Genomic DNA, 227,186 nt, shown 5'->3' with positions numbered 1-227,186 from the left:
CGTGTTCATCGACGGCGTCTATATCGGCGTCAACGCGGGCCTGGTCTTCGACGTGTTCGATCTTGGCTCGATCGAAGTGGCGCGCGGACCGCAGGGCATTCTCTATGGCCGCAACACCACCGGCGGCGCGGTGCTCGTCAATACCGGCGATCCGACCTCCGATTTCCGGGGCAATTTCCGCGTGTTCTATGAAGGCCCGGTCGATTCCGGTCGCGGTTCGGGCAACTTTGCGGCACAGGCTGTGGTTTCCGGCCCGCTCATCAAGGACAAGCTGAACTTCAAGATCGGCGGCTACGTCAACAACGACCGCGGCTATTTCAAGAACCTGTTCGACAACAGCGACTTCGGCAAGGCCGAGACCGAAATCGTGCGCGGCGCGCTTGAGTTCCTGCCCACCGAAACGGTGCGCATGGTCGCCAAGGTCGAATACTTCACCAGCAACGGCGATGGACCGGCCGGCCAGAACCGGGCGCGGTTCAAGCGCGACACCTTCGATTTCTCGGTCGACAACCGCGGCTTCTATCGCAACGAAGCATGGTTTGCGACGCACAAGACCGAAATCGACATTGGCGATGGCAAGCTGACCAACATCTTCGGCTTCCGTGATTTCCAGTCGGCCACCAGCGGCGACATCGACGCCCTGCCGGTGTTCCGCTTCCACTCGGAAACCGCCTTCAACCAGCGCCAGTATTCGAACGAACTACGCTACAACGTGCGGCTGGGCAATCTTGACCTGACCACTGGCGGCTTCTGGTTCCAGCAGGATCTGGGCTACGACGAAATCCGCCGCTTCCCCGCCTTCATCAGCCCGCTGACGCAGATCGGTGGCGGACGGCAGGATCACGAAGTGCTGGGCCTGTTTGTGGCGGGCGACTATGACGTGACCGAGAAGCTCACGCTGACGGCAGGTCTGCGCTGGTCGAAGGAAACCAAGGATGCGGCCGTCACCTACATCCGCCCGCGCCCGACATGCTCGGTCATTGCCGCCACTTGTCCGACGTCCGGCGTCAACCCGATCATCCCGAACGAGAACAACGGCTTCACCAACAAGCGCACATGGGAAAACTGGAGCCCGAAGGTCGGATTCCAGTATCGCTTCAACAACGATGCACAGGTCTATGGCAACTGGTCGCGCGGCTTCCGTTCGGGCGGCTACAACTTCCGCATCACCAATGCCCGCGCCTTCGAACTGCTGGCAGGCGTGGGCGGGCCGAACCCGCAGTTCGCGTTTGACGAAGAACAGGTCGACAGCTTCGAACTGGGGGTGAAGTATCGCACGCCTGACCGCAAGCTGACACTGAACCTTGCCGCCTTCCGCACGGATGTAGGCAACATGCAGCGCGAAGTGAACGAGGGTTCGGCAGCGGGCGTTGCGCAGTCGATCTTCAACACCGCCGATGCCCGCATCGATGGCGTGGAAGGCGAAGGCCGCTTTGCCGTGAACAAGAACCTGCTGCTCACCGCCAACTTCGGCTATATCAACGGCCGCTACCGCAAGGTGCTGTTCGATCTTTCGAGCGACGGCGTGGTGAACGATGCCGACAAGCGGCTGGCCCTGCCGCGCACGCCCAAGTGGACCTATGGTGCAGGTGCCGTGCTTGATTTTGCCACTGGCGAGAAGTCGAGCGTCATGGCCCGTGCGAACTGGCAGTTCCGCGATCGCTTTGCCTATACCGACAACAACTTCGGCTGGATCGCCTCTTCCAACAACCTCGATGCCTCGATCAGCTACAACACCGGCGGGCTGACCTTCACTGTCTATGGCCGCAACCTGCTCGACCAGGTGCAGCATGGTGGCGATACCCAGCTTGGCAGCGGAGCGGCGCAGATCCCCGTGTTCGGGGGGCCGCTTTCCACCGGGGTGAACGTGCCCTTCGCGGAAAATCCGGCCGTCGGCACGTTCTCGCCGCTTGTCCGCGGGCGCGTGCTGGGCGTGGAAGTCAGCGCGAACTTCTGACCACCCGGTCCGGCGAGGTCATTCAGCCGGAATCACACAGCGGGCGGGGGCGCAGTGCTTCCGCCCGCTTCTCTTGAGCGGATGGGCGGTTCAGCGCGCGCCGAAGAGCGCCGAGCCGACGCGGATGTGGGTCGCGCCAAGCTGCACCGCGACTTCGAAATCATCGCTCATGCCCATGGAAAGGGCGCGCAGGCCGTGCTCGTCGGCCAGCTTGTCGAGCAGGGCGAAGAACGGTGCGGCCTCGATTCCGGCTGGCGGCACACACATCAGGCCGATCACGTCGATGCCCGCCGCCTTCGCTTCGTCCAGAAGGCCCGGCAGATCGGCCACCGCACAGCCGCCCTTCTGCTCTTCGGCGCCGATATTCACCTGCACGAAGCAGGGCACCTTGCGTCCCAGCTTCGCCTGCGCCCTTGCCAGCGCTGTGACAAGGCTGGAACGGTCGAGCGAGTGGATGCAATCGAACAGTGCCACCGCATCTTCCGCCTTGTTCGACTGAAGCTGGCCGACCAGATGCAGCGAGACATCGGGATGGGCCGCGCGGATAGCAGGCCACTTGGCCTGCGCTTCCTGCACGCGGTTTTCGCCAAAGACACGCTGGCCTTCGGCGATCAGCGCCAGGATCGCTTCGGCTGGCTTGGTCTTGGATACCGCAACCAGCGTGACATCTTCAGCTTTGCGCCCGGCGATGCGGGCCGCTCTGGCGATACGATCGCGCACATCTGCGAGCGGAGAAGACGGGGCGAGCGGGAAGGAAGGGACTGCCTGTTCCATGACGCGGTGCTATAGCGCCATGATGGGAAAGCGCCAGAGCGCCGGAAAGACCGGCCTGCCCCGGCAGATCGTGTTGAGCGATGCGCGCAACGACGGCGCGCTTTCCCGTGCGCTTGCCCGCATGCCGCGCGGCGGCGCGCTCGTGTTTCGCCACTATCACCTTGCTGGCCCGGCCCGGCTGCGGCGCTTCAGGAAACTGCGCGCGCAGGCCGGAGCGCGGGGGCACAAGGTCATCGGGGCGCGTCTGCCGCAGCACTGGCGCTGCGACGGGGTCTATGGCACGGCCCGCGAAGTGGCGGGCAAGGCCGGACTGCGGCTGGCCACCGCGCATTCCCTGCGCGAAATTGGCATGGCGGTGCGCGCCCGCGCCGATGCCATCCTGCTTTCGCCCGTGTTCCCCACCCGATCACACCCCGGAGGCGGCGTGCTGGGACCGGTGCGCTTCCTTCTGCTGGCCCGCCAATCACCGCTGCCGGTGATTGCGCTGGGCGGGATGACGCGCGCGCGCGCAGCGCGGCTGCCGGTTCATGGCTGGGCAGCCATCGACGGCATGGCCGCCACCTGAAGGCCCATTACTTGACGGCCTGGTATCTGAAGGCGGGTATTTCTCGCCGGGATTCTTGACGCTGACTCCCCGTCGGGCGCATTATGCGGGGGCACTGGATCAGGGACAGATTGAAACAATGGCAAGCCGGGCAGCAACTTCCGTGCGCAGGAACGACGCCGACTGGCGGGCCGTGCTGCGCCGTTCGCTGCGCCGGAGCGCCGAACTGCTCGGCGGCACCCTGCTGCTGCTGGCCATGCTGTTCCTTGCCTTGTCGCTTGCCAGCTATACCCAGACCGATCCTTCGGGCAGCACGGCATCGGGCAGTCCGGTGGAAAACTGGATGGGGCTGGCCGGTGCCTGGGCATCCGAGCGGGTGTTCCTTGCCTTCGGCCTGCCCGGCGTGCTGCTGCTGCCGCTACTCTGGGTTTTTGCACGGCGGCTCTGGGAGTCCGAAAGCGATTTCTTGGACGCAGACACTGGCGACGAGGAAGCGGACGTGGCGCCCGCGCCGCAATGGTGGCGGCCAACGCTGCTGCTGTTCGTTGCCATGGCGCTTATCGGCACGGCACTCGCGCTGTGGGGGCCAAGCGCCACCAGCCGCCTGCCCGCCGGGCCGGGCGGGCTTTCCGGGCTGCTTGGGGCTGCGGCGATCCGCGGGCTGGCCGGGCTTGCCCGCAACCTCGCACCGGCAATGGCCGACCAATGGATCACGGTGCCGGCCGGACTGCTGACGCTGGCGGCCGGACTGGCCATCGCCAGCCGCATTTTTGCCTTCGACTGGGTGCGCATGCTCTCGCTCCCGCCGTTCCTGCGCCGCCTGCCGCGCGGCCGGGTGGCTGAAATCGACGATACCGACGCGACTGCCGAAAGCGACGCGCGCGCCGTTTTGGCGGCAAGACGTGACAAGCGCGAGAAGGATGCACGCGCGGCGGCTGCGGAAATTGACGCCGAAGTGGCCCTTGCCCAGCGCAAGCCGACCGAGATCAGCGACGCCACCCGCGCGCCGGTTCTGGCGGCGGCTCCAGCCAAGGCCCGGCAGGGCGACCTGTTCGACAAGTTTGAACTGCCCTCGATCGAACTGCTGGCAGAACCGCCCGCCGGGTCGGCCCAGAAAATCGACAAGCTGGCGCTTGAGCGCAATGCGCGCCTGCTGGAGAACGTGCTGGATGATTTCAACGTCAAGGGCGAAATCACCGCGGTGCGCACCGGCCCGGTCGTGACAATGTATGAACTGGAACCGGCGCCCGGAATCAAGGCCAGCCGCGTGATCGGGCTGGCAGACGACATCGCCCGCAATATGAGCGCGATTTCCGCGCGCGTCTCGGCCATTCCCGGCCGCACCGTCATGGGCATCGAACTGCCCAATGCCGTGCGCGACATGGTGAGCTTCCGCGAACTGGTTGCCTGCGAGAAGTTCGCCAATTCGCGGGCAATGCTGCCCATCATCCTTGGCAAGGACATTGCGGGGGAACCGGTGGTGGCAGACCTTGCCACGATGCCGCACCTGCTGGTGGCGGGCACGACCGGTTCGGGCAAATCGGTGGGGCTGAACTGCATCCTGCTTTCGCTGCTCTACCGCCTCACGCCCGCGCAGTGCCGCCTGATCCTCGTCGATCCCAAGGTGCTCGAACTCAAGTCTTATGACGACATTCCCCATCTGCTCTCGCCGGTCGTCACCGAACCGGCCAAGGCGGTGCGCGCCCTGAAATGGGCGGTCGAGGAGATGGAGCGCCGCTATCGGCAGATGTCCTCGATCGGGGTGCGCAACCTTTCGGGCTTCAACGAAAAGGTCCGCGCCGCCCAGGCCAAGGGCAAGCCGCTGGGCCGCCGCATCCAGGTGGGTTTCGATCCCGATACCGGCGAGGAACTGTTCGAGGAGCAGCAGCTCGATTACGAAGTGCTGCCCCAGATTGTCGTCATCGTCGACGAGCTGGCCGACCTCATGGTCACGGTCGGCAAGGAAATCGAAGTGCTGATCCAGCGGCTTTCGCAAAAGAGCCGTGCGGCGGGCATTCACCTCATCATGGCCACGCAGCGGCCTTCGGTGGATGTCATCACGGGTGTCATCAAGGCCAACCTGCCGACCCGCATTTCCTTTGCCGTGACCAGTCGCATCGACAGCCGCACCATCCTCGGCGAACAGGGGGCAGAACAGCTTCTGGGCAAAGGTGACATGCTCTACAAGCCCAACACCGATCCCATCAAGCGCGTGCATGGCCCGTTCGTTTCCGACGAGGAAGTGGAAAAGGTGGCCGATCACTGGCGCGGGCAAGGCAGCCCGGAATACGTCGATTCGGTTACGGAAGAGCCGGAGGACGGCGGGTTCTCGTTCGACGACATCGACAGCGCCTCGGACAACCCCGAAGACCGCAAGTATCGTCAGGTCTGCCAGCTTGTGTTCGAAAGCCAGAAGGCGAGCGCAAGCTGGATCCAGCGTCAGATGGGCGTGGGCTACAATACTGCATCCAAATGGATCGAACGGATGGAGGCCGATGGCCTGGTCGGGCCGGCCAACCATGTGGGACGGCGCGAGATCTACAGGGACCGCGACGGCAATCCGCTGTAACCGCAGAACTGGCCTGCCCGCCACCTGCCTGCCGGCAAGATCGCTTTCCATTTATTGCGCAAGGGCAAGAGACAAGGAACTTACCGCATTCTTTAAGCGCGCCATTGTGAACCAGTCGCAAAGCGGATTAACCCGGTTCTAAACTTGTTGTTCTAGCTGGCAGGCATGATTTTCGTGCTTGTCCGTTTCTTGCTTTGTGCAATGGCGGCGTTCGGCGTGCTTTCGCAGCCGGCGCAGGCACAGGCAATCGCGGTGGAGCGCGAGTGCCACGCCGAGGCCCGGCTTGACGAAAGCTGGGATCAGGTGGCCGCCGATCCGGCGCGCTGGAACTGCGGGCGCACCGACTGGACCCATACCGCGCAGACCGTGCTGATCCGCTTCATTCTGGGAGATGGGGAAAACCGGCTTCTCCCGCAAAGCATCACCACCCACACCGGACATTTCGATCGAATCGATGTCGGCCTCGTCTCGCGCGATGGTTCGATCGTGTGGGCATCGCACTGGCCGCAGGATCTGCGGCACCTCGGCACCGGCCCTTACATGGCCTTGCCACTGGCGGGCGTGACCGCCGAGACCGCCGAAATCGCGGTGCGCGTGGTGCGGCCGTGGAACAAGACCATGCTGAGCGAGATGAAGCTCGACCCGCATCCTGACGGCACGGGGTGGCCGCTGCCGATGATCGTGAGCATGGCCGCAATCTGCGGGATGCTGCTGGTGCCGCTTCTGGTCAATACCGCGTTCTATTCGGTCCTGCCGGAACGTTACGTGATCTGGCATCTCGTCATGGTGGCGGCCATGCTGGTTCAGGCAGGCGTTGCCACGGGTTTCATCCACCTGCTTGGTGCGCAGGACATCGCCTGGGAGTGGCAATTGTCGAACATGGCCTTTGCCACGATGGGGTCGGCCGCACTGATGTTTGCGGCAAACTTCATCGAGCCGGGCCTGCTGCCCCGCCGAATGACGCGTGCGGCAGGCTGGCTGGCGGGCGCCATCTGGACCACCGGCGTGCTCAGTTGCATCAGGCTGGAAATGGTCCGTCCCTGGTCTTCGGGGGCGATGTATCTGGCCATGGGCCTTGCCATCGCCATGCTGTGCATCATCATGATCTGGGCGCAGTTGCGCGGCAGCAAGGCGGTCTGGTTCCAGATCTATGGCTGGTCGCCGCTGCTGGTCATCGGGGCGTGGCGTGTGGCGGCCTATCTCGTGCCCTCGTTTCACCCGACCGAAGCCATCGTCGTTTATCAGCTATCGCTTGCCTTCGAAGTGCTGGTCACGGCGATCGGCATCATCAGCCGATTCGTCGATGTGCGACAGGAACGCGACGAGGCGACGGCCCGCGCGCTCGAACTGGAAGGCATGGCCGGGCGCGATCCGCTGACGGGCCTGCGCAACCGCCGCTCGATCGAACGGCGCTTCGAGGATCTGTTCCTTGCAGGCTTCCGCACGATGGCGGTTATTGACCTCGACAATTTCAAGGCGGTCAACGACACCCACGGCCATGCGACAGGCGATGTCGTGCTGCGCGCCGCAGCCAGCGCACTGGCCGAAGACCGCGATACCCGCGCGATCCGCATGGGCGGCGAGGAGTTCCTGCTTCTGCTGCGCGGCCCCGATGCGGCCGCACGCGCCGAACGCTGCCGCCGTGCCATTTCCAGCCGCATCGCATCCGAAGTGGAAGGGCTTGACCGTATCGTCACGGCCAGCATGGGTCTGGTCGAGCACGATACCAAGGGCAAGCTGCGGATCGACTTTGCCACGCTCTACGCCCGCTGCGACCAGTTGCTTTATGAAGCCAAGCGCCGCGGCCGCAACTGCACCATGCGCGAGAAGGTGACAGGCTTCCAGCCACCCCTTGCCCCCGCCGAGGTGGCCTGAACGCCCGGCGCCGAACGATCACGGCACTCAGGCCGCAAAACTCAGGCCACAGACTTTCAGGGCAGAAACGGCGCGGCCACCTCTTGCGGCACCCGCAGGATGCGGCCCGATGCGCGCTCGATGATCGCCCAGGTGGTCCTTGCGCTGACGATCGCCTTGCCCGCCGCATTGCGGAACACCACGCACCGGTCAAACCGCGCGCCGCTGGGCGGTTCGGGAATGAAGGTTTCGGCGGTGACGCTTTGCCCCTCGGCAATGTTGCCGCGATAGTCGATCTCGTGCCGTGTGACGACCCAGACATAGGCTTGCTGGTGTTCAGCGCTTGCCACCGCCGCCCAGTGCGCCGTGGCTATATCCTGAATCCAGTTCACCCAGACCGCATTGTTCACGTGGCCCAGCTCGTCGATGTGCTCTGGCCCGGCAGTAAAGGTCAGCGTGTGGCGATTGCTCAAGCCTGCACCCCCAGTTGCCACAGGATGAAGGCAAACTCCTCTGCTGTCTCCTTCAGGCTTTCGAACCGGCCCGATTTGCCCCCATGGCCTGCGCCCATGTTGGTCTTGAGGATCAGTTCGTTGCTGTCGGTCTTCATCTCGCGCAGCTTTGCCACCCACTTGGCCGGTTCCCAGTAGGTCACGCGCGGATCGTTCAGCCCGGCCGTCACCATCAGCGGCGGATAGGACTGGGGCCTGACCTGATCGTAGGGGGAATAGGACCGGATCAGTTCGAAGGCCGCCTTGTCCTCTATCGGGTTGCCCCATTCGGGCCACTCGCCGGGAGTCAGGGGCAGGTCCGGGTCGAGCATGGTGTTGAGCACATCCACAAAGGGCACGTGCGCCACGACCGCGCCCCACAGGTCCGGGTCGGAATTGATGACCGCGCCCATCAGTTCGCCACCGGCCGATCCACCGGAAATGCTGATCCGGCCCGGCGCGGTGAACCCGCGCGCGACCAGGCCCTTCGCCACATCGACGAAATCGTTGAAGGTATTGGTGCGTGATTCCAGCTTGCCTGCCTTGTACCAGGCGCGGCCAAGATCATCCCCGCCGCGGATATGGGCAATGGCATAGGCAAAGCCCCGGTCCACAAGGCTGAGCCGCGTGGTCGAAAAGCCCGGACCGATGGCAATGCCATAGGCGCCGTAACCGTAAAGGTGAAGCGGCCCGCCGGGACCGCCGTTGATCGCGTCCCGGTCGCGGCGCCAGACCACGCTGACAGGCACCATGGTCCCGTCGCGCGCGGCAATTTCCAGCCGCGCCGTTTCATAGAGCGAGGCGTCATAGCCGCTGGGGATTTCCTGCACCTTGAGCAGGGTGAGGCTGCGGCTGGCCACGTCATAATCATAAACCGATGCGGGGCTGACCATCGATTCATAACCCACCCGCAGCACGGTCATGTCCCATTCGGGATTCTCGCCCAGCGAGGCTTCGTAGCTTGCTTCGGGAAACACGACCGGCTCGATCCGCGCGGGGTCGTCGTAGTAGCGCACCTCGATCCGGTCCAGCCCGCGCACCCGTCCTTCGACAACGTAGAAATCGCGGAAGAGTTCGAACCCGGTCAGATAGAAATCGTCGGTGCCTTCGATCAGCGTCGTCCAGTTGGCGGGATCGGCAAGCGGTGCGGTGGCCAGCCGAAAGTTCTCGTGCGTATCGTTGGTGTGGATATACAGAACGCCGTCGCGCTCATCCACGTCATACTCCACCCCCTTGCGCCGGGGCCTGACCAGCAGCGGCGGGCAAAGCGGGTCATCCGCCGGAACCAGCCGCACTTCACCGGTTTCATGGTCGCCAGTGGCGATGATGATCCACTTTTCGTTGGCAGACAGCGAAGCGCCGACGCGGAAGCCTTCGTCATCTTCGTGATAGAGTTCGACATCGTTTTCCAGCGGCTGGCCGATCCAGTGGAGGCGCGCATTGTCGGTGCGCCAGTTCTCGTTGGCGAGCGAATAGACAAGGCCGGTATCGTTCTTCACCCAGATCAGCCCGGAAAGCGTGCCGGGGATCTCGTCGGACAGCACTTCGCCTGTGGCGATCACCTTGATCCGCGCGGTAAAGCGCTCCGATCCGTTGTCATCGACCGACCACGCCAGCTTCGTGCCGTCCTTCGACACGGCGATGGCACCCAGCCGGAAGTAGTCCTTCCCCTCTGCCAGCGCCACTTCATCAAGGATGAGTTCGTCCGCGCTGCCATCGTCGGGCGCACCCACGGGCCTGCGCCACCACTTCTTGTATTCCGCGCCTTCCTCGAACTCGATCCAGTAGAGGAAATCGCCGTCCTTCTGCGGGACCGACTTGTCGGCCTCCTTGATGCGGCCACGCATTTCCCGGAACAGCGCATCAATTACCGGCTGGCGTTCAGCCATGCGGCTTTCGAACCACGCGTTTTCGGCTTCCAGATGGGCAAGCACCTCCCTGTCGGTCACGTCGGGATAGCCGGGATCGCGCAGCCAGGCATAATCATCGGTAACGGTGATGCCGTGATGCGAGAAGACATGGGGCTTGCGGGCGGCAACGGGGGGCGCGCTCGGCTGGGGTGTGGCAATGCTCATTGCCTGCATCTATGTTGGGTCCATGATGCCCGCAAGCCGGGCCTGCCTTTTCAGGACAAGAACCCATGCTGATGCAAACCCATGAAGCCCGCCTCGATGCCCTGCGCAAGCAACTGGCGAAAGATGGCCTCGACGGCTTCGTGATCCCGATTTCCGACGAACACATGAGCGAATACGTGGGCGCCTATGCCCAAAGGCTGGAATGGCTGACAGGCTTTGGCGGTTCGGCGGGGACTGCCGTGGTCCTGGCCGAAAAGGCCGCGATCTTCGTGGACGGACGCTATACCCTGCAAGTGCGCGATCAGGTGGACGGGCGGCTCTGGAGCTACGAATCCGTGCCCCAGACCAGCGTGGCGGCATGGCTTGCACAACATGCGCCCGGCGGCGCGCGGATCGGCTATGACGCGTGGCTGCACACGCGCGGCTGGGCACAGGCCGTGGCAAGCGCGCTTGAGGCGCGGCAGGCCACGCTCGTGGCGGTCGCGGCCAATCCCGTCGATGCGGTATGGACCGACCGGCCAGCCCCCTCGCCCGCACCGGCAGTGCCCCATGCCAGCGAACATGCCGGCATGTCGGCAAACGAAAAGCGCGCCGCCGTGGCTGAATGGCTCATCGCGCGCGGCCTTGATGCCGCGGTCATCACCGCGCTCGATTCGGTGGCATGGCTGCTCAACATCCGCGGGACCGATGTGGAGCGAACGCCGGTGGCGCTGTCCTATGTCATTGCCAATGCCGATGGCACGGCCGACCTGTTCATCGCGCCGGAAAAGGTCACGCCGGAACTTCGGGCCCATCTTGGCAATGCCGTGCGCATCCACCCGCGCGACCGCTTCGTGGCCGGGCTGGAGACGCTGAAGGGGCAAAGGGTGGCGGTCGATCCCGAAAGGGCCGTGGCCGCAATCTTCCTTGCGCTTGAAAGCGCAGGCGCGCGGATCGTGACCGAAACCGATCCGGTTGTCCTGCCCAAGGCGATCAAGAATCCTGTGGAGCAGGCCGGACACCGCGCCGCACAGACGCGCGATGGCGCGGCGATTGCCCGCTTCCTGCACTGGGTGGAAACCGAGGCTCCCGGTGGCGGCGTGACCGAGCTTTCCGCGGCCGAGCGCCTTCATGCCTTTCGCGCCGAAACCGGGCTGCTCAAGGACTTGTCGTTCGATACGATTTCGGGCGCAGGGCCGAATGGCGCGGTGGTGCATTACCGGGTCAGCGAGGAAACGAACCGCACGCTTGAGCCGAACAGCGTCTATCTTGTCGATTCGGGCGGGCAGTATCTGGATGGCACCACCGACATCACCCGCACCGTGTGGATCGGCCCGGATGCGCCGCCCGCCGAGTTGAAGGACCGCTTCACCCGCGTGCTCAAGGGCCATATCGCGCTGGCCCGCGCGGTCTTTCCAAGGGGCACCACGGGCAGCCAGCTTGACAGTTTTGCGCGGCAGTTTCTCTGGGCGGCAGGACTGGATTATGCCCATGGCACCGGGCACGGGGTGGGCAGCTTCCTTGCCGTCCATGAAGGCCCGCAGCGTATCGCCAAGGCCAGTGGCGGGCAGGCCGGGACCGGACAGGAACTGCTTGCCGGCATGATCCTTTCCAACGAGCCGGGCTATTACCGGACCGGCGCCTACGGCATCCGGATCGAGAACCTCGTTCTCGTGGAACGGCGCGAGATTCCCGGCGCGGAAGGCGATTTTCTGGGCTTCGAGACGCTCACCTTCGCGCCCATCGCGCGCGATCTGGTGGATGTGGCGCTGCTTTCGGCCGAGGAGCGCGCATGGCTCAATGCCTATCACGCCCGCGTGCGCGAAGTGCTGGCCCCGCAGCTTTCCGGCGCGGATCTGGCCTGGCTTGAGGCGGCCTGCGCGCCTTTGTGAGGCAGCAGGCTTTCACGCGGCTGAACCGGCCCGGACGGATGCGACAAATTGCGACAATAAACCCTGCCTCGCGGCATAGTCGCGCGACAAGACGCGCCTAGAACGGTTTTCAAGGAAGCTGGGGCTGACCGCACGATCTCCCCCTCCCGACAGGCAAGGCACCCCCCTCCCTTGCCGGCGGACGGTCACAGCTTCCTCCCCCGTTCTCCCTCCCTGCCGGAGTGCCATTCGATGAAGACCTTTCACATTGCCTCTGCCGCTGCCGTTCTGGCGACGGCCTCCCTTGCCCTTTATGCCGCATCGCCTGCCATGGCCCAGAAGGCCGATGCCGAGCGCGACCGCACCGTGACATGGGAGCAGGCCAAGGCGCAGGCCGATGCACGCTGGGCCAGGCTTGATGTCAACAAGGACGGCAAGATCGACGAAGCTGACCGCAAGGCCGCCCGCGAGAACCGCATGGAAGAACGCTTTGCCGCGATGGATACCGACCGGAACGGCGCAATCAGCAAGGCCGAGTTCCTTGCCCATCACGAAGGCCGCGCGGAAGGCTGGAAGGGCCACGGCGAAGGCCGCATGATGGGTCATGGCCAGATGGGACCTGACATGATGGGGCCGGGCAAGATGGCGCGCGGGCGCATGGGTGGCCACAGGGGCGGAAATGCCATGCTGGCCATGGCCGATGCCAACAAGGATGGCGCAATCACGCGGGCCGAGTATGATGCCGGCGTGAAGAAGCACTTCGACATGGCCGACGCCAACAAGGACGGCAAGGTGACGCCCGAAGAACGCCGCGCTGCCATGCGCACGATGATGGAAAAGATGGGGGCGGCCCGGCCCGCCCCGGCGGCCAACTGACCCGCATGACCGAAGCACCGATCCGCATTCTGCTCGTCGATGACGAACCGGCGCTGCGCGAGCCTCTGGCGGACTATCTCGTCCGCCAGGGGTTTGTCGTGACTCAGGCCGGAACCGCCGCCGAAGCGCGCAGCCGCCTGCTTGAGGCCGGATGCGATCTGGTTCTCCTGGACATCATGATGCCGGGCGAGGACGGCCTTTCGCTGTGCCGCCATCTGGTGGAGGCAAAGCGGCTCCCCGTGATCTTCATCACCGCGAAGGGCGAGGCGACCGACCGCATCGTCGGCCTTGAGATCGGCGCGGATGACTATGTGGTCAAGCCCTTCGATCCGCGCGAGCTGGTGGCGCGCATCCGATCGGTCCTGAGGCGGGCAACCAAGCAGTCGAGCGAGATTTCCGATGCGGTGATCTACGAGTTCGAAGGCTGGCGGCTCGATCCGCTCAAGCGGCGGCTGACCGATCCCGAAGGCGCCGTGGTGGCGATTTCCTCGGCCGAGTTCCGCCTGCTCATGGCCTTCCTCGACCATCCCCGCATCGTGCTTGATCGCGACCGTCTGCTCGACATGGTGCAGGGCCGCGAAGCCCACCTGTTCGACCGCGCGGTGGACAACCAGATTTCGCGGCTGCGGCGCAAGATCGAAGTGGACAGCCGCAACCCGCAGATGATCCAGACCGTCTGGGGCGGGGGCTACATGCTCGCGGCCGAAGTCAGGAAGCGCCCCGCGCCAGTCGAACCGGTCCGGGAAAGCTGAAGGCCGTGGCCGCTTTCCGCCGCCGCTTCTGGCCGCACAGCCTCCAAGGGCAGATCCTGCTTGCGATTGCGCTGGCGCTGCTGGTGGCGCAGACGATTTCTGCCGTGCTGATCTGGCGCGAGCAGAACCACCGGCTCCAGTCGAAGATGGTCAGTTCGGCTGCCTTCCGTCTGCTTGGCCCCCTTCCCGAAAGTTCGCGCCGCAAGAGCGCAGAGCGGGATCGCGCGAAGGAAAGCCGGGAACGTCAGCCGTTCAGGCTTGATTACAGTAATGAACCGCCGATGCTGGCGGGAGAACCGCGGCTTGCAAGGGTTGAGCATGAGCTTGCCGAAGTGCTTTCCGCGCAAGGGTTCGATGCGCGCGAGGTGATCGTCTTCGCCCGCGATCCGGAAAGGGACGCGCCAAGCGTCGAGTTCATGCAGCGTCACCGGCGCGAACTGGCGGCTGCCTACCGCGAACCCAAGCCGCGCCTTGTCATCGCCTCGGTTCGCCTGCCCACGGGCGAATGGGCATCGACCCGCGTCTTCGTCGACGCGGGAGAAATGCGCATCATGGCCCCGATCATCGGGCAGACCATCGTGCTCTACCTTGTGCTTGTGGGGGCAACCGCGCTGATCCTGCGGCGCGTGGCCCGTCCTTTGCGCGCGCTTACGCAGCGGGTCGAGGATTTTGCCGGCGAGCGCGCGCTGACAGGCCGCAAGGCGCTGGAAGGACAGCTTGAACCCGATGGGCCTGATGACATCCAGCGCCTGATCCTTGCGCACAACGCCATGGAAACGCGCATCGTGACCATGCTTGATGAAAAGGACGTGATGCTGGGCGCGATCGGCCACGATCTCAAGACTCCGCTGGCCGCGCTGCGCGTGCGGATCGAGGCCGTGGAAGACGATGCCGAGCGCGCGCGCATGGCCGCCACGATCGAGGACATCAACCGCTCGCTCGACGACATTCTCTCGCTGGCCAGGGTAGGCCGTCCGACCGATCCGGTGGAGCAGACCGAGCTTTCCGCGCTGGTCGCCGACGTGATCGGCGAGTTCGAGGACATGGGCGATCCGGTGGAGCTGGGCGAAACCGTGCGCATGGTCCTGCCCGCACGCGCCACGTGGATGCGCCGGGCGCTGCGCAATCTGGTTTCCAATGCCCTGCGCTATGGCCAGCGGGCACGCGTTTCGCTGGTGCGTGAAGGCGCCTTTGCGGTGCTGCGGATCGAGGACGATGGCCCCGGCATTCCCGAAAGCGAGATCGCGCGGATGATGGAGCCGTTCACCCGGCTCGACGCCTCGCGCAACAGCGGCACGGGCGGCACCGGACTTGGCCTTACCCTTGCCCGCGCGATTGCGCAGCAGCATGGCGGCACGCTCACCCTTGCCAACCGGCTTGGCGCGGACGGCACGATCTGCGGCCTTGTCGCCACGATCCGCCTGCCACTTGCCTGACGGCCTGCACACCCGCCATGACACTCCCCTGAGTTTCCGTGTCAATCGCCCCTCGTCGAACCGGGTTTGCTGTTGGCAGAAAGGATTGGCGGGGTCTTGAACTGGTTGCTACGGCAACGATCAGCGAAATCTCATCGTTACGTTGTGGAGTCAGAATCGGGATGCGTTCCATTGCACTTGTTTCAGCGCTGGCACTGTCTGTTGCCGCGGTCTCGGCTGGCGCCCATGCGGATCAGGGAACCGTCCGCCCGGTTCCGGCGAACCCTTCTGCCGCCGCTGGCGTCCACACCGATCTGCCACGCGTTGCGCACCCGGTCCACTACAGCATCGAAATCACGCCCGATGCCGCAAACCTCAGCTTCACCGGCCAGTCCTCGGTCGAGATCGAGGTGACGCAGAACACCCCGTTCCTCACGCTTCATGCGGTCGACCTCAAGATCGCCTCGGCCACGCTTACACCCGCAGGTGGCATGGCTGTGCCGGTCACGGTAGAACTGGATGAAAAGAGCCAGACCGCCCGCTTCACTCCCGCCCAGCCGCTCGCGCCGGGTCGCTACCGGCTCGACACGACATATTCGGGCACCATCTACACGCAGGCCAATGGCCTCTTTGCGCTGGATTACCCCGACAAGCTGACCGGCAAGACCGTGCGCGGCCTGTTCACCCAGTTCGAAGCGCCCGATGCCCGCCGTTTCGCGCCGATGTTCGACGAGCCGATCTACAAGGCCACCTTCGATCTGGCGGCCGTGGTCCCGGCAGAAAAGATGGCCGTGAGCAACATGCCGGTGAAGTCAGAGCAGGATCTCGGCAAGGGCCTGAAGCGCGTGACCTTCGGCACCAGTCCGAAGATGTCCTCCTACCTCCTGTTCTTCGCGCTCGGCGATTTCGAGCGCATGGCCAAGGATGCCGCGCCCGGCGTTCAGGTCGGCATCGTCAGCCCGAAGGGAAGCGGCGAACAGGCGCGTTTCGCGCTTGATGAACTGGCCAAGCTGATCCCCTACTTCTCGGAATATTTCGGCCAGCCCTATCCCCTGCCCAAGCTCGACAACGTGGCCGCGCCCGGCCAGTCGCAGTTCTTTTCCGCCATGGAAAACTGGGGCGCAATCCTGACGTTCGAGCGCATCCTGCTCAACGATCCGGCCATAACCAGCGCCGCTGCGCGCCAGAACATCGCCACGGTTCAGGCACACGAAGTGGCGCACCAGTGGTTCGGCAATCTCGTCACGATGGCGTGGTGGGAAGACCTCTGGCTGAACGAAGGTTTCGCAAGCTGGATGGAAACCAAGGCTTCCGACCATTTTCACCCCGACTGGTTCCCCCTGCTGGGCCGGGTCAACGGGCGCGATTCGGCAATGAACCTCGATGGTTTCAAGACCACGCATCCCATCGTGCAGGAAATCCGCACTGTGGATGAAACCAATCAGGCCTTCGATGCGATCACCTACCAGAAGGGCGAAGCAGTGATCTCGATGCTCGAAGCCTTTGCGGGTGAGACCGTGTGGCGCGACGGCCTGCGCGCCTACATGCGCGACCACAAGTTCGGCAACACCGTATCGCGCGATCTGTGGCAGGCGGTGGAAAAGGCTGGCGCCCCCGGCCTTACCGCCATCGCCACCGATTTCACCACCAAGCCCGGCATCCCGCTGGTCAGGGTGGCGGACATGACCTGCAAGAAGGGCATGGCCACGCTCACTCTTGAACAGGGCGAGTTCAGCATCGACCGCAAGGACGAAGTGGCCGCAAAGCCCCAGCAATGGAAGGTGCCGCTGCTGGTTTCGGCCAATGGCGGCCAGCCCGTGCGCACCATCCTTGATGGCGGACAGAACGGCGCGCGCACGACCGTGAGCATCAAGGGCTGCGGCCCGCTCATCATCAATGCGGGCCAGCTTGGCTATTATCGTTCGCTCTACACGCCCAGGATGCTGGCCGCGCTGAAAGCGGCGATGCCCAACCTTGCACCGGTCGACCAGATGGGCCTCGTGTCTGATAATCTGGCGCTTTCCACCAGCGGATATCAGCCTTTTGCCCCGGCCTTCGACCTGATGGCCGCCATACCGGGCAACGCCAATCCCGTGGTGCTGGGCAGCGTGTTTGGCGATTTCCTCGGCGCGTGGCGTGCGCTGGAGAAGGATCCTGTCGCACAGCAGAAACTGGCGGCGCGGATTGCGGCGACTTACAAGCCCCGGCTTGAGGCGCTTGGCTTTGAACCGAAGGACGGCGAAAGCCTGCCCGACGCTGATCTGCGCGCCACGCTGATTGCCGGGTTCGGGACGATGGGCGATGCGCAGGTCGTGGCCGAAGCGCGCCGCCGCTTTGCGCAGCTTGCCACCAATCCCAAGGCCATGGACGGCCCGCTCAAGACCACGTGGCTGAACATTGTCGCACGCAATGCCACCCGCGCAGAGTGGGACGCGATCCGCAAGATGGCGGCAGCATCCAACAGCGCGGTGGAACGCCAGTTCCTCTACACCCTGCTGGGGCGCCCGGCCGATGCCTCGCTGGCGGCAGCCGCGCGCGAACTGGCTCTGGGCGATGAACCGGGCAAGACCACGAGCGCCGCGATCATCTCGGCTTCGGCGGCGCTCCACCCCGATGCCACCTTCGATTTTGCCTTGGCCAACCGGGCGCGGATCGAAGCGCTGGTCGACGCACAGAGCCGCGTGACCTTCATCGCCGGACTGGGCGGTCAATCAACCGATCCGGCCATGCTGGACAAGCTGGCCGCATTCAAGACGACGATCCCCGCCGATGCGGCACGCCCGGTGGACCGGGTGATCGGGAACCTCACCGAAAAGGCGCGCACCCGCCCGCTTTTCGTGAAGGGGCTTGCAGACTGGCTCGGCACGTCAGGTTCCGGCCGCAAGGCAAAGTGAGCACGGGTCCGTTCTTCCCCACCCCGGCAGGGAGGAACGGATCACCGCAGCAGGCCGCCCAGCACCCCGCGCGCAAAGCGGCCCAGCGCCTCGCCGCCGATCGATGTGGCGATCGTGCCGACCACGGCGGTAATGCCCGATGCCACGGGCGCGGCGCGGGTCTTCTTGCCGGTTATCTGGGCGGCAACCACGGCGCCGGCTGACGAAGCGACCGCCCCTGCCGCCGCCTTTCCGGCCTTTTCCCACATCGATGCGGTGCGGCGCGGGGCGGCGCGCTGCTTCTCTTCGCCTTCCTGCTCAAGCTGCTGTGCCGCCGCTGCCGCATCGGCCGCCTTCTGCGCCAGCACTTCGGCTGCGGATTCGCGGTTGATCGCGGTATCGTATTTCCCGTCGAACGGGCTGACCGACTGGATGATGGCGCGCTCCTTCGGGGTCAGCGGTCCCAGCCGCGAGCGCGGCGGAGCAATCAGCGTGCGCTGCACGATCGAAGGCGAACCATCATCGTTCAGGGTCGAGACAAGGGCCTCGCCCACTTTCAGTTCGGTGATGACCGTGGCGACGTTGAGATCAGGGTTGATGCGGAAGGTTTCCGCCGCAGCCTTGATCGCGCGCTGATCGCGCGGGGTGAAGGCGCGCAGCGCGTGCTGCACCCGGTTGCCAAGCTGGCCCGCGATCTTTTCGGGAATGTCGATCGGGTTCTGCGAGATGAAATAGACGCCCACGCCCTTTGAGCGGATCAGGCGGACCACTTGCTCCACCTTGTCCATCAGGGCGGGCGGGGCATCATCGAACAGGAGGTGCGCCTCATCGAAGAAGAACACGAGGCAGGGCTTTTCCGGATCGCCCACTTCGGGCAGCGCCTCGAACAGTTCCGAAAGCAGCCACAGCAGGAAGGTGGCGTAAAGCTTGGGGCTTTGCATCAGCTTTTCAGCAGCCAGCACGTTGACGATGCCGCGCCCCTGATCGTCCACTTTCAGGAAATCGTTGATCTCGAACGCAGGTTCGCCAAAGAACCGGTCTGCTCCCTGGCTTTCGAAGGCAAGGAGCTGGCGCTGGATCGTGCCGACGCTGGCCTTCGAGATATTGCCGTAGCGCGTGGCAAGCTGGCTGGCGTTCTCGGCACAGGCCACCAGCACGGATTGCAGATCGGGCAGGTCGATCAGCAGCAGGCCGTTATCATCGGCATAGCGGAAGGCAATGTTGAGCACGCCTTCCTGCGTGTCGTTCAACCCCATCAGCCGCGCCAGCAGCAGCGGCCCCATTTCCGAAATCGTGGTGCGGATGGGGTGGCCGTTCTCTCCGTAAAGGTCCCAGAACACCGCGGGATTGTCGGCATAGGCATAATCGGTGATGCCCAGTTCCTTGGCGCGCGATTCAAGGCTGGCGGCATGCTTGAAAGTGGGGCTGCCGGGCATGGCTATGCCCGCAAGATCGCCTTTCACATCGGCCATGAACACGGGCACACCGCGCGCCGAAAACTGTTCGGCAATGGTCTGGAGCGTCACGGTCTTGCCGGTGCCGGTGGCCCCCGCGATCAGGCCGTGGCGGTTCGCCCGGCGCAGGCGCAGCACCTGCCGCTCTCCATTCGATGCAAGGCCAAGGTAGATATCGTCCATGCGCAAGTCCCCGGTAACTTTGCTTATGGTTAGGCTGCACAGACCGTGGTTGCGAGGGGTTTTTGCATCCGGTCCGGCAAACGGCTAGAGGCGCTGCCACGACCATGCCACGCGCCCCGTTCATCCTTCTCGACGATGCCCGCACCCACGGGGCAAGCGATGCGCGCCTCTATGCCGATGCGCTTGAGATCGTCGTTGCCCGCCGCGCCGAAGAGGTAACCCCGGCGCTTGAACGCATTGCCGAAAATCCGGGGCACTGGGCAGGCTATCTTGCCTATGAAGCGGGGCTTGCGCTGGAGCCGCGCCTTGCCCCGCTGGCCGCCGGACGCACTGGCGCCGCCGGGCCGCTGGTGTGGTTTGCCCGCTTTGCAGAAGTTCGAAAGATGACCGGCGACGCGGTGGAGCGCTGGCTGGCCGACGAAGCTCAAGGCCCTGGCAGGCTTGGCCCGATGGGCGCGGCGATCTCGTGCGGGGGTTATGCCCGCGCCTTCGCGCTGGTGCAGGAAGCCATCCGCGCAGGCGACATCTATCAGGCCAATCTCACCTTCCCGCTGTCGGGAACATGGGACGGTGATCCGCTGGCGATCTACGCCGATGTCCGGCGCGATTCGCGTGCCGGGTATGGCGGGGTTATCTGGGACGGTTCGCACTGGCACCTCTCGTTCTCGCCCGAACTGTTCTTCAAGCTGGCAGACGGCGAGGCGCGGGTGCGGCCGATGAAGGGCACCGCTCCGCGCGGCAGCACGCCTGAAGAGGACGCGCGCTTCAAGGCCGGCCTTGCCGCCAGCACCAAGGACCGCGCGGAAAACCTGATGATCGTCGATCTGATGCGCAACGATCTGGCGCGCGTCTCAACGCCCGGTTCGGTCAAGGTCGAGGCGCCCTTTGCCATCGAGACATACCCCACCGTCCACCAGATGGTGACGACCGTGCGCGCCAGGCTGGCTCCCGGCGAGGATGTGCGAAGCCTTCTGCGGGCGATCTTTCCCTGCGGGTCGATCACCGGCGCACCCAAGATCCGCGCAATGGAAATCATCCATCAGGCCGAACGCGATGCGCGCGGCCTTTATTGCGGTTCGATCGGGCGGATTGACCCCTCTGGCGATGCCGCGTTCAATGTGGCAATCCGCACGGTGCGTCTTTCGTGCGATGTTCCGGGCGGAAACAGCGGCCGTGCGGTCATGGGAGTAGGATCGGCGGTAGTTGCCGATTCCGCCATGATCGGCGAATGGCGCGAATGCGTGGTGAAGGGGAACTTCTTGCGACTGTCTGCGGGGCATGCCGATCTGATCGAAACAATGGCCTTCGATCCGGCCAGGGGAATAGACCTGCTCGAACTTCATCTCGAACGCATGAAGGCGAGCGCGCAGGCCCTTGGCTTCAGCTTCGATCGCCATGCCCTGCGCAATGCCATCCATGCGCTGTGCTTCGATCTCGATGCTCCCGCGAAAGTGCGGCTGGTCGTCTCCAAAAGCGGTGCCCACGCGCTCGATGCCGGACCGATGCCGGCACCGGTTGAAAGCTTCACCTGCGCCATTCTGCCCCTGCCCGTTTCCGATGGTGACTGGCGGCTGCGCCACAAGACCAGCGACCGCGGCTTCTATGACGCAGGGCTTGCCGCAGCAAAGCGCGCCGGGGCCAACGAGGCGCTGTTCCTGCGCGATGACGGCCTTCTCACCGAAGGCACGTTCACCAACATCTTCGTCGAACGCGATGGTTTGCTGCTGACGCCGCGCGCCGATCTTGGCCTGCTGCCCGGCGTGCTGCGGCGCTCGCTCCTTGATGCCGGGCGCGCCGTTGAAGCAGACCTTGCGCCCGATGATCTGGCAGGCGGCTTTCTGGTGGGCAATGCACTGCGCGGCCTGATCCCGGCACGGCTGCTGGGCGCATGACCGTGGCCCGCCTGTCGCAGGCACTGGCGCGCATTGCGCCTTCGCGCACCACCGCCATTACCGACCGGGCAATGCAGCTTCGCGCCGAAGGGCGCGATGTGATCTCGCTTTCGGTCGGCGAACCTGATTTCGCCACCCCCGCCCATGTCGTTCAGGCCGCAAAGAACGCGCTGGATGCGGGCGACACGAAATATACGGCCGTTGCCGGAACCCAGGCCCTGCGCGAAGCGGCCGCCCTTCATTTCCGGCGCGATCTGGGCATCGCGGTGCCGCCGTCACAGGTCATCGTCAGTGCAGGCGGCAAGCAGGCCATTTTCCATGCGCTGCTGGCAACCCTCGATCCCGGCGATGACGTGCTGATCCCCAGCCCGTGGTGGGTCAGCTATCCGGAAATCGTGCGCTTTGCAGGCGCCAGCGTGGTGGACCTGCCCACCGATGCTGCCGGAGGTTTCCGCATCACCGCCGACCAGCTTGCCGCCGCCATCACCCCGCAGGCGCGCTGGCTGCTGCTCAACAGCCCCGGCAACCCCACCGGGGCGACCTATCCGGCACAGGAACTGCGCGCGCTGGGCGAGGTGCTGCGCCGCCATCCGCGCGTGCTGGTAATGAGCGATGATATCTATGCACCGCTGCGCTATGGTGCGGGCGATCACGCCACGCTGGCGGTGGAATGCCCGGACCTTGCGGACCGCATCCTCACCGTATCCGGCGTATCCAAGAGCCACGCGATGACCGGCTTTCGCATCGGGGTTTCCGCCGGGCCGGAATGGCTCATCGGCGCCATGGGGCGGCTGCAATCGCACTCTTCGGGCAATCCGGCATCGATCAGCCAGGCGGCCGCTGTTGCCGCCTTCACCGGGCCGCAGGATTTCCTGATCGAATGGCGCGAGCGTTTCCGAGCGCGGCGCGATATGGTCTGCAAGGCGATCAATGCCATTCCCGGCCTTTCCACGCCCGTTCCCGATGGCGCGTTCTACTGCATGGTCAATGCCGCACCGCTGATGGAGCGGTTCGGGGGTGACGAAGCATTGTGCCTGCACCTGCTGGAAAACGGGGTGGCGGTTGTCCCGGCCTCGGCCTTCGGCGGAAGGGACGGTTTTCGCATCAGCTTTGCTGCAGACGATGAAAAACTTGAAGAAGCACTGCGGCGCATCGCAAAGGCCGTGGCGTGACCGATTTTTCCATCCTGTTCGAAGACGGCGAAGCTCTGGTGATCGACAAGCCTGCGGGCCTGCCGCTCGACCGGCCGCGCGCAGGTGGCGACAGTCTGGAAAACCACCTCGATGGCCTGCGCTTCGGCTTCCAGCGCGAGCCCTTCCCCGTCCACCGGCTTGACCGCGACACTTCCGGCTGCCTGCTGCTGGCGCGCAATCCCAAGGCATTGAAGCGCTTTGCCGCCGCGTTCGAGGCGCGCGAGGTGAGGAAAGTCTATCTCGGCATCGTGGCCGGAGACGTTGCGGGCGAGGCTGGCACGATCGACCTTGCGCTGACCAAGATCAGCTCTGCCGAAAAGGGCTGGCGCATGATCCCGGCACGCAAGGGCAAACCCGCGATCACGCGCTGGAAGGTGCTGGCACGGAAGGATGGCCTGACGCTGGTGGAGTTCCGGCCCGAAACCGGGCGCACCCACCAGATCCGCGTCCATGCGCTGGCAGGGCTTGGCCACGCCCTTGTCGGCGATCCGGTCTATGGGGATGGCAAGGGAGCATGGCGCACGATGCTCCACGCCAGCGAACTCACCGTTCCACGCCCCGGCAAGGAACCGATTGACGCTTTTTCGCCCTTGCCGGTGGATTTTGCGGCTTTCGGATTCGATCTTCCCGGCGCCTGAAATGCCGGGACCTGAAATGAATGCCGACGCTCTCGTCACGCGGGCGCTGGCGCTGGTGGAGGAAAGCTTCATCGCATCGGCCGGGCCGGGCGGGCAGAATGTCAACAAGGTGGCGACCGCCGTCCAGTTGCGTCTTGATGTCTTTGCCCTGCGGCTCAGCCCGGAAGTGTTCCACCGGCTGAAGATCCTTGCCGGCAGCAGGATGACCGCCAGAGGTGAGATCGTGCTGACTGCGCGCAGCTTCCGCACACAGGAGCAGAACCGTGAAGATGCAAGGAAGCGCCTTGCCGAACTGCTGCGCGAAGCCTGCAACCTGCCGGTCAAGCGCGCGAAATCCCGGCTGAACCGCGTGGGCAAGACCGAACGCCTTGCGGGCAAGAAAATCCGCAGTGCGGTGAAGGCAGGGCGCGGCAAGGTGAGGCTGGATTAGGACAAGCCTCGGTCAGGCCGCGTCCGTTTGAGCTTGCAATTCGGAATGATCCGGTCCATTTGGTCTGAGCGGACCGGGCCCCTCTGGCGCGGCGCAGCTTCCTGCCAAGGAACGCGGCGCTTCGTGATGTCGGACCGCATCGGGTGATGCCGATGCCACGGGTCCGGGTCTTGTCCCCTCCCCCTCATCAAGGCCCTACGGTGCAGCATCCTGCACTTCCGGGCATCGGCATCCCCGATCGATCGCAACTGCCATCGAAGGGTTTGTTTCATGTCCGACCGCTATTTCCGCCTGCTCGAACGCCTCCAGAGGCTGGACGCAGCGCTGCGCCTTGCACGCCATCCGATTGACCGGCTGCGTCTGCACCGCCGCAAGAGCGCGGTGAAGCAGCGCCTTGCGGGGCTGTTCCTGCGCCGTCCCGAAGCACTTGGCCACTAAGGGAGCCGACAGATGGATTTCCTCGTTGCGGACTGGCTTCTGGCAGACTGGCTGGGCACGCCTGCCTGGTTCTGGCTGGCGTTCCTCGGCCTGGTCGCGGCGCTTACGGCGTTCGATCTGGGTGTTCTCCACAAGGAGGACAGGGCCATGGGCATAGGCGAATCGCTGAAGCTCACTGCGTTCTACATCACCATCGCGCTTCTTTTCGGGGCGTGGGTCTGGGCCGAAAAGGGCGCAGACATGGGCATGAAGTATTACACCGGCTTCTTCATCGAAAAGGCGCTGTCGATTGACAATGTCTTCGTCATCAGCCTGATCTTCACCTTTTTCGCCATTCCGCCCCGGTATCAGTATCGCGCGCTGCTCTGGGGCATTCTGGCGGTGATCGTGCTGCGCGGGCTGATGATTGCGGGCGGTGCGGCGCTGGTCGAACAGGCTTACTGGGTGCTCTACATCTTTGCCGCGTTCCTTGTGTTCACCGGCGTGAAGATGTTCTTTGCCAGCGATCACGATCCCGACATCGGCAACAACCCGGCGGTGCGCTGGATCAGGCGGCACATGCGCGTGACCGACCGGCTCCATGGCGAGCGCTTTTTCGTCGAAGCGGTCGATCACCGGACCGGCAAGGTGGTGGTGGCAGCCACACCGCTGTTTCTGGCGCTTGTGGTCATCAACCTTGCCGATCTGGTCTTTGCGGTGGATTCGGTGCCGGCGATCTTTGCCATCACCACCGATACTTTCGTGGTCTATACCTCGAACATCATGGCCATTCTGGGCCTGCGCGCGCTCTACTTCGCGCTGGCAGCAATGATCGACCGGTTCGCCTATCTGAAGTATGCGCTGGCCGCGGTGCTGGTGTTCATCGGATCGAAGATCTTCGTTTCCGATTTCCTGATGGGCGGGGCCAAGTTCCCCCCGCTGCTCAGTCTTGGCGTCACCTTCGCGCTGATCGCGGGCGGGGTGGCATGGTCGCTCTGGAAAACCCGCGGACTGCCGCTGCACGATCCGGCAGAACCGATCTCGCCGGGGACGGTAAACTGATCGGCATCTGCTTGCGCCATTCCCGCCGGGGCGGGGGTGGCGCAATCGGATTTATGACTGCCGCAGCACTTCAAGGAAGCGGTCACCATAGGCTTCGAGCTTGCGCGCGCCGACGCCGCCGATCCGGCCCAGTTCCCGCAAGGATGAGGGCCGTTCCGCCGCCATCGTGCGCAGCACCGAATCATGGAAGATCACGTAGGGCGGCACGCCGGCTTCGCGCGCCAGATCGCGGCGCAGGTTGCGCAGCGCATCGAACAAAGGATCGCCCACGGGATTGAGCACAGCTCCGCCGCGCTGCCGCTTGCCGGAGCGCGCTTCCTTCTTCGCTTCGAGCACCAGCGACACTGCGGCCTCGCCCTTCAGGATCGGCCGCGCATCGCTGCCCAGCGCCAGCCCCCCATGCTCGGTCGCCACGAGCGCGCCGCGCGCCTGCAACGCGCGCGCAAGCGGGCGCAGAAGCGGCGCTTCATCGGCCGCCACGATGCCGAACACCGAAAGCTGATCGTGCCCGCGCTGGATCACGCGTTCATCGGCAACGCCCGTCAGCACCTTTTCCACGTGCCCGAAGCCGAACGCCTGCCCGGTGCGATAGACCGCCGAAAGCAGCTTGCGCGCAATCTCGGTGGCATCGGTAACGCGCGGCGCATCAAGGCAGTTGTCGCAATTGCCGCACGATGCAGGCGGATTTTCGCCGAAGTGGCGCAGCAAAAGGGCGCGGCGACACTGCGGCGTTTCCACCAGCGCGGCGAGCGCATCGATCCGGGCGCGTTCTCCGGCACGGCGGCCTTCGTCCACTTCGGCAAGCCGCTGGCGCGCCCGCGCGAAATCTTCCGCGCCCCACAGCATGACCGCCACCGAAGGATCGCCATCGCGCCCCGCGCGGCCGGTTTCCTGATAGTAGCTCTCGATCGACTTGGGGCAGGCAGCATGGGCGACAAAGCGCACGTCGGGTTTGTCGATGCCCATGCCGAAAGCCACGGTCGCCACCATGACCATGTCCTCCGAAGCCACGAAGCGCGCCTGATTTTCTGCCCGAACCTGCGCATCAAGACCGGCATGATAGGGCAGGACCGGACGGCCGCTGGCCTGCAATTGCTGGCTCAGCTTGTCCACCTGCGCGCGGGTTGGCGCATAGACAATGCCGGGGCCGGGGTTCTCGGCGATTACCCCCAGCAACTGGCGCAGCGGATTGTCGCGCGGGCGGATGGCATAGCGGATGTTGGGCCGGTCAAATCCGGCAACGATCAGCCCTTCGGGCGCGATACCAAGCTGGGCGAGGATATCGGCGCGCGTGTGCCGGTCGGCCGTTGCCGTCAGCGCCAGCCGCGGAACGGCGGGAAAGGCATCCATGAGCGGGCGCAGCAGGCGGTAATCCGGGCGGAAATCGTGGCCCCATTCCGAAACGCAGTGCGCCTCGTCGATCGCGAACATCGCCACGCGCGCGCGCGCCAGCATTTCGGCGAAATGCGGCTGGCTGGCGCGTTCGGGGGCAACATAGAGCAGATCGAGATCGCCCGACAGGAACCGGTCAATCGTTTGCCCCCGGTCCATGTCGGCGCTGGTCAGCGTGGCAGCGCGAATGCCATTGGCGGTGGCGCTCCTGAGCTGGTCGTGCATCAGCGCGATCAGCGGCGATACGACAACGCAGGTGCCCTCCAGCATGACGGCGGGAAGCTGATAGGTCAGCGACTTGCCCGCGCCCGTGGGCATGACCGCAAGCGTCGATCGCCCCGCCAGCACGCGCTCCACCACGCTCTGCTGCACGCCGCGAAAGGCGCCGAAGCCGAAAACGGCGTGGAGACGCTCAAGGATTTCGGCTTCGGGGAAAGCGGTATCGGCAGGGTTCACTGCGCCGCTATGGCAGATCGGGCGCGGTCATTCCACGGCCGATGCACCAAGGATGACGCGAAGGCGGCTGATACGGCTGGTCACGATCTTCCAGCCATCGGCCTCCTTGCGGTAGGTTTCGTGATAGTGGCCCATGCCGTGCAGAAACAGGGCGCCATCGGCATCCCAGATCTGGTCCTCCATGGCAATCACGCCGCGCGCCTCGGTGGGCGACAGCACCTCGATCTCGTGGCAGTGGCCATGATGGACCGTGGTGAGCGCCGCCACCGCGCTTTCGACGAAGGCCGCAATGGTGTCACCACCTGAATGGACCCAGTTTTCGGCATCGGCGGCCGGTTCGATGGAAAGCGAACAGGCCGCGTCGAACACGGCATCATCGGCAAAGACCTTGCGCAGGCCCGCAAAGTCCTTGGTGTCCATGCAGCGGAAATAGCGCGCCTTGAGCTCCTTGATCTCCTCGATGGCGATCAGACGGGCGACGGGGTCGATCTGGGACATGCGGGCCTCTCCTGTGTTTTGCCGCAGGAGAGGCCACTTCGCACGCCCGCGCCACTCTTACTTGTGCGAGAGACCTTTCAGGCGCGGCGTGACCATGGGAACCGTAAGCATGGTGGAAAGCACAGCCATGAGCAGGAGGGCGGTGAAGGTCTCGTTCGTGACGATGCCCTTGTCGAGCAGGACATTGACGAAGATGATCATGATGAGCGCCTTGGTCTGGAGAAGCCAGCCGATCACCCCCGCCTCACCCCTCGCCCAGCCAAGCAGGCGGCCTGCCAGATGCACACCCGCAAGCTTTCCGGCAACAGATGCTGCCAGCAACAGCAGGGCTGCACCGAAGACCGCCACTCCGCCCACGTCCCACTGCGTGCGCAGACCGGTGGAAAGGAAGAACACCGGCATGACCGCCAGCAGCAGGAACTGGCGGAAGGAATCGAGCCTTTCGCGCGTGAACCACCCCGCATCGAGCACCGCACCCGCAAGGAAGGCACCCACCATATAGTGCAGGCCCGCCCAGTCGGCCGCAAAGCCGATGGCGGCAAGCCAGACCAGCGCGGCATACCAGCGATCGGCCTCTGCCAGACGCCGGAACAGCGCGCGCATGGCCCATGCGGCAAGGCTGAAGCCGACAAGGAAAAACAACTGCCGCCCCACCCGCTCCCAGTCGACGAGGATCAGCGCGAGGACGCCCCAGATGGCGATGTCGTCAAGGCTGGCATAGCGCAGGATGCGCTGGCCCAGCGGTTCGCGGAAAATTGCCAGCTTTTCCATCAGCAGCACCAGAATGGGCAGGGCCGTGACGGCGCAGGCCATGCCGATGCCCAGCATCGCCTGCATCCATGTGCCGTTCGGCCCGATCCAGCCCGGTGTCTGCAACAGAAGCATGGCGGCCGCCGCACCGAAGGCAAGCGGCGTGAACAGGGCGCAGGCCGCCGTGATGCTTGTCTCGCGCCGGTTGGCCCAGGCGTCGGAAAGATCGAGTTCCAGCCCCGCCACGAACACGAACATCATCACCGCCCACCAGGCAATGCCATTGAGCGCGCCAATCACCGGCGGACTGAACACGAAGGCATAGTATTGCGGAAAGGCCGCACCCAGCACGCCGGGACCAAGCAGGATGCCGCCCACGATCTGGACCACCACCAGCGGCGCCCAGTAATCGGTGCGAAAAATCCGCCAGACGAGCCATGGCACGGCCAGAATGATGGTGAGCGCTATCAGAAATACTTCGGTGGTGGCCATCATCGCTCCGCTGGGTAAGTCTGCGGGCGGCGTGATTGCCCGATTTTCGCACGGTCCGCCAGCGTCTCTTCGGCCAGAGTGAAGGCGCTAAGATGGCCGGGCGGTCCATCTGGCGCAAGCCCGGTGCTGAACCAGACTGCGCCCCTGCCGCTCGCCGGATCGAGCCACAAGCCCGACCGCAAGCCGTAAGCCGCACCGGGATGGCCGATGCGGGCCGTGCCATCCGCGAACAGATCATCGCGGCAGAAGGGGGCAGTGTGGCCGATCAGATGGATGCCAAGGCCATAGGCGCAGAACAGGCCGTCCGCCGCGCCACCTTCGTCCACGCCCCCGCTTTCCGGCCCTGTCCAGCGCCACTGCGCACGCGTCAGTTCGGCAAAGCTGGCGGGCGAGAGGAACCCGCGTCCGCCGCGCCCCAGCATCTGCCCCAGCCGCGCCAGATCGCGCATGGAAATGCGCAGGCCCCCTTGCGGCGAGAACAGCGCGCCATTGCTGCCGGGCACATAGCCGGAAAGATCGCACGCAGCGCCTTCCCGCGTGAGCACGAGGCAATCGGGCAGGCGGCCGCGAAGATCATCGCGCGCCACTTCACCGCTTGCGCGGTAGAGCACCACGGCGCGGCGCAGAGCGGCGGGCGAACAGCCCGACCAGTTGAAGCAGGCATCAAGGCGCAGCGGGCCAAGCACCTCCTTGCGCATCACTGCATCGAAGCGGTTGCCCGTGGCCGCCTCCATGACGCTGGCAACCACCGGGAAATTGATGTTGGCATAGTGGAACCAGCCGCCGCCGGGCGGATGGGCATGGTCCCACACGCGCGGATCGGCCAGCCGCTCGCGCAGCGTTTCGCCCAGCGGGATCAGATAAAGCTCCTCCCCGTCAACCATGCCCGACGTGTGGGAAAGCAGCATTCGCAAGGTTATGGCCTGATCGGGAAAGGCCGGATGGCGCAGCTGCCAGCCAAGATAGACCGAAACATCGCGGTCAAGATCAAGCACCCCGCGATCGACCAGCCGCAGGACGCCAAGCGCGGTAACAAGCTTGGAAACGGAGGCGACACGCACGGGGCTATCGGCCGTGACCGCGCGGCCGGTGCGCCGATCCGCCAGACCTTCGGCCACGATTGTCCGCACACGGGCGCGATCGAATGCCGCAATGACTGTGGCCGGGCGAACCATGGCCCGATCACCGGTTCCGGCACGGGCCGATGCCGGCACGAGCAAGGCCGACACGACCAGAAAAAGCGCGGGCAGAAAGCAGGTGGACAGAAAGCAGCGGGGCATAAGCTGCGTGGGCGTGCGGCCCGGCGCGGCAGGCACCTTCAGATCACCGGTTCAAGTGCAATGCGCATGGAACCCTTCTTGTTGTAGAAATCGGTCGGGATCGCGAAGATCATCGCCTGCGCCGGACGGCCCCATTCCGGCTCCGGCACCGCAATCTCGATGCCTTGCGGAAACCGGGCCATGGCCTCGGCAGCAGTGTCACGCCAAATATTAGACCCAACCGATTGCAGCGGAACCTTTGACGGCTGTTCGGGATCGAACGTGCCATAACGGAAGTAGCAATACCATGCCTCCTTCCCGGTTTTCGGATCGAACTTGGCATAGGCTGAGGGTCTGTCCTGCTTGCCTTCGCGCACCGGAAGCATGGTAACCTTCCACTTGCCGCCGGTGAGAGCAATGACATGGCAACTCTCGGTCAAAGCCGCCTGCGGGGGCTTCGCACCCGTGAGATTCGGCAAAGGCGAAAGCGTGAACTCAACCTGCATGGCATCCCTCCCCCCAGTCGTCGGGAAGCAGTGCCGCATGGCAGCGCAAGGTCAATCGCCAAAATGGTTCACAGTGGCGATGCCAAGGCATCGCCCCGTCAATCGAGGTTGGGTCGCAGCCAGCGCTCCATCGTGGGCACATCCATGCCGCGCCTTGCGGCATAGTCCTCAAGCTGATCGCGCCCGATCGTGGCCACGCCGAAATACTGGCTTTCCGGATGGGCGAAGTAGAAGCCCGAAACGGCAGAGGTGGGCAGCATGGCCTGCGATTCCGTCAGCGTGATGCCCGCCGTTTCCGGCGCTTCGAGCAGATCGAACAGGATCGGCTTCAGGGTGTGGTCCGGGCAGGCGGGATAGCCCGGCGCGGGGCGGATGCCGCGATACTGTTCGCGGATCAGCGCTTCGTTGGTAAGCTGCTCGCCCGGCGCATAGGCCCACAAAGTGGTGCGCACATGCTGGTGCAGGCGCTCGGCAAAGGCTTCGGCGAAGCGATCAGCCAGTGCTTTCAGAAGAATGTCGGAATAGTCGTCATTGTCGGCCTTGAACCGGGCCAGATGCGGCTCGATGCCGTGGATGCCCACGGCAAAGCCGCCGATCCAGTCACCCGCCGGATCGATGAAATCGGCAAGGCAGAAATTGGCACGGCCACGGCTCTTTATGAACTGCTGGCGCAGGAACGGCAGGCGCACCGAAAGCTCATCGTCATTCGGGTGGAGAATCACGTCATCGCCGTGCCGGGCGCAGGGCCAGAACTGGGCGACGCCGCGCGCCGTCAGCCACTTTTCGCCGATGATCCGGTCGAGCATCGCGCGCGCATCCTTGTAGAGATTGCGCGCGGATTCGCCCACGATCGGGTCATCGAGAATGGCAGGGTATGTGCCCGCCAGTTCCCACGAGCGGAAGAACGGCGTCCAGTCGAAGCATTCGACCAGATCATCGAGATCCCAGTCATCGAAGACATGGCGGCCGGGCTGTTCGGGCGGTGGGGCCTTTTCCGAAAAGTCCGGCGCATAGGCGTTGAGGCGCGCATCTTCGAGGCTGAGAAGCTTCGATGCGCCCTTTCCCGCACGGGCATCGCGCACGTGCTGGTATTCCGCCGCCGTCGCCTTGATGAAAGGGTCGGCCTGCGTGTCGGAGAGAAGCTGCGAGGCAACGCCCACCGCGCGGCTGGCGTCAAGCACGTGAACGACCGGACCGTCATAGGCGGGATCGATGCGCAGCGCGGTGTGGACCTTGCTGGTCGTCGCCCCGCCGATCAGAAGCGGGATGCTCATGCCTGCGCGCTGCATTTCCTCGGCCACCGTCACCATCTCGTCAAGCGACGGGGTGATGAGGCCCGACAGCCCGATCATGTCCGCGCCTTCCTTGCGGGCGGTATCGAGGATCGTGGCCCAGGGCACCATCACGCCAAGGTCGATCACCTCATAGCCGTTGCACTGGAGCACGACGCCCACGATGTTCTTGCCGATGTCGTGAACGTCGCCCTTGACGGTGGCCATGATGATCCGGCCCTTCGCCTTGGCGCCTTCTTCCTTCTCCGCCTCGATGTAGGGGATGAGGTGGGCGACGGCCTTCTTCATCACGCGGGCAGATTTCACCACCTGCGGCAGGAACATCTTGCCCGATCCGAACAGATCGCCGACCGTGTTCATCCCTTCCATCAGCGGGCCTTCGATCACCTCGATCGGGCGCCCGCCGCGCGCGGCAATGGCTGCGCGGGCTTCCTCGGTATCCTCGACGATGAAGGCATCGATGCCTTTGACCAGCGCATGTTCAAGGCGGCGCACAACGTCCCAGCCGCGCCATTCCTCGGCTTCCTTCTCGGCCGCCTTGTCCTTGCCCTTGTAGCTTTCGGCAAGTTCGATCAGCCGTTCGGTCGCGGTCCTGCCATCGCCTGCGGCAGGCGTGCGGTTGAGCACCACGTCCTCGCAGGCTTCGCGCAGAACGGGGTCGATCTGGTCATAGATGTCGAGCTGGCCCGCATTGACGATGGCCATGTCCATGCCCGCCGGGATGGCGTGGTAGAGGAACACCGAATGCATCGCGCGGCGCACCGTCTCGTTGCCGCGGAACGAGAACGAGAGGTTCGAAAGGCCGCCCGATATGTGGACGTGCGGGCAGCGTGCCTTGATCTCGCGCGTGGCCTCGATGAAGTCCAGCCCGTAGCGGTCATGCTCTTCGATGCCGGTGGCAACCGCGAAGATGTTGGGATCGAAGATGATGTCTTCGGGAGGGAAACCGATGCCGGTCAGCAGCCTGTAGGCACGCTCGCAGATCTCGACCTTGCGATCCTTTGTGTCAGCCTGCCCCTTCTCGTCAAAGGCCATGACGACCACGGCCGCGCCATAGTCCATGCACTTGCGCGCATGATCGAGGAACGCCTCCTCGCCTTCCTTCATCGAGATCGAATTGACGATGGGCTTGCCCGAAACGCATTTCAGGCCCGCCTCGATCACTTCCCACTTGGAGCTGTCGATCATCACCGGCACGCGCGCGATGTCGGGTTCGGCGGCAATCAGCTTGAGGAACGTGGTCATTGCCTCGACCGCGTCGAGCAGGCCTTCGTCCATGTTGACGTCGATAACCTGCGCGCCGTTCTCGACCTGCTGGCGCGCGACTTCGACCGCCTTGGCGTAGTCGCCCGCGAGGATCAGCTTCTTGAATGCGGCAGAGCCGGTGACATTGGTGCGCTCGCCCACATTGACGAAGCGCGAGCCGGTAAATGGTTCGGTCATGGAAATCAGGCAGCCATTACAAAAGGTTCAAGGCCGGCGAGGCGCGTGACGGTTTGCGGAACGGGCATCTTGCGCGGGGGCAGCGCCTTCACCGCCTCGGCCATCGCGGCAATGTGCGCAGGCGTGGAGCCGCAGCAGCCGCCCAGCACGTTGACCTGGCCGTGATCGGCCCATTCCCTGACGAGGGCCGCGGTGGTCTGCGGCAGTTCGTCATATTCGCCCAGTTCGTTGGGCAGGCCCGCATTGGGATAGACCATGATGAGCGTATCGGCGCTTTCGGAAAGCGTCTTCACGTGCGGGCGAAGCTGGGTGGCGCCGAACGAGCAGTTGAGGCCGACCGTGAGCGGCCTGGCATGGCGGATGGCATACCAGAACGCCTCGACCGTGTGGCCCGAAAGGTTCCGGCCCGAAAGGTCGGTCAGCGTCATCGACATCATGATCGGGATTTCCCGGCTGAGTTCCCTTTCGACCTGGCGAACCGACATGACACCTGCCTTGGCATTCAGCGTGTCGAACACCGTCTCGATCAGGATGAAGTCCGCGCCACCTTCAACAAGCGCGCGGACCTGCTCTGCATAGACATCGACGAGGTGGTCCCAGTCGATCTCGCGAAAGCCGGGGTCATTGACATCAGGGCTGAGCGAAAGCGTCTTGTTCGTCGGGCCGATGGCTCCGGCGACAAAGCGGGGGCGGCCATCCTTAGCCGTGAACTCATCTGCCACGCGGCGGGCGAGCCTGGCGCTTTCCACGTTGATCTCGCGCACGAGGTGTTCGGCGGCGTAATCGGCCTGGCTGATGCGGTTGGCGCTGAAGGTGTTGGTTTCGGCAATGTCGGCCCCGGCCTCGAAATAGGCGCGGTGAATCGATTCCGGCACTTCCGGCTTGGTCAGCGCAAGGATGTCGTTGTTGCCCTTCTGGTCCTTCGCAAGGCCGAGGCTTCCGGCATAGTCGGCTTCGGACAGCCTGAAGTTCTGGATCTCGGTCCCGAAGGCGCCATCGGTAATGAGGATGCGTTGCGCGGCCTGTTCAAGGAAGGCGGCGCGGGCAGTGGAAGGGACGAGAGTCACGCAGCTTTCTCCAGCGCGGGAGCCTTTGGGCGAAGGCCGAGGAGGTGGCAGATCGCATAGGACAGTTCGGCGCGGTTGAGGGTGTAGAAGTGGAAATCGCGCACGCCGCCGGCATAGAGACGGCGGCAGAACTCGGCAGCGATCGTTGCCGCCACGAGCTGGCGCGAGGCAGGGTGGGTGTCCAGTCCTTCGAACAGGCCATCCATCCATGCAGGGATTGCCGCCCCGCAGGCGGCCGCAAACTTGCGCGTCTGCGCCACGTTGGAAACGGGCAGGATGCCGGGCAGCACGGGCGCGTCGATGCCTGCGGCTGCCAGCTTGTCGCGGTAGCGGAAGAATGTTTCGGGTTCGAAGAAGAACTGGCTGATAGCGCGCGTGGCGCCTGCATCGAGCTTGCGTTTCAGATTGTCGATGTCGGCCTGCGCGCTGGGCGAATCCGGGTGCACTTCAGGATAGGCCGCGACAGAGATCTCGAAGGGCGCGATCTCCTTGAGGCCCGCAACCAGTTCGGCCGCGTTGGCATAGCCTTCAGGGTGCGGCGTGAAAGGAACGCCCGGCGCACCCATATCGCCGCGCAGGGCCACGATGTGCCGCACACCCGCTTCCCAGTAGCTTTCGGCCACTTCGCGGATTTCGGCCTTGCTTGCGTCCACGCAGGTAAGGTGCGCGGCTGCCGGAAGCTTTGCCTCGCGGATGATGCGCGCCACGGTGCCATGGGTGCGGTCGCGCGTGGAACCGCCCGCGCCATAGGTCACGGAAACGAAGCGCGGCTGCAAGGGAGCGAGGGTTTCGACCACATCCCACAATTGCGCCATGAGCGCATCGGTCTTGGGCGGGAAGAACTCGAACGACACGTTGATGTCGCCCGGCAGCCCGGCAAAAAGCGGCGTATCGAGCGCAGTGCGCGCCTCGCGCAGTTGGTCGTAGCTGGCATTCATCGTGTTCAGGCTTTCAGGCTTTGCCGTGGTTCCAGTTGGGTGATGCTGTCCTCGCGCCGCACCCCGGTCCACAGCTTGACGACGAGTTCGTGGCCGGCGAGCGCGCGGGTTTCGTGGGGCACGAAGCCGGCATCGCGCAGCATGACTTCGATCTGCGCATCGGAGAAACCGAGGCGGGCATGAGCATGGGTCTGGCGCAGATCCTCGCGGTCATGCGCGGCGAAATCGACGATGGCGATGCGCCCGCCGGGAGCGGCGACGCGCGCGGCGCCTGCCAGCACCGCTTCGGGTGCCTGCGCATAATGCAGCACCTGATGGAACAGGACCGTATCGAAACTGCGCGCCGGAAACGGCAGCTGCGCAAAGTCACCCTGCACCAGTTCGATGGAGTCGGCCGGCAGGTGCTGCAAGCGGGCACGGGCAATGCGCAACATGTCGGGGCTCTTGTCGAACGCAACCACATGCGCGGCGTATGGCGCCAGAAGTTCGGCAATGCGGCCCGTCCCGGTGCCCACATCAAGAATACGGCCAAGCCCCGCGCTACCCGCAAGGGCCAGCAGCATTTCGGTGAGCGCGGCTTCGACCGGGCCATCTGCAATATGCAGCGAGCGCAGTTCGTCCCACTCATCGGCATGACGGGAAAACCATTCCAGTGCATGGCTTTCGCGCGCGGCACGAATTGCATCAAGATGCTGGCGGTCTTCGGCGCAGCGCCTGCCGAAGGCGGCGTCTTCGCGTTCAGCAACGCTGAGCAGCCGGGCAATTGCGGCCGCCAGCGGATCGGCCGATGCTTCACCGATCGAACTGCGCAGGAACACCCAGGCGCCTTCCTTGCGCCGCTCCGCCAAACCCGAATCGCACAGGATCTTGATGTGGCGTGATACGCGCGGCTGGCTCTGGCCCAGCACTTGCGCCACTTCGCCCACCGCCAGTTCCATGCTGGCGAGGAGGCGCAGGATGCGCAGGCGCGTCGGATCGTCAAGCGCGCGGATGGCATCGTGGATGGCCATGCGGAGAGGCATATAAAGAAACCTTTATGTCTGTCAATTGATATAAAGAGATTGTTATATTGAAGATCAAACCTCCGACCCCGGCTTCCGATCCGGCTTGCGGCAGTCACGACAGGTTTGCCTTCGATCACGCGCGCCGGTAGGAACGCAGGTGTGTCAAGCGCGTTGCCCTTGCGGACAGCGCCGGTCAACTGCAGCCCACAGAGAGGGAACACGATGAAGAACTATGCCAGCCTTGCCTTCGCCGCCGCCGTGGCGCTTGGCCTGTCGGCCTGCGGCAAGTCGGACGATGCCTCGGAAGCGGCGGTCGAAGATACCGTGGAAATGCCTGCCGACGAACTGCCGGTGATGGAACCTTCGGCGGCAGCAGCACCGCTTCCTGCCCCTGATGCATCCGCCGCGGCGGATGCCGAAGCCAATGCTGCGCGCGATGCCGCAAACAATGCCGCTGCCGTTGCCGCAGCCGCGCAGGCCGCTGCGGGCGAAGGTGACGCACCGGCCGAATAATCCCCTTGCTTCACCGCCGACCGGAGGCGTTGCGATGGCAATGCCTCTGTCGGCACAGGGCCGGATGCTGCCTTCGCGGATGACGATGATGCCTGACATGACCTGCACGCCTGAAGCCAGACGCCGGATCCTGCTGCCTGCGCTTTGCGCAGGGCTGGTGGTCGCCGTTTCCGCCTGCGGTTCGGGCACGGAGGAAAAGCCCGGCGGCGTCACCAGGGACGAGGCCGCCGCGCTTGATGCTGCGGCCGAAATGCTGGACGAGCGCGAACTGCCCGCCAGGCCGCAGCCTTCCGATGCGGCCCCACCGGTGCCTCAGCCGTCCTGAATGGGCCGGTCCTGGGCGCCGGGATGGGCTTGCCCCGAACCATGATCGCGCAAGCCCGTCTCAAGCAAATCGGCGACCAGCCACAGGCGGATTGCACCCGCAAGGCCCGGCGGGGTGGGGCTGGCAATGCGTTCGGCATCGATCCTTGCCACCAGCGCGTTGACTGGCACGCCCAGCCCTTCGGCGGCACCGCGCAGCATGTCCCAGAACAGGGGTTCCAGACTGATTGAGGTCTTGTGCCCGGCGATCTCGACCGAACGCTTGACCGGCGGATGATAAGGAATCGTCATGCGCGCATGGCGGACACCGCATGGCGTCCGCCAGTTATCCCGATCAAGGCATGCACCCGGATCAATACATGTGCTGGCCGCCGTTGAGCGACATGGTCGATCCGGTGATAAAGCCGCCTTCATCTGCCGTGAGAAACGCCACGCCGCGTGCGATCTCATCGGCATGGCCAAGCCTGCCGACAGGAATCTTGGCGACGATCTTTTCCAGCACCGGCGCCGGAACGGCCGCGACCATGTCGGTATCGATATAGCCGGGCGCGATGGCGTTGACCGTCACGCCATACTTGGCGCCTTCCTGCGCCAGAGCCTTGGTGAAGCCGTGGATGCCCGATTTGGCAGCCGCATAGTTGACCTGACCATACTGGCCCGCCTGCCCGTTGATCGAACCGATATTGACGATGCGTCCCCAGCCGCGTTCGCGCATTCCGGGGAAGGTGGCCTTGGCCATGTTGAAGCAGCCGCCAAGGTTGATGCGCATCACTTCGTTCCAGTCGTCGAAGCTCATCTTGTGGAGCACGCCATCGCGGGTGATCCCGGCATTGTTGACGACAATGTCGATTGGCCCGACTTCGGCGGCAATGCGCGCGCAGCCTTCAAGCGTGGCCTCATGATCGCCCACGTCCCAGCGATAGGCCGGGATCCCGGTTTCTGCGGTAAAGGCTTGTGCCTTTTCGACGTTTCCGGCGTAGTTGGCAACAACCGTCCGTCCCTGCGCCTTCAGCGCAAGGCAGATTGCCTGGCCAATTCCGCGCGTTCCTCCAGTAACCACAGCAACACGAGACATTCGCAATCTCCCTAAGTCCCTCTCGGCCCTAGGCTAGGAGCATGACGAAGATGCGACAAGTTACCGGACACGTAAACGCAGCGCATGCAACATCGAATTGCTGCACGGCATCAAGATTAATTTAACCGGGGAAATAATCAGAAACGGAACTGCGTGCCCACATAGACCGCCTGATTGTCCTGACGGCCATCGGTAAGCGGCAGCAACCGGTCACGCTCAGGTGAATAGCGGACACCGGCGGTCACGTTGAGGTTGCGGGTCAGCCTGTAGCTGCCGCTCAGATCAACCTGATAGTCGCCCTGTCCTTCGAGCGTGCGCGGTGCACGGCCAGCCTGATCGCGCCCTTCCGCCTCGATCCGGGGAACGAAGCGGCTCGGACGCCCGGCCGGGGCGCCGGCCTTGAACTTGGACAGATCGGGCATATCGATCCGCTGAAGCTCACCCAGCGGGGCAGGCGCTTCGGGCGCAGCAAAGCTGGCATAGCCGCGCGCCATGCCGAGATTGAAGGCCACCGGCGCGATCCGCACGGGCGATGCGCCGGGCTCACTTGACGCCTCGCTGAGCGCGCTGCGCACCGAGAAGGCACGGGCGCTGAGCGAATCAAGCCGGACCGCCACGGTGATCGAGCGGTTGGGCCGAGTGTCGCTTCCTGCCGGGGTGAAACGGAACACTTTGCCGGTTTTCAGCGCGCGGACGGTGATCTGGGCGGCAAGCCGCTCATCAACCGATGCCGGAGTGAACGAGCCGATGCCGCCACGAGCCGCAAGGCTGACAGGCCCGTCATCGAAACCGCTGGAAAAGGCAGATGTGACCGTGGGTGCAAGAAACAGACCGGTGCCGACGGCAAGCGACAGTGCGAGCGACGAGCGCAGGCGGCGACGCAAGGTCCCTGCCGCCCAAGTCCTGATACCCGCCCCGATCATCTTCTTTCCGAACCCTCATTTTTCCGGCTGCGAATGTGCGAACCGTCAAAACGTCCCTTTTTCACCTAAACCGCTTCAGCCTAACCGGAGATGAACACTCTCCAGTCCGGAGACTCGGCAATATCTCATAGCAATTGCTACTCTGATTGCAGTTCCCTTGCCAGCCCAAAGACAAACCCTTTTTCGGCCACGCGATTCTTGTCAGGCAACTGTGGCGGATTCTCCACAACACGGCGCGGCTGGTCCGCGCCCCGCAGCCAGGTGAATCTTGGGCAAACGTGCATTCAGGCATGGTTCACTCCCGCAATTGCCATCGTGTGCCGGCGATCAATCCCCGCGTTCAAGCCGCTTGCCGCGAGGCGGGCGGGGGTGATAGAGGCGCAAGCAAGAACTGTGTCGGCAAGGGTGCGCAATCATTGCGCAATGTCGCCGCAACTCTTTTCCGGACCGCCCTCCCGGACCGCGTGGAACCGGACGGGGCGGCACCGGCTGAAGAACGCTGAAAAGCGAAGGACAAGGACCATTTCGCAGTGACTAAGATCGCCAACGTCCAGCGCCCCGACAGTCTGCGCCATTCCCGTCTGCCGGCCGCCGGGAGCATGGTCGTGCGCGGCATCATGATCGGCGCGCTTGCCGTTCTGGCAACCGGCTGCGGCAAGAAGGACCGGCCGAAGGCGGATCTCGCCGCAAGCCGCGTCACGACGATCGGCGTCAACGCCTATCTCTGGCGTGCCAGCCTCGATGCGCTCTCGTTCATGCCCCTTCTCCAGACCGACAGCAATGGCGGTGTGATCGTGACCGACTGGTATGCCAACCCGAAGAATCCCGGCGAACGGGTGAAGGTTACGGTCTCGATCCTCGATCAGGATCTGCGCGCGGATGCCTTGCGCGTGGCGGCGAGCCGCCAGGTCTCGCAGGGCGGGCAGTGGGTCGATGCGCCGGTGCAGGCGGCAACCGTGCAGAAACTGGAAGACATCATCCTGACGAAGGCGCGCGATCTGCGCCGCGCTGCGATCAGCGGCTGATCGCAGCCGAATCTTGCGTGAGCCATGCGCGCTGCCTAGAGGAGCGCGCATGACCGCTTCTTCATTGCCCGAACGCTTCGATCCCGCCACCGCCGACGCCCGCTGGCAGCAGGTGTGGGACGAACGCCAGTCGTTCCGCGCCGACGACACCAGCACCCGCCCGCGCAGCTACGTGCTGGAGATGTTTCCCTATCCATCGGGGCGCATCCACATCGGCCATGTGCGCAACTATACGATGGGCGATGTGCTGGCCCGCTACAAGCGGATGCGCGGCTTTGAAGTGCTGCACCCCATGGGCTGGGATGCCTTCGGGATGCCGGCCGAAAATGCCGCCATGGAGAAGGGCGTCCACCCCGGCGGATGGACGCGCGACAATATCGCCAACATGAAGGCGCAATTGAAGCGCCTCGGCTTCGCGCTCGACTGGAGCCGCGAGATCGCCACGTGCGAGCCGGACTATTACGGCCACGAACAGGCGCTGTTCCTCGATCTCTACGCGGCGGGCCTTGTCTATCGCAAGGAATCGACCGTCAACTGGGATCCGGTCGACATGACCGTTCTTGCCAACGAGCAGGTGATCGACGGGCGCGGATGGCGTTCGGGCGCCGTGGTCGAAAAGCGCAAGCTCAACCAGTGGTTCCTGAAGATCACCGATTTTGCCGACGAATTGCTTGAAGGCCTTTCCACGCTCGACAAGTGGCCCGAAAAGGTCCGCACGATGCAGGAGAACTGGATCGGCAAGAGCCAGGGACTGCAATTCTCGTTCGCGCTGTCCAATGGCGAGAGCCTTGCCGTCTATACCACGCGGCCCGACACGATTTTCGGCGCAAGCTTCGTGGCCGTCGCGGCCGATCATCCCGTGGCGCAGGCCGTGGCGTCCGGATCGGCCGAAGCGCAGGATTTCATCGCGCTGTGCCGGAAGGGCGGCACTACCGCTGCCGAACTGGAAACCGCCGAAAAGCTGGGCTTCGATACCGGGATCACCGCAAGGCATCCCTTCACCGGCGCGGACCTGCCGGTTTACATCGCCAACTTCGTGCTGATGGAATACGGCACCGGCGCGATCATGGCCGTGCCGGGCCACGACCAGCGCGACTTCGACTTCGCCACCAAATATGGCCTGCCGATCCTGCGCGTTGTCGCCGCAGATGCGGCACAGGCGGACAAGCCCTTTGCCGGCGAGGCCGAAGCAGGCGACGGCGTGCTCGTCAACTCAGGCTTCCTTGACGGCATGAGCGTGGCCGAGGCCAAGGCCGCCGTGATTGCCCGCGCCGAGAGCGAAGGCTGGGGCGAAGGCAAGACGGTGTGGCGACTGCGCGACTGGGGCGTTTCCCGCCAGCGCTACTGGGGCACGCCCATCCCCTTCATCCACTGCGAGGTCTGCGGCGTGGTGCCGGTGCCCAAGAAGCACCTGCCCGTGACCCTGCCCGAAGATGTGACATTCGACGTTCCCGGAAACCCGCTCGACCGGCATCCCACGTGGAAGCACGTGAATTGTCCGCAATGTGGCCATGCCGCCCGGCGCGAGACCGACACGCTCGACACGTTCGTCGACAGTTCCTGGTATTTCCTGCGCTTTGCCAGCCAGCCCGAAGACCGCCCGTTCGATCCCGAAGAGATCAGGCGCTGGCTTCCGGTGGAACAGTATATCGGCGGGATCGAACATGCGATTCTCCATCTGCTCTATGCCCGGTTCTGGACACGCGCACTGGCCCGGATCGGCAAGATCGAGGTTCAGGAGCCGTTCGGCAGCCTGTTTACGCAGGGCATGGTCACGCACGAGACCTATGAGCGGAAGAACCCGGAGAACGGCCAGCCAGTGTTCTTCGCGCCCTCCGAGGTCGAACGCACGAGCGAGGGAGCAACGCTGAAAGCCGATGGCCTGCCGGTCGAGGTTGGCCGGGTCATCAAGATGTCGAAGTCCAAGAAGAACGTGGTGGACCCCGACGAGATCGTGGCCCGATATGGCGCCGATGCGATCCGGTGGTTCATGCTTTCGGACTCGCCGCCCGAACGCGATCTGCCATGGTCGGAAGCCGGGATCGAAGGCTGCGCGCGCTTCGTGCAGCGCCTGTGGCGCCTGTTCGGGCAGTATGACGCCGCAGCGACGGGCGAGGAAAAGGCGCTTGACCGCAAGACCCATCAGACCGTTCATGCCGTGGCCTCGGACATCGAGGCGCTGGGCTTCAACAAGGCCGTTGCGCGTATTTACGAACTGACCGGCGCAATCGAAAAGGCAGCGCCTTCGGCAAGCCGTTCGGAAGCCATCCGCAAGCTCCTGCTGCTTGTCGCGCCGATGATGCCGCACCTTGCCGAAGAGGCGAAGGCGCGGTTCGGCGCGGGGCTTTCCGCCGAACTTGTTGCCGATGCGGTCTGGCCCGAAGTCGATCCGGCGCTGCTGGTCGATGATGAGGTGACCGTGGCGGTGCAGGTCAGGGGCAAGCTGCGCGATACCCTGACCGTGGCCAAGGGCACGCCAAGGGAAGAGCTTGAACGCCTTGCCCTCGCCTCGGAGAAAGTGCAGCGTGCGCTTGAAGGGGCAGAAGTGAAGAAGGTGATTGTCGTGCCCGACCGTCTGGTGAACCTTGTTGCCTGAACGCCTCGTCCTCTTGGTGGCGCCGCTGCTGCTGGCGGGTTGCGGCTTGCAGCCCATGTATGCGGGTGGCGGCAACGGCGCGGTGGCACGCGGCCTTTCGGATGTGGCGATATCGCCCATCGAAGGCCAATCGGGCTGGCTGATGCGCAATGCCCTGGCCGACCGGCTGGGCGCGGGCGCCAGCAATCCGGGCACGCGCTACAGGCTGGACATCAGGCTGGATGACAAGGTGGAGGGGCTTGGCCAGCTTGCCAACGACGCCATCACCCGCGAACGGCGCACGCTGCGCGCGCGCTATCAGCTGGTCGATCTGAAAAGCGATGAAGTGCTGCTTGATGCCACGGCAGGTTCGGATGCGGGCTTTGACGTGGTGAACAGCGAATATGCGGTGATCGCGGCCGAACAGACCGCGCTTGAAAACCTCACGCAGGAAGTGGCTGACCAGATCGTCACCCGCGTTTCGGTGCGGCTGCGCCAGATCAAGTGATCGGGCGATGAAGGTCACCCAGAAGACCTTTGCCGCCAACGCCGCGCGCGCCGCGCGCGAATGCCGCCTGTTCTATTTCTGCGGCCCCGACGAATCGGGCGCAAGCGATGCGGCGGCACGGATCAGCGCGCTCATCGCCGCTGCGCTGGGTGATGCTGAAAAGGTCGAGCTGTCGGGCGCGGAACTGAAGCGCGATCCCGTGCGCCTGGCCGACGAAGCCCGCTCCGTCTCGCTGTTCGGCGACAGGCGGATAATTCACGTGCGCGCCACCGGTGACGATTGCTTCGATGCGGTGGAAGCGCTGCTGGAAAGTCCGGTCGATGGCTGGCCGGTGCTGATCGTCGCCACGTCTGCCACCGACAAGTCGCGCACCGCCAAGTTGCTGGAAGGCCATGCACATGCGCTCGTCGGCATGTTTCATGCGCCCGAACTCGCCTCGGTGGCAGGCACCGTGCGCAGCATGGCGGATGCCCTTGGCGTGCGCCTTAACGATGATCAGGCACAGCGCATCGCCAGCGCGACCAAGCTGGATACGCGCACGGCGCGCAGCGAACTGGAAAAGCTTGCGCTCTATCTTGATGCCAGCCCGCATTCGCCGCGCAGCGCCGATGCCGCTGCGCTGGATGCGATCTGCGCGGTCAGCGAAGACGACGGGATGATGCCCCTGGTCAACGCCGTGCTGGGCGGGCAGGTCCGGTGCATTCCGGCAGAACTGTCCCGCATGCGCGAACAGGATATCAACCCGGTCGGCCTCGTCCTCGCGCTCGAACGCCGCGCCACCCAGCTTGTGCAGCTTGCGGCAAGGCTTGGCTCGCGCACCGACGTGGGTGCTTTCGTCCAGAGCGACAACAGCATCTTCTTCCGCGACAAGCCCGATCTGGAGCGCCAGCTCAAGCGCTGGCGCGGGGCAAAGCTGGCGCGTCTGTGCGAACGACTCGTCATGCTGCACCGCACCCTGATTTCCGACAGCCGGAACGGAGAACTGGCCCTTGCCCAGGGCCTTGCCGAGATCGCGCGCGCTGCCGCGCGATAAGCCGTGGCTGTTTTCGGGCCATCAGGTGTGCCCGATCTCACAATGGGACAGGAACGGGGTTGCTATTGGGATTGCACTAAGTATTTTTGCGCAGTGCAATAAATGGGTCGGCCAGCATCGAAAGCACGCACAAACCAGCAAGCCGGGCCTGACGTGGCCGGGATCGCTGGCGGCAGGGGGCAATACAAGGCGATGACCAAGCACATTCCGGCAAGTGATCTTCGCGCCACGCAGGAGCGCAAGCGGATCACCCTGCCGCTTGCGCCATCGCTCGAACAGCGGCGCCTTCAGCTTTACATTGCCATGCTGCTGCTTGACGGACTTGCCATCTTTGCCGGGTTCGGCGCGGCAAGCTGGCTTTACCTTGGCGAGTTCCTTGAAGAGAGCTCGCTTCTGCACAGCCAGGTGATGGTGCCGATCTACTGGACGATCGCGCTCAGCCTTCAGGTCTATACCCTGCGCTCGCTGCGCAAGCCGAACTTCGCGCGCGGGCGCGCCACGATGTCGCTGCTCAGCGCGGAAGCCGTGCTGCTTTTCGTAGGCTTTGCCACCAAGAGCAGCGACAGCTTTTCGCGCGTCTCGTCCATTCTCGGCCTTGCCTTCAGCCTTGCGCTGCTGCTGTGGCTGCGCGCGCTGACGCGCCCGCTCATCCGCAGGCGCTGCGGCGAAGCGGCCGTGAACACCTTGGTGATCGATGATGGCGGAATGGCGCTTCGCCTGCCTCATGCCTTCCACATCGATTCGCGCGAACATCACCTTGCGCCCGATCTTGGCGATCCGCACATGATGGACCGGCTGGGCCTCTACATGCTCAACATGGACCGGGTGCTGGTAAGCTGTCCGCCCGAACGACGCGGCGCCTGGGCGCTGGTCTTCAAGAGCGCCAATATCTCCGGCGAGATCGTCGATCCCGAAGTGCGCACGCTTGGCGTGATCGGGGCGCGGCGTGAACGCGATTATGGCGCGCTGGTTGTGGCCAGCGGCCCGCTGGGCCTGCGGGCACGCGCGGTCAAGCGGATGCTGGACCTCTCGCTGGCAGGCGCTGCGGTCATCGCGCTCGCGCCGCTGCTGGCGGCAGTGGCCCTGCTCATCAAGCTGGAAGACGGCGGCCCTGTCCTCTTCGTGCAGAAGCGCACGGGACGCGGCAACCGGTTCTTCCCGATCTTCAAGTTCCGGTCGATGCGCGTTGAAAAGCTTGATGCGGCGGGCAACCGCTCAGCCAGCAAGGACGATGACCGCATCACCCGCATCGGACGCTTCATCCGCCGCACCAGCATCGACGAGCTTCCCCAGCTTTTCAATGTCCTGCGCGGCGAAATGTCGATCGTCGGCCCGCGCCCCCATGCCATCGGATCGCTGGCGGGAGACAAGCTGTTCTGGGAAGTCGATCACCGCTACTGGCTGCGCCATTCGCTCAAGCCCGGCCTGACCGGTCTTGCCCAGGTCCGGGGTTTCCGCGGCGCAACCGATACCGAGAACGATCTGGCTCACCGTCTGCAGGCGGATCTCGAATATCTGGATGGCTGGACGATCTGGCGCGATCTCAAGATCATCTGCAACACCGCGCGCGTGCTGGTGCACGACCGCGCATTCTGACACGCATGTCTTCACGTTCCATGGGCAGGCGCAGGTTGCACCGGACAGGACAAGCGCGCTTGCGCGTCTTGCAGGCGCTCAACCCTTTTTGCGAACGAGCGATGCGTCGGTGCTCGCAGGAAGCCCAGCCAGTCACGCTTGCCCAGCCGCTGGAACAGGGCGATGCCTGTGCCTGCCTGATACCCGGCACAATGCAGCAGGCCAAGGCCGACAAGATCGGCAGCGTCCTCCATCCTGCGGCGCAGGGCAATGCCCCCGCCCTTGCGGTCGCGATGGATGATATGCGCCAGTTCGTGCCCGGCCGCGAGCGCGAGTTCATCATCGCTGCGCGCGAAGGCGACAAGGCCCGTGGTGATGGCCACGTTGTGCCTGTCGCTGTAGGCGTCGACCGCGGGGTTCGTGACCAGCACCAGCCGCGCGGAACAATGCAGCACGGGCCGGACAGGAATGACCTGGACCAACCCGTTGCGACGAACCCCCACCACGAGCGGCTGATCGGCGGCGTGTTCGGCAATTTCGGCAAGAAGGGCCTCGGCAACAAGCGCGCCTGCCTTGCGCCGCGTCGCAATGGCATCGACTGTCTGACCGTCGATGCTTTCGACCTCGTCGCCCGCCACGATGCCCGCAGTGTGGGCAGGACTGCCCGGCGCGACCGCCACCACGCGGGGGCGCTCTCCGAGATTGACCGTGCTCTGAAGCAGGGGCCAGTCGGGCTTGGCATAGGCGCGGCGGTCATCAAACAGAATGCCGATGTCGGCCGCGCTCGCGGGGCAAAGGCCGCTTGCCGCCTGACGCAGACGCCATTCGGCCGCCAGCACCCGCGCCATGTCCCGGTGCAGGCGCACAGGCCATGGCGCTTCCTGCGCCAGCGCACCGGAAGTGGCGGCCACAATCAGGATCGCCACTGCACACAAGGCCGCACGCGCGGCTTTCGGCGGTCGGTGGATCAAGCGGCGTTCTCCGGTTGCGGGATGCTTGGCCCGCATCCCTTGCGCCCGTTTACCGTGCGTGTTCATCCGGGGCAAAGACTGATGCGGCAGGTTGCGCACATCTGGAGTTGGCGATGACGAAAGTTCTGGCAGCAGCATCGGCAGGAGGCCACTGGGAGCAGATGATGCTGCTGCGTCCCACGCTTGAGCAGTTCGAGGTGCATTTCGCCACAACGCACCCCGATCTGCCGCGCAGGGCCGGTATCACTGAGGCAACGATCCTGCCCGACTGCAATCAGGACCAGCCACTCAATTCGCTTCGCTGCCTGCTTGCCGCGGCCAGGCTGGTCTTCCGGCTGCGCCCCGATGTAGTGATTTCGACAGGCGCGGCGCCGGGATTGTTTTGCGTTCTCATGGGCCGACTGACCGGTGCGCGCACGCTCTGGATCGACAGCATCGCCAATGCGGAGCAGCTTTCGCTTTGCGGCAAGCTCTCGCGGTGGATGTCCACACGCTGCCTGACCCAGTGGGAACACCTCGCCGACAATGACCGGCCCGGCTACGCGGGGAACCTGCTGTGATCCTTGTGACAGTCGGCATGCAGCTCGGCTTTGACAGGCTGATCCGGGCGGTTGATGAACTTGCCCCGGACCTCGTCATGCCGGTCGTCGCCCAGACGGGCAAAGGCACCTACAAGGCGCGTAACATAAGGACACTGGAGAGCATTTCGCCGTCCGAGTTCGACGGGATGATCAAGCAGACCAGCCTGATCGTGGCCCATGCCGGGATAGGAACCGTGCTGACCGCGCAGCGCTTCGGCAAGCCGCTGGTGCTGTTTCCCCGCCGCGCGTCATTTGGCGAGCATCGCAACGATCATCAGCTGGCCACGGTTGGCCAGCTCGATGGGCGGCCGGGCATCGTCGTGGCTTACGAGGAGAGCGATCTGCGCGACGCAATCCTGCGCGGCCTGGCAACCGAGATGAAGGGCGTTGCGGAGGAAACCGCCGCGCGGCGTGAACGGCTGACCTCGGCGGTGGATCGCTTCATCCGGACTGGCAACCTATGAGTACCGCGAGCGTGAACCGCGCCGCGACAAGGCCCTGAGCGAGACATGATAGTGCCTTGCCAGCACCGCCACGGCCAGTGTCGCCCCAAGATCGGCGAACCAGTTGAGCCGCGGCCCGCGATAAAGCACCGCGTCCAGCATGTGCAACGAAACCAGCCGCAAGAGTATGAGCAGGATCATGGCCCCGCAGGCCAGCCCGGCAAGCACCGTGGTGCGCGACAGCCCCTTTCGCCGCATCAGCCCGCTGCGGACCAGCGCTACACCGCCCGCCGTGCAGACGCCCGCAGCGATAACGATGATGACGCTGGCGAAAACCGACTGGTAATCCCGGCGGGTCTCATAGATTTGGCCAACCTGAAGTTCGCCGCGGAGGCTTGCGCGCAGGGCCTCTTCAAGGCCGAACTGCCGGGAAACGGCGCACAGGAAAAAGAGTGCGGATGCGGCCAGCCACACGCGCGCGTGCCAGCGCGGCAGTCCGATTGTCGCCTGACCGTCTCTGGCGGCAAGCATCGTGCGAAATGCCAGCACGCCAGCAACCAGATAGAAAAGGCTGGCGAAGGTGCCAAGCAGGCTGGGTCCGTGCAGCATGGCAGACAGCATCTCCTCTGCCGCGTCCTGACAGGGCCGGATCATGTTGCAGTGCAAGAGGCATGGTCGCCCCGTCCCGACAACAATCCTGACAAGGCGATTGAACAATCGGCCGCGGCAGGGAAATTCAGGTGCAATGCCCCCGCCGATCCTTGGCAAAACAGCGGAATAGCTAAGTTGGTTAACGTATCATGCCGGGGCGAATCTGTCCAGAATGGCACGCGCCGCGCCCCACCCTTCACCCCGCCGAGGGTTGCACTGCAAGAAGGCGGCGGGTATGCGGAACATTACTTAAGTTTGGCTCGTAATCTCAAGGTGAAAGCCGCCATGAAAAGACCACAGGCTCGCGGCATTGCCGGAACATGCGCCCTTGCAGCACTGGCTCTGGCGACGGCCGGGTGCAGCACTGGCCCGGTGGCCCGCGTTGGCATTGTCGACACGACCCCGTCAGCGGCGCTGGGACAGATGGATTACAGCGCGAACGAGGCCGGAACCTACCGCCTGCGGCCATCGGATGTGGTCAGCGTCACCGTCTTCCGCGAACCTGACCTTTCGGTGGAGAACGTGCCCGTCGGCGCGGATGGAAATCTTTCGCTGCCACTGCTTGGCGCCATGCGGGTTGAAGGCCTGACGACCAGTCAGGTCGAGAAGGCCGTTGCCGAACGGCTTGCCAAGGGCGATCTGGTCGATCCGCGTGTCTCGGTGAATGTCATGCAGTTCGGCTCGCACATCGTCACGGTCGAAGGTGCGGTGGACAAGCCGGGGATGTATCCCTTCAAGCCGGGAACCCGCCTTTCCGGCGCAATCTCGCTCGCGGCGGGACCGAAGCGGGAGGCCAAGCTGAGCGAGGTCGTGATTTTCCGTCAGACCGAGCGCGGCATGGCGGTAGCCAAGTTCGATTACGGCGCCGTTCGCGCCGGAACCATGCTCGACCCCGTGCTGCTTCCGAGTGACCGGGTGGTGGTTGGCACATCGGGCCTGACGCAATTCTGGCTGGATATCGTCAAGACCCTGCCGGCATTTGCCCTCTTCGCCCAGCTGTGATGGCCACCGCGCCGACAATCCCGGCGCGCTGCAAGACTTAGAAGGTTCAGACCCACATCATGATGAACGCCATCCAGAGCCGAATGCCGACAGATCAGGCCATGCTCGACGACCTCGACGGCAACGGCTTCATGGGCAACGTGCTCAACCTCTCGATGATCCGCGGCGTGGTCTATCGCCAGCGCTACATGCTGCTGGGGATCATCGGGCTTGCTCTGGTCGCCGCGCTTGTGGTGACGCTGCTGACGCGGCCGCTCTACACCGCTTCGGCCACCGTGCGGGTCGAACCGTTCGCGGCATACATCGTCGAGGGGCAGAACCTTTCCCCGGAAATCCCGGTGAACGAAATCAACCGGTTCATGCAGACCCAGTCGGCGGTCATCACCAGCCGGCGCATTGCCTATCAGGTGGTCGATGCCCGCAAGCTCGCCGATCGCGCCGATTTCATTGGCGAATTCGCGACAAAGCGGCCGGACGGCATGACTGACAAGCAGTGGCTGAGTGCCAGGCGCGAAGCTGCCGCCGATCAGGTTTCCGGCAGCACCAAAGTGACGATTCCGCTTGAAACCCGGATCATGACGATCAGCTTCACCTCGCCCGATCCGCAGATCGCGGCCGAGATCGCGAATGCCGTGACCGACGCCTTCGTGCAGGATGACCTCAAGCGGAACCTTGAGACCAACACCTACGCGCAGACCTACCTCAAGGGCGAAATCACCAAGCTTCAGCAGCGGGTGCAGGAGGCGGAAGAAGCAACCAACGCCTATGCCAAGGCCAACGGCATCGTCGCGCAGGCGCCCGTGATCGAGGCCAACGCGGATGGCACCTCGACCACGACCCAGACCGTGACCATCGCCACGCTCGCCAGCGTGAACCAGGCTTACACCGACGCGCGGGCCAAGCGGATTGCCGCAGAACAGCGCTGGAATGCGGTGGCCAACCTTTCGGCCACGCAGCTTCCCGAAGTTCAGCAGAACGGCACCATACAGGCCATGATCAGCGCCCGGTCCAAGTCGATGACCGAACTGTCGCAATTGCGCCAGCGCTATGGCGAGAACTATCCGCGCATTCGCGAGCTGAACGCGGAAGTCGCTTCGCTGAATGCCCAGATCAATCGCGCCACGGCCGATGTGAAGAATGCGATCCGCGATGAGTTCGTCATCGCCCAGCGCCAGGAGCAGGCGCTCGAAAAGGAACTGTCCAAGGTGTCGGGCAAGACCCTGGACGAGCAGGACCGCCGGGTGAAATACAACATGCTTGACCGCGAGGCCGCATCCCTGCGCTCGCAGCTTGCATCGATGCTGACCCGTTACAACGAGGTTTCCGCCGCATCCAACCTCAAGCAGAGCACGAGCTCGAAGCTTGATCCGGCGCGGGTTCCCGGAGGCCCCGTTTCGCCTAACCTTCCCAAGAACATGCTGATCGGGCTGTTCCTTGGCGGCGCTCTGGCGCTTGCCATTGCGGTCCTGCGCGAGGCCTTCGACGACCGCCTGCGCACGACCGAGGATGTTGAACGCAAGCTCGGCCTGCCTCTGCTTGGTTACACGCCCGATATCTCGGATCGCGATGTGGCCGACGAAGTGACCGATCCCTTCAGCATTCTCATGGAAGCCTACTCCTCGATCCGCACGTCGATCGACTTTGCGGTGCCGGGCAACAATCGCGTGCTTCAGGTGACCAGCAGCGAGCCTTCGGAAGGCAAGTCGCTTACCGCTTCGACCATTGCCCGCAAGTATGCCCAGCTTGGCCGCAAGACGCTTCTGATCGACGCCGACTTGCGCAAGCCATCACTTTTCGCCCTTTTCGAAACCACCAAGCCGAAGGTCGGTTTCGTCGAGGTTCTGCTGGGCGACGTGCGCTTCGAGGATGCGCTCATCAAGGGCACGCCCGACAACCTCGACGTGCTGCCTGTGGCGCCGTCGAAGGTCAATCCGGTCGAACTGCTTTCCTCGCAGGTGCTGGTCGAGTTCGTCGAACGCTACCGCGAGCAGTATTCGCTCATCATCTTCGACTCGGTGCCGGTGATGGGCCTTGCCGATGCGCCGCTGCTGTCGCGGATCGCCGATGCCACGATCTTCATCGTCGAGGCGAACCGCGCCCACTTTGGCCAGGCCAAGACCGCGATCCGGCGTCTGCTTGGCGCAGGTGCGCGCATCGCGGGCGTCGTGCTGACCAAGTATCGCGCAGCCGAAGCCGGTATGTCCTACGACTATCACTATCAGTATTACGCATACGGTGATCGCACGAAGGACTGATCGATCAGCGCCAGGTCAAGGAAAGCCCGCGCCGGATATGCTCCGGCGCGGGCTTTCCTGTTTCAGAGGCTCAAAGCGCGATAACGGATAGGGATTGCCATCCCGGCACGGCCGAACGCGCGCATCTTGCCATGCGCCGAACGGGCACCGAGCTTCACGTCAGACATCCCAAGACAATGCCCCAGCGAGCCGGCCATTCTTCCCTCAGGCGGAACGCCGCTCCATGGTGCGGATGAATGCCTTGTTGGCAATCAGCAGTGCGACCGCCCGGCCAATGATCGCAAGCGTAATTGCCATGGCCGCGCCGGTGAGATCGTAAAGCGGGATGAGCACCAGAAACAGGCCGATAGTCACGATCGTCACACCGATCTCGATGCGCATGGCGATATGCTCACGATGCGCCATGTCCAGCACGGTCCCTATCGGGCCGACCGTCACCGCGATGAACTGCCCGATCGCCAGAATGAGCAGCGCTGATGACCCCCGCACGAAACCCGGACCAAAGAGGCCAAGCAGCCATTCGGGCACGAGCAGGATAAGTCCCAGAAGCGGCAGGCAGAGCGCGCCGCCGATCATTCCGGTCTTGCGCGCGATCGCCAGCATGCCGCGATAGTTGCCATCGGCAAAGCGCGCCGCGATATGGCTGCCGACCATCTGGTCGAAGGAGTTGCGCACCAGCGTGAACAGCAGCCCGAACTGCATGGCGACACGATAGATCCCCGCCTCGGCCGGTCCATGCCAGGTGCCAAGAGTGACGACCGCGATCCAGTCGCAGAAGAAGGCCGCCAGATAGATCACCATGATCCGCAGTCCCGATTTCAGCGAAAGGGTCTGCGCGCCGATCGGCCAGTGCCTTGTCAGCTTGCGGATACGGGTAAGGCCGAAGAGCATGACGATAAGGCAGGCTGCGGCATAGACCACCTCTGGCGCCAGAGCAGGAACGCTGCCAAGCCCCAGCCAGAGACCGCCGAGCACGAGCACGGTCATGCCGGTGTAGGATACGCCGTCGAGCGACTGGGAAAGCAGCACGCTTCCCGTCGCGCGGATCGATGCCGAAATCGTTCGCACAAGCGCGATCACCGGCACAGCGGCGGCCATGATCGCAACCGGCCAGAAAAGTTCCGGGCGCTCCATGAGCAGATGGGTCATGGGCCAGGCCAGCAGCAGCATTGCGCCGCCAATCGCCAGGCCAAGCAATGTCACCACACGCAGGGCACGGCGGATGGCAGCGTGCGCCGCCCCCTCATCACCGCGCCGCAAGGCGACCGCCACCGAGCGCAGCACCACCGTATCGAGGCCGATGTTCGCCGCCACCGCCAGCAGCGTGGTCGTGGCCAGCGCGATCTGGTAGGCGCCCACGCCTTCGGCGCCCATCGCGCGCGAAATGAGCAGGTTGAGCGCAAAGCTCGCCCCGGCCCCTCCGCCCTTGAGCGCGAGGCCGATCAGCAGATCCATACCGATACCGCGCGTAAACCGTGCCTTCAGTCGCTCGAACATGAACAGGGGCGAACCTTTGCATATGGGCTTTCGCGACACGCGAAGCGCATGGCAGGCGTTACACCGATGCTGCGCTGCAACCAAGCCTGTTGCGAGGGCCGGATGCGCGGGCTAAGCCTTTTGCGGTCGGCGCTTTTCCGGCGCGATGGCAGGATCGGAGAGTTCAGCATGGCGGCGGCAGGCTATTCGGTGGTGATCCCCGCGCACAACGAAGCCGCGGTGATCGAACGCTGCCTGCGCGCGCTCATGGATGACCCTGCCGGGCCGGGCGAAATCGTGGTGGCCTGCAATGGCTGCACCGACGATACGGCAGCCATTGCGCGCAGGGTGGCACCGCAGGCCAAGGTTCTTGAAATTGCCCAAGGTTCGAAGATCCTCGCGCTCAACGCGGGAAGCGCCGCGGCAACGCTTGCGCCGCGCTTCTTCGTTGATGCCGATGTGGTCGTGACGGGGCGCGCGCTGCGGGCGGTGGCGGCGCGGCTGGATGACAGCACCCTCGTGCGCGCGGCGGCCCCGGCGCTGGCCGTCGATCTTGCGGGATGCTCAGGGCCGGTCCGGTCCTATTACAAGGTCTGGATGCAGCAACCCTATGTGCAGGTTGGCATGGTCGGGTCGGGCATCTTCGGGCTGTCGGCGCAGGGGCTGGCCGAAGTCGGCACCTTTCCGGACATCATTGCCGATGACCTTTACGTGCGCACCCGGTTTGCGCCGGAACAGCGGCTGCGGGTTGATCGTGACGAGGCGGGCGCGCCGGTGCGTTTCACCGTTTTTCCCCCGCGCGATCTGAAATCGCTGGTGCGCATCGAGGGGCGGCGCAGGGCGGGCGACATGCAGTTGAACGCCGCTCACGCTACCCAGCACTCGGCCCGGACGACGACAGGCAGCACGCTGCTTGCGGCACTGGGAAAGAATGGCGTGGGGATGATCGACCTTGCGTGGTATCTGGCGATCAAGACCGCAGGCCGCCTGCTGGCCCGGCGCATGGTCAAGTCACGCAGGCCGATCCACTGGGAGCGCGACGAGAGTTCGCGCGGCGGCTGAAGCGCAAGACGCGGTAAAGCGCTACCCCTTGGTGGCACGCCGCAAGGGGCCATTGCGCCACTCGTTGCGGCGGTTCCACGCGTTCGTCCACTGTTCCGCCGCATCACGATAGCGCGACGAGAAACGCGCCGCGACGCGATAGACGAACGAACGCCAGCCCGCCCAGAACAGGGTCATAAACTTGCCATACCACTTCCAGCCTTTCGGGAAGTAACGCTCAATCATGCCGATCCGGCTGCCGAGAACGTAAACGATCTTGTTCGCGAAAACTTTCGTGCTGCGACCGCCATAATGCACGATCGTCGCGTCTGGGGTCATGCGGGGCCGTGCACCCTTGGCGCGAGCGCGGGCACACAGGTCCGCCTCTTCGCCATACATGAAGAAAGCCGGGTCGAACCCGCCCAGTTCATCCCAGAATGCCTTCTCGATCAGGAAGAACGATCCCTGAACGATATCGACATTGCGTTCGGTTCCCCGATCCCAGCCACCGTAGCCTTCAGGATTGAAGATGGCGGCATTGCCGATTGCCTTGGCAAGACCTGTTGCCATGCAAGTCACGCTCCACGGTGTGATGCGCCCCCAACATGACGTGGGATTGAGCGTGCGGTCCTCGAACAGGGTGCGCCCGCCCCATATCTTCGCTTCGGGACGCCTGCGGGCAAAGGCAAGCAGCTTGTCGATCGCCCCATCGAGCACGAGCGTATCGGTGTTGAGCAGCAGGACATAGCGCCCGCGCGCGCGCGCGACCGATATGTTGGTGGCAATCGCGAACCCGTGGTTCTCGGATTCGGCCATCAGCACGACTTGCGGGAACTCCGCGCGGATCGCATCGGCGGAACCATCGTTCGAGCCATTGTCGACCAGAATGACCTCGAAAGGCACCTCGCGGGTTTCCGCATAGACGGAGCGCAGGCACTCCAGCGTCATTTCCCGCGTGTTCCAGTTGACCAGCATGATGGAGACCAGCGGCGGTTCTCCCGGCTGGCCATTGGTGATGGTTGGATCGGGGGCGATGTCGAGCATGATCGAAGCCGGTCCCGTTCAGTTCTTGCCGAGAAACTTGTCGGGCAGCGCCGCTGCGGCAGGATCAGCCGCGCGCAAGGCCCGTTCCCTGTCGTCCGCATCGAGAAAGCGGCCATAGCGACCCACCTCTATGTTGGAGCGGATCACCTTGGCAGGATTGCCAGCGACAATGGAATTGGGCGGCACATCACGTGTCACGACACTGCCAGCGCCGACGACACAGTTGTCGCCCACGGTCACGCCAGGCAGGATCATGCTGCGGCCACCGATAAAACAATTCCGGCCAATGCGCGTGTGAAGATAGAGCCCGCGGGTTCGATCATGCGTCAGAATGCGCGATTCAAATGCGAGGTAAGTGTATTCTCCCACATGAACGCCCTTGGGGAAGGTCATGTCCAGCTTCGCGGACAGCGAAATCTGCACGGTCGGATCAATGTCCATCCGAAAAACAGCAACAAAAAATCTTCTCCTCAGAGATACTAGGAAATTTCTCAATGAAGAAATTCTGTTGAGGCTCATTGCATCATTTTCCAAATATAATTCTTAAAGGATTATCTTTCCGAAGATTATGCAAACGAAAACCCCGATCTTTTGATGACAAATCAGAAACGCCGCCCGCCATACCAAGCAAGATTAAAAGCCAAGTTATGTCAGCACCCCAAGGAGATACAGTCCAAAGAATAAGAAATATCACAGCAAGGCCTATTGAAAGCCCTGTCGCCATTCTTCTTCCACGAAGAGAACCAAGTTCGACAGCGACTCTCACAGTCGCCAGCTTCCAGATGTTAAATAGAAATGCTCCTGCCATTAGAACAGAGCACGGGATACCGAACCTTAACCCAAGTAACAGCCAATAATTATCCACGCTATCCGAATGCATCCATTCAGGACGATCATAAGATTCCAAAATACCAATGCCAATCCATGGACTTCTCATAAGATGCGCCGTTCCATAATCCCATATAGCCAAGCGGAAATATCCCGTTTGTGGATTAATTGAGGCATAGCGAATTACAAACTTGATGACGCCTCCTCCAGAAAAAGCCTCCACAACGATCAAAAACAGAGACGACGCCATGAGCAACGGAAGCCATGTCAGACCGTATTTCTTTTGAACAAAGTCGTAAAACAGCAAGCCGAAGCACAAGATGATGGTTGCCAAGCCGGCAGAACTCCACGAAAAGAATCCGGCCGAGCAGGCAATGAGACCAATCCATCGACGCTTAGGAAGATCAGCCGAGAGGAAAAGCGGAACAAGTGATCCAAAGAAAATTCCAGCAGCGATGGGATGCATAAATGGCCCCATGGCGCGCAGAAGACCAAAACGAAGTTCATACACTCTTTCAATGGTGCTTTCCGGGGAAAATCCAGTAATCCTCCCCACAGTTGGACGAAATATATATTGGTGACTAACACTCTCTGCAAAAATTATAAGACCAACCAAAACAACTAGTGGAGAAGATCTATACAGAAAGCGCCGAACGTCCAGCGGATTGCGAAAGAAGACTCTGCCGAGGAGATATGCCAATGTCGTATCAAGAGTAGTTGCTCCACCCGTTTTCAAGGCGACATCAAGCGGGTAATGTAAGGTCGTAGAGATAAACATTAGCGCCGCTGACGAGAAAAATAATATGTCGGCGACGGCCAGTCGGATAGGCTCCTTCGCCAGCCGCAAGGCCATGAACGGGATCGAGACAATCAGCGCCAAGCGATAGGGATAGAGCTGGAAGCCCGCGAGGTCGATGCGGGCTTCGGGCGACATCAGGATCGACGCGAATACCAGCACCGGAACCCAGTCAACCTGCGCGGTGACAAGGCGGATCGCCTCGCGGCGGTGGCGCGCCCATGCCTGGCGGCGCTCAAGCGCGGTGAGGCGTCGGGGGGCTTCGGATCGGCCGGGGATAGCAGCTTGCGTGGTATTCATGCCAAGTCCATAGCCGCAATCCCCGCCCGCCGCCATGGCCGGAGCCACGCCTGACGGGGCGAAACCGCTTGGCTGTGCGACGGGATTGCCACGAATTCAGGCCCGTTTGCCGGATGACAGCATGCGCTGCACGGCAGGCGGCGCCCAGTCTTTCCACAAGTGCTGCGCGCGCACCTTCCAGTCGGGCTTGTCGGTAGAGCCGGGGCGCTCCCTGAAGACCGTTGTCCGCTTGGGCAGGCTGGCGATTCCTTCGGGCGGGGCCGTGTAGTAATAGGTCGCGATCGAGCGGCGCGAGCGCTCCGGCGGGCAGGCCAGCGGATCGGGGTGGCCGTGGAAGCTGTCGAGATCGGTGTTGAACACCACGGCGCGGCCGATCAGCGGCGCAACCTTTTCGGTGCAGCCCTTCATCTCGCGGTCCCACAGCTCAAGATGGCCGCCCCACGCCTCGTCCCAGTCATCGTTGAGATAGATCAGCAGGTTCAGCCGGCGCTGAAGCTTCATCTTGTTGTGCACGTTGAAATCGGCGTGGACGCCAAGATGCCCGCCGCGCTTGGTTTCATGCAGGCCGCCGCCCAGATAGTAGGGATCGGAAATCAGGCCTTTGATGCCGGTCATCGCCGAAAGGAACGACAGGAACGCCTGACTGTTCAGCTCTGCCAGAAGGTTGCGCACGAGCGGGCCGCATTCCTGCGGATGATACTGATACTTGAAGCGCTCCTGATCGCGGTCGAAGAATGCGTGGCCATCGCTTGAAGGAAACTGGGCCAGAAGCGCCTGAAGCACCCCCTTGGGCACGAAATCATCGATGGCGATATGCGGAAAGGGCTGGGCCGACTGATACTGTTCGGCCAGCTTTTCGCCCGCGGCGACGCACTGGGCCTCATCAAAGGCGTAAAGTCCCCCGTGATCGTGAAGTTCAAGGACGCTCATCTGGTGTGCCTCGTGGAAGTCCGGATTGGAGGGATCAGGGATTTACCTAAGGTATATTGCAGGTGCGAGCAAGGCGCTAAGCCCTTTGCCGCATCCGGTCACAAGGGCTGGACCAGTTCTATCTGAATGCCGCGTGTAGCCACTGGATTGATGAAATTGCACAGGAAATTGCCTGCGCCCTTGACCGGCGCCGGTTCGAGCAGGGACATATCGGACGATGCGCACCAACGTGCGACTTCATCCCAATCGGCGATCTCATAGGCAAAATGGTGCACCCCGCCCACACCGCGATTGAAGCGCAGAAGCGGCCCTTCATCAGCCACGACAAGTTCCACCGCCGTCTCGCCGATGCCGGGCTTCGCAAAGATGCACCAGCAGTGCCACTGATCGACGTAGCCACGATAATCCTCGATCAGCCCGAACTGTTCCATGTGACGAGCCGCATCGTCGAGCGATGGCAGGACTATACCGACATGATGCAGTTTGTAATTTGCGAACATGCGATGATTACTCCGGCGTGGCGGTGGCGGGCAGACTGGGCCGACTTGCATCCTGAGGCATGATGGCGGCGATCCGGTCAGCCAGCCATGCATTGAAATCAGGAAGGGCGCGGTCAGAGGGATGCCCTGCATCGCGGAAGAACCGGGCATCATCCATATGGGCGAGGTATTTCCACACCGGTCCGTATTGGCTGAGCCAGGCTTCTTCGGCAGGGGCTGCCTTGCCCTTGTAGTAGGGCTGGAACAGGAAGACGATGCGCGCACCATGTGCCCGCGCGAGCGAAGCCAGATCGCGAACCGATTTGCGGGACACGCCGAACTCCACGTCTGCCAGCGCAGGCGGCAGAAGCGGCGGCGTTGCATCGCGGGCGCGGAAAGCGGACTCGGCATCGAGATCGCGGGCGTGCTCTACAGTGCCGATGGAATGCGCCGGAACCTGCGGCTGCCAGCCGGGCATGGCCTTGTATCCGATGGAAGACCCCGGATAGCGGGACGGATCGAACTGAAGTTCGACGCCGAAGGCATCAGGCGCGGCTGTCTTGGCGAAAAGCATCATCTGGCGCATCGGCAGGGTGAACCAGGTCTTTGCAAGGTTGCGGTTGACGAGCACCGGGCTTCTCAGGACGTCCTCAACCGTGGCAAGGCTGGCAAACGCCTGATGCCCCTCTCTGGGCAGCGCCTCGACCACTGGAATGATCAGCAGCCAGATTTCAGGATGCGCGCGCAGAGCTTCGCGTGCCTCGACGAGGCGGATGTCCATGCCCGCAGCGGGAAGCGACATGTTGAGGACATTGAGAGGGCGGCCGCGCTCTGCCAGCATGGCCTCAAGCAGAGGCGGGCTGACCCCGACCTGCGCACGTGAAGAGCCGATCACGACAACATCGACCGGCTTCGGATCGAAATGCAGGCGCTCGTAAAAGTAGGATGCGCTCTCGAACATCGTGCCCTTGAGCGATTGCCAGCGCAGATACGGATCATGCGGCAAGGCGATGGCGGTTGCACACAGCGCGATGAAGCCCGCTGTCACGAAGGCGAGATAGGCGCGGATCGAAAGACGGCGAGCGAGCATCCCGACCTCAGAAGTTGAAGTAGATGAACTCGCTTTGCCCACGCGAGATGAAGGCAACGGCGAGGAAAAGGACTAAGGTCATGGCCGCAGCCCAGCCAAGAGTCGGACGCCAGACCAGCGGAAGCACAGGCGGGGCAATCGCGCGCCAGCGCTCCCAGCCGATAACGGGCTGATACCGCTGCATGAACTGCTGGGTATTGGGCAGACAGGCGATGATGAAGAATCCGAGCGCTGCAAAGATCAGCGGTTTGGCTAGAATGTCAGCGGTGCTGACCGGGACGATCCGGGCGAGACTGGCAATGGAGTGCAGATCGAACATGCCGCGCCAAATTACCAGCGCATCGCCGATGGCTTCAGCCCGGAAAACGACATTGGCGAACATCACGGCCAGCAAGGTGAGCAGACGGTAGCCGAGCATGGCAGCGCGGCCCGGCGGTCCCTTCTGCCGACGAACCTTGCGCTGGCGCTGCTGCCAATACTCATTCACCGAAAGATAGAAGCCGTGCATTGCGCCGAAGGCGACGAAAGTCCAGCCCGCGCCATGCCACAAGCCGACCACCACAAAGATGAAGAAAGTGGGGGCAGCGACGGTGACATAGAAGCTGGCATCCTTGCCCAGCCGACGCTCTGCGGCGAACCGGGCCAAGGGCAGAACCACCGGTTGATACATGTAGGAGACGATGAACTGCTGAAGCGTGATGTGCCAGCGCCGCCAGTAATCGATGATCGAAGCGGCCCGCAACGGCGAATGGAAGTTGGGTGGCAGCTTGATGCAGAACATCCTCGCCAGCCCCACAGCCATATCGGAATAGCCGGAGAAATCAAAGTATAGCTGGATGGTGTAGGTAATTGCGGCCATCCACGCATCGGCAAGGTTGATCACGCCCCCGGCATGGGCACTGTCGAAAATTGGCGTTGCATAAAGCGCTGCCGAGTCCGCAATCACCGTCTTCTTGAAAAGGCCGATCGCAAAGATCGTTATGCCGATCAGCAGATTCGCGCCGGCAAACCGGCCCAGCCCCCTTCCGAAGAACTGGGGCATCATCTCCTTGTAGTGAACGATCGGACCGGCGATCAGCTGTGGGAAGAAGATTACGAAGGTGGCATAGCGAAAGATGCCGCCCGAAGTGACATCACGACGGCGGATGTCGACAAGATAGGCGATCTGCTGAAATGTATAGAACGAAATCGCCAGCGGCAGCACGATCTTGCCGATGGCGTAGCCCGTGCCGAAGATGGCATTGAGATTGTCTATGAAGAAATTGGCATACTTGAAATAGCCCAAGACGGCGACATTGAGGGCGATGCCCAGAAACAGGATATATCCGCCGGTCCTGCTTTCATTGTGCCGTTCAATCAGTCTGCCGAGTGTGTAGTTGACCGCCATCGATGCGATCAACAGCAAGGCATATCGCGGCGCCCAGAAGCCGTAGAAGACGAGCGAACAGGCAACCAGCCAGACGAAGAGAAAGCGTTTCAGCCCAGCCTTGATGAGGATGTAGTAGCCAATCAGGGCGATCGGCAGGAAAACCAGCAGAAACTCGAAAGAGTTGAAGAGCATGACTGCTTCTATGCCTCAGACAGGCCGGGCGAACATGCACACCGAAACCGTGACGGCGTTCTTCAAGGCACGCTCCAGCTTCATGCCCTGGGTTGCAAACATCGCCTCGGACATGATCTCGAACCCGGTCTTGCGCAGCAGGTCGCGCGCCTCATCAGGCGTGCGCATGAGATAGAGGTGGTCTGGCGACGGGCTGTTGATCGGAACGTTGACGAACACCAGACCCTGCGGAGCAACGATGGCACGCAGCTTGCGCATTACTTCGGCCGGGTCTTCGATGTGTTCGAGAACTTCGCTCAGGACGACGAAATCGAACTTGTCATCGGTTTCGGAAACGCTGAGCGCATTGCGCACCGCACAGTTGACGCTGCCGATGCCTAACCGGGCAAGGGCGCTACGGGTATGTTCGACCGAAACTGGCGACAGATCCCAGACCGTGGCCGCCGACAGTCCGAAATCGCGGACGGCCAGATAGGTCATCAGGCCATGTCCCGGCCCGATCTCAAGCATCTTGGCATCAGAAGGGATAAGACCGGGAGCCTGCGTGAAATAGTATGTGCAACTGGCCACGTGATTATACCACATGACCTGACTCAGGAGCAGACCGTCGACGTATCGCTCCATGTAGGCATCATTGGAATAAACCTCGGCATCGGCTTCGGCGAAGGTTGTCAGGCGGTAACGCCCTTCGCGATGGAAGAACAGTTCCTCCTCGCGCAGCCGGTCGCAGGTCCACCGATAGTTTGCCGCCAGTTCGGGAAGGCGCGCGCCTTCGAGCGTCAAGGCTGCCTGCGCAAGAAGCTCGGTGGTCTGAAGTTCTGACACGGTGCGCGCGGACAGGCTCTTTTCGAGATAGCGGGCATGGTCCGGCCATGCATCGAGAATGGCCAGTGCGATTGTCCGGGTTGCAGGCCGATCACCGATAATACCCAACAATGCGTCGTTCATCGCTGCATCCTGCCTATATGGTGAGAAAACCCGGTCAATCGACCAGAGCCTGAGGGGTTGGCGAATCTGCAAGCGCCCCAGCCCCGGTCTTCGCCTCGATCTGCATGGGCAGATCGGGTGAGGTGTAGGCGGCGAGATCGAGTTCCCATAGCGTGCCGCCGCCCGATCTTTCCCCCGTGCAGGCAAAGCCGAGCTTTTCGAAGTGCTTTTCGACGAGCACGTTCTTGGGCGTCGGAATGTATTCGCCCGTCAGGCGGCTCGCGCCTGCGGCCTTTGCCGCTGCGGCGACGTGGGCAAGCACGGCTTCCTCGACCCGGCGGCCGAGGACGCGGCAGCTCATCAGCCAGGTGTCGCAGTGCCACACCTCATCGCCGCGATCGAAGATCACGACGGAAATCATGCCGTTGTCGCCAAAGCGGTCGACAAGGCGCACCTGCATGGTGAACTTTTTCGGATCGGCCTGAATCGCGGCGATATCGGCTTCGGTATAACGGCGCGTGGTGAGATTGAACTGGTTGGACTTGTTGACGAGCTGGGCAATCCGCGCACGGCCAAGATCGTCGAACGGGGCAATCGTGCACTCCATTTCGAGCGAGGCCAGATACTCGTCAAGATTGCCGACCTTCTGGAGGGCCGAGGCGCGCTGGGCGTTGGCCTGATACATGTCGGCCCGTTTGCGGTCTTCATCGTTGAAGGCGACCGCTTCGAAATACCCGGCAAGCGAGAGCAGGCGCACATAGTCGGAAGGCTCGTCGCCCACTTCGGGAACCGCGACTTCGGGCAGTTCCTGCCGGACGCGTTCCCGCTCGGCCGGATTGTCGTCGAGGAAGACGAGCGCGTCGGTGCCGATATTGAGCGCCTGGGCAATCGCCTTGAGGTTGGTGGCCTTGTCGGTCCAGTTGGCGATGAAGACGGAGATATGGTCTTCCTTCAAGACCATCTCGTCATGCTCGCGGAAGGGGATCAGGGCCGCGGCTTCCTCGTTCTTGGAACAGACCGCAAGAATGATCCCGCGGCGACGCAGATCGAGCGCGAAGGACTGAACCGCAAGGTGCGCCTCACCGCGCGCCGAGCCTTGTCCCAGCTTGATGCCTTCGACGCCATCGTCGCCGATGATCCCGCCCCAGAGGGTGTTGTCGAGATCAAGCACCAGACACTTGCGCGACAACCCTCTGGCGGCGGCCAGAAGGCGGCAGACGTGATCGGCATAGAGCGGAACCGCATCTAGCGCGCAGGGCATCTTGGCATCGTGCCAGCGCAGCGGATCGTGCCAGCGCGCAAGACCGACCATTTCGGCCATGGCGGCCATATCCAGCAGGAGATCGGAATCCTGCACGACTTCGGCGCAGAGCCGCTGGTTGAAGCGGGCGATCAACCAGCGGACCGAGCCGGGAACGCGCGCATCATAGCTTCCGAAAAGAGCCTCGGCAGGCGTGGCAAGCGTATGCAGGATGACCCCGGCGCCGATATTGGCGCGCACGCCATCGCGCAGGGAGGCCACGTAATCGAGCGCAGACTGCACGGCCGCCTCTGCGGCTGCGGCCTCGAACTGCGGGCGGGCCAGCCCCAGCGCTGCGGCATCGAGCGCCAGCAGCACGAAATCAGGCCGGGCGGCGGCGAGCGCGGAGGACGGATCAAGCACGGCCTGCGCAAGCTGACCGTAATCGGTCTGCACGGTATCGACCAGAACGCCGTGGCGCAGGCCCGTGGCAGGCAGGGCCTCGGCGACGAGATCAAGCGTATGGGTGGCGGCAATGCCCAGGAGAACCGGGCGCAGACGGCCTTCTGCGCACAGGGACTGGCGCCGGGAATCGACGATCTTGCCCAAGGAGCCAAGCTGGGAAAGATCAAGCCCATGACCGGCAAGCGCCACGAGATCGGCAGTGCGCACTGCTTCGCCTGCCCCATGCGCAGACCGCAGCGCCCGCACCCGCGCCCGGAAATCAGGCGGTGCGGGAAGCAACCATGGCAAGGCAAGCAGATCGGCCATTATCGCATCAGCCCCAGTTGTTGCGGCTCAATCCAGAGCATCCCGGAAATGCCGGAGCGGACCGGCATGTCGATCAGGCAAGCTTGCGTTCGATCAGATCGACCATTTCGCCCACGTTCTTGAGGCTTTCGATCTCCGAGTTGGACAGACGGAAGCCGAATTCCTTTTCGACCGCGACCATGAAGCGGATGTTCGACAGGCTGTCCCATTCCTCGATGTCGGCGGCGCTCAGATCGTCGCGGTATTCCAGCTCGTCGAGATCGAACACGTCGATCATGATTTCCGTGAGCTGCGCGGTGATTGCGGAACGTTCCATCTTGTCCTTCTTCATCAAGGGCGAACATCATGCTTCCGGCCTGAGTCCAGATGCGGGATGGTTCGCCTGCTGAATCGTCACATAAAGACTTACAGATATTTCCATAGTGGCGATTACCTATATTCGCAACCGCAGCATCAAGCATGGGATGAACGTCGCAGGCTGTGCTGCACGGCACAAATAGACTGAATTTCCTGAATATTCCGCAGTGATACGTGCCGCCCGCCAGACACCATCCCGTGGCAGAGAATCCGCTTTCCTACAGAATATGTGCCATGATAGCGCATTGTTCCTGATTTGTTCACAAAGAGGGACGCGAACGTGGTCAACGATATCTTCGCCGGTTCAAGCAACAGCCTGACCTCTCCTGCCGAAGACTGCTTCCAGATCCTGCCGGATGACGATGCCGCGCTGCCCCAGGCAACGAAGGCCATCTACATCGGCCAGGGCGGCGACCTGACGCTGGTGCCCCTGCGCGGAAACGCGCCCGTGACATTCATCAATCTGGCATCTGGGTCCATGCTGGACGTGCGCGCCCGCGCGGTGAAGGCCACCGGAACCACCGCGCTTGATCTGATCGGCCTGATCTGATGGGAGGGTTCGGTCATGGCTTCGGACGCCTGGCGCGCAGACGTTCGTCCCTGCGCGAGGTGGCGCCCCCTTTGCCGAGGGTGCGCCCTTCGGCGGGATGGACGGGAATTGCCGGCAGCGGATTTGCCGCAAGCGGCTTTGGCAGTGTGCCGACTGACCCGCAGCGGTTGACGGCAAAGCCGGCGATGCGCCTGCTGGTGCCACCCGACCAGTTCTATCGCGGCACGCTTGCCATCGGGGTGGTAGCCGGTGCGAACAATGGCGGATCGCTGCTCCAGAACATGGGACTGGCTTCGGTGATCGTGCATTGCGAGGGTCGGCAGGAGATCATCGACGCACCGACTTGGCATCGCTACCGCGACGTGAACGGCGAGCGCCGCGAATGCTTTGGCTGGTGGGCCAGACTGGTTCACGACGGGCGCGATGGCGAGATCGACGTCTATTTCGAGGCAGTGCCGCTTGATCCGGCGATGCAGCGCCGGGTGATGGGGCCATTCCGGTTCTACCCTTCACGGCAGGAACACGACTGGCGCCTGACGGTGGAGCCAGGAACCCCTGTGGTGACAGGAAGCCGCTATCCCGATGTGGCGCAGGCATTGGCCTTTCTCGCGGGTGCGGGTGCGAACAACCCGCTTGTCACGATCCATGGCGGCGGCACCATCGACATCGCGCAGGGCGCCTTCGGGCCTTATCAGGGCAAGGGATACTGCACGATCAGGGCGGATGAGCCAGTGACGATCGCACGGTCAGGCTTTACCAGCGATGCCGCTGCGATCATGCGGCCGCGCTATGACGGGCTGCGGTTCAGCGGCCGGAACATCACCATTGATGCGCAATGGATTTCGAGCCTCTATCACGAAAATCCGGCGGGGCGGCAGCACTGGCTCGACGGCATCCGCATCGTCAACTCGGCGGGGCGCGACCAGTTGTGGCGCGGATCATCGCGGCGGATCGGCCAGTTCGTGCGTGATCCGGCATGGCTGACCGAATGCACATTCGATGGCCTGCCCAATGCGGCCTGCGGGGCCAGCCTTGTGCGTGGCTGCCTTCTGAAGAACGGCTATCACGACGTGGTAAGCGATGCGGCCTGCGTGGTGCATTCGCGCACCGATGACTGGGATTCCTCGTTCTGGACGCAGGACGTGCCCGCCTTTACCGTGCGCTATACGGGGCCTGAGCCAACCGCGACGATCGAACTGGCCGGGGCCAACGAGGCCGCCACGCGCACCTTTACCGCGCGCTGGGGTGCAAACAGCGCCACCTTCACCGTCGGCACATCCGAAGCGATGATGGCGAGCGGAAACTACTGGCCGGGGGATGTGGCCGCCTGGCTGCAAGGACTGGGCGCAGGGTTTGTGGTGGCCGTGCAGGACAACACCCGCCGGGCGGCGGCCTGTTCGCTGGCGGGCGCCAAGGGCACCGGCTTTGGCCCGCAGAACGTGAAGGATGCCACGCTCCAGATCGTGACGCTGTTCGATGTCCATTCCGACTGGCATCAGCAGAATACCGGGCGCATTACCGAAAACTGCGTGCTCGCGAACAACCTGACGACAGGCATCGTGGCGCAGGACATCTTCCTGACGGCAACGGGGGGTGCGCGCGATTTCCTGATCTTCAACAACGCCTTCCACAACAAGACCCTGACCGGCCCCTATACCGGCTTCACCACGATCAGCAGCCAGATGGCCTACGCCAAGAGCCATGTGGTGATAGTGCACAACACGCTGGCATCGCAGGCGCTGTCGATGCGCGGGGACCAGTCCTACACGGCGGACGACTTCTGTCTGGTTGCGGGCAACAGCCTGCGCGATCTGAGCTGGCCGGGAAGCCGGAACGGCACTGGCCTGATCCGCGACAACCACTTGCAGGCAGGTGCAAGCGGCACCGCGATCGGGGAGGCAAGCTTTGCGGGCGGCACGCGGGAGCAACTGTTCCTGAACAGCGCGGCAGGCGATTTCACCGTGCGCGGAGCCTTGCATGCCACGCGGCGAATGCCGGTGATTGCGTGGGACCGCACAGGCCGGCAACGCGCCAGCGCCGATGCGGCCGGAAGCGAAGCGGTGCAATCCATCGCCATTGCCATGCCCGCCGCGCCGGCGCCGCGCTGCGTGCAGTTCCCATCGTTCAACCGGCACTATGCCGGGCGAGCGGGCCACATTGCCTTTGCCAATGCCGGCATCACCAGCCAGCCCCTGCTGCGGCATGATACGCCGGGCGCGTTCTTCATCATGCTCCAGATCGCGCACGAGCGCACCAACCTGAACCGCGAAGCGCGGATCATCGGCAACGCCGTGGGGTCTGCGGGCGGGACGTTCAGTCTGGTGCACTATGGAGACGACCACTTCGATACGGCCCGGCACGATGAACTGCGCTGGCGCGCGCGGGGCAGCACGGGCGATACCATCGACCTTTCGCTCGACGTGCAGACAAGGGGCGGCCAGTGGCAGCTCGTGGTCGTGACCTGCGACGGCAACGGGCAATACGGCATTGCCAGCTACGCGCGCGGTTCGGCACGCATTGCCGGATCCGGCCAGACAAGCGGCAATGCGCAGATCAACACGCTGAGCGGGACGCATGTGCTGCTGGGCGACGTGGCGAGCGCGCCCGGCGGCCTGACGCCGTTGACCGCTCCGGCAGGGGCCTTTGACGGCGCGGTGGCATTTCACGGTTTTGTGCTGGGCAGCGCAGGAAGCGATGCGGCATGGCAGGCCATTGCCGAAGGCGCACCGATTGCACCATCGCTGCCCGGCGCGACGGGATTTCGCCTGCTGCGCGATTATCGGCTGTCTGCCGATCCGGCGCAGACGCTAAGCCCGATCACGCCCGATGATCTGACCGCACCGGGCACGGTTCACGGCACAGTCATGGCAGGCGGCACCAGCAACCATGGGCAGGCAAAGTTCCTGCACTTCGATCGTCTGCCCGATGGCTATGTGATCTGCCCCAGAGATGGCGAGCCTGCCGGCACCGTCAGGCTTGTGGGAACCAGCAGCGGGCTATCGGGCGCGCTTTTCGCACAGGTCCTGGGACAGGACGGTGCCATTCTGGTGCCGCCATTCGTTTGCGATGGCACCGGCCCGGTGATGGACGTGATGCTGCCGCTGCCGCCCTTTTCCGGGTGGGGAACGATTGAGCTGTGGAGCGAGAGCGATCCGGCGGTGGTGTTCCGGATGAACAGCCGCATCGGCTGCGGCCACAAGGTGAGCGTGATCGGCCAGAGCCAGTGCGACATCATGCTCTATGCCGGCGGCGTGACGCAGGCGCCATCGGGGCTGGCCTCGTTCTGCGGCTATATCGGCACGCGGTCCGATCCGGCGGATACGGCCACTGCCCCGGTGGCGCGGTTCAGCACTGCGGCCCGGCCGCAACTGTTCGTGATCGAGCCGGAAATGACCGGCGCCTTCAACGGCGTGACCGCCATTGCATCGCGGGTCGAGCCGTTCGTCGGCGGACAGGCGCTGTGCGTGATCGATACCTGCGTTCCGGGCACGAGCGCGCTGGCCTGGATCCGGAACAGCGTGACGACCCGGCAATGGGCGCTGGACGTGGAAGTGGCCCGGATGGCCGGGAGCGACAGGGTGCCGGTATGGCAGTGGTACACCGCCGATGCGGGCAGCTATCCTGCGCTGCTGGACGGCGTGGTGCACGGCACGGGCAGCCTTGCAGGCGACAACCGCCTGTTTGACGGCACGATCAACGCGCCGGGATACCGGCTGGGCATCTGCCTGCCGACGCGCGCCACAACGACCACGCCGGGACCGCTGGCGGCCGACGATTTCGGCACAAACCGCAGCGGCGCGCAGGCCGGGCAACTGCAATGGGCCAGCGCCAATGCGGCGATCTGCGCGGTGGGGCCAGCCACGACCGACATCGCCATCGACAACCAGGCCAGCGGAACCCCTTCAGGACCGAACACCAACCTTGGCGGGCCGCATCCAAGCCAGGTTCTGCCCGAAGGCTGCGTCCGGCTGGGACGGCGCATTGGCGAAACCTATTTGCGCGCGCGCGGGCTCAGCCCTTCGCCGGGCAACGCCTTTCTCAGCAAGGCGACGGCAACCATGTCCGCTGACCGTTCGGTTCTGACGATCAAGGCCGTGCTGCCCAACGGCGGCGGCTTGCGCACAGATGACGGACGGGCGGTGACGGGCTTCGAGGTTTCGACCGATGGCGGTGCCACATGGTCGCGAAGCAGCGTCGCCGCAGCGATCATCGCCCCCGATACCTTGGCATTGACGTTCTCAGGCGGCTCATGGCCCGTCGGAGCACGCATCGCCTATCTGCGAGGCGGCCCGTTCAGCTATGGCACTGCCGAAGAGCTTGCCGCGCACTACAAGGGCAGCCTTTACGATGGGTGCGAGGCAGACGGCGGACTTGGCTTTCCGGTGCTGGAGTTGCCAGCATCCGATGCGCTGGTGGTATAAACGGATGCCAGCCAGAGGCCGAGAAGGCGCTGCGCCTCTGGCCCCAAATGCAGGGCATCCGGTTGCAGCAGGCCCTGCAAGTCAGGATCGGGAAAGGCGGAGGCGGGATCAAGAAAGGCGCTGCCGGTGGCCTGTGCCACCTGGGCGGCGGCACGGCGATAAGGCTGGAGCCGCGCAGCCATGGCCTGCGTGCCGACAGGCGGCGGGGCAAGGATCACCACCCTTGCCCCGCCACGCCGGAGCTGCTGCGCCAACCGCGTCAATCCCGCACGATAGGCCTCAAGCGCGACCGGCCGACGTGGAGCAAGCCAGCCACGCGTTGCGGCATCGTTCGTGCCCAGCATGACATAGGCCACCGCGAAACTGCCTTGCGCTGCGCCTTCGGGAAGACCGCGCGCCAGATGATCGGCAACGGTCGCGCCGCCAAAGGCCCGCACGACAGCCCGCACCGTGCCATCGAGCGCTGCGGCAAAATGCGCCGGATAGGCATGCGCGGCCCCTCCGACTCTCGTGCCCGCGGTATTGCTGTCACCCACGAACAGGACGCGTCCGGCCTGCGCGCCGCCAGACGGAAGGGAGCGCAGCGCGGGCAACCTTTCCGGCACGACCATGCGTGCGCCGCGCAAAGTCCAGTGAGGGACTTCGCCCGACCACCACGCAAGACCACCCAGAAGGGCAAGAAGCCCGACGAAAAGCGACGCAACCAGCTTTGCCAGAGCAGCCGCAGGGCGCGTCCTGTGGGGCAAGGGCATCAGCCCTGCGGCTTGAGCAGGGGCCGCCACCACGCTTCATTGTCGAGATACCAGCGGAGCGTGCCGCGAAGGCCCGTTTCGAAATCGTGCTGCGGCACATAGCCCAGTTCGGTGCGCGCCTTGGTCTCGTCGATGGCATAGCGCCGGTCATGACCCTTGCGGTCCTCGACGAAGGTTTTCAGTTCGCTGGTCTTGCGGCCCTTCGCCGCGGGCGCATCCGGGTAACGTTCGGCAAGGCCATCGATCTCGGCAAAGGCGCGGTCCACTTCGGCGCAGATGCGATCGATCACCGCCATGTTGGGCAGTTCCTCGCCCCCGCCGATATTGTAGGTTTCGCCCGGTTTGCCGTTGGCAAGGGCCGCTTCGATGCCGCGGCAATGGTCCTCGACATAGAGCCAGTCGCGAACGTTCATGCCATCGCCGTAGATCGGCAGAGGCTTGCCCGAAAGCGCGTTGAGGATGAACAGCGGAATGAGCTTTTCGGGATAGTGATAAGGCCCGTAATTGTTCGAGCAGTTTGTGGTGGTGGTATTGAGGCCGAAGGTGTGATGCCATGCCCGCACGAGATGGTCGGAGGCAGCTTTTGAGGCCGAATAGGGCGAGTTGGGCTGATACTGGGTGGTTTCACTGAAAGCAGGATCGTCGGGGCCGAGCGAGCCATAGACTTCGTCGGTCGAGATGTGGTGGAAGCGATGGTCTCTTCCCGAACCTTCATCAAGCCAGACCTTGCGCGCAGCCTTGAGCAGGCTGTTGGTGCCAAGGATATTGGTTTCGATGAAGGCATCAGGCCCGGTGATCGAACGATCCACATGGCTTTCCGCGGCAAAGTGCACCAGCGTGGAAATGCCCCGTTCGCGCAGGAGCCTTTCCACCAGCGCCGTGTCGCGGATGTCGCCCACGACCAGTTCGGCCTGCTCGACCCCGGTGATCGTCGAACGGTTGCCCGCATAAGTCAGGCAATCGAGCACGACGATGGCATCGTCCGGGTGATGTTTCGCCCAGTAGTGCACGAAATTGCCGCCGATGAAACCGGCACCGCCAGTGACAAGCAGATTAGCCAAGGGCCTTTTCCTCATTGAGCATTGTCTTGAGACGGGTGCGCCAGTGGACGTGTCCATCGCCAAGGGCCGCGCGCGTGGCTGAAACGTCGAGCACCGAGAACGCGGGGCGGCTTGCAGGGGTGGGATATTCGGCCGTGGCAATCGGCACGATTTCGGGCACTCGTCCAATCAGGCCAAGCTGATGCGCCTCTTCCGCAATGGCCACGGCAAAGTCATACCACGAGGCAACGCCCGCATCGCGGTGATGCCAGATGCCCGGACGATCCATTGCGGCAAGGCCCCAGAGCGTTTGCGCAAGGCCGGTGGCCCATGTGGGAGAGCCGATCTGGTCCGCCACGACGCGCAAGGTCTCGCGCTCGCGCATCAGCCGCAGCATGGTGCGCACGAAGTTGGCCCCGCCCGCTGCATGAACCCAGCTTGTGCGCACGATGATTGCCAAGTCCCCGGCCCCATCCTCTCCGGCTGCCTTGCTGGCACCATAGACTGAACGGGGATTGCGCGGATCACCGGGAAGGTAGGCGCGCCCGCTCGTGCCATCGAACACGAAATCGGTGGAAACCTGCATCAGCCGCGCACGCGATCCTGCCAGCGCACGGGCAAATGCCGCAGGCGCGCCCGCGTTGATCGCATGGGCCAGATCCGGTTCGCTCTCTGCCCGGTCGACCGCGGTATAGGCCGCCGCGTTGAGCACGAGATTGGGCTGGTGGGTATCGACCGTGCGCATGATGGCATCGGCATTGGCAAGATCGAGCATGGCGCGATCCAGCCCCACGCATTCCCAGCCATCAGGGCAGGTGGCCATCAGCGCCCTGCCCAACTGGCCGCTCACGCCCGTGACCAGCGCCTTCTTCACGCGAATGCCTTTACGTCGGCCAGCCGAACGCCCGCAGCATCCTTGGCGGAAAGCTTCGGCTCGATCCCTTCAAGCGGCCAGGCGATGCCGACATCGGGATCGTCCCAGGCAAGGCTGGCTTCGTGCTGCGGGGCATAGGGGGCGGTGCACTTGTAGAGGAAGTCGGTATCGTCCTCCAGTGTCAGGAAGCCGTGGGCAAAGCCTTCCGGCACCCAGAACATCCGCTTGTTCTCGGCCGAAAGCACGACGCCTGTCCACTGCCCGAACGTGGGCGAGGAACGCCGCAGATCGACCACGGCATCGAACACCGCGCCGCGCACCACGCGCACCAGCTTGCCCTGAGGCCCCGGATTCTGGAAGTGCATCCCGCGCAGCACGCCCTTCTGCGAGCGGCTGTGATTGTCCTGCACGAAAGCAAGATCAAGGCCCGCCTCGGCAAAGGCGGCCGCATTCCAGCTTTCCATGAAGAAGCCGCGATCATCGCCGAACACCTTTGGCTCGATGATGAGCGGGCCGGCAATCGCGCATTCGATAATCTTCATGGCGCTCCTCAGATCCGGCCCTTGTGCGCCAGCAATTGCAGCAGGTATTCGCCATAGCCCGACTTGCGCAGCGGCTGGGCAATGGCTTCAAGGCGCGCATCATCGATGAAGCCCTGCCGCCAGGCAATCTCTTCGGGGCAGCAGATCTTCAGCCCCTGCCGCTCTTCGGTAATGCGCACATAGGTTGCCGCATCCAGGAGCGATCCGTGCGTGCCCGTATCTAGCCAGGCATAGCCGCGCCCCATGATCTCGACCGAAAGCTGGCCCTCGTCCATGTAGAGCCGGTTGAGATCGGTGATCTCAAGCTCGCCTCGCGCCGAAGGCTTGAGATCGCGCGCGCGGTCCACCACCGTCTCGTCATAGAAATAGAGCCCGGTGACGGCATAGTTCGATTGCGGCCTTGCGGGCTTTTCCTCGATCGAGACGGCACGGCCATCGGCATCGAAGGCGACCACGCCATAGGCTTGCGGATTGTTCACGCGATAGGCAAAGACGCTGGCGCCGCAGGTCCGGTCATTCGCGTTCTTGAGCAGTTCCGGCAGGCCGTGGCCATAGAAGATGTTGTCGCCCAGAACCAGTGCGCTGGGGCCGCCAGCCACGAAATCGGCACCGATGTGAAAGGCCTGGGCAAGCCCGTCGGGGCTGGGCTGCACGGCATAGCTGATGGCCACGCCAAAATCCGCGCCATCACCCAGAACGCGCTGAAACTGGGCGGAATCCTCCGGGGTGGTGATGATCAGGATATCACGGATGCCTGCCAGCATCAGCGTGCTGAGAGGATAATAGATCATCGGCTTGTCGAAAACGGGCATGAGCTGCTTCGACACCCCCCGCGTCAACGGATAGAGCCGCGTTCCCGATCCGCCAGCAAGGATGATGCCCTTGCGCGCTTTGCCTGCGGCATCAGCTGTCGTTACCGTCACGAGCCTTGTCACTCCCGGTTGCGCGATGGCGCGCGGCACAAGCCGCAGCACGAGACGATGCGGCACAGAGCACGCCATGCGGCATCACCTTAGTATTTTTGCTGCATTGCAGCGTCACCGGATGAGGTCAATAGCCTTGGCCCGACAGCCGCCGCTGTGACGGCGATCATATCGGGACTTGTCATCAAATCCCGGTGACGCGCCGTGCGCCCCCTGATAAGCTGCCTGCATGACCATTGCACAGACCGCGCCGCCATCGGAACCCACGCCGCACGCGTTCGGCTGGTATGATTCGATCTGGCTGCGAAAGTATTTCGATGCGCGCGCGATCATCGCGAAAGTCGCACCGGGGCGCCTTGCAGAGTTCGAGGCGGCGATGGCCGTGTTCCGCACCGATCCTGCCTACGAGGTCAAGACGTTGCGAGGCTATCTTGACGAAGCCCGTCTGCGCGAGATGCGCGAGACCATCTCCGCCATCCCGCGCGACAGTCTGGAACTGCACGAAGCGCAGAAGTTCGGCCGTCTGGTGGTGCATGACTGGCCGCCCTTCACCGCCATGCAGGCCGAAATTGCCGCGATGGTTTCAGAACTGGCCGGTGAAGCGCTGGAGCCGTGCTACAATTTCCTGTCGATGTATCTGAAGCGCGGCGTTTGCGAACCGCATCTTGATACGCCGCAGGCGAAATGGACCTTCGACCTGTGCATCGATCAGGGCGAACCCTGGCCAATCCATTTCACCGAAATCATGCCCTGGCCCGAATCGCGCGAGGCGCTGATCGAAGACTGGATCGCGGTGAAGGAAGGGCGATCGGCCCACAGGATCCAGTCCGTGGCGCTGGAGCCGGGTGACGCCTTGCTCTTTTCCGGCCCAAGCCAGTGGCACTGGCGCGATCCCATTCCGCAGGCAAAGCCCGGAACCAGAGCTTTCTGCGATCTCCTGTTCTTCCACTTCATTCCCGCAGGCACGGCCGAACTCGTCGAACCCGAAAACTGGGCGCGCCTGTTCGACCTGCCCGAACTGGCCGAAATCCTCGCGTCGCCTGCAACCGCCTGAGTGCGAGGCAGCCCGCCCCTCAGGGGTGGATGTACACGAAACCCATGCCCTGCAGGCGGGCGATTTCGGCAACACCGCTCGGCACGATGTCGGCATCGGTCACGCCGTAAAGGTCGCTTGGCTTCAGGTTCATCGCATTGATCGTGTTGCGGCACACCAGAAAGCGCACGCCTTTGGCGCGTAGCCCGTCGAGCGCCTTGGCCAGTTCGGCATCTTCCTTTGCCATCAGGAATAGCTTCGCGCCCCCGGCAAAGCTGACCACGCGAATCTCGACCTTGCCCTCGGTGGCGGCCAGATGCGCGCCGATGTTGCGCACAAGGCGCTGGGCATAGCTGCGATCATCCGGATATCCGCCAGAGTTCTGATAGACGACCCGCTGAAACACATAGCGGCTGGCATCCATCGCCTCGGACGGATGCTGGCGGGAATTGGGCTGGGCGCTGGCAGGCAAGGCGCCAGCCACAAAGCCGATGGCAGCACAGGCAATCAGGCGCAGCGGGAAGGGGAGACGCAGGGGCTTCATTGATGCACTCCAGTCAGGATGCGGGTTCGGGGAACGGACCGGCGCGGCCGGGGCTGCCGTGCCTGCCTGCGGGCGCAGCGCGGCCCGGATGGGGGCAAATGGCCCCAGCCGGTGCTGCTCGGCCGTGAACGCATCGGGCCACGGCCCATAGGGCGTATCGACCGGCTTTTCGCGGCGCACGGGATAGTCGGCCTCCAGCCCGGCCATATGCGGGCGAGGCTGGCTGTTGATATAGGCCGCCACATCCCACGCATCCTCAACCGAAAGCGCGGGTGCTTCCCATGTTGTGCCCTGCGGCATGTTGGCATGAACAAAGTTGGCGGCCGTGATCAGCCGGGCCATCCCCGCGCCGTCGTTGTAGCTGTCAGGCCCCCACAGCGGCGGGAAGAGATAGCCCTGCGCGTCGCCGGGCTGGCCGATCCGCTGCCCCTGCCCGTCTGCCCCGTGGCAGGAAGCGCAGTTCCCGGCAAAAACCGCCTTGCCCCGCATGGGATCGGCCGCGCGGTCAAGCTCGGCCATGCGCGGCAAGCCTCGTCCCGGCATGTCTGCGCCAATGGGCTTGCCCATCGCCAGAAACCGCAGATAGGAAACCATCGCCACCATGTCCGGATCGCCGGGCGGCAGGGCGCGTCCGTTCATGCTGCGCATCAGACAGCCGTTGATCCGGTCCTCGATGGTATCGACCTTCCCCGATCGCCCGCGATACTGAGGAAAGTCCGCGAATGCGGCATTCAGCGGCAGGGCATAGGGCAAGGTTCCCGCTTCGAGATGGCAGCTCTGACAGTTGAGATTGTTGCCTGCGATGCGGCGCGATGGATCGGCAACTTCAGGGCCGATGAGCGCGGCTGTGCGCGCGATCAGATCATGCCCGCGGCGCACGGTGCGGCCCCAGGCATCATCGGGCAGCGTGGCCACATCGGGCACTTGCCACACCGGCACCGCAACGCCCGGCGGTGCCTCGGCAGCGCCTCGCGCGGCAAGCGCGATCATGGCCGGAAACACCAGCGCGACCGCCGCAGCCATTGCCCTGCGCATCAGGCCGGAACCCATCCCGATAGGCCCCATCAGCCCTGCCCCGCCTTGCGCGCCTCGGCAATCGCCTCCATCAGCTGGCTGAGCGATGCTGCCCCACCCAGACGGCTGGTGCCGATGAGCAGACCGGGCGTTCCCTGAAACTCCAGCGCCTGTGCGCCGGCATTGCTGCGCGCGATGACCGTGTCGATCTCCTTCGCACGCGCCTTCATGTCGGCCAGCAGCCTGTTCCAGTCCAGACCCGCAGCCTTGGCCGCCGCCTCGACAGACTCCTGCGTCAAGCGGCCCGGCTGGGCGAAAAGCGCCGCATTGAAGGCCGCGTGCCTGCCTTGCCACTGGCTGGCAATGGCGGCCCGTGCGGCCAGCAGCGATGCGCCGCCAAAGATCGGCCAATCCCGATAGACCACCCGCACCCGCCTGTCGCGCTCCAGAAGCTGGGTCAGCGTATTGTGCAGCTTGCGGCAATAGGGGCAGCCGTAATCGGAAAAGACGATGACGGTAACGTCATAGCCCTTGGGCGCAATCTTGGGCGCAAGCGCCTCTTCGGACATGGCCGGAAAAGCCGTGGGCCCCGCCGCATGGCAGGGCACCGATGCCGCAAGACCCACCGCGGCAAGCACGGCCACAATTCGACGCAAGACTCTCGCTCCATTCGCTCATGTATTAGAAAATGCGAATGCAAGGACTAGCGCCTTCGCCACCCCAGATGCAAGCAGGAAGTTGGCGGGAAACATGCGCAAGCCGGCGCCTGTCGCCTCCGAAGACTGCACGGCTTGTCGGAATGAACTGGAGCGGGCGAAGGGATTCGAACCCTCGACCCCAACCTTGGCAAGGGGTCGATGAAACGGCCCCACCAGTTCCAGCCGGAAAAATACTGACAATCTAATCGCTTGCCTTCCTCGGCAGCGTTGGGCACGTTTTGTTCCGGTCGGTTCCGGCGGAAAACTGCCATTTCTGCTCCCCGGATGCTCCCCGACCGAGAGGAGGTTGTCGGTGCCGAGCGCATTGAAGAGGACGTTTACGGAAGAGGGCGTCGCGCGGATGGCCGCGCCCCGGTCTGGCCGCCGCGAGTTCGGCGATACGGTGCAGCGCGGGCTGCTGCTGCGCGTTAGCGAGACCGGCCTGAAATCGTGGTCGGTAATATACAAGGTGCCGGGCGAACGGGGCGTCTCGCCCACCGGTCGCCCGCTAAAGGGGGCGCAGAAGCGCATTACCATCGGTGCCTATCCGATGGTTGGCGTCGTAGCGGCGCGGGCAGAGGCGAGCAAGATCGTCGCGCAGGCGATGGCCGGGCGCGATCCTCGCCCGGAGAGGCAGGACGCCAATCTGGCCCGCCACACCAACAGCGTAAAGGCCGTATCCCAGCGCATGATCGAGCTGGCGAAGAAGCAGGTGGAGACGTGGCCGCGCATGGAACAGGTGCTGCGCGACCATGTATGGCCCTCGCTGGGCAACCGCCCCATCGCCGACATTACGCAGGCCGATGTGCATGAGCTGCTGGACAAGCTGGTCGCGGCGGACAAGCACGGCACGGCGCGCGAGGTTCGCAAGATGATGTCGCGGCTGCTGAACTACGCCGCCGAGAAGTCGCTTGTCGCGGCCTCGCCGATGGCGGGGATGAAGCGGCGCGACCTGACGTTGCAGCCCAAGGAGCGGGCGCTGAGCGATGAGGAAATCCGTGCAGTTTGGACGGCCACCGGCAAGATGGGCTACCCCTTCGGGCATCTGGCGCGGATCGCGCTGCTGACCGGGCAGCGCAAGAGCGACTGGTCCGATGCCCGCTGGTCCGAAGTGGATGCCGCCGAGCGGTGGCTGTCCATCCCGAAGGAGCGGTTTAAGAGCCGTCGCGGCCATATCGTGCCGCTGGTCGGTGCTGCGTGGGATCTGGTCGAGGGGCTTCCCCGCTGGAACGGTCCCAATCCCTTCCTGTTCTCCACCACCGGCGGCGAGAAGGCATCCGCGCTGGGCGACAAGCCGATGACCAAGCTGCGCGAGCTGGCGACCGACGCGCTGCGCGAGATGCGGAAAGACCCGGAAGCCGTGCTGGAGCACTTCTCCGCGCACGATCTGCGGCGCACCTGCGAAACCCGCCTCGCCCGGCTGGGCTTCGCGCAGGAAGTACGGGACGCCGTGCTGGGCCATGCCCAGTCGGGCTTGCAGCGCACCTATAACAAGCACGATTATCTGCCGGAAAAGCGGGCCGCGCTGGCGGCCTATGCCGACCATATTATGGGGCTGGTGAAGTGACGGACGACAAATTTGGCGGTTACGAACCGCGCGATTTCGAAGCGATGGGAGGAATTGCGCGAGCAAAGGCCATGAAGGACAGGATCGCTGACGGCGAGATGTGGGAACCGCCGCGCTACGACTGGCGAGCATTTGCAGAGATCGCCCGCCACGCAATCGCGCTGATTGCAACCGATGTGAAGCTGGACGACGAGCGTAAGCGGTCGCGCGGTATGGACCTGTCGATGCACCATGAATCCCTTTGCCGCCTGTTTGCGGAAACGGCAGAGATATACAATGTGTGCCGCGATGATTGGGAAGCGCGCAACCTTGCAACCGTGGCGCGGCGGCTGGACGATAACCTGGACGACGCCAGCGACCCGTCGCCATACGATTATTCCGAATATAGCGATTACGGGCAAGATGATTGGGATGCGTTCTGGACGCACTTCTATGGCCGCCGCGTAGGCCAGGCGAGCGCCAATCGGCTAACCAACTGGAATACGAGCGAGCAAGGGCCAAGGCCGGGCGCGCCGCCGCCCATCGCGCCGCTGCATCCCGTATTCGTTTACGTTGAGCGTTGGTGGCGGACCACACTGCCCGGAAAGGGCTTTAACCCAACCTACGGGCGCGACCACCTTAAACCTGAACGGCCCTATGATTTGGGGCGCTGCAATCCTGCCGCCCGCCTCGTTTGGGAAATCGTGCGGCACCTCGACGAGCGCTACACGATTGAGAATGTCACCAACCTGAAAAAGGCAAGCGAACGCCGAGCGCGGCGCGCCAAAAAGCGGCAGGACAAATAGACCCCAAATATCGTCTCGCTGACATCGCCATACTCCCCACCAGTTCCAACAACTGGAGGACCGGCGATGACCGAACGATTTATGACAATGGCGGAGGTCCGGCGGCGCGTGGCGCTGTCAAAGACCGAGATTTACCGGAAGATAAAGGCAGGTGCGTTCCCGCGCCCCGTGCCGCTGGGCACCCAGAAGGTCGCCTTCGTAGAGAGCGAGGTGGCCGCATGGATGGACGCCCGGCTGCGCGCCCGCGAAGATCGCGAGGGCGCTGAGCGCCGCGCCGAACAGGGACGCCGCGCGGTGGCCGCCCGCGACAATCGCCCCGCCGCATAGCAAGCGACCCGCGCCGGAGGAAAGGCGCGGGCCGATGGATTTCTGCAACCAACCGCACAGCCCGATGGAGGAAAAGGACCATGCCGGAAGACTCTAACTCCCAGCCCGAACGCCCGGCAATCAATAACGGCGCGCCGCCATCCGCCAACCCCTATGCTTGGCAGACGGAGCTGCATCCCGCGATACAGACGCGGCTGCTGCACGGCCCCAGCGATCCGGTCTGGCTGGTTCGCCAGATCGCCCATCTGTCGCCCGCCGAGCTTCGCTGGGCGCTGACCGAGGGAGATTTGCCCGGCCTCGCGCTTAACGTGCCGATGGACAACCGGGAGGCAGTCGAGGCCGAGGTGACGCGCCTTACCCGCATCGCTGCATGGCACCGCGAGACGTGGACCCACGGCCAGGTGCCCGAAGAGCTGAACCACCATGCGTTCGTGCGCCACTACGGCAACAAGCCGGTCGTAATCCACTGGGCGCGCGACGGGCAGATGGTGATCCAGTCGCCCGAAGCGTTCCGCACGTCCAACATGGACCGCTACATGGCCGTGCTCGACCCCAAGACGGGCGAGTTGAAGCGAGTGCCGCTGGCGCCTGCATGGCTGCTTGATCCCGGCACTCCGCGCTTCGACCGGGCGGAATTTCTGCCGGGCGTTACCGATGTGCCGACCGACACGCTGAACCTCTGGCGGGGCTGGCCGGTGCGCGATGACGTGACCGACGACAGCCCCGGCGAGCCGCCGGAATGCGCGCTTTTCCTCGCGCACCTGCGCGACAATGTGTGCGGCGGCGACCACCGGGTGTTCTGGTATCTGCTGGGCTGGATGGCTGACGCCTTGCAGAACCCGCATCGCACCTGCGAGGTCGCCCTTGTCCTGCGCGGGCCGCAGGGGTCCGGCAAGACGATCTTCGCCAAGCTGTTTATGGAGTTCTTCGCGCCGCACACCCTGACGCTCGACAAGCCGGACCACCTGACGGGCAGCTTTAACCGGCACTTGCAGGACAAGTGCGTTGTATTCGCGGACGAGGCGTTCTTCGCCGGCAACCGCCAGCACGCCGCCACGCTGAAGACCCTGATTACCGACGACGAAATCTTTATCCACCCGAAGGGCGTGGACGGCTTTATGGCGAAGAAGCTGTTTCGCCTGATTATCGCCAGCAACGACGAGCATGTGGTCCGGGCCGATGTGGACGACCGGCGCTATTTGGTGCTGAACGTGGACGCCGGGCCGAACAACCAGAACGGCGAATATTTCGGCGACATCGTGGACGAGTGGCGTAACGGCGGCAAGATCGCGCTGTTCCGCTGGCTGCGCGGGGCGCACTGGTGCAAGATGCTGGAAACCGGCGTATGGGATGTGCGCGACCGCCCGAAGACGGCGGCCTTGCAGGAACAGAAGAACTTGAGCCTGCCCCGGCCCCAGCTCGTTGTGCACAACATGCTGCGCGATGGCGACGTGCCGGGCCTGCACGCAACCGACGATGCGCGCGGCTTCGTATTCGTTTCCACCCGTGCCTTGCAGGAGGCGTCGCGGCTGGGAACGGAACACGAGAAGGCGCTGGGCGATGCGCTGCGCGTGCTGGCGGGCAAGGGCGCGAAGTCCTGCCGCATTAAGCTGGGCGAAGGCGCGGCCCGGCGCGACTATCGCGGCTTCTGGCTTCCGCCCCTGGACGAATGCCGCCGCCGCTGGGAGGCCAGCCTTTGCCGCGAGGTCGAATGGCCTGCCGATGTGGCGACCTGGGGGCTGGAGACCCGGCAGCGCGATCCCGGTGACGGCGTTCCGTTCTAACGGCGGGAAATTGCCCGACGCGACGCGCTAACCCGACGCGCAATTTCGCCTGCATTGCCAGCGTTTTGCGGCGTATCGCGCCGGGTCGCCGGGTAAGTCGCCTCTGTTCGCTTGTTCGGATAACGATGCCCAGAGAGGCGGGCGGGACCGGTGCTATGCACTGTCGCCCGGTTTGCTGTCTTTACCCGACTTACCCGACGTTCCCGACTTAAGAGAAGTAAACCTAAGGAAATACAGGGGCCGCCGCCGCGTCGGGTCGGTGCGTCGGGTAGGACGCCCGGCGTAGGCATCGCTTCCCCCTTTGGGCGAAATGCCCGCCAAACCCCCGCTCCCCCCGTAAAAAAGAGCTGCTCCCCGACGGCTCCCCCGCTGGGCTTTTGGCCGCAGAAAACCGTGCGATAGCAGTTAATTAGCCCCCAAGCGCATACCCTGCCCAGGGGTAAGTTCTGGCAGGGTGAGCAACGCCCCCGCCCTTATTACCCGCGCCGGTCGCGGCAAGACCGCGCCGATTACCGTAACGCCCGCCGGGCTGGCGGCCATCGAGGCATTGGCGGCGGCGGGCAACGACCAGCGCAGCATCGCCAAGGCTCTGGGCATGGACCGCAAGACCATGACCGACATGCGCCGCCGCGTGCCGGAAGTGGACGAGGCGTTCGAGCGCGGCCTTGCGGCGCTGGGCGACGAGCTGACGCATCTGCTGCTGGCGCAGGCGCGCAACGGCAATGTCGTCGCCGCCATTTACCTGACCAAGGCGCGGCTGGGCTGGCGCGAGGGCGACGCGCCGGAAGCGCGCGCCAACATCACCATCAACCTGCCTGACAGCCAGACGCCCGAAGCCTATCTGCGCGCGATCCGCGTGGCCGGGGAGGCCGGTTCATGCCCCTCCCCCCTTCCTGTGGGCGGGGAGGTCCTGCCGGGATGACCGTCGCGCTGACCCCGACGCCCTACCAGAGCACCGTCCTGTCGGTGCCGGAGAAGTGGAACCTGCTGCTGGCTGGCGGGCGCGGCGGCGGCAAGTCCACGGCGGCGCTGCTGCTGGTGCTGCGCCATGTGGAGAAGCACGGCGAACGCGCGCGGCCCCTTATCGTCCGCGAAACGCACAAGGCCGTACAGGAACTGGAAGAGCAACTCGAGGCACTGTTGTCGTCGGCCTACGGGCGCGGTGTCCGGCACAACCGCGCGGAGCATACGTTCCGCCTGCCCAATGGCGCAATTATCGAGTGCGGGCAGCTCGACGGCCCGAACGCCTACAAGAAGTTCCAGGGTCGTAGCTTTACCCTGCTTGTCGTAGATGAGTTCGGCTTGCTGCGCGACCGGCGCTGGGTGGACCTGTTGAAGTCCAACCTTCGGGCCGAAGAGGGCGTGCCGCTGCGCGAGGTCCGCACCGCCAATCCCGGCGGGCCGCTGCACGCGATGATCCACCACAATTACATCGCCCGCGCCCCGGCGTGGCATCCCTACGAGGCGGACGGCGAGACATGGGTAAATTGCCCTTCCACCTTTATCGACAACCCGCATGTGGACCAGCAGGACTATCGCCGCCGCCTGTTGGCTGCGTGCGGTAACGACGAGGAGCTGGCGCGGGCATGGCTTAACGGCGACTGGAACATTGCGCGCGGTGCGTTCTTCGGCGGCACGCTGGACGAGCGCGTGCATATGCTGCCCGTCGCGTGGCCCTATCCGATTAGCCGCAAGGTCTGGCGTCCTTTCCTCGCGATGGACTGGGGCAGCGCTGCGCCGTCCGTTACCTATGTCTGCCTGAAAGCGCCCGGCGACATCGGCCCGTTTCCCAAGGACAGCCTGATCCTGCTGGACGAGCTGGCGACGGTCGAGCCGAACGACCCGAATGTCGGTCTCGGCTGGCCGCCGGGCAAGCTGGCCGAGGCCGTGCATGAGATGTGCGGACGCTGGGGCGTCCATCCGCATGGCGTGGGCGACGACGCGCGCGGGCTGGAAGACACGCTGCTGAACGTGCTGGCGCGCCACGGCATCAGCCTGCAGCGCCCCCGCAAGGAGCGGATCGCCGGTTGGGCCGCGATGCGCGAGCGCCTGCACAATGCCAAGGAGAACAATGGTCGCCCCGGAATGTGGATTACCGGGCGCTGCCGCTACTTCTGGCAGACCGTGCCCTTTATCGAGCGCGACCCCTCGCGCCCCGAAGACGTGCTGACCACCGGACCCGACCACGCGGCGGACGCCGCGCGCTACGCGGTGATGCACGCGGCGATCCGCGTCGGCAGCGGTCGCACCTATGGCTGGTATTGAAAGGAGACTACGCGATGACCGCAACCCTTGACGAAGGCACGCCCGTTCGCGGCGACGTGCCGCTGGACATGCATCCCGACAGCCTTCTGGGCCTAGGCCGCGCGCTCGACCGGCCCGACACGCTGGGCGTATCCGTATATTCGTCGGCGCGCGAGGCGCTGCGCCTCTGCTACGATTGCTTCGGGCGGCTGAACGACGCGGAGCGCGCCTTGCAGGCGATGGCCCCGCCCGCCGTTCGTCGGCAGCATCCCGCCGCGAAGGGAGGCGGCACGGAAATTGTCGGCGACATTCGCATGGTGAACGGCAGGTCCACCCGCGTCGTAAACACGGAAGAGCTTATCGCGGCGGCGGAACGCGCGCTGGATCGCGTCGCGCCCGCCGTTGATCGCCGCGTGGCAGAATTGAACCGCTACCGCGAGACCTTGGCGGGCCGCGTGGCGAACGCGCTGGATACGCCCGCGCGGCGCACGCCGGAGGGGCTGGCGCTCGCCAGCGAGGTCCGGGCGCACATAAAGGCGATGAAGCAGCCCGCCGCGCGGGCGAAGTTCGTTATGGACGCCATCGGGGCGGGCGACTTGCCCACGGTCGCCGCCGTGCTGCACGCGCCGCCCTTCCTGTGCGGCATCGACCCGGCGATGCACGCCACGATCCGCGCCCGTGCCGCCGCCACGTTCGCGCCGGTCGATAGCGCGCAGCTTGAGGCGGCGGACGCGGCCATCGAGCGGGTGACGAGCGCGGGCAGCGCCATCGTGAAGCGGCTGGGCGGCGTTATGGCCTTCCGCAACGCGCCCATCGCCAAGGCGTCGCGGTCGCTAAAGGCGCTGGCGGATGGCTGACGATCCCATCGCCCGCTTGCTCGCCGACGCCTACCTCGCCAAATATGCCCGGCCCGCCCCGGAGACGGCGGACGAGTGGCTGGCGCGGGAGACGGCGGCGCAGCGGGAGCGGACGCTGGCGCGCGTGATTGCCGCCTTGTGTCGGGGATGCGAGCCGCCGGAAGCGGATATCGCGATGCTCCGGCCAGACCCGATCAAACACCTCGCCTATCTGGACGCCCGCGACGAGGCGCTGGCGCTGCATGGCGGGGAGCTTTCCTGGGCTTACGCCCGTGCGCGGGAGGCCGAGGCCTTAGCGGAAGCCGAAGCGTCGGAGTAGGTCCGACCAGCCGCCGCTGGACCGTTCCGCCAGTCGGTTGCCCGGACAAATCCGATGCACGTCCAGCAGGTCGAAGCCCGACCGCGTTCCCTCGACCGTTACGCGCCTGCCGAGATAGCGCCGCGCCGATCCCGCGACGTCGAGCTGCCACATCCCGCCGCCGTCCGTCTCCAGCGCGCAGCCCCATTCGCCCGGACGCAATATGCCGGTTTCCACATGCCGCGCGCCTCTGGGCATCGCGGTTCTCCCCGGAAGTCGGTGGCGGTGCGCCCCCGCATCGACTTCACACCTGATCCTTGGTGATCGGGGAGTTAGTAAACCGACGTAGATCGGTCCCTACGACCTTTAGGCTGGGAAGCCCTGGACATACGTCGCAGGCTCCCCGACCATAAGGGTCAGGGATGTGCGGACTGCACCGGGCAGCCCAACCGTCTACGTTCGGGGTTACTACGCCCCGGAAGCCGTGCGTGGCGGCTTCGGTCGCCCTTATGGGACGAGCAGTAAACGGCGACAAGAAGATGTTTGTGACCAAGCCGGATCGCGGCTAAGAGTTAACAGGAACAAAGGAGGATCGTGGCATTGGTATGAGGCTGGATTTTGAAGACGCGGACGTGATCCAGTTGGAAGGCAGACAGCTGACTCCGTCGAAGGCAGTCGCGGAAGACGGCTCTCATCTTCGTACGATTGCCCGTGAAGCGGTCGCCGATATTGAAGAAAAGTTTGCTGATCGGTTAGAAATAAACCGGGACCTAAGCCGTTCACTTGTGAGCTTTCAAGCAAACAAGTCTGAGCCATTTTACCGTTGGTTCAAATATCGTGAGGGTTTTTCTAAGCCTCTTATTGAGTATTTTATAGAACATTCCAACGTATCGGGTACGGCGAACGTACTAGATCCATTTGCAGGAACTGGCGCGACTTGTTTTGTTGCTAACGAGCGTGGCCTTGCAGCAACCGCTATCGAGCTGTTGCCGGTAGGGAGCAATTTTATTCGCTTAAGGCAGGCGATTTTTGGGGTTGAGCCAGCCGAAATCTCAGCGTGGATGCATGAAATCATTGAGGACCGTCCTTGGGAAAGGACGAATGGGCGGATCAGCTTTTCGCACCTTCGCATAACCCAAGATGCCTTTGGGCCAGAAACCGACGACGCTTTGGCGCGATATAGGTTTTGGGTCTCCAAGCAACCGCAACCCAAGAAGCAGTTCTGCGACTTCTTATCATACAGTATTCTTGAGGAAATAAGCTATACACGGAAGGATGGGCAATATCTCCGCTGGGACTATCGTTCTCCTAGGTCTAAAGTCCGTGGGAAGTTCGACAAGGGCAAAATATATACGTTCGATGAAGCTATTATTTCCAAAGCACAGTCGATATTATACGACCTCAGCAAAGGAAGTGATGACCTTCTTTCAAAGCTGAACCCGTCACAGGCAGTTTCAAACATCACATTGTTTGAAGGAAGCAATTTTGAAGCGCTGGAAAAAATTGAAAGCGCATCGGTTGATCTGGTTGTCACATCCCCGCCTTACTGCAACCGTTACGACTATACGCGCACATATGCGTTGGAATTGGCGTATCTCGGATGTTCCGAAGAGGAAATAAGGAGGCTCCGTCAGGCACTTTTAAGCTGCACCGTCGAAAATCGACCTAAAGATTTGCAAGGGGTCGTGTCTGACTCGGCCATCGGTAAAGGCGTGGCAGCGTTTGAAGCAAACGACGCGATCCAAGCGAGCATCAGATTCTTGGAAGGCGAAGCAGCCGCAGGCGCGCTGAACAATACTGGCATTGTTAAGATGGTGCGCGGCTATTTCACCGAAATGGCCATCCATATTGCCCAATTAGCCCGCGTGATGAAACCCGGCGGGCGCATCTATCTGGTCAATGACAACGTGCGTTATAATGGACTTGACCTACCGGTTGATTGCATCCTCTCCGCATTTGCAGAGGAGCTCGGCTTCCGTTGTGAGAAGATATGGATTCTGCCGATGGGCAAGGGCAACAGTTCCCAACAGATGAAGCTGCACGGGCGCTCCGAACTGAGGAAATGCGTCTATATCTGGGAACGCCTTCCCAGCTAAAGGTCAGTGAGGATTTGCGTTAACTCCGCCAACTGTCCTTGATGATGGAGGTTTGCCGCAGCGGTGAGAGCATTGTTTGTAAGCTGGGCGAAAATCTCCACCGCCATTGACTGCTCTATGGCGGCCCCTACGAAAAATAGGCTCGGTGCCGCTAATTGCCTGTCGGCATAGGCCTGACGCACACGATCCAGTGCGGCTCTGGCCGTTTTCCAATGTTCGTCGGCACCTGCGGGATCAATCCCGCCCTTGAGCTCCCCGAATGCAATCAGTCTTTGCGGTTGTTCAAGCGTCGCCGCCGCAAACCGTGGCGCGTCCATGAGAATGAAGTCTATGTTCTTGTTGATGAAACGCGGCTTTCTGTCGAAGGCTAAAGTTCGGTTCGCCCAAGAAATCTCAGTGATCTTGCCGCCCGCATTGCGGGTGACTCGTGCTTGAATCTGCCCTTCGGCAAGGTATTGGCAGACAAAGTCCGAGAGCTTGTTTTGGGCGCGTTGCCCAATTGCGTTTCGCATCGAGCCGCCCAGCGCATCGCCGCAGGTAAGTAGATATCGCCTCTCCAACTCGGCTACATATGCCGCGTCGGTAAGCCGTTGCAGGTCGATTGTGGCCTCGATGATCTGTCGGCAGACTTCGGCACCTAATTGCCTCGCGCCTTTTGCAGAAAGCGCACAAGCGCCCAAAGCGAACTGATATAGGCGGGCATCGCCAATAATGGTTGCAACCGACTGAATACGGCCTGCCGACGCGCAAAAATGAAGCGCTATCGCGTGAAATTCGTTGGCGCGCCGGGCCTTCTCTTCTTCTTGCCACCGAAATCCCGCAACAATATCGTTGCGGGTTGTAACCAAAGACTGAGCATCCTCGACCGTTTGCACGCCATATCCCTATGCCATTCGTTTCGCGGGGAGAATGGCAGGAACTTTTATCGCGGTCCACACTGATCCGTTTATTTTGGCAATTAACCCACGTGCGAGTTGCACGGCGTCGAGTGGCTCCTCGCCGCGCGGATGGTGTGGTCCCTTGGCGTTGTGACGACGTGCCGAAGGTCTTTATAACCAGACGTCGTGCACCGAAAAATGCTGCGGGTGGAAGTTTCTTAGGCATGAATGCGCGTGAATCTGCTCCCCCGCCTGCTCCCCAAGGCCCAACGCAACGAAGGCCGCCTCGCGGCGACCCTTATAACCCGTTGCCTTTACAAGGAAACTGGAGCGGGCGAAGGGATTCGAACCCTCGACCCCAACCTTGGCAAGGTTGTGCTCTACCCCTGAGCTACGCCCGCTCGTGCGTTTCTGGCCGGGGGAGAAGGTCCCTTCCGGCTGGGGTGTGGGGGCCTCTACCGATGAGTCGGGCGAAGCGCAACACCAAAAATGCACCCGCCACGAAGTCTTTGTGCAATCGGAGGCAATTGGCCGTTTCCCCTTGCCGAACGCAGTCCTGTCCCCACATTGTGCGCCATAACGCCAAACGCATCACACTTCCGACGGAGACAGACCTTGGCCAGCATGGGGCTCAGCCTGGACGAACAGAAGGCGGTTGACCGCTTCCGCAAGAATATCGTCGAACCCTCGATGACCAAGCTGGTCATTCTCGATTTCTGGGCCGAATGGTGCGGCCCGTGCAAGGCGCTGGCCCCCGTGCTGGAAAAGGTCGCCGCCGAATATGCCGACAAGGGCGTGGTGCTGGCCAAGGTCAATGTCGATGAGGAACAGTTCATCGCCGCACAGTTCCAGGTGCGATCGATCCCCACCGTCTATGCCATGTTCCAGGGGCAGCCCGTTGCCGACCTGACGCCCGCGCGCACGGAAACGCAGCTCAGGCAGTATCTCGACCAGATCCTTGCCAAGCTGCCGGTCGAGGCAGGCGCGGAGCAGCAGGACGTGACCCCGCTTCTGGCCATGGGCGAGGAGATTCTGGCAGAAGGCGACGGCGAACGCGCGGCAAGCGTATTTGGCCAGATCATCGAAATCGCGCCCGACAATGCCCAGGCGCACGCCGGGCTGGTGCGCGCGCTGATTGCCGCCGGGCAGAAGGACGAGGCACGGGCCGTGCTCGATTCGCTTGATCCCAAGATGGCCGCAGACCCGGTGCTGGCGCAGGCCCGTTCGGCGCTGGCACTGGCCGAGGATGCCCCCGCTGCGGGCGAGCTTGATGCCTTGCGCGCAGCCGCCGCGGCAGAGCCGGGCAACATGGACGCGCAACTGGCACTGGCCAATGCGCTCTATGCCGCTGGCGATCGCGACGAGGCGGCGGCAAAGCTGCTGGCGATGATCGCGGCTGACCGCGAATGGAACGAGGGCGCGGCCAAGGCCAGACTATTGCAGATCTTCGAGGCAGTGGGCCTTGAGGACCCTTGGGTTTCCGCCACCCGGCGCAGGCTTTCCACCATCCTGTTCGGGTAAGCGCAATGGGCGCGGCTGCAACTTCCACGCGCCTGTCGATCTTTCCGCTGACAGGCGCGGTGCTCTATCCCGGCCTGCAATTGCCGCTGCACATCTTCGAGCCGCGTTACCGCGCGATGGTGAGCGATTCGCTCGCCCGTGACCGGCGCATCGCCATGATCCAGCCACAGGCCCCGGCCGAAGGCGCACCGCTGTTCCGCATTGGCTGCGTGGGCCGGATCGCCGAAGTCGAAGCGCTGGAAGACGGGCGCTACAACCTGCTGCTGGAAGGCGTCTGCCGGTTCCGCATGATCCGCGAACTCGACGTGACCACGCCCTTCCGCCAGATCGAGGCGGAACTGATCGAAGACGACATGGGCGAAGCGCTCAGTCCGGTGGAACGCGCCTCGTTCGAGCGCGAGGCACGCCATTTTGCCGATGCGCAGGGCTATGCGGTGGACTGGGATTCGGTCAGCCGGCTTGATGACATGTCGCTCATCAATGGCGTGTCGCAGATTGCGCCCTTCGATGCGGCGGCAAAGCAGGCGCTGCTTGAAGCCGCAAGCCTTGCGCAGCGCTGCGAACTGCTGGTGCAGCTCATGCAGTTTTTCGGCAGGCGCGATTCAGACGATGGCGGCCGCGTGACGCTTCAGTAGCGGGCCTTGCGCTTGCACTGGGGGCTGGGGGCATCAGAACTGCGCCTGCACGCCGTCGATGACGAACTGGGCGGCCAGCGCTGCCAGCAGCACCCCCAGCAGCCGGGTGATGACCGCCTCGACCTGTGAGCCGAGCGCCCGGATCAGCGGACGCGCGCCGACCAGCGCCGCGAAGCTGAGCAGCATGACTGCGCCGAGCGCCGAAAGGATGACGGCCGTTTCCTGCACCCCGTTGGCGCGCGATGTGAGCAGCATGACCGATGCAATCGAACCGGGTCCGGCCAGCATCGGCATGGCCATGGGAAAGACCGACACATCCTCTACCTGGGGCTGGGCGGTGCGCACTTTCTCGGCGCGTTCCTCGCGCCGTTCGGTGCGCTTTTCGAATACCATGTCGAGCGCGATGAGAAACAGCATGATCCCGCCCGCGATCCGGAAGGAATCCAGCTCGATGTGGAGCGCGCCCAGCAGATCCTCGCCGAACAGGGCGAATACCAACAGGATGCCCGCGGCAATAAGGCAGGCGCGCAAGGCCATGCTGAATGCCTGCTTCGCCGTGGCATTGGCGGTCAGTCCGGCATAGATCGGCGCGCAACCGGGCGGATCGATCACCACGAACAGGGTGATGAAGGCCGATACGAACAGTTCCATCATCGGCTTCAGCTCCCCCGCCCGTTGGCCAGCGTCCGGTCCAGCACCTGCCGCATGGCACCGTCCTTCCATATCCATACGGTGTGGCGACGGCGGCCATCGGGCATCACGGCAGAACGCCAGGCAAGGCTGCCATCGCGCGACTGGCCCTGCTTGCTGTCGGTGCCCGGCGGATCATCGAATGCGGGCAGCGGCCCGGCGAGCGGGCGCATGGGCGGAAGCTGGCCGGGCTTGAGGCGTTCGGGCTGGCGCGCTGTCGGCCCTGCCACGGGGGGAGCATCGCCCTCTGGCCTGCGCCGCACCGGACAATCGGCAACCGTGCCCGTGGCCCAGTCAACCGGAGGCAGCGGCGCCGCCAGCACGGCCGCATCATCAAGCGCCCACTTCCACGCGATCTTGCCCTTGGCCTGACGCTCCCACACGGTCAGATAGACCCCTCGCTCCCCACCGGGAAACTGCGCGGCCCCGGTGCTGAATGCGGCAGTGCCATCGCAGCTTATCCATGCGGCGTGGGGCGTGCGGCTTACCGGAGCGCCTGCATCCTTCATGGCCTTCAACCAGTCGCGTGCAATGACCCGCCTGCCGTCGAACAGTTCGGCTCCGTCGGCTGCCGTCTCGCGCATGGCGGCCCAGCGCCCCTTTTCCCGCGCCAGACGGGCAAGACCGATATCGGCCGCAATCAACGCGCTGGGATTGGCATAGGCGCGCTGCGGGCGGCCAGCGCGCTCAGCGCCTCCGTCTGGCGGTGTTTCGGCTGGCTGGGCAAGTGCGGCCGATGCCAGCAAGGCTCCGGCAACGCAAAAAACGATATGGCGCTTCATGACCTTGGCATTAGCCGATGGTCCGCGCCCTGCCCACCCCGCACGCGCCCCGCCCGCACCGAAGCAGCAGGCCGTAAAGGCAAGGTGCCGCCCGCGTCAGATCGCGTCTGCGGGAAGCTCCAGCCCGGCATTGCGCCACGCGGCCACCAGCGCATTGCGCAGCAGCACCGCAATGGTCATCGGGCCGACACCGCCCGGAACCGGGGTAATGGCGGAAGCCACCGCGGCCGCGCTGGCATAATCGACATCGCCGACAAGCCGTGTCTTGCCCTCTGCCGCGCCGGGCACGCGGTTGATGCCCACGTCGATCACCGTGGCGCCAGGCTTGATCCAGTCGCCCTTGACCATTTCCGGACGGCCGACTGCGGCAACCACGATATCGGCGCGCCGCACCACATCGGCCAGGTTCCTCGTGCGGCTGTGTGCAACCGTGACGGTGCAGCTTTCACCGATGAGCAGCTGCGCCATCGGCTTGCCGACAATGTTGGACCGCCCGATCACCACTGCATCAAGCCCCGAAAGATCGCCCAGCCGGTCCTTCAGCAGCATCAGGCAGCCCAGCGGCGTGCACGGCACGAAGCCCGGCTGCCCCACGGCAAGACGGCCTGCATTGGTCACGTGAAAGCCATCAACGTCCTTGTCGGGGTTGATCGCGGCGATAACCTTCTGCTCGTCGATGTGGCGGGGCAGCGGCAACTGGACGAGAATGCCGTCCACTGCCGGATCGGCATTCAGCCGGTCCACCAGCGCCAGCAGATCGGCCTCCGCCGTATCGGCGGGCAGCTTGTGCTCGAAGCTGGCCATGCCCGCCTCGATCGTGCTCTTGCCCTTGGACCGGACATAGACCTGGCTCGCGGGATCCTCGCCCACCAGCACCACCGCCAGCCCTGCCTTGCGGCCCGCCTGGAGTTCGAAAGCCGCCGCCAGATCCGCGATGCGCGCGCGCAGGGTTGCGGCAAAAGCCTTTCCATCGATTACAGCAGCGGTCATCAGCAGTTCCGGAACAGTCAGACGCCTGCTGTCGAGGCGGCAATGCCGCTCAGCAGGATCGTCAGCAGGTTGAGACCGATGATGAGCACCATCGGCGAAAAGTCGATCGCGCCGGTATCGGGCATGATCCTGCGGATCGGGCGCAGCAGCGGTTCGAGAATGGCGTTCAATGCCTTCCAGATCGCGGCCACGGCATTGTTGTGCATGTTCACGACATTGAACGAGATCAGCAGGCCCAGAACGAACTGCACGATCACCACCACGACGATGATGTTGACGAGGTAGTTGATCATCTGAATCAGCGTGAAAAGCAGCATTGGCGCAATTCCTTGGCAGCGAAGCTGCTGCTCTAGCCGACCCTCTCCCGATGCCACAAGTGCCCGAAGCGCAGGCCCGGCCCGGACATCACGCCCGGATCAGCGTGCCTGCCCCGCGAGCCGTGAAGATTTCGAGCAGCATGGCATGCGGCACCCGTCCATCGAGGACGACCGTGGCCTCGCACCCGGCCTCGACCGCGTGAACGCAGGTTTCCAGCTTGGGGATCATGCCGCCGCTGATCGTGCCATCTTCAGCCAGCCGCTTGATGTCGGCGGGCCTCAGGTCGGTCAGAAGGTTCTTGTCCTTGTCGAGCACGCCGGGAACGTCGGTCAGCAGGAACAGGCGCGATGCGCCAAGCGCGGCAGCGATGGAGCCCGCCATGGTATCGGCGTTGATGTTGTAGGTCTCGCCGTCCTCGCCCACGCCGATGGGCGCGATCACCGGGATCATGCCCGCCTTCACGATCGTGTCGATCACCGAAGTGTCGATCCGGTCCGGCTCGCCCACGAAGCCCAGATCGACGACCAGCGCTTCGCCGCTTTCGTCCTCGATCGCCTTGGGCGCCTTCTTCGACTGCACCTTGCGCGCGATGACCATGCCGCCGTCCTTGCCGGAAATGCCGATGGCCTTGCCGCCCGCGCGCGCGATCCAGCTTACCAGTTCCTTGTTGATGGCACCGGCCAGAACCATCTCGGCCACCTCGGCAGTCTGCTTGTCGGTCACGCGCAGGCCATCGACGAACTTCGATTCGATGCCAAGCGCCTTGAGCATCCGCCCGATCTGCGGCCCGCCGCCGTGGACCACCACGGGATTGATGCCCACCGCCTTCAGCAGCACGATGTCTTCGGCAAAATCCTGCGCCAGATCGGGATCGCCCATGGCGTGGCCACCATACTTCACCACGAAGGTCTTGCCCGCATAGCGCCGCAGATAGGGCAGGGCTTCGGTCAGGGTTTCCGCCTTGGCGAGCATTGCTGGATCGTGATTCTGAGTCATGACAGCCGCGCCCTTACGCTTGTATGCGCGAAATTGAAGCGTTTTCGTATTGGCCCAGGCGGATCAATCTGCCGAATCCAGCTTGCGCCCGATGCGCAGCACCAGCGCGATGACCACCGGCACCAGCACCGCCGAAAGCACCACCTTGGCCAGCATCTGCCCCGCCATCAGCGCCGCGATGGGACGCACCCCCCAGAACGAGACAGAGATGAAGATCAGGGTATCCACCACTTGCGAGAGTGCGGCGGCAATGAAACCGCGCACCGCGAGGAAACGCCCCGCCGCACCGCGGAGCCGATTGAAGATCCACACGTTGAGCGTGACCGAAACCCCATAGGCCATGATCCCCGCCAGCATCATCCGCCAGGATTGGCCAAGAATGATCGGGAAGGCTTCCTTGGCCGGTTCATACATGCCCGGATCGGTCGGAAGGTTCAGCACGAACAGCGTCAGCGCGATGGCAAAGGCCAGCGGCACGAAGCCATAGCGGACCAGCCGGTCGGCCACCGCCTTGCCGTGCAGTTCGGCAATGCCACTGGAAATCGCCACAAGCGTGAGGAACGGAAATATGCCCGCTTCCACCGCAAGCGGGCCCAGCGCCACCTGCTTGGCCCCCAGCACGCCGCCAAGCGTGACCATGCCGCCATAAAACAGCGCGAAAAGAAACAGCGAACGGGGAATTGCGGCGGCGGCAGGCGTATCGTCCATGACCGGCCGATAGCGCGCTTTTCTCCCGTCGCCAATTCGCTATTAGGAGCGCCTGAAACCAGTTTTTGCGAACACCCCTTTTCCTCAACCCGGTTCATCCATACGGAGCACTGCCCTTCCCGATGCGCGTCGCTTTCAGCCTTTTCGGGATGGTGCTCATCCTCGCCATCGCCCTTGCCCTCTCGTCGAACCGCCGCGCGATCCGCCTGCGGGTGGTGGCGGCGGCCTTCGCCCTTCAGGCGGGATTTGCCGCGCTGGTGCTCTACGTGCCGCTGGGCAACCGGATGCTGCAAGGCGCGGCGGCAGGGGTCGAAGGACTGCTGGGCTTTGCCCGCGCGGGCGTGCAGTTCCTGTTTGGACCGCTGGCTGATCCGGCCATCGGCGGCACCAGCTTTGCCATTTCTGCCCTGCCGGTGATCGTCTTCTTCGCCGCGCTGATCTCGATTCTCTATTACCTTGGCGTGATGCAGCTGGTGATCCGCTGGATCGGCGGCGCGCTGGAAAAGGTCACGGGCATCAGCAAGGTCGAATCGCTTTGCGCGGCCAGCAACATCTTCGTCGGGCAGAGCGAATCGCCGCTGGTGATCCGGCCCTATCTGGCTGGCCTCACCCCTTCGCAGCTCTTCTGCGTAATGACGGTGGGCATGGCCGGCGTCGCAGGCACGATCCTTGCCGCCTATGCCAGCATGGGCATCCGCATCGATTATCTCGTCGCGGCGGCCTTCATGTCGGCGCCGGGCGGGATCCTCATGGCCAAGCTCATCATGCCGGACGAGCCGCCCTGCCCCGATGACAGTCTGGCCGAAGGCGAGCCGCTGCCCAACCCCCACGTCAAGCCCAGTCTCGCCTCCGAGGAAGAGGAACGTCCGGCCAATATCATCATGGCCGCCAGCCAGGGCGCGCAGACCGGGGTGAAGCTGGCCGTGGCCGTGGGTGCGATGGTGCTGGCCTTCGTGGCGCTGGTGGCGCTTGCCAACGGCATCCTGGGCTGGGTCGGCGGCTGGTTCGGCATGCCGGAATTGTCGTTCCAGATGGTCTTGGGCTATGTCTTCGCCCCGGTGTTCTGGCTGCTGGGCGCGGGCAACTGGGCCGAGGCAATGCAGGCTGGCGGCCTGTTCGGCAGCAAGATCGTCCTGAACGAGTTCGTCGCCTTCATCGAGCTCGGCAAGGACACGGCGCTTTCGCCGCCGACCGTGGCCATCGTCACTTTCGCGCTCTGCGGCTTTGCCAATTTCAGCTCGATCGCCATCCAGATGGCGGTCACGGGCGGCCTTGCCCCCAACCAGCGCCCCGTGATCGCCCGCCTTGGCATTCGCGCGCTGGTGGCAGGGGCCTTGTCCAACCTGATGAGCGCAGCGCTCGCCGGACTGTTCCTGTCGCTCTGACGGCTGGCAGCGGTCAGTCAGTTCGTCTCGCGCGCCAGCCGCGCGGCGAGTTCTGCGATTTCCGATGGTTCAAGCAGCCAGGTGCGGGTTGCCCGGCCTTCGCGGTGGATGGGCCTGGTCAGCAGGACGCGCGCATTGTCCTTCGCATGGGGCTTGTACAGCCCGAAGTGCAGCGCACAGTCGCGCACGGTGCCAATGATCGGCGCGCGCCCCTCAAGGTCGATCATGGTCGCGGGCTGGTCCCAGGGATGTCGTCCGTGAAAGCCAAGATCAGACGTCCAGATTGGCCACGTTGAGCGCGTTTTCCTGAATGAAGTCGCGGCGCGGCTCCACCACATCGCCCATCAGGCGCGTGAAGATCTCGTCGGTCACGTCCGCGTCCTCCACCTTCACCTGAAGCAGCGAACGGTTGTCGGGATCGAGCGTGGTTTCCCAGAGCTGCTCGGCGTTCATTTCACCCAGCCCCTTGTAGCGCTGGATCGAAAGCCCCTTGCGCCCCCCCGCAAAGACCGCATCGAGCAGTTCCGAAGGCCGCGTGATCGCATCCTTCGCCCGTGCCGCAGGCGTGGCAGGGGCTTCGTCCTCGCCATCGGCTGGCGCGCCCGCCCCGGCATCCGGTTCGGCCTCTGCTGCCACAGCGCTCGCCCGGACCAGTCGCGCCATCCCCGCATAGACATCGGCATTTTCAGCCGCCAGCCGGGCCAGCTTGCGGGCCTCTGCGCTGGCAAGAAAACCGGGTTCGATGAGATAGTAATCGGTAACACCGCGCCACAGGCGCTCGATCCGGTAGCCGCCTTCGTCGGCCAGCGATACGCTCCAGCGGGCCTCGGTATCGCCGCGGCCAAGCCAGTCGGCGGCGCGCGCCAGCGCCGCATCGCGCGCATCGGCGGCCATGTCAGGCTCAAGCGCGCCTGCCAGCGCCAGCGCCTCGATGATCGCGGGATTGTAGCGGCGCGGCACGAAAGCCATGAGGTTGCGCATGCGCAGCGCATGATCGACCAGCGCCTCAAGATCGGAGCCGCTGCGCGCACCGCCGCTGGTTTCCAGAACGCGGCCCGCCAGCCCGGCTTCCACCAGATAGCGGTCAAGCGCGGCATTGTCCTTGAGATAGACCTCGCTGCGCCCCTTGGCCACCTTGTAGAGCGGGGGCTGCGCGATGAAGAGGTGCCCCGCCTTGATGATTTCGGGCATCTGGCGATGGAAGAACGTGAGCAGCAACGTGCGGATATGCGCACCGTCCACATCGGCGTCGGTCATGATGACGATCTTGTGATAGCGCAGCTTTTCGAGGTTGAACTCGTCGCGCAGGCCCGTGCCCATCGCCTGAATCAGCGTGCCCACTTCCTTGGAGGAAATGATCCGGTCGAAACGGGCGCGCTCGACATTCAGGATCTTGCCCTTCAGCGGCAGGATCGCCTGCGTCTTGCGGTCTCGCCCTTGCTTGGCCGAACCGCCGGCCGAATCCCCTTCGACGAGGAACAGTTCGCACTTGGCCGGATCGCGCTCCTGACAGTCGGCCAGCTTGCCGGGCAGGCTGGCAATGTCCATCGCCCCCTTGCGCCGGGTCAGCTCGCGCGCACGCTTGGCGGCTTCGCGCGCGGCGGCGGCATCGATCACCTTCTGGATGATGGCCTTGGCATGGGCTGGGTTTTCCTCCAGCCATTCGGTCATCTTGTCGGCCATGAGGCTTTCGAGCGGCTGGCGCACTTCGGACGAGACCAGCTTGTCCTTGGTCTGCGAGGAGAACTTCGGGTCGGGCAGCTTGACCGAAACGATGGCTGTCAGACCTTCGCGCATGTCATCGCCGGTCAGCGAGACCTTCTCCTTCTTCAGCATTCCCGACCGTTCGGCATAGCCGTTGAGCGTGCGCGTAAGCGCGGCGCGGAAGGCGGCAAGATGGGTGCCGCCGTCGCGCTGCGGGATGTTGTTGGTGAAGGTCAGGACATTTTCGTAATAGCTGTCATTCCACTGGAGCGCGACATCAATGCCAATGCCATCGCGGTTGGCGCTGATGGCAATGGGTTCGGGCATCAGCGGCTGCTTGTTGCGGTCAAGGTATTTGACGAAGGCCGCAATGCCGCCCTCGTAATAGAGATCGTGCTCCTTCACTTCCTCATGGCGCTTGTCGCGAAGGACAATCCGCACGCCGGAATTGAGAAACGCCAGTTCCCGGTAGCGGTGCTCCAGCTTGTCGAAATCGAACTCGGTCACGTTCTTGAACGTTTCGGTCGAGGCAAGGAAGGTCACGCGCGTGCCCTTCTTGCCCGCAGGCGCATCGCCGCGCACGACCAGCGGCGCCACCGCGTCGCCGTGCGTGAACTTCATCCAGTGCTCCTTGCCGTCGCGCCAGATGGTCAACTCCAGCCATTCCGACAGGGCATTGACCACCGAAACCCCCACGCCATGGAGGCCGCCCGAAACCTTGTAGGCATTGTCGTCCGAGGTGTTCTCGAACTTGCCGCCTGCGTGAAGCTGGGTCATGATGACTTCGGCCGCCGAAACGCCCTCTTCAGGGTGAATGTCGGTCGGAATGCCGCGCCCGTTGTCCTCCACCGAAACCGAACCGTCAGGGTTCAGTTCGATCAGCACCAGATCGCAGTGCCCGGCCAGCGCTTCGTCGATCGCGTTGTCGGAAACCTCGAACACCATGTGGTGCAGGCCCGAACCATCATCGGTATCGCCGATATACATGCCGGGACGCTTGCGCACGGCATCAAGGCCCTTGAGAACCTTGATCGAATCCGCGCCATAGGAATTGGTGTTGGGGGTGTTTTCGTTCGTGCTGGCCATCTTTTGCACATAGGCACGAAAGGGCAGGAACCCAAGCGAATCCGGCCTGTTTTGCACAGGCGCGGGGCGGATTTTTCACCTCGCGCCGCCGCCCCGGACGGCCAGCAGGCGCCAAGGCCGACAAGGCGCTTTCACCGCGGCGAAAAACATGGTGGATTGCGCCGCATCAGGCCGCAGTGGCCAACATGTCCGGGGCAATCTGCAATGCACTTCAAACCTTTCACCCACATCGGCGCGGCCCTTGCCGCAGCGCTCGCGTCCACCTCGGCAGCTTCCACGCCGGCAATGGCCGCCGACGCGGCGCTTCGCCCCGATCAGGCGGCGTTCCGCGCGCTTTACAAGGAGATGGTGGAAACCGACACCTCGATCACCACCGGAAGCTGCACCCTGCTGGCCGACCGGATCGAGCAGCACCTCAGGGCCGCAGGCTTCCGCGACGAGGAACTGCACCGCTTCGCCGTGCCGGAGTTTCCCAAGGAGGGCGGCATCGTCGCGATCCTGCCCGGCACATCGAAAACCGCAAAGCCGATCCTGCTTCTGGGCCACCTCGATGTGGTGGTAGCCCGGCGCGAGGACTGGACCCGCGATCCCTATACCCTGATCGAGGAAAACGGCTACTTCTACGGCCGCGGCACTGCCGACATGAAGGCAATGGATGCGATCTGGACCGACATGCTGATCCGCTTCCGCAAGGCCGGGGAAAAGCCCCGGCGAACGATCAAGCTGGCACTGACCTGCGGCGAGGAAACGGCCACCGCGTTCAACGGTGCAAAGTGGCTGACCGAGAACCGCCGCGACCTCATCGATGCCGAGTTTGCGCTCAACGAGGGTGGCGGCGGCCGCACCGACAAGGCGCTGGAAGCAGGCGGCAAGGTGGTGGTGCAGAACATCCACGTGGGCGAGAAGACGCCGGTCGATTTCCGTATCGAAGCCACCAATCGGGGAGGCCACAGCTCAATCCCGGTCAAGGACAATGCGATCTACGATCTGGCCAATGCGCTTCAGAAGATTGCGGCCTACGAGTTCCCGCTGATGATGACCGACACGACCCGCGCCTACTTCGGCAAATCGGGCGCGGCACGCAGCGATGCCATGGGCAAGGCCATGGTGGCGATTGCGGCCAATCCTCAGGACAGGGCCGCCGAGGCCCTGCTCAACACCGACCGCACCTTTCATTCGATGCTGCGCACCACCTGCGTGGCCACGCTGCTCGATGGCGGCCATGCCAGCAACGCGCTACCCCAGCGCGCCGGAGCGAACGTGAACTGCCGCATCTTCCCCGGCGTTCCGGCTGAAGACGTGCGCAAGACGCTGGAGCAGGTGATCGACAATCCGGCGATGACCGTCACGCGCACCAGCTTCCGCGGGCCGGATGCCGTGCCGCCTCCGCTCGATCCGAAGATCACTGGCCCGGCCGAAAAGCTGGTGCGCAAGTATTATCCCGGCGTGCCGCTCGTGCCGGTCATGTCGCCGGGGGCAACCGACGGAGTCTTTCTCGAAGCGGTGGGCATTCCCTCCTACGGACCGCCCGGCCTGTTCAGCGATCCCGAAGGATCGGGCGCGCACGGGCTGAACGAACGCATTTCCACAAAGGCGGTCTATACTGCGCGCGATCTCCTCACCGATCTGGTGCGCGCCTATGCGTTTTGATTTGGAAGCGACCGAAAATCAGGGCTTTGCAAAGCAGGGAAAGTTCTGCTGAACTGCGTGTCAGCAGCGGTGCATTGCCGCAGGATCATCGGGGAGCTTTTCATGTCATCGATCTTCAGGGGCGCACTGGGCGTCGGCCTTGCTCTTGCCGCCGCGCCGGCACTGGCCGCCGAACCGGCGCTCAGTCCTGACCTTGCCGCCTTCCGCGATCTCTATCGCGAACTGGTGGAAACCAACACCACCGTCACCACCGGAAGCTGCACCGATGCCGCCGCAAAGATGGCCGCGCGGCTCAAGGCGGCCGGTCTGCCCGAAAGCCAGATCGTGCCCTTCGCGGTGCCCGAACATCCGCGCGACGGCGGGCTTGTCGCCGTGATCCCCGGCACTTCGAAGACGCTCAAGCCCATGCTGCTCATCGCCCATATCGACGTGGTCGAGGCCAAGCGCGAGGACTGGACCCGCGATCCTTTCACCCTGATCGAGGAGGACGGCTACTTCTGGGGCCGCGGCACGGTGGACGACAAGGCCCAGGCCGCGATCTGGACCGATATCTTCGTGCGCTTTGCCCGGCAGGGCTACAAGCCGAAGCGCACGATCAAGCTGGCGCTGACCTGCGGCGAGGAGACATCGGGCGCGTTCAACGGCGCGCAATGGCTTGCCGACAACCGCCGCGATCTGATCGATGCCGCCTTCGCCCTCAACGAAGGCGGCGGCGGCCGCACGAATGGCACGCCGGTTGCCAAGGGTGGCAAGGTCGAAGTGCAGACCCTGCAGATCGGCGAGAAGGCCTATGAAGACTTCCTGCTTGTCGCCACCAATCCCGGCGGCCACAGTTCGCAGCCCGTGCGCGAGAATGCGATCTACGATCTTTCCGAAGCCCTTCTGAAGGTCCGCGAGTTCGAGTTTCCGGTAGAGTTCAACGACACCACCCGCGCCTTCTTCACCCGCACCGCGGCCGCCCGCGGCGGAGAGATGGGCGCGGCCATGCTGGCGCTGGTCGCCAACCCGGCCGATGCCAATGCGCTTGCCGTAGTGCGCAAGGACAAGATGCTCAATTCGATGCTGCGCACGACCTGCGTCGCGACGCTGGTCGATGCGGGGCACGCGCAGAACGCCCTGCCCCAGCGGGCAAGCGCCAATATCAATTGCCGCATGTTCCCCGGCCGCACCGCCGAGGAAACGCAGGCCATGCTCGCAAAGGCCATCGGCAATCCCGCGCTCAAGCTTGAACGCAAGGTGACGGACAAGCCCATCGCCGTGGTCCCGCCGATGGACCCGGCCATCGTCGGCCCGATCGAGAAGCTGCTGGCCAAGCATTTCCCCGGCGTGCCGCTAATTCCCACCATGTCCACCGGCGCAACCGATGCGGTCTATCTCAAGGGCATTCCCACTTATGGCGTTCCGGGGGCGTGGGTGGATGCCGATTTCAACGGGGTGCACGGCCTCAATGAACGGATCGAGGTGCAATCGCTCTACAAGGCGCGCGAATACCTGACCGATCTGGTCAAGGCCCTGGCAGGCTGAGGCCGATCGCGGGACAACCTGCATGGCCAAGGGGGCAGGCTGTGGACAGCATGGCCTGCTCCCTCTTGACGGAAGACTCGCAGGCGTGTTCCTTGCCGCCATGCGTAACACTGCGGTCACGCGGCTCAGCCATGACTGCCCCTGGAGAGGCATTCCCGCCTCTGCCTTCAGGGAACCGGCCGGGACGTGCTTCACAAGGCGCTGATCGAACGGGCGGCTTCGGCCAGGCCCCATAGCGGCGATGATGCCGCCACCTTCCGCGCTCTCCAGAACGATCGCCATCCCGATAACTGCCCGGCGCTGGTCCTCAACGCCGATTACACCCCGCTCAGCTACTATCCGCTGAGCCTCTGGCCCTGGCAGACGGCGATCAAGGCGGTCTTCCTCGAACGGGTCGACATCATCGATACCTATGAGCGCGAGGTGCACAGTCCGGGCTTCGGAATGAAGCTGCCCTCGGTCATCGCACTCAGGCAATATGTGCGGCCGAGCGAGTATCCCGCCTTCACCCGTTTCAACCTGTTCCTGCGTGACGGTTTCCGGTGCCAGTATTGCGGCAGCGGAGAGAACCTGACCTTCGACCATATCGTGCCGCGTCGGCTGGGCGGGCGCACTTCGTGGGAAAACGTGGCCGCCGCCTGCGCGCCCTGCAACCTGAAGAAGGGCGGGCGCACGCCGGAACAGGCGCACATGCGCCTGATGAATCGCGCCATCCGCCCAACCACCTGGCAACTGCAGGAGCGCGGCCGGGCCTTTCCTCCCAACTACCTGCACGAAACCTGGCGCGACTGGCTCTACTGGGACGTCGAACTGGAGAGCTGAGCCAGTCTTTCCTGCGTCAGCCCCGGATCAGCCGCGGCTCAGCGCCGCCTCGCATTCGCTCATGAGCTGAGCCATGATATCGGCCACCGGCTCTTCCTTCGTGACCATGCCGACCGATTGCCCGGCCATGACCGAACCGCGCTCGACATCCCCCTCGATCACCGCGCGGCGCAGTGCACCGGCCCAGAAATGCTCGATCTCAAGCTGGGCCTGCGCCATGTCCAGCTTGCCTTCATCCAGCAGCTTGGCCACTTCCACCTGCTTGGCGGTGAACTCCTCGGTGCCCTTGTTTCTCAGCGCGCGCACCGGGATCACCGGCAGGCGCGGGTCCACCTGCACGCTGGCCACCGCATCGCGGGCGTTGCCGCGGAAGAATGCCTGCTTGAAGGCGGGATGCGCGATCGATTCGGTCGCGCACGCAAAGCGGGTGCCTAGCTGCACCCCGCTCGCCCCCATTTCCAGATAGCTGGCGATCATCTCGCCCCGGCCAATCCCGCCTGCCACGAAAACGATGTGGTCTTCGGCAAGCGCGGGCAGGAACTCCTGCGCCAGCACCGAAGTGGAAACCGGACCGATATGCCCGCCCGCTTCGGATCCTTCGATCACCAGCGCGTCCGCGCCGCTGCGCAGGAGCTTCTTCGCCAGCGCCAGCGTTGGGGCAAAGACCAGCACTTTCGCGCCAAAGTCCTTGATCGCCTCGACGCTGCCCTTGGGCGGGATACCGCCCGCCAGCACGACATGGCCCACACCGTGCCGGGCGCAGACTGCGATGAGATCGAACAGCGCAGGGTGCATGGTGATGAGGTTCACGCCAAAGGGCTTGTCCGTCAGCGCCTTGGTGGCCGCAATCTCGGCGTCCAGCAGATCGGGTGTCATGGCCCCGCAGGCAATCACCCCGAAGCCGCCCGCATTGCTGATGGCCGAAACCAGATTGCGCTCGGAAACCCAGCTCATCGCCCCGCACAGGATGGCGTGCTCGGTGCCCAGGAACGCGGCCCCACGACGCATCAGCGCGGCAGTTTTCGGGTAAGTGGCAGCGTTGGTCGTCGTCATCCTTCAGCGATCCCGTCCGGTAAAGTCCGGCGGGCGCTTTAGGGCGGGTTCGTGTCGGCAACAAGGCAGGAGTTGATCCGACCATCGTTCCAGCCGATCACACTGTGCAGTATATCCCATTTTTCCAATCAGTCGCCATCAGCTATGCCAGCATCACGGCGGCAGCAAGGCGCTGTCGCGATCACTTGGGCCGATCGCTCAATCTCCCCCCTCACCGGGCGAGCCCAGGGTCGCACCCCGCCTTCCGGAACGAAACGGTCCGGAAGGCGGGGCTTTGCGCTTTTACCCTCAGAAGTGGAACTTCAGGCCGGCGCGGACGGGCACGTCGAGCCTGCCGCCGCCGTTGTTGATCGCGGCAAGGCCGAGGCCGCCGATCGCGCTGTCATCGCCGCGCAGCCCCGTGGTGTAGCGCAGACCCACTTCGCCGATCAGGTCGACGCTGCTGCCCAGCTTGTAACTGAGGCCGAGATCACCGCCCGCCACGAACGACGTGCTCGACTTGTAGAAGGGCGCGTTGTTGATGGCGATGTCCGCATCGGGGATCACGAACGTGGCGTTGATCGAATCGGTAAAGGCCGCGCCCACCCGGCCAGCGACATAGGGCTTGAGCGCGCCCGATCCGAAGAACTGGCGATAGCCCACCTCGATGGCATAGGTGCTCAGGCGGTCGAACGTGCCGTTCACATCGAGCGTGGTATCAAGCGCGGGAACGAATGCCCCGCCCACCTGCACCGTGCCGCGCCCGGCGCGCTGAAAGCGGAACTGGCCGAACAGTTCGGCGTTCTCGCGAATACCATAGGCAAGCTCGGCCCCGATGTTCCAGGTCGTGCCGTAGATCTGGTCGTAGCTGCGCGAGCCGATGCGCAGCTCGGCATCGACGCCTGCCAGTGCGGGGTTGAGCGGTCCCAGATCAGGCACGGGCGCGGTGGCGCCGCCATGCACATCGCCGCTGACCGGGAAATCAGCCCCGCCCAGCAGCGTCATCGAAACCTTGCCCGGCGCGGTCTGGGCATGGGCGGCGCCCGGCAGGCCAAGGGCGGCGGCAGCAGCGGCCGCCAGCGTGTAAAACGGAAGTGCTTTCATCGTGCAGTGTCCTTTCAGCACCCCCTCCTCGTCGGTGGCGATTTAGCCGATGCGCGGCTTAGCTGGACCTGCCTTTTGGTGTATGTATTTGATATTATGAAATAATCTGGAAATACTCGAAAATGGTGACACTCGCCTGCCAGATCAGCGGCAGCAAAAAACCCCGGCCTTGCGACCGGGGCTTTTTACCTGCGGGATCCGCTGCGAAAGGGGCTTATTCCCCATCCAGTTCATAGGCTGTGTGCAGAACACGCACGGCCAGTTCGGTCTCATCCTCGTCGATCAGCACCGAAACCTTGATCTCGCTGGTAGTGATCGCCTGAATGTTGATACCGCGATCGGCGAGCGCGCGGAACATGGTGGCGGCAACACCGGCATGGCTGCGCATCCCCACACCCACGACGCTGATCTTGGCGACCTTGCTGTTGGCCAGCATCCGGTAATAACCGATCGTGTCCTTGCGCTCTTCCAGAAGGGCCTGCGTGCGCGCCAGATCGGCCAGCGGCACGGTGAAGGTCACGTCGGTCTCGCCCTTGTCCTTGGCGATGTTCTGGATGATCATGTCGACGTTGATATTGGCGGCCGCCAGCGGCCCGAAGATCGCGGCAACCGCGCCCGGACGGTCGGCGATGCGCGTGAGTGTTACCTTGGCTTCGTTCTTGTCGGCAGCGATGCCGGTGATAAGCTGGCGTTCCATATCAAGTCCTTCCTGGATCCGGGCGAGCTCTTCGTCAGAGACAATCATCGTGCCGGGAATGGTATCGGCTGCGGGGGCGTCATCGTCGATGAACGAAGAGAGCACCTGCACCCGCACGCCCTCCTTCATCGCAAGGCTGACCGAACGGGTTTGCAGCACCTTCGAGCCAACCGAGGCAAGTTCGAGCATTTCCTCGTAGGTGACATTCTTGAGCTTGCGCGCCTTGGCCACGATGCGCGGGTCGGTGGTATAGACGCCGTCCACATCGGTGTAGATATCGCAGCGATCGGCCTTCACCGCAGCGGCCACGGCCACGGCCGAGGTATCGGAACCGCCGCGGCCCAGCGTGGTCACGCGGCCTTCGGGGCTGAGACCCTGAAAGCCGGGGATCACCGCAATCTCGCCGGCGGCCATGCTGGCCATAAGCGCCTCGGAATCAATCCCTTCGATGCGGGCCTTGGCGTGGGCATCGTCGGTCTGGACCGGCAGCTGCCAGCCGAGCCACGAGCGCGCCTTGCAGCCCAGCGCCTGCAAGTGCATCGCCAGAAGGCCCGACGTGACCTGTTCGCCGCTGGCCACGACCACGTCGTATTCGGCCGGATCATAGAGCGGATTGGCCTCGCGGCAGAAGTTGACAAGGCGGTCGGTCTCTCCTGCCATGGCCGAGACAACCACCGCAACTTCGTGCCCGGCGGCCTGCTGGCGTTGAACAATGCGCGCCACGCGGCGGATCCGCTCGGTTCCGGCCATCGAAGTGCCGCCGAATTTCATCACGATGCGGGCCAAGGGCTTGCTCCCTGTCTAAGCGAATGGGTGTGGACGAAAGAATCTTTCCCGCATGTCCGGTGGAAAATGCGGCGCGCGCGCTTTAGGGACGGGTAATGAGCAATGCAACCTCCGCGCATACCATTCGTCCGGAAGAGGCCGCCCATTTCGGCAAGCTGGCGGCAGACTGGTGGAATCCGGCCGGATCGTCGGCCATGCTGCACAAGCTGAACCCGGTGCGGCTCGGCTTCATCCGCGATGCCATCGACACGCACTTCGGCACCGATTCGCGCGGGACAAAGCCCCTGGCGGGCCGCAAGGCGCTCGATGTCGGCTGCGGCGCCGGGCTCTTGTGCGAACCGCTGGCGCGGCTGGGCGCTGCGGTCACGGGCGTCGATGCGGCAGAAGAAAACATCGCTGCGGCGCGCCTTCATGCAGAAGGGTCGGGCCTCGTGATCGACTATCGCTGCGGCGATGTGGGCACGATGGGGCTTGGCGGATACGATCTCGTCACCTCGATGGAAGTGATCGAGCACGTGGCCGACAAGGCCGCCTTCATCGCCGCGCTGGAAGCGGCGCTGGCGCCCGGCGGGCTGATGATCCTGTCCACCCCCAACCGCACCACCCGTTCGCGCCTGCTGCTGGTCGAGGCGGCAGAAGGCATCGGCATGGTGCCCAAGGGGACGCACCACTGGGACGATTTCATTACGCCGGTGGAACTGCACGATCTGCTTGATGCGGCGGGCCTGAAGATGGGCAATCCGATGGGCATTGCCTGGAGCATGAGCAAGGGGCTGCACCTGTCGGACGATCTTGCGCTGAACTACATCGTCACCGTAACGCGCAGGGGTTGATCCATGGCCGAACGCTTTGAACGCCACAAGCAGCCGTGGACTGCCGATGAAATCAGCAAGCTGCACACTCTGGCGAAGAAGGGCATGGCGCTGAAAGCGATTGCCAAAGCCCTGACGCGAAGCGAGGAATCGGTAAAGCTGCGCGCCAAGAATGATGGCCTGAGCATTGCAAAGCTGCGCTAGAGCGCTGCCCCCCTATTTTCCGGCGGGCAGGAACTGCTCGATCAATTCGCGCGCCAGCCGCGCCGGGCGCAGAGTCTTTGCATCAAGGCAGCACCAGCTCGATTTGACCTCGGCCAGAACCTCTTCGCCGCGCTTGATGATCGTCTCGTAAAAGGCGCGCGCGCCCTGCACCCCTTCAAGCACGACATGGGCAATCACCGTGTCGTCAAGAAAGGTGGGGCGGCGATAGGTGATCTCGTGCTTCAGCGCGACCCAAAGGTGCGCAGCGACCGCCTCGGCCGGGGCAAGCGCGCGCCAGTGATCGATCACGGCATCCTGCACCCATTTGAGATAGGAGGCATTGTTGACATGCCCCATGAAATCGATGTCCGCCGGATCGACGGTGATCGGCACGAGATGGGGCGGGGCTACAAGGGGGATCGAATTACTCACATCGGTGTAGATAACACGATTCGGCCATGCGGAGTAGGGTCTTTGCCACCCTTTTCGCGCCCTTTGACCACGATGTCGGGGCAGTTAGTTAGCCCTGAAGCAGTTCCTCGACCCAAGCAGGCACGATCTGCGTTGCCGGGCCAAGGCGGGTTTCGTGAAACCATGCCGAACCCTTCGATGGTTCAAGGTTCAGTTCCAGCGTCTGCACATCGAGATCGCGCGCCGCGCGCACAAGACCTGCTGCTGGATAGACCGCGCCCGATGTGCCGATCGAAACGAACAGGTCGGCCCCGGCAAGGGCGCGATAGATCTCGTCCATCCGGTAGGGCACTTCACCGAACCACACCACATCGGGCCGCAGCGCCACGGCGCCGCACGCGGGGCACGGCGGACGATGGATGAGCGGCCCGGTCCAGCGGTGGCGTGTGTCGCAGGCGGTGCACCAGGCTTTGAGGTGTTCGCCGTGCATGTGCAGCACGTTGCGCGCGCCGCCCCGTTCATGCAGGTCATCCACGTTCTGCGTGATGATCAGCACCTTGCCGCCCGCGCGCTTCGGCCATTCGCGGTCCAGCCGCGCCAGCGCGATGTGCGCGGCATTGGGCTGCTTCGTCTGCACTGCCTCGCGCCGCATGTCGTAGAAGCGCAGAACCAGATTGGGATCGCGCGCGAAGGCATCGGGCGTGGCCACATCTTCCACCCGGTGATTTTCCCACAGCCCGCCTTCGCTGCGGAAGGTATCGATGCCGGATTCGGCGGAAATCCCCGCTCCGGTGAGGATCACAATATTGCGTGGATGCGTCATCCGGACCATGAAGCACGCCAGACAAGGGACAGGCAATGACCAGAATCGGAATCATCGGCAGCGCTGGGCGAATGGGCAATGCGCTGGAGGCGGCCATCGCGGTGGCTGGCGAAACCTGTGCCGGCGGCATCGACAAGGGCGGCGATCCGCTTGCCCTTGCCAAGGCCAGCGACGTGCTGGTCGATTTTTCCGCCCCCGCCGCGCTGGAGTTCAACCTTGATGCGGCCATCCATGCGGGCATTCCCATCGTTGTCGGCACGACCGGGTTGGAAGAGCGGCACCACTGGCTGATCGATTCGGCGGCGGTCAGCATTCCCGTGCTCCAGACCGGCAATACCTCGCTTGGCGTCACGCTGCTGGCGCATCTGGTGCGCGAGGCTGCGGCACGGCTGGGCGAGGACTGGGATATCGAGATCGTAGAGACGCACCACCGCATGAAGGTCGATGCGCCTTCGGGCACCGCGCTGCTGCTGGGCGAGGCAGCGGCCAAGGGGCGCGGCATCTCGCTTGAAGACGAGGCCGTGCGCGGACGCGATGGCATTACCGGTGCGCGCAAGGCGGGGACCATCGGCTTTGCATCCTTGCGCGGCGGCACGGTGGCAGGCGATCATTCGGTGCATTTTCTGGCAGACAACGAACGCCTCACCTTTTCGCATCTGGCCGAAAACCGCGCGATCTTCGCCAAGGGAGCGATCCGTGCGGCGCAGTGGCTGCTGGGCCGCAAGCCGGGCCGCTACACCATGCCCGAAGTGCTGGGCCTATGACGTGCAGGGGCTCTGACGGGAAGACTGCACCATGAAGAAGGCGGACATCTTCGAGTTTTTCCGCCGCCTTGCCGAAGCCAATCCCGCACCCGAAACCGAGCTGGAATACGGCAACGTCTATCAGTTGCTGGTGGCGGTCACGCTTTCGGCACAGGCCACCGATGTGGGCGTGAACAAGGCCACGCGCCGCCTGTTCCAGATCGTGAAGACCCCGCAGGACATGCTCGATCTTGGCGAGGAGGGTCTGAAGGAGCACATCAAGACCATCGGCCTGTTCAATTCCAAGGCGAAGAACGTCATGGCCATGGCCGAAATCCTTGTGCGCGAACACGGCGGCGAGGTTCCGGCCGACCGCGACGCGCTGACCGCCTTGCCCGGCGTGGGCCGCAAGACCGCGAACGTGGTGATGAACTGCGCCTTCGGCGCAGAAACCTTTGCCGTTGATACGCACATCTTCCGGGTGGGCAACCGCACCGGTCTTGCCAGGGGCAAGACTCCGCTGGCGGTGGAGAAGGCACTGGACAAGAACGTGCCCCAGCCCTTCCGCGTGGGGGCCCACCACTGGCTGATCCTGCACGGACGCTATGTTTGCAAGGCGCGCACGCCCGAATGCTGGCATTGCGGCGTGGTTGACCTTTGCGCTTTCAAGGGCAAAGTTCTCGTCAAGGGGGCGAAACCCGCGGCAGCGGCACGAGGGAAGGCGGCTGGCCGCAATAAGGCCAAGGAGAGCAAGGCATGATGCACAAGGCTCAGGTTCGGTTCTTTGTCCCTGCAATGGCGGCAATCACCATCGCGCTTTCGGGCTGCACCAGCAGCGGCAAGGGCGTGATGGACGACAACGGACACCGGTCCGATGTGCCAAAGGCAACCGTGGTCGGCAAACCGGTCACCTGCCTGCCCATCGCTTCAATCCGGCAGAGCGTGGTGCGCGATGACTGGACCATCGATTTCCGCACCAGCGGGGGCAAATGGTATCGCAATACCCTGCCCAACCGCTGCAACGGCCTCGGCTTTGAACGGGCCTTTTCCTACGGCACCTCGCTGCCGCAGGTGTGCAACGTCGATATCATCACGGTCATCATCAACAATGCCGGTCCTGGCCCGATGAGCCGCGGCTCGTGCGGTCTGGGCGAGTTCACGCCGGTGGAACTGGAAAAGAAGCGCTGAGGTTCCCGCTCCCCGCCCATGCGGGGAGCGAATGCACGGCTATTCGAAGTTGACAGGATCGAGGTTCAGCCCCCGGCGGCCGTCGGCTGCGGTGTGGGCGGGCGCCTTGAGCGGTTCCGCATCGGGATCGAGCGGGGGCTGCAACATGCCTTCCCACTTGGTGATGACCGATGTGGCGACTGCATTGCCCACCACGTTCGTTGCCGTGCGGCCCATGTCGAGGAACGTATCGACGCCCAGCAGAAGCGCGATCCCTTCAAGCGGCAGGCCGAACTGCGTGAGCGTGGCGGCGATCACCACCAGGCTGGCGCGCGGCACCCCGGCAATCCCCTTCGACGTGACCATGAGCGTGAGCAGCATGGCGATCTGCTGGCCCAGCGAAAGTTCGATGCCATAAGCCTGCGCAATGAACATCGTGGCAAAGCTGGTGTACATCATCGAACCATCAAGGTTGAAGCTGTAGCCCAGCGGCAGCACGAACCCGGAAATGCGGCGCGGCACGCCAAACCGGTCAAGCTGCTCGAACAGCTTGGGCAGCGCGCTTTCCGAACTGGCCGTGGAAAAGGCCAGCAGCAGCGGTTCGCGGATATAGCGCGCCAGCAGGAACACCCGCCCCTTCAGGAACAGACCGCCCAGCGTGAACAGGATGATCCACAAGAGCAGCAGCCCGAAATAGAACTCCGAGACGAAGACGCCGTAAGTGACGACGATCGAAAGGCCCTTGGTGGCAATCACCGCCGCCAGTGCGCCGAACACGGCAAAAGGCGCAAACCGCATCACGTAGTCGGTAATCTGGAGCATGAGATGCGCCAGCGCCTCGCACCCACGCACGATCGGGGCGCCGGTTTCGCCAATGGCCGAAAGCGCAACGCCGGCAAAAAGCGAAAAGACGAGGATCTGCAGCACGTTGTTCTTCGCCATCGCATCCAGCGCGCTTGTCGGGAAGATCTCCAGAACGAAATGGCGCAAGGTGAAATCGGCTGTCGCCAGATCACCAACTGGCCCTGCGGCGGTAAACTCAAGACCGACACCGGGCTTGAAGAAATTGACCAGAACGAGGCCCAGACCGATCGAGATGAGACTGGCGGTGATGAACCACGCCAGCGCCCGCCCGCCGATGCGCCCCAGCGCCGCGCTGTCGCCCATTCCGGCAATCCCCGTCACCAGCGTGGCAAGGATCAGCGGCGCGATGATCATCTTGATGAGATGCAGGAAGATGTCCGGCAGCAGCTTCAGCGTATCGGCAATTTCGGCCAGCTTGGGATCGCCCTGCGGGTAGCTGGTGTTGAGCAGATAGCCGACGAGGATGCCCAGCACCATGCCGATCACGATGTAAAGCGTAAGGCGCTTGGCCAAGGGAAGTGCTCCGTCCGTTGCGGTCCGCAAGATTGTTGCAGCGGAGACTAACGACGTTTCAACGCCGCCTCAACTGCCTGCTTCAACCACATTGCCCGCGATGCAGCAGTTTCTGGTCGGCCAGCACCAGAGCCATCATTGCCTCGACCACGGGCACCCCGCGAATGCCCACGCACGGATCGTGACGCCCCTTGGTGAAAAGTTCGGTCGCCTCGCCCTCGCGCGTGATCGTGGGCATGGGGGTGAGGATCGAGGATGTTGGCTTGAAGGCAACCCGCACCAGCACCGGCTGTCCGGTGGAGATGCCGCCTGCAATGCCGCCAGCGTGATTGGCGGTGAACACCGGCCCTTCCGCGCCGGGGCGCATCGGATCGGCATTGCCTTCGCCGGTGTTGCGCGCAGCAGCGAAACCGTCGCCGATCTCCACGCCCTTCACGGCGTTGATCCCCATCATGGCGTGCGCCAGTTCGGCATCAAGCTTGGCATAGAGCGGTGAGCCCCAGCCTGCGGGCACGCCGTGGGCAACACATTCCACCACCGCGCCCAGCGATGAACCGGACAGCCTCGCATCGTCCACCAGCTTTTCCCAACGGGCGGCTGTCTCGGCATCTGGACAGAAGAAGGGATTGCGCCCGATCTCGGCCGCGTCAAAGCGCGCCATGTCGATGGCATCGCCGCCGATTTCGCTGACCCATGCCGTTATCGCGACTTCGGGGATGACAAGCCGCGCCACTGCGCCTGCCGCCACGCGCGCCGCCGTCTCGCGCGCAGAGGATCGGCCGCCGCCGCGATAATCGCGAAAGCCGTATTTCGCGTCATAGGCGTAGTCGGCATGGCCGGGCCGATAGGCCTTGGCCACATCGCCATAGTCCTTGGACCGCTGATCCACGTTCTCGATCATCAGACTGATCGGCGTGCCCGTCGTTCTGCCCTCGAATACGCCGGAAAGGATGCGGACCTGATCCGGCTCCTGCCGCTGCGTGGTGAAACGCGACTGGCCCGGTCTGCGCGCATCGAGAAACGGCTGGATATCCGCTTCACGAAGCGCAATCCCCGGCGGGCACCCGTCCACGACAGCGCCAAGCGCAGGCCCGTGGCTTTCGCCCCAGGTGGTGAAACGGAAAAGATGACCGAAGCTGTTCACGCTCATGGATGTGCGCTTTGTCGCAGATGCGCGCAAAAGTCCACCACCGGACCGGGTAGGGCTTCGGTCAGGGCATCTTCCCGCTGACACAATGCTGCGCTATCGCAACCGCAGCCATGTTTCTTGTCGTTTTCCGCAATCGCAAGCGCGCCGACATCGACGCCGAAGCCTATGCCCGCGACGCCGATGCCATGGAACGGCTGGCCGCGATGCAGCCGGGCTATCTCGGCTTCAAGTCCTATACCGCCGATGACGGCGAAGTGATCGCCCTTTCCGAATGGGAAGACGAAGCTGCCGCGCTGGCATGGCGGCGCGTGGCGCACCACGCCGAAATGCAGGGCAAAGGCCGGGCTGAATACTACGAAACCTACACCCTGTTCGCAGGCACCCCATCGCGCATCCACCACTTCGACAGGCAGCACCCATGAGCATTACGGTTTACGGTATTCCCAACTGCGACACGGTGAAGAAGGCGCGTGCCTGGCTTGGGGCCAAGGGGCTGGATTACACCTTCCATGATTACAAGAAACAGGGCGCCGATCCTGCGCAGATTGCCGGCTGGATTGCGGCCGCTGGCCTTGACCGGATCGTGAACCGCGCAGGCACGACCTGGCGCAAGCTTGATGATGCGCAAAAGGCCATGCTGGCCGGAGACGACGCGCCCGCCGTGCTTGCCGAAAACCCTTCGGTCATCAAGCGGCCGGTCGTGGTCCATTCGGGCGGGCTGCTGGTGGGCTTCAGGGAGTCCGAATGGGCCGAGGCGCTCCTGCCTCAGGACGCGCGATGATCTGGCGGCTTCTTGTGGCGGCAACAATGGGCCTGAGCGGGGCTATGACCGGCAATCCGGCAAGCGCAGAGGCGCAGGGCCCGATCCTTATCGCCCATCGCGGCGCAAGCGGCGAAAGGCCTGAACACACGCTGGCATCCTATGAACGCGCCATCGATGCAGGCGCTGACTTCATCGAGCCGGACCTTGTTCCGACACGCGACGGCGTGCTTGTCGCCCGGCACGAGAACGAGATTTCCGGTACAACGGACGTGGCCGAACATCCTGAGTTTGCCACGCGGCGCAAGACCGTCGTGATCGATGGTGAAAGCGTGACCGGCTGGTTCACCGAGGATTTCACGCTTGCCGAACTGCGCACCCTGCGTGCGCGTGAACGCCTGCCTGATCTGCGCCCCGCCAATACGCGCTTCGACCGTCTGTGGCAGGTGCCGACCTTTGCTGAAGTGCAGGCACTGGTGCGGGCCAAGGAGGCCGAGACAGGGCGTCGCATCGGTATCTATCCCGAACTCAAGCACCCGACATGGTTCAGCCAGCATGGTATCGATACAGCGGCGCTGCTCATGCCCATGCTGGAAGCGGCGGGCTATCGCAGTGCGCAGGATCCGGTGTTCATCCAGAGCTTCGAGGCAGGTGTGCTCGAACGCCTGCGCCCGCTGACCGGTATCCGGCTCGTGCAGCTCATGGCCGCCGAAGGCGGGCCGCCCGATCGGCCGGGAGAACGCTTTGCAACGATGGCCGGGGAGAAGGGCCTCCGGAGGCTGGCGCGGACTGTCGATGCCGTGGGGGTCGAAACCGCCATGGTGCTGGACGCTGATGGACGGCCAACGCCTTTCGTGCGCACTGCCCATGCCGCGGGCCTCAAGGTGCATGTGTGGACGCTGCGCTGCGAAAACGCCTTTCTGCCCGCGCGGTGGCGGATCGGCAGCGATCCTGCCGCAAAGGGCGATTGCGCGGCCGCGTGGCACGCGCTGGTCTCCGCAGGGGTTGACGGCATCTTCACCGACAACCCGCGCGAGAGCCATGCCGCAAGAACGGGTGCCCTCCTGCCAGCCCAGACAAGCGCCCCACGCCCGTGAACCTGCTGGAACTGGCGGCCAGCCTGTTCGGGCTGGCAAACATTGCCCTGCTGACGCGCCGTTCCATCTGGAACTTTCCCTTTGCGATCGTTTCGGTCACGTGTGCAGGATTGGTGCTTCGCGATGCCCGGCTCTATGCCGAAGCCGGGCTTCAGGCATTCTTCGTCCTGGCGAACCTGTGGGGCTGGTGGCTCTGGCTGAAGTCAGGGCCTGACGAACAGAGCGCGGTGGACGTCGGGTGGATGCAACGCGGCCAGAGGCTGGGGTGGCTCTCTGTCACACTCGCCCTCAGCGGCTCGCTCGGCTGGCTGCTGCACCGGTTCACCGATGCCGCCCTGCCTTTTGCCGATTCGGCGGTGGCCGGTGCGAGCATTGCCGCGCAGATCCTGCTTGCCTTGCGGCGGGTCGAGAACTGGATCGTGTGGATCGTGATCGATATCGTGGCCATCGCGCTCTATGTCTCGCGCGGCCTTCCCCTGCTGGCGCTGCTCTATGCGGCGTTTCTCGTGCTTTCGTTGATTGGCTTGCGCGATTGGGCAAAGGCCGCGCGCCCATGCTGACAGTGTGCTTCCACGGGGCGGAGAGCACTGGAAAGTCTGTCATGGCCGAAAGGCTGCATCGGCGGCACGGATGGCCGGTCGTTCCCGAATTTGGCAGGCAATACTGCGAGACCCACGGAACCGATCTGGCCATGGCCGATCTTCTTGCCATCGCGGAGGGACATATGGCGGCGGTTGCGGCCGCTGCGGCTGCGGCGCCTGCGGTGCTCCTGCTCGATACCGATCCCCTGATGACCGCAGCCTGGGCGCAGATGCTGTTCGGCGCGATTCCGTCATCCCTGCTCGCCTATCCAAAGGCTGATCTCTACCTGCTGTTCGAAGCCGATGTGCCCTGGATTGCCGATGGCACGCGCTTCTTCGGCGATCGGCATGCACGCTTGCGGTTTGCGGCCCTGGCCGAAGCCATGCTGGAGCGCACCGGCGTTGTCTGGGAGCGAGTGTCGGGCACATGGGATGACCGGGAAACCATGGCCGAAAAGTTCATCGCCAGGGCTCTGCAACGAGGAACTTTGCCCTGATGCGCGCAAGCGCGCCATGACAGCAGGCTATGCGCGCAAAAAAGGGGGCGGATCGCTCCGCCCCCGTCTTTGAGTCCGATACCCTTGCGCAATCAGGCGAAAGGCCCTGCGGCGCAATGGGACAAGAACCTCACTGACCAGCCTTCTGGAAGGTGGCGAAGTTCTCGTTGCCGACGAAGCCGAACTTCGTGACCTTGGCATCGGTGATGATCTTCATCATCTGGTTTGCGATCTCGTAGCTCGCATATTCTTCAGGCTGGAACTGCAGTTCCGGCTCTGGATCCATCGCTTTGGTCGCCTGAATCAGCGAAACCATCTGCCCCTGCGAAGTGGGCACGCCGTTCCAGAGAATTTCGCCGGCATTGGTCAGCACCAGCTTGTTCTTGATCGGATCGACGACCTGGTTCGGTGAAGGCGGCGAAGGCTGCGGAAGATCGATGTTCACCGCGTGGGTGGCCACGGGGATGGTGATGATGAACATGATGAGGAGAACGAGCATGACGTCGATCAACGGCGTCGTGTTCATTTCCATCATCGGCTCGCCATCATCCTTGCCGGCGCTCATTCCCATGATTGGTACTCCTGTTCGCTCTCTTGTCCGGTGCCGTTCGGATCAGCCGTTCGGATCGACCGGGGTCGAGATGAAGGCCACCTTCGGATAGCCGGCCGACTGGACGTTGTAGATCGCCCCGGCAATGCACTTCCACGGAACGTTGACGTCGCCGCGGATGTGGACTTCGGGAATCTTTTCCGGGTCCATGTTGGCAGCTCCGCCCTCACGCTTCACAATCGCATCGAGGCGATTGAAAGCCTGCTGGTAAAGCTCCTGGCTATCCACCGGAGTGGTGTTGTTGAAATAGACGCGGCACTGGCCAGTGCGCGAGGAACCGGCATAACCGGGCTCCTTCGGGCTGCGGCCGGCTTCGTCGGTAGAGACCACCGAAAGCATCAGGTTCTCGACCTTGTCCTGCGATTCCTCGCTGGGAAGGACCGGCACCTTGAGCTTCTCGACAGTCTGGATCGCGACCGGCACCGCGATGAGGAAGATGATCAGCAGCACCAGCATCACGTCCACGAGCGGCGTGGTGTTGATGTCCGACATCGGGCGTTCTTCTCCGCCAGCGCCGCCTACAGACATTGCCATGGGTTACATCCTGTCCGTTGTGATCCGCGTTGGCCTGCACAGTTCCTTGAAAACTGCGCGCACCTTTCGCGTTTCCGGAGAGGGGCCGGGACAGGCCCGACCCCGGTTTCAATGCTTACTTCTTGGCCGGAGCGGCAGCCGGAGCGGCCGGAGCAGCCGTAACGGCGGGCTTCACAGCACCCTTCGAGGTGATGTTCGCCAGAATGTCGGTCGAGAAGCCCTGAAGCAGTTCGGCAATGCGCTTGTTGCGCGACTGGAGCCAGTTGTAGGCAAGCACGGCGGGAACGGCGACGAGCAGGCCGAGCGCGGTCATGATGAGCGCTTCACCCACCGGACCGGCCACCTTGTCGATCGAGGCCGAGCCGGCCAGACCGATGTTGATGAGGGCGCGGTAGATGCCGACCACGGTGCCGAACAGACCGATGAACGGCGCGGTTGCACCCACGGTCGCGAGGAAGGGCAGGCCGCCGGCAAGACGCGAGTTGATCGAGGCTTCCGAACGGGCCAGCGAGCCGTGCAGCCAGTCATGGGCTTCAAGCGCGTCGGTCATCTTGCCGTGCTGTTCTTCGGCAGCAAGACCGTCGTCGACGAGCTGGCGCCATGCCGAGTTCTTGTCGAGCTTGGCAGCGCCTTCCTTGAGGCTGGCAGCCTTCCAGAAGGTCGAGCGGATCGACTTGTACTGGCCGAGGATCTTGTTCTGTTCAAAGAACTTGGTGAACAGGATGAAGAACGAGCCGAACGACATGATGCCGAGAATGACGACGGTTGCGTAGGCGATGAAACCGCCCTGTTCGAGCGCTTCCTTGAAACCGAACTTGTTCTGCGGCGCGGCCTGAGCGGCGGCGGCGGCCAGAGTGTAGATGAACATGCGATTCTTCCTCTTTAATTCAAAGCAAAGTGCATGAAAGCCAGGGGTCCGGGCTCTCGTGGCTGTCCCGCACGGGGATCCTGAAGGCGCATCAGTCCTTCGGGATCACCCAGCGGATCGAGTTCGAATACGAGCCCGTGGTGGGGTTGCCGTCACCATCGGTCGCGGGCGTGAAGCGTGCACGCCGACGGACGTTGGAGCAGGTCGCTTCGTCAAGGTCTGCGCTTCCCGAAGACCGGGTGATTTCGCAATCGATGACCTTGCCGTCCGTCCCGATAGTGACGCGGAACCCCGTGGTGCCTTCACGCTCTTCGCGCAGCGCACGCGAGGGATAGTCGTTCGACGTTGCCCAGTTGCCGGGGTTGCCCTTGGGCACGGCCGCCTTCGGCGTGAAACGCGGCGGCGGCGGTGCGGGCGGCGCAGGCAACGCAACCGGCGCCGGCGGAGCCGGAATCGGCGGCGCTTCGTTCACCGTCTGCACCTGCGGAGCAGGCGCGTTGAAGCTGATCGGCGGCGGCGGCGCGACGATCGGCGGCGGCGGTTGATCCTGCTTCGGAGGAGGCGGCGGAGGCGGTTCCTCCGGCGGCTTCTCTTCTTCGATGTTGACCGCCGAGGTCACCTCTTTGACCTTCTTGATCGCCTCGTACGCCAGTCCAGTGACCAGCGCATAGCCGACGGCGACATGAAGAATCGCAACGATGATGAGCGCGGTGATCTTGTTACCGCTCATCTGTTGGTCAGCGTATGCCATTCAGCTCCAATACTCCTGATCGTCCACCCGGACCCGGAGCACGCATGAACGGCCCTGGCCAAGGTGGAGCCAACGCGCAGGATCACCGTCCTGCCCGCAGGCCAATCCAGCAAATTACAATCCACCCTGCCGGCAACCCGGTCCGCCGACATCGAATGCAGGTGCATCCGGCGGCGGCAAGCGTCGGGCTGCTTGTTTTTGGATTGCCCGAACGGGCGCATCTTTAACGGCGAAGCCAAAGCCGCGCAAATGCTTTATCCGTTAACTGTCGATTCAGGGTTGCACTGCCTGAAATCAGCGGGAAACGAAGCGCGGCTGCCGTCATGGATGCAGCCGGAGACAGAGATATGCCCAGACTCAGCCGAATCCGTCCCTTCCGCGCCTTCGCAGCACGGCTCGTCCCGCTGGGGATTGTTGCCGCGTTCTGGTCCGGATTCGTTCCAGATATTGCCCTTGCCCAACAATCCGCGATTCGGAGCGGAGCTGATTCCGCCGCGTCGCACGCACTGACCTATGCCGACCTCGCCGATCTGGCCGATGCCAGCGAGCTCGTGCTGCGCGCGCAGGTCCGCAAGGTAACGCGCCTCAAGCCCGAACAGGCACCGAACCTGCCCGCAGGAATGGCCCGCGTCCTGATCGAGGCCAGAACGCAGACGGTGCTGAGCGGACCGGCACAGGGCGAGACCGTGCGCTACCTGGCGGATGTTGCGCTTGATCCGCGCGGGAAGCTGCCGAAGCTGGGCAAGGCAGTCGTGCTCGTCTTCGCCAGGACCGTGCCGGGACGTCCGGGCGAGTTGCGGCTGGTCGATAGCGGGGCGCAGATTGCCTGGTCCGGCGAGACCGAGATGCGCACCCGCGCGATTCTCACCGAACTGCTCTCGCCCGATCCTGCGCCGCGCATCCTTGCAGTGCGGGAAATCCTGTTCGTTCCGGGCAATCTGGTGGGCGAAGGCGAGACGCAGGTCTTCCTCCAGACCGAAGGCAATGCGCCGGTTTCGCTATCGGTTGTCCGCCGCCCCGGCCTGCCGAAGACATGGGGCATCAGCCTATCGGAGATCGTCGATCAGACCGCCCGCCCGCCCGCGCGCGATACGCTCACGTGGTATCGCCTTGCCTGTAGCCTGCCGCGCACCATGCCGGCCGGGGCCAGCCTTTCGGGAAGCGCGGCCAGCGTGCGCGCCGCTGCCGAAGACTATGCCTTCGTGATGCGCGAACTGGGCGAATGCACTCGCTCGCGCCCGCCGGTGGAAAGGTCGCGCTAGACGCTCGCGCAGCGGGTGTTGCCGCACAGGCGCCACTGGCCTAAGGCCCGCAGCGCAACTTTGTGCGTGTTCCAGCAGACGGGATTGAAATGAGCGAACCTTTGCGCATTGCGCTGGCCGGGCTTGGCACGGTTGGCGGCGGAGTTATCCGGCTGATCGAGGCCAACGCCGATCTCATCGCGCGGCGTGCGGGGCGCCCCATTGTCATCACGACTGTCAGCGCGCGCAACCGCCACAAGGACCGCGGGTTCGACGTCTCGCGCTATGCCTGGGAAGACGACATGGTGATTCTGGGCGAACGCCCGGATGTCGACGTGGTCGTCGAACTCGTCGGCGGTGCCGATGGCCCCGCGCTGGCACTGGCGCGCACCACCTTCGAGGCCGGAAAGGCGCTGGTCACCGCGAACAAGGCGATGATCGCCCATCACGGCGTTGAGCTGGCCGCCAAGGCGGAGGCCGCCAGGGTCGCCCTCAAGTTCGAGGCGGCAGTGGCAGGCGGGATCCCGGTCATCAAGGGTCTGAAGGAAGGCGTGGCCGCCAACGAAATCGCGCGGGTCTATGGCATCCTCAACGGCACCTGCAACTACATCCTCTCGACGATGGAGGACACCGGGCGCGACTTCGCCGACGTTCTGGCCGAAGCACAGGCCAAGGGCTATGCCGAGGCGGACCCCACTTTCGATATCGACGGCATCGATGCCGCGCACAAGCTTTCGATCCTGTCGTCCATTGCCTTTGGCACTGCGGTCGATTTCAAGCCCGTTGCCGCAACCGGTATCCGCCGCGTGCTTGCCGCCGACATCGCCCAGGCCGATGCGCTGGGCTACTATATCCGCCTGATCGGCATGGCCGAGACCGAGACCGACGCCCAGGGGCACCGGCGGCTGTTCCAGCGCGTGCATCCGCATCTGGTCCACCGCGATCATCCGCTGGCGCATGTCGATGGCGCAACCAATGCCGTGGTGGCCGAAGGCAACTTCGTCGGCCGACTGCTGTTCCAGGGCGCAGGTGCGGGTGATGGCCCGACAGCCAGCGCGGTTGTTGCCGATCTCATCGACATCGCGCGCGGCGACATAGGCGCGCCCTTTTCCATCCCCGTGGCCGAACTTGAACGGGCCGCGCCCGCGGAAACCGGCCATCGCACCGGCAAGGCCTACATCCGGTTCAACGTGGCTGACCGGCCCGGCGTGCTGGCCGAGATCACCGCCGCCATGCGCGATGCGGGGGTTTCGATCGAAAGCCTCATCCAGAAGGGCGGCAAGGACGATGCCCCGGTCATGGTGGCAATGGTCACGCACGAAGGCCCGGAAAGCGCCATCGCGGAGGCGCTGCGCCTGCTCGATGGATCTCCGGTGCTGGCCGAACCGCCGCTGGTCATGCATATTCTGGGCGAATAGGGCGCCCCGCCTGCAAGCATCGCTCAGGGCGCGGGAATCTCGCCCTTGGCGATGCGGTCAGCATCGGAGCCCGGCGGCGGAGCGGGCAGCGCCTTGATGTCGAAATAGTAGATCGGCGGCGGCACGCCGCCAAGGCCGATGCACCCGCGGCTGCAATCACGCAGGCCCGATACATTGGGCGCGCGCGGAACCCCCGTATCGGTCGATTTAGCACCATCGGTCTCGTCGCGCAGGGGAATGCGCTCGCGCTCGCTCGCCTCCTTGCCGCCGCAGACGACGATCGTGCCGTCGGAACGCTGCATCGGGCGGCAACGCTGGGTCTGCGAGGTGGACAGCAGGTTGCGGGCCACTTCCGCATCCGAAGCGGGCGTGCCTCCGGGAGCGACCGGACCCTGCACCGGCGCCGATGCGCCAGCCTGCCCCTGCTGGGCAAGCAGCGGCGTGGCTGCGAAAACCAGCGCCAGCCCGATGCCGACCATCAGTGCCTGTCTCGACAAAACCCCTCCATCGCGTCTAGTGCCATGGGACACACCAGCGTCACATGTGCCAAGCAATACCCGTTGTGCGACACCGTGATGCCCCACGCATACGTTTGCACAGGATGATTTGCACAAACCTTTCGCCGCGTCGATCCGGGAATGACGGGAACAAGCTGCACCCAAGCTGAACCCGCGCCACCTTGATCCGCCCGCCCCATCCCAACCGCCCACCCCTATCCAGCTGGAGCCATCGTGACCGAAGCCAACACCAACCCCGCCGCCTCCCAGGTTCTTGACCGGGTTCTTGTCCTTGAAATGGTGCGCGTGACCGAAGCCGCCGCCATTGGTGCCTCGCGCCTGATCGGGCGCGGCGACGAGAAGGCCGCCGACGCAGCCGCCGTCGAAGCCATGCGCGCCGCCTTCAACGAACTCTACATGGACGGCACCGTGGTGATCGGTGAAGGCGAGCGCGACGAAGCGCCCATGCTCTACATCGGCGAGAAGGTGGGCGCGGCGCCCGGCAAGGGACCGAAGATCGACATCGCGCTCGACCCGCTGGAGGGCACGACCATCACCGCCAAGGCCGGTCCGAATGCGCTGGCCGTCCTTGCCGTTGCCGAAGAGGGCGGACTGCTCAACGCGCCCGATGTCTATATGGACAAGCTCGCCGTGGGTCCGGGTTATCCGGAGGGAATCATCGATCTCGACAAGTCGCCGACCGAGAACGTCAGGGCGGTCGCCGCCGCCAAGGGCGTGGAACCGGGCGAAATCATCGTCTGCGTGCTGGACCGGCCGCGCCATGCCGAACTCATCGCCGAACTGCGCAGCATCGGCTGTGGCATCAGCCTCATTCCCGATGGCGACGTGGCCGGCGTGATCGCCGTGACCGACGAGGACACGGGCATCGACATGTATATGGGCACGGGCGGCGCGCCAGAGGGCGTGCTGGCGGCTGCCGCGCTGCGCTGCGTTGGCGGGCAGTTCAAGGGCCGCCTCCTGTTCCGCAACGAGGATGAGAAGGCACGCGCCCGCAAGTGGGGCATCGAGGATCTCAACAAGCAGTATGATCTCAAGGAACTGGCCAAGGGCGACTGCATCTTCGCCGCCACCGGCGTGACCGACGGTTCGCTGCTCGACGGGGTGAAAGTCCACAAGAACGGCGTGATGACGACCGAAAGCGTGGTGATGCGCGCATCCTCGGGAACAGTGCGCTGGGTGAAGGGCGAACACCGCAAGGGACGCCGCTGAACCTCCTGCACGCGCCGCACCCGGTGCGCATCAAGGCCCGGCCTTCTTCGCAGGGCCGGGCCTTTTGCTGGCCGGCCCCAGCGTCGATGCGACCTCGAATGCAGCCCCGCATGCACAAAACGCCCCGCCGGATCGCTCTGGCGGGGCATTGCTTTGCGCCGGGCCTGCGCCCGGTCAGGCGATGACGCGGATCAGGCCTCGTCGTCGCCCTTGATGAGGTAATCGCCCGCATCGGCATCAAGGCCGTGGGTTTCACCTTCGACCGCCGCCAGCGGATCGTCACCGATGGCCGCTTCGGGGCCTTGCGCCAGTTCGGCCGCATGCTCTTCGGCCGCCGACGCCGGAGCGATCAGCGATTCCTGAAGCTTGCGGTAGGATGCGCGCAGCGCCGCATCGCGCGAGGAGGCCGCAACGCGCAGACGGTTCATGCCCGCACCGGTCCCGGCGGGGATGAGACGGCCGACGATCACGTTCTCCTTGAGGCCGATCAGCGAGTCCTTCTTGCCTTCCACGGCCGCCTGCGTGAGCACGCGGGTGGTTTCCTGGAACGACGCCGCAGAGATGAACGAACGCGTCTGCAACGAAGCCTTGGTGATGCCCAGCAGCACCGGCTTGCCTTCGGCGGGCTGCATGCCCTCGGCAAGCTTGGCGTTGATCTCGTTCATTTCCTCAAGATCGACCTGCTCGCCCGGCAGCAGCGTGGTGTCGCCACCGTTGGTGATCTCGACCTTCTGCAACATCTGGCGAACGATCACCTCGATGTGCTTGTCGTTGATCTTCACGCCCTGCAAGCGATAGACTTCCTGGATTTCCGCCACGAGGTATTCGGCCAGAGCCTCGACCCCCAGAACTTCCAGAATGTCGTGCGGATCGGGCGAACCGGAAATCAGGTTGTCGCCCTTCTTGACGTAGTCGCCTTCCTGCACGTCGATCACGCGGCTCTTGGGCACCAGATACTCGACCGGTTCACCCTCTTCCGGGATGATCGCGATCTTGCGCTTGGCCTTGTAGTCGCGGACGAACTCGATCCGGCCGGCGATCTTGGCAATGATCGCGTTGTCCTTCGGCTTGCGGGCCTCGAACAGTTCGGCAACGCGCGGCAGACCACCGGTGATGTCACGCGTCTTGGCGGCTTCGCGGCTGGCACGGGCAAGGATGTCGCCCGCTTCGACGCGCTGGCCATCCTCGACCGAAAGCGTGGTGCCCGGCGCCAGCAGATAGCGCGCCGCTTCGCCCGAATCGTCGTCGAGCAGGGTCAGACGGGGACGCAGATCCTCCTTCTTGCCCCGGCCCGCCGCGCGGTTCTCGGTCACGACGCGGCTCGACATGCCGGTGGCTTCGTCGGTCGCCTCGGTCAGGGTCTTGCCGTCGACCAGATCCTGATAGCGCACGATACCCGGCTTTTCGGTGATGACCGGCGTGGTGAACGGATCCCACTCGGCCAGTCGATCGCCCTGCGAGACGATCGCGCCGTTTTCGTGCAGCAGGTGGGTGCCGTAAGGCACACGGTGAATCGCACGCTCGCGGCCCTCGCTGTCGATCACCACGATTTCGCCATTGCGCGCCAGCGACAGACGACGACCGCGCTTGTCGGTGATCGTCGGGATGTCGCGGTATTCGACGGTGCCATCGCAAATCGCTTCGAGATGCGACTGTTCGTTCACCTGCGCCGCGCCGCCGATGTGGAACGTGCGCATGGTGAGCTGGGTGCCCGGTTCACCGATCGACTGTGCGGCGATCACGCCAACAGCTTCACCGATGTTGACCGGGGTGCCGCGCGCAAGATCACGGCCATAGCACTTGCCGCACACGCCCTGCTGGGCTTCGCAGACCAGCGGCGAGCGGATACGCGCCGACTGCACGCCGGCCGCTTCGATCCGGGCAATCGCGGCTTCGTCGAGCAGCTCGCCCTTGTGCGCGATGACCTCGCCCGACTTCGCCTCGATGAGATCTTCGGCGAGGGTGCGGCCCAGAATGCGCTCGCCCAGCGAGGCAATCGTCGAACCGCCCTGCACGATGGCGCGCATTTCCAGCGCACGCTCGGTGCCGCAGTCCTCTTCGGTGACGACGCAGTCCTGCGACACGTCCACCAGACGGCGGGTCAGATAGCCGGAGTTTGCCGTCTTGAGCGCGGTGTCGGCCAGACCCTTGCGGGCGCCGTGGGTCGAGTTGAAGTATTCAAGAACGGTCAGACCTTCCTTGAAGTTCGAGATGATCGGAGTCTCGATGATCTCGCCCGAAGGCTTGGCCATCAGGCCGCGCATCCCGGCAAGCTGCTTCATCTGCGCCGGGGAACCACGCGCGCCGGAGTGCGACATCATGTAGATCGCGTTGATCGGCTTCTGACGGCCGGTTTCGGGATCGATCGGCGAGGACTTCAGCTCTTCCATCATGGCGTTCGCCACCTGGTCGCCGCAGCGGCTCCACGCGTCGATCACCTTGTTGTATTTTTCCTGCTGGGTGATGAGGCCGTCCTGATACTGCTGCTCGTAATCGGCAACCAGTTCCTTGGTCTCGGCCACCAGCGCATCCTTGCTGGCCGGAATGATCATGTCGTCCTTGCCGAACGAAATGCCTGCCTTGAAGGCGTGACGGAAGCCCAGCGCCATGATCGCGTCGGCGAACAGCACCGTGTCCTTCTGGCCGGTGTGGCGATAGACCTGATCGATCACGTCGCCGATTTCCTTCTTGGTCAGCAGCTTGTTGACCACTTCGAAGGGAACCTTGTGGCTCTTCGGCAGGCATTCGCCGATCAGCATGCGCCCCGGCGTCGTCTCGAAGCGCTTCATGTACTGCTGGCCGTTTTCATCGGTCTGCGGCACGCGCGCCTTGATCTTGGAGTGCAGCGTCACCGCCCCCACTTCCAGCGCCTGATGCACTTCGGCCATGTCGGAGAAGGCCATCCCTTCGCCCGGTTCGCCATCGCGGTCGAGCGAGAGATAGTAGAGACCAAGCACCATGTCCTGCGAAGGCACGATGATCGGCTTGCCATTGGCGGGGCTGAGGATGTTGTTGGTCGACATCATCAGCACGCGCGCTTCAAGCTGGGCTTCGAGGCTCAGCGGCACGTGGACGGCCATCTGGTCGCCGTCGAAGTCGGCGTTGAAGGCCGAGCAGACGAGCGGGTGAAGCTGGATCGCCTTGCCCTCGATCAGCACCGGCTCGAACGCCTGAATGCCGAGACGGTGGAGCGTGGGCGCACGGTTCAGCATGACCGGGTGTTCGCGGATCACCTCGTCAAGGATGTCCCAGACTTCCTTGCGCTCCTTCTCGACCCACTTCTTGGCCTGCTTCAGGGTCATCGACAGACCCTTGGCATCAAGACGGGCGTAGATGAACGGCTTGAACAGTTCGAGCGCCATCTTCTTGGGCAGGCCGCACTGGTGCAGCTTGAGTTCCGGACCGGTCACGATGACCGAGCGACCCGAATAGTCGACGCGCTTGCCGAGCAGGTTCTGGCGGAAGCGGCCCTGCTTGCCCTTGAGCATGTCGGACAGCGACTTGAGCGGACGCTTGTTGGCGCCGGTGATGACCCGGCCGCGCCGGCCGTTGTCGAACAGGGCGTCAACGGCTTCCTGCAACATGCGCTTTTCGTTGCGCACGATGATATCGGGCGCGCGCAGCTCGATCAGGCGCTTGAGGCGGTTGTTGCGGTTGATGACGCGGCGATAGAGGTCGTTGAGGTCCGAGGTGGCGAAACGGCCGCCGTCGAGCGGCACCAGCGGGCGCAGCTCGGGCGGAATGACCGGGACCACATCAAGGATCATCCATTCCGGCCGATTGCCGGATTCGATGAATGATTCGACGACCTTGAGCCGCTTGATGATCTTCTTGGGCTTCAGTTCCGACTTGGTCGTGGCCAGTTCCTGAAGCAGATCTTCCTTTTCCTGCTCCAGATCGAGGTTCATCAGCATCTGCTTGACGGCCTCGGCACCGATCCCGGCCGAGAACGCGTCCTCGCCGTATTCGTCCTGATATTCGTAAAGCTCGTCCTCGGTGAGAAGCTGATACTTCTCCAGCGGGGTAAGGCCCGGTTCGATGACGACATAGCTTTCGAAGTAGAGGATGCGCTCAAGCTGCTTGAGCTGCATGTCGAGCAGCAGGCCGATGCGGCTGGGCAGCGACTTGAGGAACCAGATGTGCGCGACGGGCGCGGCCAGCTCGATATGGCCCATGCGCTCGCGGCGCACCTTGGTCACGGTCACTTCGACGCCGCACTTTTCGCAGACGACGCCCTTGTATTTCATGCGCTTGTATTTGCCGCACAGGCACTCGTAATCCTTCACGGGGCCGAAGATGCGCGCGCAGAACAGACCGTCACGTTCGGGCTTGAACGTGCGGTAGTTGATGGTTTCCGGCTTCTTGATCTCGCCGAAGGACCACGAACGGATGCGTTCGGGCGAAGCCAGGCCGATCTGGATCTGGTCGAAGGTCTCAGGCTTGGCGAGCTGGTTGGTAAACTTGGTCAGGTCGTTCATTTGGTGCCGTTCCCTTGCCTCATGCCGAGGCGTTGGACGTGAAATCTGGTGCGAAAGGGCGGGCGGCGATGCAGGCGCCGCCCATGGTCCTTACTCCGCCGCCTCCGCAAGGCCGTCGTCGTCCTGATCGTCGAGCGACGACAGTTCCACGTTGAGGCCGAGCGAGCGCATTTCCTTGACGAGCACGTTGAAGCTTTCGGGAATGCCGGCTTCGAAGGTATCGTCGCCCTTGACGATCGCTTCGTAAACCTTGGTGCGGCCGACCACGTCGTCCGATTTCACCGTAAGCATTTCCTGAAGCGTATAGGCCGCGCCATAAGCCTGGAGCGCCCAGACCTCCATTTCGCCAAAGCGCTGGCCGCCAAACTGGGCCTTGCCGCCCAGCGGCTGCTGGGTGACGAGGCTGTAAGGCCCGATCGAACGCGCGTGGATCTTGTCGTCGACAAGGTGGTGCAGCTTGAGCACATACTTCATGCCCACCGTCACCTTGCGGTCGAACGCATCACCGGTGCGGCCGTCGAACAGCGTCACCTGACCCGATTCGTCCAGCCCCGCCAGACGCAGCATGTCGGTCACGTCCTTTTCCACCGCGCCGTCGAACACCGGCGAGCCCATCGGCACGCCATTGCGCACGGCCTGCGCAAAGTCGATGATCTGCGCGTCGTCACGGGCGTCGATCTCGGCGGCGTAATTCTCGCCATAGATCTCCTTGAGCAGTTCGCGCACTGCTTCGGGCGGCTGACCGGCTTCGGGATTCGGGTTGGCTTCGCGCCACGCGTCGAGCGCCTCGCCGATGCGCTTGCCAAGGCCGCGCGCAGCCCAGCCAAGGTGCGTTTCGAAGATCTGCCCGACGTTCATGCGCGAAGGCACGCCCAGCGGGTTGAGCACGAAGTCGACCGGCGTTCCGTCTTCAAGGAACGGCATGTCCTCCACCGGCAGGATGCGGCTGATGATGCCCTTGTTGCCGTGACGGCCGGCCATCTTGTCGCCCGGCTGAAGCTTGCGCTTCACTGCCACGAAGACCTTGACCATCTTGAGCACGCCCGGCGCCAGTTCGTCGCCGCGTTCGAGCTTTTCCTTGCGGTCCTCGAACTTCTCGCTGATCGCCTTCACCGCGGCATCATACTGCGCCTTGACCGCTTCGAGCTGGGCCTGACGCGCATCGTCGGCCACGGCGAACTTCCACCACTCGTGGCGTTCGACATCGGCCAGCACCTGCTCGTCGATCTCCACGCCCTTCTTGATGCCCTTGGGCGCGGCAGTCGCCACCTGCCCCAGCAGCATTTCACGCAGGCGGTTGAACGTGGCGCGGTTGAGAATGGCGCGCTCGTCCTCGCGGTCCTTGGCAAGGCGTTCGATTTCCTCGTTCTGGATCGCGCGGGTGCGGTCGTCGATCTCGATGCCGTGGCGGTTGAACACGCGCACATCGACGATCGTGCCCGAAACGCCCGGCGGCAGACGCAGCGAAGTGTCGCGCACATCGCTTGCCTTTTCGCCGAAGATCGCACGCAGCAGCTTTTCTTCCGGCGTCATCGGCGATTCGCCCTTGGGCGTGATCTTGCCGACAAGAATATCGCCGGGGTGCACCTCGGCGCCGATATAGACGATGCCCGCCTCGTCGAGGTTGCGCAGCGCTTCCTCGCCCACGTTCGGAATATCGCGGGTGATGTCTTCAGGCCCCAGCTTGGTGTCGCGGGCCATGACCTCGAACTCCTCGATGTGGATCGAGGTGAAGACGTCCTCCTTCACGATGCGTTCGCTGATGAGGATGGAGTCCTCGTAGTTGTAGCCGTTCCACGGCATGAACGCGACGAGCACGTTGCGGCCCAGCGCCAGTTCGCCGAACTCGGTCGAGGGACCATCGGCGATGATGTCGCCCTTCTCGACCAGATCGCCCACCTTCACCAGCGGGCGCTGGTTGATGCAGGTCGACTGGTTCGAGCGCTCGAACTTCTGCAAGCGGTAGATGTCAACGCCGGACTGGCCGGGTTCGATATCGCCCGATGCGCGGATCACGATGCGGGTGGCGTCGACCTGATCGACCACGCCCGACCGCAGGGCCGAAATCGCCGCACCCGAATCGCGCGCCACGGTCTCTTCCATGCCGGTGCCGACGAAAGGCGCATCCGCCTTGATGAGCGGCACGGCCTGACGCTGCATGTTCGAACCCATGAGCGCGCGGTTGGCGTCGTCGTTTTCAAGGAACGGAATGAGCGATGCAGCCACCGAGACGAGCTGCTTGGGCGAAACGTCCATCAGCGTGATCTGGTCGCGCGGGCTCATCACGAATTCGCCGTTCTGGCGGGCCGAGACGAGTTCTTCGACGAACGAGCCATCCGGGTTCAGCTCGGCCGAAGCCTGCGCCACGGTGTGCTTCTGCTCTTCCATCGCCGAAAGGTAGATCACATCGCCCGTGACCTTGCCGTCGATCACCTTGCGATAGGGCGTTTCGATGAAGCCATACTTGTTGACGCGGGCGAAGGTCGACAGCGAGTTGATGAGACCGATGTTCGGGCCTTCGGGCGTTTCGATCGGGCAGATTCGGCCATAGTGCGTGGGGTGCACGTCGCGCACTTCGAAGCCCGCACGCTCGCGGGTAAGGCCGCCCGGCCCAAGCGCCGAAACACGGCGCTTGTGCGTCACTTCCGACAGCGGGTTGGTCTGGTCCATGAACTGCGAAAGCTGCGACGAACCGAAGAACTCGCGCACGGCGGCAACCGCAGGCTTGGCGTTGATAAGGTCGTTCGGCATGACCGTGGACACGTCCACGCTGCTCATGCGCTCCTTGACCGCACGTTCCATGCGCAGCAGGCCGACGCGATACTGGTTTTCAAGCAGTTCGCCGACCGAACGCACGCGGCGGTTGCCGAGATTGTCGATGTCGTCGATTTCGCCCTTGCCGTCCTTGAGGTTCACCAGTTCCTTGACCACGGCGAGGATGTCCTCGGTGCGCAGGGTGGTGACGGTGTCCTCGCATTCGAGGCCAAGGCGCATGTTGAGCTTGACGCGGCCCACGGCCGAAAGATCATAGCGGTCGGCATCGAAGAACAGGCCGTCGAACAGCGCTTCGGCGGTTTCGCGCGTCGGCGGCTCGCCGGGGCGCATGACCCGGTAGATATCGGCCAACGCGTGATCGCGGTCCGGCGCCTTGTCGGCCTTCAGCGTATTGCGGATCCACGGACCGGTCGTCACATGGTCGATGTCGAGCAGTTCGAGCCGGTCGATCCCGGCCTTGTCGAGGAGATCGAGGTTTTCCGGGCTGACTTCGTCGCCCGCCTCGATCCAGATGCGCCCGGTCGATTCGTCGATCAGGTCGCGCGCGGCATAGCGGCCGAAGATTTCCTCGGTCGGGATCAGCAGTTCCTCAAGCCCGTCCTTGGCCGCCTTGCTGGCCGCGCGCGGGCTGATCTTCTGTCCTGCCGGGAAGATCACTTCGCCCGACTTGGCATCGACGATGTCGAACGCCGGCTTGGTGCCGCGCCACTGTTCAAGCACGAAAGGCACCTTCCAGCCGCCTTCCGCACGCGCCCAGGTGACGATGTCGTAGAAGTGATGCAGGATCTGCTCGTCATCGAGGCCCAGCGCATGGAGCAGCGCGGTGACGGGCAGCTTGCGCTTGCGGTCGATGCGGACATTGACGATGTCCTTGGCGTCGAACTCGAAATCGAGCCACGACCCGCGGTAGGGGATCACGCGCGCGGCGAACAGATACTTGCCCGAAGAATGGGTCTTGCCGCGGTCATGGTCGAACAGCACGCCCGGCGAACGGTGCATCTGCGACACGATCACGCGCTCGGTGCCGTTGATGATGAACGTCCCGTTCTCGGTCATGAGCGGGATGTCGCCCATGTAGACGTCCTGCTCCTTGATATCGATGAGGCTCTTGGTCTCGGTCTCGGCATCGACCTCGAAGGTGGCGAGCTTGAGCGTGACCTTCATCGGCGCGGCATAGGTGATGCCCCGCTGGCGGCACTCGTTCACGTCGAACTTGGGCGCTTCGAGCGTGTAGCCGTCGCGCTCCTTGATATCGAGGCTGGCGGTGCCGGCGAAGTCCTGGATCGGGAATACCGAGCGCAGCGTCTTCTCAAGACCCGAAACATAGCCCGTTGCCGGATCGGAGCGGAGGAACTGCTCGTAGGATTCGCGCTGCACCTCGATCAGGTTCGGCATCTGCACCACTTCGTGGATATTGCCGAAGATCTTGCGGATGCGCTTCTTCGAACCGGGGCGTCCGGCGGTCATGCCGGGCGTCATGGTCGACGTCGCCTTGGTAGCCATAAAGGTTACGAGCCTCTTCTCACTGGAATGCCGGCAAAAACCGGCAGGAAATCTGCCACGCGCAGCGTGTGGCGCCACCAAACGGGAAAAGGCCGCCTGGCGCACGTCACCCCCGTGGCGGAGATGCCGCAGCCCGCAGCCTTATGCGTCAGATGGTATGCCCGCCGCTTCCTTCCCGGACCGGTTCCTGCGCATGAACCGGTCTTGCTCGAAGCATCGGACCGGCGGCGCTATAGGTAATCCTTGGCGGGAAGTCAAAGCCTGCGCACCTGCGGGAGAACACGGCATCGCCGCGGCTGGACAGGAACACGCTCCCGCCCCGCCCCCCCGGCCCGACCCGCACAGCTCCGGCAGCGCACAACCCCGGCAGCGCACAACCTTGACTTCGCCGCGCGAATCCGCCAATGGCCCGCCCGGTTGCCGGTCCTCATGTTCCGGCAATCAGCCGTCCGAGACAGCTGGCGTTCGGGATTCGCCCGGACTTAATGCCCAGCCTAGACGGGGAAAAGAGTTTCAGGCTTCCCGCTCCTTATCCGGACCGTGATGCCCCTTTGCGCTTCAATCGCGCTTCTCCTTCCCTTGTCAACGGACTCGCCGGTGGTCTTCGGGCCATCGACAAACGTAGCCGATTGTCCGGTTCTGCCGGGCAGTCACATGTGAAGGAGTAAGGCATGGATCGTTCGCAGAAAGCCGAATCGGTCGCGTTCCTGAACGGCGTCTTCTCCGAGGCCGGCGCGGTGGTCATCACCCGCAACCTCGGCATGACGGTGGCCCAGTCCACCGCCCTGCGCACGAAGATCCGCGAAGCAGGCGCGACCTACAAGGTTGCGAAGAACCGTCTTGCCAAGCTTGCCATTGCAGGCACCGATTACGACGGCATTGGTGACATGTTCACCGGTCCGACCGCAATCGCTGCCTCGGCTGATCCCGTCGCCGCCGCCAAGGTGATCGTCGAGTTCGCCAAGACCACCGACAAGATCGAGATCGTCGGCGGTGCAATGGGATCGCAGGTTCTCGATGCGGAAGGTGTGAAGGCTCTGGCCTCTATGCCCTCGCTCGACGAGCTGCGCGCCAAGCTCATCGGCCTCGTCCAGGCTCCGGCCACCAAGATCGCACAGCTCGCAACCGCTCCGGCGGCCAAGCTGGCGCGCGTCTTCGGTGCCTATGCCAAGGAAGCCGCATAAGACCGTTCGTTCGATTTACGCTCGCCGCGCCAGCCGGGCGCGCGGGCACCACAAGATCAGGAGTGAAATACCATGGCCGATATCGCCAAGCTCGTTGAAGAACTTTCGAAGCTGACCGTCCTCGAAGCCGCCGACCTCGCCAAGGCCCTTGAAGAAGCCTGGGGCGTCTCGGCTGCTGCCGCTGTCGCCGTTGCCGCGCCTGCCGCTGGCGGCGCCGCTGCCGAAGCAGTCGAAGAAAAGACCGAATTCGACGTGATCCTCACCGGCGACGGTGGCAAGAAGATCCAGGTCATCAAGGAAGTCCGCGCGATCACCAACCTGGGCCTGACCGAAGCCAAGGCGCTGGTCGAAGGCGCTCCGAAGGCGATCAAGGAAGGCGTGTCGAAGGCTGAAGCCGAAGACATCAAGAAGAAGATCGAAGAAGCCGGCGGCACCGTCGAAATCAAGTAATCCGGCAGATCAAACGCCGTATTGCACGAAGAGGGCGGTCTTTCGGGGCCGCCCTTTTTTCATGCGCCCGTTTTCGTGCGTTCAGGGCTTATGTGTTCAGGGCCTACCCGTTCGCAAGCCAATCAGTCCGTGTCGGGCGCGACGGGAACCGTGACCGTCACCTCAAGCCCGCCGCCCGCTGCGCGCGCGAAGGCAAGGGCGCCGCCGAAGCGTTGCAGCAGACGGTGCGCGGTGGGAATGCCAAGTCCGAAGCCTGCGGTATCGCGGGCGCGGGCCGCATCCAGCCGGTAGAACGGCGCGAGGATATGCTCGAACTCGTCTTCGGGAATGCCCGGCCCCGAATCGCTGATAATGACTTGCCAGCGCCCGGTTTCGTCCGGCCGGATCGCAATGCGCGCCAGCCCGCCGAAATGAATGGCATTCTCGATCAGCGGACGCAGCGCCATCAACAGCGGTTCGCGCCATGTGCGCACGAGCGCGCCGGGCGCCACCTCGACCACGGCCTTGCCATGGTAGTGCCCTTCGACAAGGTCGATCACGGCAAGCCCCAGATCCATGGCGGCCGCTTCGCCGACATAATGCTGCGCGCGCAGGAACTGCTGGAGCGACATGAGCATCGCTTCCATCTCGTGCGTGCTTTCGCGCACCAGCCCGGCAATTTCCGCGTCCTCGATCAGGTCCGCCGCAATCGTCACGCGCGAAAGCGGCGTGCGCAGATCATGGCTGATCGCTTCGAACGAGCGGGCCTGATCTTCCAGCATGGCGGCAATCCGGCTCTGCATCCCGTTCATCGAGCGGGCGAGACTGCGCAGGTCATCCGGGCCGCTTTCCTGCACCGGAACCACCAGTCCCTGGCCGATGGCATCGGCGGCATCGGTCAATTCGCGCAAGGGGCGCGTGATGATGCGCAGCAGCCAGAGCGCCAGCGCAAAGCCCACGACCGCGGTAATCAGCGTCAGCACCGTCGCCCTGAGCGCGATGGGCCAGCCCGAAGTGACATCGAGCGAGCGGAAGTTCAGCCAGTGCCCATCAGGCAGCTGCATGGCCCCCACCAGATTGCCATAGCCGAAACGTGATGATTCCAGCCCCAGAATCAGGGGATGACCCGCCAGTTCCGGCTCCCAGCGCAGGATGTGATTGCGGATTTCGGCGACGGTCCCGTCCTTGCTGCCCGCAATTGCCTGCGGCGTGTCGGCAAGCTGGACCTCAAGATGACCGGTGCTCATCATCGCCGCGACCGAATCCGGCGAGAGCTCATGAAGGCGCTGGCTGACCACCAGCAGTTCCGCCACACGCCGGGCATGATCCTCGTGCAGCGTTTCCTTGTCGATCACGTTATAGAAGGCAAGGCTGGCGATGGCCTGCACCACGGCAAGAACCAGCAGCAGCGCGGCGGCGCGCACCGCGAGCCGCGAAAGACTTTTGCCATGATGCAGGTGCGAGCGCACGGAAGCCACAAGCGCATCCCATAGGCGCGCTGGCTTGCTGAACGGTATCTCCTTCCTGCGAGTCCGTATTGCGCTGTCCGCAAGTTTATGCATTCCCGTCACGCTGTCACTCACGCCCCGGCCGGTCAACACCATATCGGACCGGACATGATTTGTGACGCAGCCGCCGCAGCGCTGGCATCAAGCCGCAGCCTGCCGGCACATTCCGGCCAGTGCCCGAAACGCCGCTTTCCTTGCGCTAGCCGGCAGACTATGGCCCGCAGCCCATGTTCGAGAAGCCGCCTCACCGCTGGATCGACGAGTTGCGCGCGATGGTCCGCCTCGCCGCGCCGCTGGTCGGTGCCAATCTGCTACAGATGGCGGTCTGGGCGATCGACGTGGTCTTCATTGCACGGCTAGGACCGGAAGCCCTTGCCGCTTCCTCGCTCTCGGTCGCGCTGTTCGGGCTGCTGATCTGGAGCCTTACCGGCCTTGTCGGCGCGGCTTCCCCGCTGATCGCCGCCGAACTGGGCCAGCGCGCCCATGCCGTGCGCGAAGTGCGCCGCACCGTGCGCATGGCGGCATGGGCGGGCACGCTTGCCGCCCTTGTGGCCATGGGTATCTGCCTGATGGGCGGGCCATTGATGCGGCTGACCGGGCAGGAAGCGGGCGTCATCGCGCGCGCAGAGCCTTTCCTTGCCGTCCTCAGCCTGGCCGCAGTTCCCGCCGTGCTCGCCGCACTGCTGCGCACCGTGGTGGCAACGCTGGGGCGGCCTGCCATCGGCACAGCGATCACGGCCATGGCCGTGCTGGTCAACGCCCTGGGCAACTGGCTCTTCGTGTTCGGGAATCTGGGCGCGCCCGCACTGGGCCTGCAAGGCTCGGCCATTTCCAGCGTCATCACCAGCCTTGCCATGCTGACAGCCTTTGCGCTGGTGATCCGCCTCGACCGGCGGCTGCACCGCTATCGCCTGCTCGGACGCTGGTGGCGCGCCGAATGGCGGCGTCTGGCCGATGTGCTGCGTATTGGCTTGCCGATCTGCGGCACCATCATTGCCGAAGCAGGCATGTTCAACGGCGCGGCCTTCCTGATGGGCCGCATCGGCGAGGCCGAACTGGCAGGGCACACTGTGGCGCTGCAATTTGCGGCCATCGCCTTTCAGGTGCCGTTCGGGGTCGGTCAGGCCGCAACCATCCGCGTCGGGCTTGCCTTCGGCGCGCGCGATCATGCCGCCATTGCGCTTGCGGGCCGGGTGGCAACCCAGCTCGGCATCGGCTTCATGGTGTTGTCTGCCGCTGTCATGATCGCGTTTCCCTACCAGTTGCTGCAACTCTACATCGATCCGGCCGCGCCGCAGAACAGCCGCATGGTGGGCTTCGCCCTGCAATACATGCTCGTCGCCGCCGCCTTTCAGCTTTTCGATGGCGCGCAGGCCGTGGGTGCCAGCATGCTGCGCGGATTGCAGGATACGCGCGTGCCCATGGTCTTCGCGCTGTTCGGCTACTGGGTGCCCGGTGTCGGCACCGCTATGTGGCTCGGCCTGTTCACGCCGCTTGGCGGCCTTGGCGTGTGGATCGGGCTGCTGGTGGGCCTGATGTTCGTTGCAGGCATGATGCACTGGCGCTGGCGCAATCGCGCGCGGCTGGGATTGCTGCCCGCCTGAAGCGGCGGCGTCATGTGCGCCCGGCCGCGCATCGCGGCAAAACGATCCGTTCATCGCGGTGAAAAGATTCTGCGCCGCCCCCATTGACGCCCCTTTGCGCGCCACCCATATGCGGCGCGCTGGCACTCTCGGACAGAGAGTGCCAAGACCCGTTTTACAACTTGGAAGAGGGAGCAACCCATGACTTTCCGTCCGCTGCACGATCGCGTGCTCGTGCGCCGCGTCGAGGCCGAGGAAAAGACCGCCGGCGGGATCATCATTCCCGATAGCGCCAAGGAAAAGCCCGCCGAGGGCGAAATCGTCGCCGTTGGCGAAGGCACCCGTGACGACGACGGCGACCGTATCCCGCTCGACGTCAAGGTGGGTGATCGCGTGCTGTTCGGCAAGTGGTCCGGCACCGAAGTCAAGGTCGGTGGCGAAGACCTGCTCATCATGAAGGAATCGGACATCCTCGGCGTGATCGGCTGATCGGCCTGACGCACACCCGGATTTCCTGACACAACCCAAGACATTCAAAGGAACGAGAAATGGCTGCCAAGGACGTACGCTTTTCGCGCGACGCTCGTGAACGCATTCTGCGCGGCGTCGACATCCTCGCCGATGCGGTGAAGGTGACGCTCGGCCCCAAGGGCCGCAATGTCGTCATCGACAAGAGCTTCGGCGCCCCCCGCATCACCAAGGACGGCGTTTCGGTCGCCAAGGAAATCGAACTCAAGGACAAGTTCGAGAACATGGGCGCCCAGATGCTGCGCGAAGTGGCCTCGAAGGCCAACGACGCGGCCGGTGACGGCACCACCACCGCCACCGTGCTGGCTCAGGCGATCGTGCGCGAAGGCATGACCGCGGTTGCCGCCGGCATGAACCCGATGGATCTCAAGCGCGGCATCGACATCGCCGTCGGCAAGGTCGTCGAAAACCTCAAGGCCCGCTCGCAGCCGGTTGCCGGTTCGGCCGAAATCGCCCAGGTCGGCATCATCTCGGCCAATGGCGATACCGAAGTCGGCCAGAAGATCGCCGAAGCGATGGAAAAGGTCGGCAAGGAAGGCGTCATCACCGTGGAAGAGGCCAAGGGCCTCGAATTCGAACTCGATGTTGTCGAAGGCATGCAGTTCGACCGCGGCTACCTCTCGCCCTACTTCATCACCAACCCGGAAAAGATGACGGTCGAGCTGGAAAACCCCTACATCCTGATCCACGAGAAGAAGCTGTCGTCGCTCCAGCCGATGCTGCCGATCCTCGAAGCCGTGGTGCAGTCGGGCCGTCCGCTCCTCATCATCGCCGAAGACATCGAAGGCGAAGCGCTGGCAACCCTCGTGGTCAACAAGCTGCGTGGCGGCCTGAAGATCGCTGCCGTAAAGGCACCCGGCTTCGGCGATCGCCGCAAGGCCATGCTGGGCGACATCGCCACGCTGACCGCCGGTGAAATGATCTCCGAAGACCTCGGCATCAAGCTGGAGAACGTCACGCTCGCCATGCTCGGTCAGGCCAAGAAGGTCACGATCGACAAGGACAACACCACGATCGTTGACGGCGCCGGTTCGGCCGAAGACATCAAGGCCCGCGTCGAGCAGATCCGTGCGCAGATCGAAGTTACCACTTCGGACTACGACCGCGAAAAGCTGCAGGAGCGTCTGGCCAAGCTTGCTGGCGGCGTTGCCGTCATCAAGGTCGGCGGTGCGACCGAAGTCGAAGTGAAGGAGCGCAAGGACCGCGTGGACGACGCGCTGCACGCAACCCGCGCAGCCGTTGAAGAAGGCATTGTCCCCGGCGGCGGCACGGCGCTGCTCTATGCCACCAAGGCGCTTGACGGCCTCAAGGGTGCCAACGACGACCAGACCAAGGGCATCGACATCGTGCGCCGCGCGATCCAGGCCCCGATCCGTCAGATCGCTGCGAACGCAGGGCACGACGGTGCGGTCGTTGCCGGCAACCTGCTGCGCGAGAACGACGAAAACCAGGGCTTCAACGCCGCGACCGACACTTACGAAAACCTGAAGGCCGCCGGCGTGATCGACCCGACCAAGGTCGTGCGCACCGCGCTTCAGGATGCGGCTTCGGTCGCCGGTCTGCTGATCACCACCGAAGCGGCGATCAGCGAAAAGCCGGAAGACAAGCCCGCAATGCCCCCGATGGGTGGCGGCATGGGCGGCATGGGCGGCATGGACTTCTAAGTCCACGCGGCTCTGCCCGGAAAATCGGGGCCGGAGGGGAAACCTTCCGGCCCTTTTTCATGGAGGCGGGCATGCGCGGGAGCGGCCGTCTGGCCAAGGGTCAGCCAAGCCTCTCGAACAGGTCAACCTCGTCCGCTTCGCCAGTCTGCCGCGAAGCGTAGCGCACGAAACCCAGCCGCAGTGCGAGCGCCACCGATGCCGTGTTCGCCGGATCGATCATGCAGACGATGCGTTGCTTGCCCTTGGGGCGCTCCTGACCATCGGGGCGTGCATCACTCCTTCCGTGGGCCTGATCGAACCATTCAAGCACCGCGCGCATGGCTTCACCGGCATAGCCCTTGCCCCAGTGTTCGCGGGCGACGATCCAGCCCGCTTCGGGCACGTCATCCATGCCCTGACCGAACCCTCGCCACGAATGGAACACGCCCATCTGGCCGACGAAACTTCCGCTCGCACGCTCGTAGGCCAGAAACAGCCCGTATCCGTAAAGTTGCCATGATCCCGCGGCGCGCAGGGTTCGCGAGAACATGTCGGTCAGCGGATCATCAGGCTGGGGCCACAGATAACGGTGCACCGCGGGATCGGCCACCAGTTCATGCAGCACGACATGATCCCCGCGCTGCGGCATCCGCAGGCGCAGGCGCGGCGTGACGAGTTCGACCGCGCCGCTCAGAACAGCAGTCCCAGCGCGTGGAGGCCAAGGCCGACAAGCCCGCCGACGAGCGTTCCGTTGATCCGGATGAACTGCAAGTCGCGTCCGACCGCGCCTTCGATCCGGTCAGTCACGGTGCCGGCATCCCAGCGCTTCACCGTTTCCGACACCAGCCTGACGATCTGTCCGCCATAACGGGTCGCCAAGCCGATCAGCGTGCGCCGCACGAAGCGGTTGACCACCCTCTGCAGGCGCACATCGTGTTGCAAAGCCCGTCCCAGTTCGCCCATGCTGGCACCAAGCTGGCCGCCAAGCGCTCCTTGCGGATCGCGCACCATCTGCAAGAGGCGCAGGCGTCCCCGCTCCCACAAGGCATCAAGCCACCGCGCGAACGCGGGATTGGCAAGCAGTTCCAGCTTCATCCTTTCCACCTTGGCGCGTGTCGCCGGGTCGTGGACCAGATCGTGCGCAAGCGCGGCAAGACCATCCTCGATCTTGCGCCGCAGAGGATGATCGGGGATGACCAGCGTTTCCGCCAGCAGCTTGTAAACGCCTTCGAGAATGGCCTCGGCCAGTTTCTCGTCCAGCCCGGTCCAGCGCAGGATGGTATTGGCGCGCTCGTGGATCGTCGCCTTGATGAGCGGCTCGTTGGCCTCGATCGTTTCGGCGGTCTTGCGGATCAGGCTTTCGATCACCGGCATGTGGCGGCCATCGGCAATCGCCGCGCCAAGAAGCTGGCCCAGCAGCGGCGAGAGTTCGAGCCGTTCAAGCTGTCCGCGCAGCGCGCCCTTGGCAAGGCCGCCAAGCTGATCGGGATCAAGCGATTCGAGAATGTCGGCAACAAGGCCCGCCGCGCCATCGCCGATGCGCCCTTCGCCCTTGGCCGGATCGGCAAGAAAGGCTCCCGCCGCCGCAGCCGGGTTCACCGCGCCCATCCGGCGGGCAATGACCTGAGGAGTAAGGAAGTTGGTCTTGAGGAAAGCCGCCATCGAATCGGCAATGCGGTCCTTGTTCTCCGGAATGATCGCGGTGTGCGGAATGGGCAGGCCCAGCGGATGGCGGAACAGCGCCGTCACCGCAAACCAGTCGGCCAGCCCGCCGACCATGGCCGCCTCGGCAAAGGCCCGCACGAAACCCAGTGCAGGATGCAGCCCCTCGTTGATCCGGGAAACGACATAGACCGCCGCCATCGCCAGCAGGAGACAAGTGGCCACGATGCGCATGCGCCGGGCCCGGTCAGGCGCAATGGCCTGATGCCCCGTAGCAGTGCCGAGATCACGCAGGGCAAACCGTGTCGGCTCTGCCCGTCCCGCTGGCGGTCCCGCTGCTGAGGCAGGCTCGGAAGGGTGCGCGTTCACTCCGCAGCAATGGCCTCGCGCTCAGGCCCTGCCGCGGCTCCCGCTGCCGCCATTCCCGCCGCCTCCGGTCCGTCTGCCCGATCCGGTTCATGGCCAAGGACGTGGCGCGCCAGCCACGGGCCGATCCGCTTTTCCAGACCATCTGCCAGACTGAACCCGGCGGGCACGATCAGGAGCGTGAGCGCGGTCGAAAGCGTCAGCCCGCCGATCACGACAATTCCCATCGGCGCGCGCCAGCCGCCATCACCGCCCACGGCAACGGCAGTCGGGATCATGCCTGCCACCATTGCCACGGTCGTCATGATGATCGGCTGCGCCCGCTTGTGCCCGGCCTCGGTGATGGCCTCCAGCTTGTTCTTTCCGGTCGCCATCTCCTCAAGCGCGAAATCGATGAGCAGGATCGAGTTCTTGGCAACGATGCCGAAGAGCATGAGGATGCCGATGAACACCGGCAGCGACAGCGGCTGCCCAAGCGCGCCGATCGCCAGCAGGCCGCCAAGAGGCGCAAGGAACAGCGAGCCCATGTTGACGAGAGGCGAGATGAAGCGGTGGTAGAGCAGCACCAGCACCGAGAACACGAGCAGGATGCCCGATGCCACGGCGATGACGAAGTTCTTCATCAGTTCAGCCTGGAACTTGTCTTCGCCCGCCGCCGTGTTCGACACCCCCTGCGGCAGGTTCTTCATGATCGGCAGCTTCATGATCGCGGCCATGGCATCGCCCTTGACCACGCCCGGCGGCAGATCGGCACCAACGAATACGCGGCGGCTCTGGTTGTAGCGCTGGATCTGCGTCGGACCGGAGCCGAAGCCGATCTCGGCCACGCGCGACAGCGGCACCGAACCTCCCGTCGCCGTGGGCACGGGGAGGTTCTCGATGACCGAAAGGTCGCGCCGGGCGTTCTCCGGCAGCTTGACGCGGATCGGAACCTGCCGGTCCGAGAGCGAGAACTTGGCGCTGTTCTGGTCGATTTCGCCCTGGGTGGCGATGCGGATGACCTGGCTCAGCGCCTGGGTCGTGACGCCGAGATTGGCGGCAAGATCAAGCCGCGGCTTGATGATGACTTCGGGCCTGCGCAGGTCGGCGCTGATGCGCGGCGCCACCACCAGCTTCAGCTCGCTCATCTGCTCGACCAGCGTCTGCGCGGTCTTCTGCAGGAGCACGGGATCGGAACCGGCCAGCATGATGCTGATCGGCCGTCCCGAACCACCGCCCGGCCCGCTCGGTCCCTGAGACTGGAAGTTGACGCGCACGTCCGCCACCTGTTGCAGACGCGGCGTAAGCTGGCGTTCGAACTCAAGGCTTGATCGCACACGGTCCTTGCGCAGGTTGACATAGATGTTCGCCCGCGCCTCGCGCACGGAGGCAAGCTGGGATTCGACCTCCTGCTCCTTGGCCAGAATGTCGACGATCTCGGCCACCTTGCGTTCGGTCTGCTGAAGCGTGGTGCCGGGCACCATCTCGATCGTGACCGTGCTCGAATCGCTGTCGGTATCCGGAAAGAACTGCGCCGGGATCGAACCGAAGAGCACGAAGGTAAGCATGAGCGCACCGAAACCGATGCCCATCATCCACAGCCGGTGATCGCGCAGCCGGGCCATGAAGCGGCGCCGCGGATGCTGCGCGCGATAGGCTTCGGCCTTCGATGTGTCGAGCGACCAGCGCAGCACTTTCATGTAGCGGTCCATCCATGGCCCGCCACCATGCTCGGCCTCGCCATGCGACTTGAGGAAATAGGCCGCGACCATCGGCGTGATCATGCGCGCGACCAGCAGCGAGAACAGGACCGAAATCACCACGGTCAGGCCGAAGTTCTTGAAGAACTGGCCCGATACGCCCGGCATCAGCGCCACCGGGAAGAACACTGCCACGATCGAGAAGGTCGTGGCCACCACCGCCAGGCCAATCTCGTCGGCGGCATCGATCGCGGCCTGATAGGCGCTCTTGCCCATGCGCATGTGACGCACGATGTTCTCGATCTCGACGATGGCATCGTCGACCAGCACCCCTGCCACCAGACCAAGCGCGAGCAGCGACATCTGGTTGAGCGTGAAGCCCATCAGGTCGAGCACCCAGAACGTGGGGATCGAAGATAGCGGAATGGCAATGGCCGAAACGATCGTGGCCCGCCAGTCGCGCAGGAAGAAGAACACCACGATGACCGCCAGAACGGCCCCTTCGACCATGGCGTTCATCGAGGAGCGATACTGGTCCTTGGTATAGGTGACCGAGGTGAAGAGCAGTTCGAACTTGATGCGGCCGCCCTGCTCCTTCTCGATCTTCGCCATCTCCTTGAGCGCGCCTTCATAGACCGAGACATCGGATTCGCCCCGCGCGCGCGACATCGAAAAGGTGACAACAGGCCGCCCGTTGAACTTGGCGATGGATGTCAGCTCGCTGTAGGCGTCACGAACGTCGGCCACATCGGCAAGCCGCACGGTGCGTCCGCCGCCAAGCGTGATTTCCGTCTGGGAAAGATCATAGGCAGACCGGGCATTGCCCAGCACGCGCACCGACTGGCGCGAACCGGCCACCTCGGTGCGTCCGCCCGCGGCATTGATGTTCACCTGCCGCAGCGCCGCATTGATCTGGCTGGCCGTGACGCCCAGCGCCGCCATTCGCACCGGGTCCATGGTGACGGCAATTTCGCGGCTGACCCCGCCCGAACGGCTGACTTCGGCCATGCCCGGCACGGTCAGGAGACGCTTGGCAATCGTATCGTCGATGAACCATGAAAGCTGTTCCAGCGTCATGTCATCGGCAACGACCGCAAAATAGGCGATCGGGTTCGAGGAGGTTTCCACCTTGAACACGCGCGGTTCGAGAATGCCTTCGGGAAGGTCGGACCGGATCTGGTCGACCTGGTTCTTGACCTCGTTGACCGCGGCGTTGATGTCCTGCCCGATCTTGAACTGGACCTGCGTGGTGCTGCTGCCTTCGGAAGCAGTCGAGGTGAGGGTATCGACCCCTGCGATCGAGCGCACCGCCGATTCTACGCGCTGGGTGATCTGGTTCTCGATCTCGGTCGGCGCGGCGCCCGGCTGCGCAATCTGGACGATGACCACCGGAAACTCGATATCGGGCGTGTCCTGCACCTTCATCTGCATGAACGAGACGAGGCCCGCCAGCGTCAGCCCGATGAACAGGACGATCGGAACGACCGGATTGCGGATGCACCAGGCCGAGATGTTCTGGAAGTTCATGGTCTGCCCTTACTTGGCCATGACCGGCTGAACCTTGTCGCCCGGATTGAGGAAACCACCCGCCCTGAGCACGATGCGTTCGCGCCCGGTGATTCCTTCCAGCACGGCAATGCCCTTCTCGCTAACCTCACCGGTCTTGACCGGGCGGCGCTGCGCCTTGTTGTCATCTCCGATGACGTAAACATAGGTGCCCTTTTCGTCGCTCAGAATGGCCGATTCGGGCAGGAGCGGGGCGGTCACGACACCCGATTTCAGCCGGGCGCTGGCAAAACCGCCGGGGCGCAGCGCCGCATCATACCGCAGCGCGATGCGCGCCAGGCCCTCGCGCGTGTTCTGGTCGATGGTGGGGGAAATCTGCCAGACCTCGCCCGTGAACGAACGGTCCATGCCGACAGGCGTTACTTCGGCCACCGCGCCCACGCTGATCCGGGCGAGATCGGCCTCGGAAATCCTTGCGCGCATTTCCATCTGGCCTTCGCGCGCGATCGAAAAGAGCACGCCCGCGCCGGGACTGACGATCTGGCCCGGCTCGGCAGCGCGAGTCAGAACCAGCCCTGCCGCTGGCGCCACGATGTTGAGGCGCGCGGTGCGCTCGCGCAGTTCGCCCAGCCCCGCGCGCGCCACGCCGACACGCGCCACGGCCGCATCGCGGGTGGCGGTAAGACGATCGACATCGGCCTTCGATATGAAGCCCCGCTCAACCAGCTTGAGCGCACGATCCAGATTGGCCTGCGCCAGACGGGCATCGGCCGCAGCCACCTCGACATTGGCGGCCTGGCTGGCAATCTGCTGCGTCTGGACGGCACGGTCGATAACCGCAAGCACCTGCCCGGCCCTCACCCAGTCGCCCGCATCGACGAGCACCTGGACCACCCGCCCGCCTTCACCGGCAACGCCTACCGGCATTTCACGCCGCGCGGCGATGGTGCCGCTGGCGTTTATCATGCCGGCAATCGTCGTCTGGCCCGGCACGACGACGGTCACGACCTGCGCCTGCGCCTTCGCGGCTGAATCATCCGCGCCAGAGGGACCGTGCATGAAATACCAGACGCCGACGAGCACGGCAAGGACACCCAGCGCAATCAGCGCATTGCGGCGCAGGGACGACCTGTCCAGACCCTCGCTTTCGAAAGCGCGGACAGCATCGGCACTGGCGGGATCAATCGTTGTCTCGTAGTTCATCTGTTTCACCGCCTTCGCTCCGCGTCTGAACCCCGCCTTTGCCAGCATCCTCGCCATCTCAGGCAACACCGGCTACCGGGCCGCTTACCGGGCCGTTTACTGGACCAACGCAGGAGCGAGGGCTGCCCCCTTCTTTTTCCCGAACAGGTGTATCACACAGTCAATTCGCTGCCGCAACACTGCGACCCTGCAGTCCTGACATGTCAGGCAGAAGCAATAGACCCCGTTCCGACGAGGTGCAATTCTGCCTCGACGAAGGACTTACGCCGAAATGAAGCGGCGTGTCATTTCGGCATCTGTAACTTTATGTATCACTGCGGCGCGCGCCAACTGCTTTGCGGAGTTAGCCCTTCGGCAAGGCAGGGCAAAAGATGCCCCAAAGAACAACGGCCGCCTCCCGAAGGAAGCGGCCGCCGCGGATGGAGCCTGAAGGAAAGGCTGAAATCAGTATTTGAGCTGGCGCTCGTAGAGATCGCGGTAATGCTGGATCCGGGTCACGCGCAGGCCCTGCATCCCGGAGCGGTCAACCGCTCGCTGCCACGAGGCAAACTCTTCCAGCGTCAGGCCGTAGCGCTCGCAGACCTCATCGATCGTCAGCAGGCCGCCATTGACAGCCGCGACGACCTCGGCCTTGCGCCGGACGACCCAGCGCGTCGTGTTCGGCGGAGGCAGGTTCTCCAGCGTGAGCGGCTCGCCAAGAGGGCCAATCACCTGAGCCGGGCGGATTTTCTGGTTCTCGATCATCTCAGTCTCGTGCTTCGGCGTGGCCCGTCCGCGCCACGTTCGGTGTGCCCGCAGTTCTGGCAAGATTGTCTTTGCCATTCGCTGAAAGGGTAGGGTTAACAGGCTGTTCACACCTTGGAGATTGCGCCGAAGCGCCCGAAATCAGGGTTGCCATGAAACGTGCGGTGGCATGATCGAAGCTTGCGCCCGACACCTCGCCCGCCTGCTCGCGATCAGTCGCAAGGGCGCGGCGCAGATCCTGCATCGCGGTGATCTGCGCGCAAAGGCCATGCCAGCTCAGCGGGCGCAGGCCGGTTGCAGAAGTGGCCGGGCCGAAGGCGGCGGGATCGGTGAAGCTCATGTCCATCACCACCTTTCCTAAACCCCAGAAGGCTAAGGTCCGGTAAAGGCCGCAATTACCTTTTGTTCAGTCGGCATTTTGTGCGATGCGCGCGTGCCGCGGTGCGCGCAGATTTTGCGCTTGCGCGGGATTCGGCCTAAAGCGCGCGCCATGATCTCTGCCGCCACCTGTCCAGACCTGTTCGATCTTCCCGCGCCGATCTCTGAAAGGCGTATCGTCGTTGCCATGTCTGGCGGGGTCGACAGTTCGGTCGTGGCGGGAATCGCGGCGGCGAGCGGGGCCGAAGTGATCGGCATTACCCTCCAGCTTTACGATTATGGCGCGGCCACCGGCCGCAAGGGTGCCTGCTGCGCCGGAGACGACATCCGCGATGCGCGCGCCGTGGCCGATCGCCTCGGTATCGCGCATTATGTCTTCGATCACGAATCCAGCTTCCGCGAGGAGGTGGTGGAACGCTTCGCCGACGAATACCTGAGCGGGCGCACCCCCATTCCCTGCATCCGCTGCAACATGGGGCCGAAGTTCACCGATCTGCTGGCCATGGCCCGTGAACTGGGTGCCGATTGCCTTGCCACGGGCCACTATGTGCAGCGAATCGTCGGCGTCCACGGGCCGGAACTGCATCGCGCGGCCGATCCCGCGCGCGATCAGTCCTACTTTCTCTATGGCACGACCGAAGAGCAGCTTGCCTTCCTGCGCTTTCCCCTTGGCGGCCTGCCCAAGACCGAAACCCGGCGTATGGCCGAGGAAATGGGCCTTGCGGTTGCCGCCAAGCCCGACAGTCAGGACATCTGCTTCGTGCCGGATGGCGACTATGCAAAGATCGTCCGCAGCGTGCGCCCCGAAGCCGACGCTCCCGGCGAGATCGTGCACGCCGCCACCGGCGAGGTTATGGGCCAGCACAGGGGCATCATCCACTATACCGTGGGCCAGCGGCGCGGCCTCGAAATCGGCGGGCAGGCAGAGCCGCTCTATGTCGTCGGGCTGGATGCCCCCGCCCGGCGTGTTCTGGTCGGCCCGCGGGTGATGCTGGCCGTGGGAAGCGCGCGGATTACCGAAACCAACCGCATCGGCCCCCTTCCCGCAGGATCGCTGATGGCCAAGGTCCGCTCGCTCGCAAAGCCGGTGCCGATCAGCCTTGAAGGCGCGCTGGGCGATGGGCAGAGCGTCACGATCCGCTTTGCCCAGCCCGAATATGGCGTCGCGCCGGGACAGGCGGCGGTGATCTATGCCGGTGACAGGGTGGTGGGCGGCGGCTGGATCGATTCGACCGAACGCTGGTCGGAAGGCTGAAGCTCAAACCAGCAATTGCAACAGAGAGCCGGAGGTAAAGTGGCGCCAGCCCCGATCAGGGCGCACCCTTCTCCCACGGCTCCAGCACACAGCCCCAGCCTTCGCGATAGGTTGCTGTCTGGCCGAAGAGCAGGGCGAACCGCGCCGTGACCGATTTGCTCTGCCGGTCCTCGCTCAGCGTGACCAGTTCCATGCCCGGCTCGAAGTCCTTGCGGCAATCGGCAAGATCGCGTCCGCCCGCATAACGGCACGAACATGCCACCCGCGCGCCATAACTGGTGCCGGTCAGGGCAAAGCTGCGGAGCGTCGGCCAGAAGGCGGCAAGCGCCAGCGCCGCCATGGCGAACAGGACAATCAGAACGCGCGGCCACTTGCGCCGCTTCGGTGCAATCGTGAGGGACGCAGTTGTGGGGGAACTGTTGTTGCCGGTTGCCATCTGTGCCGATTCTGATTGAAAGCACTGGCCTCATGGCCCGTCGCTTGCTACCCCTTATCGTGTCGCTGGCACTGGTTCCAGCCCTTGCCTCCTGCTCGCATGGGGATGCCCCCCCGCCCGGTCCGCCGCCGCTTTCGGCAGAAGCGCTGGCGGCAGTGGATGAAAAGCCCGGCACGAACCGCGAAAAGCTGGCCCGCGCCATCGATGCGCTCTTTGCCGCAGAAAAGGGCGAAACGCGCGCCGTCATCGTCATGCAGGGCGGGCGGATCGTCGCGGAACGCTATGCTCCCGGCTATCACGAAAACACCCGCTTCGTGAGCTGGTCGATGGCCAAGAGCATCACCGGGGTCATGATCGGGATGCTGGTTTCCGACGGGCGGCTGCGGCTTGATGAAACGGCCCCCGTCCCGGCGTGGCAGCGCCCCGGCGATCCCCGCGGCGAAATTACCCTGCGCCAGCTTCTGCAGATGCGATCCGGCCTCAGGCATTCGGAAGCCATCACCCCGGTTTACCGGTCGGATGAAGTGCGGATGCTGTTCCTTGATGGCCGTGACGACATGGCGCGCTATGCCGAAGAGCAGCCGCTGGAGGCCGAACCGGGCCGCAAGTTCGAATATTCGACCGCCAGCAGCGTTATTCTGGCCGATCTGGCGGCGCGCGTGCTGGCTCCGGCACCCGATGCGGAAAGCCGCCGCGAGGCTGTTTCCGACTATTTGCGCACCCGCCTGTTCGAACCGGCCGGAATGAAATCGATGCTGCCTGAGTTCGATGCCGCCGGAACGCTTGTCGGCGGGTCGCTGATTCATGGCACCGCGCGCGACTGGGCGCGCTTTGGCGAGTTCCTGCGCAACAAGGGCTCGGTCAAGGGAGCGCAGATCATCCCGCGCCAGTGGATCGACTTCATGGTCTCCCCCTCCCCGCGCGAGGCGCAATACGGTGCGCAGATCTGGCTGAACCGCCCGCCCACAGCCGGAAAGCCCGCGCTGTTTCCGGATCGCGGGCCAAGGGATCTGTTTGCCTGCATCGGACACCTTGGCCAGTATGTGCTGGTCAGCCCCTCGCGCAAGCTCACGGTCGTGCGGCTCGGCAAGACGCAGGACGACCGGCTGGACGGCGTGGTCGATGCGCTGGCCGATGTGGTGGCTCTCTATCGATAGGGCAACCTGAACAACCCTTCGACCACGGTCACGCAATTGCCGCCCAGCAGAACACGGTCTCCTTCGAGACGGCAGACGAAATCAGCACCACGTGCGGATGCCTGATGGGCCGTGAACTTCGTTCGCCCAAGTTTGCTTGCCCAATACGGGGTGAGCGCGGCATGGGCCGAACCGGTTGCAGCATCTTCGTCGATCCCACCACCGGGCACGAAAACGCGGCTGACGATGTCTGCTCCAGATGCATGCCCCTCTCCGCGTGCAGTGGCGATGAACTGTGTCACGCCAAATCGCATCAAGGCATTGAAATCGGGGGAAAGGGCAAGAACGTCGTCAGGCGTGGCATAACGCAATATGGTGTAGCCATCGCACTGCCACACTTCCGCAGGCCGTTCAGTGCCAAGCAGGGGCACGGCTTCGTCGAACGCTCCTGGCGCGGTCGCGACGGCAGGCAGAGACAGCACATAACGGTCACCGTCGCGCGATACCTCAAGAACACCTGCCTTGCGGGTCGAGAATGTCACGCGCTCGCGTAGCGGCTCCTGCACCAGAACGACATGCCCCGACGCGAGCGTGGCATGACCGCACATCGCGACTTCCACGGCTGGGGTGAACCAGCGCAGTTCAAAGTCTGCCAGACCGGTGCGGTCCGGCACCAGAAACGCCGTTTCGGCAAACATGTTCTCGGCGCCGATGGCTTGAAGTGCCTCATCGTTCGGCCACGCCTCAAGTATCATCACGGCAGCCTGATTGCCGCCCAAGGGGCGGGCGGTGAAGGCGTCGACGTGATAATACGGCACTCTCGGACTTGTCATGCGCTGGTCCTCACCGGTTAGGCGCACCTTGGGCAGCAATGGCAGGGCTGGCGCGGTCCGGACCGGGGTGGAGCAGATTTTCCGCACCCATCAGATCCTCGTCGACCAGCCCTTCGGGGTCGGGATGAATAAGGATCTCGACGCCGGGAAACTCGGCCATGAGCTTGTCCTCAATCTCGTCCATGACCTCGTGCGCCTGCGTCACCGTCATGTTGCCATCGACCCAGAGGTGGAACTGCACGAAATCGCGATTGCCGCTGGTGCGCGTGCGCAGATCATGGATCCCTTTCAGTTCAGGATGACGGGCGACGACTTCGAGAAAGCGTTCGCGCTTTTCCAGCGGCCATTCCCGGTCCATCAACTGGTGCACCGCCTCCTGCGAAGCGCCCCATGCGCCCCAGCCCAGCCACAGCGCGATGCCGAAGGCAAAGACCGCATCCGCGCCTCTGATGCCGGCCCAGACATCCAGCGCGAGCGCTGCGATGACGGCAAGGTTAAGGTAGAGGTCCGACTTGTAGTGGACGTTGTCGGTGCTGATCGCGAGACTGCCGGTCTGCCGGATCACATGGCGCTGATAGGCCAACAGGGCCAGCGTCGCCACCATGGCCAGCGCCGAAACGGCAACACCCGTCTCGGCTTCGGCCACCTGCGCCTTGCCGAAGAACTGGCCGATGGAGCGATAGGCAATGCCGATGGCGGAGATCGAGATCAGCACCACCTGGAACATGGCCGCCAGAGCCTCGGCCTTGCCATGTCCGAAACGGTGATTGTGATCGTCCGGCTGCGACGCGATCCAGACGCCCAGCAGGGTGGCAATGCTGGCCACCAGATCGAGCGCGGTATCGGCAAGGCTGCCGAGCATTGCGGACGAGCCGGTCGAAAAGACGGCCCACAGTTTCATCCCGGACAGAAGCAGGGCCACCGAAATGCTGGCAAGCGCCGCCTTGCGGTTCAGATCGGCATGGGAATCGGCGCGGGTCATGTCCATGGGCCGGTTCCCTTACGGGTAAAGCAGGCTGCTGGTCCACACGCCAGCACCATCCGCCACGAAGCGGCGGCGTTCGTGAAGACGATAGTCTCGGTCTTGCCAGAACTCGATCGCTACCGGCGCCACCCGGTAGCCCGACCAATGCGCAGGGCGCGGAACATTTCCATCGGGATACTGCGCCCGCAGCGCAGCCACCCGGTCAAGATAGGTCTGTCGGTCGGCCAGGGGGCGCGACTGGTCGGATGCGGCCGATCCAAGACGCGATTCGGGGTGGCGGCTGGCAAAATAGGCATCGGCCTCTGCCGCGCTCACTTCCCGGACGGGGCCTTCGATGCGGATCTGGCGGCGCAGCGACTTCCAGTGAAACAGCAGCGCCACATGGGGATTGCGCGCCAGTTCCCCGCCCTTGCGACTGTGGAAATTGGTATAGAACACGAAGCCTTCCGGGCCATGTCCCTTCAGCAGCACCATGCGCAGCGAGGGCAGCCCGTCCGGCGTTGCGGTGGCAAGCGCCATGGCGTTGGGATCGTTCGGCTCGGTCTTCCGCGCTTCGGCAAACCAGGCATCGAAGATCGCGAAGGGATCGGCGTGGGGAATTGCATCGGCGCTATGGTCGGTTGTCACGGGTCTTTCCTGAGGGCGTCTTGCCTGAAGGTAGGTGGCCCCACAATGGTAGGGTCTGAAGATGCATCGAGGGGCGCAGGATTGGCGCACCCGCCCGAAGCGGCAATGACCGGGATCAATTGCGCCGGCCTCGCATACTCCTCTTGCCTGCAACAGGAAAGCCAACCTTGCGGGCAGGGCCTGCAAATCCTAGCTTGTCGGCATGGCTGATCCATATTCCATTCTGGGAGTCCCGCGCAGCGCGAGCGAGAAGGACATCAAGTCCGCCTATCGCAAGCTGGCAAAGGAACTCCATCCGGATACCAACAAGGACAACCCTGCGGCGGCGGAGCGCTTTTCGGAAGTGACGCGCGCCTACGATCTCCTGTCCGACAAGGACAAGCGAGCGAAGTTCGACCGGGGCGAGATCGACGCCGATGGCAACCCGACCGGCCCCTTTGCCGGAGGCGGCTTCGCAGGAGGTGGCTTTGGCGGCGGATTTCGCGGCACGCAGGGCGGATTTCGCCACGATGGCGGGTTCGAAGGCGGCGCCGGGCCGGAAGGCATCGACATTGGCGATATTTTCGAGGGCCTGTTTGGCGGGCGTGGCGGTATGGGCGGCATGGGTGGCATGGGCGCAGGTGCGCGCCGCGGCCCGCCGCCACGGGGCGCCAACGTCAGCTACCGGCTGAAGGTTTCGTTCGTCGATGCGGCAACCCGCGCAAACCAGCGCATCACCCTGTCCGATGGCAAGACGATCGACCTCAAGCTGCCGGCCGGCCTTGAGAACGGCCAGCAGATGCGGCTTGCCGGCAAGGGTGAACCCGGCCCCGGCGGCAACGGCGATGCCATTGTCACCATCGAGATCGGCGGCCATCCGTTCTACGAGCGCGATGGCGACAATATCCGGCTCGATCTGCCGATCAGCCTTGCCGAGGCGGTCCACGGCGCGAAGGTGAAAGTGCCGACCGTCGATGGTCCGGTCATGCTCACCGTCGCGCCCGGCAGTTCGAGCGGCCGAACCCTGCGCCTCAAGGGCAAGGGCTTCACCCGCAAGGACGGCACACGCGGCGATCAGCTCGTAACGCTCCAGATCGATCTTCCCGCCGATGACGCCGATCTCAAGGCCCGGCTCGAAGGCTGGCAGGATCTGCGCAACCTGCGCGGCAAGCTTGGTGTGTGAATGAGCGGACACGGCGCGTCCCCCGGCCCGTCCCTGCCGGGTGACGATGCGCGCGTGCTGCTGGAAATGCCCGATCTTTCGCCTGAGGCGCGGCGCCGCGCCGCACGGCGCGGCACGCCTGCCGCCCCGCCATGGCCCCAAGGTGCGGGCAGGGTGCACCGCTGGTTCGCGCAGGCACGAACCGTGATCGTGCGCGTGGCTACCGGCGCCTTCAATGATGGCACCATCCACGCGGGCAATCTTGCCTACATGGTGGTGATCGCGCTCTTTCCCTTCTTCATCACTGCCGCTGCTCTGTTTTCCGCGCTGGGCGAGCCCGGCCAGCGTGCCGCCGCGATCGACACGGTGCTGGTGGCCCTGCCACCCGTGGTTGCCGCCACGATCGAGCCTGTGGCCCGCAGCGTGATCGAGGCGCGCACGGGCTGGCTGCTATGGATCGGCGCGCTGGTGGGGCTGTGGACGGCAAGCAGCCTGATCGAGACGATTCGCGACATCCTGCGCCGCGCCTATGGAACGCGCTGGGAACATGCCCTGTGGCGTTATCGGCTGGCATCGGCGGGAATCACCCTTGCCTCGGTCATGCTGATCCTGCTGGCAATCTTCGCGCAGGTGCTGATCGGTGCGGTGCAGGAAGTGATCGGCGCGTGGCTGCCGGATTTCACCGATCTCGTGCAGCAGCTTGCACTTACCCGCTTCATCCCTGCGGTCGTTCTCTATGGTGCGCTGTGGCTCCTGTTCATCTCGCTGACCCCCGGCGCCTATCGCGGCCGGGAATATCCCAAGTGGCCCGGCGCACTTTTCGTCACGCTCTGGTGGATCGGCGTGACCACGGCGCTTCCGGTCGCGCTGCGCACCATTTTCACCTATGACCTGACCTATGGCAGCCTTGCCGGAATCATGATCGCCCTTTTCTTTTTCTGGCTGGTCGGCTTAGGGATGGTGGTGGGAGCCGAACTCAACGCAGCGCTGGCCGAAACACCCGAAGAGCGCAGCCTGCGGAGACGACAGGAACAATGACAACGCACGCGCCGGGCGGGTGCGCGCAGGGAACAAGACAAGAAGCGAGAACGAGAACGCATGACCGGACTTATGCAAGGCAAGCGCGGCCTCATCATGGGCCTCGCCAATGACAAGTCGCTGGCCTGGGGCATTGCCAAGAAGCTGCACGAACACGGCGCCGAACTCGCCTTCTCCTATCAGGGAGAAGCGCTGGAGAAGCGGGTGCGCCCGCTGGCCGCCAGCCTCGGCAGCGATTTCCTGATCGAATGCGACGTGTCCGACATGGACGCGCTCGACACGGCCTTCGATACGCTCAAGGCGCGCTGGCCGACGATCGACTTCGTGGTGCACGCCATCGGCTATTCCGACAAGAACCAGCTTCGCGGCAAGTTCTACGACACCACGCTCGACAACTTCCTGATGACCATGAACATCTCGGCCTACAGCCTTGTGGCGGTCACGCGCCGGGCGGTGGAGATGATGCCCGAAGGCGGTTCGATCCTGACGCTGACCTATTACGGCGCGGAAAAGGTGGTGCCGCACTACAACGTGATGGGCGTGGCCAAGGCGGCGCTGGAAACCAGCGTGAAATACCTGGCCAACGATTGCGGACCGCAGGGCGTGCGCGTCAACGCCATTTCGGCCGGCCCGATCAAGACCCTGGCCGCCAGCGGCATCGGCGATTTCCGCTACATCCTCAAGTGGAACGAACTGAACAGCCCCCTGCGCCGCAACGTGACCATCGAGGACGTGGGCGGTGCGGGGCTTTACTTCCTGTCCGATCTGTCCTCAGGCGTGACCGGCGAAACGCACCATGTGGACGCAGGCTACCACACCGTCGGCATGAAGCAGGAAGACGCACCCGACATCGCCCTGGGCTGAAGGCTTGGCGCACCGGGCCGAAGGCTTGGGCGCGCATCATTCCCGTCCGCGCGGGAATGATGCGCGCGGCACGTTTCAGGGCTGTGCGGGCGGCGCAGCCTGCTGGCCCGTCTGACCGCCGGCTTCCTCGCGTTCGCGCTTGAGCCGGGCTTCGTATTCGCGTTCGATCTGCTCGACCCGCGCCTGTTCGGCCGCGGCTTCGGCATCGATGGTGCTGAGACGGCGCTCGCGCTCTTCCTCGATCATGCGGCCGAACTGAACGTCGGGGCCATTGCGCTTCTCGGCATAGGCACGGTCGATCAGGCGGGTCACGCAGCCGCTGGCACCGCCCGAACCGACCGCCGAACAGGAATTGATCCCGAAGGCGCCAACGGTTTCATAGGCTTTCACCCGCTCGGTCCATGCCTGGTTTCCTGCGGCGTTGGGATTGTCGCGAAAAGGCTTGGGGATGCGAAAGCGCTCTTCCTCGTCCTTGCGGGCGCAGACCGTGATCGTGCCCCCTTCGGATGGCGGGCACGGATCATTGCCATAGACGATAAGCTGGTTCACCCGCTCTCCGCCCGGATCGGTCAGGGCAACGCCCGGCCCGGAAGGCTGCGCCTGTGCCGGGACTGACGCCGCAACGGCCAGAAACAGGAAAGCAGGGACAGTGCGCAACATCGTGGGTCTCCGGTCAGCCATGCTTCGCTATAGGACGCAACGTCCTTGAATGGTAGCTGAAGCGACTGGAATGCTGATGCGGCCTTGGCCGCGGCCAATCCCTGACAAAAGTCAAACCCGTCGCAAATCAGGCCCGTCGCAAATCAGGCCCGCCGAAAATCAAATCCGCGTGGAAAGCGCAATCGCCGCGCGGCAGCCAAGCCGGATCGCGTGGAACAGCACCGGATAGGCGGGTGCCTGCTCGGCCCCGGCGGCCAGCGCCGCATCGCGGTGTTCGCGCTCGTCGTCGCGGAACTCGCGGATCATGTCGGCCAGTTCGGGATCGCTGTCGCCCAGCGCGTCAAGCTGCTCGGTGTAGTGGCGGTCAATCTCGGTCTCGATCGCGGCGGTGCAGGCCATGGCTGCCTTCGGCCCGATAAGCGCCGTTGCCGCGCCAAGGGCGAAACCGGCGACGGACCAGAGCGGCTGCAATGCCGTGGGGCGAACCCCGCGCCGCACCAGCAGTTCATCGAAACGCCTGCGATGATCGGCTTCCTGTTCGGCCATTGCGGCAATTTCGGCGGAATGGGGCGCGCGGTTGCCCATCACGGCAAGCTGCCCGGCATAGATCCGGGTAGCGCCGAACTCTCCGGCCTGATCGACGCGCAGCATTTCAGCGGTATTCACGGTCATCGGAAGGTTCCCTTGCGGCCTTTGCGCCCTTTGCCGAGCAGCGCCAGAACCAGCACCGCCCCGCCCAGCGATATCAGGAAATTGTAACCGGCAAGGCTGATTCCGAAGAGAGACCAAGGGGCAACATCGCACCGGATAACGGGCGCGTTCATGATCGCATCAAGTGCGCTGGCCCCGCTGCCGCCAACCGTGGCGCAGGCAGTAACGCCCTGCCACCAGCCATATTCCACCCCGGCATGAAACGCGCCGATCAGACCAGACAGGCCGGTGGCGATGGCCGCCAGAGTGACCGCAAGATCCCCTGCACCCCCGACCCTGCCCTTCCCGCGCTTCATGGCCAGCGCGAGCACTGCCAGCACGATGGCCGCGATATGCGGATAGCGCTGCCACCAGCACATCTCGCAAGGATACAGGCCGAAGACATATTGTGCGATCAGCGCCCCGCCCATCAGCAAGGCCGGCACGATCAGGGCAAGCGCATAGGCGGCATCGCGGGCTTTGGCCGGAGTCATCGCGTGGCGATCCGTCTCAACGCTGCCGGTTTGACGCAAGCACCGTGCCCGCCGTGCGGCTCAGCGTCTGCACCGCATAGTGCAGCTGGAAGTCCTTGATGTTCTTCGCCGTGAGTTCTTCGGGCGTCATCTTGAAGCGCGGATCGGCCAGCTTGTCCTTTTCCAGATCCTTGTCGTCGAGCTTGATCTCGTTGATGAGGTGGCCGCGCAGGTCGCTCTCGCGATAGGCCCGCTTCTGGCGCTTCAGGAAATCGGGATCGGAAATCTGCGGCACCACGATATCGGGATCGATTCCCCCTTCCTGCACGGACCGGCCCGAAGGCGTATAGTAGCGCGCCGTGGTGAGCTTGACGGCGGTATCGCGGGTCAGCGGGATCAGCGTCTGCACACTGCCCTTGCCGAAGCTGCGCTGTCCCATGACAACCGCGCGATGCTGGTCCTGAAGGGCGCCAGCCACGATCTCGGAGGCGGACGCGGAACCTTCGTCGATCAGCACGATCATCGGCACACCCTTGGCGATATCGCCCTTGGTATCGACCTCGGCGGGATAGACCTCGTTGTCGCGCGGATAGCGGCCACGCTGCGAGACGATCGTCCCGCGTTCAAGGAACAGGTCCGACAAGGCAACCGCCTCGTCGAGCAGGCCGCCCGGATTGCCGCGCAAATCGAGCACCAGCCCGGCCACCTTGCCGCCCGCCTTGGCCTTGGCCGCGGCCCACGCCTTCTTGACCGAGGTGCCGACATCGGCGCTGAAGCTGGAGACCGAGATCACCGCGACATTGCCCTGAAGTTCCCATTCCACCGGCTTCAGTTCGATGATCTGGCGCGTGATCGTGACATCGAACGGCTCGTCGCGTCCGGGGCGGAAGATGCTGAGCCTTATCTGGGTGCCTGGCTTGCCGCGCATCTGATCGACCGCCTCGTCAAGCGAACCGCCATAGATCAGCTTGCCATCAAGGTGCGTGATGAAATCCCCGGCCTTCACCCCGGCAAGATCGGCCGGACTGCCCTTGGTCGGGGCGATGACCTTGACCGCGCCATCGTCGAGCGTGACCGAAAGGCCCAGCCCGCCATAGGAGCCTTCGGTCTGGGTGCGCAGATTCTCGAAATCACGGGCATCCAGATAGGAACTGTGCGGATCGAGCGAGGCCAGCATCCCGTTGATCGCGCCCTTGATGAGCTTGTCATCATCGACCGGCTCGACATAGTTGGCCTTGATCCGCTCGTAGACGGCCAGAAGCTTGCTGAACTCAGGGCCTGACCGCGCATCCACCGCCGCCAGACCGCTCGTCGCCGCAGGGATCAGGGCAACCGCGCAGACGAGCGCGGTAACGCGCAGCAACCCGGCCGCCCGCGCGCTCTTGCGGCGCACACCTGCCGTATCTGGGCCTGCCATGCCCGCTTCGGCGGCGGGGGAGTGGCTCGTGCGTTCATCACTGTTCATCATCGGCACCATATAGCCGCGGGCGGCTTAACGCCAGATGAGGTTTCAGGACAGGTGGCGGGGGCCATCAGCCGCCGGTTTCGCCCAGCGGGTTCACCGGCGCGCCATCGCGCCGCAGTTCGATGGTGAGGACCGGCCGCCCCGGCCCTGCGGTGCCAAGGGGGGAGCCTTGCACCACTGTTTCGCCCACGGTCACGGCAAGGCGGCCGAACTGCGTGATCAGCGTGGTCCAGCCGCCGCCATGCTCCACGATCACGATGGCCCCATAGCCGCGGTAAGGCCCGGCAAAGGCCACGCGCCCGTCGGCGGGCGAAACCACTTGCGCACCGGGGGCCACTGCCAGCGAAACGCCCTTGGTCAGTCCGGTGGCTGATTGTTCGCCAAAGCCCGACACGAGCCTGCCCGATACCGGCATGATCCAAGCAGGACGGGCGGTGTCGGCCGCCAGAAGCGGCGGCGGCGCATCGATCACCTGAAGCACTTCGCCGGGGCGGGTGGGTGGCAGGACCGGCCCCGGCAGGGCCGCAAGCTGGCGGCGCAAGGTTCCGGCCTCTTCGAGCTGATCCAGCAGGCCCGAAAGATCGCGCGTCTGTTCGGCCAGAGCCAGCACCCGGTCGGCCTCGCGGCTGGCCACGCCCTGCGCCTCGCGCGAGGCCAGACGCTGGCGGCTTTCGAGCGCAGCCAGTTCCGCCCGGCGGGAGGCCAGCGCCCTTTCCCCTTCGCGCAACTCGCGGGCGGCGAGACGCGCCTGCTCCTGCAACTCGCGGCCGCGCTGGATTTCCGCGCGCAGCCCGGCGGTGCGGCGTCCCACTTCCGGCAGCATGGTTTCCATCACTGCCCGCAGATAGACCGTGTCGCGCAGCGAATCCGCGCGGACCAGACTGAAGACCAGCGGGCGCCGCGCCATCATCTGCAGGGCCGCCGTCAGGCGCACAACCGGTTCCTGCTCGCTGGCCATGCGCGCGCGCAGGACTTCGCGTTGCCGGTCGATCATGGCGATGCGGGTCTGGGCCATCTGGATCTCGGCCTCGGACTGCTGGATCCGCGCCGCCACCGCTGCGGCCTCGCGCGCGGTGCGGTCAGCCTCGGCCCGCGCCTTGCGTGCGGCCTGCTCAAGCTGTTCGGCCCGCGCGCGCGACCGGGCGAGAACCTCGCCCGCGCGGCGCAGGGCATCGCCCGCATCGCCCGCATCCGCATAGGGGCTGGGCTGCTGCGCCATGACCTGCCAGCCCGCTGCCCCCGCCAGCAGCAGGATCATGAAAACGAAGGTGCGCGCTGACGTCATGGCGTGCGCTTATCCCTCGCGGTGATAAGGATGGCCAGCCAGAATGCTGGTGGCGCGCCAGAGCTGTTCGGCAAGCATCGCCCGCGCCAGCATGTGCGGCCAGGTTGCCTTGCCGAAGGCGATCAGCAGATCGGCCGAGCCGCGCAGTGCCTCGTCGTGTCCGTCGGCCGCACCGATCAGGAAGCGCGCTTCGCGCACACCATCATCGCGCCAGCGGCCAAGGATTGCGGCGAACTCGGCCGAGGTGAGCTGTCGCCCCCGTTCATCAAGCGCCACCGTGCGCAAAGGCGTCTGCGCAGGCGCGGGCACGGTGCCGCCACGGTCTGGCAATTCGGTGACTTTCCAATCCCACGCAATCCGCCGGGCATAGCGGTCAACCAGTTCCGCCTCCGGCGAGCGGCCGATCTTTCCGCGAGCGATGACATGCAGCAGCATTGGCCCCGTCTAGCGGGGATCGGCGAGGAAATGAATCCCCGGCAAAGTTGCCATCATGGCTGCGCGCGCAGACACGCCCTCAGGGCGTCGCTGCCACGGGTGCAGCAACCCCGATCAGGCCGCGCCTGCGTCTCCGAAGGCCCACATGCGTTCGAGATTGTAGAACGTGCGCACTTCCGGGCGGAAGAGGTGGACCACCACATCCCCGGCATCGATCAGCACCCAGTCTGCCGCCGGAAGCCCCTCGATCCGCACGTGGCCGAAGCCGCCATGCTTGATCCGCTCGGCCAGCTTCTGCGCCATCGCGGCCACCTGACGCGTGGATCGGCCCGACGCGATCACCATGTAATCGGCAACCGAGCTTTTGCCTTCGAGCGGGATCGAAACCACTTCCTGCGCCTGATCGTCGTCGAGCGAGCGGAGCACGAGATCGTGCAGCGCTGCGGGCGAATGATCGGCCGGGGATTGAGGGGTCTGGGGGGCGGTGCCGGCCTTGGCCGACAGCGGTTGAACGCTGGTCATGTCGCGCGAAATGGCCTCCGTGGCTCAAGAGTCAAGGGATAAGGCTGTCGGAGCTGACCGCCCGCACCCGCGCGCCTTACGGCGCAGGTGCGGCCAAGATATTGCGCGGTCAGGATTTTCCTCGCCCGATTGGGCGATGCGTCACGGCATCGCGCAGTCTTGCCACAGGGATGCGGCTTGCCCATTCCGGATCGGCGGCGCGAATCGCGCTGGCCGACCGGTCGTCAGGATCGAAGCGAAGAATAGTCAGCGCCGGAGCGCTCCGCCTTGCGCCGGAAACGAACTGACCGGGCCGCTGGCGCCAGCGGCGCAGCCATGCCATGGCGGGACTTGCCAAGGCCGCTGCATCATATCCCGGTCGGGCAATCACCGCAATCGGCATCTCGCGGGCAATGCCGCGCCAGTCCTTCCAGCGTTGGAACTGGGCCAGATTATCAGCCCCCATGATCCACACGAAGCGCCTGCGCGGGAAGCGGCGCCGGATCGCGCGCAGCGTATCCACGGTAAAGCGCGTGCCCAGTTCCTGCTCGATCGCGGTGGCGCGGATCGGCGCATTGCGGCTCATCGCCTGCGCCGAGGCCAGCCGCGCGGCAAGCGGGGCCATGCCTGCCGCTGGCTTGAGCACATTGCCGGGCGAAACCAGCCACCATACCTCGTCCAGCCCCAGCGCCGCGCGCGCAAACAGGCTGATCCGGCGATGCCCGCCATGCGCCGGATTGAAACTGCCGCCCAGCAATCCGGTCAGCGGGCCGGTCAGCGGGCCTGCGGGCAATGTCAGGGCCGTCAGGGCCGGACCTGCCCGGAACCGCGCACCAGCCACTTGTAGGTCGTCAGCCCTTCCAGCGCGACAGGCCCGCGCGCGTGGAGCCGCCCCGTGGCAATGCCGATCTCCGCACCAAGGCCAAACTCGCCGCCATCGGCAAACTGGCTGGATGCGTTGTGCATGACGATGGCGCTGTCCACTTCGGCAAGGAAGCGGTCAGCGGCTGCCTGATCGTCGGTCACGATGGCGTCGGTATGGCCCGATGCATGGCGCGCGATATGCGCCAGCGCTTCGTCCAGACCATCGACAACCGCTACCGACAGGATGGCTTCGAGATATTCGGTGTCCCAGTCATTGGCGGCAACGGGCACGATCCGGGGATCGATGGCGCGGGCGCGGGCATCGCCACGCAGTTCGCACCCCGCATCCAGCAGCGGCTCCAGCAGTCCGTGCGGATCGGGATAGGTAGCGTCGATCAGCAGCGTTTCCATCGCGCCGCAGATCCCGGTGCGGCGCATCTTGGCGTTGAACACGATCCTGCGGGCCATGTCCGGATCGGCCGCGGCATGGACAAACGTGTGATTGATCCCGTCGAGGTGCGCCAGCACCGGCACGCGGGCATCGGCCTGCACGCGCGCCACGAGGCTCTTGCCGCCGCGCGGCACGATCATGTCGATCAGCCCGGCCGCCGCCAGCATCGCGCCCACCGCCGCGCGGTCCTGCGTGGGGACAAGCTGGACCGCCTCGGCAGGAACGCCGCCCTCGACCAGCCCCGCCACCAGCGCGCGGTGGATGGCGCGGTTGGAATGGACCGCCTCGGACCCGCCGCGCAGGATCGCGGCATTGCCCGATCGCACGCACAGTGCGGCGGCATCCGCCGTCACGTTGGGGCGGCTTTCATAGATGATGCCGATGATCCCCACCGGAATGCGCACCCGCTGCAAGACCATGCCGTTGGGCCGCGCCGTTTCGGAAATTACCTCGCCCACCGGATCGGCAAGCGATGCGACCTGCTCGACCGCATCGGCAACCCCGGCAAGGCGCTCAGGCGTCAGGCGGAGCCGGTCGAGCATGGCGCTTGTAAGGCCATTGGCCTCACCGTTGGCCATGTCCTGCGCGTTCGCGGCAAGAATCTCGGCTTCGGAGGCACGCAGGGCGGCGGCAGCGCACTTGAGAGCGCGCTCCTTGGCCGGTGCATCCATGCGCGCCAGAAGCGCTTGGGCGGACCGGGCGGCACGGGCGAGACCTTCGACCATGGCGGTCACGGTTTCGGCGGAGGCATGGGGCTGGCTGGACATGGCCTGCCCCTACCATCGAGGCAGCGCGATGTCATCCACCCGCGCGGGCGAACGCGCGAATCGGCCGAGTGCAGATCTGCATGATCTGCACGGCCTGCCCCGCCCGATGCCGGCAACGGTATGCTGGCGATCACCTGCTGCAAACGATTCATCGGGGGAGTCACACGCTCCGGCGCGGGTGGAGCGGTTTCGATTCGCCAGCGCCCCATGGCCCCGCTAGGCCGCACCCCCGACGGGAAACACATGTTAACCAACCGACCGGCTGTCAGGGCCGGGACAGGATTGATCCGGGGGTCGCCAGGTTCGTGCCAGCCAAGATGACTGACCGCTTGCGGGCCGGTAGCGCCGCGGCCCGCCAGAGGCTGGGCGCGGGCATGACCCGCGTCAGGCAGTGGTTCCCCGAACGCGAGTTCTTCATGCGCGTGCAGGGCGAGGTGCGGTTCATCCGCCTGTCCTCGCGGGTGCAGATGGGTGTCGCTGGCGGAGTGGCCGGCGCCATGCTGCTGTGGCTGGGCGCAATGGGCGCAGCGCTCGTCTCCCAGTTCACCGCCGCGCGCGACCATGCCGCCCTGCTCGAACGCGAAGCAGCCGTGGCATCGGCTGAAAGCCGCGTGGCAAAGTATCGCGGCGGCATCGAGGGCGTGGCCGACGAACTGGAACGCCGACAGGATTTCATCGAAAAGGCAATTCAGGGCACGATCGGCGAACTGCCGAACGACCTGCCGCAGGGCACCGTATCCGACAGCACAGCCGAGGCGCAGAAGACCGTTCGCAAGATCTCGCTCGAACTTCCCGAAGGAAGGCGCCTTGCCGAAGTGGAAGCCCGGCAGCTTGCCTTCATCGAACGCCTGACCCGTTACGCCGACGCCCGCGCCGCCCGCTATGAAACGGCCATCCGCCGTGTCGGGCTGAACCCGGCCATGCTGCGCGGCGCCTCGCGCGAGGGGCAGGGTGGCCCGCTGATCCGGCTCTTCACCGATCGGGACGAGAGCGTGGACCCCCGCTTTGCCCGCTTCGGCGCGAGCCTTGAACGCATGGCCGCGCTTGAGCGGGGCCTGGCCCGCATACCCAATACGCTGCCCGCGCGCCTCGAATATATCTCCAGCGGCTTCGGCTATCGATCCGATCCGTTCACGGGCGGCCCCGCGTTTCACGCCGGGCTTGATTTCCGCGGGCCGGTGGGCGCCCCGATCTATGCGGCGGCGGCAGGCACGGTCAGCTTCGTGGGCGTCAAGCAGGGCTATGGCCGCGTCGTCGAAATCAGCCATGGCAACGGCCTGCTCACGCGCTATGCGCACATGTCGCGCACCGATGCAAAGGAAGGACAGAAGGTCGAAGCCGGAACCGCCATCGGCCAGATCGGCAATACCGGCCGGTCAACCGGCCCCCATCTCCATTTCGAAGTGCGGATCAATGACCGCCCGGTCAATCCGCGCCCGTTTCTTGAGGCAAACAGGCATGTTCAGGAAATCCGCGCCGGAACCGGCGCGCACGATGAAAAGCACGGGGAGTAATCCGGGCATGGCGGCAAGTTTCTCGGTGCTGGGTGCGGACGTGGCCGTGAAGGGCGATCTTTCGGCCAGTGCCGATCTGCACATCGACGGCAGCGTGGAAGGCGACATCACCTGCGCCGCGCTCGTTCAGGGCGAAAAAAGCGTCGTCACCGGCGCGATCCGGGCGCAGAGCGCGCGTCTTTCGGGCACGGTTCACGGATCGATCGAGGCGGGCGAACTCGTCATCCTCAAGACCGCGCGCATCCACGGAGACGTGACCTATGACGCGCTGACGATCGAACAGGGCGCGCAGGTGGATGGCAGATTCGCGCACCGCGTCCATACGGGCGAGGAACCGGCCCTCACGCTGGTAAGCTGAGCCTTTCAAACAAAACCTTGCCGATTCGCCATTCCCGGCTTACATCGGCTCCGTTCAAGGCCGCTCCGCGAGGGGCGGCCCTTATTGTATCCGCTTTTCAGGTCGTGTCCGCTCCGGCAGGGCCGACTTATCGGGAGACCGTCCGTGAGCAACCAGCCCGCCTATCCGCTGATGCCCCATGCGACAGCTTCGTGGCTCGTCGACAATACCGCGCTGACGTTCGAACAGATTGCCGAGTTCTGCGGCCTGCACATCCTTGAGGTGCAGGCGATGGCCGATGACCTTGCCGGCCAGAAATACACCGGGCGCGATCCGATCCATTCGGGCGAACTGACCCAGGCCGAAATCGACCGCGGGCAGGCCAATCCCGATTACCGGCTCAAGATGCAGCGTGCGCCGATCTCGGTCAGCCGCACCAAGGGGCCGCGCTACACGCCGGTATCCAAGCGTCAGGACAAGCCCGATGGCATTGCGTGGATCCTGCGCCATCACCCCGAAGTTTCGGATGCGCAGATCGGCAAGCTCATCGGCACCACCCGCACCACCATTGCCGCGATCCGCGACCGCAGCCACTGGAACATCGCCAACATCAATCCGAAGGATCCGGTCACGCTGGGGCTGTGCTCGCAGCGCGAACTTGATGCGCTGGTGTCCAAGGCCGCCAAGAAGGCCGGGATCGAGGACGACGGCGCTGCCGACCAGCGCCTTGGATCCGATCGTGATGCCCTGATCGAGGAACTGCGTGCCGAACGCGAGGCCTCTGCCAAGGCTGCATCGGAAGCCGCACAGGAAGCCGAAGCCGCCGCATGGCTTGCCGCGCGCCGCGCCGAAGGGATTTCCGACAGCTGAGCCTCCCGAAGGCTCAGCCACGAAAAAAGGGCCGCTCCCGTTATGGGGCGGCCCTTTTGCTTTGTGGCAAGCGCTTCGGCTTCAGCTCACGTGAAGCACGATCTTGCCGATATGCGCACCCTGTTCCATCCGCGCATGGGCGGCAGATGCCTGATCCAGCGGGAAGGTCTGGTCCATGACCGGGCGCAGTTCGCCCGTTGCCACCATCGGCCAGACCGTATCGCGGATTTCGGCTGCCAGTGCGGCCTTGAACGCCTTCGACCGCGGTCGCAGGGTCGATCCGGTCAGCGTGATCCGGCGGCGCATGACCTCGGCCATGTTGATTTCGGCGCGAACCCCGCCCTGCACGGCAATGGTCACATGCCGCCCATCGTCGGCAAGGCACTTGATGTTGCGCGCCACATAATCGCCCGCAACCATGTCGAGCACCATGTCCACCCCGCGCCCTTCGGTCAGGCGCTCGACTTCGGCCACGAAATCGGCGGCCTTGTAGTCGATCGCATGGGCTGCGCCGATGGCAAGCGCCTGCGCGCACTTTTCCGCGCCGCCGCAGGTTGCGATCACGTTCACGCCGAACAGCTTGCCCAGCAGGATCGTCATGGAACCGATGCCGCTGGTGCCGCCATGGACAAGGATCGTCTCGCCGGGGGCGACCATGCCGCGTTCAAACACATTGTGCCACACGGTGAACAGGGTTTCGGGCATGGCGGCAGCCTCGGCCAGCGAAAGTCCGGTGGGAACCTGCAGGCACTGCGCCGCTTCGGCAATGCAGTATTCGGCATAGCCGCCACCCGCCACCAGCGCGCAGACCGGCGTTCCGATGAAGGGCCAGGTCACGCCTTCGCCCATCGCCACGACCTGTCCGGCAACTTCCAGCCCCGGCAGCGGCGAGGCATCGGGCGGCGCAGGATAGAACCCCTGCCGCTGGACCACGTCGGGCCGGTTGACGCCGGCAAAGGCCACCTTCAGCAGAACCTGCCCCGGCCCCGGTTGCGGCACGGGGACGGTTTCCGGGCGCAGCACTTCGGGACCGCCGGGCCCATCCCAGCCGATCGCGGTCATCGTTGCCGGAATGGCTCTCGTCATCTTGCCCCTGCTACCCCTTCGTGGAAAATGGCGAATACCAATTTGTCTTCCGGTAGCCGACACTGGGCGTTGACAGCAAGGCAATGCGGCGCCCATTGTGCCCGCTATGGACCTAGATGATCGCCCTCGCCCACAAGGGGATCTGGCCAGCAGGCTGGCGGCAGAGCCGCTCGATTCGCTCTCGCACGACGAACTGAACGCGCGCATCCTTCTGCTGGAAGCCGAGATCGCGCGCACCGCCGCGCACCGCGACAGGGCCAGCGCGCATCGCCTTGCGGCAGAGGCGCTGTTCCGCACGCCGCCACCATCAGGCTCCGCCGGATGAACGCGCGCGCCCTTCCCTTTGCCGAAGGGCGTCACCATATCGCAGCGGGTGCGGATGCCTTTCGGGCATCTGTCTTCACACGCACTCGTGGTTTAGCCAGGGTTAATACCGCGTGTGCACTCTCCCTCTCCGGGAACCCACCGGCGCAAGCCAGAAAGTAGCCGCAACATGCCCAGTTTCGCCCAGAGCCTCGAAAAAACGCTGCACACCGCGCTCGCCAACGCGTCCGAGCGCAGCCACGAGTATGCGACGCTGGAGCATCTGCTGCTCGCCCTGATCGACGATCCCGATGCCGCGCAGGTCATGCAGGCCTGCGGGGTGGACCTTGGCGATCTGGGCGATGTCGTGCGACAGTATCTCGATCAGGAATACCAGTCGCTCAAGACGCAGGAAAAGGCCGATCCCCAGCCGACCGCCGGGTTCCAGCGCGTGATCCAGCGCGCCATCCTGCATGTCCAGTCTTCGGGCAAGGACACCGTCACCGGCGCCAACGTGCTGGTCGCGCTGTTCTCCGAGCGGGACAGCTATGCCGTCTATTTCCTCCAGCAGCAGGACATGAGCCGCCTCGATGCCGTCAGCTTCATCAGCCACGGCATCGGCAAGGGTGGCCGACAGGTCGAAGGCCGCACGCCCAAGGGCGCCGAGGAAGAAGCACCCAAGCAGGAAGACAAGGCCGACGCCAAGGGCCAGAAGAAGGAAACCGCGCTCGACCAGTTCTGCGTCAACCTCAACGAAAAGGCGCTTGCCGGCAAGGTCGATCCGCTGATCGGGCGCGGGCCGGAAGTGGACCGCACGATCCAGATCCTGTGCCGCCGGTCGAAGAACAACCCGCTCTATGTGGGCGATCCGGGCGTGGGCAAGACCGCGATTGCCGAGGGCCTTGCCCGCAAGATCGTGGAAGGCGACGTTCCCGAAGTGCTGGCCGATGCGGTGATCTATTCGCTCGACATGGGCAGCCTGCTGGCTGGAACGCGCTATCGCGGCGATTTCGAGGAACGTCTGAAGCAGGTGGTGGCCGAACTGGAAAAGATGCCGCACGCCGTTCTGTTCATCGACGAAATCCACACCGTGATCGGTGCAGGCGCGACCAGCGGCGGCGCCATGGACGCTTCCAACCTGCTCAAGCCCGCGCTTTCGGGCGGGACGATCCGCTGCATCGGCTCGACCACCTACAAGGAGTTCCGCAACCACTTCGAGAAGGACCGCGCCCTGCTGCGCCGGTTCCAGAAGATCGACGTGAACGAGCCGACGATCGAGGACACGATCAAGATCCTCAAAGGTCTGCGCACCGCGTTCGAGGAACACCACAAGGTGAAATACACGCCCGATGCGATCAAGACCGCGGTCGAGCTTTCGGCGCGCTACATCAACGACCGCAAGCTGCCCGACAAGGCCATCGACGTGATCGACGAAGTGGGCGCCATGCAGATGCTGGTGCCGCCTTCAAAGCGCAAGAAGACCATCACCGCGCGCGAGATCGAACAGGTCATCGCCACGATGGCGCGCATCCCGCCCAAGTCGGTGTCGAGCGACGACAAGAAGGTGCTCGAACATCTGGAGCGCGATCTCAAGCGGCTCGTCTTCGGGCAGGACAAGGCCATCGAGGTGCTATCCAGCGCGATGAAGCTGAGCCGCGCGGGCCTGCGCGATCCCGACAAGCCGATCGGTTCGTTCCTGTTCTCCGGCCCCACCGGCGTCGGCAAGACCGAGGTCGCCCGCAGCCTTGCCCAGATCATGGGCATTCCGCTGCAACGCTTCGACATGTCGGAATACATGGAGCGCCACTCGGTCTCGCGCCTGATCGGCGCGCCGCCGGGCTATGTCGGCTTCGATCAGGGCGGCCTGCTTACCGATGCGATCGACCAGCAGCCGCACTGCGTCCTGCTGCTCGACGAGATCGAGAAGGCGCACCCCGATCTGTTCAACATCCTGCTTCAGGTGATGGACAACGGGCGGCTGACCGATCACCACGGCAAGACCGTGGATTTCCGCAATGTCGTGCTCATCATGACCACCAATGCGGGCGCTTCGGACATGGCGCGTCAGGGCATCGGCTTCGGCGACGTGTCCAAGGCCGATGCGGGCGACGAGGCGGTGAAGAAGATGTTCACCCCGGAGTTCCGCAACCGGCTCGATGCCATCGTGCCCTTCGGCTACCTGCCGCCTGAAGTGGTCAGCCGCGTGGTCGACAAGTTCGTGCTCCAGCTCGAACTGCAACTGGCCGAGCAGAACGTGCACATCCAGTTCGATTCGGATGCGCGCGGCTGGCTGGCCAGAAAGGGCTATGACAAACTCTACGGCGCCCGCCCGATGGCCCGCCTGATTCAGGAAAAGGTCAAGAAGCCGCTGGCCGAAGAACTGCTGTTCGGCAAGCTGGCCAATGGCGGCGAGGTCCACGTCAGCCTCAAGGACGATGCGCTGTCCTTCGAACTGACCCCGGCCGCGCCGAAGCTGGTCAAGAAGAAGGCGAAGAAGGGCAAGGCCGGTTCTGCGGCAACCGAAGAGCCAAGCGCCGACGAAACCGAATAAGCCTTTGCCTGATCTCAGGGATCAAGGCCCGTCCTTGCCGGGACGGGCCTTTTTCTTGCACCAGAGTTGCGCCGCGCAACTTCACGGCCTGATGGGCACTGGAACGCCTCGCGCGCTCCCGCCATGGTCTGCGCGATGAAACCGCCCTTCTCCTGGCTCAGACCCGAACCGACAGGGCTTTACATTGTCCCTGCCGATGCGTGGATCGATCCTGCGCGGGCGGTGGATATCGCGCTTGTCACGCATGGCCATGCCGATCATGCCCGCGCCGGTCATCGACAGACCATCTCCACGCCTGAAACGCTGGCGATCATGAGCCTGCGCTATGGCGTGGGTGAAACGGGCGCGCGCGCGGTCGTCTATGGCGAGAGGATCAGCCTCGGCGGCGGCGTCAGCGCAACCTTCCTGCCCGCAGGCCACGTGCTCGGCTCCGCGCAAATCCTGCTGGAACACGCCGGAGAGCGGGTGATCGTGACCGGCGACTACAAGCGCCGCCCCGATCCCACCTGCGCGCCTTTCGCGGTCACGCCGTGCGATGTCTTCGTGACCGAGGCCACCTTCGGCCTGCCGGTCTTTCGCCATCCGCCAATCGGCGAGGAGATCGCAAGGCTGCTGGCCGCGCGCGAGAACGAACAGGGCCGCTGCATCCTCGTGGGCGCCTATGCCCTGGGCAAGGCGCAGCGCGTGATCGCCGAACTGCGCGCCGCCGGATACCGCGAAACTATCTGGCTTCATGGCGCGATGGAGAGAATGTGCCGGCTCTATCAGGAGCACGGGGTTGACCTCGGCAATCTCAGGCCGGTGGCGGGCGTGCCCAGGGCAGCGCTGGCCAACGCCATCGTCATTTGCCCGCCATCGGCACTCAACGACCGCTGGAGCTGCCGCCTGCCCGATCCGATCACCGCCATGGCATCGGGCTGGATGCGCGTGCGCCAGCGCGTGCGCCAACGCGGCGTTGAGCTGCCGCTCGTCATTTCCGACCATGCCGACTGGGACGAACTGACCCAGACAATCGCGCAAGTGAACCCGGCCGAAACATGGATCACCCACGGCCGTGAGGAAGCCCTTCTGCGCTGGTGCGAACTGACCCAGCGAAAGGCCCGCGCGCTGGCGCTGGTCGGCTACGAGGACGAGAGCGACTGATGGAGCGTTTCGCCGCCCTGCTCGATGCGCTGCTCCTCACACCGTCGCGCAATGCCAAGCTTGCCCTGCTGGCCGCCTACCTGCGCGAGACGCCGGATCCCGACCGTGGCTGGGCGCTCGCGGCGCTGACGGACGGGCTGGACTTCCCCGCCGTGAAAGCCAGCCTGATCCGCAGCATGATGGCTGAGCGTGTCGATCCGGTGCTCTGGGCGCTGAGCCGGGAATATGTAGGCGATACGGCCGAGACCGCCAGCCTGCTCTGGCCCGATCCGGTGAGCGAGCCTCTGCCCGCACCGGGCGTGGCCGAGGTCGTCGCAGCACTGGGCGAGGCATCCCGCAGCACCGCGCCTGCGGTTCTGGCAGACCTGCTTGACCGTCTTGACACCAGGGGTCGCCATGCACTGCTGAAACTTGCCACGGGCGCCATGCGCGTCGGCATTTCCACGCGGCTTGCCAAGGTTGCCTTCGCGCAGGCTTTCGGGGTGAGCGTGGAGGAGGTGGAAGAATACTGGCACGGCCAGACCCCGCCCTATGCGCCGCTCTTCGCATGGGCCGACAGGGGCGCACCACCGCCGCGCACCGATCTGCTGCCGCTGTTCCGCCCGTTCATGCTGGCTCACCCGCTCGAAGCCGAAACGTTGAACCTTTCGGAATACGCGGCCGAATGGAAATGGGACGGCATCCGGGTGCAGATCGCGCATGTATCAGGCGAAACCCGCGTCTATTCGCGCAGCGGCGATGACATTTCCGCCACGTTCCCGGAAATTGCCGCAGCCCTTTCCACCCCTTGCGTGCTTGATGGCGAACTGCTGGTGCGCGGCGTGCATCAGCGCGGCACGGCGGGTGGCGCGGCCAGTTTCAACGCCCTGCAACAGCGTCTTGGCCGCAAGAGAGTGTCGAACGTCATGCTGGCCGATTATCCCGCCTTCGTGCGCCTTTATGACCTGCTGATCGAGAATGGCGAGGATCTGCGCGAAAGGCCATGGGATCAGCGCCGCGCCCGGCTGGAAGCGCTGGCCGCGCGCCTTGACGCCACCCGTTTCGACATCTCGCCGGTAATCCCTGCGCGCGATTTCGACGAACTTTCCGAAATCCGCGCCCGCGCGCGCGACGAGGCGATCGAGGGCGTGATGCTCAAGCGGCGCGACAGCCCCTATGTTGCGGGCCGCCGCGCCGGGTTGTGGTTCAAGTGGAAGCGCGATCCGCTGCTGATCGATTGCGTGCTGATGTATGCGCAGCGCGGGAGCGGCAAGCGCTCCTCGTTCTATTCCGATTTCACTTTCGGCTGCTGGAACGGCGATCCCGATCAGGGAGCGGAACTGCTGCCCGTGGGCAAGGCCTATTTCGGGTTCACCGATGCGGAACTGAAACTGCTCGACCGGCACGTGCGCCAGCACACCGTGGCCAAGTTCGGCCCGGTGCGCGAAACGGACAAGTCGCTGGTGTTCGAGATTGCCTTCGATTCGGTCCATGCCAGCAAGCGCCACAAGTCCGGCCTTGCCATGCGTTTTCCCCGCATCAACCGTATCCGCACCGACAAGCCCGCGCACGAGGCGGACCGGCTGGAAACGCTGCGCGCGATGATTGCCCCGGAGAATGCGCTTGACCGGGATCAATGATGGCTGGCGCAACGCAGGGCACAGCCAAGGCTCCCGATCCCCTGAACGCGAAAGGCGCGATCCCTTGGCCAGCGATGTTGCAGAAGCTCCGGCGAAATCCCCCTATGACCGCATTGGCGGCAAGGAGATGCTGCGCCGGATCACCGACCGGTTCTATGATCTCATGGAATCCGATCCTGCCTACAAGGCGCTGCGCGCGATGCACGCGCCCGATCTTGCCCCGATGCGCGAATCGCTGGCTGGTTTTCTGGCCGGATGGTGCGGCGGCCCCCGCGACTGGTTCGAGGCCAATCCCGGCAAGTGCATGATGTCGATGCACAAGCCCTTCCCGATCACCCGAAAGACCGCCGGGCAATGGGCCGATTGCATGACCCGCGCCATTGCAGATGTTGCCCCGCCCGACAGCGAGATTGCCGAGGCCATGGCGGACGTGCTTTCGCGCATGGCAAAGGGGATGGCGCGGGATTGATCCGCCATTCGCGCAATTCCCAACCGCGCGCCGAAGGGCTAAGCCCCGGCGCGTGATTCTTTCCGACCAACAGCGCCGCCTCTTTGCCGCCGCGCTTGCAGCTCTGGCAGGCTTTGTCGATGCCGTGGGCTTCATCGTCGGCCATGGCTATTTCGTGTCCTTCATGTCGGGCAACACAACCCGGCTCGGTGTCGCGCTGGGCACATCCGTGCGCGATGCGCTGGTGCCCGCGCTGCTGATCGCAGGATTCGTCGCGGGCGTGGCTGGAGGGGCGCTGCTGGTCGAACGCGCCGGGCGCTGGCGCAAGGTTGCAGTGCTGGCGCTGGTTGCGGCGCTGCTGGCAATCGCCGCAGCGGGGCAGGTGCTGCAATGGCCCGTGGTGATGATGGCCGCGCTGGTGCTCGCCATGGGCGCGCTCAACAACACCTTCCAGCGCGATGGCGAAGTGGCGGTGGGCCTCACCTACATGACCGGCGCACTGGTGAAGCTGGGCATCGGCATTGCCCGCCTGCTTGGCGGCAAGCGCGATGCCTCGGCGGCGCTGTCATGGGCCTTGCTGTGGGGCGGACTGCTGGCAGGCGCGGTTCTGGGCGCGTTTGTTCAGGACCGCGCACCGCTGGCAAGCCTCGGCATGGCCTCGGCCTGGGCGGCGGCGATGGTGGCCGTGGCCCTGCGCCTTCCGCCCGAATGAAGTGCAGTTCGAGAACGCGCTAGAGATGCATCCCGCCCGAAGCCTCGATCACCTGGCCGGTGATCCATGCGCCATCCGGCCCGGCCAGCATGGCAACCACGCGTGCGATGTCATCGGGCTGCCCTACCCGGCCCAGCGCCGCCATGCCTGCCAGATACTGCACCGTTGCCGGATCATTGAACAGGTCGGGCGCAAAGTCGGTGATCGTGGCTCCCGGCGCCACCGCGTTGACGGTGATCCCCCGCGCGCCCAGTTCCGCGGCGAGCGATAGGGTGAAGTGGTTCACCGCCGCCTTGCTCATGGCATAGGCAATGCACGAAGCATAAGCCACCTGCGCCACCATGGACGACAGGTTGATGATGCGTCCGCCGTCGCGGATGCGCAAAAGTGCGGCTTTCGTGACAAGGAACGGCCCCTTGGCGTTCACGGCCATCTGCCGGTCGAACGTGTCGGCATCGGTCTGGGCCAGCGTTGCCATCATGCCGATCCCGGCATTGTTGACAAGGATGTCGAGGCCATCGGCCTGTGCATCGAACTGAGCGAACATCTCCTCGATCTGCGCCTGATCGCTGACATCGGCCTGAAGCGCAAAGCCGCTGCCGCCTGAGGCCACTATGGCATCGACAACCTCCTGCGCGGCGGCCGCATCGTGGCGGTAATTGATCGCCACGCGCGCTCCGTCTGCGGCCAGCCTTCGGGCTATGGCCCGACCGATCCCGCGCGATCCGCCCGTCACGAGCGCCGTCCTGCCTGCCAATGGTCCGGTCATGTCGCTATCCTCTCTCTTGCGAGGCCCACACCTAGACCGGGGGGCTGGCGGAGCAAGCGCGCAAAAGGCTAGGGTCCGAAACCCGTCACGACAGGGGAATGCGCAGAAGCTTCTCGCGCGAAGTTGCGCCGCGCAACATTTCCACCTGCGATGGCGCAACTTCAAGGGCGCGGGCAACGAGCTGGAGCACCGCGGCGGTTGCCTTGCCATCCTCCGGCTTGGCCCTGACCTTCACGACAACACGCCCGTCCTCGATCGCGATGGCTTCGCTTTTCGCGCCCGGCGTCACTCGCACGGCAAGGCGGCCATCGCCATCGGCCATGGCGCGCAGACAGTGCGGTTCCGGCAGTTGTGTCCTCGGCCGTGCCAAGGCTCAGTGACCTGCGTTCACCGCCAGCTTGTGCGCCTGCCCGTTGCGCACATAGTGCTGCACGCCGCGTTGCATCTCGGTGATGGCCGCATCGTTGAGATCGCGCATGTAGCTGGCCGGGCGGCCGCTCCACAACTGGCGGGAAAGCACGCGCTTGCCGCCCGTCAGCATGGCGCCCGCCGCCAGCATCCCGTCGCTTTCGATATGCGCGCCGCTCATCACGATGGCGCCCAGCCCCACGAAACCGCGATCCTCGATCACGCAGCCGTGAACCATGGCCAGATGGCCCACCAGCACGTCCTCGCCGATGATCGTGGGATAGCCTTCCGGCTTTCCGGGGGCAGGACTGTCAACATGGATCACGCTGCCGTCCTGGATGTTGGTGCGCGCACCGATGCGGATGAAGTTCACATCGCCGCGCAGGACGCAGTTATACCAGATGGACACGTCCGGCCCGATCTCGACATCGCCGATAATCCGGCAGCCCGGCGCGATGAAGGCGCTTTCGTGAATGCGCGGGGTCTTGCCGCCAAAGGGAATGATCGAAACATCAGCGCGGGTCATTGCAGGAATCAGGCTCCCATGAGGCGGGCGGCGTGAGCCGCGTGATAAGTCAGCACGCCGGAACATCCCGCGCGCTTGAACGCCAGCAGCGTTTCCAGAACCATGGCGTTGCGGTCGGCCGCGCCTGCCGCGACAGCCGCCTCGATCATCGCGTATTCGCCGCTGACCTGATAGGCGAATACGGGCACCGCAAAGGCTTCCTTCACCCGCATGACCACATCAAGATAGGGCAGACCGGGCTTGACCATCACGCTGTCGGCGCCCTCGGCAAGGTCCATCTCCACCTCGCGAAGGGCTTCCTCGGCATTGGCCGGGTCCATCTGGTAGGTCTTCTTGTTGCCTTTCAGCAGCCCGCTGGACCCCACTGCATCGCGGAACGGGCCATAAAACGCCGAGGCATACTTGGCCGCATAGGCCATGATCTGGACATTGGCGTGGCCTTCGGTTTCCAGCGCCTCGCGGATTGCGCCCACGCGGCCGTCCATCATGTCGGACGGGGCAATCACATCGGCTCCGGCAGCGGCCTGATTGAGGCTCTGCCCGACCAGCACTTCGACCGTGGCATCGTTGAGGACATAGCCTTCAGCATCGATCAGCCCGTCCTGCCCATGGCTGGTATAGGGATCGAGCGCGACATCGGTGAGCACGCCGATATCATCGCCGCAAGCCTGCTTGATCGCTCGGATCGCACGGCACATCAGGTTATCGGGGTTGAGCGCTTCCCTGCCGTCCTCGCTGCGCCGTTCGGGCTGGGTATTGGGAAACAGCGCGAGGCAGGGAATGCCCAGTGCCACGGCTTCCTTGGCCCGCGCCACGATGCCATCGACCGACCAGCGCGAAACACCGGGAAGCGAGCCGATCGGCTCTTCAACCCCGGTTCCCTCGGTCACGAACAGCGGCCAGATGAGATCGGCGGGCGTTACCTGCACTTCACGATGCAGGGCGCGGCTCCATGCCGTTGCACGGGTGCGGCGCAGGCGAGTCAGCGGATAGCGTGTCATCACTCGCTGGCGTAGCGAGTGGCCGGGCCATCTGCAATCCTTGTGCGCGGACCACTACTCTGGACCGGCCATCCCCCGGCGCCGCAATTCGCCGGCGTCAGCGCAGCCTTGCCGCCGGAATGGCCGTAACCTGCGCCAACTTGGCCCGGAAAGCGGCCAATTGGGCCGGATCAACCGTGGCGCGGCGAGTGATTGCGCCAAACGAAAGCGGGTTCACCGTCTGGCCGCCGCGATACATCTCGTAATGCAGGTGCGCGCCGGTGGAAAGGCCCGTAGAGCCGACATAGCCGATAACCTGTCCGCGCCGCACGGCCATGCCGGGGGCCACGGCAATGCGGCTCATGTGGGCATAGCCGGTGCCGATGCCGCCGCCGTGGTCAAGCCGCACGAAATTGCCGTGTCCGCCGTGCCACCCGGCAAAGCTGACCCGCCCATCGGTTGCGGCATAGACGGGCGCGCCCCACCCGGCGGCAAAATCCACCCCGGCATGCATTCGCACGTAGCCCAGAATCGGGTGCCGCCTTGCGCCGTAATACGATGTGATGTGCCCGTTGACCGGAGCACCAAGGAAACTTTCGGTCTGCTCCGCCCCTTCGGCCATGCCCTGCGGCGAATAGAACGCGCCGTCATTGCCCCAGCGCAGCAATTGCAGCAGCGGCTTTCCGGCGCGGACCACCCCGGCATAGATGAGGTCGCCCGGCTGCTGCTGGCCATCGGCGGCGCGCCGGTTGGCAAAGACCAGATCGAACTCGTCGCCCGGCGCGATTTCCTCGAAGGCCATGTGCTCGTCGATGGTGCGCAGGTAATCCTGCACCGTGGCAGGAGGGGCGCCGGCTGCGCGTGCCGAACGGTACAGGCTGGGCCCCACGATGCCGCGAATGCGCAGCGGCGCCGTATCGACGGGAATGGCGTTCGCCACCAGCAAAAGGCCACCGCCGCTGCGCTTCACCTCAAGCGCGAGGTCGAAGCGGGGACGGAACGAAAGCGCTTCCAGCGGGCGGGGCTGCGCCGGGCTGCTGCGCGCTCCAAGACGGATGTTGAAGCGCGTGCCTGCCGGGATCGTGCCCGGCTTCACTTGCGCGCCAACCAGATCAAGCACGCGCACGATATCGGCTGAGGCAAGCCCCGCGCGTTGCAGCATGCGCGGAAAACTGTCGCCCGCACCCAAAGTGGCAACAAGATCGATGCTGGGCCGTTCGGGCGCAGCCGCCAGCGGGATCACCGCAGCCGTGGGGTTCATGCGGCGGCCGTTGTCGGCCCCCAGCGCCAGCGGGCGGATACCCTGCACACGCAGTTCGGCCAGCGCCGCATCATCAAGCACGCTGGTCGGCGCGGCCTGCAAGGGTGCGAAATCGGGCAACATCAGCACGGCGGCGGCACCCAGGCCGAGCATCGTGGCAAAGCCCCGGAACCAGCGCGCGCTGCCTACATCCTCGGCCAGATCGGGGACCAGATCGGCTTTGGCGAACCAGCGTTCGACCGGCACCATCCGTGCACGCCAGAGCCTTTCCAGCGCGGCGATGGCTGCGCTGCGCCGGTGCGGAGGCAGGGGCGCGGCGGCACTGCGCGCGCGCGGCGGTGTGGTGCGCAGGCCGAAGCTGCTCCCCCCGCCCGCCCCCGCGAGCGCCACCATCTGATCGCGCGCTGTGAACACCTTGCGTCCTGTAGCCTGCCAGCCCCATAGCCTCTTTGGCACCGGACTGCACGGACAAGGTTAATCTTGGGTGAAACCGGCCCGATTCAGCGCCTTCCGCCGCACATGCAGCACGCGAAAAAAGGGGCGGGAGATTGCCCCCGCCCCGCTTTGCTGCTTGCCAGCAAGACCGTTTCAGGCCGGCTGCGGGCTGGCCGGGCCGCCGAACTTGCGTCCGGCGCGCGGCACGGCAGAGCCATGCGCGGCCACCGGGCGCGGCGAACCGCCATTGTTCCGGGGCCGGTCGATCCTGCCGTTGTCGAGCAGTTCCTTGATCTCCTCGCCGGTCAGCGTCTCGTATTCGAGCAGCGCCTGCGCCAGAAGATGCAGCTTGTCCTCGTTGGTCTTCAAAAGTTCGGTCGCGCGGGCATGGGCGCCATCGACAAGCGCGCGGATCTCGCTGTCGATCAGCTTGTTGGTCTCGTCCGAGACGAACAGGCGCTGCGAACCGCCCATGCCCAGATAGCCTTCCTGCTGATCCTCATACTGGAGCGGACCGAGCTTGTCCGACATGCCCCACTTCGTGACCATCGAGCGCGCCAGCGAGGTGGCATACTGGATGTCCGAGGACGCGCCCGACGACACCTTGTCATGGCCGAAGATGATTTCCTCGGCCACGCGGCCACCCATGGCCACCGAAAGGTTCGCGTGCATCTTGTCGCGGTGGTAGGAATAGCTGTCGCGTTCGGGCAGGCGCATGACCATGCCCAGCGCGCGCCCGCGCGGGATGATCGTGGCCTTGTGGATCGGATCGGAAGCAGGCTCGAACACCGAGACGATGGCATGGCCCGCCTCGTGATAGGCGGTCATCTTCTTCTCGTCTTCGGTCATGACCATCGAGCGGCGCTCCGCCCCCATCATGACCTTGTCCTTGGCGTCCTCGAACTCCTGCATGGCCACAAGCCGCTTGTTGCGCCGCGCGGCCAGAAGCGCTGCCTCGTTGACAAGATTGGCAAGATCCGCACCCGAAAAACCGGGCGTGCCGCGCGCAATGACGCGCGGGTTCACGTCAGGCGCCAGCGGCACCTTCTTCATGTGAACCGACAAGATCTTCTCACGGCCATCGATATCGGGGATCGGCACGACGACCTGGCGGTCGAACCGGCCGGGACGCAGCAGCGCCGGGTCAAGCACATCGGGCCGGTTGGTGGCGGCGATGATGATGATGCCCTCGTTGGCCTCGAAGCCGTCCATCTCGACCAGAAGCTGGTTCAGCGTCTGCTCGCGCTCGTCGTTCGAATTGCCGAGGCCGTGGCCGCGATGACGGCCCACCGCGTCGATTTCGTCGATGAAGACGATGCAGGGCGCGTTCTTCTTGGCCTGTTCGAACATGTCGCGCACGCGGCTTGCGCCCACGCCAACGAACATTTCCACGAAGTCCGAGCCGGAAATGGTGAAGAATGGCACGCCCGCCTCGCCCGCGATGGCGCGCGCCAGCAGGGTCTTGCCCGTGCCGGGGCTGCCGACCAGCAGCGCACCCTTGGGGATCTGCCCACCCAGCTTGGAGAAGCGCGACGGATCGCGCAGGAACTCGACGATTTCCTGCAACTCCTCGCGCGCTTCGTCGATCCCGGCCACATCATCGAAGGTGACGCGGCCCGAACGCTCGGTCAGGAGCTTGGCCTTGGACTTGCCAAATCCCATCGCGCCCGAACCGCCGCCCTTCTGCATCTGGCGCAGCGCGAAGAAGGCCACGCCCAGAATCAGCAGGAACGGCAGCGAATTGGCGATGATCCACATCAGCATGTTGGGCTGTTCGGCCGCCTTGCCCGCGTATTGCACCCCATTGTCCTGCAACAGGCGCGGCAGATCGGAATCGCCGGGCACGGGAATGGTGGTGAACTGCCCCCCGTTCTTCATGGTGCCGACGATGCGATCCGGGGCGATTTCCACCGACCGGACCAGCCCTTCGGCCACCTGCGAACGGAACGCCGAATAGGGGATGGTTGTCGATGCCTGTTCGACGCGCGAACCGAACATCGAGACAACCAGCAGAAGCGCAAGGAAGATACCGCCCCACACAAGGAGGCTCTTCATCCACGGGTTGCCCTGAGGGGAATCATCGTTCATCGCGGGTCTTTCCGGTTCGCGCCGCCTGATGCGCCGCATTCGCTTGGCTCAATGTAGGCCGGACTGGGTGAATCGCAATATAAGGACGCTCCCCTTTTTCCTCGACCTGTCCCGAAGGCGCAAACCCTCTGCCGCATGGGAAGGGAAGGGCGAATCGGAAGGGAAAGGATCGTCAGGCGAACGTATCATCAGCGGCGATGCGCGGGCGCGCGGGTAAAGCGCCAGATGCCCCGCCGGGCATCTCCCTTCACCCCGCCAAGCGTCGCCACCCCGCCAGCCGCCATCGCCGTGCGCCATCGCGCCAGTTCGGCCCCGCGCGGTGGCGGCGCGCCGAACCGCGCCAGCACCCGCTCCAGCAGGCGCAGGCACAGCGCCGTCGGCAGATCGACGGGACAGGCAAGTTCAATCGCCTGCCCTGCGTCCGTCTCCGCCGCAACCTCGGCCCAGAGGCGGTCCGCCATCCATTCGAGCGCGGCATCGGCATCGGCAAGGTGCGCCGCACTGGCGGCCATGCCGTTGCAATCGAACAGCGCGGCCGATGTCATGGCGTCACGGATGCGCACCCGCTCATGGCGCGGATCGCGGTTGGAGGGATCATCGACCGCGACCAGCCCCGCAGCCTGCACCAACCCGGCCAGCTCGGCCCGCCGCCACGACAGCAGCGGACGGATCAGCGGCAGGCGGATCGATCGATGGCCGCCCACCCCCGGCACCGGCGCCACGGCGCGCATGGCGGCAAGCCCGCGTAGCCCCGCCCCGCGATTGAGGCGCATGACCATGGTTTCCGCCTGATCGTCGGCATGATGCGCCGTGACCAGCGCGGCCAGCCCTTCGCGTTCGCACCATCCGCCCAAAGCGCCATAGCGCGCCGCGCGCGCGCGCTCCTGAATGGCCGCGCCCTTCGTCAGCGAGACCTTCAACGTCTGGTGCGCAATGCCAAGTCGGGCGCAGTGCGCACCAACCATGGCCGCTTCGCCTGCGCTTTCAGGGCGCAAACCGTGATCGACCGTCGCGACGCGAAAGTTGCGCGGCGCAACTTCTTGCATGAGGAGCATGAGCGCGAGGCTGTCCGCCCCGCCCGAAACCGCCAGACCTACAGGGCCTTCCGGGGCAAGCGCCTGCCACTGCGCGGCAAAGCGCGCGGCGGCAGCCTTCAGCCTATCTCCGGCTCCATTGATCCCGTTCCTTCATCTGCCCGCACATCATCCGGTCACTTGCACTTCACCGACGCGCGCGCGGCATCATACTGGCTCTTCAGCCGCCCTGCCGCTTCGGCCGGATAGGTGGCAGCAAACTCGGCAAAAGCGCCGCAAGCCTTCTCAGTGTCCTTCAGACGCACCATGGCAATGCCGAGATAGAGCAGGCTGTCGGCCGCCCGCGCGCCCTTCTTGTCGGCAAGATAATTCTGGAGGAAGAACTGCGCCGCCGTGCCCGGCTTGCCATCGTCAAGCCATGCCCGGCCCAGCAGGTTGCGCCCGTAGCTGATCATGTTGTGGCGCGGATAGCGATCAACATAGATCTGCAACTGCTGCTGCGCTTCGGGATAGAACTTGGCCTCCCACAGGCGGAAGCCATAGGTGTATTCGTCAAGCCCGGCATCGGCGGTTGCGGGCTTTTCAATCGCCTGAACAGCCGCAACCCGTGCCGCAGAAGGCTGCGCGGGCTTTGGCGCGGCTGTCTGCGCTGCCGCCGGGGCCTGCGCGCCCGTCGCTGCGGGCCGGACGCCTGCCGGGGCGCTGGCAGCAGTCGGAGCGGGCGCGGCAGACGGCACGGCAACGGGTTCGGGCGGGGTTGCCGCTGCCTCAAGCCGCGTCAGCCGCTCTTCCAGCCGTGCGGTGCGGTTCTGTCCTTCCTCGACCTGCGCGGTCAGTCGCATCATCTGGGCCTCAACCGCATCGAGCCGGGCAAGAATGTCCGTCACTGCCGAAGAGGCGGGCGCGCCTGCCGGAGCGGCGGCAGGCTGGCCAGGCGTGATTTCGGGAACGAAGGTCTTGCCCGCGCCATCGGGGAAGACCTTGCGCTGAAGGGCGCGGATTTCCGCTTCCATGCGGCGCAGGCGCAACTCAGGATCGGTCTGGGCAGTGGTGGTGGTTCGGGTCGTGGCGGACTGCGCCATGACCGGCAGAACTGCCGGACCTGCAATGCCAAGAGCAAGGACGCCAAGCGCAACTGCGCCGCGGAAGTTCAAGATCATCGTCGTTCCCGTAATGCACAATGCGCGCACGACTGGCGCATTGCGGCACGTTTCATTGCGCCCCCGTGAATGCCCCAGCCTTGCGGGCAAGTCGAGATGGCGTCAGTCCAAAGCGGTGGAAGGAGGTGCGCTTTCGGCAGATGGCGCGGCCGCCGATCCGCCTGCGGGCACGGCTGCGCCCGCAGCCCCGTCGGGCGCAGGATTAGCGCGCGGCGGCGCCCGGCGGACCGGGTTCGCGCGCGGGGCCGCGGCCGTCTGCCCCTGCAACGCGGCTGCTGCCGGTGCTTGTGCCGATGTCGATGCCGCTGGCACACCGGCGGCGGGCGCTGCGGCACGGGCCAGCAGCGCGGCGGCGCTCACCTGAACGTCCTTCACGATACCTTCCTTTTCGGCAAGCCGGGGAACCGGCTGCCCTCCGATCGTGATCGTGAGGGCATCGGGCCTTCCCGTCCATACCATCGGGTTCTGAGCCTGTTCGGGCACGGTCCAGCTTTCGCCCATGGCAAGCTGTTTCTGGAGAAGCTGCTGGCCCTGACCGTCGTAGAACTTCACCCAGATCCGGTCCTCGGTGGCGGTGAACACCACCGGCCCTGCGGGCGCCGGTGCGGGGGCGGGGGCGGGGGCGGGCGCGGGCTTTGCCGGGGCTGCCTGCGATGCCTGCGGGCCGATCAGCGCGGGAAGTTCCGCCGAGGGCAAGTAGTAGCTGCGCCAGAACACCAGCCCGCCCAGCGCGATGGCAAGCACCAGCACCGCCGCAAGCCACGCGGTCAGCCGCGAAGGTGTCTTGGCGGGATCGCCCACCTCGAACTGGTTTATGACCCTTTCGACCGGGGCCGGGGCCAGCCGATCCAGTTCGGCGCGCATGGCCTCGCCGATCGCCTTTTCGTCCAGGCCGACCGCGCGAGCATAGCTGCGCGCAAAGCCGAGCGCATAGGGCCGACCCGGCAGGGTTGAAAGATCGCCACTTTCGAGCGCTTCAAGATGGCGCGAGGTAACGCGCGTCAGCGCCGAGAGCTGCTTGATGTCGAGCCCGGCCGCCTCGCGGGCAGCGCGCAGGGTTTCTGCAACCGAGGGCCTTGCCGGCTCGCCCGCAGGAACTGCCACGGAATCGTCGTTGGAAATATCCTGCAGACCGTCGGCTTCAGCCAAGGACGCGACTCCCATTCTCATATTCTTGCAATGTTGTGCAAAGCTTGCATTGCAACCCTTTGTTAAGGGTTCGCGGCAATCCCGCGAATGTCAATGCAATTCCGCAGGAAATGGCGCATTTCGGCGGCAAATTGCCTGCCGAAGGGCGTCAGTCGCACTCGATCCCGCGCTCTGCCGCCCATTCGGACAGGGTGGCGCGCAGATCTTCGGGAGGTTCCGACAGCCAGCCCGACATGGCGGTGCGGATTTCATTGACATCCACCTTGCGCACCAGTTCCTTGACCGGGCCGACCGCCGCCGGGGTGATCGACAGGCGGGTGATGCCAAGGCCCAGCAAGGCCAGCGCCTCAAGCCGCCTACCTCCCATTTCGCCGCAGACCGTCACATCGGTGCCGAACGGCGCAAGCGTGTTCACCACCCGGCGCAGGAAACGCAGGATCGCGGGGCTGAGCCAGTCATAGCGTTCGGCCAGCTTGGGATTGGCGCGATCGGCAGCAAACAGGAACTGCGTGAGATCATTGGTGCCGATCGATAGGAACGACAGACGCGGCGCCAGCAGATCAAGCGTTTCGGCCAGTGCCGGCACTTCCAGCATCGCGCCATAACGGATGGCTTCGGGCAGGAGCTTCTTCTGCTTGCGCAGGAAGGCAAGCTGCCCGTCGAAAACGGCCTTGGCCGCATCGAACTCCCACGGCTCCGTCACCATCGGGAACATGACATGGAGCGTGCGCCCCCCCGCCGCTTCGAGCAAGGCCCGCGCCTGAACCTTGAGCAGGCCGTCGCGCTCAAGCGCCACGCGCAGCGCGCGCCAGCCCATGGCGGGGTTCTCCTCGGCCTCGCCGTCATTGTGGCGCAGATAGGGCAGAACCTTGTCACCGCCGATGTCCACGGTGCGGAACACTACCGGCCGGTCGCCCGCCGCCTCCATCACATCACGGTAGAGCCGGGTCTGCCGCTCGCGCGAGGGCAGCGTTGCCGAGACGAGGAACTGGAACTCGGTGCGGAACAGGCCGATGCCGTCGGCACCCGTCAAGCCCAGCATCGGCGTATCGTCGCGCAGGCCCGCGTTCATCATCACGCTGATGCGCGTGCCGTCGCGGGTGAACGGCTCCACGTCGCGCATCTTGGCATATTGCGCCTGCCGTTCGCGGTTGCGGGCAAAGCGGGCCTCGAACGCCTCGACCAGCGAGGGCGCCGGACGCACGTCGACCACGCCCTGATCGCCGTCAAGCAGCAACTGGTCGCCTTCGCGCACCTTGCCGCGCAGTGCGCGCAGCCGCCCGATCACGGGGATGCCCATGGCGCGCGCCACGATGACCACGTGCGAGGTGAGCGAGCCTTCTTCAAGGATCACGCCCTTCAGTCGCCTGCGGTCGTATTCGAGCAGCTCTGCCGGGCCAAGGTTGCGCGCAATCAGGATGGCATCGCCCTTCAGGCCCATGCTGGCAGCCGTGCCCAGCTGGCCTGAAACAATGCGCAGGAGCCGGTTCGACAGATCTTCCAGATCGTGCATCCGGTCAGCCAGCAGCGGATCGTCGATCTGGCGCATGCGCATCCGGGTGCGCTGCTGGACACGCTCGATCGCGGCTTCCGCGGTCAGCCCGGAATCGATCGCCTCGTTGATGCGGCGCGACCAGCCCTCGTCGTAGGCGAACATGCGGTAGGTTTCGAGCACTTCCTCGTGCTCTCCGCCAACACCGAACTCGGCCTGGCTCGCCATTCGGTCGATCTGTTCGCGCATCTTGTCGAAGGCCAGATAGACGCGCTGGCGCTCGGCCTCGGTATCTTCGGCCACGACGTGTTCGATGGTGACGCGCGGCTGGTGGAACACGGCCACCCCGCTGGCAAGACCCTTCACCAGCGTCAGGCCCTTGAGCCGGTCAGGCCCGGTAAGATGCGCGGGCACGCCCAGCACCTCGTCGCCATCGATCAGCTCGGCATTGGCGATAAGCTCGGACAGGACCATCGCCACGGTCTGAAGCGCCTCGATCTCCACCTCTTCATAGCGGCGCGGCTCGACATGCTGCACCGCCACCACGCCCACCGCGCGTTCGCGCCGCACAATGGGAACGCCCGCAAAGGAATGGAACTTTTCCTCGCCGGTTTCGGGCCTGAAGGCAAAATCGGGGTGGGCGGCCGCTTCGGCCAGGTTCAGCGTTTCGACATTGCCCGCAATCGTGCCGACCAGACCTTCGCCCACGGCCAGCCGGGTAACGTGGACCGCCGCCTGATTGAGGCCGCGCGTGGCGAAAAGTTCCAGCATCCCTTCGCGCAGGAGATAGATCGAGCAGACCTCGGAATCGAGGTTCTCGCCGATCACTTCGACGATCTGGTTCAGCTTGGCCTGCGCTCCGGCGCGCGAGGCCATGACCTCATGCAGGGAGGTCAGGATCTGTCGGGCGGACTTTACGGCGCTGAGCATGAGCCAAGGATTAGCCCACTGCGGAGCATTTGGGAATGTGGCGCGAAGACCGAAGTGGAAGAGTCGGCATCACTGGCGCGCATCACACCGCGGCACGCGGTGCCGCGCAATTCGCCGCGCCTGATGCAGGGCCAGCCCCAATGCAGAAGAGCCGCCCTTGGCGGGCGGCTCCACGTGATAGCCGTCATGCGTAGCTGTCATGCGACGCAAGGGCCATCGCAGGCCCTCGGATGGATCAAGGCCCTCAGTGCAGACGGGCAAGCTCTTCCTTGATCCTCAGCTTCTTGCGCTTGAGTTGGGCTACCAGCGCTTCATCGGGGAGGGGCCGGGACATCTCTGTCTGGATCTGCTTTTCAAGCCCGGCGTGCTTCATCTGGAGTGCGCTGATATGCGTCGATTCCATGCGTTTTCCTCCTTCAGGGTGATGCCCCCAACTGCGGCAGCCGCCCTTGCGGCAGGGGTGATGAAACTATCCCCCCGACTCGTTCCGGCGGCGCGTTGTCATGCTCCCACAATCGCCGTATCTTGCAAGCCAAACCGCGCCGGACCGTGCCGGTTTACGGGTTCGACCGTAAGAGGAGCAGAGCTTAACGTGACCGAAGAGGAAATGCGCAAGCGGCTGGCGGCGCTGACGATCGAGCACCGCGACCTTGATGCCGCTATCGATGCGCTCACTTCGGCAGGCGCGCACGACCAGCTGCAGATCGCCCGTCTGAAAAAGCGGAAATTGCTGCTGAAAGACCAGATCGCGATGATCGAGGACTACCTCATACCAGATATAATCGCATGATTTATAAAGGTATTTTTAAGGTTTCGGTAACGGCTGGCCTGTCCCGTTAAGAAACGATCATGAATTGGGACAAGCCATTGTGCGCAATGCCTGTTGGCGAATGCCATCCTTCGGGCTTATGCGCTGTTCATGGCTCTGCTGCCCAGCCTGAACCCGCGCATCGTCGAAGCGCTCTATGCCGAAGCCCTTGGCCTTGCCGAAGCCGTGCGCGCGCGCTTTGAAACGCTGCGCCAGGATATCACGGCAAGCCATGACGAAACCGGCGACGGCGATCTGCGCCGGGTGCAGGTAAGCTGCGAGGCGCTGCGCACGACCACGCGGGTCATGCACTGCCTTGCCTGGCTGCTCAATCACCGTGCCCACTTCGCTGGAGAGCTTTCCGAGCTGCAACTGCGCCGCCACGGACGCCTGATCGCCAATTTTCCAGCCAGCGATTCAGCGCTCGTGGCGGGCCTGCCGGATGATGCGCAGGCGCTGGTGCACGAAAGCGAGCGTCTCTACGAACGTATCCAGCGGCTTGAACAGGCATGGCGCGCCCAACCTGCGACGGGCGGGGCAAGCGCGGTGGAACGCCTTCGCGAAAGGCTGGCGCGTTCGGTCGGCGAAGCACCGAACGCGGCCTGACCTGCCCTGTCAGGAAGTGCGGCGTGAGCGGACCTGTCAGTTTTCGGGCGGTTGCATGGCAGGCCCGCAATCCCCATACCGCAGGTCATGGCTCAGATGCCCCCCATACCCGACCGCAGCGAATGGCCCGTGGGCCGCGCCGAACAGCTTGAACCGCTCGTCCGGCGGGTGCTGGCTCCCAATCCCTCGCCCTATACCTTCACCGGCACCCAGACCTACATCGTCGGTGCGGGCAGCGATGTCGCCGTGATCGATCCCGGCCCCTACGGCATGGACCATGTGGCCGGCTCTGAAAGCCAGGGTCATCTCGAAGCGATCCTTGCCGCCGTGGGCGATGCGAAGGTCATTGCCATCGTCTGCACGCACACCCACCGCGATCACAGTCCCGCCTCGCGCCCGTTACAGGCGGCCACCGGCGCGCCGATCATTGGGTGCGCCGCGCTTGCGATGGACGATGACGGCCCGCGCGCCGATGCCGCCTTCGATGCTGATTACGCGCCCGACCGGGTGCTGGCCGATGGCGAACGCATTGCCGGCGATGGCTGGACGCTCGAAGCCGTGGCAACGCCGGGACACACCAGCAATCACCTTTGCTACAGCGTGGTCGAAAGCGGCGCGCTGTTCACGGGCGATCATGTCATGGGCTGGTCCACCTCGGTCGTCTCGCCGCCCGATGGCGACATGGCCGCCTACATGGCCAGCCTCCAGAAGCTGCACGACCGCGAGGACCGCGTGCTCTATCCGGCGCATGGGCCGCAGATCGACAATCCGCGCCAGCTCGTGCGCGGCATGCTGGGCCACCGGCGCCAGCGCGAACGCCAGATCCTGCGCCTTCTCGAAGACGGCGGCCCTCATGCCATCGGCGAGTTCGTAAGCGCCATGTACAGGGGGCTGGACGCGCGCCTGCACGGCGCGGCCGGACGTTCGGTGCTGGCGCACCTGATCGATCTTGAACGTCAGGGCCGGGTGCGGATGGCGGACGAGCGCTGGATGATGGCGTCATGACCCGCGATCCGGCCACCGTTTCGCCATCGCGATCGGCCCGCCTGCCGTGGGTGCTTTTTGTGGCGGCGCTGGCCGCTGCGGCCTATTTCGGCTGGCGGGCGCACAAGGCCGAAACCATCGTCGATCCCATTGCAACCGGGCTGGTCTCGTTCAGGCATCACAACAAGCTGGTGGTCCTGACAGCGCAATTCGCGCCGATTGCCAAGAACGATGACACGCGCGTCTTCGGTCTGGTCAGTTCGCGGCAGGTGGCCGTAATCCCCGCCACGGTGCGCTACTACGTCGATCTCGAAAAGGTTGGTGCGGACCGGCTGGCGTGGGACGCGGCCAGCCAGACCCTGTCGGTCAGGCTGCCGAAGATCGGCATCGACGAGCCCCAGCTCGACGAAGCGCGCGCCGAATATCTGCGCAACGGCCTGTGGGTGACGAACGATGCCCAGGAAAAGCTGACACGTGCCAACAGCCTTCAGGCCGCCAGCAAGGTGCGCATCGCCGCCATCGACGCGAAGATGATCGAACTGGCGCAAGGGGCTGCGCGCGAGGCGATCCGGCTCAATCTCGAAGGCCCGCTCAGGCTGGCCGGATTCCGTCAGGCGAAAGTCGCCATCACGTTCGACTGATGCTTGTTGCGGGCGCGCGCCAACCGCGCGGTTGCAACGTGCAGGTCTGAAGTATGGCAAGAGTGTTGCGGGACGCTGGCCAAGCCCCTAAGTCCACACCCGTCCCGGCGCGGTCTGCCGGGCCAGAGGAACCGAGCGCGATGACAGCCCAGCCCACCAATCTTTCCGGCCTTGATCTGCGCGCCGAGATCGACCGTTTGCGCAAGGAGCGCAACGCGGTGATCCTCGCGCACTATTATCAGCGCCCGGAAATCCAGGATCTGGCCGATTTCGTGGGCGACAGCCTCGAACTTTCGCGCAAGGCAGCGGCTACCGATGCCGAGGTCATCGCGTTCTGCGGCGTGAAGTTCATGGCCGATACCGCCAAGATCCTTTCGCCCGACAAGATCGTGGTCCTGCCCGATCTGAAGGCCGGATGCAGCCTTGAGGATTCGTGCCCGCCCGACAAGTTCAAGGCTTTCCGCGAAGCGCACCCCGATCATATCGCGCTGACCTACATCAACTGTTCGACCGAGGTTAAGGCGCTGTCGGACGTGATCGTCACCTCGTCGAGCGCCGAGACGATCCTTGCCCAGATCCCGAAGGACCAGAAGATCATCTTCGGACCGGACCGGCACCTTGGCGGCTATCTCAACCGCAAGTTCGGGCGCGAGATGCTGCTCTGGCCGGGCGTGTGCATCGTGCACGAGGCATTTTCGGAAACGGAACTGCTCAAGCTCAAGGCCAAGCACCCTGAGGCCCCCGTGGCCGCGCACCCCGAATGCCCGCCGCACATCCTCGATCATGCCGATTATGTCGGCTCGACCAGCGGCATCCTGAACTATGCCAAGGAAATGCCGGGCGATACGCTGATCGTGGCGACCGAGCCGCACATCATCCACCAGATGGAACTGGCCATACCGGGCAAGACCTTCATCGGTGCGCCCGGCGCGGACGGCAACTGCAACTGCAACATCTGCCCCTACATGGCGCTGAACACGCTGGAAAAGCTCTACCTCGCCCTGCGCGATCTCCAGCCGCGCATCGAGATGGACGAAACCCTGCGCCTCGCCGCCAAGAAAAGCCTCGACCGTATGCTGGAAATGGCCAGCGGCACCGTGGGCATGGGCGATCTGGGGGCAAAGCCTTTCGGGGGCTGAATCAGCCCGCCTTCCCCTCGCCCGCCCTTGCCATGACCAGCGCCGCGCCCACCAGTGCCATGCCGATGGCATCGGGCAGGGCGAGCACTTCGGCGAAGGCCAGCCAGCCGACCAGCACCGATATCGCCGGCTGCGTCAGCAGCACCAGACCCACGACCAGCGGCGCAAAGTGGCGAAGCGAATAGACGAGAAGGCCCTGTCCCACGATCTGGCTGGCCAGCATCAGGCCGATCACCGGCCACCAGTTCGTCGGCCACACCGGTTCGCCCAGCGCAAGCGCGGTGCCCAGCATTACCGGGCATCCGGCAAGGCTTGACCAGAACAGCAGGCTCCACGATCCGAAGCGGGCGCGAATGCCCTGCACCAGCAGGATATAGACGACATAGAACAGCCCGGCGAGGATGCAGAACAGGTCTCCGGCAAAGGTGCGCGCATCGATTTCCATCGACCGCCCCAGCAGCAGCCCCGCACCGCCCAGCGCCATCGCCACCGCGGCATATTCGCGCCGAAGTGGCCGGCCATGCGGGCGGCGGTGCATAGTCACCAGCCCCCAGACCATCAGGATCACGCTGCCGGAATTGCCGAACAGGGTGGCATTGCCCAGCCGGGTCCGTTCGATCCCGACATGCCAGCTTGCCAGATCGAGTGCGAAGACCACGCCCGCGGCAATGATGATCCACCAGTCCCTGCGGGCATAGCCCCACATCGGTTCGCGCATCGTTCGGGCAAACAGGGCAAACAGGGCAAGCAGCGGCAAGGCCAGCGCCAGCCGCCAGAACCCGGCGGAAACCGGGCCGCTGTCGGCAATCCGCACGAACCATGGCCCCAGCGCCAGCGCGACATTGCCCGTCAGCAGGGCAAGGAAATGGCGTGCAGTGGGCCGGAGAGACGATTGGCGGTCCGGCCCGCCCCGATCGGCTACGCCCTGATCCGCCAAGTCAATATCCGAAATGCCATGATCGGACATGTCATGATCTTTCGGGGCCACGTCACTTGAATTGCGCATGGCCGCCCCCTAATCCCGTTGCAAAGCGAAACCCAGAGGTTTCGCATCGCAACCCCTGCAACAGGCCCCTACCATGCACGAACCGCTGTTCCAGCCCCTGAATCTTGGTGCAATCACCGCGCCAAACCGGATCATCATGGCACCGCTCACGCGCGGCCGCGCCAAGACCGATGGCGTGCCCACGCCGATCATGGCCGAATACTACCGCCAGCGCGCCAGCGCCGGGCTGATCATTTCCGAGGCGACCGGCATCAGCCGCGAAGGGCTGGGCTGGCCCAGCGCGCCGGGCATCTGGACCGATGCGCAGACCGAGGCATGGAAGCCGGTGACGGAGTCCGTGCACAAGGCTGGCGGGCGCATCATCATGCAGCTCTGGCATATGGGCCGGATCGTCCACCCCAGCTTTCTGGGCGGCGAACCGCCGGTTTCGGCTTCGGCCACGCAGGCGCCGGGACAGGCTCACACCCCGCAGGGCAAGCAGGATTTCGCCGTGGCGCGGCCCCTGCGGCTGGATGAAATGCCGCGTCTGGTAGATGACTATGGCCACGCCGCCGAAAACGCGAAGAAGGCAGGCTTCGATGGCGTGCAGCTTCATGCCGCCAACGGATACCTGATCGACCAGTTCCTGCGTGATGGCACCAACCTGCGCGACGATGATTACGGTGGCAGCCCGCAGAACCGCGTGCGTCTCATGCGCGAGATCATGGAGCGGCTGATCGCCATCTGGGGCCGTGAGCGGGCTTCTATCCGCCTTTCGCCCAATGGCGATTCGCAAGGGGTGGATGACAGCAATCCGGCCGCCACCTTCGGCGAGGCCGCGCGCGTCCTGCAGGAACTTGGCGTTGCCTTCGTGGAACTGCGCCAGCCGGGGCCGGACGGCACCTTCGGCGCCACCGAGGTGCCCAAGCAGGATGGCGTGATCCGCGCGATCTACAAGGGGCCGCTGGTGCTCAACAGCGATTATACGCCAGAGCAGGCCGCCGCCGATGTGGCATCGGGCCGGGCCGATGCCATCAGCTTCGGCCGTCCGTTCATTTCCAACCCCGATCTGGTCGAACGCATCCGCACCGGCGCGCACATCAATCCGAACAAGGGCGTGCCGCAAACGTGGTATTTCCCCGGCGAGCACGGCTATATCGATTACCCGACCCTGGCCGAGGAAGCGGCGGCCGCCTGAGCGGGCGCGCAGCCTGACAGCCATTGTCGCTTGCAAGGAGTAGATTGCCGCATGGTGCCCAGATCATGGCTGTTCGTCCCCGGCGACAGCGAGCGCAAGCTGGCAAAAGCCATCGAGACCGGCGCACATGCGGTGATCATCGATCTTGAAGATGCGGTGGCCGTGCCTGCCAAAGCGCAGGCCCGCGAACTGGCGCGCAACTGGCTTGCGGTCCATCGCCAGCAGCTGACGCAAAGCCGCCCGGTTGCCCGCTGGGTGCGGATCAATGCCTTCGATACCGATCTGTGGCGCGAGGATCTGGCCGAGGTCATGGCCGGCGCACCCGACGGGGTGATGCTGCCCAAGTGCGAAGGCCCCGAACAGATCCGCCAGCTCGCCGCCGAAATCTATGAGCAGGAACAACGGCACCGGATTGCCATCGGCTCTACCCGCATCCTCCCGCTGGTAAGCGAGACGGCCCGATCGGCGCTGACCATTCCATCCTACATCGATGTGGAAACGCCGCGCCTTGCCGGGCTTACATGGGGCGCGGAAGACCTGTCGGCCGTTCTTGGTGCAAGCCGCAAGCGCGATGCGAAGGGGGCATGGACCGATGTCTTCAGCTTCATTCGCGCGCAATGCCTGCTGACCGCACATGCACGCGGCATCTGGGCAATCGATACCCTGCATGACGATTTCCGCGCCGCCGCGGCAACCAGGCGCGCCGCACAGGCAGCCCGCGCCGATGGCTTTTCCGGGATGCTGGCAATCCACCCTTCGCAAGTGCCGATCATCAATGCCGCCTTCGCGCCCAGCGAGGCGGAACTGGCCGAAGCGCGGGCCATCCTCGATCTGTTCGAACAGAACCCCAATGCCGGAACGCTGCAATACAAGGGGCGCATGATCGACCAGCCCCACATCCGGCTGGCGCGCCAGCTACTCGGCCTGGGCTGATCCCTGCGCGGCGGCGCCGGGCGCATCGGCCGCTGCGGCTTCGGCAGCCTCGCTTGGCGTGGCCGATGCCTTCTTGGCCGGGGCAGGTCTGGCAGGAGCCATCGGCGGCGCGGCAGTCGACGTGTCAAGATCGATCATCGCGTCGGAGATCGAACCGGGCAGCACTTCCCCGCCCTCGGCAACGGTCTTGGTTTCATCCGGCTGCTTGCCGCATCCGGTGAGCAGCAGGGCCGCACCCGAAAGGGCAAGAATGATGCTGGTCCGGTTCATGCAGGCTCCGATGGATTGACAGATGTTTGCCCTTCGGCAGCGACCGGGCACGGCGTGTCTAGCCTTTCGAGAAAGCGGCCCATGTGGGCCAGAAGCGCTTCGTCCCACCGGTCTTGCGAAACTTCTTGGCCCAGCGCGGCAAGGCTGGTGACGCCGTATTCCTCGATACCGCAGGGCACAATGCCGCCGAAATGGGAAAGATCGGGCGCAAGGTTCACCGAAAAGCCGTGCATTGTCACCCAGCGGCGGATGCGCACGCCGATGGCGCCGATCTTCGCCTCGCGCCCGTCGGCACCGTGGGTCCAGATGCCCACGCGGCCTTCGGCGCGCCACGATGCAACGCCGAAATCGGCCAGTGTATCGATGACCCAGCCTTCGAGCGCATGGACGAAACCGCGCACGTCGCGCGCGCGCCTGCGCAGGTCGAGCAGGACATATCCCACCCGCTGTCCCGGACCATGATAGGTATAGCGCCCGCCGCGCCCGGCCTCGACCACCTCGAAACGCGGATCAAGCAGTTCATCGGGCGATGCGCTGGTCCCGGCGGTATAGACAGGCGGGTGTTCGAGCAGCCAGATCAGTTCGCGCGCCGTGCCATCGGCGATGGCGGCATTGCGCAGCGCCATGGCGTCGAGCGCCTGACGATAGGGAACCTGCGCCGTTTCGCGGCGGATTTCGATGGTCTGCGGATCGGCCATGCGCATCGGCATGGCGCACATGGGCCGCCGCTTCAAGAGCATCTATCGCAGGGTTCGACAGGAACCCGTCCGCGCTGCTAGAGAGCGCAGCATGATGCCCCGTCTCGACGCCAGCCTTGCCTGGAAGAACGCCAGCCGCCTCGTGGCTGCCAACCGCGAAATGCTGCTCGCCATTGCCGGCGTGTTCTTTCTGCTGCCCAGTCTTGCCTTCTCGGTCTTCGTGCCCGAACCGCAGATGGCGGCAGGCACTCCGCCGCGCGCCATGATGGAACGGCTGGCCGAGGCATGGACAGCCTCGCTGCCGCTCCTGATCGTTGTCACCCTGTTGCAGATGGCTGGCACCGTGACCATGCTGATCGTGATGACCGATCCTGCACGGCCAACGGTGCGGCAGGCCATCCGGCAGGGTTTCCGCGCACTTGGCCCCTATGTGCTGGCCCAGATCATCGTTGGCGGCGCGCTGGGCATGGCCTTTTTGGTGCTGGTAAGCGCTGCATCGCTGACAGGCATTCAGGCCGTGGGTGCCATCGTCGTTCTGGCGGCCTTTCTCGCCATGATCTGGTGCAGCCTGCGCATGGCGCTGGTTGCCCCGGTGCTGGCGATCGAGGCCGAGCGCAACCCCGTGCAGGCACTGAAGCGCTCGTGGGAACTGACCCGCGGCAACTCCGGCCGGATGCTGGGGTTCTTTCTCCTCGCCGGGCTGCTCTTCGCGGTGATCTACGGCTTGCTGATGATGGTCGTCGGCGTGGTGCTGGTGCTGACCACATCGGGCGGATTGCAGCAGGTGCTGACCGCCGCGGTCTCCAGCGCGCTCACCTCAGGGGCGCTGGTCTATTTCGTGGCGATGCTGGCCGCAGTCTATCGCCAGCTTGCCGGAGAGCCTGCAAGCGGGGTGCACGACATCTTCGGCTAGGGCACGTCTCGCCGGGCGCTCAGTCCTTCCAGCCCCAACTGATGACGCAGGGCGGCACGTTGGCCAGTTCCAGACCCTTGTCGATTCGGGGGAAATACTTGCCCATCAGCTCGCGCGCCCGCGCGGTGTACTGATAGACCAGAAACGCGCCGCCAGGGCGCAGCACCCGGTGCGTTGCCGCCATGATCGCAGGGCCGACACCTTCGGGCAGGGTCGAAAAGGGCAGGCCCGAAAGCACGTAATCGGCCTGCTCGAACCCGTTGGCGCGGATGATCTCCTCGACTTCGGCCGCCGAACCGTGAACGGCCACGAACCGGCTGTCGCCGATGGTCTTCTGCAGATAGGCGATGAAATCGGGATTGGTGTCGATCACGATCAGCATCCCGTCGCGCCGGAGCTTTTCGAGAACCGGCCTGCAGAATGTGCCGACGCCCGGCCCATATTCGACGAACAGACGGCATTCGTCCCAGTTGACCACCGAAAGGACGTGCTCGATCGTCCGGCGCGAGGAGGGCAGGATCGCGCCGACCATGGCCGGATGCTTGAGGAAGCCCTTGAAAAAGATGCCGGCCGGACCGAACATGCGCTCGGCCTTGCGCCTGACCCGCCGGATCAGGGGTTCACGCGCCACCTGGGTCGATGTCATTGCGGAAAAAAGTCCTCTTCCGGTCGGTGTTGCCCTGCGAGTCGCAAATTTGTCATTGCATTGCAAGCCGCGCGCGCCCGGCCTACCCAGTCCGGATGAACCAATGGTGGACAACGATGCAGGACGAGGAATGAGCACAGGCGTCGACCGTTTGCCGAAAGAGCGCATGGCGCTTCTGTTTGCGGTCATGCTGGTGACGGCGGCGGGCAATACCGCGATGCAGTCGGTCATGCCTTCGATCGGAACAAGGCTTGGCGTGGCCGATGTCTGGGTCAGCCTTGCCTATTCGTGGTCGGCCCTGCTCTGGGTCATGCTCGCACCGTTCTGGGCGCGCCGCTCCGATCGGCGCGGACGAAAGGCAATGATGGCGCTGGGGGTGATCGGCTTCATCCTCTCGTTCGGCTTTTGCGGTGCGGTCCTGCATTTCGGGCTGGACGGCTGGTTCGGCGCGGCCCTCACCATGGGGCTGTTCGCGCTGTTCCGCTCGTTCTATGGCCTGCTGGGTTCGGCAGCGCCGCCTGCGGTTCAGGCCTATGTGGCAAGCCGCACCGGACGGGCGGACCGCACCAAGGCGCTGTCGCTGGTCGCATCGAGTTTCGGCCTTGGCACCGTGCTCGGACCGGCGCTGGCGCCGCTGATGATCCTGCCCGGCCTTGGGCTGGTAGGGCCGTTCATCATCTTTTCGGTGCTTGGCGTGATTGTGCTGATCCTGCTGCGCACCCGCCTGCCTGACGATGACCCCCGGTTTGCCGGACGCGGCGCGGTCATGGCCGAACCGTTCAGCGCATCGTCCAACCCGCGTCTGGTCGAGGACGAACCGGAAGAGACAGGCGAAGAACCCGATGGGTCCGAAACACCGCACCGGGCCATCGAGCGCCTGCGCTGGACAGACCGGCGGCTGCGTCCGTGGATGCTGGCGGGGCTTTTCGGCGGCCATGCACAGGCCATGCTGCTGGGAGTGATCGGATTTCTGCTTCTCGACCGGCTGGGCCTGCGCGGTGATCCCGATGCGGGTGCCGGGCCAGTGGGGCTGGTGCTGATGTCCGGGGCGGTAGCCACCCTGCTGGCGCAGTGGGGCCTGATCCCGATGCTGGGGCTTGGCCCGCGCACCTCAACCCTGTGGGGCATGGGGCTGGCCGCGCTCGGCATTGTGCCCATAGCCACGGGCGACGACCTGCACACCATCGCGGTCGGCTTCGCGGTCGCCTCGCTGGGCTTCGGGCTGTTCCGGCCCGGCTTCACATCCGGGGCCAGCCTTGCGGTCAGCCCGCTGGAACAGGGACAGGCGGCGGGGATCGTCGCCTCGGTCAACGGGGCGGCCTACATTGCGGCCCCCGCGATCGGCGTTTGGCTCTACAGCCACTCGCAATGGCTGGCATGGGGCGTCATGGAGGCGCTGGCCCTGATCGTGGTCCTGCTCTCGCTCATGGCCGTGCGCCGCGAATTCGGCTGAACCTTGGCAACTGCGTCCTAGCCGATCCGCGATGCCGTGGCCTTTGCCGCCCGGTTGTGCAGCTGCACCGAAATGACCAGCAGCAGGTTGAGCACGACCGTCTGATAGAAGAAATACCAGACCGGGCTGCCCGCGATCATCGCCAGACCCAGCACGATGGCGCGCGGATTGGGGCCAAGCAGCTTCAGAAAATCCAGCAGGGGCTTCTGTTCGCGCGCAACCTCGGCACGGATCGCATCCAGCCGCGCCACATTCTTTTCTGCCGTTGCCGCTCTAACCGCTTCGTCGATCTGGCGGGCATAGGGCGTCATACCGGCGGCAAGGACGAGATAGGCACGCGCCACGGGTTCCAGCAGGCGGGCAAACCAGCCGCGAGAACCGAACAGGCCCGATCCCCCTTCCTTCGCATTGTTCAGCCAGGGAACGCCATAGGTCCAGTATTGATAGAAGCGGCGCTGCACCTCGACGTGGTTCGACTGCACAATGTGCGAGGCCCCGGCGGCAAGCGTCCAGGCCCATGCCTCGCCCGATCCGATCTGGCGGGTCAGGACCAAGGCAAGCAGCACGTAAAGGACAATATGGCTGACATAGTCGCAGATCCCGTCGACCATCTCGCCGATGGGGCTTGATCTGCCAGTGATCCGGGCAAGGTCGCCATCAGCCCCGTCCACCACGTGCCAGCTCATGTGCAGGGCCATGCCCAGCATCGCGCCCCACGGCCAGCCAAGCCGCCACGTGCCGCCGGTTGCGTCCATGTTGAAATAGACCACGCCTGCGGCCACAACCAGCAGACCGCCGAATATGGAAACCATGTTCGGCGTTGCCGGGGTATGCGCCAGCGCCTTGGCCAGCCGCCATGCCAGCGGATGGTAGAGGTGATAGTTCAGCCTGTCCTGCAATTCACGCGGACGCATGGGGCGCTTCGGCAGCGCGGCGCGCGCCGCGCCTGCATCGCCCGCTCCGGCCTGAGAACCCGCGCCTGCCTGAGAATCTGCGCCTGCCTGAGAATCTGCGCCTGCCTGAGAATCTGCGCCTGACTGTGTCACCGATCACCTTTCATGTGGGGCTGTGCGCATACATCAAGGCGGGCATCCATGCCAAATCCTGCACACGCCGGACGCATTCATACAGCTTCGGTTCACGAAAACGACGCAATCAGCGAACCGAAGTTGGGGCAAACTGTTGCCGAAAGGTAGCATCTTGTCGCTATTAACGCGGTAAGTTACTTGCCGAAGGCGTGTGCGGGTGGCATCGGGCGCGCGAAACTGCGAAACCGGGAACCTGATGTATCAATCGCCCACCTCGGCCCTGAAGGCGGACGCCCGGATCCGTTGCCTCTTTCTCATGGGTTCATGGGTGGGCGGCGGTGCCGAACGAGTCACGGCCAAGCTGATGGAGCGGGTCGACACGTCCCGGTTCGACCTTCGGCTCGGCCTGCTGCGGGCCAGCGGCCACTATCTCGATTCGATCGATCCGGCGCGCGTGATCGTCGCCCCGCAATCGGAAGAGCACTTCCGCTTCGAGGGCGAGAACCGCGCCCTGTTCAAGCCCGCCACCTTGACGAAGGCCGCCTTCCATGGCCCGGCCGCGTTCCGCCACATCATCGAACAGGTCCAGCCCGACGTGGTGATGAGCTTCTTCAAGGGCACGGCCCTTCTCACCTGGCTGGCCATGCGCGGCCTGTCATCAAGGCCGCGGTGGATCATTCGCGAAGGCAACAATGTCCTCGCCGTGGCTGACCGGGAATCGCCCAACGCGCTCATCAAGTCGCTTTCGCTGCGTCTGACACGACATGTCTATCGCAAGGCCGATGCGATTCTCACCAACTCGTCCGACATGGCCTGCGGCCTTGTCGGTGACCTGCGGCTTGGCGCCACACAGGTCAGGATGATCAACAACCCGATCGACCTGGAAGCAATCGCCGCCGCTGTCGCCCAGCCCGTGGACGGGCTTCCCGAACGGCCCTTCATCGTCAACGTGGGCAGGCTTGCCTATCAGAAAGGGCAGGATACGCTGCTTTCGGCCTACGCCAGCAGCGGCCTGTGGCGCACCCACGATCTGGTCCTTCTGGGCGAAGGCCCCTGTCTGGGCGAGTTGCAGGCACTGGCGTCCACGCTGGGCGTTGCCAGCCATGTGCGCTTCACCGGCTTTGTGGCCAATCCCTATGCATGGATGGCGCGGGCGGACCTCATGGTGCAGCCCTCGCGCTGGGAAGGCTTCCCGACGGCCCTTGCCGAAGGGCTGGCCTGCGGCGTTCCGGTTGTCCATGCCGATTGCAGCTACGGCCCGCGCGACATTGTCGAACCGGGCATATCGGGCGAGATCGTACCGGTCGATGATGCCGCAACGCTGGCGCGCGTGATGGCACGGATGATCGCCGATCCTGCGCATCGCGCCCGTCTGATCGCGGCGGGAAAGGCGCGCGTCCAGCGTTTCGCGGTCGATGCCATGGTGGCGCACTACGAAACCCTGTTCGCGGAGTTCGGCGCCGAACGGGCGGCGGCAAGGCTGGGCCTTGGCCGCTCCGAATGGCCGATTTCCGCAGGGTTGCTGCGCGAAGGCAATCTCCCGGCCTGACGATGCGCGGAGATGGATTTGCCGCCGCTGTCTGCTCTGCGGCACTGCAAGCGCACTGGCGTCGGCAGCCCGTTTGCAGTAAGGGCATCGTCATGAGTGCCGGGCCATGATTGCCGGGGGGTGGTGCAGGAAGCGCACCAGTGTGTGAAAAACCGCACGAAAGGGCAGGAACCCCATGCTCCAGCCACTCAACGCGCTTGACCGGACGCAAACTTCTTGCTTTTGGCGCGCGATTTCACAATGACGTGACATTGAGACGCGTTGCGTCTGTCTGAAGGGATCGTAGTTCATGAAGCCAATCAAGGTCGCCGTGATCGGCGTGGGCAACTGCGCCAGTTCGCTGGTGCAGGGTGTTGCCTACTACCGCAACAACAATTCGTCGCAGGGGCTCATCCACGACCGGATCGGCGGCTATGGCGCCGGCGACGTTGATTTCGTGCTCGGCATCGATGTCGACGCGCGCAAGGTCGGCAAGGATATTGCCGAAGCCATCTTCGCCGCGCCGAACAACACCACCGTGTTCCAGCCCAATGTGCCCCTCACCGGCGGCAAGGTCATCATGGGCCGCGTGTCGGACGGCGTTGCCCCGCACATGACCACGGTTGGCGAAAAGGGCTTCATCGTGGCCGACGAACCGGAAGCCACGCAGGCCGACATCGTGAAGGCTCTCAAGGATTCGGGCGCGGAAGTCCTCCTCAACTTCCTCCCCGTCGGTTCGCAGGAAGCCACCGAATTCTACATGGAATGCGCGCTTGAAGCCGGCGTTGCCGTCGTCAACTGCATGCCCGTTTTCATCGCCTCGACTCCGGAATGGGAAGCGCGCTTCCGCGAAAAGCGCATCCCCATCGTGGGCGACGATATCAAGGCCCAGGTCGGTGCCACGATCGTGCACCGCGTGCTGTCCAGCCTCTTCGCCGCCCGCGGCGTGAACGTGGAGCGCACCTACCAGCTCAACACCGGCGGCAACACCGATTTCATGAACATGCTCGATCGTCAGCGTCTGGGCAGCAAGAAGGAATCGAAGACCGAAGCCGTGCAGGCCATGCTGGCCCAACGCCTCGACGACGAGAACATCCACGTCGGTCCTTCGGACTATGTTCCCTGGCAGAAGGACAACAAGCTGTGCTTCCTGCGCCTCGAAGGCGCCCAGTGGGGCAATGTTCCGATGAACCTCGAACTGCGCCTTTCGGTTGAGGACAGCCCGAACTCGGCAGCCTGCGTGATGGATGCCATCCGCTGCTGCAAGGTGGCGCTTGACCGCGGCGAAGGTGGTGCTCTGATCGGCCCGTCGGCCTATTTCTGCAAGCACCCGCCGCAGCAGTTCAACGACGACGTCGCCGCGCAGATGGTCGAGGAATACGCCTCGGTCGAAAAGCTCGCCGCCGAATAAGCGCGTCGCCACGCGCGCAAGCGAAAGCGGCCGGCCGGGCGATTGTCTGGCCGGCCGTTTCGTTTGAACACCGCCCCTTCCTTTTCGCCGGATCGTCTCATGGATGCCCTCATCATCGCTGCCGGTTATGGCAGCCGCCTTGCCGAACTTTCCCCATCCAAGCCGCTCACCCCGGTTGCGGGAATGCCGCTGATCGAGATCGGCGTGCGGCAGGCCATGCTGGCCGGGGTCACGCGCGTGATCGTGGTGACAGGGCACCGTGCCGACATGCTGGAATCCTTCCTCGCCGGGCTTTCGCTGCGCGCAGGGATCGAGATCATCCCGGTCCGCCTGTCCGACTGGTCGACACCCAATGGCCACTCGGTCATGGCAGGCGCCACGCGGTGCGAAGGCAATTACCTTCTGATGATGGCCGACCACATCTTCGAGGCCGACATCCTTGCCCGACTGATGCAGGAAGACCGGCCGACGCGCGGGGTTACGCTGGCCATCGATCGCCGCATCGACAATCCGCTGGTCGATCCTGACGATGCCACGTGGGTCAGGCTTGACGATGAAGGCCGCATCACCGCCATCGGCAAGACGATCAGCCCCTATGATGCGGTTGACTGCGGGGCATTTCTGGCAACGCCCGAACTGGCGGTGGCCATCCGCGAGGCCATTGCCGATGGCAGGCCCGGATCGCTTTCCGACGGGATGCAGCGGCTTGCCGACAAGGGCCGCGCCGGAACCATGGACATCGAGGATGCGTGGTGGATGGACGTGGACGATCCGCGCGCTCACGCCTTGGCCGAGGAACTGGCCCCCTGGCACCTTGCGCAGACTTTCGCCATGGCAGGCATCATGCCCCCGCAGATTGCCGACAGCGAGCGCTGATCCGCGGCGGCGTCAGGGGTAGCGCAGGCTGATCCGGGTCGAAAGGCCGGTCTTGGCGATGTGCAACCGCACCGAACGGAACGAGGGAATGCTCGCCACAGTTGGCGGATTGTTGGAAAAGCCGAAACCTTCCTCCGGCAGGCCAAGCATGCCGCTGCGGTTGATCCGGCCGCTGGCATCCTCGTCGTGATAGACGGCGATGGCATAAATGCCGGGCTTGGGCACAAACAGGCACATGCGGGTTTCCGGCGCCGTCGCATCAACCCGCCCCACATAGAGCGAACCCTTCTTGGCGAGGAACTTGCGCGGCTCGTCGGCATAGAGCGTGACCGCCATCAGGCCATTGCCATTACGCACGCCGTCGATCGTGATATTGATCCAGGTGTCGCTGGCAGGCCCGGCGCAGTTGGGCGTTGCCGCCGCAGCGCTTGATCCCCAGGCGGTCAGGGCCGCCACGATGGCAACAGGAATGGCCGCCGCGGCGCGCCAACGTCTCGGCTTGGTCATAATCAAAAGGCCCCGAATCCAACGTGATACTATGGCAGCATTCTGCCAGCGGCGTTCAAATAAGCGCGGTTCTTCCAACCTTTCCGCACCCGTGCGTGCCGGACACATACCGACAGTTTCGCTGATCGTTAAGTATGAATGTCGCACTGAATAGCCGCTGAACCCTTTGGTTGGCGGCGGTTCAGCACAGGGCAGAGGCGCGCAGATCGCCCCGGATCGGGTCATTCCGTGTGGATAAGGATGGCGCAAATGCTTGTTAGGCCGATTCGCCACAGGTAAGCGCTGAACCTGTGGGGTGGCCGTTTGCAGGCACCGATGCGTGCATCCATGAACCCTGCCACCCGATGCAGGAAGATGCGCGCCGATGACACCGTTGATTGCCCCTTCCATTCTGTCGGCAGACTTCGCCCGGCTTGGCGAGGAAGTGCGCGCCATCGACGAAGCCGGGGCCGACTGGATCCATGTCGACGTGATGGACGGGCATTTCGTGCCCAACATCACCATCGGCCCCATGGTGGTAAAGGCGCTGCGCCCCCACAGCGCCAAGCCGTTCGACGTGCACCTCATGATCTCGCCGGTGGACGCCTATCTTGAAGCCTTTGCCCAAGCAGGGGCCGATATCATCACCGTCCACCCCGAAGCAGGCCCGCACATCCACCGCACGGTGCAGGCGATCAAGGCATTGGGCAAGAAGGCGGGTGTCTCGCTCAATCCGGGAACCCCGGCCAAGATGCTCGATTACCTGATCGACGATGTGGACCTCGTTCTGGTGATGAGCGTCAATCCCGGTTTCGGCGGGCAGAGCTTCATCTCCAGCCAGCTTCGCAAGATCGAGGCCGTGCGCAAGATGATCGACAAGTCGGGCCGGGATATTCATCTTGAGGTCGATGGCGGGGTTGATACCAAGACCATCCGCTCGTGCGTGGATGCCGGGGCCGATGTGCTGGTGGCCGGCACCGCGTCCTTCCGGGGCGGGCCATCGCAATACCGGGCAAACATTGCTGCATTGAAGGCGCTGGGCTGATATGCAGCAAGGCGGCTTCCCCGATGCCGGAAGTCGTCCTGCGGCCGCACCCGGCGCTGGCGCAGGTCAGGCCGCAGATCGGCGCGCAGTGCCCTTGCGCCCAGAGATGGAGGAACCGCTGGCCGAACCGACCGACAGCCCTCTTTCCGCTCCCCGATCCGCAGCCGCGTCCGCGCCGGGCATGGAAGCGCCCCTGATCGCCCCGCCCCAGATCGAAGCAGGCGTAATCGAACCCGGCCGGGCGCTTGCTCTGGCCGACTTTGCGCCGCCCTCGCTCGGCGCAGGAGACCGGCTGCTGCGCTTCGCCTACGGGATCGGGCTTGCCCAGCCCTTCCGCAAGCGCGGCAAGACCCGGCTGACCGCCACCGTCCTTGCCCCGCTTGCGGGCGATCCCGCCGCGGGCAAGGCCCTGCGCGCCGGGCATTTCCTGATCCATGGCTACAAATCGCCGATTGCCGATACGGCCTTTGCCGGCCCCCGCCTTGCCCCGGCCTTTGAACGCATGGTGCATGGCTTTCGCTGGCTGCGTGATCTGGAAGCAGGGGGTCCGCGTCCGCAATGCGCGCAGGTGGCCGAACGCATCCTTGCCACGTGGCTTGCCGCCAACCCTTCCCCTGATCCAACGCCTGCGTGGAGCATCGGCAATGTCGGCCACCGCCTGCTCAACTGGATGGTCCATGCTCCGCTGATCCTTTCGGGGCAGGATCGCGCCTTTCGCAACAAGGTTCTGCACACCATCGAGGATACGGCGCGCTGGCTTGACCGCAGGGTAAGCAAGGCCGACGACCATCTGGGCGAAGTGGCGGGCTGGTGCGGCCTTGTCGCCACGGGGCTGATCATGGCCGACGGCAAGCCACGGCGCCTCTTTGCCGAAGCAGGGCTGGTGCGCGCGCTGGGCGAACTGGTCAGCGATGACGGGGGCGTCCTCTCGCGCAGCCCGCTTTGCCAGATCGAGGCGATCGAACTGCTCATCGGCCTGCGCGCCTGCTACGAAGCAGTGCGCGCCGAACCTCTGCCCCAGATCCAGACCATGCTGACCCTGCTGGTCCCGCCGCTGCTGGCGCTGCTGCACGGCGATGGCGGCCTTGGCAACTGGCAGGGCGCAGGCGCCCTCGATGCAGAGCGGATCGAGGCTCTGGTGAAGGCCAGCGGCATCCGCACACGGCCTTTGCGCGATGCGCGCCAGTGGGGATACCAGCGCGTCAGCGCCGGCAAGGCCGTGCTGCAATTCGATGCCGGGCCGCCGCCGGTTGCGCGCCACGCCCGCGATGGCTGTGCGTCAACCCTTGCCTTCGAGTTCAGTCACGGCAGGGAACGCCTGATCGTCAACTGCGGGGGCGCTGCCTTTGCGGGCGGGCTGATTCCGTTGAGGCTGGAACAGGGCCTGCGCGCCACTGCCGCACATTCCACCCTGACGATCGAGGATTTCAATTCCACGGCCGTGCTCATCAATGGCCGCCTCGGTTCGGGGGTTTCCGAAGTCGAGGTTGACCGGCGCACACTGGCTGCAACCGGTGCCGGTCCCGGCGCCACGCGGGTCGAGGCCAGCCACAACGGCTATGTCAGCCGCTTCGGCCTCACCCACCGGCGCATCCTGATCCTGCGCGATGATGGCACCGAACTGCGCGGCGAGGATCTGCTCGTCCCGACCGGGCGCAAGGGGAAGCGCGGCATGATCAACGTTGCCTTGCGCTTCCATCTCGGCCCGCATATCGAGCTGTCCGCCAGCGCGGACGGGAAAGGCGTAACGCTTGCCCTGCCGGATGGCAGCCTGTGGCAGTTCCGTTCGGGCCGCGATCCGGTGTCGATCGAGGAAAGCCTCTGGGCCGATGGCGCCGGGCGTCCCGTGGGCACGCGGCAACTTGTCGTCATCGCCAAGATTCCCCGCAGCGGAGAGAGCTTCTCCTGGCTGCTCAAGAAGATGCGATAGATAGGAAATCCACGTGAGCGAGATTACGATCAAGCGGGCGCTGCTCTCGGTGTCCGACAAATCGGGGCTGGTCGAACTGGGCAAGGCGCTTGCCGCGCGCTGTGTCGAACTGCTCTCGACAGGGGGCACCGCCAAAGCGCTGCGCGATGCCGGCCTTGCCGTGAAGGACGTGTCCGAACACACCGGCTTTCCCGAAATGATGGATGGCCGGGTCAAGACGCTGCACCCGATGATCCACGGCGGGCTGCTGGCTGTGCGCGACAATCCCGAACATGCCGCCGCCATGGCGCAGCACGGGATCGGAGCGATCGATCTGGTCGTGGTGAACCTCTACCCCTTCGAGGCCACCGTGGCCAAGGGCGCCGCGCGCGATGAAGTGATCGAGAACATCGACATCGGCGGCCCTTCGATGGTCCGTTCGGCGGCCAAGAACCACGATTACGTGACGATCCTGACCGACGCGGCCGACTATGCCGACTTTCTGGCACAGCTCGATGAAACCGGCGGCGCTACCACGCTGGCCTTCCGCCGCCGCATGGCCGCCAAGGCCTATGCTGCCACGGCGGCCTATGATGCGGCTATTTCGCAGTGGTTCGCCACGGTCGATCAGGGCGAACATTTTCCCCCCGTCCTCGCCAGCGCGCACAGCCGCGTCACCACGCTGCGCTATGGCGAAAATCCTCATCAGGACGCCGCCCTCTACGTGCCGCGCAACCCCTCCGTCATCGGTCTGCCGCAGGCAGTGCAGGTGCAGGGCAAGGAACTGTCCTACAACAACTACAATGATGCCAATGCCGCGCTCGAACTCGTGGCCGAGTTTGCCGGCGGCAAGCCGACCGTGGTCATCGTGAAGCACGCCAACCCCTGCGGCGTCGCCACGGCCGAAACGCTGGCCGATGCGTGGAAGGCTGCGCTCGAATGCGACTCGGTTTCGGCCTTTGGCGGGATCGTTGCCACCAACGTGCCGCTCGACGGCCCGACAGCCAGTGCCATCTGCGAGATCTTCACCGAGGTGGTGGTTGCCCCCGGCGCCGACGAGGCGGCAAAGGAAGCCTTCGCCCGCAAGAAGAACCTGCGCCTGCTTCTGGTGGATGCGCTTCCGGATGCAAACCGCAAGGGTCTTGTCACCGTGCCCATCGCAGGCGGGCTGCTCGTGCAGGATCGCGATGCGGGCAGGATCGACCCGGCCGATCTCAAGGTCGTGACCAGGCGCGCGCCGACGCAGCAGGAACTGGCCGATGCGCTCTTTGCCTGGACCGTGGCCAAGCACGTGAAATCGAACGCGATCGTCTATGCCAAGGACGGCGTGACCGCAGGCATTGGCGCGGGGCAGATGAACCGGCGCGATTCCTCGCGCATTGCCGCCGCCAAGGCCAGGGAAGCGGCCGAAACGCATGGCTTTGCCGCTGTGCGCACGGTGGGTTCTGCGGTGGCTTCGGATGCCTTCTTCCCCTTTGCCGATGGCCTCATGGCAGCGGTCGAAGCGGGCGCAACCTGCGTGATCCAGCCGGGCGGTTCGATCCGCGATGAAGATGTCATCAAGGCTGCGGACGAGGCGGGCCTTGCCATGGTCTTCACCGGAAGACGTCACTTCCGCCACTGATCGCGAGGCTCACCCCGCCTGGGGCAAGCGCAAGAAGGGCCGGTTCCCCTGCGGGAGCCGGCCCTCTTTCATGCCTCCGCGATGCCGAAGCGATCAGCGGCTGAAAAATCAGCGGTAGAAGATATGGCTGTCGACGCGGGCCATGCGGGTCTTGCCCCAGCGCGGCGAGACATGGGCCGCGTGGAAGAACATGGCGCCTTCGACGGGGCTTTTCCACGAACCTTCATCGGCAATCACCGCGATGCGCGCGGCCGTGTGCCAGGCGCGGCTGCTGCGATCGATGGCAGGCATGGCATTGCCGCGCACGAACGAGAACTGCGAGGGCTGATAGACCACGCCGCAATAGGACGAGGGGAAGCGGCCCGAATTGGCGCGGGCCACGATCACGCGGGCCACGGCAAGCTGGCCTGCGAGGGATTCGCTCTTGGCTTCAAAGAACACCGCGCCGGCAAGGCACTCAAGCTCGTTCGAAAGCGTGGCGGGAATGTCGGTTTCTGCAACCAGCTCGGCAAGCGAAGCGGCATCGGCTTCGTCGTTGTCGTCATCGGCGGTCTGGCTGACCGGCTGAACGACGGGCTGGGAGATGAATGTCGCCACCGAGGCGACCGGGGCATTGATGCCCTGAGCGGCGGCATGGGAACCGGCCGTGCTGAAAAGCGTTGTGATGAATGTCGCAGCAATGCTCAGTGAAGCTGCGAACTTGAAACGGTTGCTCATCCTGTATCGTCATTGGGCGGTGAACTTCCGTCCATGGCGCGACGCCGGTTGTGATTGGGCGCTGTCCGACATTGCGGGATCAGCACTCGTCAAAACGGGCATCGAAGGGCCATGGCAGTTGCCCCCCGTCTGCGTGCCAGTGCATCGGGCCTTGCTGCCTTCCGTCACCGCCTGCGCAAAATTGGTAGCGCGCCCTTAATTGCCGGGGCGCGAGAGTCAACCCGCGTTCAGGCGGCAGACAGGGTTTCGCGGATGAACCGTTCCCGATCCGCGACAGTCAGTTCGACAATCCACATATCGGGATCCTGCTGCACGCGCCGGTCCAGATAGGGTTGGATTTCATTAAGGTTATCAAATGCTTGTGATGTAACCTCGCACCATTTGCGGGTTCCGTCAAGCTGCGGCATCCGGTCAAGAACCGTGCCAGCGCCTTGATTGTCAAGGATAACCACCAGAATTGTTCCGGCCTCTCGCTCGCCCTTGTTGAGCACCATACCGAAGCCGCCGAGCGCCTGCGCGCTGCGGATCATTGCATTCACTTCAAGGTGTGCGGGAAGGCGCGCGTCCACGCGGACAGATCAGGCGAGTGCCCGGCGCAGGCCGGCATTGTAGCCTTCAAGGCTGGAAAGCGGGATGCGCGAACGCTGGAAGGTGCCCGTGCCGCGGCCGACTTCATCGCCATCTTCGTCGACGAGGCGCGCTTCGGCCACCAGCACGCGCCGCCGCCCCGAAACCCAGCGTCCCTCGGCGATCACCCGCCCGCCATTGATCGGCTTGGTGAAGAACAGGTTGAACGAGGTCGTCAGCAGGAAACGGTCCGTGACCAGCGTGTTGGCCGCATAGAAGGCAGCATCGTCGAGCATCTTGAAATAGATCGTGCCATGCGCCGCACCGGCCGCGTGAAAGCACGATGGCGTCACATCGAAGACGATGCGCGAGGCGCCCTCGCCAACAATCTCCAGACGCGAGGCGAACAGCCCGTTGACCGGGGCGGAGGCATATAGCCCTTCAAGCGCCCGCCAGTGCAGGGCGGCGCTGGCATTGGCGTGGGCGCCAGCTTGGGGTTCAGGCGGCATCACGATCGATGACGTTGACGAGAAGGCCGAACAGCGCTTCGGCATCGGGCGCCGAAACCAACCGTTCATGCATGCGTTCGTCGCGCATCATCCGCGAAATCGCCGCCAGCGCCTGAAGATGCGTGGCACCGGCCTGCGTGGGGGAAAGCAGGCCGAAGACGCAATCGACGGGCATTCCGTCGGCAGAGGCGAACTCGACCGGGCTTTCCAGCCGGAAGAACGCCGCAACCGGCCGCTCCAGCCCGTCCACGCGGGCATGGGGGATGGCCACACCCCGGCCAAAGCCCGTGCTTCCAAGCTTTTCGCGTTCCTCGATCCCGTCCATCACGGTGGCGACATCAAGCCCATAGACCGCAGCAAAGCAGGCCGCGAGATCGGCAAGGATCTGCTGCTTGGTATCGGCCCGGACAACGCGGACAGCCGAAGGATCAAGGGTGAACAATGCCGACATCAATTCGCAGCGTATCACTAGTGTGCAAATGCCCGGTGAACCGGGCCATGGGGAAATTGGCGCGCGGGCCAGTCATTCCGGTCCCGGCGGGCAGTGCCGGGCACATGCGCCCGATTGCTGGCAAAGGCAAGTGCAAAGCGGTTCACAACGAAGCCGCAACAATCGGGAAACCATCCGGCCACTGCCGGCCGACAGACCCGATGGCCGGATGGCAGTTGTCGTCCTTTGCCATCCGGGCATCATCAGGGTCTTTGCCGCCTTACTTCGGCTCCACCCAGCCGATCGATCCGTCACCGCGGCGATAGACCATGTTGTGTACACCGGTGCCCGCGTTCTTGAACAGCAGCGCATTGGTGTTGCGCAGGTCCAGCATCATCACTGCATCCGAAACGGTAGCCGTGGGAACATCGACGCGCGTTTCGGCAATCACCAGCGGGGCATCGGCCGGCTCTTCCTCGCCCGCCTCATCGTGGACGAACACGGTATAGGCCGCTTCCTGGAAATCGAAATTGGCCTCGTCGGTCTTGCGGGCATGATCGGCCCCTTCGTGGCGGTCCTTGATACGGCGGCGATAGCGGCGAAGCTGCTTCTCGATCTTCTCGGCCGACTGGTCGAGCGCGACATGTGCATCCTGCGCCACCGCGCTGCCCTTGAGGATCAGGCCCTGCGTCACATGTGTCACGATGTCACATCGGAATCCGCCGTGCGGCGCCTTCCCCAGCGTGACGTGCGAGGAAAGCGCTCGGGAAAAGTGCTTGTCGACAATGGCGCCAAGGCGCTGTTCGGCATGGGTCTGCAAGGCAGCGCCGGTATCGACCTGGTGTCCCGAAACGCGAATATCCATAAACAACTTCTCCTGTCACTCTGGCAAGCCGCCCGCCCGCGCGCTTCAGCGCGACCAGATCGGCTCGCTGAAGCCCGCCATGAACTCGGCATGACGGGCCAGCTCCTCGGCGCTCGCGGAATGCGGGCGCGGGGAACGGTAGGTGCGGACGGTGGCAGAAGCGGCCATGACGGTCTCTTCACGGGCCACGACAGAGGCACCTTGCGCTGCGGTCTGTGCCGCAAGTTCAAGGCCGATCTGCCTGCCGCCCTGCAATTCGACATAAAGCTGCGCGAGCAGTTCGGCATCGAGCAGCGCCCCGTGCTTGGTGCGGTGGCTGCGGTCTATGCCATAACGTGAGCACAGCGCATCGAGACTGAGCTTTGCGCCGGGGTGCTTGCGGCGGGCGATGGCCACGGTATCGACCATGCGTTCCCGGCTTACGGGCACGCGCCCGCACAGTTCCAGCTCGTGATTGATAAAGCCGAAATCGAACCCGGCATTGTGCGCGACCATCGGCGAATCGCCGATGAAATCGAGGAACGCATCGGCCTCCTCGGCAAACTTCGGCTTGTCGGAAAGGAACGTGATCGACAGGCCATGCACGGCCTCGGCCTCGGCGGGCATATCGCGTTCGGGATTGAAATAGCGATGGAATACCGCACCGGTCGGCACCCGGTTGACCATCTCGATGCAGCCGATCTCGACCAGCCGATCCCCGCTCTTCGGGTCCAGCCCGGTCGTCTCGGTATCGAAAACGATCTCACGCATCACAGGATATGTGGACCCGCAAAGAAGGGCTGGCAAGAGGCGGCGCCTTCACGCCTTCGGGTTTTTTTCGCGGATCGCCGCAACCAGCGCGGCAACCTGCGCCCGCGTCTCGTCAAGGGTGACACCGGTGTCGATCACATGATCGGCCCATGCGCGCTTTTCCGCATCCGGCACCTGAAGAGACAGGATATGCGCGAACTTTTCGGGCGTCATGCCGGGCCGCGCAAGCACGCGCTGGCGCTGAACTTCGGCCGGGGCCGAAACCACCATCACCGCATCGAGATCGCGCCCGTGGCCCTTCTCGTAAAGCAGCGGAATATCGAAAACGACGAGTGGCTCGCCCATGTGCTCGATCATGAAGGCCTCGCGCAGCTGCGCCACCGCCGGGTGCACGATTGCCTCCAGCCGCTTCAGCGCCTCGACATCGCCGAAGACACGCGCGCCCAGTTCCTGCCGTTTCACGCCTTCAGGGCCGGTAGTGCCGGGAAAGGCCGCTTCGATCGCCCCCACCAGATGTCCGCCCGGCCCCTGGAGATGATGCACCGCGGCATCGGCATCGAACACCGGCACCCCCAGTTCGCGCAGCATCATCGCCACGGCCGACTTGCCCATGCCGATCGATCCGGTCAGCCCAAGAACGAAAGGCCGGCTCATGCCTCAATCCTCACGCCTGACCCCTCATGCCCGAAGTATCCTTTCGCGCAGTTCGGTGTCGGCATCGCCACGCGGCGGCAGCGCACCGAAAAAGCGCCGAAACGCATGGTCGGCCTGCCCGATCAGCATGGAAAGCCCGTCGATCGTGCGGAAACCAGCAGCCTTTGCCGCCTTGAGAAAGGCCGTTTCCAGCGGGCTGGTGACAATATCATAGAACACCGATCCCGGCGGGGCATGGCTCAGGTCAAAGGTCAGCGCAGGCTGCCCCGTCATGCCCAGCGACGAGGCATTGACCACGAGATCAAGACATCCCTCTCGGTCATCGAAAGCAAAATCGGTGGCATCGGCAAAGTGATCGAGCGGGGCAACGTGGTGTTCGCCGCCCGGATCCAGCTCGTCGAGCAGCGCCCGCGCCTTGTCCACGTTGCGCCCCGCCAGCACGATGACCATGTGCGCATCGGCCAGTGCGGCGATGATCGCGCGCGCCGCTCCGCCCGTGCCCAGCACCCGCGCCATGCGGAAATAGTGCGTGCAATCCAGCTCTGCGCGCAGCGGTTCCAGGAATCCCGGCGCATCTGTATTGTATCCCACCAGCGCACCGTCTTCGGGCACGATCGTGTTCACCGCACCGATCCTTTGCGCCAGCGGATCGAGCCGGTCGAGCAGGGGAATGACAGCCTGCTTGTGCGGCATCGTCACATTGCAGCCGCGCCAGTGCGGATCGGCACGCCGCGCGGCAAGATAATCGGCCAGTCCTTCCGCCTTGACGTGCGCGCGGTCATAACGCCCTTCAAGACCCAGCTTTTCCAGCCAGCAGCCATGAATCACGGGCGATTTCGATTGCGCGATCGGATCGCCGATCACTTCGGCATAAGGCACGCTCATGCGGCAAGCGCTCCCTCAAGGCGCAGCGCGGCAAGCAGCGGCAGCAGCGGCATTCCCAGAACCGTAAAGTGACTTCCCTCGATCGTCTCGAACAATTGCACACCGCGCGCTTCCATCCGGAACACGCCCACACACCCGGCCACGGCGGGCCACTCGCTGTCGAGATAGCTCTGGATAAACTGTGAGGAAAGCGTCCTGACCTTGAGCGTTGCGGTCTCGCAGGTTTTCCACACCCGGCCCCCGTCGCGCATCAGCACGGCAGCGGAATGGAGCTTCATCTCCTTGCCGGAGAAGAAGGCAAGGTGTTCGGCCGCGTTCTCGCGGCTGAGGGGCTTGTCGAACTGGCGCCCCGCCACCTCGACGAGCGAATCCCCGCCAAGCACCAGCCTGCCGGGCATGGCCGCCGAAACTGCCAGCGCCTTGGCCTCGGCCAGAACCTGCGCCACCTCGCACCCCGGCACGCCCAGAAGTTCGCGCTTGATCGCATGTTCATCCACATCCGATCCGCGCGCCTCGAACGGCACGCCCGCAGCCTCCAGCATCATCTTGCGCGAGGCGCTCTGGCTCGCGAGGATCAGGGTCATATCGGCTTTGCTCCATCGCCGCTGCCACCGGCCGCGGCGCGTTCGTTGTAGAGGTTGATGACGGCCGCGGCCGTCTCCTCGATGGAACGGCGCGAAACGTCGATTACCGGCCAGCCGTTATCGGCAAACATGCGGCGTGCAAACTGCACCTCGCGCGTGACCTGTTCATTGTCGACATAGGCTGTCTCCGGTGCCTGGTTGAGCGACAGCAAGCGGTTGCGGCGGACCGCAATCAGGCGTTCCGGACTCGTCGTCAGCCCCACCACCAGCGGCCTGCGCAGCGAAAACAGCATGGGCGGAGGCGGGCTTTCGACCACGATCGGGATGTTCGCAACCTTGTAGCCGCGATTGGCAAGATAGATCGAGGTCGGCGTCTTGGAACTGCGCGAGACGCCTGCCAGCACGATGTCGGCCTCTTCCCAGTTTTCCCAGTTCACGCCGTCGTCGTGGGCGATCGTGAACTGTATCGCTTCGACCCTGCGAAAATAGGCTTCGTCCATCACATGCTGGCGGCCGGGGCGTCCCTTGACCGGCAGGCCAAGCTGCTGTTCCAGCGCATCCGATACCGCATCAAGCGCTGCCACATGCGGCAGGCCCAGCGCGATGCAGCGCTGCTCCAGCCGTTCGCGGGTTTCAGGATTGACCAGCGTATAGAGCACCAGCCCCGGATTGGCGGCGATTTCGCCCATGATCCGGTCCAGATGCTGCATCGATCGGACCATCGGCCAGAAATGGCGCACCACATCCGCACCATCGAACTGTGCCAGCGCAGCCTTCGCGATCATTTCCAGCGTTTCGCCGGTGGAATCGGATAGGAGGTGCAGGTGCAGGCGCTGCATGGGCGGGCTGTCCAAAGGGTTCTGCCGCAGGGTCGGGATGATCCTGTGGAAACAGCACCGATAAACCACGGGACAGGATCAGGGACAAGTTCCGGCCGTGGATTCGCCCGCGATGCGAGTCCTCTTCAGCGCCACTTGTGGACAGGTGGAAAGGCTTTTCCCCAGCCTGTGGAGAGCGATGACAACTTTGCGTTGACTCATGCACTGTCCAGAGTCGCACACACCGAAAAGTGTGGAAGCGGACTCACAAATCGGGCAGACCAGCGCAATCCCCGGTTTCCACAGGGCCAACAAACATCTTCAACCTGATTCAATAAGAATCTTATTTAGTGGATTGGACGAAAGCGCACGATGCCCGGCCCCCTGCTCGATACCCTTCGCGGTGCCAATCTCTCCCGGCGGCCGGTCTGGCTCATGCGGCAGGCAGGGCGTTATCTGCCCGAATACCGCGAACTGCGCAGCCAGAAGGGCGGTTTTCTCGCGCTCGTCTATGATACCGATGCCGCTGCCGAAGTGACGGTGCAGCCCATCCGCCGCTTCGGCTTCGATGGCGCAATCCTGTTTTCTGACATCCTGATCGTGCCCTATGCGATGGGGCAGGATCTCAGGTTCCTCGTCGGCGAAGGACCGGACCTTTCCCCCCGCCTCCTCGATGTGGCGCTGGATAGCCTTGTCGCGGTGCCTGAGCGCCTTTCCCCCATCTACGAGACGGTTGCCAAGGTGAAGGCGCAGCTGTCCCCTGAAACGACCCTGCTGGGCTTTGCCGGCAGCCCGTGGACTGTCGCCACCTACATGGTTGCAGGCGAAGGCAGCCGCGATCATCACGATACCCGCGCCCTTGCCTATCGCGATCCGGGCGCATTCCAGGCAATCATCGATGCCATCACGCAGGTGACGATCGAATACCTTTCCGGCCAGGTCGAAGCCGGCGCCGAAGGGCTGCAACTGTTCGATTCATGGTCGGGCAGCCTTGCCCCTGCCGAGTTCGAACGCTGGGTCATTGCCCCCAACGCGAAGATCGCCGCCGAAATGCAGCGCCGCTATCCGCACGTTCCGGTGATCGGCTTCCCCAAGGGCGCGGGCGAGAAACTGGCCGCCTATGCCCGTGAAACCGGCGTCAATGCCGTGGGTGTCGACGAGACGATCGACCCGCTCTGGGCAGCGCGCGAAATGCCTGCGGGAATGCCCGTGCAGGGCAATCTCGATCCGCTGCTGCTGCTGGCCGGCGGACCGGAGCTTGAACGCCAGACGATCCGCGTCCTCGAAGCCTTTGCCGATCGTCCGCACGTGTTCAACCTTGGCCACGGCATCGGCCAGCACACTCCCATCGGGAATGTGGAGGCCCTGCTCGGAATCGTGCGGGGCTGGTCGCACTGAACCCTTTCGGGGCACTTGCAAACTGCTCGTCATCGGCCGAAATAGCGCGCGGGGGCGCACAGGCAGACGAGAGCGCAACTCATGCAGCAGGTATTGGCGATGCTCTATCTCTGGCTCAAGGCGGGCCATGTCATCTTCGTGATCTTCTGGATGGCGGGCCTGTTCATGCTGCCGCGCTTCTTCGTCTATCATCAGGAAGCTCTGCCAGGTTCGCCGGAAAACGCGATCTGGGTGGACCGCGAGGCCAAGCTGATGAAGATCATCATGTGGCCTTCGCTGGTGGTGGTCTGGGTTCTGGGCCTTGGCCTTGCGATGGATATCGGCGCGTTCCAGCAGGGCTGGTTCCATCTGAAGCTGGCTCTCGTGCTGGTTCTCACCGCCTACCAGTTCTGGCTGGCACACTATGCGCAGCTCCTCGCTTCCGGCGTGCGCAGGCTGTCGGGCAAGAAGCTGCGGCTGCTCAACGAAATCCCCGGCATTGCGGCGGCGGTCATTGTCATCATGGTGATCGTGAAGCCCTTCTGAGCAGACGCCATTTTCCGGCTGCGGGCGGCCTGATCCGTGCCTGATTGACTAAGCCTGCGCGCGGGCATATGCCCTTCCGCGCCGGAACGTGATGCGCTGCCCAAAGCCGCAGCCGCCCTCTCGCTTTCTCCAAGCCCCTAAGAGGTTTCCGGCCATCTCAGCATTCCCTTGGGAACAAAAGAAATGCACCTGAAAGAACTGAAAAAGAAGACCCCGGCAGAGCTGGTCCAGATGGCCGAAGAGCTTGAGGTCGAAGGCGCCAGCACGATGCGGCGGCAGGATCTGATGTTCGCCATCCTCAAGGAAATGGCGGAAGACGGCGAGGAAATCCTCGGCATCGGCACGATCGAGGTTCTGCCCGACGGCTTCGGCTTTCTGCGCAGCCCGGAGGCGAACTATCTTGCCGGGCCTGACGACATCTATGTTTCGCCCAACCAGGTCCGCAAGTGGGGCCTGCGCACCGGCGATACCGTGGAAGGCGAAGTGCGCGCGCCCAAGGATGGCGAACGCTATTTCTCGATCACGCGCCTCATCAAGGTCAACTTCGATGATCCTGAGGCCGTGCGCCACCGCGTGAACTTCGACAACCTGACCCCGCTCTACCCGAACGAGCGCCTCAAGCTCGATACGCTCGATCCCACGGTCAAGGACAAGTCCGCGCGCGTGATCGATCTTGTCAGCCCGCAGGGCAAGGGCCAGCGCGCGCTGATCGTGGCCCCGCCGCGCACCGGCAAGACCGTGCTGCTCCAGAACATCGCCAAGGCCATTACCGACAACCACCCCGAAGTCTTCCTGATCGTGCTTCTGGTTGACGAGCGCCCGGAAGAAGTCACCGACATGCAGCGCAGCGTGAAGGGCGAGGTCATTTCCTCGACTTTCGACGAACCGGCCTCGCGCCACGTGCAGGTGGCCGAAATGGTCATCGAGAAAGCCAAGCGTCTGGTCGAACACAAGCGCGACGTGGTGATCCTGCTCGATTCGATCACGCGCCTTGGCCGCGCCTACAACACCGTCGTTCCCTCTTCCGGCAAGGTTCTGACCGGCGGTGTCGATGCCAATGCGCTCCAGCGTCCCAAGCGCTTCTTCGGCGCGGCGCGCAACATCGAGGAAGGCGGCTCGCTCTCGATCATCGCCACCGCGCTGATCGATACCGGCAGCCGCATGGACGAAGTGATCTTCGAAGAGTTCAAGGGCACCGGCAACTCGGAAATCGTGCTTGATCGCAAGGTGGCCGACAAGCGCATCTTCCCTGCGCTCGACGTGGGCAAGAGCGGCACCCGCAAGGAAGAACTGCTGGTGCCCAAGGACCAGCTTTCCAAGATGTGGGTGCTGCGCCGCATCCTCATGCAGATGGGCACGGTCGATGCCATGGAGTTCCTGCTCGACAAGATGAAGGATTCCAAGACCAACGAGGATTTCTTCGCCACGATGAACCAGTAAGCGAAAGGCCCGGAACGCGATCCGGGCCTTTTTTGCATAGAGGCTTAGGTTCTGGCTGGTCGTCAGGCGAGCCGTTGGGTCACTGCTTCAGGCAGCCGCCCGGCGCAGCCGGTCGTTGATGGCAAGTCCGATGCCGTGATCGGGAACCGGCGCCACGGCGATTCTGGGCTGTGCTGCCGCGGCAGCGATATGCAGGCAGGCATAGAGCCGGGCGGCTGCCTCGGCGAGGTCTCCTGCCGACGAGAGCGAGACATCCCCCGGCACATCGCCGAAGCCGATCATGAACTCGTCCACGCCGCTCGTGGCGGCATCAAGGCGGACCGGCTTTCCGGGGGCATAGTGACTGGCAAGCTGGCCGGGGGCCTCGATGCGCGCGCTTGTCATTGCGGCAGAGGGGCCGCCCAGCACTTCGGCAATCGCGGCTTCGGTGATCGGTCCGGGGCGCAGCAGGCTCCATGTCCCGTCCTCGCGCAGGCCGACGATCGTGGATTCGATGCCCTGCCGCGTTTCGCCGCCATCAAGGATCAGGTCCACCCTGCCCCCCAGCGATGCCGCGACATGCGCAGCGCTGGTCGGGCTGACGCCGCCGCTGCGATTCGCCGATGGAGCGGCCAGCGGCAATCCACAGGTTTTCAACAGGCTCTGGATGACCGGATGGGCAGGACAGCGCACCGCCACGGTGGGCAGTCCGGCACTGACTGCGGGGGTAATGTGTGCGCCGTCTCGCAGGGGCAGGACCATGGTCAGCGCGCCTGGCCAGAACGCCTGTGCCAGCGCTCTTGCCCGGTCATCGAGCACGGCGATTTCGCCCGCTGCCGTAACGTCCGGCAAATGCACGATCAGCGGGTTGAAATCGGGTCTGCCCTTTGCGCGGTAGATGCCGGCTACTGCCATGGCATCGTCGGCACGGGCGGCAAGGCCATAGACGGTTTCGGTGGGAACGGCGACAGTGCCCCCGGTCGCGATCACGCGCGCCGCTTCGGCAAGGCCCTTGGCATCGGCAGGCTGCACTTTCGAAGGCTTTGTCGGCTCCATTCGTGGCGCTATAGGGTCCAAGCCGGCCCGCGCCAAGCGCCGCGCGCGTGCACGGGAATGCTGACTGGAGAGGACCGATGACCTTTACCCCGCCAACCGCCGATCAGATCCTGGCAATCAAGGTCAGCGCCGGTATCGACGAACTTGCGCAGCATGAGCGTTTTTCAGCGGCAACGCCCGATCTGGTCGAAGCGATCGTCGAAGGCGTCGGTGCCTTTGCCGCGGGTGAATGGGCACCCTTGCACCGCGCGGGCGATCAGGTGGGGGCAAAGTGCGTGGACGGCACCGTGACCCTGCCGCCCGGCTATGTCGATGCCTACCGGGCCTTTGTCGAGCAGGGCTGGAACTCCATTGCCGGTTCGGCCGAATACGGCGGACAGGGCCTGCCTTTCACGCTGGCCACCGTGGCGCTGGAAACGCTGGGCGCGGCCAACATGGGCTTCACGCTTCTGCCGATGCTGACGGTCGGTGCGATCGAGGCACTGGAGCATCACGGCAGCGAAGCGCAAAAGGCGCTCTACCTGCCAAAACTCATCAGCGGTGAATGGTCGGGCACGATGAACCTGACCGAGCCGCAGGCTGGTTCGGATGTGGGCGCTCTGCGCACCACCGCCACGCCGATCACCGAAGGGCCGCATGCAGGCAAATACCGGATCAGCGGCACCAAGATCTACATCACCTTCGGCGAGCATGATGCCGCGCAGAACATCATTCATCTCGTTCTGGCGCGCACGCCCGGCGCACCCGAAGGATCGCGCGGGATCTCGCTGTTCATCGTGCCCAAGTTCCACGTGGAACAGGATGGCTCCATCGGTGCGCGCAACGATGTGCGCTGCGTGTCCATAGAACACAAGCTGGGCATCCATGCCTCGCCCACCTGCGTCATGTCCTATGGCGATAACGGTGAATGCATCGGCGAGATGGTCGGTCACGAAAATGGCGGGCTTCGCGCAATGTTCACCATGATGAACTCGGCGCGGATCAATGTGGGCAGCCAGGGCGTGCAGATTGCCGAACGCGCGTTCCAGCAGGCGGTGGCCTATGCACAGGACCGGGTGCAGTCCGCGCGCGCCGGTTCGCCCGACAAGACGCCGGTGCCGATCATCGAACATCCCGACGTGCGCCGGATGCTGATGCGGATGCGCGCACTGACCGAAGGCAGCCGCGCGTTGCTCTACTACACCGCCGGGCAGGTCGATCGCGGCGCGCTGGGCAATGCGGATGCGCAGAAGCGCGCCGAACTTCTGGTGCCCATGCTCAAGGCATGGGGCACCGACATCGGCTGCGAAGTGGCCAGCCTTGGCATCCAGGTGCACGGCGGCATGGGCTTCATCGAGGAAACCGGCGCTGCCCAGCATTACCGTGATGCCCGCATCGCGCCGATCTATGAAGGCACCAACGGCATTCAGGCGGCCGATCTTGTCACCCGCAAGCTGGGCTACGATGAAGGCGGCGTGCTGCAAGCGCTCATGGCTGAAATTGCGGCCGAGATGGAGGACGTGCCCGAAGTGGCCGCGCTTGCCCGCGATGCCGCCGCGATCGGCCAGTGGATGAGCACAACCGCATCGCTCGATGACAAGCTGGCAGGATCAGTGCCCTTCACCACGATGTGCGCCGTGGCCGTGGCCGGATGGCAGCTTGCCCGCCAGTCGCGCGCCTCGGATCTGCACGGCAAGATCGCCGTGACCAGGTTCTTCAACCGGGTGATCGTGCCCGAAGCGCGTGGTCTGGGATCTTCGGCCATGGCGGGGGCGGCCCTGCTCTATGATCTTGCCAGCGATGCCCTGCCGCGATGAGCACGCGGGCATGACCGAGGAGCTTCTGGCGCGCATCGCGGCCGCGCTCGAACGGATTGCTCCGCCCGCCCGCGCCAGTGCCGACTGGCAGGCCTTCCCCGCCTATGTCTGGGATGGCAGGGCCGCGCGCGGGATTGCCGTGCTCGAAGCGCCTGCGCTCGATCTCATGCAGGGGATCGACAAGCAGAAGGAGGCCGTGGTCACGAATGTGGACCGGCTGGCGCGCGGTGCAGCCGCACACGACATGCTGCTGTGGGGCGCGCGCGGCATGGGCAAGTCGGCGCTTTTGCGCGCCGCCACGCTTGCCGCGCAGATGGCGCATGGCGGCACCATCGCGCTGGTGCAGGCCAACCCCGATGCCGGGCTTGCTGATCTGTTCGCCGCACTGGGTGGCGTGGACCGGCGCTTCCTCGTGTTCCTTGATGATCTCGGTTTCGATGCCTCCGATTCATCAGGTGCGCGCAAGCTGCGGTCATGGCTTGAAGGCGGGGTTGAGGCGCGCCCGGCCAATGTCCGGCTTGCGGTCACGTCCAATCGCCGCGCCATCGTGGAACGCCACCTTTCGGAACAGGATGATCCGATCAATCCCCGCGATGTGGTCGATGATCGTCTGGCGCTGGCCGATCGCTTCGGTCTCAGCCTCGGCTTCCACAATTGCACGCAGGACGATTATCTCGCCATCATCGCGGGTTATGCGCAGCATTTCGGCCTCGCGTGGGACCAAGCCGATGCGCTGGAGTGGTCAAAGCGCCGGGGCGGGCGTTCGGGCCGGGTGGCGTGGCAATATGTCAACGAACTGGCAGGACGGGCCGGCCGTTCGCTCTGACCGCCCGCTGTCATCAGCGACATCAGCCTGCCGGGTTCGCCATAGCCGGGTCTTGCGTGGGTTTCATGATCAGCTTGCCCGTGCCCTTGGGCTGGGGCGGCGGCGTGGCCTTGGGTAGCGGCTTGATTTCCGGCGCGGGTTCGGCGCCGGGCGCGATGACCCGCCAGATCACGCCACCGGTATCGTCGCTCACAAGCAGCGCGCCGTCCTTTGCGAAGGCGACCCATGTGGGGCGGCCCCTTGCCTTTTCATCCTTGGTGAGAAAGCCGGTGAGGACCGGAACCGGCGGTTCCGGCAGGGCATTGCCCATGGCGTCGAACTTCACGAAGACCACATCGTAGCCCGACAGCGGGCGCCGGTTCCACGAACCGTGCCGCGCCACGAAGGCGCCCTGACGGAACGTTTCGCCCATGCGGTTGCCAGCCCTGGCAAAGGCCAGCCCCAAGGGCGCGACATGCGCGCCAAGGCCGTATTCGGGCTTGCGCACGTAGTCCATCAGGTATTGCGGCATGGGCGCCTTGACGCGCCAGTCGATGTTCTTCTTCCAGTATGCCCACGGCCAGCCATAGTTGCCGCCAAAGGGCACGTTGGTGAGGTAATCGGGCACCAGATCAGGGCCGAGCATGTCGCGCTCGTTCACCGTGGTCCACAGCTCCTCGCTGTTGGGGTTGAAATCAAGCCCGTTGGGATTGCGCAGCCCGCCCGCATATTCGCGCGAACGCTTTTTGGCGAAGTCGTACTCGTGGATGGTGGCGCGCCCGCGCTCTTCCTCGATCCCGTTTTCGGCGATGTTCGAAGCCGAACCCACGGTGATGAACAGCCGTTCCCCATCCGGCGTGAGCAGGATGTTGCGCGCCCAGTGGTTGCCGCCGCCGGGCAGGTCCATCAGCTTTTCCGGCGTTCCCGAAAGCGCGGTCTGGCCCGGCGTGAAGGCGAAGGAGAGGACCGCATTGTGATTGGCCACCAGCAGGCGGCCATCGCGCCATGCCATGCCGAAGGGGGAATCGAGCGCGGGATGTTCCATCACGAAGCGCTGCTCGGCCTTCCCGTCGCCATCGCCGTCGCGCAGCAGCACGATCTTGTTGGGCGAAGGCCCGCCCGCCCCCACCTTCTTGAACAGGTATCCCATGACCGCGCCCGTGATCCCGCCCACGTTGCGCGGCGGCGAATTGGTTTCGGCCACCAGCACATCGCCATTGGGCAGGGTGAAGATCGTGCGCGGATGCTCAAGCCTGTCGGCAAAGCGCGTGACCTGAAGCCCTGCCGCCGCCACGGGCGCTTCGCCATCCTTCCAGCCGATGGGATCGGCGGTCCGCACCGTGGGAATGGTCTGCTCGTCGGGTTCGGCAAGCTTCGGCTTCGGGCCGGTGGTCTCTTCCACCGAGAACTCGGCGGCAGGTCCGCGCACGGACCATACAACCCATGCTCCGAGGAGAGCGGCAATCACGCCAAGCGTGACGAGGATGTTCTTGAGAAGGTTCATGGCGCGCGAAACTAGGGCTGTCGGGCCGATAGGGCAATGGCCTGAACGAGGGTTTGGGACCAAGGCTTCAGGTGCAAGGCGACATTGCCGCAGCGCTGCGCTATGGGCCGAAGGATGTTCACTTTTGCTCCCACTCAGGGCCAGACCAAGGCCCAGCTTCACGCCGATCTAGTCGAAGCCGCACGCGCTCTGATTGCAGGCGAGACCGATGGCATCGCCAACATGGCCAACCTGGCGGCGCTGATCTGGCAGTTCCTTCCCGATCTCAACTGGGCGGGCTTCTATCGCGCGGTGGGCGGTGAACTCGTGCTCGGCCCGTTCATCGGCAAGCCGGCGTGCATCCGCATTCCCTTTGGCAAGGGCGTGTGCGGGGCAGCGGCAAGCAGCGGCAAGACGCAACTCGTGCCCGATGTCCATGCCTTTCCCGGCCATATCGCCTGCGACAGCGCAAGCCGGTCGGAACTGGTGGTGCCGGTGATCCGCGATGGCACGGTGATTGCGGTGATCGATCTCGACAGCCCCCTGTCCGCCCGCTTCGACGAGGACGACGCTGAAGGCATCGAGGCGCTGGCGCGCGTCATCGCCGCGTCGATCTGAATCCACGCTTCCGGCACGGTCTGACCCGATTCGGGACAGGGGCTGACTCTGGCCTGACCGGAACCTTGGTTTTCTGCGGCTTGTGATGGTAAGTTTGCGGTTAACGTCACGTTTCGTGTTCACGACTCCCACAGGGGGGAACCGCACAATGCTTCGCCGTCTTGCTTTCAGTGCCGCCGCGCTCTGCGCCGCCGCCTCGCCCGCTTTCGCGCAGGCCGGACCGGTCTATTATCCGCCTATGGCCGGGCCTCCCTGGCCAACCACGGTCATGGTGCCGCAGGCGGCAGCACCGCAGACCGGCGCAGCGCCCATGGCGGCTTACCCTTATCCCTATTCCATGCCGGTCTATCAGCCGGTCGTGGCTGCACCGGTTGCGCCCTCCTCTTCCGGCCCGGCGCCGGCCGCCTCTGCCCAGGCCTATCCGCCGGTCAATCCTCAGGCCTATCCCGCTCCCGATCCGCGCTGGGCCGAAATGACCGAGCGTTGCCGCAAGGTCTATGGTGATCGCGGCATTGGCGGGGGGCTGATCGGCGGGGTTCTGGGCGGCATAGCGGGCAACCGCATCGCATCGGGCAACCGCCTCTTGGGAACGGTGGTTGGCGGGGTTGCCGGCGCTGCCGTGGGCGCGGTGATCGACAAGGCCGAAGACAAGGCGCTGCGGCGCGAATGCGATGCCTACTTCGCGGCCGCCCAGCAGGGCGGAGCCTATGGTTATCCGGGTGCCTACCCCGGCTATGCGCCCTATGGCTACATGATGGTTCCGGTCATGACCGGCCCGCAGCAGCCTTGCGTGGAGACGACAACGGTGACGGAAAAGTGGGTGGACGTTCCGACCCGCCGCCGGTTTGCGCCGCGCCGCGCGCCGGTTATCCGGGAAAAGCGGATCAAGGACAAGCGCGTCTATACCGGCTGAGGGGGCCGGCCCGGCCCTAGGCCCTGACCTTGCCCCAAATGAAAATGGCCCGCCTTCCCCTGTGGAAAGCGGGCCATTTCCTGTCTCGGCCGTCGTTCAGAGCTTGCGCCCGATCAGCTCCTTCATGATTTCATTCGTGCCGCCGAAGATCCGGGTCACGCGCGCCCCGCGCCATGCACGGGCGATGGCATATTCGTTCATGTAGCCTGCGCCGCCATGAAGCTGGAGGCACTTGTCCATCACTTCCCACTGGAGTTCGGTGTGCCAGAGCTTGGCCGCCGCGCCCTCTTCCGGGGTCAGTTCGCGGCGCAGATGGCGGGCCAGCGCCCAGTCAAGATGCGCCCAACCCACCTGCAGCTTGGCCTTGAGATCGGCAAGCGTGAAGCGCGTGTTCTGGAAATCGAGGATCGGCTTGCCGAATGCCTTGCGCTCGCGAGTGAACTCCACCGTATCGTCAAAGGCCTTCTGCGCCGATGCCTGTGCACTGACCGCAATCGACAGGCGCTCCTGCGGCAGTTCGCTCATCAGGTAGATGAAGCCCTTGCCCTCTTCGCCAAGGCAGTTGGTGATGGGAACCCGCACGTCCTCGAAGAACAGTTCGGAAGTGTCGGCCTCGTCCTGTCCGATCTTGTCAAGGTTGCGGCCGCGCTTGAAGCCTTCGCGGTCGGCTTCGACGAGGACGATCGACACCCCCTTCCATGCGGGCTGAATCTCGGTATCGGTCTTGCAGCACACCAGAATCAGATCGGCGTTCTGGCCATTGGTGATGTAAGTCTTCGACCCGTTGATGACGTAGTGGTTGCCGTCCTTCCTGGCCGTGGTCTTCATGCCCTGAAGATCCGATCCGGTGCCGGGTTCAGTCATGGCGATGGCCGTGATGATTTCTCCCGAAACCATCTTGGGCAGCCACTTCTTCTTCTGTTCTTCCGAACCGTAGGAAACGATGTAGTTCACCACGATATCGGACTGGAGCGAAAAGCCGGTTGCAACGCGGCCGTAGTAGGCGCTTTCCTCGTCGACGATCGCGTTGTAGCCGAAGTCGAGTCCGAGGCCGCCGTATTCTTCCGGCACGGTCGGGCACAGCATGCCGAGCGCCCCGGCCTTGGGCCAGATATCCTTGGGCACGATTCCCGCCTCGGCCCATTCATTTGCGTGCGGGGCCACTTCGTCCTGCAGAAAGCGGCGGACGGTCTGACGGAAGGCTTCGTGATCTTCGTTGTAGGCGGTGCGCGGAATCAGGTCGAGCGACATGGCCAGTTCTCTCCGGGTCAGGTTGTTTTGCCGCAGCCTAAGCGCGGCATGGCCTCCCGGTCAACGACAATTTAATCGGCTAATTAATGCCCCATCGTGCAGGGCAATCCGCCGCTATGCCGCTGGCGCTCCGTGGTGTGTCGTGCCCTAGAACTCGCCGCCCGTCAGCCGCTGGCAGATCAGGTCGAGCTGGTCGAGATTGCGGTAACGGATCACCACGGCCCCACTGGTCGGATCGGCGTCGGGCTGAATGGAAACCTTCAGACCGAGAAAATCTTCCAGATGCTGCTGGATTGCGGCCAGATCGGCCGCACCGACCGAATCCTTGCCGGCGCGGGCCTGACGGCGGCCCCCGGTGCCTTCCGGCCGCGAAGCCTTGCGCACCAGCTTTTCGGCATCGCGCACCGACATGTCCCTGGCCATGATTTCACGGGCCAGCTTTTCCGGCTCAGGCGCATTGATGAGCGCTCTGGCATGGCCCATCGAAAGCCCGCCCTGCATCACCATATCGAGAACGGCATCGGGCAGGCCGAGCAAGCGCATCATGTTGGCGACATGGCTGCGCGACTTGTCGACGAACTTGGCAATCTCGGCCTGGCTCAGCCCCTCGGTCTCGGCAAGGCGCTGATAGGCCCGTGCCTCTTCCACCGGGTTCAGATCCTCGCGCTGAAGGTTCTCGATCAGGGCAAGCGCGGCAACATCGCGATCCTCCAGCTTGCGGACGATGGCGGGAATCTCGTGCACCCGCGCCTTCTGGGCCGCGCGCCAGCGCCGCTCGCCCGCGACAAGCTGATAGCGTCCGCCAGCAAGGGGGCGCACGACGACAGGCTGGATCACCCCGCGCGCGGCAATGGATTGCGCCAGTTCTTCCAGCGCCTCCTCATCGAAATGGCGGCGGGGCTGATCGGGGTGCGGCTCAATCGCGGCAACAGCCAGCAGGGCGAGGCCGCCATCGCGCGCGCTGGCAGCGGCGCTTTCGCCCGAAACCGAGATGCGGGCAATCGGCTCCTCGCGGCGCACCTCGCCCATGAGCGCGCCAAGCCCCCTGCCCAGACCAGTCCGTCTTGCCGGTGACTTCACTGCCTCTTCGCCGCTCACGCTGCAATCCTCCGTTCCGGAAGCCGTCCGATCAGTTCGCGGGCAAGCTTCATGTAAGCCTGCGATCCGGGGCAGGCGTGGTCATAGATCAGGGCGGGAAGCCCGTGGCTGGGCGCTTCCGAAAGGCGCACGTTGCGCGGGATGACGCTTTCGAAGACGAGATCGCGCAGGCACGACCGGACATCTTCGGCAACCTGATCTGTCAGCCGGTTGCGGCGGTCATACATGGTCAGGACAATTCCCAGAATGCCGAGATCGGGATTGAACCGCTCCTGCACCCGCTCCACCGTCTGGAGAAGCTGGCTCAATCCTTCCAGCGCGAAGAACTCGCATTGCAAGGGCACGAGAATCGTGTCGGCAGCGGTCAGGGCATTCAGCGTCAGCAGGCCAAGCGATGGCGGGCAATCAATCAGGCAGATGTCATGGCCGGTATCATCGCCCAGCACCTGGCGCAGGCGATGCGTGCGATCCTCGACACTGACCAGTTCGACTTCGGCGCCTGAAAGATCGACCGTTGCCGGAACGATGTCCAGCCCCGGAATGCGGGTATGCATCAGGCATTCGTGCACAGGTGTCTGATCGATCAGCACATCGTAGGATGATCGTTCGCGGTCGCTGGCGGAAATGCCGATACCGGTAGAGCAATTGCCCTGCGGATCGAGATCGATGAGCAGCGATTTCCAGCCTGTGGCAGCAAGCGCCGTGGCGATGTTGATGGCGGTTGTCGTCTTGCCAACCCCGCCCTTCTGGTTGGCAACAGCAATCGTGATCATGCGCGCCTGCCTTTGCCTGTGGAGATCTTCTCGCTGCCGATGCGCCTGCCCACGAGATGACCGACGATGATCCCGGCCTGTGGATCGGTCAGGGATTGTTCCACGTGGAACATGTGATTCCATGATTCGGGAAGCATTTCCAATTCCTGCGCTGCCCTGGCCCCTTTGGGCAACAGCCAGAGCGTGGCGGGTGTGGATAAGCGGGCGGAAAGTGTCACAAGCCTGTCCAAGGGAGCGAAGGCCCGCGCCGAGATTGCCGCGTAAGTGGTGGTCGGCAGGTCCTCCACGCGCGAGAGGATAACCTGCGCATTGGCAAGGCCCAGCAACCTTGCCGCACGCTCAAGCCACTCGGTCCGAAGGCGGCGCGAATCGACCAGCGCAACGGGACGATCGGGCTGAAGTGCCGCTATGACGAGGCCGGGAAATCCCGCGCCCGTGCCGAGATCGAGCCATGTGCCATCGGGCACTGTTTCACGTGAAACATGGAGCAACTGGGCCGAATCGACGATATGCCTGACCCACGCATGGGGGAGCGTGCCGCGCGCAACGAGGTTCTGGCGCTGGTTCTCTTCTTCAAGCAGGGAAACGAGCTGACGCAACCGCGCCATCCCCGCATCATCCACTCCAAGCGTGTCGCGCAGCCACTCCTGCGCTTCGTCCTCGCTGGAAAGAGCCGTGGTCATGCCGCCAGCCCTTCGCTCGCGCGGCGCCGTGCGTGAACCAGCAGGCTGGCGAGCGCTGCGGGGGTAATGCCTGCGATGCGGCCCGCGGCGGCCAGCGTATCGGGTTGTGCCCGTTCCAGCCGCTCCACCATTTCGCGCGAAAGGCCGGGAACTTCGGCAAACGGAAAGCCCTCGCCCAAAGGCACCGCGTCCGAGGCGCGCAGGTCGCGCAGCTCGGCATCCTGCCGTGCCAGATAGGGGGCATAGGCGGCGTCTTCCTCCACCTCTTCGACAAGCAGGGGATCGAAGGCTTCATCGCCGATCCATGGACGCAGAGCCTCAAGCGTTACTTCGGGAAAGCGCAGCCATTCCATCAGGCTTCGGCGCGCGCCATCACTGCGCACCGCCATTCCGGCGCGAT

Annotated in this window: 215 protein-coding genes and 1 tRNA gene (2 of these 216 cut by a window edge); 99 read left to right on the top strand and 117 right to left on the bottom strand. The window is 64.4% G+C overall.

Going from position 1 to position 227,186, the window contains the following annotated elements:
* Positions 1-1,957, top strand: the 3' portion of a protein-coding gene (locus tag DKM43_RS09865) for a TonB-dependent receptor (protein ID WP_109798315.1). It extends 413 nt beyond the left edge of the window; only the last 1,957 of its 2,370 coding nucleotides appear in the window; its start codon lies beyond the left edge, outside the window; its stop codon occupies positions 1,955-1,957.
* Between the two features lie 90 nt (positions 1,958-2,047).
* On the opposite strand, the gene DKM43_RS09860 is transcribed toward DKM43_RS09865, so the two are convergent.
* Entirely contained in the window at positions 2,048-2,731 is a 684-nt protein-coding gene (locus DKM43_RS09860; protein ID WP_109798314.1) for a YggS family pyridoxal phosphate-dependent enzyme, read from the bottom strand.
* Between the two features lie 19 nt (positions 2,732-2,750).
* On the opposite strand from DKM43_RS09860, the gene DKM43_RS09855 reads away from it, so the two are divergent.
* From DKM43_RS09855 to DKM43_RS09845, 3 genes are all read left to right on the top strand, one after another.
* Positions 2,751-3,296, top strand: a complete 546-nt coding sequence (locus tag DKM43_RS09855) for a thiamine phosphate synthase (protein ID WP_330857629.1) — start codon at positions 2,751-2,753, stop codon at positions 3,294-3,296.
* Positions 3,297-3,414: 118 nt separating this feature from the next.
* Positions 3,415-5,844, top strand: a complete 2,430-nt coding sequence (locus DKM43_RS09850; RefSeq protein ID WP_109798313.1) for a DNA translocase FtsK — start codon at positions 3,415-3,417, stop codon at positions 5,842-5,844.
* A 201-nt stretch (positions 5,845-6,045) separates the two neighbouring features.
* Entirely contained in the window at positions 6,046-7,719 is a 1,674-nt protein-coding gene (locus tag DKM43_RS09845) for a sensor domain-containing diguanylate cyclase (protein ID WP_161554068.1), read from the top strand.
* A 56-nt stretch (positions 7,720-7,775) separates the two neighbouring features.
* On the opposite strand, the gene DKM43_RS09840 is transcribed toward DKM43_RS09845, so the two are convergent.
* Both DKM43_RS09840 and DKM43_RS09835 read right to left on the bottom strand, forming a co-directional pair.
* Entirely contained in the window at positions 7,776-8,171 is a 396-nt protein-coding gene (locus tag DKM43_RS09840; RefSeq protein ID WP_109798311.1) for an acyl-CoA thioesterase, read from the bottom strand.
* Entirely contained in the window at positions 8,168-10,273 is a 2,106-nt protein-coding gene (locus tag DKM43_RS09835; RefSeq protein WP_109798310.1) for a S9 family peptidase, read from the bottom strand. The genes DKM43_RS09840 and DKM43_RS09835 overlap by 4 nt, the downstream gene beginning before the upstream one ends.
* A gap of 62 nt (positions 10,274-10,335) precedes the next feature.
* Between DKM43_RS09835 and DKM43_RS09830 the strand changes: the two genes are divergently transcribed.
* The 5 genes from DKM43_RS09830 (at position 10,336) to DKM43_RS09810 (ending at position 18,051) form a co-directional block, all read left to right on the top strand.
* Positions 10,336-12,135, top strand: coding sequence for an aminopeptidase P family protein (locus tag DKM43_RS09830; protein ID WP_109798474.1), 1,800 nt, complete (start codon positions 10,336-10,338; stop codon positions 12,133-12,135).
* A gap of 231 nt (positions 12,136-12,366) precedes the next feature.
* A complete protein-coding gene (locus tag DKM43_RS09825; protein WP_109798309.1) occupies positions 12,367-12,990 on the top strand; it encodes an EF-hand domain-containing protein in 624 nt (207 codons plus the stop codon).
* Positions 12,991-12,995: 5 nt separating this feature from the next.
* On the top strand, positions 12,996-13,742 hold the full coding sequence (locus DKM43_RS09820; protein WP_109798308.1) for a response regulator: 747 nt from the start codon (positions 12,996-12,998) through the stop codon (positions 13,740-13,742).
* Between the two features lie 5 nt (positions 13,743-13,747).
* Positions 13,748-15,178: a sensor histidine kinase gene (locus DKM43_RS09815; RefSeq protein ID WP_236632495.1), complete on the top strand. Its 1,431-nt coding sequence runs from the start codon at positions 13,748-13,750 to the stop codon at positions 15,176-15,178.
* Positions 15,179-15,339: 161 nt separating this feature from the next.
* A complete protein-coding gene (locus DKM43_RS09810; protein ID WP_109798307.1) occupies positions 15,340-18,051 on the top strand; it encodes a M1 family metallopeptidase in 2,712 nt (903 codons plus the stop codon).
* Between the two features lie 41 nt (positions 18,052-18,092).
* On the opposite strand, the gene DKM43_RS09805 is transcribed toward DKM43_RS09810, so the two are convergent.
* Positions 18,093-19,667, bottom strand: coding sequence for a helicase HerA-like domain-containing protein (locus tag DKM43_RS09805; RefSeq protein WP_109798306.1), 1,575 nt, complete (start codon positions 19,665-19,667; stop codon positions 18,093-18,095).
* A 104-nt stretch (positions 19,668-19,771) separates the two neighbouring features.
* On the opposite strand from DKM43_RS09805, the gene pabB reads away from it, so the two are divergent.
* The 6 genes from pabB to DKM43_RS09775 all read left to right on the top strand — a co-directional run bounded on the left by pabB (position 19,772) and on the right by DKM43_RS09775 (position 25,299).
* Entirely contained in the window at positions 19,772-21,559 is a 1,788-nt protein-coding gene (pabB, locus tag DKM43_RS09800; RefSeq protein ID WP_109798305.1) for an aminodeoxychorismate synthase component I, read from the top strand.
* Positions 21,556-22,731, top strand: coding sequence for a pyridoxal phosphate-dependent aminotransferase (locus DKM43_RS09795; RefSeq protein WP_109798304.1), 1,176 nt, complete (start codon positions 21,556-21,558; stop codon positions 22,729-22,731). Before pabB ends, DKM43_RS09795 begins: the two co-directional genes overlap by 4 nt.
* Complete coding sequence (locus DKM43_RS09790; protein WP_109798303.1) at positions 22,728-23,390, top strand: RluA family pseudouridine synthase; 663 nt, start codon at positions 22,728-22,730, stop codon at positions 23,388-23,390. Before DKM43_RS09795 ends, DKM43_RS09790 begins: the two co-directional genes overlap by 4 nt.
* Position 23,391: 1 nt before the next feature.
* Positions 23,392-23,820, top strand: coding sequence for an alternative ribosome rescue aminoacyl-tRNA hydrolase ArfB (gene arfB / locus DKM43_RS09785; protein WP_236632494.1), 429 nt, complete (start codon positions 23,392-23,394; stop codon positions 23,818-23,820).
* A gap of 270 nt (positions 23,821-24,090) precedes the next feature.
* Positions 24,091-24,258 carry a DUF465 domain-containing protein gene (locus DKM43_RS09780; protein WP_109798302.1) on the top strand — a complete coding sequence of 56 codons (168 nt, stop codon included), beginning with the start codon at positions 24,091-24,093 and terminating at the stop codon, positions 24,256-24,258.
* Between the two features lie 12 nt (positions 24,259-24,270).
* Positions 24,271-25,299 (top strand): TerC family protein, encoded by a 1,029-nt coding sequence (locus tag DKM43_RS09775; protein ID WP_109798301.1) that lies wholly within the window; start codon positions 24,271-24,273, stop codon positions 25,297-25,299.
* A 51-nt stretch (positions 25,300-25,350) separates the two neighbouring features.
* Here the strand turns inward: DKM43_RS09775 and recQ are convergent, their stop codons facing one another.
* From recQ to DKM43_RS09730, 9 genes are all read right to left on the bottom strand, one after another.
* A complete protein-coding gene (gene recQ / locus DKM43_RS09770; RefSeq protein WP_201739827.1) occupies positions 25,351-27,147 on the bottom strand; it encodes a DNA helicase RecQ in 1,797 nt (598 codons plus the stop codon).
* A gap of 27 nt (positions 27,148-27,174) precedes the next feature.
* Positions 27,175-27,645, bottom strand: coding sequence for a nuclear transport factor 2 family protein (locus tag DKM43_RS09765; protein ID WP_109798300.1), 471 nt, complete (start codon positions 27,643-27,645; stop codon positions 27,175-27,177).
* A gap of 57 nt (positions 27,646-27,702) precedes the next feature.
* Positions 27,703-28,887, bottom strand: coding sequence for a cation:proton antiporter (locus DKM43_RS09760; RefSeq protein WP_109798470.1), 1,185 nt, complete (start codon positions 28,885-28,887; stop codon positions 27,703-27,705).
* Positions 28,887-30,203: a serine hydrolase domain-containing protein gene (locus DKM43_RS09755; protein ID WP_236632493.1), complete on the bottom strand. Its 1,317-nt coding sequence runs from the start codon at positions 30,201-30,203 to the stop codon at positions 28,887-28,889. Before DKM43_RS09755 ends, DKM43_RS09760 begins: the two co-directional genes overlap by 1 nt.
* 2 nt (positions 30,204-30,205) lie before the next feature.
* Positions 30,206-30,652 carry a hypothetical protein gene (locus DKM43_RS09750; RefSeq protein ID WP_109798299.1) on the bottom strand — a complete coding sequence of 149 codons (447 nt, stop codon included), beginning with the start codon at positions 30,650-30,652 and terminating at the stop codon, positions 30,206-30,208.
* A gap of 98 nt (positions 30,653-30,750) precedes the next feature.
* On the bottom strand, positions 30,751-33,387 hold the full coding sequence (metH, locus tag DKM43_RS09745) for a methionine synthase (protein WP_109798298.1): 2,637 nt from the start codon (positions 33,385-33,387) through the stop codon (positions 30,751-30,753).
* Between the two features lie 5 nt (positions 33,388-33,392).
* Complete coding sequence (locus tag DKM43_RS09740; protein WP_109798297.1) at positions 33,393-34,454, bottom strand: homocysteine S-methyltransferase family protein; 1,062 nt, start codon at positions 34,452-34,454, stop codon at positions 33,393-33,395.
* Positions 34,451-35,392, bottom strand: a complete 942-nt coding sequence (gene metF, locus DKM43_RS09735) for a methylenetetrahydrofolate reductase [NAD(P)H] (protein ID WP_109798296.1) — start codon at positions 35,390-35,392, stop codon at positions 34,451-34,453. The genes DKM43_RS09740 and metF overlap by 4 nt, the downstream gene beginning before the upstream one ends.
* Before the next feature lie 5 nt (positions 35,393-35,397).
* The gene (locus DKM43_RS09730; protein ID WP_236632492.1) at positions 35,398-36,402 is read right to left on the bottom strand and encodes an ArsR/SmtB family transcription factor; all 1,005 of its coding nucleotides are present in this window, start codon (positions 36,400-36,402) and stop codon (positions 35,398-35,400) included.
* Positions 36,403-36,618: 216 nt separating this feature from the next.
* On the opposite strand from DKM43_RS09730, the gene DKM43_RS09725 reads away from it, so the two are divergent.
* Both DKM43_RS09725 and DKM43_RS09720 read left to right on the top strand, forming a co-directional pair.
* The gene (locus tag DKM43_RS09725; protein ID WP_109798294.1) at positions 36,619-36,909 is read left to right on the top strand and encodes a hypothetical protein; all 291 of its coding nucleotides are present in this window, start codon (positions 36,619-36,621) and stop codon (positions 36,907-36,909) included.
* A gap of 34 nt (positions 36,910-36,943) precedes the next feature.
* Positions 36,944-37,234: a hypothetical protein gene (locus tag DKM43_RS09720; RefSeq protein WP_236632491.1), complete on the top strand. Its 291-nt coding sequence runs from the start codon at positions 36,944-36,946 to the stop codon at positions 37,232-37,234.
* Here the strand turns inward: DKM43_RS09720 and DKM43_RS09715 are convergent.
* The 3 genes from DKM43_RS09715 to DKM43_RS09705 form a co-directional block, all read right to left on the bottom strand.
* Positions 37,222-37,524 carry a ribbon-helix-helix domain-containing protein gene (locus DKM43_RS09715; protein WP_109798293.1) on the bottom strand — a complete coding sequence of 101 codons (303 nt, stop codon included), beginning with the start codon at positions 37,522-37,524 and terminating at the stop codon, positions 37,222-37,224. The two genes, DKM43_RS09720 and DKM43_RS09715, sit on opposite strands and share 13 nt — an antisense overlap.
* A gap of 61 nt (positions 37,525-37,585) precedes the next feature.
* Positions 37,586-38,308, bottom strand: a complete 723-nt coding sequence (gene phbB / locus DKM43_RS09710; protein ID WP_109798292.1) for an acetoacetyl-CoA reductase — start codon at positions 38,306-38,308, stop codon at positions 37,586-37,588.
* Between the two features lie 137 nt (positions 38,309-38,445).
* Entirely contained in the window at positions 38,446-39,192 is a 747-nt protein-coding gene (locus DKM43_RS09705; RefSeq protein ID WP_109798467.1) for a hypothetical protein, read from the bottom strand.
* Positions 39,193-39,848: 656 nt separating this feature from the next.
* Here DKM43_RS09705 and DKM43_RS09700 point away from each other — a divergent pair.
* The 5 genes from DKM43_RS09700 to DKM43_RS16675 all read left to right on the top strand — a co-directional run bounded on the left by DKM43_RS09700 (position 39,849) and on the right by DKM43_RS16675 (position 45,968).
* Positions 39,849-40,256, top strand: a complete 408-nt coding sequence (locus DKM43_RS09700; protein WP_407938493.1) for a DUF3576 domain-containing protein — start codon at positions 39,849-39,851, stop codon at positions 40,254-40,256.
* Between the two features lie 49 nt (positions 40,257-40,305).
* Positions 40,306-42,852, top strand: a complete 2,547-nt coding sequence (gene leuS, locus DKM43_RS09695) for a leucine--tRNA ligase (protein ID WP_236632490.1) — start codon at positions 40,306-40,308, stop codon at positions 42,850-42,852.
* Between the two features lie 55 nt (positions 42,853-42,907).
* On the top strand, positions 42,908-43,339 hold the full coding sequence (gene lptE, locus DKM43_RS09690; RefSeq protein ID WP_161554075.1) for an LPS assembly lipoprotein LptE: 432 nt from the start codon (positions 42,908-42,910) through the stop codon (positions 43,337-43,339).
* 7 nt (positions 43,340-43,346) lie between these two features.
* Positions 43,347-44,372 carry a DNA polymerase III subunit delta gene (holA, locus tag DKM43_RS09685; protein ID WP_109798289.1) on the top strand — a complete coding sequence of 342 codons (1,026 nt, stop codon included), beginning with the start codon at positions 43,347-43,349 and terminating at the stop codon, positions 44,370-44,372.
* A 192-nt stretch (positions 44,373-44,564) separates the two neighbouring features.
* Positions 44,565-45,968 (top strand): sugar transferase, encoded by a 1,404-nt coding sequence (locus tag DKM43_RS16675; protein ID WP_109798465.1) that lies wholly within the window; start codon positions 44,565-44,567, stop codon positions 45,966-45,968.
* An 11-nt stretch (positions 45,969-45,979) separates the two neighbouring features.
* Here the strand turns inward: DKM43_RS16675 and DKM43_RS09675 are convergent, their stop codons facing one another.
* Positions 45,980-46,918, bottom strand: a complete 939-nt coding sequence (locus DKM43_RS09675) for a M48 family metalloprotease (protein WP_161554067.1) — start codon at positions 46,916-46,918, stop codon at positions 45,980-45,982.
* Positions 46,919-47,031: 113 nt separating this feature from the next.
* Between DKM43_RS09675 and DKM43_RS09670 the strand changes: the two genes are divergently transcribed.
* Together DKM43_RS09670 and DKM43_RS09665 are read left to right on the top strand one after the other, a co-directional pair.
* Positions 47,032-47,478, top strand: a complete 447-nt coding sequence (locus tag DKM43_RS09670) for a glycosyltransferase family protein (protein WP_109798287.1) — start codon at positions 47,032-47,034, stop codon at positions 47,476-47,478.
* Positions 47,475-47,963 (top strand): glycosyltransferase, encoded by a 489-nt coding sequence (locus tag DKM43_RS09665; RefSeq protein WP_109798286.1) that lies wholly within the window; start codon positions 47,475-47,477, stop codon positions 47,961-47,963. Before DKM43_RS09670 ends, DKM43_RS09665 begins: the two co-directional genes overlap by 4 nt.
* Here DKM43_RS09665 and DKM43_RS09660 read toward each other — a convergent pair.
* Positions 47,958-48,596 (bottom strand): hypothetical protein, encoded by a 639-nt coding sequence (locus DKM43_RS09660; protein WP_109798285.1) that lies wholly within the window; start codon positions 48,594-48,596, stop codon positions 47,958-47,960. The two genes, DKM43_RS09665 and DKM43_RS09660, sit on opposite strands and share 6 nt — an antisense overlap.
* A 282-nt stretch (positions 48,597-48,878) precedes the next feature.
* Between DKM43_RS09660 and DKM43_RS09655 the strand changes: the two genes are divergently transcribed.
* A complete protein-coding gene (locus DKM43_RS09655) occupies positions 48,879-49,595 on the top strand; it encodes a polysaccharide biosynthesis/export family protein (RefSeq protein ID WP_109798284.1) in 717 nt (238 codons plus the stop codon).
* A gap of 59 nt (positions 49,596-49,654) precedes the next feature.
* Complete coding sequence (locus DKM43_RS09650) at positions 49,655-51,850, top strand: GumC family protein (RefSeq protein ID WP_109798283.1); 2,196 nt, start codon at positions 49,655-49,657, stop codon at positions 51,848-51,850.
* A gap of 204 nt (positions 51,851-52,054) precedes the next feature.
* On the opposite strand, the gene DKM43_RS09645 is transcribed toward DKM43_RS09650, so the two are convergent.
* Positions 52,055-53,347, bottom strand: coding sequence for a lipopolysaccharide biosynthesis protein (locus tag DKM43_RS09645; RefSeq protein WP_109798282.1), 1,293 nt, complete (start codon positions 53,345-53,347; stop codon positions 52,055-52,057).
* A gap of 48 nt (positions 53,348-53,395) precedes the next feature.
* Between DKM43_RS09645 and DKM43_RS09640 the strand changes: the two genes are divergently transcribed.
* Positions 53,396-54,388: a glycosyltransferase gene (locus DKM43_RS09640; protein ID WP_109798281.1), complete on the top strand. Its 993-nt coding sequence runs from the start codon at positions 53,396-53,398 to the stop codon at positions 54,386-54,388.
* 21 nt (positions 54,389-54,409) lie between these two features.
* On the opposite strand, the gene DKM43_RS09635 is transcribed toward DKM43_RS09640, so the two are convergent.
* The 10 genes from DKM43_RS09635 to DKM43_RS09595 form a co-directional block, all read right to left on the bottom strand.
* Entirely contained in the window at positions 54,410-55,411 is a 1,002-nt protein-coding gene (locus tag DKM43_RS09635) for a glycosyltransferase family 2 protein (RefSeq protein WP_109798280.1), read from the bottom strand.
* 18 nt (positions 55,412-55,429) lie between these two features.
* Positions 55,430-55,930 (bottom strand): acyltransferase, encoded by a 501-nt coding sequence (locus tag DKM43_RS16780; protein ID WP_109798279.1) that lies wholly within the window; start codon positions 55,928-55,930, stop codon positions 55,430-55,432.
* Between the two features lie 4 nt (positions 55,931-55,934).
* Complete coding sequence (locus tag DKM43_RS16365; RefSeq protein WP_145960497.1) at positions 55,935-57,335, bottom strand: O-antigen ligase family protein; 1,401 nt, start codon at positions 57,333-57,335, stop codon at positions 55,935-55,937.
* A 96-nt stretch (positions 57,336-57,431) separates the two neighbouring features.
* Positions 57,432-58,265 (bottom strand): 2OG-Fe(II) oxygenase, encoded by an 834-nt coding sequence (locus DKM43_RS09625; RefSeq protein ID WP_109798278.1) that lies wholly within the window; start codon positions 58,263-58,265, stop codon positions 57,432-57,434.
* 98 nt (positions 58,266-58,363) lie between these two features.
* Positions 58,364-58,765, bottom strand: coding sequence for a VOC family protein (locus tag DKM43_RS16485; RefSeq protein WP_161554066.1), 402 nt, complete (start codon positions 58,763-58,765; stop codon positions 58,364-58,366).
* 7 nt (positions 58,766-58,772) lie between these two features.
* Positions 58,773-59,834, bottom strand: a complete 1,062-nt coding sequence (locus DKM43_RS16480; RefSeq protein WP_161554065.1) for a hypothetical protein — start codon at positions 59,832-59,834, stop codon at positions 58,773-58,775.
* Between the two features lie 7 nt (positions 59,835-59,841).
* Entirely contained in the window at positions 59,842-61,395 is a 1,554-nt protein-coding gene (locus DKM43_RS09610) for an MBOAT family O-acyltransferase (protein WP_109798275.1), read from the bottom strand.
* A gap of 15 nt (positions 61,396-61,410) precedes the next feature.
* Positions 61,411-62,343, bottom strand: coding sequence for a class I SAM-dependent methyltransferase (locus DKM43_RS09605; protein WP_109798274.1), 933 nt, complete (start codon positions 62,341-62,343; stop codon positions 61,411-61,413).
* A 34-nt stretch (positions 62,344-62,377) separates the two neighbouring features.
* Positions 62,378-64,333: an HAD-IIIC family phosphatase gene (locus DKM43_RS09600; protein WP_109798273.1), complete on the bottom strand. Its 1,956-nt coding sequence runs from the start codon at positions 64,331-64,333 to the stop codon at positions 62,378-62,380.
* Positions 64,334-64,406: 73 nt separating this feature from the next.
* The gene (locus DKM43_RS09595; protein ID WP_109798464.1) at positions 64,407-64,649 is read right to left on the bottom strand and encodes an acyl carrier protein; all 243 of its coding nucleotides are present in this window, start codon (positions 64,647-64,649) and stop codon (positions 64,407-64,409) included.
* Positions 64,650-64,970: 321 nt separating this feature from the next.
* Between DKM43_RS09595 and DKM43_RS09590 the strand changes: the two genes are divergently transcribed.
* A complete protein-coding gene (locus DKM43_RS09590; RefSeq protein WP_201739826.1) occupies positions 64,971-65,240 on the top strand; it encodes a spike base protein, RCAP_Rcc01079 family in 270 nt (89 codons plus the stop codon).
* Positions 65,240-69,661: a hypothetical protein gene (locus DKM43_RS09585; RefSeq protein WP_145960496.1), complete on the top strand. Its 4,422-nt coding sequence runs from the start codon at positions 65,240-65,242 to the stop codon at positions 69,659-69,661. The genes DKM43_RS09590 and DKM43_RS09585 overlap by 1 nt, the downstream gene beginning before the upstream one ends.
* Here DKM43_RS09585 and DKM43_RS09580 read toward each other — a convergent pair.
* Genes DKM43_RS09580 through rfbA form a run of 5 tightly spaced genes read right to left on the bottom strand, consistent with a single transcriptional unit; the run spans position 69,583 to position 73,870 of the window.
* Entirely contained in the window at positions 69,583-70,407 is an 825-nt protein-coding gene (locus DKM43_RS09580) for an SGNH/GDSL hydrolase family protein (RefSeq protein WP_161554064.1), read from the bottom strand. The two genes, DKM43_RS09585 and DKM43_RS09580, sit on opposite strands and share 79 nt — an antisense overlap.
* 5 nt (positions 70,408-70,412) lie before the next feature.
* Positions 70,413-71,474, bottom strand: coding sequence for a dTDP-glucose 4,6-dehydratase (rfbB, locus tag DKM43_RS09575; RefSeq protein WP_109798270.1), 1,062 nt, complete (start codon positions 71,472-71,474; stop codon positions 70,413-70,415).
* On the bottom strand, positions 71,467-72,327 hold the full coding sequence (gene rfbD, locus DKM43_RS09570; RefSeq protein ID WP_236632489.1) for a dTDP-4-dehydrorhamnose reductase: 861 nt from the start codon (positions 72,325-72,327) through the stop codon (positions 71,467-71,469). Before rfbD ends, rfbB begins: the two co-directional genes overlap by 8 nt.
* The gene (rfbC, locus tag DKM43_RS09565; protein WP_109798269.1) at positions 72,324-72,869 is read right to left on the bottom strand and encodes a dTDP-4-dehydrorhamnose 3,5-epimerase; all 546 of its coding nucleotides are present in this window, start codon (positions 72,867-72,869) and stop codon (positions 72,324-72,326) included. The genes rfbD and rfbC overlap by 4 nt, the downstream gene beginning before the upstream one ends.
* 8 nt (positions 72,870-72,877) lie before the next feature.
* Positions 72,878-73,870, bottom strand: coding sequence for a glucose-1-phosphate thymidylyltransferase RfbA (gene rfbA, locus DKM43_RS09560; RefSeq protein WP_236632488.1), 993 nt, complete (start codon positions 73,868-73,870; stop codon positions 72,878-72,880).
* 151 nt (positions 73,871-74,021) lie between these two features.
* Between rfbA and DKM43_RS09555 the strand changes: the two genes are divergently transcribed.
* Positions 74,022-74,846, top strand: a complete 825-nt coding sequence (locus DKM43_RS09555; RefSeq protein WP_109798268.1) for a hypothetical protein — start codon at positions 74,022-74,024, stop codon at positions 74,844-74,846.
* A gap of 19 nt (positions 74,847-74,865) precedes the next feature.
* On the opposite strand, the gene DKM43_RS16665 is transcribed toward DKM43_RS09555, so the two are convergent.
* Together DKM43_RS16665 and DKM43_RS09545 are read right to left on the bottom strand one after the other, a co-directional pair.
* Complete coding sequence (locus DKM43_RS16665) at positions 74,866-76,434, bottom strand: c-type cytochrome (protein WP_109798267.1); 1,569 nt, start codon at positions 76,432-76,434, stop codon at positions 74,866-74,868.
* Positions 76,434-77,039: a DsbA family protein gene (locus DKM43_RS09545; RefSeq protein ID WP_236632487.1), complete on the bottom strand. Its 606-nt coding sequence runs from the start codon at positions 77,037-77,039 to the stop codon at positions 76,434-76,436. The genes DKM43_RS16665 and DKM43_RS09545 overlap by 1 nt, the downstream gene beginning before the upstream one ends.
* Positions 77,040-77,442: 403 nt before the next feature.
* On the opposite strand from DKM43_RS09545, the gene DKM43_RS09540 reads away from it, so the two are divergent.
* The 8 genes from DKM43_RS09540 to DKM43_RS09505 all read left to right on the top strand — a co-directional run bounded on the left by DKM43_RS09540 (position 77,443) and on the right by DKM43_RS09505 (position 84,964).
* Complete coding sequence (locus DKM43_RS09540; protein ID WP_109798266.1) at positions 77,443-78,648, top strand: tyrosine-type recombinase/integrase; 1,206 nt, start codon at positions 77,443-77,445, stop codon at positions 78,646-78,648.
* Positions 78,645-79,433 carry a hypothetical protein gene (locus DKM43_RS09535; RefSeq protein WP_109798265.1) on the top strand — a complete coding sequence of 263 codons (789 nt, stop codon included), beginning with the start codon at positions 78,645-78,647 and terminating at the stop codon, positions 79,431-79,433. The genes DKM43_RS09540 and DKM43_RS09535 overlap by 4 nt, the downstream gene beginning before the upstream one ends.
* A gap of 66 nt (positions 79,434-79,499) precedes the next feature.
* The gene (locus DKM43_RS09530; protein ID WP_109798264.1) at positions 79,500-79,760 is read left to right on the top strand and encodes a helix-turn-helix transcriptional regulator; all 261 of its coding nucleotides are present in this window, start codon (positions 79,500-79,502) and stop codon (positions 79,758-79,760) included.
* Between the two features lie 80 nt (positions 79,761-79,840).
* Positions 79,841-81,544 (top strand): primase-helicase family protein, encoded by a 1,704-nt coding sequence (locus DKM43_RS09525; RefSeq protein ID WP_109798263.1) that lies wholly within the window; start codon positions 79,841-79,843, stop codon positions 81,542-81,544.
* A gap of 454 nt (positions 81,545-81,998) precedes the next feature.
* On the top strand, positions 81,999-82,466 hold the full coding sequence (locus DKM43_RS09520) for a hypothetical protein (RefSeq protein ID WP_109798262.1): 468 nt from the start codon (positions 81,999-82,001) through the stop codon (positions 82,464-82,466).
* Positions 82,463-83,809 (top strand): terminase large subunit domain-containing protein, encoded by a 1,347-nt coding sequence (locus tag DKM43_RS09515; protein ID WP_161554063.1) that lies wholly within the window; start codon positions 82,463-82,465, stop codon positions 83,807-83,809. The genes DKM43_RS09520 and DKM43_RS09515 overlap by 4 nt, the downstream gene beginning before the upstream one ends.
* A 14-nt stretch (positions 83,810-83,823) precedes the next feature.
* On the top strand, positions 83,824-84,645 hold the full coding sequence (locus DKM43_RS09510) for a hypothetical protein (RefSeq protein WP_109798260.1): 822 nt from the start codon (positions 83,824-83,826) through the stop codon (positions 84,643-84,645).
* Positions 84,638-84,964, top strand: a complete 327-nt coding sequence (locus DKM43_RS09505; RefSeq protein WP_109798259.1) for a hypothetical protein — start codon at positions 84,638-84,640, stop codon at positions 84,962-84,964. Before DKM43_RS09510 ends, DKM43_RS09505 begins: the two co-directional genes overlap by 8 nt.
* On the opposite strand, the gene DKM43_RS09500 is transcribed toward DKM43_RS09505, so the two are convergent.
* Positions 84,938-85,201, bottom strand: a complete 264-nt coding sequence (locus tag DKM43_RS09500) for a DUF5818 domain-containing protein (RefSeq protein ID WP_201739825.1) — start codon at positions 85,199-85,201, stop codon at positions 84,938-84,940. The genes DKM43_RS09505 and DKM43_RS09500 overlap by 27 nt on opposite strands.
* Positions 85,202-85,548: 347 nt before the next feature.
* On the opposite strand from DKM43_RS09500, the gene DKM43_RS09495 reads away from it, so the two are divergent.
* Positions 85,549-87,039 carry a restriction endonuclease gene (locus DKM43_RS09495; RefSeq protein WP_109798258.1) on the top strand — a complete coding sequence of 497 codons (1,491 nt, stop codon included), beginning with the start codon at positions 85,549-85,551 and terminating at the stop codon, positions 87,037-87,039.
* On the opposite strand, the gene DKM43_RS09490 is transcribed toward DKM43_RS09495, so the two are convergent.
* Together DKM43_RS09490 and DKM43_RS09485 are read right to left on the bottom strand one after the other, a co-directional pair.
* Complete coding sequence (locus DKM43_RS09490) at positions 87,036-87,914, bottom strand: AvaI/BsoBI family type II restriction endonuclease (protein ID WP_109798257.1); 879 nt, start codon at positions 87,912-87,914, stop codon at positions 87,036-87,038. The genes DKM43_RS09495 and DKM43_RS09490 overlap by 4 nt on opposite strands.
* A 329-nt stretch (positions 87,915-88,243) precedes the next feature.
* Positions 88,244-88,318 (bottom strand) — tRNA-Gly (locus DKM43_RS09485).
* A gap of 223 nt (positions 88,319-88,541) precedes the next feature.
* Between DKM43_RS09485 and DKM43_RS09480 the strand changes: the two genes are divergently transcribed.
* Both DKM43_RS09480 and DKM43_RS09475 read left to right on the top strand, forming a co-directional pair.
* Entirely contained in the window at positions 88,542-89,438 is an 897-nt protein-coding gene (locus tag DKM43_RS09480) for a tetratricopeptide repeat protein (RefSeq protein WP_109798256.1), read from the top strand.
* 5 nt (positions 89,439-89,443) lie between these two features.
* Positions 89,444-90,073, top strand: a complete 630-nt coding sequence (locus DKM43_RS09475) for an LON peptidase substrate-binding domain-containing protein (protein ID WP_109798255.1) — start codon at positions 89,444-89,446, stop codon at positions 90,071-90,073.
* A gap of 33 nt (positions 90,074-90,106) precedes the next feature.
* On the opposite strand, the gene DKM43_RS09470 is transcribed toward DKM43_RS09475, so the two are convergent.
* From DKM43_RS09470 to DKM43_RS09445, 6 genes are all read right to left on the bottom strand, one after another.
* Positions 90,107-90,727: a MarC family protein gene (locus DKM43_RS09470; RefSeq protein WP_109798254.1), complete on the bottom strand. Its 621-nt coding sequence runs from the start codon at positions 90,725-90,727 to the stop codon at positions 90,107-90,109.
* A gap of 5 nt (positions 90,728-90,732) precedes the next feature.
* Positions 90,733-91,545 carry a hypothetical protein gene (locus DKM43_RS09465; RefSeq protein WP_109798253.1) on the bottom strand — a complete coding sequence of 271 codons (813 nt, stop codon included), beginning with the start codon at positions 91,543-91,545 and terminating at the stop codon, positions 90,733-90,735.
* Positions 91,546-91,641: 96 nt separating this feature from the next.
* Positions 91,642-92,535, bottom strand: coding sequence for a bifunctional methylenetetrahydrofolate dehydrogenase/methenyltetrahydrofolate cyclohydrolase FolD (gene folD / locus DKM43_RS09460; protein ID WP_201739824.1), 894 nt, complete (start codon positions 92,533-92,535; stop codon positions 91,642-91,644).
* 17 nt (positions 92,536-92,552) lie between these two features.
* Positions 92,553-92,852, bottom strand: coding sequence for a YggT family protein (locus tag DKM43_RS09455; protein WP_109798251.1), 300 nt, complete (start codon positions 92,850-92,852; stop codon positions 92,553-92,555).
* An 88-nt stretch (positions 92,853-92,940) separates the two neighbouring features.
* Positions 92,941-93,849, bottom strand: a complete 909-nt coding sequence (gene argB / locus DKM43_RS09450) for an acetylglutamate kinase (RefSeq protein WP_109798250.1) — start codon at positions 93,847-93,849, stop codon at positions 92,941-92,943.
* A 63-nt stretch (positions 93,850-93,912) separates the two neighbouring features.
* Positions 93,913-94,557, bottom strand: a complete 645-nt coding sequence (locus DKM43_RS09445) for a queuosine precursor transporter (protein ID WP_109798249.1) — start codon at positions 94,555-94,557, stop codon at positions 93,913-93,915.
* A 122-nt stretch (positions 94,558-94,679) separates the two neighbouring features.
* On the opposite strand from DKM43_RS09445, the gene DKM43_RS09440 reads away from it, so the two are divergent.
* On the top strand, positions 94,680-95,942 hold the full coding sequence (locus DKM43_RS09440; RefSeq protein WP_109798248.1) for a NupC/NupG family nucleoside CNT transporter: 1,263 nt from the start codon (positions 94,680-94,682) through the stop codon (positions 95,940-95,942).
* Positions 95,943-95,959: 17 nt separating this feature from the next.
* Here the strand turns inward: DKM43_RS09440 and DKM43_RS09435 are convergent, their stop codons facing one another.
* Positions 95,960-96,169: a hypothetical protein gene (locus DKM43_RS09435; protein WP_109798247.1), complete on the bottom strand. Its 210-nt coding sequence runs from the start codon at positions 96,167-96,169 to the stop codon at positions 95,960-95,962.
* A 43-nt stretch (positions 96,170-96,212) separates the two neighbouring features.
* On the bottom strand, positions 96,213-98,732 hold the full coding sequence (gene gyrB / locus DKM43_RS09430; RefSeq protein ID WP_109798246.1) for a DNA topoisomerase (ATP-hydrolyzing) subunit B: 2,520 nt from the start codon (positions 98,730-98,732) through the stop codon (positions 96,213-96,215).
* 204 nt (positions 98,733-98,936) lie between these two features.
* On the opposite strand from gyrB, the gene DKM43_RS09425 reads away from it, so the two are divergent.
* From DKM43_RS09425 to DKM43_RS09415, 3 genes are all read left to right on the top strand, one after another.
* Complete coding sequence (locus DKM43_RS09425; RefSeq protein ID WP_109798245.1) at positions 98,937-100,382, top strand: M20/M25/M40 family metallo-hydrolase; 1,446 nt, start codon at positions 98,937-98,939, stop codon at positions 100,380-100,382.
* Between the two features lie 102 nt (positions 100,383-100,484).
* Positions 100,485-101,906: a M20/M25/M40 family metallo-hydrolase gene (locus DKM43_RS09420; RefSeq protein WP_109798244.1), complete on the top strand. Its 1,422-nt coding sequence runs from the start codon at positions 100,485-100,487 to the stop codon at positions 101,904-101,906.
* Between the two features lie 300 nt (positions 101,907-102,206).
* Positions 102,207-102,728: an HNH endonuclease gene (locus tag DKM43_RS09415; RefSeq protein ID WP_109798459.1), complete on the top strand. Its 522-nt coding sequence runs from the start codon at positions 102,207-102,209 to the stop codon at positions 102,726-102,728.
* Between the two features lie 27 nt (positions 102,729-102,755).
* Here the strand turns inward: DKM43_RS09415 and DKM43_RS09410 are convergent, their stop codons facing one another.
* The 3 genes from DKM43_RS09410 to DKM43_RS09400 form a co-directional block, all read right to left on the bottom strand.
* Positions 102,756-103,781 carry an NAD(P)H-dependent flavin oxidoreductase gene (locus DKM43_RS09410; protein WP_109798243.1) on the bottom strand — a complete coding sequence of 342 codons (1,026 nt, stop codon included), beginning with the start codon at positions 103,779-103,781 and terminating at the stop codon, positions 102,756-102,758.
* 288 nt (positions 103,782-104,069) lie between these two features.
* Positions 104,070-104,864, bottom strand: coding sequence for a hypothetical protein (locus DKM43_RS09405; RefSeq protein WP_109798242.1), 795 nt, complete (start codon positions 104,862-104,864; stop codon positions 104,070-104,072).
* A gap of 214 nt (positions 104,865-105,078) precedes the next feature.
* The gene (locus DKM43_RS09400; RefSeq protein WP_109798241.1) at positions 105,079-106,347 is read right to left on the bottom strand and encodes an aspartate kinase; all 1,269 of its coding nucleotides are present in this window, start codon (positions 106,345-106,347) and stop codon (positions 105,079-105,081) included.
* Between the two features lie 95 nt (positions 106,348-106,442).
* Here DKM43_RS09400 and ubiG point away from each other — a divergent pair, with 95 nt between their 5' ends.
* Together ubiG and DKM43_RS09390 are read left to right on the top strand one after the other, a co-directional pair.
* Positions 106,443-107,180 carry a bifunctional 2-polyprenyl-6-hydroxyphenol methylase/3-demethylubiquinol 3-O-methyltransferase UbiG gene (gene ubiG, locus DKM43_RS09395; protein ID WP_109798240.1) on the top strand — a complete coding sequence of 246 codons (738 nt, stop codon included), beginning with the start codon at positions 106,443-106,445 and terminating at the stop codon, positions 107,178-107,180.
* A 3-nt stretch (positions 107,181-107,183) separates the two neighbouring features.
* Positions 107,184-107,363 (top strand): hypothetical protein, encoded by a 180-nt coding sequence (locus DKM43_RS09390; protein ID WP_109798239.1) that lies wholly within the window; start codon positions 107,184-107,186, stop codon positions 107,361-107,363.
* A 12-nt stretch (positions 107,364-107,375) separates the two neighbouring features.
* Here the strand turns inward: DKM43_RS09390 and DKM43_RS09385 are convergent, their stop codons facing one another.
* Positions 107,376-107,795 (bottom strand): acyl-CoA thioesterase, encoded by a 420-nt coding sequence (locus DKM43_RS09385; RefSeq protein WP_109798238.1) that lies wholly within the window; start codon positions 107,793-107,795, stop codon positions 107,376-107,378.
* Between the two features lie 88 nt (positions 107,796-107,883).
* Positions 107,884-108,597 (bottom strand): NAD-dependent deacylase, encoded by a 714-nt coding sequence (locus DKM43_RS09380; RefSeq protein WP_109798237.1) that lies wholly within the window; start codon positions 108,595-108,597, stop codon positions 107,884-107,886.
* A 35-nt stretch (positions 108,598-108,632) separates the two neighbouring features.
* Between DKM43_RS09380 and dapB the strand changes: the two genes are divergently transcribed.
* The 3 genes from dapB to DKM43_RS09365 are packed head-to-tail and all read left to right on the top strand — an operon-like array spanning position 108,633 to position 110,528.
* Positions 108,633-109,361 carry a 4-hydroxy-tetrahydrodipicolinate reductase gene (dapB, locus tag DKM43_RS09375; protein WP_109798236.1) on the top strand — a complete coding sequence of 243 codons (729 nt, stop codon included), beginning with the start codon at positions 108,633-108,635 and terminating at the stop codon, positions 109,359-109,361.
* Positions 109,362-109,392: 31 nt separating this feature from the next.
* The gene (gene nth / locus DKM43_RS09370) at positions 109,393-110,100 is read left to right on the top strand and encodes an endonuclease III (RefSeq protein WP_109798235.1); all 708 of its coding nucleotides are present in this window, start codon (positions 109,393-109,395) and stop codon (positions 110,098-110,100) included.
* Complete coding sequence (locus tag DKM43_RS09365) at positions 110,097-110,528, top strand: hypothetical protein (protein WP_236632486.1); 432 nt, start codon at positions 110,097-110,099, stop codon at positions 110,526-110,528. Before nth ends, DKM43_RS09365 begins: the two co-directional genes overlap by 4 nt.
* A 39-nt stretch (positions 110,529-110,567) precedes the next feature.
* Here the strand turns inward: DKM43_RS09365 and DKM43_RS09360 are convergent, their stop codons facing one another.
* Both DKM43_RS09360 and aroC read right to left on the bottom strand, forming a co-directional pair.
* Positions 110,568-111,884: a dicarboxylate/amino acid:cation symporter gene (locus DKM43_RS09360; RefSeq protein WP_109798234.1), complete on the bottom strand. Its 1,317-nt coding sequence runs from the start codon at positions 111,882-111,884 to the stop codon at positions 110,568-110,570.
* Positions 111,885-111,966: 82 nt separating this feature from the next.
* Entirely contained in the window at positions 111,967-113,034 is a 1,068-nt protein-coding gene (gene aroC, locus DKM43_RS09355) for a chorismate synthase (RefSeq protein ID WP_109798233.1), read from the bottom strand.
* A gap of 110 nt (positions 113,035-113,144) precedes the next feature.
* Between aroC and DKM43_RS09350 the strand changes: the two genes are divergently transcribed.
* Genes DKM43_RS09350 through DKM43_RS09330 form a run of 5 tightly spaced genes read left to right on the top strand, consistent with a single transcriptional unit; the run spans position 113,145 to position 115,969 of the window.
* Complete coding sequence (locus tag DKM43_RS09350) at positions 113,145-113,456, top strand: antibiotic biosynthesis monooxygenase family protein (protein WP_109798232.1); 312 nt, start codon at positions 113,145-113,147, stop codon at positions 113,454-113,456.
* Positions 113,453-113,815, top strand: coding sequence for an arsenate reductase (locus DKM43_RS09345; RefSeq protein WP_109798231.1), 363 nt, complete (start codon positions 113,453-113,455; stop codon positions 113,813-113,815). The genes DKM43_RS09350 and DKM43_RS09345 overlap by 4 nt, the downstream gene beginning before the upstream one ends.
* Entirely contained in the window at positions 113,812-114,891 is a 1,080-nt protein-coding gene (locus DKM43_RS09340; RefSeq protein WP_109798230.1) for a glycerophosphodiester phosphodiesterase family protein, read from the top strand. Before DKM43_RS09345 ends, DKM43_RS09340 begins: the two co-directional genes overlap by 4 nt.
* The gene (pnuC, locus tag DKM43_RS09335) at positions 114,888-115,451 is read left to right on the top strand and encodes a nicotinamide riboside transporter PnuC (protein ID WP_109798229.1); all 564 of its coding nucleotides are present in this window, start codon (positions 114,888-114,890) and stop codon (positions 115,449-115,451) included. The genes DKM43_RS09340 and pnuC overlap by 4 nt, the downstream gene beginning before the upstream one ends.
* On the top strand, positions 115,445-115,969 hold the full coding sequence (locus tag DKM43_RS09330) for an AAA family ATPase (protein ID WP_109798228.1): 525 nt from the start codon (positions 115,445-115,447) through the stop codon (positions 115,967-115,969). The genes pnuC and DKM43_RS09330 overlap by 7 nt, the downstream gene beginning before the upstream one ends.
* A 130-nt stretch (positions 115,970-116,099) precedes the next feature.
* Here DKM43_RS09330 and DKM43_RS09325 read toward each other — a convergent pair whose 3' ends face one another.
* From DKM43_RS09325 to DKM43_RS09310, 4 genes are all read right to left on the bottom strand, one after another.
* Complete coding sequence (locus DKM43_RS09325) at positions 116,100-116,540, bottom strand: ExbD/TolR family protein (RefSeq protein ID WP_109798227.1); 441 nt, start codon at positions 116,538-116,540, stop codon at positions 116,100-116,102.
* A gap of 42 nt (positions 116,541-116,582) precedes the next feature.
* On the bottom strand, positions 116,583-117,113 hold the full coding sequence (locus DKM43_RS09320) for an ExbD/TolR family protein (RefSeq protein ID WP_109798226.1): 531 nt from the start codon (positions 117,111-117,113) through the stop codon (positions 116,583-116,585).
* 115 nt (positions 117,114-117,228) lie between these two features.
* On the bottom strand, positions 117,229-117,981 hold the full coding sequence (locus tag DKM43_RS09315) for a MotA/TolQ/ExbB proton channel family protein (protein WP_109798225.1): 753 nt from the start codon (positions 117,979-117,981) through the stop codon (positions 117,229-117,231).
* 91 nt (positions 117,982-118,072) lie between these two features.
* The gene (locus DKM43_RS09310; protein WP_109798224.1) at positions 118,073-118,732 is read right to left on the bottom strand and encodes an energy transducer TonB; all 660 of its coding nucleotides are present in this window, start codon (positions 118,730-118,732) and stop codon (positions 118,073-118,075) included.
* 347 nt (positions 118,733-119,079) lie between these two features.
* Here DKM43_RS09310 and DKM43_RS09305 point away from each other — a divergent pair, with 347 nt between their 5' ends.
* Together DKM43_RS09305 and DKM43_RS09300 are read left to right on the top strand one after the other, a co-directional pair.
* Entirely contained in the window at positions 119,080-119,994 is a 915-nt protein-coding gene (locus DKM43_RS09305; protein WP_236632484.1) for a hypothetical protein, read from the top strand.
* An 89-nt stretch (positions 119,995-120,083) separates the two neighbouring features.
* Positions 120,084-121,391, top strand: coding sequence for a homoserine dehydrogenase (locus DKM43_RS09300; RefSeq protein ID WP_109798223.1), 1,308 nt, complete (start codon positions 120,084-120,086; stop codon positions 121,389-121,391).
* A 23-nt stretch (positions 121,392-121,414) separates the two neighbouring features.
* Here DKM43_RS09300 and DKM43_RS09295 read toward each other — a convergent pair whose 3' ends face one another.
* Positions 121,415-121,888, bottom strand: a complete 474-nt coding sequence (locus DKM43_RS09295) for a hypothetical protein (protein WP_145960494.1) — start codon at positions 121,886-121,888, stop codon at positions 121,415-121,417.
* Between the two features lie 234 nt (positions 121,889-122,122).
* Here DKM43_RS09295 and glpX point away from each other — a divergent pair, with 234 nt between their 5' ends.
* Positions 122,123-123,118 carry a class II fructose-bisphosphatase gene (gene glpX / locus DKM43_RS09290; protein ID WP_109798221.1) on the top strand — a complete coding sequence of 332 codons (996 nt, stop codon included), beginning with the start codon at positions 122,123-122,125 and terminating at the stop codon, positions 123,116-123,118.
* Positions 123,119-123,309: 191 nt separating this feature from the next.
* On the opposite strand, the gene rpoC is transcribed toward glpX, so the two are convergent.
* Both rpoC and rpoB read right to left on the bottom strand, forming a co-directional pair.
* Positions 123,310-127,596, bottom strand: coding sequence for a DNA-directed RNA polymerase subunit beta' (rpoC, locus tag DKM43_RS09285; RefSeq protein ID WP_109798220.1), 4,287 nt, complete (start codon positions 127,594-127,596; stop codon positions 123,310-123,312).
* 90 nt (positions 127,597-127,686) lie between these two features.
* Positions 127,687-131,874 (bottom strand): DNA-directed RNA polymerase subunit beta, encoded by a 4,188-nt coding sequence (gene rpoB / locus DKM43_RS09280; protein ID WP_109798219.1) that lies wholly within the window; start codon positions 131,872-131,874, stop codon positions 127,687-127,689.
* A 671-nt stretch (positions 131,875-132,545) separates the two neighbouring features.
* Here rpoB and rplJ point away from each other — a divergent pair.
* Positions 132,546-133,058, top strand: coding sequence for a 50S ribosomal protein L10 (gene rplJ / locus DKM43_RS09275; protein WP_109798218.1), 513 nt, complete (start codon positions 132,546-132,548; stop codon positions 133,056-133,058).
* Positions 133,059-133,130: 72 nt separating this feature from the next.
* Positions 133,131-133,508 carry a 50S ribosomal protein L7/L12 gene (rplL, locus tag DKM43_RS09270; protein WP_109798217.1) on the top strand — a complete coding sequence of 126 codons (378 nt, stop codon included), beginning with the start codon at positions 133,131-133,133 and terminating at the stop codon, positions 133,506-133,508.
* Positions 133,509-133,630: 122 nt separating this feature from the next.
* Here the strand turns inward: rplL and DKM43_RS09265 are convergent, their stop codons facing one another.
* Positions 133,631-134,956: an ATP-binding protein gene (locus DKM43_RS09265; RefSeq protein WP_236632483.1), complete on the bottom strand. Its 1,326-nt coding sequence runs from the start codon at positions 134,954-134,956 to the stop codon at positions 133,631-133,633.
* Positions 134,957-135,222: 266 nt separating this feature from the next.
* Here DKM43_RS09265 and DKM43_RS09260 point away from each other — a divergent pair, with 266 nt between their 5' ends.
* The 3 genes from DKM43_RS09260 (at position 135,223) to groL (ending at position 138,770) form a co-directional block, all read left to right on the top strand.
* On the top strand, positions 135,223-136,599 hold the full coding sequence (locus DKM43_RS09260) for an MATE family efflux transporter (RefSeq protein WP_109798215.1): 1,377 nt from the start codon (positions 135,223-135,225) through the stop codon (positions 136,597-136,599).
* Between the two features lie 180 nt (positions 136,600-136,779).
* Positions 136,780-137,067: a co-chaperone GroES gene (gene groES / locus DKM43_RS09255; protein WP_109798214.1), complete on the top strand. Its 288-nt coding sequence runs from the start codon at positions 136,780-136,782 to the stop codon at positions 137,065-137,067.
* A gap of 59 nt (positions 137,068-137,126) precedes the next feature.
* Complete coding sequence (gene groL / locus DKM43_RS09250) at positions 137,127-138,770, top strand: chaperonin GroEL (protein WP_109798213.1); 1,644 nt, start codon at positions 137,127-137,129, stop codon at positions 138,768-138,770.
* 100 nt (positions 138,771-138,870) lie between these two features.
* Here the strand turns inward: groL and DKM43_RS09245 are convergent, their stop codons facing one another.
* The 6 genes from DKM43_RS09245 to DKM43_RS09220 form a co-directional block, all read right to left on the bottom strand.
* The gene (locus DKM43_RS09245) at positions 138,871-139,410 is read right to left on the bottom strand and encodes a GNAT family N-acetyltransferase (RefSeq protein ID WP_407938492.1); all 540 of its coding nucleotides are present in this window, start codon (positions 139,408-139,410) and stop codon (positions 138,871-138,873) included.
* A gap of 29 nt (positions 139,411-139,439) precedes the next feature.
* Positions 139,440-140,645 (bottom strand): DUF445 domain-containing protein, encoded by a 1,206-nt coding sequence (locus tag DKM43_RS09240; protein ID WP_201739823.1) that lies wholly within the window; start codon positions 140,643-140,645, stop codon positions 139,440-139,442.
* A gap of 131 nt (positions 140,646-140,776) precedes the next feature.
* Positions 140,777-143,983 (bottom strand): efflux RND transporter permease subunit, encoded by a 3,207-nt coding sequence (locus DKM43_RS09235; protein WP_109798211.1) that lies wholly within the window; start codon positions 143,981-143,983, stop codon positions 140,777-140,779.
* Between the two features lie 9 nt (positions 143,984-143,992).
* Positions 143,993-145,165 carry an efflux RND transporter periplasmic adaptor subunit gene (locus DKM43_RS09230; protein ID WP_109798455.1) on the bottom strand — a complete coding sequence of 391 codons (1,173 nt, stop codon included), beginning with the start codon at positions 145,163-145,165 and terminating at the stop codon, positions 143,993-143,995.
* A 444-nt stretch (positions 145,166-145,609) separates the two neighbouring features.
* Positions 145,610-145,909, bottom strand: coding sequence for a CtrA inhibitor SciP (gene sciP, locus DKM43_RS09225; RefSeq protein ID WP_109798210.1), 300 nt, complete (start codon positions 145,907-145,909; stop codon positions 145,610-145,612).
* A 1-nt stretch (position 145,910) separates the two neighbouring features.
* Complete coding sequence (locus DKM43_RS09220) at positions 145,911-146,249, bottom strand: hypothetical protein (protein WP_145960493.1); 339 nt, start codon at positions 146,247-146,249, stop codon at positions 145,911-145,913.
* Positions 146,250-146,399: 150 nt separating this feature from the next.
* On the opposite strand from DKM43_RS09220, the gene mnmA reads away from it, so the two are divergent.
* On the top strand, positions 146,400-147,542 hold the full coding sequence (gene mnmA, locus DKM43_RS09215) for a tRNA 2-thiouridine(34) synthase MnmA (RefSeq protein ID WP_109798208.1): 1,143 nt from the start codon (positions 146,400-146,402) through the stop codon (positions 147,540-147,542).
* Positions 147,543-147,597: 55 nt separating this feature from the next.
* Here mnmA and DKM43_RS09210 read toward each other — a convergent pair whose 3' ends face one another.
* A complete protein-coding gene (locus DKM43_RS09210) occupies positions 147,598-147,978 on the bottom strand; it encodes a hypothetical protein (protein WP_201739822.1) in 381 nt (126 codons plus the stop codon).
* A gap of 32 nt (positions 147,979-148,010) precedes the next feature.
* Here DKM43_RS09210 and DKM43_RS09205 point away from each other — a divergent pair, with 32 nt between their 5' ends.
* The gene (locus DKM43_RS09205; protein WP_109798453.1) at positions 148,011-149,135 is read left to right on the top strand and encodes a serine hydrolase domain-containing protein; all 1,125 of its coding nucleotides are present in this window, start codon (positions 148,011-148,013) and stop codon (positions 149,133-149,135) included.
* Here DKM43_RS09205 and DKM43_RS09200 read toward each other — a convergent pair.
* From DKM43_RS09200 to pdxH, 3 genes are read right to left on the bottom strand one after another with little or no spacing between them, the layout of a single operon-like run.
* Complete coding sequence (locus tag DKM43_RS09200) at positions 149,126-149,947, bottom strand: PhzF family phenazine biosynthesis protein (protein WP_109798207.1); 822 nt, start codon at positions 149,945-149,947, stop codon at positions 149,126-149,128. The two genes, DKM43_RS09205 and DKM43_RS09200, sit on opposite strands and share 10 nt — an antisense overlap.
* 10 nt (positions 149,948-149,957) lie before the next feature.
* On the bottom strand, positions 149,958-150,935 hold the full coding sequence (locus DKM43_RS09195) for a cation diffusion facilitator family transporter (RefSeq protein WP_109798206.1): 978 nt from the start codon (positions 150,933-150,935) through the stop codon (positions 149,958-149,960).
* A gap of 12 nt (positions 150,936-150,947) precedes the next feature.
* Positions 150,948-151,559 carry a pyridoxamine 5'-phosphate oxidase gene (gene pdxH / locus DKM43_RS09190; RefSeq protein WP_109798205.1) on the bottom strand — a complete coding sequence of 204 codons (612 nt, stop codon included), beginning with the start codon at positions 151,557-151,559 and terminating at the stop codon, positions 150,948-150,950.
* Between the two features lie 202 nt (positions 151,560-151,761).
* Between pdxH and DKM43_RS09185 the strand changes: the two genes are divergently transcribed.
* Genes DKM43_RS09185 through fabI form a run of 3 tightly spaced genes read left to right on the top strand, consistent with a single transcriptional unit; the run spans position 151,762 to position 154,602 of the window.
* The gene (locus DKM43_RS09185; RefSeq protein ID WP_109798204.1) at positions 151,762-152,721 is read left to right on the top strand and encodes a DnaJ C-terminal domain-containing protein; all 960 of its coding nucleotides are present in this window, start codon (positions 151,762-151,764) and stop codon (positions 152,719-152,721) included.
* Positions 152,722-153,738 (top strand): YihY/virulence factor BrkB family protein, encoded by a 1,017-nt coding sequence (locus tag DKM43_RS09180; RefSeq protein WP_236632482.1) that lies wholly within the window; start codon positions 152,722-152,724, stop codon positions 153,736-153,738.
* Positions 153,739-153,798: 60 nt separating this feature from the next.
* On the top strand, positions 153,799-154,602 hold the full coding sequence (gene fabI / locus DKM43_RS09175; protein WP_109798203.1) for an enoyl-ACP reductase FabI: 804 nt from the start codon (positions 153,799-153,801) through the stop codon (positions 154,600-154,602).
* A 75-nt stretch (positions 154,603-154,677) separates the two neighbouring features.
* Here fabI and DKM43_RS09170 read toward each other — a convergent pair whose 3' ends face one another.
* The 9 genes from DKM43_RS09170 to DKM43_RS09130 form a co-directional block, all read right to left on the bottom strand.
* Positions 154,678-155,262: a hypothetical protein gene (locus DKM43_RS09170; protein ID WP_109798202.1), complete on the bottom strand. Its 585-nt coding sequence runs from the start codon at positions 155,260-155,262 to the stop codon at positions 154,678-154,680.
* A gap of 159 nt (positions 155,263-155,421) precedes the next feature.
* Positions 155,422-155,934, bottom strand: a complete 513-nt coding sequence (locus DKM43_RS09165; protein ID WP_109798201.1) for a demethoxyubiquinone hydroxylase family protein — start codon at positions 155,932-155,934, stop codon at positions 155,422-155,424.
* Complete coding sequence (locus tag DKM43_RS09160) at positions 155,931-156,446, bottom strand: disulfide bond formation protein B (protein ID WP_109798200.1); 516 nt, start codon at positions 156,444-156,446, stop codon at positions 155,931-155,933. The genes DKM43_RS09165 and DKM43_RS09160 overlap by 4 nt, the downstream gene beginning before the upstream one ends.
* 16 nt (positions 156,447-156,462) lie before the next feature.
* Entirely contained in the window at positions 156,463-157,842 is a 1,380-nt protein-coding gene (locus DKM43_RS09155) for a S41 family peptidase (protein ID WP_109798451.1), read from the bottom strand.
* 115 nt (positions 157,843-157,957) lie between these two features.
* A complete protein-coding gene (locus DKM43_RS09150; RefSeq protein WP_109798199.1) occupies positions 157,958-159,175 on the bottom strand; it encodes a murein hydrolase activator EnvC family protein in 1,218 nt (405 codons plus the stop codon).
* 9 nt (positions 159,176-159,184) lie between these two features.
* Positions 159,185-159,610: a 23S rRNA (pseudouridine(1915)-N(3))-methyltransferase RlmH gene (locus DKM43_RS09145; protein ID WP_109798198.1), complete on the bottom strand. Its 426-nt coding sequence runs from the start codon at positions 159,608-159,610 to the stop codon at positions 159,185-159,187.
* 114 nt (positions 159,611-159,724) lie between these two features.
* Positions 159,725-160,132 carry a ribosome silencing factor gene (rsfS, locus tag DKM43_RS09140; protein ID WP_109798197.1) on the bottom strand — a complete coding sequence of 136 codons (408 nt, stop codon included), beginning with the start codon at positions 160,130-160,132 and terminating at the stop codon, positions 159,725-159,727.
* Positions 160,133-160,241: 109 nt separating this feature from the next.
* Positions 160,242-160,952: a nicotinate-nucleotide adenylyltransferase gene (locus tag DKM43_RS09135; protein WP_109798196.1), complete on the bottom strand. Its 711-nt coding sequence runs from the start codon at positions 160,950-160,952 to the stop codon at positions 160,242-160,244.
* Positions 160,916-162,193 (bottom strand): glutamate-5-semialdehyde dehydrogenase, encoded by a 1,278-nt coding sequence (locus DKM43_RS09130; protein WP_109798195.1) that lies wholly within the window; start codon positions 162,191-162,193, stop codon positions 160,916-160,918. Before DKM43_RS09130 ends, DKM43_RS09135 begins: the two co-directional genes overlap by 37 nt.
* Before the next feature lie 317 nt (positions 162,194-162,510).
* Between DKM43_RS09130 and DKM43_RS09125 the strand changes: the two genes are divergently transcribed.
* The 3 genes from DKM43_RS09125 (at position 162,511) to DKM43_RS09115 (ending at position 164,914) form a co-directional block, all read left to right on the top strand.
* The gene (locus DKM43_RS09125; RefSeq protein ID WP_109798194.1) at positions 162,511-163,707 is read left to right on the top strand and encodes a M23 family metallopeptidase; all 1,197 of its coding nucleotides are present in this window, start codon (positions 162,511-162,513) and stop codon (positions 163,705-163,707) included.
* A gap of 7 nt (positions 163,708-163,714) precedes the next feature.
* Positions 163,715-164,065 carry a bactofilin family protein gene (locus DKM43_RS09120; RefSeq protein WP_201739821.1) on the top strand — a complete coding sequence of 117 codons (351 nt, stop codon included), beginning with the start codon at positions 163,715-163,717 and terminating at the stop codon, positions 164,063-164,065.
* 171 nt (positions 164,066-164,236) lie between these two features.
* A complete protein-coding gene (locus DKM43_RS09115; RefSeq protein ID WP_407938491.1) occupies positions 164,237-164,914 on the top strand; it encodes a DUF1013 domain-containing protein in 678 nt (225 codons plus the stop codon).
* Positions 164,915-164,995: 81 nt separating this feature from the next.
* Here DKM43_RS09115 and DKM43_RS09110 read toward each other — a convergent pair whose 3' ends face one another.
* The gene (locus DKM43_RS09110) at positions 164,996-166,000 is read right to left on the bottom strand and encodes an NAD(P)H-quinone oxidoreductase (protein WP_109798191.1); all 1,005 of its coding nucleotides are present in this window, start codon (positions 165,998-166,000) and stop codon (positions 164,996-164,998) included.
* Between the two features lie 106 nt (positions 166,001-166,106).
* Here DKM43_RS09110 and DKM43_RS09105 point away from each other — a divergent pair, with 106 nt between their 5' ends.
* The 6 genes from DKM43_RS09105 (at position 166,107) to DKM43_RS09080 (ending at position 172,776) form a co-directional block, all read left to right on the top strand.
* The gene (locus tag DKM43_RS09105) at positions 166,107-166,325 is read left to right on the top strand and encodes a DUF1192 domain-containing protein (RefSeq protein WP_109798190.1); all 219 of its coding nucleotides are present in this window, start codon (positions 166,107-166,109) and stop codon (positions 166,323-166,325) included.
* Between the two features lie 168 nt (positions 166,326-166,493).
* Positions 166,494-168,854, top strand: a complete 2,361-nt coding sequence (gene clpA, locus DKM43_RS09100; RefSeq protein ID WP_109798189.1) for an ATP-dependent Clp protease ATP-binding subunit ClpA — start codon at positions 166,494-166,496, stop codon at positions 168,852-168,854.
* A 135-nt stretch (positions 168,855-168,989) separates the two neighbouring features.
* Positions 168,990-169,997 (top strand): ligase-associated DNA damage response exonuclease, encoded by a 1,008-nt coding sequence (locus DKM43_RS09095; protein WP_109798450.1) that lies wholly within the window; start codon positions 168,990-168,992, stop codon positions 169,995-169,997.
* Positions 169,997-171,616 (top strand): cisplatin damage response ATP-dependent DNA ligase, encoded by a 1,620-nt coding sequence (locus DKM43_RS09090; protein ID WP_109798188.1) that lies wholly within the window; start codon positions 169,997-169,999, stop codon positions 171,614-171,616. The genes DKM43_RS09095 and DKM43_RS09090 overlap by 1 nt, the downstream gene beginning before the upstream one ends.
* Positions 171,617-171,680: 64 nt before the next feature.
* On the top strand, positions 171,681-172,085 hold the full coding sequence (locus DKM43_RS09085) for a group II truncated hemoglobin (RefSeq protein ID WP_269089611.1): 405 nt from the start codon (positions 171,681-171,683) through the stop codon (positions 172,083-172,085).
* A 52-nt stretch (positions 172,086-172,137) separates the two neighbouring features.
* A complete protein-coding gene (locus tag DKM43_RS09080; protein WP_109798186.1) occupies positions 172,138-172,776 on the top strand; it encodes a YoaK family protein in 639 nt (212 codons plus the stop codon).
* Positions 172,777-172,795: 19 nt separating this feature from the next.
* Here DKM43_RS09080 and DKM43_RS09075 read toward each other — a convergent pair whose 3' ends face one another.
* The 12 genes from DKM43_RS09075 to DKM43_RS09025 all read right to left on the bottom strand — a co-directional run bounded on the left by DKM43_RS09075 (position 172,796) and on the right by DKM43_RS09025 (position 185,411).
* Positions 172,796-173,545, bottom strand: coding sequence for an SDR family NAD(P)-dependent oxidoreductase (locus DKM43_RS09075; RefSeq protein ID WP_109798185.1), 750 nt, complete (start codon positions 173,543-173,545; stop codon positions 172,796-172,798).
* Positions 173,546-173,630: 85 nt separating this feature from the next.
* Entirely contained in the window at positions 173,631-173,915 is a 285-nt protein-coding gene (locus tag DKM43_RS09070) for a DUF167 domain-containing protein (protein ID WP_109798184.1), read from the bottom strand.
* 3 nt (positions 173,916-173,918) lie between these two features.
* Complete coding sequence (locus tag DKM43_RS09065; protein ID WP_109798183.1) at positions 173,919-174,479, bottom strand: gamma carbonic anhydrase family protein; 561 nt, start codon at positions 174,477-174,479, stop codon at positions 173,919-173,921.
* 8 nt (positions 174,480-174,487) lie between these two features.
* On the bottom strand, positions 174,488-175,480 hold the full coding sequence (gene hemB, locus DKM43_RS09060; RefSeq protein WP_109798182.1) for a porphobilinogen synthase: 993 nt from the start codon (positions 175,478-175,480) through the stop codon (positions 174,488-174,490).
* A 97-nt stretch (positions 175,481-175,577) separates the two neighbouring features.
* Positions 175,578-177,134 carry a M23 family metallopeptidase gene (locus DKM43_RS09055; RefSeq protein ID WP_236632481.1) on the bottom strand — a complete coding sequence of 519 codons (1,557 nt, stop codon included), beginning with the start codon at positions 177,132-177,134 and terminating at the stop codon, positions 175,578-175,580.
* Between the two features lie 174 nt (positions 177,135-177,308).
* The gene (ftsH, locus tag DKM43_RS09050) at positions 177,309-179,243 is read right to left on the bottom strand and encodes an ATP-dependent zinc metalloprotease FtsH (protein ID WP_109798448.1); all 1,935 of its coding nucleotides are present in this window, start codon (positions 179,241-179,243) and stop codon (positions 177,309-177,311) included.
* 188 nt (positions 179,244-179,431) lie between these two features.
* Positions 179,432-180,400 (bottom strand): tRNA lysidine(34) synthetase TilS, encoded by a 969-nt coding sequence (gene tilS / locus DKM43_RS09045; RefSeq protein WP_269089616.1) that lies wholly within the window; start codon positions 180,398-180,400, stop codon positions 179,432-179,434.
* Positions 180,401-180,453: 53 nt separating this feature from the next.
* Positions 180,454-181,437, bottom strand: a complete 984-nt coding sequence (locus DKM43_RS09040) for a tetratricopeptide repeat protein (protein WP_109798180.1) — start codon at positions 181,435-181,437, stop codon at positions 180,454-180,456.
* 102 nt (positions 181,438-181,539) lie between these two features.
* Positions 181,540-182,586, bottom strand: a complete 1,047-nt coding sequence (locus DKM43_RS09035; protein ID WP_109798179.1) for a helix-turn-helix domain-containing protein — start codon at positions 182,584-182,586, stop codon at positions 181,540-181,542.
* 148 nt (positions 182,587-182,734) lie between these two features.
* A complete protein-coding gene (gene ptsP / locus DKM43_RS09030; RefSeq protein ID WP_109798178.1) occupies positions 182,735-185,008 on the bottom strand; it encodes a phosphoenolpyruvate--protein phosphotransferase in 2,274 nt (757 codons plus the stop codon).
* A gap of 69 nt (positions 185,009-185,077) precedes the next feature.
* A complete protein-coding gene (locus tag DKM43_RS16760; protein ID WP_269089610.1) occupies positions 185,078-185,209 on the bottom strand; it encodes a hypothetical protein in 132 nt (43 codons plus the stop codon).
* 43 nt (positions 185,210-185,252) lie between these two features.
* Positions 185,253-185,411 (bottom strand): YdcH family protein, encoded by a 159-nt coding sequence (locus DKM43_RS09025; protein WP_109798177.1) that lies wholly within the window; start codon positions 185,409-185,411, stop codon positions 185,253-185,255.
* 189 nt (positions 185,412-185,600) lie between these two features.
* On the opposite strand from DKM43_RS09025, the gene DKM43_RS09020 reads away from it, so the two are divergent.
* The 5 genes from DKM43_RS09020 to nadA all read left to right on the top strand — a co-directional run bounded on the left by DKM43_RS09020 (position 185,601) and on the right by nadA (position 189,186).
* Entirely contained in the window at positions 185,601-185,798 is a 198-nt protein-coding gene (locus DKM43_RS09020; protein WP_109798176.1) for a YdcH family protein, read from the top strand.
* Between the two features lie 129 nt (positions 185,799-185,927).
* Complete coding sequence (locus DKM43_RS09015; RefSeq protein WP_201739819.1) at positions 185,928-186,422, top strand: DUF1465 family protein; 495 nt, start codon at positions 185,928-185,930, stop codon at positions 186,420-186,422.
* An 87-nt stretch (positions 186,423-186,509) separates the two neighbouring features.
* On the top strand, positions 186,510-187,427 hold the full coding sequence (locus DKM43_RS09010; RefSeq protein WP_407938488.1) for an MBL fold metallo-hydrolase: 918 nt from the start codon (positions 186,510-186,512) through the stop codon (positions 187,425-187,427).
* Positions 187,424-188,047, top strand: coding sequence for a DUF4230 domain-containing protein (locus DKM43_RS09005; protein ID WP_109798175.1), 624 nt, complete (start codon positions 187,424-187,426; stop codon positions 188,045-188,047). Before DKM43_RS09010 ends, DKM43_RS09005 begins: the two co-directional genes overlap by 4 nt.
* Positions 188,048-188,187: 140 nt before the next feature.
* Positions 188,188-189,186 carry a quinolinate synthase NadA gene (gene nadA / locus DKM43_RS09000; protein WP_109798174.1) on the top strand — a complete coding sequence of 333 codons (999 nt, stop codon included), beginning with the start codon at positions 188,188-188,190 and terminating at the stop codon, positions 189,184-189,186.
* Position 189,187: 1 nt separating this feature from the next.
* Here the strand turns inward: nadA and DKM43_RS08995 are convergent, their stop codons facing one another.
* Positions 189,188-190,192 (bottom strand): DMT family transporter, encoded by a 1,005-nt coding sequence (locus DKM43_RS08995; protein ID WP_236632479.1) that lies wholly within the window; start codon positions 190,190-190,192, stop codon positions 189,188-189,190.
* A 73-nt stretch (positions 190,193-190,265) separates the two neighbouring features.
* Between DKM43_RS08995 and DKM43_RS08990 the strand changes: the two genes are divergently transcribed.
* Together DKM43_RS08990 and DKM43_RS08985 are read left to right on the top strand one after the other, a co-directional pair.
* Positions 190,266-191,369: an alkene reductase gene (locus tag DKM43_RS08990; RefSeq protein WP_109798172.1), complete on the top strand. Its 1,104-nt coding sequence runs from the start codon at positions 190,266-190,268 to the stop codon at positions 191,367-191,369.
* A gap of 51 nt (positions 191,370-191,420) precedes the next feature.
* Positions 191,421-192,302, top strand: a complete 882-nt coding sequence (locus DKM43_RS08985) for an HpcH/HpaI aldolase/citrate lyase family protein (RefSeq protein WP_109798171.1) — start codon at positions 191,421-191,423, stop codon at positions 192,300-192,302.
* Here the strand turns inward: DKM43_RS08985 and DKM43_RS08980 are convergent.
* Positions 192,285-192,572, bottom strand: coding sequence for a hypothetical protein (locus DKM43_RS08980; RefSeq protein ID WP_109798170.1), 288 nt, complete (start codon positions 192,570-192,572; stop codon positions 192,285-192,287). The two genes, DKM43_RS08985 and DKM43_RS08980, sit on opposite strands and share 18 nt — an antisense overlap.
* Positions 192,569-193,270 (bottom strand): lipoyl(octanoyl) transferase LipB, encoded by a 702-nt coding sequence (gene lipB, locus DKM43_RS08975; protein ID WP_201739818.1) that lies wholly within the window; start codon positions 193,268-193,270, stop codon positions 192,569-192,571. The genes DKM43_RS08980 and lipB overlap by 4 nt, the downstream gene beginning before the upstream one ends.
* A gap of 91 nt (positions 193,271-193,361) precedes the next feature.
* Here lipB and DKM43_RS08970 point away from each other — a divergent pair, with 91 nt between their 5' ends.
* On the top strand, positions 193,362-194,183 hold the full coding sequence (locus tag DKM43_RS08970; protein WP_161554062.1) for a glycerophosphoryl diester phosphodiesterase membrane domain-containing protein: 822 nt from the start codon (positions 193,362-193,364) through the stop codon (positions 194,181-194,183).
* A 19-nt stretch (positions 194,184-194,202) separates the two neighbouring features.
* Here DKM43_RS08970 and DKM43_RS08965 read toward each other — a convergent pair whose 3' ends face one another.
* Positions 194,203-194,829 (bottom strand): class I SAM-dependent methyltransferase, encoded by a 627-nt coding sequence (locus tag DKM43_RS08965; RefSeq protein WP_109798168.1) that lies wholly within the window; start codon positions 194,827-194,829, stop codon positions 194,203-194,205.
* Between the two features lie 166 nt (positions 194,830-194,995).
* Here DKM43_RS08965 and DKM43_RS08960 point away from each other — a divergent pair, with 166 nt between their 5' ends.
* Complete coding sequence (locus DKM43_RS08960; RefSeq protein ID WP_109798167.1) at positions 194,996-196,282, top strand: MFS transporter; 1,287 nt, start codon at positions 194,996-194,998, stop codon at positions 196,280-196,282.
* Between the two features lie 17 nt (positions 196,283-196,299).
* Here the strand turns inward: DKM43_RS08960 and DKM43_RS08955 are convergent, their stop codons facing one another.
* The gene (locus DKM43_RS08955; RefSeq protein ID WP_109798444.1) at positions 196,300-197,196 is read right to left on the bottom strand and encodes a CDP-alcohol phosphatidyltransferase family protein; all 897 of its coding nucleotides are present in this window, start codon (positions 197,194-197,196) and stop codon (positions 196,300-196,302) included.
* A 430-nt stretch (positions 197,197-197,626) separates the two neighbouring features.
* Between DKM43_RS08955 and DKM43_RS08950 the strand changes: the two genes are divergently transcribed.
* The 3 genes from DKM43_RS08950 to DKM43_RS08940 all read left to right on the top strand — a co-directional run bounded on the left by DKM43_RS08950 (position 197,627) and on the right by DKM43_RS08940 (position 201,125).
* Positions 197,627-198,859 carry a glycosyltransferase gene (locus DKM43_RS08950; protein ID WP_161554061.1) on the top strand — a complete coding sequence of 411 codons (1,233 nt, stop codon included), beginning with the start codon at positions 197,627-197,629 and terminating at the stop codon, positions 198,857-198,859.
* Positions 198,860-199,148: 289 nt separating this feature from the next.
* Entirely contained in the window at positions 199,149-200,249 is a 1,101-nt protein-coding gene (locus tag DKM43_RS08945; protein ID WP_109798165.1) for an inositol-3-phosphate synthase, read from the top strand.
* Between the two features lie 99 nt (positions 200,250-200,348).
* The gene (locus DKM43_RS08940; RefSeq protein WP_109798164.1) at positions 200,349-201,125 is read left to right on the top strand and encodes a phosphocholine cytidylyltransferase family protein; all 777 of its coding nucleotides are present in this window, start codon (positions 200,349-200,351) and stop codon (positions 201,123-201,125) included.
* Positions 201,126-201,137: 12 nt separating this feature from the next.
* On the opposite strand, the gene DKM43_RS08935 is transcribed toward DKM43_RS08940, so the two are convergent.
* Positions 201,138-201,632, bottom strand: coding sequence for a DUF2141 domain-containing protein (locus tag DKM43_RS08935; RefSeq protein ID WP_109798163.1), 495 nt, complete (start codon positions 201,630-201,632; stop codon positions 201,138-201,140).
* A 364-nt stretch (positions 201,633-201,996) separates the two neighbouring features.
* On the opposite strand from DKM43_RS08935, the gene rpe reads away from it, so the two are divergent.
* From rpe to purH, 3 genes are all read left to right on the top strand, one after another.
* Positions 201,997-202,656 (top strand): ribulose-phosphate 3-epimerase, encoded by a 660-nt coding sequence (gene rpe, locus DKM43_RS08930; RefSeq protein ID WP_109798162.1) that lies wholly within the window; start codon positions 201,997-201,999, stop codon positions 202,654-202,656.
* Between the two features lie 106 nt (positions 202,657-202,762).
* Positions 202,763-204,586, top strand: a complete 1,824-nt coding sequence (locus DKM43_RS08925) for a heparinase II/III family protein (protein WP_109798443.1) — start codon at positions 202,763-202,765, stop codon at positions 204,584-204,586.
* A 13-nt stretch (positions 204,587-204,599) separates the two neighbouring features.
* Entirely contained in the window at positions 204,600-206,189 is a 1,590-nt protein-coding gene (gene purH / locus DKM43_RS08920; RefSeq protein ID WP_109798161.1) for a bifunctional phosphoribosylaminoimidazolecarboxamide formyltransferase/IMP cyclohydrolase, read from the top strand.
* 108 nt (positions 206,190-206,297) lie between these two features.
* Here the strand turns inward: purH and DKM43_RS08915 are convergent, their stop codons facing one another.
* From DKM43_RS08915 to DKM43_RS08870, 10 genes are all read right to left on the bottom strand, one after another.
* Entirely contained in the window at positions 206,298-206,906 is a 609-nt protein-coding gene (locus DKM43_RS08915; RefSeq protein ID WP_109798160.1) for a cell wall hydrolase, read from the bottom strand.
* A 227-nt stretch (positions 206,907-207,133) separates the two neighbouring features.
* Positions 207,134-207,475, bottom strand: coding sequence for a DUF1491 family protein (locus DKM43_RS08910; RefSeq protein ID WP_109798159.1), 342 nt, complete (start codon positions 207,473-207,475; stop codon positions 207,134-207,136).
* 9 nt (positions 207,476-207,484) lie between these two features.
* Positions 207,485-207,982, bottom strand: coding sequence for a PaaI family thioesterase (locus tag DKM43_RS08905; RefSeq protein WP_109798158.1), 498 nt, complete (start codon positions 207,980-207,982; stop codon positions 207,485-207,487).
* Positions 207,972-208,433: a PTS sugar transporter subunit IIA gene (locus DKM43_RS08900; RefSeq protein ID WP_109798157.1), complete on the bottom strand. Its 462-nt coding sequence runs from the start codon at positions 208,431-208,433 to the stop codon at positions 207,972-207,974. Before DKM43_RS08900 ends, DKM43_RS08905 begins: the two co-directional genes overlap by 11 nt.
* 259 nt (positions 208,434-208,692) lie before the next feature.
* Positions 208,693-209,277 (bottom strand): ribosome hibernation-promoting factor, HPF/YfiA family, encoded by a 585-nt coding sequence (gene hpf, locus DKM43_RS08895; RefSeq protein WP_109798156.1) that lies wholly within the window; start codon positions 209,275-209,277, stop codon positions 208,693-208,695.
* A gap of 45 nt (positions 209,278-209,322) precedes the next feature.
* Positions 209,323-210,027 (bottom strand): DNA polymerase III subunit epsilon, encoded by a 705-nt coding sequence (gene dnaQ, locus DKM43_RS08890; RefSeq protein WP_109798155.1) that lies wholly within the window; start codon positions 210,025-210,027, stop codon positions 209,323-209,325.
* A 48-nt stretch (positions 210,028-210,075) separates the two neighbouring features.
* Complete coding sequence (coaE, locus tag DKM43_RS08885; protein ID WP_109798154.1) at positions 210,076-210,681, bottom strand: dephospho-CoA kinase; 606 nt, start codon at positions 210,679-210,681, stop codon at positions 210,076-210,078.
* A 24-nt stretch (positions 210,682-210,705) separates the two neighbouring features.
* Positions 210,706-211,566, bottom strand: coding sequence for a shikimate dehydrogenase (gene aroE / locus DKM43_RS08880; protein ID WP_109798153.1), 861 nt, complete (start codon positions 211,564-211,566; stop codon positions 210,706-210,708).
* Positions 211,563-212,150 (bottom strand): Maf family protein, encoded by a 588-nt coding sequence (locus tag DKM43_RS08875; protein WP_109798152.1) that lies wholly within the window; start codon positions 212,148-212,150, stop codon positions 211,563-211,565. The genes aroE and DKM43_RS08875 overlap by 4 nt, the downstream gene beginning before the upstream one ends.
* On the bottom strand, positions 212,147-212,989 hold the full coding sequence (locus DKM43_RS08870) for a pyruvate, water dikinase regulatory protein (protein WP_109798442.1): 843 nt from the start codon (positions 212,987-212,989) through the stop codon (positions 212,147-212,149). The genes DKM43_RS08875 and DKM43_RS08870 overlap by 4 nt, the downstream gene beginning before the upstream one ends.
* Before the next feature lie 351 nt (positions 212,990-213,340).
* On the opposite strand from DKM43_RS08870, the gene hemE reads away from it, so the two are divergent.
* The 3 genes from hemE to rho all read left to right on the top strand — a co-directional run bounded on the left by hemE (position 213,341) and on the right by rho (position 216,331).
* Entirely contained in the window at positions 213,341-214,366 is a 1,026-nt protein-coding gene (gene hemE / locus DKM43_RS08865) for a uroporphyrinogen decarboxylase (protein WP_109798151.1), read from the top strand.
* A gap of 81 nt (positions 214,367-214,447) precedes the next feature.
* Entirely contained in the window at positions 214,448-214,891 is a 444-nt protein-coding gene (locus DKM43_RS08860; protein WP_109798150.1) for a CopD family protein, read from the top strand.
* 183 nt (positions 214,892-215,074) lie between these two features.
* Entirely contained in the window at positions 215,075-216,331 is a 1,257-nt protein-coding gene (rho, locus tag DKM43_RS08855) for a transcription termination factor Rho (RefSeq protein WP_109798149.1), read from the top strand.
* Between the two features lie 87 nt (positions 216,332-216,418).
* On the opposite strand, the gene DKM43_RS08850 is transcribed toward rho, so the two are convergent.
* Positions 216,419-217,366 carry an L-threonylcarbamoyladenylate synthase gene (locus DKM43_RS08850; RefSeq protein WP_109798148.1) on the bottom strand — a complete coding sequence of 316 codons (948 nt, stop codon included), beginning with the start codon at positions 217,364-217,366 and terminating at the stop codon, positions 216,419-216,421.
* A gap of 77 nt (positions 217,367-217,443) precedes the next feature.
* Here DKM43_RS08850 and DKM43_RS08845 point away from each other — a divergent pair, with 77 nt between their 5' ends.
* Positions 217,444-219,162 (top strand): acyl-CoA dehydrogenase, encoded by a 1,719-nt coding sequence (locus DKM43_RS08845; protein WP_109798147.1) that lies wholly within the window; start codon positions 217,444-217,446, stop codon positions 219,160-219,162.
* A 10-nt stretch (positions 219,163-219,172) separates the two neighbouring features.
* Positions 219,173-219,988, top strand: a complete 816-nt coding sequence (locus DKM43_RS08840; RefSeq protein WP_109798441.1) for a DUF815 domain-containing protein — start codon at positions 219,173-219,175, stop codon at positions 219,986-219,988.
* 22 nt (positions 219,989-220,010) lie between these two features.
* On the opposite strand, the gene DKM43_RS08835 is transcribed toward DKM43_RS08840, so the two are convergent.
* Positions 220,011-221,471, bottom strand: coding sequence for a PQQ-dependent sugar dehydrogenase (locus tag DKM43_RS08835; protein ID WP_109798146.1), 1,461 nt, complete (start codon positions 221,469-221,471; stop codon positions 220,011-220,013).
* Positions 221,472-221,585: 114 nt separating this feature from the next.
* On the opposite strand from DKM43_RS08835, the gene DKM43_RS08830 reads away from it, so the two are divergent.
* Together DKM43_RS08830 and DKM43_RS08825 are read left to right on the top strand one after the other, a co-directional pair.
* Positions 221,586-222,068 (top strand): GAF domain-containing protein, encoded by a 483-nt coding sequence (locus DKM43_RS08830; protein WP_109798145.1) that lies wholly within the window; start codon positions 221,586-221,588, stop codon positions 222,066-222,068.
* Positions 222,069-222,216: 148 nt separating this feature from the next.
* Entirely contained in the window at positions 222,217-222,981 is a 765-nt protein-coding gene (locus DKM43_RS08825) for a glycine zipper 2TM domain-containing protein (RefSeq protein WP_236632476.1), read from the top strand.
* A 96-nt stretch (positions 222,982-223,077) separates the two neighbouring features.
* Here DKM43_RS08825 and DKM43_RS08820 read toward each other — a convergent pair whose 3' ends face one another.
* The 5 genes from DKM43_RS08820 to mnmG all read right to left on the bottom strand — a co-directional run.
* The gene (locus tag DKM43_RS08820; RefSeq protein ID WP_109798143.1) at positions 223,078-224,232 is read right to left on the bottom strand and encodes an acyl-CoA dehydrogenase family protein; all 1,155 of its coding nucleotides are present in this window, start codon (positions 224,230-224,232) and stop codon (positions 223,078-223,080) included.
* Positions 224,233-224,379: 147 nt separating this feature from the next.
* Complete coding sequence (locus tag DKM43_RS08815; protein ID WP_236632475.1) at positions 224,380-225,330, bottom strand: ParB/RepB/Spo0J family partition protein; 951 nt, start codon at positions 225,328-225,330, stop codon at positions 224,380-224,382.
* The gene (locus tag DKM43_RS08810; protein WP_109798141.1) at positions 225,327-226,103 is read right to left on the bottom strand and encodes a ParA family protein; all 777 of its coding nucleotides are present in this window, start codon (positions 226,101-226,103) and stop codon (positions 225,327-225,329) included. The genes DKM43_RS08815 and DKM43_RS08810 overlap by 4 nt, the downstream gene beginning before the upstream one ends.
* On the bottom strand, positions 226,100-226,786 hold the full coding sequence (rsmG, locus tag DKM43_RS08805; protein ID WP_109798140.1) for a 16S rRNA (guanine(527)-N(7))-methyltransferase RsmG: 687 nt from the start codon (positions 226,784-226,786) through the stop codon (positions 226,100-226,102). The genes DKM43_RS08810 and rsmG overlap by 4 nt, the downstream gene beginning before the upstream one ends.
* Positions 226,783-227,186, bottom strand: partial view of a tRNA uridine-5-carboxymethylaminomethyl(34) synthesis enzyme MnmG gene (mnmG, locus tag DKM43_RS08800; protein ID WP_109798139.1) — the 3' portion only. 1,456 nt of this gene lie beyond the right edge of the window; the window shows 404 of its 1,860 coding nt (coding positions 1,457-1,860); its start codon lies off the right edge, out of view; its stop codon occupies positions 226,783-226,785. The genes rsmG and mnmG overlap by 4 nt, the downstream gene beginning before the upstream one ends.

The organism is Novosphingobium meiothermophilum (assembly GCF_003171715.1).
GTDB classification, from domain to species: Bacteria; Pseudomonadota; Alphaproteobacteria; order Sphingomonadales; family Sphingomonadaceae; genus Novosphingobium; species Novosphingobium meiothermophilum.
This window is presented reverse-complemented; position numbering and strand designations above follow the sequence as displayed.

Excerpts from the sequence above, each read along its gene's own strand:
- DKM43_RS16665 (WP_109798267.1), bottom strand. The coding sequence starts at position 76,434 with ATGGGGCCTATCGGGATGGGTTCCGGCCTGATGCGCAGGGCAATGGCT.
- ptsP (WP_109798178.1), bottom strand. The coding sequence starts at position 185,008 with ATGCTCAGCGCCGTAAAGTCCGCCCGACAGATCCTGACCTCCCTGCAT.
- nth (WP_109798235.1), top strand. The coding sequence starts at position 109,393 with ATGAAGAAGGCGGACATCTTCGAGTTTTTCCGCCGCCTTGCCGAAGCC.
- DKM43_RS09350 (WP_109798232.1), top strand. The coding sequence starts at position 113,145 with ATGTTTCTTGTCGTTTTCCGCAATCGCAAGCGCGCCGACATCGACGCC.
- ftsH (WP_109798448.1), bottom strand. The coding sequence starts at position 179,243 with ATGAACGATGATTCCCCTCAGGGCAACCCGTGGATGAAGAGCCTCCTT.
- rho (WP_109798149.1), top strand. The coding sequence starts at position 215,075 with ATGCACCTGAAAGAACTGAAAAAGAAGACCCCGGCAGAGCTGGTCCAG.
- DKM43_RS09320 (WP_109798226.1), bottom strand. The coding sequence starts at position 117,113 with ATGGCAATGTCTGTAGGCGGCGCTGGCGGAGAAGAACGCCCGATGTCG.
- DKM43_RS09750 (WP_109798299.1), bottom strand. The coding sequence starts at position 30,652 with ATGCAGGTTGAGTTCACGCTTTCGCCTTTGCCGAATCTCACGGGTGCG.
- DKM43_RS09465 (WP_109798253.1), bottom strand. The coding sequence starts at position 91,545 with ATGAAGCGCCATATCGTTTTTTGCGTTGCCGGAGCCTTGCTGGCATCG.
- DKM43_RS09180 (WP_236632482.1), top strand. The coding sequence starts at position 152,722 with ATGAGCGGACACGGCGCGTCCCCCGGCCCGTCCCTGCCGGGTGACGAT.
- DKM43_RS09505 (WP_109798259.1), top strand. The coding sequence starts at position 84,638 with ATGGCTGACGATCCCATCGCCCGCTTGCTCGCCGACGCCTACCTCGCC.
- DKM43_RS09525 (WP_109798263.1), top strand. The coding sequence starts at position 79,841 with ATGCCGGAAGACTCTAACTCCCAGCCCGAACGCCCGGCAATCAATAAC.
- DKM43_RS08945 (WP_109798165.1), top strand. The coding sequence starts at position 199,149 with ATGAAGCCAATCAAGGTCGCCGTGATCGGCGTGGGCAACTGCGCCAGT.
- DKM43_RS16675 (WP_109798465.1), top strand. The coding sequence starts at position 44,565 with ATGACCAAGCACATTCCGGCAAGTGATCTTCGCGCCACGCAGGAGCGC.
- DKM43_RS09130 (WP_109798195.1), bottom strand. The coding sequence starts at position 162,193 with ATGTCCAGCCAGCCCCATGCCTCCGCCGAAACCGTGACCGCCATGGTC.
- DKM43_RS09425 (WP_109798245.1), top strand. The coding sequence starts at position 98,937 with ATGCACTTCAAACCTTTCACCCACATCGGCGCGGCCCTTGCCGCAGCG.
- DKM43_RS09640 (WP_109798281.1), top strand. The coding sequence starts at position 53,396 with ATGGCAGGCGTTACACCGATGCTGCGCTGCAACCAAGCCTGTTGCGAG.
- holA (WP_109798289.1), top strand. The coding sequence starts at position 43,347 with ATGAAGGTCACCCAGAAGACCTTTGCCGCCAACGCCGCGCGCGCCGCG.
- DKM43_RS09530 (WP_109798264.1), top strand. The coding sequence starts at position 79,500 with ATGACCGAACGATTTATGACAATGGCGGAGGTCCGGCGGCGCGTGGCG.
- DKM43_RS08835 (WP_109798146.1), bottom strand. The coding sequence starts at position 221,471 with ATGAACCTTCTCAAGAACATCCTCGTCACGCTTGGCGTGATTGCCGCT.
- metF (WP_109798296.1), bottom strand. The coding sequence starts at position 35,392 with ATGAATGCCAGCTACGACCAACTGCGCGAGGCGCGCACTGCGCTCGAT.
- rplL (WP_109798217.1), top strand. The coding sequence starts at position 133,131 with ATGGCCGATATCGCCAAGCTCGTTGAAGAACTTTCGAAGCTGACCGTC.
- DKM43_RS08980 (WP_109798170.1), bottom strand. The coding sequence starts at position 192,572 with ATGAACCGGACCAGCATCATTCTTGCCCTTTCGGGTGCGGCCCTGCTG.
- DKM43_RS09645 (WP_109798282.1), bottom strand. The coding sequence starts at position 53,347 with ATGTTCGAGCGACTGAAGGCACGGTTTACGCGCGGTATCGGTATGGAT.
- rfbA (WP_236632488.1), bottom strand. The coding sequence starts at position 73,870 with ATGGCGTGCTCTGTGCCGCATCGTCTCGTGCTGCGGCTTGTGCCGCGC.
- DKM43_RS09185 (WP_109798204.1), top strand. The coding sequence starts at position 151,762 with ATGGCTGATCCATATTCCATTCTGGGAGTCCCGCGCAGCGCGAGCGAG.
- DKM43_RS09835 (WP_109798310.1), bottom strand. The coding sequence starts at position 10,273 with ATGCAGGCAATGAGCATTGCCACACCCCAGCCGAGCGCGCCCCCCGTT.
- DKM43_RS09205 (WP_109798453.1), top strand. The coding sequence starts at position 148,011 with ATGGCCCGTCGCTTGCTACCCCTTATCGTGTCGCTGGCACTGGTTCCA.
- DKM43_RS09455 (WP_109798251.1), bottom strand. The coding sequence starts at position 92,852 with ATGCTGCTTTTCACGCTGATTCAGATGATCAACTACCTCGTCAACATC.
- DKM43_RS09150 (WP_109798199.1), bottom strand. The coding sequence starts at position 159,175 with ATGACGTCAGCGCGCACCTTCGTTTTCATGATCCTGCTGCTGGCGGGG.
- DKM43_RS09760 (WP_109798470.1), bottom strand. The coding sequence starts at position 28,887 with ATGGCCACCACCGAAGTATTTCTGATAGCGCTCACCATCATTCTGGCC.
- DKM43_RS08965 (WP_109798168.1), bottom strand. The coding sequence starts at position 194,829 with ATGACATCGACCCAGGTGGCGCGTGAACCCCTGATCCGGCGGGTCAGG.
- DKM43_RS09095 (WP_109798450.1), top strand. The coding sequence starts at position 168,990 with ATGAAACCGCCCTTCTCCTGGCTCAGACCCGAACCGACAGGGCTTTAC.
- DKM43_RS09700 (WP_407938493.1), top strand. The coding sequence starts at position 39,849 with ATGATCGGCGCGCTTGCCGTTCTGGCAACCGGCTGCGGCAAGAAGGAC.
- clpA (WP_109798189.1), top strand. The coding sequence starts at position 166,494 with ATGCCCAGTTTCGCCCAGAGCCTCGAAAAAACGCTGCACACCGCGCTC.
- DKM43_RS09195 (WP_109798206.1), bottom strand. The coding sequence starts at position 150,935 with ATGGACATGACCCGCGCCGATTCCCATGCCGATCTGAACCGCAAGGCG.
- DKM43_RS09605 (WP_109798274.1), bottom strand. The coding sequence starts at position 62,343 with ATGAACGACGCATTGTTGGGTATTATCGGTGATCGGCCTGCAACCCGG.
- nadA (WP_109798174.1), top strand. The coding sequence starts at position 188,188 with ATGACAGCCCAGCCCACCAATCTTTCCGGCCTTGATCTGCGCGCCGAG.
- DKM43_RS09365 (WP_236632486.1), top strand. The coding sequence starts at position 110,097 with ATGATGCACAAGGCTCAGGTTCGGTTCTTTGTCCCTGCAATGGCGGCA.
- DKM43_RS08925 (WP_109798443.1), top strand. The coding sequence starts at position 202,763 with ATGGAGGAACCGCTGGCCGAACCGACCGACAGCCCTCTTTCCGCTCCC.
- DKM43_RS09655 (WP_109798284.1), top strand. The coding sequence starts at position 48,879 with ATGAAAAGACCACAGGCTCGCGGCATTGCCGGAACATGCGCCCTTGCA.
- DKM43_RS09075 (WP_109798185.1), bottom strand. The coding sequence starts at position 173,545 with ATGACCGGACCATTGGCAGGCAGGACGGCGCTCGTGACGGGCGGATCG.
- DKM43_RS16780 (WP_109798279.1), bottom strand. The coding sequence starts at position 55,930 with ATGAGCCTCAACAGAATTTCTTCATTGAGAAATTTCCTAGTATCTCTG.
- DKM43_RS16485 (WP_161554066.1), bottom strand. The coding sequence starts at position 58,765 with ATGTTCGCAAATTACAAACTGCATCATGTCGGTATAGTCCTGCCATCG.
- rpoB (WP_109798219.1), bottom strand. The coding sequence starts at position 131,874 with ATGGCTACCAAGGCGACGTCGACCATGACGCCCGGCATGACCGCCGGA.
- DKM43_RS09445 (WP_109798249.1), bottom strand. The coding sequence starts at position 94,557 with ATGGACGATACGCCTGCCGCCGCCGCAATTCCCCGTTCGCTGTTTCTT.
- DKM43_RS09825 (WP_109798309.1), top strand. The coding sequence starts at position 12,367 with ATGAAGACCTTTCACATTGCCTCTGCCGCTGCCGTTCTGGCGACGGCC.
- DKM43_RS09230 (WP_109798455.1), bottom strand. The coding sequence starts at position 145,165 with ATGAACTACGAGACAACGATTGATCCCGCCAGTGCCGATGCTGTCCGC.
- DKM43_RS09110 (WP_109798191.1), bottom strand. The coding sequence starts at position 166,000 with ATGACGAGAGCCATTCCGGCAACGATGACCGCGATCGGCTGGGATGGG.
- rplJ (WP_109798218.1), top strand. The coding sequence starts at position 132,546 with ATGGATCGTTCGCAGAAAGCCGAATCGGTCGCGTTCCTGAACGGCGTC.
- DKM43_RS09330 (WP_109798228.1), top strand. The coding sequence starts at position 115,445 with ATGCTGACAGTGTGCTTCCACGGGGCGGAGAGCACTGGAAAGTCTGTC.
- DKM43_RS08875 (WP_109798152.1), bottom strand. The coding sequence starts at position 212,150 with ATGACCCTGATCCTCGCGAGCCAGAGCGCCTCGCGCAAGATGATGCTG.
- DKM43_RS09105 (WP_109798190.1), top strand. The coding sequence starts at position 166,107 with ATGGACCTAGATGATCGCCCTCGCCCACAAGGGGATCTGGCCAGCAGG.
- rpoC (WP_109798220.1), bottom strand. The coding sequence starts at position 127,596 with ATGAACGACCTGACCAAGTTTACCAACCAGCTCGCCAAGCCTGAGACC.
- DKM43_RS08820 (WP_109798143.1), bottom strand. The coding sequence starts at position 224,232 with ATGTCGCTCGACCTGATTCCGCGCACCGCCTACAACGAAGATCACGAA.
- dnaQ (WP_109798155.1), bottom strand. The coding sequence starts at position 210,027 with ATGCGTGAGATCGTTTTCGATACCGAGACGACCGGGCTGGACCCGAAG.
- DKM43_RS08810 (WP_109798141.1), bottom strand. The coding sequence starts at position 226,103 with ATGATCACGATTGCTGTTGCCAACCAGAAGGGCGGGGTTGGCAAGACG.
- folD (WP_201739824.1), bottom strand. The coding sequence starts at position 92,535 with ATGACCGCTGCTGTAATCGATGGAAAGGCTTTTGCCGCAACCCTGCGC.
- DKM43_RS09090 (WP_109798188.1), top strand. The coding sequence starts at position 169,997 with ATGGAGCGTTTCGCCGCCCTGCTCGATGCGCTGCTCCTCACACCGTCG.
- DKM43_RS09145 (WP_109798198.1), bottom strand. The coding sequence starts at position 159,610 with ATGCTGCTGCATGTCATCGCTCGCGGAAAGATCGGCCGCTCGCCGGAG.
- DKM43_RS09660 (WP_109798285.1), bottom strand. The coding sequence starts at position 48,596 with ATGATCCGGCCCTGTCAGGACGCGGCAGAGGAGATGCTGTCTGCCATG.
- DKM43_RS09125 (WP_109798194.1), top strand. The coding sequence starts at position 162,511 with ATGACTGACCGCTTGCGGGCCGGTAGCGCCGCGGCCCGCCAGAGGCTG.
- DKM43_RS09725 (WP_109798294.1), top strand. The coding sequence starts at position 36,619 with ATGAAGAACTATGCCAGCCTTGCCTTCGCCGCCGCCGTGGCGCTTGGC.
- DKM43_RS08985 (WP_109798171.1), top strand. The coding sequence starts at position 191,421 with ATGGTGCCCAGATCATGGCTGTTCGTCCCCGGCGACAGCGAGCGCAAG.
- aroC (WP_109798233.1), bottom strand. The coding sequence starts at position 113,034 with ATGAGCGTGAACAGCTTCGGTCATCTTTTCCGTTTCACCACCTGGGGC.
- hemE (WP_109798151.1), top strand. The coding sequence starts at position 213,341 with ATGCCCGGCCCCCTGCTCGATACCCTTCGCGGTGCCAATCTCTCCCGG.
- DKM43_RS09650 (WP_109798283.1), top strand. The coding sequence starts at position 49,655 with ATGATGAACGCCATCCAGAGCCGAATGCCGACAGATCAGGCCATGCTC.
- DKM43_RS09390 (WP_109798239.1), top strand. The coding sequence starts at position 107,184 with ATGGCCGAACGCTTTGAACGCCACAAGCAGCCGTGGACTGCCGATGAA.
- rfbC (WP_109798269.1), bottom strand. The coding sequence starts at position 72,869 with ATGAAGATTATCGAATGCGCGATTGCCGGCCCGCTCATCATCGAGCCA.
- groES (WP_109798214.1), top strand. The coding sequence starts at position 136,780 with ATGACTTTCCGTCCGCTGCACGATCGCGTGCTCGTGCGCCGCGTCGAG.
- DKM43_RS08970 (WP_161554062.1), top strand. The coding sequence starts at position 193,362 with ATGATGCCCCGTCTCGACGCCAGCCTTGCCTGGAAGAACGCCAGCCGC.
- DKM43_RS09595 (WP_109798464.1), bottom strand. The coding sequence starts at position 64,649 with ATGGAACGTTCCGCAATCACCGCGCAGCTCACGGAAATCATGATCGAC.
- leuS (WP_236632490.1), top strand. The coding sequence starts at position 40,306 with ATGACCGCTTCTTCATTGCCCGAACGCTTCGATCCCGCCACCGCCGAC.
- DKM43_RS09850 (WP_109798313.1), top strand. The coding sequence starts at position 3,415 with ATGGCAAGCCGGGCAGCAACTTCCGTGCGCAGGAACGACGCCGACTGG.
- DKM43_RS09540 (WP_109798266.1), top strand. The coding sequence starts at position 77,443 with ATGGCCGCGCCCCGGTCTGGCCGCCGCGAGTTCGGCGATACGGTGCAG.
- DKM43_RS09115 (WP_407938491.1), top strand. The coding sequence starts at position 164,237 with ATGCCCCATGCGACAGCTTCGTGGCTCGTCGACAATACCGCGCTGACG.
- DKM43_RS09845 (WP_161554068.1), top strand. The coding sequence starts at position 6,046 with ATGGCGGCGTTCGGCGTGCTTTCGCAGCCGGCGCAGGCACAGGCAATC.
- DKM43_RS09155 (WP_109798451.1), bottom strand. The coding sequence starts at position 157,842 with ATGGCAGGCCCAGATACGGCAGGTGTGCGCCGCAAGAGCGCGCGGGCG.
- DKM43_RS09120 (WP_201739821.1), top strand. The coding sequence starts at position 163,715 with ATGGCGGCAAGTTTCTCGGTGCTGGGTGCGGACGTGGCCGTGAAGGGC.
- DKM43_RS09730 (WP_236632492.1), bottom strand. The coding sequence starts at position 36,402 with ATGGCCATCCACGATGCCATCCGCGCGCTTGACGATCCGACGCGCCTG.
- DKM43_RS08960 (WP_109798167.1), top strand. The coding sequence starts at position 194,996 with ATGGCGCTTCTGTTTGCGGTCATGCTGGTGACGGCGGCGGGCAATACC.
- DKM43_RS08935 (WP_109798163.1), bottom strand. The coding sequence starts at position 201,632 with ATGACCAAGCCGAGACGTTGGCGCGCCGCGGCGGCCATTCCTGTTGCC.
- mnmA (WP_109798208.1), top strand. The coding sequence starts at position 146,400 with ATGATCTCTGCCGCCACCTGTCCAGACCTGTTCGATCTTCCCGCGCCG.
- DKM43_RS09405 (WP_109798242.1), bottom strand. The coding sequence starts at position 104,864 with ATGAAAGCACTTCCGTTTTACACGCTGGCGGCCGCTGCTGCCGCCGCC.
- gyrB (WP_109798246.1), bottom strand. The coding sequence starts at position 98,732 with ATGGCCAGCACGAACGAAAACACCCCCAACACCAATTCCTATGGCGCG.
- DKM43_RS09510 (WP_109798260.1), top strand. The coding sequence starts at position 83,824 with ATGACCGCAACCCTTGACGAAGGCACGCCCGTTCGCGGCGACGTGCCG.
- dapB (WP_109798236.1), top strand. The coding sequence starts at position 108,633 with ATGACCAGAATCGGAATCATCGGCAGCGCTGGGCGAATGGGCAATGCG.
- DKM43_RS08845 (WP_109798147.1), top strand. The coding sequence starts at position 217,444 with ATGACCTTTACCCCGCCAACCGCCGATCAGATCCTGGCAATCAAGGTC.
- DKM43_RS09240 (WP_201739823.1), bottom strand. The coding sequence starts at position 140,645 with ATGCGCATCGTGGCCACTTGTCTCCTGCTGGCGATGGCGGCGGTCTAT.
- DKM43_RS09040 (WP_109798180.1), bottom strand. The coding sequence starts at position 181,437 with ATGATCTTGAACTTCCGCGGCGCAGTTGCGCTTGGCGTCCTTGCTCTT.
- DKM43_RS16480 (WP_161554065.1), bottom strand. The coding sequence starts at position 59,834 with ATGCTCGCTCGCCGTCTTTCGATCCGCGCCTATCTCGCCTTCGTGACA.
- DKM43_RS09855 (WP_330857629.1), top strand. The coding sequence starts at position 2,751 with ATGATGGGAAAGCGCCAGAGCGCCGGAAAGACCGGCCTGCCCCGGCAG.
- DKM43_RS09775 (WP_109798301.1), top strand. The coding sequence starts at position 24,271 with ATGGATTTCCTCGTTGCGGACTGGCTTCTGGCAGACTGGCTGGGCACG.
- DKM43_RS09165 (WP_109798201.1), bottom strand. The coding sequence starts at position 155,934 with ATGACCGTGAATACCGCTGAAATGCTGCGCGTCGATCAGGCCGGAGAG.
- DKM43_RS09300 (WP_109798223.1), top strand. The coding sequence starts at position 120,084 with ATGAGCGAACCTTTGCGCATTGCGCTGGCCGGGCTTGGCACGGTTGGC.
- DKM43_RS09715 (WP_109798293.1), bottom strand. The coding sequence starts at position 37,524 with ATGACGATTCCTTATCATCCGCCGGTCAAGCGTTCGGTCGAGATCGCC.
- DKM43_RS08905 (WP_109798158.1), bottom strand. The coding sequence starts at position 207,982 with ATGCCGCCTGAACCCCAAGCTGGCGCCCACGCCAATGCCAGCGCCGCC.
- DKM43_RS09025 (WP_109798177.1), bottom strand. The coding sequence starts at position 185,411 with ATGGAATCGACGCATATCAGCGCACTCCAGATGAAGCACGCCGGGCTT.
- DKM43_RS09610 (WP_109798275.1), bottom strand. The coding sequence starts at position 61,395 with ATGCTCTTCAACTCTTTCGAGTTTCTGCTGGTTTTCCTGCCGATCGCC.
- DKM43_RS09720 (WP_236632491.1), top strand. The coding sequence starts at position 36,944 with ATGGCAATGCCTCTGTCGGCACAGGGCCGGATGCTGCCTTCGCGGATG.
- DKM43_RS08955 (WP_109798444.1), bottom strand. The coding sequence starts at position 197,196 with ATGCGTCCGCGTGAATTGCAGGACAGGCTGAACTATCACCTCTACCAT.
- DKM43_RS09420 (WP_109798244.1), top strand. The coding sequence starts at position 100,485 with ATGTCATCGATCTTCAGGGGCGCACTGGGCGTCGGCCTTGCTCTTGCC.
- DKM43_RS08940 (WP_109798164.1), top strand. The coding sequence starts at position 200,349 with ATGGATGCCCTCATCATCGCTGCCGGTTATGGCAGCCGCCTTGCCGAA.
- DKM43_RS09345 (WP_109798231.1), top strand. The coding sequence starts at position 113,453 with ATGAGCATTACGGTTTACGGTATTCCCAACTGCGACACGGTGAAGAAG.
- DKM43_RS09235 (WP_109798211.1), bottom strand. The coding sequence starts at position 143,983 with ATGAACTTCCAGAACATCTCGGCCTGGTGCATCCGCAATCCGGTCGTT.
- DKM43_RS09670 (WP_109798287.1), top strand. The coding sequence starts at position 47,032 with ATGACGAAAGTTCTGGCAGCAGCATCGGCAGGAGGCCACTGGGAGCAG.
- lipB (WP_201739818.1), bottom strand. The coding sequence starts at position 193,270 with ATGGCCGATCCGCAGACCATCGAAATCCGCCGCGAAACGGCGCAGGTT.
- DKM43_RS09555 (WP_109798268.1), top strand. The coding sequence starts at position 74,022 with ATGACCATTGCACAGACCGCGCCGCCATCGGAACCCACGCCGCACGCG.
- DKM43_RS09600 (WP_109798273.1), bottom strand. The coding sequence starts at position 64,333 with ATGGCCGATCTGCTTGCCTTGCCATGGTTGCTTCCCGCACCGCCTGAT.
- DKM43_RS09325 (WP_109798227.1), bottom strand. The coding sequence starts at position 116,540 with ATGGGAATGAGCGCCGGCAAGGATGATGGCGAGCCGATGATGGAAATG.
- DKM43_RS09410 (WP_109798243.1), bottom strand. The coding sequence starts at position 103,781 with ATGACGACGACCAACGCTGCCACTTACCCGAAAACTGCCGCGCTGATG.
- metH (WP_109798298.1), bottom strand. The coding sequence starts at position 33,387 with ATGACCGAACCATTTACCGGCTCGCGCTTCGTCAATGTGGGCGAGCGC.
- DKM43_RS09015 (WP_201739819.1), top strand. The coding sequence starts at position 185,928 with ATGGCTCTGCTGCCCAGCCTGAACCCGCGCATCGTCGAAGCGCTCTAT.
- DKM43_RS08850 (WP_109798148.1), bottom strand. The coding sequence starts at position 217,366 with ATGGAGCCGACAAAGCCTTCGAAAGTGCAGCCTGCCGATGCCAAGGGC.
- DKM43_RS09795 (WP_109798304.1), top strand. The coding sequence starts at position 21,556 with ATGACCGTGGCCCGCCTGTCGCAGGCACTGGCGCGCATTGCGCCTTCG.
- DKM43_RS09340 (WP_109798230.1), top strand. The coding sequence starts at position 113,812 with ATGATCTGGCGGCTTCTTGTGGCGGCAACAATGGGCCTGAGCGGGGCT.
- DKM43_RS09380 (WP_109798237.1), bottom strand. The coding sequence starts at position 108,597 with ATGACGCATCCACGCAATATTGTGATCCTCACCGGAGCGGGGATTTCC.
- ubiG (WP_109798240.1), top strand. The coding sequence starts at position 106,443 with ATGAGCAATGCAACCTCCGCGCATACCATTCGTCCGGAAGAGGCCGCC.
- DKM43_RS09495 (WP_109798258.1), top strand. The coding sequence starts at position 85,549 with ATGAGGCTGGATTTTGAAGACGCGGACGTGATCCAGTTGGAAGGCAGA.
- rsfS (WP_109798197.1), bottom strand. The coding sequence starts at position 160,132 with ATGACCAGCGTTCAACCGCTGTCGGCCAAGGCCGGCACCGCCCCCCAG.
- phbB (WP_109798292.1), bottom strand. The coding sequence starts at position 38,308 with ATGTCTCGTGTTGCTGTGGTTACTGGAGGAACGCGCGGAATTGGCCAG.
- DKM43_RS09440 (WP_109798248.1), top strand. The coding sequence starts at position 94,680 with ATGCGCGTCGCTTTCAGCCTTTTCGGGATGGTGCTCATCCTCGCCATC.
- DKM43_RS09820 (WP_109798308.1), top strand. The coding sequence starts at position 12,996 with ATGACCGAAGCACCGATCCGCATTCTGCTCGTCGATGACGAACCGGCG.
- DKM43_RS09160 (WP_109798200.1), bottom strand. The coding sequence starts at position 156,446 with ATGACTCCGGCCAAAGCCCGCGATGCCGCCTATGCGCTTGCCCTGATC.
- DKM43_RS09635 (WP_109798280.1), bottom strand. The coding sequence starts at position 55,411 with ATGCTCGACATCGCCCCCGATCCAACCATCACCAATGGCCAGCCGGGA.
- DKM43_RS09625 (WP_109798278.1), bottom strand. The coding sequence starts at position 58,265 with ATGAGCGTCCTTGAACTTCACGATCACGGGGGACTTTACGCCTTTGAT.
- DKM43_RS08840 (WP_109798441.1), top strand. The coding sequence starts at position 219,173 with ATGACCGAGGAGCTTCTGGCGCGCATCGCGGCCGCGCTCGAACGGATT.
- DKM43_RS09500 (WP_201739825.1), bottom strand. The coding sequence starts at position 85,201 with ATGCCCAGAGGCGCGCGGCATGTGGAAACCGGCATATTGCGTCCGGGC.
- DKM43_RS09305 (WP_236632484.1), top strand. The coding sequence starts at position 119,080 with ATGCCCAGACTCAGCCGAATCCGTCCCTTCCGCGCCTTCGCAGCACGG.
- DKM43_RS09475 (WP_109798255.1), top strand. The coding sequence starts at position 89,444 with ATGGGCGCGGCTGCAACTTCCACGCGCCTGTCGATCTTTCCGCTGACA.
- DKM43_RS08990 (WP_109798172.1), top strand. The coding sequence starts at position 190,266 with ATGCACGAACCGCTGTTCCAGCCCCTGAATCTTGGTGCAATCACCGCG.
- pabB (WP_109798305.1), top strand. The coding sequence starts at position 19,772 with ATGCCACGCGCCCCGTTCATCCTTCTCGACGATGCCCGCACCCACGGG.
- DKM43_RS08915 (WP_109798160.1), bottom strand. The coding sequence starts at position 206,906 with ATGAGCAACCGTTTCAAGTTCGCAGCTTCACTGAGCATTGCTGCGACA.
- DKM43_RS09860 (WP_109798314.1), bottom strand. The coding sequence starts at position 2,731 with ATGGAACAGGCAGTCCCTTCCTTCCCGCTCGCCCCGTCTTCTCCGCTC.
- DKM43_RS09005 (WP_109798175.1), top strand. The coding sequence starts at position 187,424 with ATGACCCGCGATCCGGCCACCGTTTCGCCATCGCGATCGGCCCGCCTG.
- DKM43_RS08950 (WP_161554061.1), top strand. The coding sequence starts at position 197,627 with ATGGGTTCATGGGTGGGCGGCGGTGCCGAACGAGTCACGGCCAAGCTG.
- DKM43_RS09260 (WP_109798215.1), top strand. The coding sequence starts at position 135,223 with ATGTTCGAGAAGCCGCCTCACCGCTGGATCGACGAGTTGCGCGCGATG.
- DKM43_RS09200 (WP_109798207.1), bottom strand. The coding sequence starts at position 149,947 with ATGACAAGTCCGAGAGTGCCGTATTATCACGTCGACGCCTTCACCGCC.
- DKM43_RS08825 (WP_236632476.1), top strand. The coding sequence starts at position 222,217 with ATGCTTCGCCGTCTTGCTTTCAGTGCCGCCGCGCTCTGCGCCGCCGCC.
- DKM43_RS09470 (WP_109798254.1), bottom strand. The coding sequence starts at position 90,727 with ATGATGGAACTGTTCGTATCGGCCTTCATCACCCTGTTCGTGGTGATC.
- DKM43_RS09585 (WP_145960496.1), top strand. The coding sequence starts at position 65,240 with ATGGGAGGGTTCGGTCATGGCTTCGGACGCCTGGCGCGCAGACGTTCG.
- rpe (WP_109798162.1), top strand. The coding sequence starts at position 201,997 with ATGACACCGTTGATTGCCCCTTCCATTCTGTCGGCAGACTTCGCCCGG.
- DKM43_RS09780 (WP_109798302.1), top strand. The coding sequence starts at position 24,091 with ATGTCCGACCGCTATTTCCGCCTGCTCGAACGCCTCCAGAGGCTGGAC.
- DKM43_RS16760 (WP_269089610.1), bottom strand. The coding sequence starts at position 185,209 with ATGACAGCTACGCATGACGGCTATCACGTGGAGCCGCCCGCCAAGGGC.
- DKM43_RS09515 (WP_161554063.1), top strand. The coding sequence starts at position 82,463 with ATGACCGTCGCGCTGACCCCGACGCCCTACCAGAGCACCGTCCTGTCG.
- DKM43_RS09170 (WP_109798202.1), bottom strand. The coding sequence starts at position 155,262 with ATGTTGCGCACTGTCCCTGCTTTCCTGTTTCTGGCCGTTGCGGCGTCA.
- DKM43_RS08830 (WP_109798145.1), top strand. The coding sequence starts at position 221,586 with ATGTTCACTTTTGCTCCCACTCAGGGCCAGACCAAGGCCCAGCTTCAC.
- DKM43_RS09805 (WP_109798306.1), bottom strand. The coding sequence starts at position 19,667 with ATGGACGATATCTACCTTGGCCTTGCATCGAATGGAGAGCGGCAGGTG.
- DKM43_RS09765 (WP_109798300.1), bottom strand. The coding sequence starts at position 27,645 with ATGTCCCAGATCGACCCCGTCGCCCGTCTGATCGCCATCGAGGAGATC.
- DKM43_RS08995 (WP_236632479.1), bottom strand. The coding sequence starts at position 190,192 with ATGCGCAATTCAAGTGACGTGGCCCCGAAAGATCATGACATGTCCGAT.
- DKM43_RS09220 (WP_145960493.1), bottom strand. The coding sequence starts at position 146,249 with ATGAGCTTCACCGATCCCGCCGCCTTCGGCCCGGCCACTTCTGCAACC.
- DKM43_RS08860 (WP_109798150.1), top strand. The coding sequence starts at position 214,448 with ATGCAGCAGGTATTGGCGATGCTCTATCTCTGGCTCAAGGCGGGCCAT.
- DKM43_RS09435 (WP_109798247.1), bottom strand. The coding sequence starts at position 96,169 with ATGATCGACCTTGAGGGGCGCGCGCCGATCATTGGCACCGTGCGCGAC.
- fabI (WP_109798203.1), top strand. The coding sequence starts at position 153,799 with ATGACCGGACTTATGCAAGGCAAGCGCGGCCTCATCATGGGCCTCGCC.
- hemB (WP_109798182.1), bottom strand. The coding sequence starts at position 175,480 with ATGACACGCTATCCGCTGACTCGCCTGCGCCGCACCCGTGCAACGGCA.
- DKM43_RS16365 (WP_145960497.1), bottom strand. The coding sequence starts at position 57,335 with ATGAATACCACGCAAGCTGCTATCCCCGGCCGATCCGAAGCCCCCCGA.
- DKM43_RS09480 (WP_109798256.1), top strand. The coding sequence starts at position 88,542 with ATGGGGCTCAGCCTGGACGAACAGAAGGCGGTTGACCGCTTCCGCAAG.
- DKM43_RS08900 (WP_109798157.1), bottom strand. The coding sequence starts at position 208,433 with ATGTCGGCATTGTTCACCCTTGATCCTTCGGCTGTCCGCGTTGTCCGG.
- DKM43_RS09010 (WP_407938488.1), top strand. The coding sequence starts at position 186,510 with ATGGCTCAGATGCCCCCCATACCCGACCGCAGCGAATGGCCCGTGGGC.
- DKM43_RS09810 (WP_109798307.1), top strand. The coding sequence starts at position 15,340 with ATGCGTTCCATTGCACTTGTTTCAGCGCTGGCACTGTCTGTTGCCGCG.
- groL (WP_109798213.1), top strand. The coding sequence starts at position 137,127 with ATGGCTGCCAAGGACGTACGCTTTTCGCGCGACGCTCGTGAACGCATT.
- coaE (WP_109798154.1), bottom strand. The coding sequence starts at position 210,681 with ATGAGCCGGCCTTTCGTTCTTGGGCTGACCGGATCGATCGGCATGGGC.
- hpf (WP_109798156.1), bottom strand. The coding sequence starts at position 209,277 with ATGGATATTCGCGTTTCGGGACACCAGGTCGATACCGGCGCTGCCTTG.
- DKM43_RS09830 (WP_109798474.1), top strand. The coding sequence starts at position 10,336 with ATGCAAACCCATGAAGCCCGCCTCGATGCCCTGCGCAAGCAACTGGCG.
- sciP (WP_109798210.1), bottom strand. The coding sequence starts at position 145,909 with ATGATCGAGAACCAGAAAATCCGCCCGGCTCAGGTGATTGGCCCTCTT.
- DKM43_RS09310 (WP_109798224.1), bottom strand. The coding sequence starts at position 118,732 with ATGGCATACGCTGACCAACAGATGAGCGGTAACAAGATCACCGCGCTC.
- DKM43_RS08870 (WP_109798442.1), bottom strand. The coding sequence starts at position 212,989 with ATGCAGCGCCTGCACCTGCACCTCCTATCCGATTCCACCGGCGAAACG.
- rsmG (WP_109798140.1), bottom strand. The coding sequence starts at position 226,786 with ATGACCACGGCTCTTTCCAGCGAGGACGAAGCGCAGGAGTGGCTGCGC.
- lptE (WP_161554075.1), top strand. The coding sequence starts at position 42,908 with ATGTATGCGGGTGGCGGCAACGGCGCGGTGGCACGCGGCCTTTCGGAT.
- arfB (WP_236632494.1), top strand. The coding sequence starts at position 23,392 with ATGCCGGGACCTGAAATGAATGCCGACGCTCTCGTCACGCGGGCGCTG.
- aroE (WP_109798153.1), bottom strand. The coding sequence starts at position 211,566 with ATGAGCGTGCCTTATGCCGAAGTGATCGGCGATCCGATCGCGCAATCG.
- DKM43_RS09210 (WP_201739822.1), bottom strand. The coding sequence starts at position 147,978 with ATGGCAACCGGCAACAACAGTTCCCCCACAACTGCGTCCCTCACGATT.
- argB (WP_109798250.1), bottom strand. The coding sequence starts at position 93,849 with ATGACTCAGAATCACGATCCAGCAATGCTCGCCAAGGCGGAAACCCTG.
- DKM43_RS09315 (WP_109798225.1), bottom strand. The coding sequence starts at position 117,981 with ATGTTCATCTACACTCTGGCCGCCGCCGCCGCTCAGGCCGCGCCGCAG.
- DKM43_RS09065 (WP_109798183.1), bottom strand. The coding sequence starts at position 174,479 with ATGACCCGCGCTGATGTTTCGATCATTCCCTTTGGCGGCAAGACCCCG.